This window comes from Ornithinimicrobium kibberense, assembly GCF_006519705.1.
GTDB lineage: Bacteria > Actinomycetota > Actinomycetes > Actinomycetales > Dermatophilaceae > Ornithinicoccus > Ornithinicoccus kibberensis.
The window spans coordinates 1-226,064 of record NZ_VFXM01000001.1; the positions used below are offsets into that span (position 1 = coordinate 1).

At 74.0% G+C, this 226,064-nt stretch carries 216 protein-coding genes, 3 tRNA genes and 1 pseudogene (1 of these 220 running past the window's edge); 74 read left to right on the top strand and 146 right to left on the bottom strand.

Annotation, left to right across the window (positions count from 1 at the left end; all coding sequences use genetic code 11):
- Positions 1-52: 52 nt before the first annotated feature.
- The 4 genes from FJR00_RS00005 to FJR00_RS00020 all read right to left on the bottom strand — a co-directional run bounded on the left by FJR00_RS00005 (position 53) and on the right by FJR00_RS00020 (position 3,682).
- Entirely contained in the window at positions 53-901 is an 849-nt protein-coding gene (locus tag FJR00_RS00005; RefSeq protein ID WP_022921226.1) for a hypothetical protein, read from the bottom strand.
- A 1-nt stretch (position 902) separates the two neighbouring features.
- Positions 903-1,475 carry an RNA polymerase sigma factor gene (locus FJR00_RS00010; protein WP_022921225.1) on the bottom strand — a complete coding sequence of 191 codons (573 nt, stop codon included), beginning with the start codon at positions 1,473-1,475 and terminating at the stop codon, positions 903-905.
- Positions 1,476-2,018: 543 nt separating this feature from the next.
- Positions 2,019-3,371, bottom strand: coding sequence for a dihydrolipoyl dehydrogenase family protein (locus FJR00_RS00015; RefSeq protein WP_141336929.1), 1,353 nt, complete (start codon positions 3,369-3,371; stop codon positions 2,019-2,021).
- Entirely contained in the window at positions 3,368-3,682 is a 315-nt protein-coding gene (locus FJR00_RS00020; RefSeq protein WP_141336930.1) for a thioredoxin family protein, read from the bottom strand. The genes FJR00_RS00015 and FJR00_RS00020 overlap by 4 nt, the downstream gene beginning before the upstream one ends.
- 61 nt (positions 3,683-3,743) lie before the next feature.
- Between FJR00_RS00020 and FJR00_RS00025 the strand changes: the two genes are divergently transcribed.
- From FJR00_RS00025 to FJR00_RS00045, 5 genes are all read left to right on the top strand, one after another.
- On the top strand, positions 3,744-4,145 hold the full coding sequence (locus FJR00_RS00025) for a heavy metal-responsive transcriptional regulator (protein WP_141336931.1): 402 nt from the start codon (positions 3,744-3,746) through the stop codon (positions 4,143-4,145).
- A 234-nt stretch (positions 4,146-4,379) separates the two neighbouring features.
- The gene (locus FJR00_RS00030; RefSeq protein WP_229735030.1) at positions 4,380-4,802 is read left to right on the top strand and encodes an ArsR/SmtB family transcription factor; all 423 of its coding nucleotides are present in this window, start codon (positions 4,380-4,382) and stop codon (positions 4,800-4,802) included.
- Positions 4,799-6,787, top strand: coding sequence for a heavy metal translocating P-type ATPase (locus tag FJR00_RS00035; protein ID WP_141336932.1), 1,989 nt, complete (start codon positions 4,799-4,801; stop codon positions 6,785-6,787). Before FJR00_RS00030 ends, FJR00_RS00035 begins: the two co-directional genes overlap by 4 nt.
- Positions 6,784-7,698 carry a cation diffusion facilitator family transporter gene (locus FJR00_RS00040; protein ID WP_141336933.1) on the top strand — a complete coding sequence of 305 codons (915 nt, stop codon included), beginning with the start codon at positions 6,784-6,786 and terminating at the stop codon, positions 7,696-7,698. The genes FJR00_RS00035 and FJR00_RS00040 overlap by 4 nt, the downstream gene beginning before the upstream one ends.
- Before the next feature lie 421 nt (positions 7,699-8,119).
- A complete protein-coding gene (locus FJR00_RS00045; protein ID WP_141336934.1) occupies positions 8,120-8,632 on the top strand; it encodes a hypothetical protein in 513 nt (170 codons plus the stop codon).
- Positions 8,633-9,035: 403 nt separating this feature from the next.
- On the opposite strand, the gene FJR00_RS16065 is transcribed toward FJR00_RS00045, so the two are convergent.
- From FJR00_RS16065 to FJR00_RS00080, 8 genes and pseudogenes are all read right to left on the bottom strand, one after another.
- The gene (locus FJR00_RS16065; RefSeq protein ID WP_238330208.1) at positions 9,036-9,641 is read right to left on the bottom strand and encodes a hypothetical protein; all 606 of its coding nucleotides are present in this window, start codon (positions 9,639-9,641) and stop codon (positions 9,036-9,038) included.
- Positions 9,642-10,485: 844 nt separating this feature from the next.
- Positions 10,486-11,016, bottom strand: a pseudogene (locus FJR00_RS16615) (AAA family ATPase); the annotation flags it as partial.
- Between the two features lie 628 nt (positions 11,017-11,644).
- Positions 11,645-11,717: transfer RNA gene (locus FJR00_RS00055), tRNA-Arg, on the bottom strand.
- Positions 11,718-11,767: 50 nt separating this feature from the next.
- On the bottom strand, positions 11,768-12,232 hold the full coding sequence (locus FJR00_RS00060; RefSeq protein ID WP_141336936.1) for an SRPBCC family protein: 465 nt from the start codon (positions 12,230-12,232) through the stop codon (positions 11,768-11,770).
- Positions 12,233-12,321: 89 nt separating this feature from the next.
- Positions 12,322-15,123, bottom strand: a complete 2,802-nt coding sequence (locus FJR00_RS00065) for an AAA family ATPase (RefSeq protein WP_141336937.1) — start codon at positions 15,121-15,123, stop codon at positions 12,322-12,324.
- Positions 15,120-16,355 carry a metallophosphoesterase family protein gene (locus FJR00_RS00070; protein ID WP_238330210.1) on the bottom strand — a complete coding sequence of 412 codons (1,236 nt, stop codon included), beginning with the start codon at positions 16,353-16,355 and terminating at the stop codon, positions 15,120-15,122. Before FJR00_RS00070 ends, FJR00_RS00065 begins: the two co-directional genes overlap by 4 nt.
- Before the next feature lie 147 nt (positions 16,356-16,502).
- Positions 16,503-16,856, bottom strand: a complete 354-nt coding sequence (locus FJR00_RS00075; protein ID WP_141336938.1) for a CrcB family protein — start codon at positions 16,854-16,856, stop codon at positions 16,503-16,505.
- Positions 16,853-17,287 carry a fluoride efflux transporter FluC gene (locus FJR00_RS00080; RefSeq protein ID WP_202876555.1) on the bottom strand — a complete coding sequence of 145 codons (435 nt, stop codon included), beginning with the start codon at positions 17,285-17,287 and terminating at the stop codon, positions 16,853-16,855. Before FJR00_RS00080 ends, FJR00_RS00075 begins: the two co-directional genes overlap by 4 nt.
- Positions 17,288-17,405: 118 nt before the next feature.
- Here FJR00_RS00080 and FJR00_RS00085 point away from each other — a divergent pair, with 118 nt between their 5' ends.
- Together FJR00_RS00085 and FJR00_RS00090 are read left to right on the top strand one after the other, a co-directional pair.
- Positions 17,406-18,848, top strand: coding sequence for a hemolysin family protein (locus FJR00_RS00085; RefSeq protein WP_141336940.1), 1,443 nt, complete (start codon positions 17,406-17,408; stop codon positions 18,846-18,848).
- Complete coding sequence (locus tag FJR00_RS00090; protein WP_141336941.1) at positions 18,845-19,921, top strand: hemolysin family protein; 1,077 nt, start codon at positions 18,845-18,847, stop codon at positions 19,919-19,921. Before FJR00_RS00085 ends, FJR00_RS00090 begins: the two co-directional genes overlap by 4 nt.
- Before the next feature lie 108 nt (positions 19,922-20,029).
- Here FJR00_RS00090 and FJR00_RS16450 read toward each other — a convergent pair whose 3' ends face one another.
- The 8 genes from FJR00_RS16450 to FJR00_RS00125 form a co-directional block, all read right to left on the bottom strand.
- Positions 20,030-20,887: a C40 family peptidase gene (locus FJR00_RS16450; RefSeq protein ID WP_141336942.1), complete on the bottom strand. Its 858-nt coding sequence runs from the start codon at positions 20,885-20,887 to the stop codon at positions 20,030-20,032.
- 401 nt (positions 20,888-21,288) lie between these two features.
- Positions 21,289-21,972, bottom strand: coding sequence for an iron-dependent transcriptional repressor DtxR (locus FJR00_RS00100; protein ID WP_075957163.1), 684 nt, complete (start codon positions 21,970-21,972; stop codon positions 21,289-21,291).
- Positions 21,973-22,003: 31 nt separating this feature from the next.
- Positions 22,004-22,696 carry a pyridoxamine 5'-phosphate oxidase gene (pdxH, locus tag FJR00_RS16080; RefSeq protein ID WP_237769990.1) on the bottom strand — a complete coding sequence of 231 codons (693 nt, stop codon included), beginning with the start codon at positions 22,694-22,696 and terminating at the stop codon, positions 22,004-22,006.
- The gene (locus FJR00_RS16085; RefSeq protein WP_075957164.1) at positions 22,693-23,103 is read right to left on the bottom strand and encodes a hypothetical protein; all 411 of its coding nucleotides are present in this window, start codon (positions 23,101-23,103) and stop codon (positions 22,693-22,695) included. The genes pdxH and FJR00_RS16085 overlap by 4 nt, the downstream gene beginning before the upstream one ends.
- Positions 23,104-23,157: 54 nt before the next feature.
- The gene (locus FJR00_RS00110) at positions 23,158-24,984 is read right to left on the bottom strand and encodes a gamma-glutamyltransferase family protein (protein WP_141336944.1); all 1,827 of its coding nucleotides are present in this window, start codon (positions 24,982-24,984) and stop codon (positions 23,158-23,160) included.
- Positions 24,985-25,066: 82 nt separating this feature from the next.
- Complete coding sequence (locus FJR00_RS00115; RefSeq protein WP_141337130.1) at positions 25,067-26,350, bottom strand: MFS transporter; 1,284 nt, start codon at positions 26,348-26,350, stop codon at positions 25,067-25,069.
- 5 nt (positions 26,351-26,355) lie between these two features.
- Positions 26,356-26,784, bottom strand: a complete 429-nt coding sequence (locus FJR00_RS00120) for a MarR family winged helix-turn-helix transcriptional regulator (protein ID WP_075957166.1) — start codon at positions 26,782-26,784, stop codon at positions 26,356-26,358.
- 40 nt (positions 26,785-26,824) lie between these two features.
- Positions 26,825-28,303, bottom strand: a complete 1,479-nt coding sequence (locus FJR00_RS00125; RefSeq protein ID WP_141336945.1) for an NCS2 family permease — start codon at positions 28,301-28,303, stop codon at positions 26,825-26,827.
- Positions 28,304-28,321: 18 nt separating this feature from the next.
- On the opposite strand from FJR00_RS00125, the gene FJR00_RS00130 reads away from it, so the two are divergent.
- Positions 28,322-28,570, top strand: a complete 249-nt coding sequence (locus tag FJR00_RS00130; RefSeq protein WP_141336946.1) for a DUF2530 domain-containing protein — start codon at positions 28,322-28,324, stop codon at positions 28,568-28,570.
- Between the two features lie 30 nt (positions 28,571-28,600).
- Here FJR00_RS00130 and FJR00_RS00135 read toward each other — a convergent pair whose 3' ends face one another.
- The 3 genes from FJR00_RS00135 to FJR00_RS00145 all read right to left on the bottom strand — a co-directional run bounded on the left by FJR00_RS00135 (position 28,601) and on the right by FJR00_RS00145 (position 31,743).
- Positions 28,601-29,347: a DUF3027 domain-containing protein gene (locus tag FJR00_RS00135; RefSeq protein WP_141336947.1), complete on the bottom strand. Its 747-nt coding sequence runs from the start codon at positions 29,345-29,347 to the stop codon at positions 28,601-28,603.
- A gap of 5 nt (positions 29,348-29,352) precedes the next feature.
- A complete protein-coding gene (locus tag FJR00_RS00140; protein ID WP_141336948.1) occupies positions 29,353-29,754 on the bottom strand; it encodes a cold-shock protein in 402 nt (133 codons plus the stop codon).
- Between the two features lie 102 nt (positions 29,755-29,856).
- The gene (locus FJR00_RS00145) at positions 29,857-31,743 is read right to left on the bottom strand and encodes an ABC transporter ATP-binding protein (protein ID WP_141336949.1); all 1,887 of its coding nucleotides are present in this window, start codon (positions 31,741-31,743) and stop codon (positions 29,857-29,859) included.
- A gap of 112 nt (positions 31,744-31,855) precedes the next feature.
- Here FJR00_RS00145 and FJR00_RS00150 point away from each other — a divergent pair, with 112 nt between their 5' ends.
- On the top strand, positions 31,856-32,359 hold the full coding sequence (locus FJR00_RS00150; protein WP_075957170.1) for a MarR family winged helix-turn-helix transcriptional regulator: 504 nt from the start codon (positions 31,856-31,858) through the stop codon (positions 32,357-32,359).
- Between the two features lie 16 nt (positions 32,360-32,375).
- Here the strand turns inward: FJR00_RS00150 and FJR00_RS00155 are convergent, their stop codons facing one another.
- Positions 32,376-33,641 carry an ammonium transporter gene (locus FJR00_RS00155; RefSeq protein WP_141336950.1) on the bottom strand — a complete coding sequence of 422 codons (1,266 nt, stop codon included), beginning with the start codon at positions 33,639-33,641 and terminating at the stop codon, positions 32,376-32,378.
- A 153-nt stretch (positions 33,642-33,794) separates the two neighbouring features.
- Entirely contained in the window at positions 33,795-34,829 is a 1,035-nt protein-coding gene (locus FJR00_RS00160; protein ID WP_141336951.1) for an o-succinylbenzoate synthase, read from the bottom strand.
- Between the two features lie 68 nt (positions 34,830-34,897).
- On the opposite strand from FJR00_RS00160, the gene arsM reads away from it, so the two are divergent.
- On the top strand, positions 34,898-35,794 hold the full coding sequence (gene arsM / locus FJR00_RS00165; RefSeq protein WP_141336952.1) for an arsenite methyltransferase: 897 nt from the start codon (positions 34,898-34,900) through the stop codon (positions 35,792-35,794).
- Positions 35,795-35,834: 40 nt separating this feature from the next.
- Here arsM and FJR00_RS00170 read toward each other — a convergent pair whose 3' ends face one another.
- Positions 35,835-36,194, bottom strand: a complete 360-nt coding sequence (locus tag FJR00_RS00170; RefSeq protein ID WP_141336953.1) for an ArsR/SmtB family transcription factor — start codon at positions 36,192-36,194, stop codon at positions 35,835-35,837.
- Between the two features lie 103 nt (positions 36,195-36,297).
- Here FJR00_RS00170 and arsB point away from each other — a divergent pair, with 103 nt between their 5' ends.
- From arsB to FJR00_RS00205, 7 genes are all read left to right on the top strand, one after another.
- Entirely contained in the window at positions 36,298-37,386 is a 1,089-nt protein-coding gene (arsB, locus tag FJR00_RS00175; protein WP_141336954.1) for an ACR3 family arsenite efflux transporter, read from the top strand.
- A gap of 50 nt (positions 37,387-37,436) precedes the next feature.
- Entirely contained in the window at positions 37,437-37,796 is a 360-nt protein-coding gene (locus tag FJR00_RS00180) for an arsenate reductase ArsC (protein ID WP_141337131.1), read from the top strand.
- Between the two features lie 135 nt (positions 37,797-37,931).
- Positions 37,932-38,843 carry a 1,4-dihydroxy-2-naphthoyl-CoA synthase gene (locus tag FJR00_RS00185; RefSeq protein WP_075957209.1) on the top strand — a complete coding sequence of 304 codons (912 nt, stop codon included), beginning with the start codon at positions 37,932-37,934 and terminating at the stop codon, positions 38,841-38,843.
- A gap of 79 nt (positions 38,844-38,922) precedes the next feature.
- A complete protein-coding gene (locus FJR00_RS00190; RefSeq protein ID WP_141336955.1) occupies positions 38,923-39,585 on the top strand; it encodes a hypothetical protein in 663 nt (220 codons plus the stop codon).
- A gap of 2 nt (positions 39,586-39,587) precedes the next feature.
- The gene (locus FJR00_RS00195; RefSeq protein WP_238330211.1) at positions 39,588-40,763 is read left to right on the top strand and encodes an AMP-binding enzyme; all 1,176 of its coding nucleotides are present in this window, start codon (positions 39,588-39,590) and stop codon (positions 40,761-40,763) included.
- 64 nt (positions 40,764-40,827) lie between these two features.
- Complete coding sequence (locus FJR00_RS00200; RefSeq protein ID WP_141336956.1) at positions 40,828-41,103, top strand: PLD nuclease N-terminal domain-containing protein; 276 nt, start codon at positions 40,828-40,830, stop codon at positions 41,101-41,103.
- 10 nt (positions 41,104-41,113) lie between these two features.
- Complete coding sequence (locus FJR00_RS00205; protein ID WP_141336957.1) at positions 41,114-41,986, top strand: 1,4-dihydroxy-2-naphthoate polyprenyltransferase; 873 nt, start codon at positions 41,114-41,116, stop codon at positions 41,984-41,986.
- 22 nt (positions 41,987-42,008) lie between these two features.
- On the opposite strand, the gene FJR00_RS00210 is transcribed toward FJR00_RS00205, so the two are convergent.
- From FJR00_RS00210 to FJR00_RS00315, 22 genes are all read right to left on the bottom strand, one after another.
- The gene (locus FJR00_RS00210) at positions 42,009-42,299 is read right to left on the bottom strand and encodes a DUF4229 domain-containing protein (RefSeq protein ID WP_141336958.1); all 291 of its coding nucleotides are present in this window, start codon (positions 42,297-42,299) and stop codon (positions 42,009-42,011) included.
- Positions 42,296-43,321: a c-type cytochrome biogenesis protein CcsB gene (gene ccsB, locus FJR00_RS00215; protein WP_141336959.1), complete on the bottom strand. Its 1,026-nt coding sequence runs from the start codon at positions 43,319-43,321 to the stop codon at positions 42,296-42,298. The genes FJR00_RS00210 and ccsB overlap by 4 nt, the downstream gene beginning before the upstream one ends.
- Positions 43,318-44,976, bottom strand: coding sequence for a cytochrome c biogenesis protein ResB (gene resB / locus FJR00_RS00220; protein WP_141336960.1), 1,659 nt, complete (start codon positions 44,974-44,976; stop codon positions 43,318-43,320). Before resB ends, ccsB begins: the two co-directional genes overlap by 4 nt.
- A 2-nt stretch (positions 44,977-44,978) precedes the next feature.
- A complete protein-coding gene (locus FJR00_RS00225; RefSeq protein WP_141336961.1) occupies positions 44,979-45,764 on the bottom strand; it encodes a cytochrome c biogenesis CcdA family protein in 786 nt (261 codons plus the stop codon).
- Complete coding sequence (locus tag FJR00_RS00230; RefSeq protein WP_238330212.1) at positions 45,761-46,360, bottom strand: TlpA family protein disulfide reductase; 600 nt, start codon at positions 46,358-46,360, stop codon at positions 45,761-45,763. Before FJR00_RS00230 ends, FJR00_RS00225 begins: the two co-directional genes overlap by 4 nt.
- On the bottom strand, positions 46,357-47,058 hold the full coding sequence (locus FJR00_RS00235; protein WP_141336962.1) for a histidine phosphatase family protein: 702 nt from the start codon (positions 47,056-47,058) through the stop codon (positions 46,357-46,359). Before FJR00_RS00235 ends, FJR00_RS00230 begins: the two co-directional genes overlap by 4 nt.
- Positions 47,059-47,100: 42 nt before the next feature.
- On the bottom strand, positions 47,101-48,417 hold the full coding sequence (hemL, locus tag FJR00_RS00240) for a glutamate-1-semialdehyde 2,1-aminomutase (RefSeq protein WP_141336963.1): 1,317 nt from the start codon (positions 48,415-48,417) through the stop codon (positions 47,101-47,103).
- 22 nt (positions 48,418-48,439) lie between these two features.
- Positions 48,440-48,940 (bottom strand): MarR family winged helix-turn-helix transcriptional regulator, encoded by a 501-nt coding sequence (locus tag FJR00_RS00245; RefSeq protein WP_075957182.1) that lies wholly within the window; start codon positions 48,938-48,940, stop codon positions 48,440-48,442.
- A gap of 10 nt (positions 48,941-48,950) precedes the next feature.
- Entirely contained in the window at positions 48,951-49,955 is a 1,005-nt protein-coding gene (gene hemB, locus FJR00_RS00250) for a porphobilinogen synthase (RefSeq protein WP_141336964.1), read from the bottom strand.
- Positions 49,952-51,610 (bottom strand): bifunctional uroporphyrinogen-III C-methyltransferase/uroporphyrinogen-III synthase, encoded by a 1,659-nt coding sequence (locus tag FJR00_RS00255; protein WP_238330213.1) that lies wholly within the window; start codon positions 51,608-51,610, stop codon positions 49,952-49,954. Before FJR00_RS00255 ends, hemB begins: the two co-directional genes overlap by 4 nt.
- 3 nt (positions 51,611-51,613) lie before the next feature.
- Positions 51,614-52,621 (bottom strand): hydroxymethylbilane synthase, encoded by a 1,008-nt coding sequence (gene hemC / locus FJR00_RS00260; RefSeq protein WP_141336965.1) that lies wholly within the window; start codon positions 52,619-52,621, stop codon positions 51,614-51,616.
- Complete coding sequence (locus FJR00_RS00265) at positions 52,618-54,012, bottom strand: glutamyl-tRNA reductase (protein WP_141336966.1); 1,395 nt, start codon at positions 54,010-54,012, stop codon at positions 52,618-52,620. The genes hemC and FJR00_RS00265 overlap by 4 nt, the downstream gene beginning before the upstream one ends.
- Positions 54,009-54,674: a redox-sensing transcriptional repressor Rex gene (locus tag FJR00_RS00270; RefSeq protein WP_141336967.1), complete on the bottom strand. Its 666-nt coding sequence runs from the start codon at positions 54,672-54,674 to the stop codon at positions 54,009-54,011. The genes FJR00_RS00265 and FJR00_RS00270 overlap by 4 nt, the downstream gene beginning before the upstream one ends.
- Before the next feature lie 86 nt (positions 54,675-54,760).
- Positions 54,761-55,093: a glutaredoxin family protein gene (locus tag FJR00_RS00275; RefSeq protein WP_141336968.1), complete on the bottom strand. Its 333-nt coding sequence runs from the start codon at positions 55,091-55,093 to the stop codon at positions 54,761-54,763.
- Between the two features lie 93 nt (positions 55,094-55,186).
- Entirely contained in the window at positions 55,187-55,285 is a 99-nt protein-coding gene (locus FJR00_RS00280; protein ID WP_003792170.1) for a 30S ribosomal protein bS22, read from the bottom strand.
- A gap of 235 nt (positions 55,286-55,520) precedes the next feature.
- Positions 55,521-55,721, bottom strand: coding sequence for a helix-turn-helix domain-containing protein (locus FJR00_RS00285; RefSeq protein WP_075957189.1), 201 nt, complete (start codon positions 55,719-55,721; stop codon positions 55,521-55,523).
- 180 nt (positions 55,722-55,901) lie between these two features.
- Positions 55,902-57,089, bottom strand: coding sequence for an acetoin utilization protein AcuC (locus FJR00_RS00290; RefSeq protein WP_141336969.1), 1,188 nt, complete (start codon positions 57,087-57,089; stop codon positions 55,902-55,904).
- A 51-nt stretch (positions 57,090-57,140) separates the two neighbouring features.
- Positions 57,141-57,680: a GNAT family N-acetyltransferase gene (locus FJR00_RS00295; protein ID WP_075957190.1), complete on the bottom strand. Its 540-nt coding sequence runs from the start codon at positions 57,678-57,680 to the stop codon at positions 57,141-57,143.
- 94 nt (positions 57,681-57,774) lie between these two features.
- Positions 57,775-58,584, bottom strand: a complete 810-nt coding sequence (proC, locus tag FJR00_RS00300; RefSeq protein ID WP_141336970.1) for a pyrroline-5-carboxylate reductase — start codon at positions 58,582-58,584, stop codon at positions 57,775-57,777.
- Between the two features lie 2 nt (positions 58,585-58,586).
- The gene (locus FJR00_RS00305; protein WP_141336971.1) at positions 58,587-59,552 is read right to left on the bottom strand and encodes a proline dehydrogenase family protein; all 966 of its coding nucleotides are present in this window, start codon (positions 59,550-59,552) and stop codon (positions 58,587-58,589) included.
- Between the two features lie 9 nt (positions 59,553-59,561).
- Entirely contained in the window at positions 59,562-60,380 is an 819-nt protein-coding gene (locus FJR00_RS00310) for a sugar phosphate isomerase/epimerase family protein (RefSeq protein WP_075957191.1), read from the bottom strand.
- Positions 60,373-61,302, bottom strand: coding sequence for a Ppx/GppA phosphatase family protein (locus FJR00_RS00315; protein WP_141336972.1), 930 nt, complete (start codon positions 61,300-61,302; stop codon positions 60,373-60,375). Before FJR00_RS00315 ends, FJR00_RS00310 begins: the two co-directional genes overlap by 8 nt.
- Positions 61,303-61,333: 31 nt before the next feature.
- Here FJR00_RS00315 and FJR00_RS00320 point away from each other — a divergent pair, with 31 nt between their 5' ends.
- The 4 genes from FJR00_RS00320 (at position 61,334) to FJR00_RS00335 (ending at position 65,697) form a co-directional block, all read left to right on the top strand.
- Positions 61,334-62,110 carry a DUF3109 family protein gene (locus tag FJR00_RS00320; RefSeq protein ID WP_141336973.1) on the top strand — a complete coding sequence of 259 codons (777 nt, stop codon included), beginning with the start codon at positions 61,334-61,336 and terminating at the stop codon, positions 62,108-62,110.
- 55 nt (positions 62,111-62,165) lie between these two features.
- Positions 62,166-63,617 carry a DNA repair protein RadA gene (gene radA, locus FJR00_RS00325; protein WP_202876556.1) on the top strand — a complete coding sequence of 484 codons (1,452 nt, stop codon included), beginning with the start codon at positions 62,166-62,168 and terminating at the stop codon, positions 63,615-63,617.
- Positions 63,618-63,676: 59 nt separating this feature from the next.
- Positions 63,677-64,759 carry a DNA integrity scanning diadenylate cyclase DisA gene (disA, locus tag FJR00_RS00330; RefSeq protein WP_141336975.1) on the top strand — a complete coding sequence of 361 codons (1,083 nt, stop codon included), beginning with the start codon at positions 63,677-63,679 and terminating at the stop codon, positions 64,757-64,759.
- 80 nt (positions 64,760-64,839) lie between these two features.
- On the top strand, positions 64,840-65,697 hold the full coding sequence (locus FJR00_RS00335; protein ID WP_272949555.1) for an HhH-GPD family protein: 858 nt from the start codon (positions 64,840-64,842) through the stop codon (positions 65,695-65,697).
- On the opposite strand, the gene FJR00_RS00340 is transcribed toward FJR00_RS00335, so the two are convergent.
- Entirely contained in the window at positions 65,670-66,782 is a 1,113-nt protein-coding gene (locus FJR00_RS00340; RefSeq protein ID WP_181409419.1) for a lipid II:glycine glycyltransferase FemX, read from the bottom strand. The genes FJR00_RS00335 and FJR00_RS00340 overlap by 28 nt on opposite strands.
- An 80-nt stretch (positions 66,783-66,862) precedes the next feature.
- On the opposite strand from FJR00_RS00340, the gene FJR00_RS00345 reads away from it, so the two are divergent.
- Positions 66,863-67,906: a lipid II:glycine glycyltransferase FemX gene (locus FJR00_RS00345; protein ID WP_141336977.1), complete on the top strand. Its 1,044-nt coding sequence runs from the start codon at positions 66,863-66,865 to the stop codon at positions 67,904-67,906.
- Between the two features lie 35 nt (positions 67,907-67,941).
- Positions 67,942-68,988, top strand: coding sequence for a lipid II:glycine glycyltransferase FemX (locus FJR00_RS00350; protein WP_141336978.1), 1,047 nt, complete (start codon positions 67,942-67,944; stop codon positions 68,986-68,988).
- A 12-nt stretch (positions 68,989-69,000) separates the two neighbouring features.
- Here the strand turns inward: FJR00_RS00350 and FJR00_RS00355 are convergent, their stop codons facing one another.
- From FJR00_RS00355 to ku, 4 genes are all read right to left on the bottom strand, one after another.
- Positions 69,001-70,050 (bottom strand): lipid II:glycine glycyltransferase FemX, encoded by a 1,050-nt coding sequence (locus FJR00_RS00355; RefSeq protein WP_141336979.1) that lies wholly within the window; start codon positions 70,048-70,050, stop codon positions 69,001-69,003.
- 127 nt (positions 70,051-70,177) lie between these two features.
- Positions 70,178-72,739, bottom strand: coding sequence for an ATP-dependent Clp protease ATP-binding subunit (locus FJR00_RS00360; protein WP_141336980.1), 2,562 nt, complete (start codon positions 72,737-72,739; stop codon positions 70,178-70,180).
- Positions 72,740-72,915: 176 nt separating this feature from the next.
- Positions 72,916-73,578, bottom strand: coding sequence for a hypothetical protein (locus FJR00_RS00365; protein WP_075957198.1), 663 nt, complete (start codon positions 73,576-73,578; stop codon positions 72,916-72,918).
- 20 nt (positions 73,579-73,598) lie between these two features.
- A complete protein-coding gene (ku, locus tag FJR00_RS00370) occupies positions 73,599-74,594 on the bottom strand; it encodes a non-homologous end joining protein Ku (RefSeq protein WP_141336981.1) in 996 nt (331 codons plus the stop codon).
- Between the two features lie 17 nt (positions 74,595-74,611).
- On the opposite strand from ku, the gene FJR00_RS00375 reads away from it, so the two are divergent.
- The 3 genes from FJR00_RS00375 to FJR00_RS00385 all read left to right on the top strand — a co-directional run bounded on the left by FJR00_RS00375 (position 74,612) and on the right by FJR00_RS00385 (position 77,011).
- The gene (locus tag FJR00_RS00375; RefSeq protein WP_141336982.1) at positions 74,612-75,598 is read left to right on the top strand and encodes an ATP-dependent DNA ligase; all 987 of its coding nucleotides are present in this window, start codon (positions 74,612-74,614) and stop codon (positions 75,596-75,598) included.
- Complete coding sequence (ligD, locus tag FJR00_RS00380; protein ID WP_141336983.1) at positions 75,595-76,443, top strand: non-homologous end-joining DNA ligase; 849 nt, start codon at positions 75,595-75,597, stop codon at positions 76,441-76,443. The genes FJR00_RS00375 and ligD overlap by 4 nt, the downstream gene beginning before the upstream one ends.
- Before the next feature lie 94 nt (positions 76,444-76,537).
- Entirely contained in the window at positions 76,538-77,011 is a 474-nt protein-coding gene (locus FJR00_RS00385; protein WP_075957200.1) for a cupin domain-containing protein, read from the top strand.
- Between the two features lie 98 nt (positions 77,012-77,109).
- Here FJR00_RS00385 and FJR00_RS00390 read toward each other — a convergent pair whose 3' ends face one another.
- The 5 genes from FJR00_RS00390 to FJR00_RS00410 all read right to left on the bottom strand — a co-directional run bounded on the left by FJR00_RS00390 (position 77,110) and on the right by FJR00_RS00410 (position 82,742).
- Positions 77,110-77,439 (bottom strand): histone-like nucleoid-structuring protein Lsr2, encoded by a 330-nt coding sequence (locus tag FJR00_RS00390; RefSeq protein ID WP_377465868.1) that lies wholly within the window; start codon positions 77,437-77,439, stop codon positions 77,110-77,112.
- A gap of 137 nt (positions 77,440-77,576) precedes the next feature.
- Complete coding sequence (locus FJR00_RS00395) at positions 77,577-77,774, bottom strand: hypothetical protein (protein WP_141336984.1); 198 nt, start codon at positions 77,772-77,774, stop codon at positions 77,577-77,579.
- The gene (gene lysS / locus FJR00_RS00400) at positions 77,774-79,225 is read right to left on the bottom strand and encodes a lysine--tRNA ligase (RefSeq protein ID WP_141337136.1); all 1,452 of its coding nucleotides are present in this window, start codon (positions 79,223-79,225) and stop codon (positions 77,774-77,776) included. The genes FJR00_RS00395 and lysS overlap by 1 nt, the downstream gene beginning before the upstream one ends.
- Positions 79,226-79,325: 100 nt before the next feature.
- Positions 79,326-81,512 carry a methylated-DNA--[protein]-cysteine S-methyltransferase gene (locus FJR00_RS16575; RefSeq protein WP_141336985.1) on the bottom strand — a complete coding sequence of 729 codons (2,187 nt, stop codon included), beginning with the start codon at positions 81,510-81,512 and terminating at the stop codon, positions 79,326-79,328.
- Between the two features lie 99 nt (positions 81,513-81,611).
- Positions 81,612-82,742, bottom strand: coding sequence for a calcium/sodium antiporter (locus tag FJR00_RS00410; protein ID WP_141336986.1), 1,131 nt, complete (start codon positions 82,740-82,742; stop codon positions 81,612-81,614).
- A gap of 18 nt (positions 82,743-82,760) precedes the next feature.
- Between FJR00_RS00410 and FJR00_RS00415 the strand changes: the two genes are divergently transcribed.
- Positions 82,761-83,840 carry an SAM-dependent methyltransferase gene (locus FJR00_RS00415; protein ID WP_141336987.1) on the top strand — a complete coding sequence of 360 codons (1,080 nt, stop codon included), beginning with the start codon at positions 82,761-82,763 and terminating at the stop codon, positions 83,838-83,840.
- A gap of 10 nt (positions 83,841-83,850) precedes the next feature.
- On the top strand, positions 83,851-85,020 hold the full coding sequence (locus FJR00_RS00420; RefSeq protein WP_238330214.1) for an NADH-quinone oxidoreductase subunit D: 1,170 nt from the start codon (positions 83,851-83,853) through the stop codon (positions 85,018-85,020).
- Between the two features lie 13 nt (positions 85,021-85,033).
- Here the strand turns inward: FJR00_RS00420 and FJR00_RS00425 are convergent, their stop codons facing one another.
- The 11 genes from FJR00_RS00425 to FJR00_RS00475 form a co-directional block, all read right to left on the bottom strand.
- Positions 85,034-85,672, bottom strand: coding sequence for a lysoplasmalogenase (locus tag FJR00_RS00425; RefSeq protein WP_238330215.1), 639 nt, complete (start codon positions 85,670-85,672; stop codon positions 85,034-85,036).
- Positions 85,669-86,325: a class I SAM-dependent methyltransferase gene (locus tag FJR00_RS00430; RefSeq protein WP_238330216.1), complete on the bottom strand. Its 657-nt coding sequence runs from the start codon at positions 86,323-86,325 to the stop codon at positions 85,669-85,671. Before FJR00_RS00430 ends, FJR00_RS00425 begins: the two co-directional genes overlap by 4 nt.
- Before the next feature lie 19 nt (positions 86,326-86,344).
- The gene (locus tag FJR00_RS00435) at positions 86,345-86,848 is read right to left on the bottom strand and encodes a DUF3180 family protein (RefSeq protein ID WP_075958051.1); all 504 of its coding nucleotides are present in this window, start codon (positions 86,846-86,848) and stop codon (positions 86,345-86,347) included.
- Positions 86,845-87,762 carry a dihydroneopterin aldolase gene (folB, locus tag FJR00_RS00440; RefSeq protein WP_141336988.1) on the bottom strand — a complete coding sequence of 306 codons (918 nt, stop codon included), beginning with the start codon at positions 87,760-87,762 and terminating at the stop codon, positions 86,845-86,847. The genes FJR00_RS00435 and folB overlap by 4 nt, the downstream gene beginning before the upstream one ends.
- A complete protein-coding gene (gene folP, locus FJR00_RS00445; RefSeq protein ID WP_141337140.1) occupies positions 87,755-88,573 on the bottom strand; it encodes a dihydropteroate synthase in 819 nt (272 codons plus the stop codon). The genes folB and folP overlap by 8 nt, the downstream gene beginning before the upstream one ends.
- Positions 88,574-88,623: 50 nt before the next feature.
- Positions 88,624-89,328 carry a GTP cyclohydrolase I FolE gene (gene folE, locus FJR00_RS00450; protein ID WP_083664109.1) on the bottom strand — a complete coding sequence of 235 codons (705 nt, stop codon included), beginning with the start codon at positions 89,326-89,328 and terminating at the stop codon, positions 88,624-88,626.
- Positions 89,306-91,342, bottom strand: a complete 2,037-nt coding sequence (gene ftsH / locus FJR00_RS00455; RefSeq protein WP_141336989.1) for an ATP-dependent zinc metalloprotease FtsH — start codon at positions 91,340-91,342, stop codon at positions 89,306-89,308. The genes folE and ftsH overlap by 23 nt, the downstream gene beginning before the upstream one ends.
- Positions 91,343-91,487: 145 nt before the next feature.
- Positions 91,488-92,039, bottom strand: coding sequence for a hypoxanthine phosphoribosyltransferase (gene hpt / locus FJR00_RS00460; protein WP_141336990.1), 552 nt, complete (start codon positions 92,037-92,039; stop codon positions 91,488-91,490).
- Positions 92,040-92,119: 80 nt separating this feature from the next.
- Positions 92,120-93,124, bottom strand: a complete 1,005-nt coding sequence (gene tilS / locus FJR00_RS00465) for a tRNA lysidine(34) synthetase TilS (protein ID WP_141336991.1) — start codon at positions 93,122-93,124, stop codon at positions 92,120-92,122.
- 16 nt (positions 93,125-93,140) lie between these two features.
- Positions 93,141-94,319, bottom strand: a complete 1,179-nt coding sequence (locus FJR00_RS00470) for a zinc-dependent metalloprotease (protein WP_141336992.1) — start codon at positions 94,317-94,319, stop codon at positions 93,141-93,143.
- 47 nt (positions 94,320-94,366) lie between these two features.
- Positions 94,367-95,968 carry a D-alanyl-D-alanine carboxypeptidase/D-alanyl-D-alanine-endopeptidase gene (locus FJR00_RS00475; protein ID WP_141336993.1) on the bottom strand — a complete coding sequence of 534 codons (1,602 nt, stop codon included), beginning with the start codon at positions 95,966-95,968 and terminating at the stop codon, positions 94,367-94,369.
- 91 nt (positions 95,969-96,059) lie between these two features.
- Between FJR00_RS00475 and FJR00_RS00480 the strand changes: the two genes are divergently transcribed.
- Positions 96,060-96,581, top strand: a complete 522-nt coding sequence (locus tag FJR00_RS00480) for an inorganic diphosphatase (protein WP_075958057.1) — start codon at positions 96,060-96,062, stop codon at positions 96,579-96,581.
- A 92-nt stretch (positions 96,582-96,673) separates the two neighbouring features.
- Here FJR00_RS00480 and FJR00_RS00485 read toward each other — a convergent pair.
- From FJR00_RS00485 to FJR00_RS00510, 6 genes are all read right to left on the bottom strand, one after another.
- Positions 96,674-96,747: transfer RNA gene (locus FJR00_RS00485), tRNA-Thr, on the bottom strand.
- Between the two features lie 61 nt (positions 96,748-96,808).
- On the bottom strand, positions 96,809-98,479 hold the full coding sequence (locus FJR00_RS00490; RefSeq protein ID WP_238330217.1) for an alpha/beta hydrolase: 1,671 nt from the start codon (positions 98,477-98,479) through the stop codon (positions 96,809-96,811).
- Positions 98,480-98,595: 116 nt separating this feature from the next.
- Positions 98,596-99,762 (bottom strand): DNA polymerase III subunit delta', encoded by a 1,167-nt coding sequence (locus tag FJR00_RS00495; RefSeq protein ID WP_075958070.1) that lies wholly within the window; start codon positions 99,760-99,762, stop codon positions 98,596-98,598.
- Complete coding sequence (gene tmk, locus FJR00_RS00500) at positions 99,759-100,397, bottom strand: dTMP kinase (protein WP_141336994.1); 639 nt, start codon at positions 100,395-100,397, stop codon at positions 99,759-99,761. Before tmk ends, FJR00_RS00495 begins: the two co-directional genes overlap by 4 nt.
- Positions 100,398-100,472: 75 nt before the next feature.
- A complete protein-coding gene (locus tag FJR00_RS00505) occupies positions 100,473-101,252 on the bottom strand; it encodes a MerR family transcriptional regulator (RefSeq protein WP_337678376.1) in 780 nt (259 codons plus the stop codon).
- Positions 101,253-101,286: 34 nt separating this feature from the next.
- Positions 101,287-101,817 (bottom strand): Lrp/AsnC family transcriptional regulator, encoded by a 531-nt coding sequence (locus FJR00_RS00510; RefSeq protein WP_141336995.1) that lies wholly within the window; start codon positions 101,815-101,817, stop codon positions 101,287-101,289.
- Positions 101,818-101,920: 103 nt separating this feature from the next.
- On the opposite strand from FJR00_RS00510, the gene FJR00_RS00515 reads away from it, so the two are divergent.
- The gene (locus tag FJR00_RS00515) at positions 101,921-103,090 is read left to right on the top strand and encodes a trans-sulfuration enzyme family protein (protein WP_141336996.1); all 1,170 of its coding nucleotides are present in this window, start codon (positions 101,921-101,923) and stop codon (positions 103,088-103,090) included.
- A 20-nt stretch (positions 103,091-103,110) separates the two neighbouring features.
- On the opposite strand, the gene FJR00_RS00520 is transcribed toward FJR00_RS00515, so the two are convergent.
- On the bottom strand, positions 103,111-106,956 hold the full coding sequence (locus tag FJR00_RS00520; RefSeq protein ID WP_181409421.1) for an nSTAND1 domain-containing NTPase: 3,846 nt from the start codon (positions 106,954-106,956) through the stop codon (positions 103,111-103,113).
- 209 nt (positions 106,957-107,165) lie between these two features.
- Here FJR00_RS00520 and FJR00_RS00525 point away from each other — a divergent pair, with 209 nt between their 5' ends.
- From FJR00_RS00525 to crtI, 3 genes are read left to right on the top strand one after another with little or no spacing between them, the layout of a single operon-like run.
- Positions 107,166-107,510, top strand: a complete 345-nt coding sequence (locus FJR00_RS00525) for a hypothetical protein (protein WP_141336998.1) — start codon at positions 107,166-107,168, stop codon at positions 107,508-107,510.
- A gap of 57 nt (positions 107,511-107,567) precedes the next feature.
- Positions 107,568-108,416 carry a phytoene/squalene synthase family protein gene (locus FJR00_RS15625; protein ID WP_181409422.1) on the top strand — a complete coding sequence of 283 codons (849 nt, stop codon included), beginning with the start codon at positions 107,568-107,570 and terminating at the stop codon, positions 108,414-108,416.
- On the top strand, positions 108,413-110,038 hold the full coding sequence (crtI, locus tag FJR00_RS00530; protein WP_181409423.1) for a phytoene desaturase family protein: 1,626 nt from the start codon (positions 108,413-108,415) through the stop codon (positions 110,036-110,038). The genes FJR00_RS15625 and crtI overlap by 4 nt, the downstream gene beginning before the upstream one ends.
- Before the next feature lie 23 nt (positions 110,039-110,061).
- On the opposite strand, the gene topA is transcribed toward crtI, so the two are convergent.
- Positions 110,062-112,830, bottom strand: coding sequence for a type I DNA topoisomerase (gene topA / locus FJR00_RS00535; protein ID WP_141336999.1), 2,769 nt, complete (start codon positions 112,828-112,830; stop codon positions 110,062-110,064).
- A 107-nt stretch (positions 112,831-112,937) separates the two neighbouring features.
- Between topA and FJR00_RS00540 the strand changes: the two genes are divergently transcribed.
- Positions 112,938-113,681 carry a hypothetical protein gene (locus FJR00_RS00540; RefSeq protein WP_141337000.1) on the top strand — a complete coding sequence of 248 codons (744 nt, stop codon included), beginning with the start codon at positions 112,938-112,940 and terminating at the stop codon, positions 113,679-113,681.
- Positions 113,682-113,706: 25 nt separating this feature from the next.
- Here the strand turns inward: FJR00_RS00540 and FJR00_RS00545 are convergent, their stop codons facing one another.
- Positions 113,707-115,212 carry a DUF7059 domain-containing protein gene (locus FJR00_RS00545; protein ID WP_141337001.1) on the bottom strand — a complete coding sequence of 502 codons (1,506 nt, stop codon included), beginning with the start codon at positions 115,210-115,212 and terminating at the stop codon, positions 113,707-113,709.
- Positions 115,213-115,285: 73 nt separating this feature from the next.
- Positions 115,286-117,643, bottom strand: coding sequence for a sodium-translocating pyrophosphatase (locus tag FJR00_RS00550; protein WP_141337002.1), 2,358 nt, complete (start codon positions 117,641-117,643; stop codon positions 115,286-115,288).
- Positions 117,644-117,796: 153 nt separating this feature from the next.
- Between FJR00_RS00550 and FJR00_RS00555 the strand changes: the two genes are divergently transcribed.
- Together FJR00_RS00555 and FJR00_RS16090 are read left to right on the top strand one after the other, a co-directional pair.
- Positions 117,797-120,106, top strand: a complete 2,310-nt coding sequence (locus tag FJR00_RS00555; RefSeq protein ID WP_141337003.1) for a DEAD/DEAH box helicase — start codon at positions 117,797-117,799, stop codon at positions 120,104-120,106.
- Positions 120,107-120,285: 179 nt separating this feature from the next.
- A complete protein-coding gene (locus FJR00_RS16090) occupies positions 120,286-120,705 on the top strand; it encodes a LapA family protein (protein ID WP_075958079.1) in 420 nt (139 codons plus the stop codon).
- On the opposite strand, the gene FJR00_RS16095 is transcribed toward FJR00_RS16090, so the two are convergent.
- The 7 genes from FJR00_RS16095 to FJR00_RS00590 form a co-directional block, all read right to left on the bottom strand.
- A complete protein-coding gene (locus FJR00_RS16095; protein WP_238330218.1) occupies positions 120,655-121,095 on the bottom strand; it encodes an Rv3654c family TadE-like protein in 441 nt (146 codons plus the stop codon). The genes FJR00_RS16090 and FJR00_RS16095 overlap by 51 nt on opposite strands.
- On the bottom strand, positions 121,092-121,421 hold the full coding sequence (locus FJR00_RS00565) for a TadE family type IV pilus minor pilin (protein ID WP_075958080.1): 330 nt from the start codon (positions 121,419-121,421) through the stop codon (positions 121,092-121,094). The genes FJR00_RS16095 and FJR00_RS00565 overlap by 4 nt, the downstream gene beginning before the upstream one ends.
- Positions 121,422-121,453: 32 nt before the next feature.
- Entirely contained in the window at positions 121,454-121,657 is a 204-nt protein-coding gene (locus tag FJR00_RS00570; RefSeq protein WP_075958081.1) for a DUF4244 domain-containing protein, read from the bottom strand.
- Positions 121,658-121,729: 72 nt separating this feature from the next.
- Positions 121,730-122,320, bottom strand: a complete 591-nt coding sequence (locus tag FJR00_RS00575) for a type II secretion system F family protein (RefSeq protein WP_075958082.1) — start codon at positions 122,318-122,320, stop codon at positions 121,730-121,732.
- On the bottom strand, positions 122,317-123,111 hold the full coding sequence (locus tag FJR00_RS00580; RefSeq protein WP_141337004.1) for a type II secretion system F family protein: 795 nt from the start codon (positions 123,109-123,111) through the stop codon (positions 122,317-122,319). The genes FJR00_RS00575 and FJR00_RS00580 overlap by 4 nt, the downstream gene beginning before the upstream one ends.
- Positions 123,108-124,157: a TadA family conjugal transfer-associated ATPase gene (locus tag FJR00_RS00585; RefSeq protein WP_141337005.1), complete on the bottom strand. Its 1,050-nt coding sequence runs from the start codon at positions 124,155-124,157 to the stop codon at positions 123,108-123,110. Before FJR00_RS00585 ends, FJR00_RS00580 begins: the two co-directional genes overlap by 4 nt.
- 272 nt (positions 124,158-124,429) lie before the next feature.
- Positions 124,430-125,296: a Fic family protein gene (locus FJR00_RS00590; protein ID WP_141337006.1), complete on the bottom strand. Its 867-nt coding sequence runs from the start codon at positions 125,294-125,296 to the stop codon at positions 124,430-124,432.
- Between the two features lie 331 nt (positions 125,297-125,627).
- On the opposite strand from FJR00_RS00590, the gene FJR00_RS00595 reads away from it, so the two are divergent.
- A complete protein-coding gene (locus FJR00_RS00595) occupies positions 125,628-126,122 on the top strand; it encodes a phage holin family protein (protein ID WP_141337007.1) in 495 nt (164 codons plus the stop codon).
- Positions 126,123-126,194: 72 nt separating this feature from the next.
- On the opposite strand, the gene FJR00_RS00600 is transcribed toward FJR00_RS00595, so the two are convergent.
- The gene (locus FJR00_RS00600) at positions 126,195-126,851 is read right to left on the bottom strand and encodes an NUDIX hydrolase (protein ID WP_075958086.1); all 657 of its coding nucleotides are present in this window, start codon (positions 126,849-126,851) and stop codon (positions 126,195-126,197) included.
- The gene (gene nth, locus FJR00_RS00605; RefSeq protein ID WP_141337143.1) at positions 126,848-127,525 is read right to left on the bottom strand and encodes an endonuclease III; all 678 of its coding nucleotides are present in this window, start codon (positions 127,523-127,525) and stop codon (positions 126,848-126,850) included. Before nth ends, FJR00_RS00600 begins: the two co-directional genes overlap by 4 nt.
- Positions 127,526-127,676: 151 nt before the next feature.
- Between nth and FJR00_RS00610 the strand changes: the two genes are divergently transcribed.
- Positions 127,677-128,354, top strand: coding sequence for a Crp/Fnr family transcriptional regulator (locus FJR00_RS00610; protein WP_075958087.1), 678 nt, complete (start codon positions 127,677-127,679; stop codon positions 128,352-128,354).
- Between the two features lie 22 nt (positions 128,355-128,376).
- On the opposite strand, the gene FJR00_RS00615 is transcribed toward FJR00_RS00610, so the two are convergent.
- Genes FJR00_RS00615 through FJR00_RS00630 form a run of 4 tightly spaced genes read right to left on the bottom strand, consistent with a single transcriptional unit; the run spans position 128,377 to position 130,781 of the window.
- A complete protein-coding gene (locus FJR00_RS00615; RefSeq protein ID WP_075958190.1) occupies positions 128,377-129,204 on the bottom strand; it encodes an MBL fold metallo-hydrolase in 828 nt (275 codons plus the stop codon).
- A complete protein-coding gene (locus tag FJR00_RS00620; RefSeq protein WP_202876558.1) occupies positions 129,201-130,127 on the bottom strand; it encodes an NUDIX hydrolase in 927 nt (308 codons plus the stop codon). The genes FJR00_RS00615 and FJR00_RS00620 overlap by 4 nt, the downstream gene beginning before the upstream one ends.
- A gap of 7 nt (positions 130,128-130,134) precedes the next feature.
- Positions 130,135-130,608 carry a RidA family protein gene (locus tag FJR00_RS00625; protein ID WP_141337008.1) on the bottom strand — a complete coding sequence of 158 codons (474 nt, stop codon included), beginning with the start codon at positions 130,606-130,608 and terminating at the stop codon, positions 130,135-130,137.
- 11 nt (positions 130,609-130,619) lie between these two features.
- On the bottom strand, positions 130,620-130,781 hold the full coding sequence (locus FJR00_RS00630) for a Sp36 family protein (RefSeq protein ID WP_202817464.1): 162 nt from the start codon (positions 130,779-130,781) through the stop codon (positions 130,620-130,622).
- A gap of 89 nt (positions 130,782-130,870) precedes the next feature.
- Between FJR00_RS00630 and FJR00_RS00635 the strand changes: the two genes are divergently transcribed.
- Positions 130,871-131,647, top strand: coding sequence for an alpha/beta hydrolase family protein (locus FJR00_RS00635; protein ID WP_181409426.1), 777 nt, complete (start codon positions 130,871-130,873; stop codon positions 131,645-131,647).
- A gap of 46 nt (positions 131,648-131,693) precedes the next feature.
- Positions 131,694-134,345 (top strand): transglycosylase domain-containing protein, encoded by a 2,652-nt coding sequence (locus FJR00_RS00640; protein ID WP_141337010.1) that lies wholly within the window; start codon positions 131,694-131,696, stop codon positions 134,343-134,345.
- A gap of 77 nt (positions 134,346-134,422) precedes the next feature.
- On the opposite strand, the gene FJR00_RS00645 is transcribed toward FJR00_RS00640, so the two are convergent.
- Positions 134,423-134,884, bottom strand: a complete 462-nt coding sequence (locus tag FJR00_RS00645) for a GatB/YqeY domain-containing protein (protein WP_141337011.1) — start codon at positions 134,882-134,884, stop codon at positions 134,423-134,425.
- A gap of 75 nt (positions 134,885-134,959) precedes the next feature.
- Between FJR00_RS00645 and FJR00_RS00650 the strand changes: the two genes are divergently transcribed.
- From FJR00_RS00650 to FJR00_RS00670, 5 genes are all read left to right on the top strand, one after another.
- On the top strand, positions 134,960-135,946 hold the full coding sequence (locus FJR00_RS00650) for a metallophosphoesterase (protein WP_141337012.1): 987 nt from the start codon (positions 134,960-134,962) through the stop codon (positions 135,944-135,946).
- A gap of 99 nt (positions 135,947-136,045) precedes the next feature.
- Positions 136,046-136,122 (top strand) — tRNA-Pro (locus FJR00_RS00655).
- Between the two features lie 181 nt (positions 136,123-136,303).
- Positions 136,304-136,612, top strand: a complete 309-nt coding sequence (locus FJR00_RS00660; protein WP_141337013.1) for a hypothetical protein — start codon at positions 136,304-136,306, stop codon at positions 136,610-136,612.
- Between the two features lie 124 nt (positions 136,613-136,736).
- A complete protein-coding gene (locus FJR00_RS00665) occupies positions 136,737-136,943 on the top strand; it encodes an antitoxin MazE-like protein (protein WP_141337014.1) in 207 nt (68 codons plus the stop codon).
- Complete coding sequence (locus tag FJR00_RS00670; RefSeq protein WP_097187942.1) at positions 136,940-137,266, top strand: type II toxin-antitoxin system PemK/MazF family toxin; 327 nt, start codon at positions 136,940-136,942, stop codon at positions 137,264-137,266. Before FJR00_RS00665 ends, FJR00_RS00670 begins: the two co-directional genes overlap by 4 nt.
- A gap of 223 nt (positions 137,267-137,489) precedes the next feature.
- On the opposite strand, the gene FJR00_RS00675 is transcribed toward FJR00_RS00670, so the two are convergent.
- The 7 genes from FJR00_RS00675 to FJR00_RS00700 form a co-directional block, all read right to left on the bottom strand.
- Complete coding sequence (locus FJR00_RS00675; protein ID WP_141337015.1) at positions 137,490-138,059, bottom strand: hypothetical protein; 570 nt, start codon at positions 138,057-138,059, stop codon at positions 137,490-137,492.
- A complete protein-coding gene (locus tag FJR00_RS00680) occupies positions 138,056-138,553 on the bottom strand; it encodes a helix-turn-helix domain-containing protein (protein ID WP_141337016.1) in 498 nt (165 codons plus the stop codon). The genes FJR00_RS00675 and FJR00_RS00680 overlap by 4 nt, the downstream gene beginning before the upstream one ends.
- An 82-nt stretch (positions 138,554-138,635) precedes the next feature.
- Positions 138,636-138,905 (bottom strand): tyrosine-type recombinase/integrase, encoded by a 270-nt coding sequence (locus FJR00_RS00685; RefSeq protein WP_141337017.1) that lies wholly within the window; start codon positions 138,903-138,905, stop codon positions 138,636-138,638.
- A gap of 170 nt (positions 138,906-139,075) precedes the next feature.
- The gene (locus FJR00_RS00690; protein ID WP_141337018.1) at positions 139,076-139,429 is read right to left on the bottom strand and encodes a hypothetical protein; all 354 of its coding nucleotides are present in this window, start codon (positions 139,427-139,429) and stop codon (positions 139,076-139,078) included.
- A gap of 195 nt (positions 139,430-139,624) precedes the next feature.
- Positions 139,625-140,329, bottom strand: a complete 705-nt coding sequence (locus tag FJR00_RS00695) for an LmeA family phospholipid-binding protein (RefSeq protein ID WP_141337019.1) — start codon at positions 140,327-140,329, stop codon at positions 139,625-139,627.
- 88 nt (positions 140,330-140,417) lie between these two features.
- The gene (locus FJR00_RS16100; protein ID WP_238330220.1) at positions 140,418-140,546 is read right to left on the bottom strand and encodes a putative transporter small subunit; all 129 of its coding nucleotides are present in this window, start codon (positions 140,544-140,546) and stop codon (positions 140,418-140,420) included.
- Between the two features lie 18 nt (positions 140,547-140,564).
- Positions 140,565-142,286, bottom strand: coding sequence for a sodium:solute symporter family protein (locus tag FJR00_RS00700; RefSeq protein ID WP_141337020.1), 1,722 nt, complete (start codon positions 142,284-142,286; stop codon positions 140,565-140,567).
- A 354-nt stretch (positions 142,287-142,640) separates the two neighbouring features.
- Here FJR00_RS00700 and FJR00_RS00705 point away from each other — a divergent pair, with 354 nt between their 5' ends.
- The 7 genes from FJR00_RS00705 to FJR00_RS00735 all read left to right on the top strand — a co-directional run bounded on the left by FJR00_RS00705 (position 142,641) and on the right by FJR00_RS00735 (position 149,341).
- Positions 142,641-143,267 (top strand): superoxide dismutase, encoded by a 627-nt coding sequence (locus FJR00_RS00705; protein WP_181409427.1) that lies wholly within the window; start codon positions 142,641-142,643, stop codon positions 143,265-143,267.
- A 193-nt stretch (positions 143,268-143,460) separates the two neighbouring features.
- A complete protein-coding gene (locus tag FJR00_RS00710) occupies positions 143,461-146,529 on the top strand; it encodes a DUF4040 family protein (protein ID WP_141337022.1) in 3,069 nt (1,022 codons plus the stop codon).
- Entirely contained in the window at positions 146,526-146,858 is a 333-nt protein-coding gene (locus FJR00_RS00715; RefSeq protein WP_141337023.1) for a sodium:proton antiporter, read from the top strand. The genes FJR00_RS00710 and FJR00_RS00715 overlap by 4 nt, the downstream gene beginning before the upstream one ends.
- Positions 146,855-148,372, top strand: a complete 1,518-nt coding sequence (locus tag FJR00_RS00720; RefSeq protein WP_075958099.1) for a proton-conducting transporter transmembrane domain-containing protein — start codon at positions 146,855-146,857, stop codon at positions 148,370-148,372. The genes FJR00_RS00715 and FJR00_RS00720 overlap by 4 nt, the downstream gene beginning before the upstream one ends.
- Positions 148,369-148,731 (top strand): Na+/H+ antiporter subunit E, encoded by a 363-nt coding sequence (locus FJR00_RS00725; RefSeq protein ID WP_237770151.1) that lies wholly within the window; start codon positions 148,369-148,371, stop codon positions 148,729-148,731. Before FJR00_RS00720 ends, FJR00_RS00725 begins: the two co-directional genes overlap by 4 nt.
- Positions 148,728-148,988 carry a monovalent cation/H+ antiporter complex subunit F gene (locus FJR00_RS00730; RefSeq protein ID WP_075958101.1) on the top strand — a complete coding sequence of 87 codons (261 nt, stop codon included), beginning with the start codon at positions 148,728-148,730 and terminating at the stop codon, positions 148,986-148,988. Before FJR00_RS00725 ends, FJR00_RS00730 begins: the two co-directional genes overlap by 4 nt.
- Entirely contained in the window at positions 148,988-149,341 is a 354-nt protein-coding gene (locus tag FJR00_RS00735) for a cation:proton antiporter (RefSeq protein ID WP_141337024.1), read from the top strand. The genes FJR00_RS00730 and FJR00_RS00735 overlap by 1 nt, the downstream gene beginning before the upstream one ends.
- A 60-nt stretch (positions 149,342-149,401) precedes the next feature.
- On the opposite strand, the gene FJR00_RS00740 is transcribed toward FJR00_RS00735, so the two are convergent.
- From FJR00_RS00740 to FJR00_RS00770, 7 genes are all read right to left on the bottom strand, one after another.
- Positions 149,402-149,971, bottom strand: coding sequence for a DUF5063 domain-containing protein (locus tag FJR00_RS00740; RefSeq protein ID WP_075958103.1), 570 nt, complete (start codon positions 149,969-149,971; stop codon positions 149,402-149,404).
- A 101-nt stretch (positions 149,972-150,072) separates the two neighbouring features.
- Entirely contained in the window at positions 150,073-150,675 is a 603-nt protein-coding gene (gene recR / locus FJR00_RS00745) for a recombination mediator RecR (protein ID WP_141337025.1), read from the bottom strand.
- A gap of 81 nt (positions 150,676-150,756) precedes the next feature.
- Complete coding sequence (locus FJR00_RS00750) at positions 150,757-151,416, bottom strand: HAD family hydrolase (protein ID WP_141337026.1); 660 nt, start codon at positions 151,414-151,416, stop codon at positions 150,757-150,759.
- The gene (locus FJR00_RS00755) at positions 151,413-152,087 is read right to left on the bottom strand and encodes a lysophospholipid acyltransferase family protein (protein WP_075958105.1); all 675 of its coding nucleotides are present in this window, start codon (positions 152,085-152,087) and stop codon (positions 151,413-151,415) included. Before FJR00_RS00755 ends, FJR00_RS00750 begins: the two co-directional genes overlap by 4 nt.
- Before the next feature lie 10 nt (positions 152,088-152,097).
- Positions 152,098-154,395 carry a DNA polymerase III subunit gamma and tau gene (locus tag FJR00_RS00760; protein WP_141337027.1) on the bottom strand — a complete coding sequence of 766 codons (2,298 nt, stop codon included), beginning with the start codon at positions 154,393-154,395 and terminating at the stop codon, positions 152,098-152,100.
- Between the two features lie 10 nt (positions 154,396-154,405).
- Complete coding sequence (locus FJR00_RS00765; RefSeq protein WP_141337028.1) at positions 154,406-156,679, bottom strand: HelD family protein; 2,274 nt, start codon at positions 156,677-156,679, stop codon at positions 154,406-154,408.
- A gap of 86 nt (positions 156,680-156,765) precedes the next feature.
- The gene (locus FJR00_RS00770; RefSeq protein ID WP_141337029.1) at positions 156,766-157,824 is read right to left on the bottom strand and encodes a helix-turn-helix transcriptional regulator; all 1,059 of its coding nucleotides are present in this window, start codon (positions 157,822-157,824) and stop codon (positions 156,766-156,768) included.
- A 246-nt stretch (positions 157,825-158,070) separates the two neighbouring features.
- Between FJR00_RS00770 and purD the strand changes: the two genes are divergently transcribed.
- From purD to purL, 3 genes are all read left to right on the top strand, one after another.
- Entirely contained in the window at positions 158,071-159,366 is a 1,296-nt protein-coding gene (gene purD / locus FJR00_RS00775) for a phosphoribosylamine--glycine ligase (RefSeq protein WP_141337030.1), read from the top strand.
- 1 nt (position 159,367) lies between these two features.
- Positions 159,368-160,345, top strand: a complete 978-nt coding sequence (locus FJR00_RS00780) for a phosphoribosylaminoimidazolesuccinocarboxamide synthase (protein ID WP_141337031.1) — start codon at positions 159,368-159,370, stop codon at positions 160,343-160,345.
- 65 nt (positions 160,346-160,410) lie between these two features.
- The gene (purL, locus tag FJR00_RS00785) at positions 160,411-164,343 is read left to right on the top strand and encodes a phosphoribosylformylglycinamidine synthase (RefSeq protein WP_141337032.1); all 3,933 of its coding nucleotides are present in this window, start codon (positions 160,411-160,413) and stop codon (positions 164,341-164,343) included.
- 27 nt (positions 164,344-164,370) lie between these two features.
- Here the strand turns inward: purL and FJR00_RS00790 are convergent, their stop codons facing one another.
- The 6 genes from FJR00_RS00790 to fbaA form a co-directional block, all read right to left on the bottom strand.
- Entirely contained in the window at positions 164,371-166,347 is a 1,977-nt protein-coding gene (locus FJR00_RS00790) for a heavy metal translocating P-type ATPase (RefSeq protein WP_141337033.1), read from the bottom strand.
- Between the two features lie 52 nt (positions 166,348-166,399).
- Positions 166,400-166,762, bottom strand: coding sequence for a NifB/NifX family molybdenum-iron cluster-binding protein (locus FJR00_RS00795; protein WP_083664118.1), 363 nt, complete (start codon positions 166,760-166,762; stop codon positions 166,400-166,402).
- 73 nt (positions 166,763-166,835) lie between these two features.
- Entirely contained in the window at positions 166,836-168,128 is a 1,293-nt protein-coding gene (locus tag FJR00_RS00800) for an adenylosuccinate synthase (protein WP_075958110.1), read from the bottom strand.
- Between the two features lie 38 nt (positions 168,129-168,166).
- The gene (locus FJR00_RS00805) at positions 168,167-169,162 is read right to left on the bottom strand and encodes a helix-turn-helix domain-containing protein (protein WP_141337034.1); all 996 of its coding nucleotides are present in this window, start codon (positions 169,160-169,162) and stop codon (positions 168,167-168,169) included.
- Positions 169,163-169,331: 169 nt separating this feature from the next.
- On the bottom strand, positions 169,332-169,745 hold the full coding sequence (locus FJR00_RS00810; RefSeq protein WP_141337035.1) for a DUF3151 domain-containing protein: 414 nt from the start codon (positions 169,743-169,745) through the stop codon (positions 169,332-169,334).
- On the bottom strand, positions 169,742-170,770 hold the full coding sequence (gene fbaA / locus FJR00_RS00815) for a class II fructose-bisphosphate aldolase (RefSeq protein ID WP_141337036.1): 1,029 nt from the start codon (positions 170,768-170,770) through the stop codon (positions 169,742-169,744). Before fbaA ends, FJR00_RS00810 begins: the two co-directional genes overlap by 4 nt.
- Positions 170,771-170,890: 120 nt before the next feature.
- Here fbaA and FJR00_RS00820 point away from each other — a divergent pair, with 120 nt between their 5' ends.
- From FJR00_RS00820 to FJR00_RS00830, 3 genes are read left to right on the top strand one after another with little or no spacing between them, the layout of a single operon-like run.
- Positions 170,891-172,516: a circularly permuted type 2 ATP-grasp protein gene (locus tag FJR00_RS00820; RefSeq protein ID WP_075958198.1), complete on the top strand. Its 1,626-nt coding sequence runs from the start codon at positions 170,891-170,893 to the stop codon at positions 172,514-172,516.
- Positions 172,510-173,487 (top strand): alpha-E domain-containing protein, encoded by a 978-nt coding sequence (locus FJR00_RS00825; RefSeq protein WP_141337037.1) that lies wholly within the window; start codon positions 172,510-172,512, stop codon positions 173,485-173,487. Before FJR00_RS00820 ends, FJR00_RS00825 begins: the two co-directional genes overlap by 7 nt.
- Positions 173,487-174,326: a transglutaminase family protein gene (locus tag FJR00_RS00830; protein WP_075958199.1), complete on the top strand. Its 840-nt coding sequence runs from the start codon at positions 173,487-173,489 to the stop codon at positions 174,324-174,326. Before FJR00_RS00825 ends, FJR00_RS00830 begins: the two co-directional genes overlap by 1 nt.
- Positions 174,327-174,336: 10 nt before the next feature.
- Here FJR00_RS00830 and FJR00_RS00835 read toward each other — a convergent pair whose 3' ends face one another.
- Genes FJR00_RS00835 through FJR00_RS00845 form a run of 3 tightly spaced genes read right to left on the bottom strand, consistent with a single transcriptional unit; the run spans position 174,337 to position 176,496 of the window.
- Positions 174,337-175,143 carry a transglutaminase-like domain-containing protein gene (locus FJR00_RS00835; RefSeq protein ID WP_141337038.1) on the bottom strand — a complete coding sequence of 269 codons (807 nt, stop codon included), beginning with the start codon at positions 175,141-175,143 and terminating at the stop codon, positions 174,337-174,339.
- 13 nt (positions 175,144-175,156) lie between these two features.
- The gene (locus FJR00_RS00840) at positions 175,157-175,834 is read right to left on the bottom strand and encodes a TrmH family RNA methyltransferase (RefSeq protein ID WP_141337039.1); all 678 of its coding nucleotides are present in this window, start codon (positions 175,832-175,834) and stop codon (positions 175,157-175,159) included.
- The gene (locus FJR00_RS00845) at positions 175,831-176,496 is read right to left on the bottom strand and encodes a DedA family protein (protein ID WP_141337040.1); all 666 of its coding nucleotides are present in this window, start codon (positions 176,494-176,496) and stop codon (positions 175,831-175,833) included. The genes FJR00_RS00840 and FJR00_RS00845 overlap by 4 nt, the downstream gene beginning before the upstream one ends.
- A 173-nt stretch (positions 176,497-176,669) precedes the next feature.
- On the opposite strand from FJR00_RS00845, the gene FJR00_RS00850 reads away from it, so the two are divergent.
- Positions 176,670-178,352 (top strand): sunset domain-containing protein, encoded by a 1,683-nt coding sequence (locus FJR00_RS00850; RefSeq protein WP_141337041.1) that lies wholly within the window; start codon positions 176,670-176,672, stop codon positions 178,350-178,352.
- A gap of 388 nt (positions 178,353-178,740) precedes the next feature.
- Positions 178,741-180,123, top strand: coding sequence for a C40 family peptidase (locus FJR00_RS00855; RefSeq protein WP_141337042.1), 1,383 nt, complete (start codon positions 178,741-178,743; stop codon positions 180,121-180,123).
- Between the two features lie 111 nt (positions 180,124-180,234).
- Here FJR00_RS00855 and pyrE read toward each other — a convergent pair whose 3' ends face one another.
- From pyrE to FJR00_RS00870, 3 genes are read right to left on the bottom strand one after another with little or no spacing between them, the layout of a single operon-like run.
- On the bottom strand, positions 180,235-180,795 hold the full coding sequence (gene pyrE / locus FJR00_RS00860; protein ID WP_141337043.1) for an orotate phosphoribosyltransferase: 561 nt from the start codon (positions 180,793-180,795) through the stop codon (positions 180,235-180,237).
- 10 nt (positions 180,796-180,805) lie between these two features.
- On the bottom strand, positions 180,806-182,131 hold the full coding sequence (locus FJR00_RS00865) for a glycoside hydrolase family 15 protein (RefSeq protein WP_141337044.1): 1,326 nt from the start codon (positions 182,129-182,131) through the stop codon (positions 180,806-180,808).
- Complete coding sequence (locus FJR00_RS00870) at positions 182,128-182,913, bottom strand: SDR family NAD(P)-dependent oxidoreductase (protein WP_075958119.1); 786 nt, start codon at positions 182,911-182,913, stop codon at positions 182,128-182,130. Before FJR00_RS00870 ends, FJR00_RS00865 begins: the two co-directional genes overlap by 4 nt.
- A 73-nt stretch (positions 182,914-182,986) precedes the next feature.
- Here FJR00_RS00870 and FJR00_RS00875 point away from each other — a divergent pair, with 73 nt between their 5' ends.
- Positions 182,987-183,406, top strand: coding sequence for an SRPBCC family protein (locus tag FJR00_RS00875; protein ID WP_141337045.1), 420 nt, complete (start codon positions 182,987-182,989; stop codon positions 183,404-183,406).
- Positions 183,407-183,482: 76 nt separating this feature from the next.
- Positions 183,483-184,283 carry an exodeoxyribonuclease III gene (locus FJR00_RS00880; RefSeq protein ID WP_141337046.1) on the top strand — a complete coding sequence of 267 codons (801 nt, stop codon included), beginning with the start codon at positions 183,483-183,485 and terminating at the stop codon, positions 184,281-184,283.
- Between the two features lie 169 nt (positions 184,284-184,452).
- Here the strand turns inward: FJR00_RS00880 and FJR00_RS00885 are convergent, their stop codons facing one another.
- From FJR00_RS00885 to zupT, 8 genes are all read right to left on the bottom strand, one after another.
- Entirely contained in the window at positions 184,453-185,676 is a 1,224-nt protein-coding gene (locus FJR00_RS00885; protein ID WP_238330221.1) for an MFS transporter, read from the bottom strand.
- A complete protein-coding gene (locus tag FJR00_RS00890; RefSeq protein WP_141337047.1) occupies positions 185,673-186,254 on the bottom strand; it encodes an HhH-GPD-type base excision DNA repair protein in 582 nt (193 codons plus the stop codon). Before FJR00_RS00890 ends, FJR00_RS00885 begins: the two co-directional genes overlap by 4 nt.
- Positions 186,255-186,284: 30 nt before the next feature.
- Positions 186,285-187,064 carry a phosphate ABC transporter ATP-binding protein PstB gene (pstB, locus tag FJR00_RS00895; protein WP_141337048.1) on the bottom strand — a complete coding sequence of 260 codons (780 nt, stop codon included), beginning with the start codon at positions 187,062-187,064 and terminating at the stop codon, positions 186,285-186,287.
- Positions 187,065-187,092: 28 nt separating this feature from the next.
- Positions 187,093-188,307 carry a phosphate ABC transporter permease PstA gene (gene pstA / locus FJR00_RS00900; RefSeq protein WP_238330222.1) on the bottom strand — a complete coding sequence of 405 codons (1,215 nt, stop codon included), beginning with the start codon at positions 188,305-188,307 and terminating at the stop codon, positions 187,093-187,095.
- Positions 188,307-189,257, bottom strand: a complete 951-nt coding sequence (pstC, locus tag FJR00_RS00905) for a phosphate ABC transporter permease subunit PstC (RefSeq protein ID WP_141337049.1) — start codon at positions 189,255-189,257, stop codon at positions 188,307-188,309. Before pstC (FJR00_RS00905) ends, pstA (FJR00_RS00900) begins: the two co-directional genes overlap by 1 nt.
- 29 nt (positions 189,258-189,286) lie before the next feature.
- Positions 189,287-190,372, bottom strand: coding sequence for a phosphate ABC transporter substrate-binding protein PstS (gene pstS / locus FJR00_RS00910; protein WP_238330223.1), 1,086 nt, complete (start codon positions 190,370-190,372; stop codon positions 189,287-189,289).
- Between the two features lie 160 nt (positions 190,373-190,532).
- Entirely contained in the window at positions 190,533-193,112 is a 2,580-nt protein-coding gene (clpB, locus tag FJR00_RS00915; RefSeq protein WP_141337050.1) for an ATP-dependent chaperone ClpB, read from the bottom strand.
- A 107-nt stretch (positions 193,113-193,219) separates the two neighbouring features.
- Positions 193,220-194,032: a zinc transporter ZupT gene (zupT, locus tag FJR00_RS00920; protein WP_181409429.1), complete on the bottom strand. Its 813-nt coding sequence runs from the start codon at positions 194,030-194,032 to the stop codon at positions 193,220-193,222.
- 118 nt (positions 194,033-194,150) lie between these two features.
- On the opposite strand from zupT, the gene FJR00_RS00925 reads away from it, so the two are divergent.
- On the top strand, positions 194,151-194,699 hold the full coding sequence (locus tag FJR00_RS00925) for an O-acetyl-ADP-ribose deacetylase (protein WP_141337052.1): 549 nt from the start codon (positions 194,151-194,153) through the stop codon (positions 194,697-194,699).
- Here the strand turns inward: FJR00_RS00925 and pstB (FJR00_RS00930) are convergent.
- The 6 genes from pstB (FJR00_RS00930) to FJR00_RS00955 form a co-directional block, all read right to left on the bottom strand.
- The gene (gene pstB / locus FJR00_RS00930; RefSeq protein WP_202876566.1) at positions 194,675-195,445 is read right to left on the bottom strand and encodes a phosphate ABC transporter ATP-binding protein PstB; all 771 of its coding nucleotides are present in this window, start codon (positions 195,443-195,445) and stop codon (positions 194,675-194,677) included. The genes FJR00_RS00925 and pstB (FJR00_RS00930) overlap by 25 nt on opposite strands.
- A 149-nt stretch (positions 195,446-195,594) precedes the next feature.
- Entirely contained in the window at positions 195,595-196,494 is a 900-nt protein-coding gene (gene pstA / locus FJR00_RS00935) for a phosphate ABC transporter permease PstA (RefSeq protein ID WP_202876559.1), read from the bottom strand.
- A 50-nt stretch (positions 196,495-196,544) separates the two neighbouring features.
- Positions 196,545-197,528, bottom strand: coding sequence for a phosphate ABC transporter permease subunit PstC (gene pstC, locus FJR00_RS00940; protein WP_141337054.1), 984 nt, complete (start codon positions 197,526-197,528; stop codon positions 196,545-196,547).
- Positions 197,529-197,606: 78 nt separating this feature from the next.
- Positions 197,607-198,617, bottom strand: a complete 1,011-nt coding sequence (locus FJR00_RS00945; protein ID WP_202876560.1) for a PstS family phosphate ABC transporter substrate-binding protein — start codon at positions 198,615-198,617, stop codon at positions 197,607-197,609.
- A 216-nt stretch (positions 198,618-198,833) separates the two neighbouring features.
- Positions 198,834-200,348, bottom strand: a complete 1,515-nt coding sequence (locus tag FJR00_RS00950; RefSeq protein ID WP_181409430.1) for a CYTH and CHAD domain-containing protein — start codon at positions 200,346-200,348, stop codon at positions 198,834-198,836.
- Between the two features lie 26 nt (positions 200,349-200,374).
- Positions 200,375-200,692: a ribonuclease E inhibitor RraB gene (locus FJR00_RS00955; RefSeq protein WP_141337056.1), complete on the bottom strand. Its 318-nt coding sequence runs from the start codon at positions 200,690-200,692 to the stop codon at positions 200,375-200,377.
- 69 nt (positions 200,693-200,761) lie between these two features.
- Between FJR00_RS00955 and FJR00_RS00960 the strand changes: the two genes are divergently transcribed.
- On the top strand, positions 200,762-202,099 hold the full coding sequence (locus FJR00_RS00960) for an HNH endonuclease signature motif containing protein (RefSeq protein ID WP_181409431.1): 1,338 nt from the start codon (positions 200,762-200,764) through the stop codon (positions 202,097-202,099).
- Positions 202,100-202,155: 56 nt separating this feature from the next.
- Here the strand turns inward: FJR00_RS00960 and FJR00_RS00965 are convergent, their stop codons facing one another.
- The 5 genes from FJR00_RS00965 to FJR00_RS00985 form a co-directional block, all read right to left on the bottom strand.
- A complete protein-coding gene (locus FJR00_RS00965) occupies positions 202,156-203,427 on the bottom strand; it encodes an MFS transporter (RefSeq protein WP_141337057.1) in 1,272 nt (423 codons plus the stop codon).
- On the bottom strand, positions 203,411-204,520 hold the full coding sequence (locus tag FJR00_RS00970; protein ID WP_141337058.1) for an ATP-binding protein: 1,110 nt from the start codon (positions 204,518-204,520) through the stop codon (positions 203,411-203,413). The genes FJR00_RS00965 and FJR00_RS00970 overlap by 17 nt, the downstream gene beginning before the upstream one ends.
- A gap of 156 nt (positions 204,521-204,676) precedes the next feature.
- Positions 204,677-206,119, bottom strand: coding sequence for a basic amino acid/polyamine antiporter (locus tag FJR00_RS00975; RefSeq protein WP_238330224.1), 1,443 nt, complete (start codon positions 206,117-206,119; stop codon positions 204,677-204,679).
- A 4-nt stretch (positions 206,120-206,123) separates the two neighbouring features.
- Positions 206,124-206,900 carry an SIR2 family NAD-dependent protein deacylase gene (locus FJR00_RS00980; RefSeq protein ID WP_141337059.1) on the bottom strand — a complete coding sequence of 259 codons (777 nt, stop codon included), beginning with the start codon at positions 206,898-206,900 and terminating at the stop codon, positions 206,124-206,126.
- On the bottom strand, positions 206,897-207,481 hold the full coding sequence (locus FJR00_RS00985) for a protein-L-isoaspartate O-methyltransferase family protein (RefSeq protein WP_238330225.1): 585 nt from the start codon (positions 207,479-207,481) through the stop codon (positions 206,897-206,899). The genes FJR00_RS00980 and FJR00_RS00985 overlap by 4 nt, the downstream gene beginning before the upstream one ends.
- A gap of 50 nt (positions 207,482-207,531) precedes the next feature.
- Between FJR00_RS00985 and FJR00_RS00990 the strand changes: the two genes are divergently transcribed.
- Positions 207,532-210,012, top strand: coding sequence for an AAA family ATPase (locus tag FJR00_RS00990; protein WP_202876561.1), 2,481 nt, complete (start codon positions 207,532-207,534; stop codon positions 210,010-210,012).
- Positions 210,013-210,110: 98 nt separating this feature from the next.
- Here FJR00_RS00990 and FJR00_RS00995 read toward each other — a convergent pair whose 3' ends face one another.
- Positions 210,111-210,788, bottom strand: coding sequence for a response regulator transcription factor (locus FJR00_RS00995; protein WP_075958133.1), 678 nt, complete (start codon positions 210,786-210,788; stop codon positions 210,111-210,113).
- Complete coding sequence (locus FJR00_RS01000; RefSeq protein WP_141337060.1) at positions 210,785-212,080, bottom strand: sensor histidine kinase; 1,296 nt, start codon at positions 212,078-212,080, stop codon at positions 210,785-210,787. The genes FJR00_RS00995 and FJR00_RS01000 overlap by 4 nt, the downstream gene beginning before the upstream one ends.
- A 164-nt stretch (positions 212,081-212,244) precedes the next feature.
- Here FJR00_RS01000 and FJR00_RS01005 point away from each other — a divergent pair, with 164 nt between their 5' ends.
- Both FJR00_RS01005 and FJR00_RS01010 read left to right on the top strand, forming a co-directional pair.
- Positions 212,245-213,147, top strand: coding sequence for an ABC transporter ATP-binding protein (locus tag FJR00_RS01005; protein ID WP_141337061.1), 903 nt, complete (start codon positions 212,245-212,247; stop codon positions 213,145-213,147).
- Positions 213,148-213,248: 101 nt separating this feature from the next.
- Positions 213,249-214,073 (top strand): ABC transporter permease, encoded by an 825-nt coding sequence (locus FJR00_RS01010; protein ID WP_141337062.1) that lies wholly within the window; start codon positions 213,249-213,251, stop codon positions 214,071-214,073.
- 78 nt (positions 214,074-214,151) lie between these two features.
- Here FJR00_RS01010 and FJR00_RS01015 read toward each other — a convergent pair whose 3' ends face one another.
- The 4 genes from FJR00_RS01015 to dnaK form a co-directional block, all read right to left on the bottom strand.
- On the bottom strand, positions 214,152-214,595 hold the full coding sequence (locus tag FJR00_RS01015) for a heat shock protein transcriptional repressor HspR (protein WP_141337154.1): 444 nt from the start codon (positions 214,593-214,595) through the stop codon (positions 214,152-214,154).
- Positions 214,595-215,665, bottom strand: a complete 1,071-nt coding sequence (locus FJR00_RS01020) for a DnaJ C-terminal domain-containing protein (protein ID WP_141337063.1) — start codon at positions 215,663-215,665, stop codon at positions 214,595-214,597. Before FJR00_RS01020 ends, FJR00_RS01015 begins: the two co-directional genes overlap by 1 nt.
- A gap of 109 nt (positions 215,666-215,774) precedes the next feature.
- Positions 215,775-216,452, bottom strand: a complete 678-nt coding sequence (locus FJR00_RS01025; protein ID WP_075958135.1) for a nucleotide exchange factor GrpE — start codon at positions 216,450-216,452, stop codon at positions 215,775-215,777.
- The gene (dnaK, locus tag FJR00_RS01030; RefSeq protein ID WP_141337064.1) at positions 216,449-218,347 is read right to left on the bottom strand and encodes a molecular chaperone DnaK; all 1,899 of its coding nucleotides are present in this window, start codon (positions 218,345-218,347) and stop codon (positions 216,449-216,451) included. Before dnaK ends, FJR00_RS01025 begins: the two co-directional genes overlap by 4 nt.
- Positions 218,348-218,593: 246 nt before the next feature.
- On the opposite strand from dnaK, the gene FJR00_RS01035 reads away from it, so the two are divergent.
- On the top strand, positions 218,594-219,154 hold the full coding sequence (locus FJR00_RS01035; protein WP_141337065.1) for a hypothetical protein: 561 nt from the start codon (positions 218,594-218,596) through the stop codon (positions 219,152-219,154).
- A 41-nt stretch (positions 219,155-219,195) separates the two neighbouring features.
- Positions 219,196-220,761, top strand: a complete 1,566-nt coding sequence (locus FJR00_RS01040) for an aspartate:alanine exchanger family transporter (protein ID WP_141337066.1) — start codon at positions 219,196-219,198, stop codon at positions 220,759-220,761.
- A gap of 45 nt (positions 220,762-220,806) precedes the next feature.
- Here FJR00_RS01040 and FJR00_RS01045 read toward each other — a convergent pair whose 3' ends face one another.
- A complete protein-coding gene (locus FJR00_RS01045; protein ID WP_141337067.1) occupies positions 220,807-221,025 on the bottom strand; it encodes a hypothetical protein in 219 nt (72 codons plus the stop codon).
- Positions 221,026-221,209: 184 nt separating this feature from the next.
- Here FJR00_RS01045 and FJR00_RS01050 point away from each other — a divergent pair, with 184 nt between their 5' ends.
- From FJR00_RS01050 to FJR00_RS01065, 4 genes are read left to right on the top strand one after another with little or no spacing between them, the layout of a single operon-like run.
- Positions 221,210-222,256: a permease gene (locus FJR00_RS01050; RefSeq protein ID WP_141337068.1), complete on the top strand. Its 1,047-nt coding sequence runs from the start codon at positions 221,210-221,212 to the stop codon at positions 222,254-222,256.
- A 32-nt stretch (positions 222,257-222,288) separates the two neighbouring features.
- The gene (locus FJR00_RS01055; protein WP_075958140.1) at positions 222,289-222,531 is read left to right on the top strand and encodes a thioredoxin family protein; all 243 of its coding nucleotides are present in this window, start codon (positions 222,289-222,291) and stop codon (positions 222,529-222,531) included.
- 36 nt (positions 222,532-222,567) lie between these two features.
- Positions 222,568-223,464, top strand: a complete 897-nt coding sequence (locus FJR00_RS01060) for a patatin-like phospholipase family protein (RefSeq protein ID WP_075958141.1) — start codon at positions 222,568-222,570, stop codon at positions 223,462-223,464.
- A 50-nt stretch (positions 223,465-223,514) separates the two neighbouring features.
- Entirely contained in the window at positions 223,515-224,342 is an 828-nt protein-coding gene (locus tag FJR00_RS01065; RefSeq protein ID WP_141337069.1) for a crotonase/enoyl-CoA hydratase family protein, read from the top strand.
- Here FJR00_RS01065 and FJR00_RS01070 read toward each other — a convergent pair.
- Positions 224,281-224,961, bottom strand: coding sequence for an alpha/beta fold hydrolase (locus tag FJR00_RS01070; protein ID WP_141337070.1), 681 nt, complete (start codon positions 224,959-224,961; stop codon positions 224,281-224,283). The genes FJR00_RS01065 and FJR00_RS01070 overlap by 62 nt on opposite strands.
- Before the next feature lie 38 nt (positions 224,962-224,999).
- On the opposite strand from FJR00_RS01070, the gene FJR00_RS01075 reads away from it, so the two are divergent.
- Positions 225,000-226,064: the 5' portion of a glucose-1-phosphate adenylyltransferase family protein gene (locus FJR00_RS01075; protein WP_141337071.1), read on the top strand. Its footprint extends 198 nt past the window's final position; only the first 1,065 of its 1,263 coding nucleotides appear in the window; it begins with the start codon at positions 225,000-225,002; its stop codon lies off the right edge, out of view.

Below are 226,064 nucleotides of genomic sequence, written 5' to 3' on the forward strand. Positions count from 1 at the left end.
GGACGAGCGTAGCCGTCCTCAGTGCGGCAGATGAGTGCGTTCGGTGAGGCGACTACGGGACGTTCGGTCGATCGTCCACCTGGCTCAGTGGCACTTTCTCCAGCACTGTTCCATCCTTCAGCTCGAGGTCGAACGTCAGGGCTGGGTATCCGCTGTCGGACCAGGCCTTCTCCCACGGCCACCACGCGGCGAACCTGTCATGCACGATGCTTGCTTGGACTGGACCCAGATAGGGCGTGTTCACGACGACCCGGGCGACGTCGGTACCGACGCGTCCGGTTGTGACTGAGATCGCCTCGACGACGTCGTCGGGCGAGGGGTTGCTCGACCCGGTGGATATGGTGTCGTAGAGGGTCAGGGTGATGGAACGCTGGGATGGCTGCGCTGGTCCGGGATGTGCCTGAGCGGCGACGGCCCCAATGGCCTCCGGGTCATCTGCGCTGGTTTCCACCAGGCAAGTGGACTCGTGGCCCCGTGTGCCCTCACCGACGACCAGTGTGAGGTCGCCCCGCTGCTCGGTCAGAACCGGGTGGAGGTCGGTGCCCACGGTCTCAGGACCACTTCGCCACCAGGTGGCACACCACTGCGCCCCGGCGCTGTCAGTGCTGGCAGCAACACCACTGGGGTAGGCGGTCCACGAGGCGTAGGCACCCTCATCAGAGTCGAGCAGGACGAAGGTGGTCACGCCCAGGCTGGCGGCCGCAGCGGCCACCAGCCAGCGGGTGCGGGCCAGGGTTCGAGGCGCTGGTGTCGTGGAAGAATCTGTATAACTGCTTGAGGCCCAGTGGGGGTTCTCGCGGATGAGTTCGCGCAGGAGGTTGCGGGCCCGGGCTCCCTCCGCGAGGTCGGCGTCGACGTGGCGCCCAGGGTCCAGCTCACGAATGCGGTCCTCGAGAGTCATGTCAACGCCCTTCGCTCTGGTAGGTGTCCGGTGGAGTGTGCTGCTGACGGGCGGTGGTGGGGGGAGCCGGGTCCTTGGACACCCGCAGGTGGGCCCCGAGCACACGCCGCGCCCGCATCAACCGCAGGCGATACGCCACGGGTGAGACGCCAAGAATCATGGCCGCCTGCTGGCTGCTGAGCCCGTCGAGCACGGTCAGGGCGATGGTTTCCTGCTGGGCCGTGGTCAACCGGGTCCATGCGGCTTCCAGGTCCGCGCCCGCGATCACGCCAGCTTCGTGCCCGGGAACTGTCGAACAGGCGCGATCGTGGCTTATGAGTCGGACGGTGAGCGCCTGGTCACGACGGACGTGTCGGTGCCGGGCCAGGATGAGGTTGCGCGCAATACCGAACAGCCAGGCCCGTGCCTGACCGGGGTCGTCCGGCAGGTCGCCACGTCGTCGCCACGCGACCGTAAAGGCATCAGCCGCGACATCCTCGGCGACAGACAACTCCACGCGACGAGCCGCGAACCGGGTCAGGTCCACGTACGTCGCTCGGAAGACGCCCTCGAAGTGCTCCGCATCAGGACTCACACCACATGCTGCGGCAAGTCAGCGCTGTTTCGCTCAGACCGCAACTCGGCGCTTGTCAGCCTCCCTCCACTCACGATCTTCTCGGCCCCTGCCTCCAGCACCCCGAGGACCAGGCTGGCCCGCTCCGGCCCAGATGCTGCAACGCCAGTGGCCGACCCTCCGAGGAGCAACGGCCCAGCTGGTTCCACTGCACAATCACTAACTCAACGTCCGGGAGTCGCACTGGGTGAAATGTTTAGACAACTGCGTCGGCGAGGGGCCGAACGATGGGGAGGCCCGCGTTTCGGCTAGCGCACCTTCGAAGGAGACTTCAACGGTGTCAGCTGGTTCTCGTGCCACGGCAAGCCGCCCGAAGCCGTTCCGGTGACCGCCCGACAGCAGTGTGACAGGACATGCCGCTTCGCCGGTGCCGGCGCGTCCATCGACGAGTCCGGCCCATCCCGTCAGCGGCAGATCCGGTAATCGCGAAGCGGGCGGGCAAGACCGGTCCGACTGGCCTTTGTCCCCTGGTCCGCGATCTGGGGGTCGCTGGTTGGTCCTGGTTCAGAGCATGGAGCCTAGGTCTGATCCGACGGTGGGGTAGGCGGCGGTCATCGACTTCAGCTGGCGGGTGGTGAGTCCCAGCTTCATGGCGAGGGCCAGGGTGTTGACGAGTTCGGCGTATTCGGGGCCGAGCAGGTGGGCTCCCACGATGGTGTCGGTGGAGCGGTCGATCAGGATCTTGGCCGCGGCGGTCGTCTCCCCGATCCGGTAGTTGGAGTACCAGCTGCTGGTGTCGGAGTAGCGGACGTTGATGTCGATGCCCCGGGCGAGGGCTTCGTCTTCGAGCAGGCCGACCCGGGTGAGTTCGGGGATCGTGAACACCGCGGTGGGCACGCCGGTGTAGTCCGGGGCGGTCGTGGTGCCCTTGAGCATGTTCGACGCGGCGACCTTGCCCTCGAACACGGCGACCGGGGTCAGTGGCATGCCGGGGGTGCTGGCCGCGTCGCCGGCGGCGTAGACCGCCGGGTTGCTGGTGCTCTGCAGGTGGGCTGCTACGCGGACCCCGTCCTCGTCCGACTGGACGCCGGCGGCGTCCAGGTCCAGGGTCGTCAGCTCGGGGGTCCGGCCTGCGCCGTGGACGACCAGGTCGAACTCGGCTGTCCTTGACCGCCCTGATTCATCCACGCTTACCTGATAGCCGGTGGCGGTCGTCTCCACCGCGGTGAGCGTCGCAGAGCGCCAGGTCTGGATCCCGACCTGGGCGCTGCGGTCGATGAGGAGGTCGACGAGGTCGGGGTCGAAGGCCTTCAGCGGTCGAGGTTTGCGGTCCAGGATGACCGGGGTGCTGCCGGCCCGGGCGGCGATGTGGGCGAACTCGAAGGAGATGAAGCCACCGCCGACGAACAGGATCCGTCGCGGCAGCTCGGGCAAGTCCAGGAACCCGGTGCTGTCTACCAGGTGCTCGTGCCCGGGCAGGTCCAGCGGGCGCGGGCGGGCACCGGTGGCGATGAGGAAGTGTCGGCCGGTGTAGGGGGCGTCGTCGATGGCCACGGTGTTGGGACCGGTGAACCGCGCCGTCCCGTGGAAGGTGGTGACCCCGTTGCCTGACAGCCCTTCCTCCATCTGCGCGGGGACGGGGTCGGTGAAGCCGTGCTTGTGCGCCATGAGGTCGGCCCAGTTGATCGACAGGCCGTCGTCGTCGATGCCCTTGCCGCGCATCAGGCGGGCGCTGTCGATGACCTCCGCACCGCGGCGCAGGATCTTCTTGGGGTCGCACCCGCGCAGGGCACACGTGCCGCCGTAGGGCAGGGCGTCGACGATCGCGACTTTCCACCACGCGGAGGCGCACTTGTTCGCCGCCGTGACGCCGGCCATGCCGGCACCGATGACGATCAGGTCGTAGTCGTAGGTCATCGCGTGGCCTCCTGGGCCAGCCCCAGCGCTGCGTACAGCTGTCCCGTGGTCGGTGCCCCAGCCAGGCCGTCCGCCGTGTGGTAGACCCGGCACGACAGGCCCCCTGCTGAGTCTGGGGCGCAGAACGCGTCGGTATCGTCGACCAGCACTGTGGGTGAGCCGCGAAAGCCCACCTGTTGGGCCTGCTCGAGGGTCTCGACGCGCTGACGCCGGATCCTGACTTCCGGGTGCTCGGCCGCGATCGCGACCAACCTGCGGTCAGTCACCTTCCAGTTGGGGCAGTCCTCGAAGTAGAGCAGGCAGACGTCCATACCCGCGACGCTAGACCTTGTACCCTGGTACAAGGTCAAGCGTGAGAGTAGGACAGCGCGAATGCGGATCGGAGAGCTGGCCGAGTCGGCCGGAGTGAGCAGTCAGACCATCCGCTTCTACGAGCGCCAGGGCCTGCTGGCCGAGCCCGCGCGCGGGGCGAACGGCTACCGCGTCTACGAGGAGTCCGCAGCCACACGGCTGCGCTTCATCGCCATGGCGCAGGCCGCCGGGCTCACGCTGTCCCAGATCCGCAGCATCCTGGACCTGCGTGACCAAGGGACCACCCCCTGCCAGCACGTCACCACACTCCTGGACACCAGACTCGCCGACGTCCGGAGACGGATCCGCGACCTCCTCACGCTGCAGACAGAGCTCGAGACCCTGCTCCAGCGCAGCCGACTGCTAGACCCCGGCGACTGTGCAGACCAGGACATCTGCCACATCCTGTCCCCGTCGCAGTAGTCTTCGCCCAGGCACGACCCGGACCCCGACCTCGCGCGCCAGCCATAACACGCCGGAACAAGGCGGGCTGTCCCGTCCGCCCACTGCAGCACCAGCATGGCCGATGGCGCGGGCGCAGCAGGTGAGTGTGCATCCACAGGGGGCCGGTCTGTCGCGGCCCGCCGCGGTACGCCAGTCCACCTGGCCCCCCGTGACGCACGGCACGCGGCAGTGCGCTAACATCGCTCTATGACGATGACAGCGAAGGTCCCGATCGGCCATGAAGGTCCGGAGCGCGATGCAGGGCTCCCCGTGGCGGCTGCGCTGTTCCACGGCCTGTCGGACCCGTCGCGGTTGGCGATCCTGCAGCACCTGAGCCTGGGCGAGCACCGGGTGCGTGACCTCACGGAACACCTTGGGCTGGCGCAGTCGACCGTGAGCGCCCACCTGGCGTGCCTTCGCGACTGCGGCCTGGTGGTGTCCCGGCCGCAGGGCCGGGCCTCGATGTTCTCGCTGACCAGTGCCCCCGAATTGCTGGGCGTGCTGGACGCGGCGGAGCGGCTGCTCGCCTCCACGGGGTCCGCCGTGGCGCTGTGCCCGAACTACGGCATCGGCACCGAGGGCAACCCCGCCCCGGAGCAGCTGCGCACGCACACGGGGCAGGGGGAGGGCGCGTGAGCCGCGAGGAGACCCCGCAGCGGGAGGTGGTCGTGGACGCGTGCGGGTGCGAGATTCCGCCGCCAGCCACCGGCGGTGGGGATGTCGAGGAGCCGGTCACCCGGCTGTGGGACGTGCGGGAGGTGCAGCTGGGCCTGCTCTCCGGCGCCCTGCTCGGAGCGGGGTTCCTGGCCGGGCTCGGCGGCTGGGAGACTGTGGAACTGGTGCTGGCCGCGGCGGCGCTGCTGGTGGGCGGGTCCACGTTCGTGCCCGGGGCGCTGCGGAGGCTGGCGCGCGGCAAGCTCGGGGTCGGTCTGCTGATGACCATCGGTGCCGTGGGTGCCACCCTGCTGGGGCAGGTGGAGGAGGCCGCCGCGCTGGCGTTCCTGTTCTCCCTCAGCGAGGGCCTGGAGGAGTACTCCCTGGCCCGGACCCGGCACGGCCTGCGGGCGCTGCTGGACCTCGTGCCCAAGGAGGCGACGGTGCTGCGCGGGGGCCGCGAGGTCGTCCTCGACCCCGCCCGGCTGGCGATCGGGGACGTGATGGTCGTCCGGCCCGGGGAGCGGCTGGCGACCGACGGTACCGTGCGCAGCGGGCGCAGCAGCATGGACACCTCGGCCATCACCGGGGAGTCGATGCCGGTGGAGACAGGCCCCGGTCAGGAGGTCTTCGCCGGCTCGATCAACGGCACCGGCGCCCTGGAGGTCACGGTGACCTCCACCGCGCAGGACAACTCCCTGGCCCGCATCGTGCACGTCGTGGAGACCGAGCAGTCCCGGCGCGGCGCCACGCAGCGGCTCGCGGACCGGATCGCCCGCCCGCTGGTGCCCGGCATCCTGGTCGCCGCGCTCCTGACCGCGCTGCTCGGCGCGCTCCTCGGTGACCCGTCGGTCTGGGTGCACCGGGCCCTGGTCATGGTCGTGGCCGCCTCCCCGTGCGCGCTGGCGATCTCGGTGCCGGTCACCGCGGTGGCCTCGATCGGCGCGGCGAGCCGCCGCGGGATCCTGATCAAGGGCGGTGCGGCGATGGAGGCCCTGGGCAGGGTCCGCACCGTGGCCCTGGACAAGACCGGCACACTCACGCGCAACCGGCCGGCCGTGGTCGACGTCGCTACCGCACCGGTGAGCGACCGGGACCAGGTGCTGGGGTGGGCGGCCGCGCTGGAGGCCCGCAGCGAGCACCCGCTGGCGGCAGCTATCCTGGCCGCCTCCGCCACGGTGCCCGCCGCGCAGGACGTGCGGGCCGTGGTCGGCGCCGGCCTGGTCGGCACGGTCGACGGTGCGCGGGTCCGGCTCGGCAGACCGGGCTGGGTCGACCCTGGTGACCTGGCGGGTGACGTGCGGCGGATGCAGCAGGCCGGCGCGACCGCGGTCGTGGTCGAGGTCGACGGTCAGCCGGTCGGTGCCATCGCCGTCCGGGACGAGCTGCGGCCCGAGGCCGCCGAGGTCATCGCCCGCTTCGTCGACCACGGCTACACCGTGGCGATGCTGACCGGGGACAACCAGGTCACCGCACGGGCCCTGGCCGCCGAGGCCGGCATCGAGCAGGTGCACGCCGACCTGCGCCCGGAGGACAAGTCGCAGGTGGTCACCTGCCTGCTCGCCCAGGGGCCGACCGCGATGGTCGGTGACGGTGTCAACGACGCGCCCGCGCTGGCCACCGCGGACGTCGGCGTGGCGATGGGCGCGATGGGCACCGACGTCGCGATCGAGACCGCCGACGTCGCCCTCATGGGTGATGACCTGCGGCTGCTGCCGTATGCGTTCGAGCACGCCCGCCGCACCCGCGCCATCATGCTGCAGAACGTCGTGGTCTCCCTGGTCCTGATCGCGGTCCTGATCCCGTTGGCCCTGCTCGGCGTGCTGGGTCTGGCCGCGGTCGTCCTCGTCCACGAGCTGGCCGAGGTCCTGGTCATCGCCAACGGCGTCCGTGCCGGCCGCAGCAGACACCTGGTCGCCCCCGGCGCGGCGCAGGACCGCGCCCACCTGGAAGGAGCTCACGCATGAGCGCAGGTCACGACCACGGGACCGTCACCACCCACCGGGGCCGGCTGGCGGTCGCGTTCGCGATCACCGCGACCATCCTGGTCGCCGAGGTCATCGGAGCGTTGTGGACGGGCTCCCTGGCCCTGCTGGTGGACGCCGGGCACATGCTCACCGACGCTGCCGGGCTGGGCATGGCGCTGGTCGCCGCGTCGGTGGCGCTGCGCCCACCGACCGCCGAGCGGACCTGGGGGTTCCGCCGGGCGGAGGTCCTCGCCGCCGGCGCGCAGGCGGCCGTGCTCCTGGGTGTCGGGATCTATGCCTTCGTCGAGGGCGTCCGCCGCCTGTACGAGCCGCATGAGGTCAGCTCCACCGGCCTGCTGATCTTCGGCATCGTCGGCCTTGCCGGAAACATCGCCTCCGTGCTGGTCCTCAGCTCCGGACGCGGCGCCAACCTCAACATGCGCGCCGCGTTCCTGGAGGTCGTCAACGACGCCCTGGGGTCGGTGGCCGTCATCATCAGCGCCATCGTCATCACCACCACCGGGTGGGTCCGCATCGACGCCATCGCCGGCATGCTCATCGCCGCCCTCATCGTGCCCCGCGCCGTCACCATCCTGCGCGAGGCGGGCCACATCCTGCTGGAGTCCACCCCCAAGGGGCTGGACCTCGACGACGTCCGCGCTCACGTACTGGCGGTCCCGCACGTGCAGGACGTGCACGACCTGCATGCCTCCACCATCGCCACCGGCCTACCCGTGCTGACGGCTCACGTCGTCCTGGACGAGGAGTGCTTCACGGACGGTCACGCCGCCGAGATGCTGGCCCGTCTGCAGGACTGCGTGGCTGACCACTTCGAGGTCAGCATCGAGCACTCCACCTTCCAGCTCGAACCACCCGGCCACGCCGATCGCGAACACACCGCCCACGCCTGACCCTGCGAGAGCAGTCCGTGACGCTCACTACGGTCCTTCTCATGGGCCCCGAACACTTCGCGCTACCTTCGACCGGCGGACGGGACGCGCTCCGTGTTGCCCGCCCCCGACGGCCAGTCACATCTTGCCCCACAGTCTTGTAGTGGCTCTTCTACCGCGTGGGAGGCTGCCGGCACACCAGACCTACCCCCCATGGCTTGCGCCACAAAGGGCGCTGCGTGAAGCAGAGCCCCGCCGAACTGGTCCCAACAGGGTGGCGGCCCTACCTGCGGATTGTGATCCGGAGGAACACGACCACCTGAACCTGACCCCTGCGGGAGGATGACGGGTCCGGCGGTCGGCGGCCCCGGCGCGGTCGCGATGAACCGTCTGCGCGCGCTGACCGCTGCGCAGCGTGTCAGGGCGGGAGGCGAGGTCAGCCGTGACGTCCGGTGGCGCCGTGGTGGTCAGCGGGCCTTTCGTCGTGACCCGCGCCCGGAGCCCCGTCGGGGTGCCACGCCGGAGCGTCGTCGCGTTGGCGGTCTGGCGCGTCTTCGTGGTGCCACGCTGGAGCGTCGTCGCGTTGAGGGGCTGGCGCGCCGTCGTGGTGCCACACGGGAGCGTCGGCCATGCCGCGGCCCTGCGTTTCGGCCATCTCAACGTGACGCTGCTCGTGGTCCAGGCGACTGTCGGCACAGAATCCCTGTCCGATATGCAGTCCCTCGACGAGGTCAGCGTCGAGGTGGTGCCACACCGGAGAGTCGGTGCTCCCGCCGCCGTCCCTTTCCAACATCTCAACGTGACGCCGCTCGTAGTCCACGAGACTGTCGGCACAGGATCCCTGTCCGATGTGCAGTCCCTCCACGAGGCCAGAGTCGGGATGGTGCGGCCCCGGTGCGAACGCCTCCGCGACCGGAAGGTCGGCCTGGACGGCGACCACGGGAGTGGCGCCTGAGACGCTCATGATCGCCGCAGCGAGCGCAACGCAGGTCCGCGGGAGGGTGGGGGTTCTCATGACTGCTCCTTGGCTGTGACCAGACCTCTGGAATCCGGTCACTTCCAACGATCCTCCCCTCTTGGGCGGTGCGATAGGGCATCGAACCGTCATGGGGTGTGATAATTACGACATCACGTAGGACTAGCTCGTCTATGAACCGACTGCCCTGCCGGAAACTGCATCCAGGGCTCAACAGAAGCGTCCGCTACTCGGCGTGGCCGGCCGTGGTCAGGCCCTTGCCGAAGCATCCGACTCTCGGCGTGACAGCGATGTATCGACCGCGCGCGCTTCCGCATCCTTTGTGATCGACGTACGGTCATCGCGAAGGACCAGACGGCTGGCGGGTAGCACCGTCATGGAGTCAGTGGCGCTCTGCCTGTCGTTGACCGGCTCGGAGCCTGTCGGGCGCGGCGTCTACCGTGGACGCGGAGGAGACCGGTGACGGCACCGCCAGTCGGCGGATGAGTCGGCTCTGGTGCCTGGCTGCCCTGGGTTCCTTGATGGGCGGACCCGCCGGGCTGGGCTCCGTGTCGGGGATCTCGTGGGCGGCTCGCCAGGCGGCGAGGTCGCTGATGAGCTGGTCGTCGACGTCCGGGGGCAGGGTCCGCCGCCATGGCGTGCGGTCGAACGCGCCGGCCTGGCTGGCTTCGTCGGCGAGGCGCTGCTTGAGGTCGTCGATCCGACGGGTGAGTCGGTCGAGGTAGTCGCTCGTCTCCGCGTCCTGCCGTAGGACGTCCGGGATGTCGGGCAGCCAGGGCAGGGGTGCGTCGCGGTGGGACGGTGCGGTGGCGCCGGCGATGCGCCAGGCGAGAGCGGCTGCGGGGTCGTCGGCCTCGGTGAGGGTCTGGGTACCGCGGTACCAGGTTGCCTGCTCGACCACCCTGAGCGGCGAGGTTCCGTCGACCCAGCGCAGCGCGAGCTGGCCCCGCAGGTGGGGGTAGGCGGGTGCTCCGGTGAGACCGGGCATCCATTTTTCGAGCGCGCTGTCCAGGGCTGCCATCCGATCGGGGGCCGAGGTGTTGTTGGGCCAGGACCGGCAGGGCGTCCTGGTAGACCAGCACCGCTTCCCGCAGGAGCTGTGCGGCGTCGCCGCGCTCGACGGTCGTGGCCGACTGTGCAGGACCGTCGCGGGCCAGGACGTCGGCGAGCACCTGCCGCGGCTCCACCACCGTGTCCTGGACGTCGGGGCCAACATCGTCCAGCGAGGGGGTGGGCGTGGCCAGGTAGAGGTGGTTGGTCTGCCGGCCGTGGGAGAGTGCGACGTACAGAGCCTGGCGGGTCTCGGTGCCGGTCAGGACGGTGTGAGTGGTGTCCACTGTGGCGCCCTGGGCGCCGTAGATGGTACTGGCGTACCCCAGCTGCACCTGCTCTGCCGCGTACCCGGCCGGCAGGGTGACGTGAGGCCTCTTGCTCCCGCTACCGTCGCGGTGGCGCTCGACGGAGAGGCTTCCGTCGGAACGGACCTCAAGGACGTGCCATCGGTCGCCGTTCTTGACCCAGGACCCATCTCCAGCGCGCAGGGCGCGGTCGTTGCGGCGGGTGATCACCGTGTCGCCGGCGCTTGCGCGGGTGCCGTCGGCCAGGGCCACCTCGCGTCCGGGCGGTTGCCCGGCGGTGTCGAGGCGGTCGGTCCGGGCGCGCTGGTTCAGCTCACGCATGGTGTCCCGGGTCGCGGCCAGCAGCAGGCTCGACAAGCCGGCCTCCTGGTCGGCGGACCAGGCGGCGTACGCCGCCTCGACCACGTCCCCGGTGTCACCGGCGTGGACCCGGCCGTGGTCGAGATAGTGGTCCAGTCCGGCGGGGTCACCATCGCGGACGGCGAGGGTGGCGATTCCTTCGGCGGGGGCGGTGAACCGGTGCAGCTCGGTCAGGGTCGCAGTGGTGCCGTGCGCGTGGCCCTGCTCGGCCAGGTCCCGGAAGATGCCACCGGCCGCCACGGCGGCCAGCTGCTGGTCGTCCCCGACCAGCCGCACGCTGCCACCGGCGTCGACGACATGCTGGACCACGGCCGCGAGGTCGCCGGTGCCGGCCATGCCTGCCTCGTCGATCAGCACCAACGTCCCCGGGCCGACGGCTCCGCCCAAGTCAGACGTCGTCCCGGTTCCCGGTGAGGCACCTGCCGCGCCCTTCTGGTGGAGGTGTTTGGCAAGGGTGTCGGCATGAATGCCGGTGGCGCGTCCGAGCTCCTCGGCCGCGACCGCCGTAGGTGCCAGCCCGAGGACGGTGCCGCCTGATTCCTCCCAGATCCGAGCCAGCACCCGTAGGGCAGCGGTCTTCCCCGCGCCGGCCGGGGCGAGAGCGACCTGGATCCGGCACCCGCTCGTGGCCAGGGTGCGGACCATTGCCACCTGAGACCGGTCCAGTCCCGGACCGTCTCCACTCTGGCCGGCCAGGACGTCCTCCACGACAACCCGGTCGGCCTGGCGGCCATCGCGGCGCAACCCCAGGCCGAGGAGCTCCTCTTCGGCGGCCAGGATCGCCCTCGAGGTGTAGGCCTGGCTGCCGTGCACCGTGTGCGCGGACTGCCCGTCCGGGCGGCGCAGAACCTCCGGCTCGCCCAGCTCCGGCGGCACCCCGACCGGCACCGAGAAGCCGTGCAAGACCCATCGCTGGACGTCACGTTGGTACGCCTCGAGCTTCTCCAGGGGGACCTGCGCGGTGCGGAGCTGGCGCAGGGTCTCGGCGCGCACGTGCCACACCTGCCACGTCGCCCGCGACCCCTCCAGCACCTTCAGCACCCTGGCCGCCACCACCTGGGGACGCACGTCCCCACCACGTCCCTGGAGACGTCCCCGGAAACGTCCCCACCCCGTGACCTGCGGCGATGCCCGCGTCTCTGCCACGTCCACGGTCGCGTCCCCACCCCGCCCCCAGTGCCGACGCGACCATCTCCTCCGGGGTCTTTCCGGGAATCGACCTGGGCGGCAGTCTCTAGGCGTCAGCAACTCATTGACCTGCACAGATGTGACGTGCCCCCGGCAGGATTCGAACCTGCGACACCCGCTTTAGGAGAGCGGTGCTCTATCCCCTGAGCTACGAGGGCAGACCCGGCCGGGTGGCCGGGCGCGGGGTCGATCTTCTCACGTCGGGCGCTCAGGAGGCGACGGCGGCCGCGAGCCGGTTGAGGCTCTCCTCCATCTGCTCCTCGGAGACGAGCGGAAAGCTGATCTTCTTGAGCAGCTCCTGGTCGGTGACGTTGCTCCAGTCGTAGGTGTGGCGCACCTCGGTGCTGTCCGGCCCCTGCGGCACCAGCTCCCACACCCACTGCCAGCCCTTGGGCTCGGTCCCTGCGGGGGCGGTCTGCCAGGCGAGCAGCTTGCCCTCCTCGTATCCGGTCACGTGGTTGTCGGTCTGGTAGTCCCCGCCCATGTGCTCCCCGGACATGTTCATCGTGAACGTCTGGCCGGTGCCGGTGATCCGGTCGCCGTGGTCGACCGACCGGACGAAACCTGCCCCGTCGATCTGGACGTGGTGCTCGGGGAGGGACAGGACGTCGAAGATGTCCTTGGCGGAGGCGTCGATGGTGCGGGTCACGGTGATGCTCTTCTGGTCGCTCATCCTTCGACGCTAACGGGGCTTCCGGACACGCGCGACCGGGCACCGCCCCCGGACAGCTCCGCCGCCGGCCGGCGCCGACCCGTAGGCGCTCAGGCGCTCCGGTCCAGGGAGGCGGGCCGTCGGTCCTCGACGTCCGCGCGACCTGAAGACACTGCGACCGGGTCCTCCGGGTCCAGCCGGATCGTGCGGGCGCCGGGCACGGAGGCGTAGCGACCCGGGGTGCAGGTGAGCAGGACCACCTGCAGGTCCGCGTCCGGCCCGGCGGTCGCTCCCAGCACCTCCCCCATCCTCCGCAGCCGCGCCGGGTCGCTGTAGCCGAGGGCGTCGTCGATGACGACGGGCACCCCCTGCGCCGGCTCGACCAGCCTCGACACGGCCAACCGGGCCAGGATGCCCAGCTGCTCCTTGGCCCCGCCGGAGAGCTCCTCGAAGGGCACGGTGGAGCCCTCCAGGCTGCGGGCACGGAGCGAGAGCTCCTCGTCGACGGTCACCGCGAACGTCGGCCCGTAGACCTGCCGTCCGAGCCGGTCCAGCGTCTCGGTGAAGGGCCGCACGTAGGCACGGTGGGCCGCGTCCCGGTGGCTGTGCAGGGTGGTGCGCAGGTGCCTGACCGCGCGTGCACGCCGGTCGAGGGCCGCCAGCCGACGCTCCGCCTCGTCGAGGCCGGCCTCGGCCAGCTCGTACAGCTCCTGACGCCCTTCGCTGGCGGCCAGCTCCACCTGGCCGGAGAGCGTGTGCAGCACCTCCCGGGCACGGTCCGCCTCCTCGGTGAGCCGGGCCGAGCGTCGCTCGGCCTCGTGGGCACGGGCGGCGACCCTGTCGGCGTCCGCGGCGGTCTCGGCCGCCGCGGCACGCTCCAGCTCGGCGGCCGCGGCGGACTCCTCCGCCGCGCACCGTTCGGCGGCGACCGCGAGTGCATCGTCCTGGACGTCGGCGCGTGCGGACCGCACGGCTGCCTCCAGGTCGACCAGGCGTGTCCGGTCGGCCTCGAGCCGGTAGGCCAGCCGGTCCACCGCCGCCACGACGTCGGCGGCGCGCCGGCGGCACTGCTCCACGCTCGTCGTCGCCACGTCCAGACGCCGACGGTACCGGCTCAGGTCCTCGGCCGCGGCGCGCTCGGCCGTCCGGGCCGCATCGACGTCCTCAGGGAGGGGCTGCGCGTCCTGGCGCGCTCCCCGGAGCATGGCCTCGTCCTCGACCCGTGCTCGCAGGGCCGCCAGCTCGCGACGAAGCGGCCCAGGCAGGTCGCCACCCTCGACCACGTCGACCGCGCCGTTGCCGGTCGTCCCCTGCGCGGCCAGGAGCGTCTCCACCTCGCGCTCGAGCTCGCGGACGGCGGCTGCGCTCTCCCTGGTCCGGGTCGCCAGCTCGCGGGCCTCGTCGACGTCGGTGCACCCCAGCCGGTCGAGGGCCGCCTGCAGGGCGGCGTGCGAGACCTCGAGGTCGGCCCGCCGCTGCTCGGCGTCGGAGCCGGTGCCGACCCGGATGCGCACGGCTCCCGGCACCGTCACCTCCAGGTCCTGGGTGACCCGGAAGGTGCCCGTGGTGGCCGGCCCCACCCGTCGACCCCCATCCGCACCGTCCTCCACCCCGCCGACGAGCGCCACGTCCACGTCGGCCCCGAGCGACTCGACCACGACGCTGGCGCTGGCCTGCTCGTGCCGGGCGGTGAGCACGGCCAGGTCCTGCTCCTGACGCTCCAGGGCGCGCAGCTCCTCGGCCGTCACAGGGGTCCGCGGCACCGCGGCGCGCGCCTGGGCGAGCTGCGCGCCACGCCGCTGCAGCCGGTCGGCCAGGCCCTGACGCTCGGCCAGCCTGGCGCGGTCGTGGCAGTGGTCCAGGTCCGCGCGGGCCGTGCGCAGCGCCTCCTCGGCCGCCGCGACGGCCTGCTCGGCCGCGCGACGCTGGTCCTCGGCCTCGGTCAGGGCGGGGGCCAGCCCCTGCGCCTGGGCCTCCAGGTCCGCCAGGGCCTGCTCGTCCTCCTGCACCCGCGTGGTCAGTCCGTCGAGGTCCGCCACCAGCCGTCTCCTGGCGTCCAGCTCGCGCCGGGCGGCCCGGGACCGTTCCTGGGCGAGCCGGTGGGCCTCGGTGGCGCCGCGCCGGGCGGCGCGGACGACCTCGAGCTCCTCCAGACGCTGCTGGGCCTCCCTCGCCTCGTCGCGCGCCGCGACGAGGCGCTGGTCCGCATCAGCGAGCTCGGTCCGTGCGGCCTGCTGCCGGTCCAGGAGCAGGTTCGCCTCCTCGAGGAGCCGGTGCGCCTCGGCCACCTCCTGCTGGGCCCGGTGGTGGGCCTCGATGGCGGAGCGGTAGTCGCCGGTGGGGCGCCCCGCCCGGGCGGTGAAGTAGCGCCGGTACTCCTCCTCGACCGCGTCGAGCACGCGCTCGCCGTCACCGTCGTGCGTGTGCGCCTCGACGGCGGCGTCGAGGGCCTCACGCAACGCCCCGCTCCCCACGAGGGGGGCGACGGCCCCGTCACCGGACTGGGTCAGGCGCAGGGCCCGCCACAGCGTCCGGTCGAGGGCACCGTCGAGCAGCTGGTCCAGCCGCGCCTGCGCCGCCGACCCCGTGAGGTGCTCCGGCGCCGACCCCAGGACGTCGAGCTCCACCAGGGGGGACCGGAGCCACCGCTTGGCGATGCGGATCCGTCGGCCTGCCACGGTGAGCTCGGCCTCCACGAACGGGCCGACGTCACGGCCGACGGGCTGCAGCGAGCGCGCCAGGGCGCTGGCCGAGGTGCACCGCAGGTCCAGGAGCCGGTCGAAGGCCTCCACCAGGGTCGTCTTGCCCACCTCGTTGGGCCCCTCGAGGACGACGACGCCCCGGTCGGGCAGGTCGACCGTGCGGTCGGCCACCCCCTTGACGTCCCGCAGGGTGATCCGGTGCAGCCTCATGCCGACCCCCTCGTGAGCCGGTAGAGCAGCGCGAGCGCGTCGCGGGCGCTCTCCTCGTCGTCGGGCCGACCGGCGACGAACGTCGAGGCGGACGCCGCCCCTCTCCCGGGCCCTGCCGTGGCCGTCGGCACGGACGGTGGGCCGCCGGCCCGTGCCGCGACCTGGATCTCGGCCGCCGCTGCGGCGATGAAGCCGCCGACCGTCAGCGTCTCCCACGCGTCGTCGTCCCCCTCGACGACCACCACGTCCTGGTGGCGGTCGCGTTCGACCAGGGCCCCGAGCTGGTCGCGGTGCCGTTCCCGGAGCGCGTCCAGGCGGGCCAGGTCGGGCACGGTCAGGGTGCCCGCCAGCTGCAGGTGCACGATCGTGCGGTCCTTGTCGGGGAGGTCGTCCAGCTCGCGGTCGAGCGCGGCGAGGTCCGGCTGGCCGTCCACCCGACGGTCGACCACGCGGAACGACCACGTCGCCACCCGGTGGGGGGTCACCCGGGCGACCTCCTCCCGCCGGGGGTCGAGGTCCACGACGAGGACGTCGCCGGGGGCGACCTCGGTCTCCCGGGTCGGCTCGGGGGCCCCGGAGTAGCGCAGGTCGGTGCGACCGGCGACGGTCGTCCGCGAGTGCCGGTCGCCCAGCGCGACGTAGTGCACCCGGCCCTCCTCGAGCGCGGCCACCAGGGGCCCGGTACGGATGGTGCTGTCGCTGCGGCGGTCGGGGTCCAGCTCGTCGACGGCCCCGTGGCCCACGACGACCCGGACGACCCCGTCGGGGGCCGGCCCGGAGGGCACCGTGGCCAACGCCTCGGCGACGAGGTCACGGCCGGGGTGCTTGCTCTCCCAGGGAGCCGCGACCAGCTCCACCCCCGGGGCCACCTCGTGGATCCCCGCACGGTCCAGCACGTGGACGTGGTCGGGCGCCTCGGTCCGGAAGAGCTCGCTGCGGTAGATCGAGGCGGCGTCCAGCGGGTCGTGGTTGCCGGGCAGGAGGTAGACGGGCACGGGGACCGACCGGAGCGCGTCGAGCGCGCGACGGACCGTCTGCGGGGTCAGGTGGTTGCTCTCGAAGACGTCTCCGCAGACGACGACGAGGTCGCAGCCCTGGTCGCGGGCGACTCCGCCCAGCCGTCGCACCGCGTCGGCCCGCGCCGCGGTGAACCGCGCCTGTGCCTCGGGCTCCAGGAAGCGCCGGGTCATGCCGATCTGCCAGTCGGCGGTGTGCAGCAGCCGGACTCCCACCCTCGCCCTCCTCGACCTCGATCGGCATCAGCGCCCGGTTCCGCGTCCCGGGCCTCCATCTGCTGACCACCGTAGGAGGTGGCACCGACAGACCCCCGCAGGGCAGGGGCCGTGTCGCCTCCGGGCCGTGCCCAGGGGCCGTCCGCCTCAGCGCCCCAGGGCCGACCAGGTGAGCAGGACGGCGGCCAGGCCACCCCCCAGCGAGCCCCCCAGCACCCGGGCCGCGACGCGCCACCGGCCCTGGACGGCGGCCCACCAGACCTGGGCGGCGAGCGTGCTCCACGAGGTCAGGGCCCCGCACACCCCGGTCGCCAGCAGCAGCACGACCGGTGCGGGCCATCCCGTGGCCCGGAGCACGATCGCGGTCAGCGCGGCCGACCCGACCACGTTCGCCAGGGCCAGGCCCGCCCCCTCCCCCAGCCACCGTGCCAGGGCCCAGCGCAGGACCGCGCCGACTGCACCTCCGGCGGCGACGGCCAGGGCGGCCAACCAGGGCGTCATGGGGCGCCGCCGTGGGAGGGAGGCGTGGGGATGCCGTGGTGAGGACGCACGGGTATGCCGAGCACGCGCCCCGCGAGCAACGCCCCCGCGGCGAGCGCGGCGAGGCACAGCACCGGGGTCAGGCCCAGGTGGACCAGCGCGGAGGTCCGCTCGGCGGAGGGGACGACGCGGGCCCACACCGCATACCCGGAGAAGGTCGTGAAGCCCCCGAGCACCCCGGTGCCGAGGAGGGGAGGAGCCCAGACGGGGACCGACGGAAGCCGGCGCCAGGTGAGGAGCGCCCCCATGATGAGGCACCCCAGGACGTTGACCAGCAGGGTCCCCACGTGGCCTCCGCCCCATGCCTCCACCCACCCCTCCAGCCCCCAGCGGAGGAGGGAGCCGACCGCGCCGCCGAGGGCGACGAGGAGCACCACCGCACCGCCGGACACGCCGAGAACCCTACTGCCCGCCGTACACTGGGCGGATGAACGACGCGTCATCCACCGACCACCCCGGTAGTACCGGGCCGGGCTCGCCCCGGCTGCACATCCTCGGGGAGGGGACCCCGTGCTGATCGCGACCGGCGTGACGGTCGTGGTCGTCCTCACCGTCATGACGGGCTACTTCGTGGCCCAGGAGTTCGCCTACGTCAGCGTCGACCGGGGGCGGCTCCGCCAGCTGGCCGACGAGGGGGACGCGCCCGCGCAGCGGGCCCTGAAGGTCACCTCCCGGCTCTCCTTCACCCTCTCCGGGGCCCAGTTCGGCATCACCGTCACCGCCCTTCTCGTGGGCTACCTCGGGGAGGAGCTGCTCGTCCGGGGGCTGTCCGAGACCTTCGGGGACGCCGGGCCGCTGACCCGCGCCGCGATGGTCTCGGCCTTCTCGGTCGGCGTCCTCGTCTTCTCCACCGTCCTGCAGATGGTCATCGGCGAGCTCGGGCCCAAGAACTGGGCCATCGCGCGTCCCGTCCCCCTGGCCCGGGCGCTCTCCCGCTCCACCCTGGCCTACCTCGCCGTGCTCGGGCCGGTCATCCGCCTGTTCGACTCCGCGTCCAACGCCCTGCTGCGCTCCGTGGGCATCGAGCCGGTCGAGGAGCTGCCCCAGGGGGCGACCCCGGAGGACCTGACGCGGATCATCGCCGAGTCGCAGAGCGGCGGAACCCTCGACGAGGAGCTCTCCACGCTGCTGGAGCGTGGGCTCGCCTTCCGTGACCGCGTCGCCGGCGAGGTCATGACCCCGCGGCCGTCGGTCCTGACCATCCAGGCCGACGAGACGGTGGCAGTGGTCCTGGAGGCCCTGGAGTCCGGGCACGCCCGCTTCCCGGTCGTCGGCCGGGACATCGACGACGTCGTCGGCGTCATCGGGCTGCACGACCTGCTGCAGGTGGACCCGGGCAGCAGGGCCGCCACCTCGGTGCGCGACCTGGCCGACGAGGCGCTCATCGTGCCGGAGTCGCTGCCGCTGCCCCGCGTGCTGGAGGAGCTGCGCTCGGCGCACCAGCAGCTGGCCGTCGTCGTCGACGAGTACGGCGGCTTCGCCGGGGTGGTCACCTTCGAGGACGTCGCCGAGGAGGTGGTCGGCGAGATCTGGGACGAGGACGACGTGGAGGAGTCCACCAGCCAGGCCCGGGCCGACGGCCTGTGGGACCTGTCGGCCCGGCTGCGCATCGACGAGGTCGCCCAGGTCACCGGGGTCGAGCTGCCCGAGGACGAGAACTACGACACCCTCTCGGGCCTGGTCCTGGACCGGCTCGGCCGCACCGCCGAGGAGGGGGACAGCGTGCTGGTCCGCTGGACCAGCCGGAACGGCGAGGGCGACGACGACGTGCACCAGACCCGGGTCGACGTGGTGACCGTGCACCGGTACGTGCCCGAGACCGTCACCCTGCACCCCGTCGTGACGCGGAGCGTCGGGGACTGGGCGCGGCTCAGCGAGGACGAGCGGGCCGCCCTGTCCTCGGACACCGCCCTGCTCATCACCACGGACGAGACGCTGGAGGTGGCCCGATGAGCACCGCCACCGCCATGGTCGTCAGCGTGCTGCTGCTGGCCGCGAACGCCTTCTTCGTGGCCGCCGAGTTCGCCATCGTGGCCGCCAAGCGGCACCGTCTGGAGGAGCGGGCCGAGGAGGGCAGCCGGGCGGCGCGCGCCGCCGTCGGCGCGTCCCGCGAGCTGTCCCTCATGCTGGCGGGCGCGCAGCTGGGCATCACCCTGTGCACGCTCGCCCTGGGGGCGATCGCCAAGCCGGCGCTGGCCTACGCCCTGGACCCGCTCATCGCCTGGCTCGGGGCGCCGGACGTCATGGTGCACGCCATCTCGGTGGTCATCGCGGTGACCGTCGTGGTCTTCCTCCACATGGTCGTCGGCGAGATGGCCCCCAAGTCGTGGGCGATCTCCCACCCCGAGACCTCGGCGGTGCTGCTCGCCCTCCCCTTCCGCGCCTTCACCTGGGTCATGCGCCCGGTCCTGTGGGTGATGAACGAGCTCGCCAACCTCATGCTGCGGCTGGTGCGGGTCGACCCGGTCGACACGCTCGGCAACGCCCAGACCCCGGCGGACCTGCAGCTGCTCCTGGCCCAGTCCTACGAGCACGGGGTCCTGGAGGACGCCGACCACCAGATCCTCACCGGTGCGCTGCGGCTGGAGGAGGAGACGGTGGCGGCGGTGATGTTCCCGACGGCCGCCGCGGTCACGGTCCCCCGGACCGCCACCGCCGCGGACGTGGAGCGGGTCAGCCGCGAGAGCGGCCGGTCCCGGCTCTTCGTGGTCGAGCCGACCGGGCGGGCGGGCACGCGGAGGATCCGGGGACTGGTCCACGTGCGGGACGCCATCCTGGCCACCGCCCGCGACCGCGCCGACCTTCCCCTGGGGGACTTCCTCCAGCCGGTGGCCTCCATCCAGGCCACCATGCCCCTCATCGACGCCGTGGCCGCCCTGCGCCAGCAGCGCGCCCAGCTGGCCCTGGTCCGCGACGACCAGGGCCGGGTGGTGGGCATGACCTCGATGGAGGACATCCTCGAGCAGATCCTCGGCGAGTTCGACGACGAGTCGGACGAGGCGTCCGCGGAGGTGGCCACCCCCTGAGGTGGCGCCGCCGTCGCGCCGGACCGACGACCGTCGTCCGGCGGGGCAGCGGCACGACGAGGGCCCCCGACCGTCCGGTCGGGGGCCCTCGTCGAGCTGCTCGAGGGGTCAGCCTCCGATGACGCGACCGTAGCCGGAGACGCCGTCGAACATCGGGCGCAGGGAGGAGAACTTCCCTGGGCGCGGCGAGTCGTACATCATCCCGTTCCCGGCGTAGATCCCCATGTGGTAGGCGGGGTAGCCGTAGAACACCAGGTCGCCGGGCTGCGGGTTGCTCACCGGGGTGGCGTAGGCCTGCTGCTGGGCCGCCGTGCGCGGCAGCGCGATCCCGACCTGGGCGAAGACGTACTGGGTGTAGCCCGAGCAGTCGAATCCGGCCGGGGTGGTTCCTCCCCAGACGTACGGGATCCCGGTGTAGGCGGCGGCGACCGACAGGACACCACCGCTCGGAGCGGGAGCAGGCTGCGGGGCCGGCGCGGGGGCGGGCGTCGGCTCGGGGGCCGGCTCGGGCTGGGCCTCCCGGGCGGGGGCGGCCTCCTCCTGCGCGGCCGGCACGGCCTCCCGCTCCTGGGTGCGGCTGGCGGCGGGCGCCTCCCGCTCGGCCACCTGCTGGGCGGCGCGTTCGGCCACCTGCTCCTGGGCGCGGTCGGCGGCCGGGGCCGCCGTGACGACCCGGGCGGCCGAGAAGCCGGTCGTCCCGAAGCTGCGGGCGGCCTCGACGACGTCGGGGGCCTTGGCGGCGACCGCGGGACGCTCGGCGGCCGCGACGTGGTCGACGACCCGCAGGAGCGCGTCGGCCGGCGCGACCCCGGTCGAGCGGTCCTGGGGCGTGGCGCCCGAGCTGAGGGCGGCGCCGGCGACGAGTCCGGTCGAGGTCGCGGCGATGGCGGCGGAGCGGGTCAGACGGGTGCCGGCCGTGGCCAGCCGGGTGGGCCGACGGTGGCGGCCGAGGGTGCGGTGGGTCACGGGGTGTCCTCCAGTGCCTGCGGGGTGAGCTGTCGGGCTGGGGATGGAAGGTCCCCCGGTCCGGTGGGCGCCGGGCCGTAAGCCCCAGGGGCGTCGCTGCCCCGAAGGTGGTTCCCCCGCTCCTGCCACGCGGTGCTCGTGCTGGTCCCGGACGCGCTGGCAGGACTCGGCGGTGCGCGCGGGTTCTCCTCCAGGGGAGAGGAGCGCAGCCGAGGCTACACAGCCCCCCGGGCGAATGTCACGTTCCGGTCACGGCCCTGTGGACGGGGGGCCACCCTTGCGGGTGGGGCATACCCTCCGACCTGCGCCGACGGGCGGTCAGGGCCAACCCCCCACCGGGCAGATCGTGACGGAAGTCACATCCGGGGAGGACCGGGGGCGGGCGCCCGTCCGGCCTCGGCCTAGCGGCAGAAGACGTGGGCGGCGACGTCCACGGGCAGCGACACCGCCTCGCCGTCGAGCGCCTCCACGATGGTGCGCTCGTCCTCGGTCCACACCCGCACGTGCGCGCCGGGACGGATCCCGGACTCGAGCAGCAGGCCGAGCACCTCCGGGTCCACCTGGACCGGTTCCCCGATCCGGGTGACCACGGCCTCGACCCGCTCCCCCGCCGCCGCCCGGGCCAGCTCGACGCTGGGACGGCCCTGGGCAGGCGCGGCCTCCGCCCGCCCCAGCTCGACGAGCCCGGGGACCGGGTTGCCGTACGGCGAGGTGGTGCCGTCCTCCAGCAGCTCGAGGATCCGTTGCTCGACCTGCTCACTCATGACGTGCTCCCAGCGGCAGGCCTCCTCGTGCACGTAGGCCGGGTCCAGACCGATGACGTCGACGAGGAGGCGCTCGGCCAGCCGGTGCTTGCGCATGACGCGCACGGCCGCCAGCCGCCCCTCGTCGGTCAGCTCGAGCCGCCGGTCGGGGGCCAGCTGCAGCAGGCCGTCACGCTCCATCCGGGCGACCGTCTGGGACACCGTAGGCCCGGACTGTCCCAGTCGTTCGGCGATCCGCGCCCGCATCGGCACCACCCCGTCCTCCTCGAGCTCGAGGACGGTCTTGAGGTACATCTCGGTGGTGTCGATCAGCTCGCTCACGCGGTCATCCTACGAGCCGTCGCGTCGGGCGTCAGGGCTGCAGCCGCAGCCGGTGCCAGGCCGCCGGCTCGTCCAGCCCGCCCGGCCCCACCCGCTCCCACACGATCCGGTCGTGCAGCCGGCTGCGCCGTCCGGCCCACAGCTCCACCCGGTCGGCCACGAGCCGGTAGCCGCCCCACCCCTCAGGCACCGGGACGTCGTCCGGCGAACCGGTGTCGGGGAAGCGCTCCGCGCTCTCCCGGTATGCCGTCTCCAGCGTCGCGCGGTCCGGCACCGGCCGGGACTGGGCCGAGGCGTGCGCCCCGACGCGGGCGCCCCACGGCCGGCTGCGGAAGTAGTCCTCGACCTGTGCACGGGGCAGCGCCTCGGCATACCCGCGCATGCGCACGGACCGGAACATGGCCGGCCAGGTCAGCGCCACCGCCATCCCGGGGTTGGCGGCCAGCTGCTCGCCCTTCGCGGAGGTGGTCGAGGTGTAGAAGGCCGGGCCGCGCAGGTCCAGGTCGCGCAGCAGCACGGTCCGCACGTCGGGCAGACCGTCGGGGTCGCTCGTGGCCACGGACATCGACAGCGGCTCCGGCACGTCGCCCCGCTCCTGCTGCCGGGCGACGGCCGCGCCGATCCAGTCCTGCAGGAGCGTCCAGGGCGCGGCGGGGCAGCCCTCCTCGGACAGGCCCTCCCCCTCGTAGTCCACCCGGAGGGCCGAGAACGGACCGATGCTCACGGCTGCCGCCTCGTCCGGCGGGGCGTCCGGGGCAGCGAGACGGTCCGGCGCACCTCCTCGGGGCGGCGGCGCTTGCTCGGGTCGGCGTTGAGCAGCAGCGTCTCGTAGGGCAGGTTGGTGTGCGGGTGCACCCCGACGGGCTCGTTGCGGGAGAACACCACCCAGTAGGGCTCGCCCGCGTGGAAGACCTGCTGCACGGCGCCGTCGACGAGGCTGTCGGCGTGGGCGAGCGCCTGCTTCCTCGCGCCCGACCCGAGGCGCTGGCGCTGCCCGTCGACGAACTGCCGGGCCGGGGCGTCCTTGCGCAGGATCTGCTCGGCGACCTGGGGTCCGTACTTCTGGGCGAGCGTGTAGACGACGGGGCCGTACTTCATGGCCAGCTTGGCGAGGTTGACGGGGGTGGGCACGGATCCTCCTGGTCGGGGTGGGGCGCGCGCCCCACGCTAGGTCATCAACGGGTGTCAACGCCCGACGGCGTACCCCTGCATCCCGCGGGGGTTGGCGGCGGCGGAGAGCACGCCGGTGCCCGGGTCGCGGGCGACGGCGCACAGCCGCCCCAGCGACCATGGTCCGGCGTCGACGACCTCGTGCCCCCGGGACCGCAGCCCGGCCAGCAGGTCGGGGCCCAGGCGCGACTCGGCGACCACGACCCCGGGCTCGGTGGCGCGGGGGGTGAAGCTGCCCGGGAAGCTGGTCGTGTGCAGCTGGGGCGCGTCGATCGCCTCCTGCAGCGACAGGCCGCCGACGAGGTGACGGAGCAGGAAGACGCTCTGCCACTGGTCCTGCTGGTCGCCCCCGGGGCTCCCGCAGGCGAGGACGGGTATGCCGTCGCGCAGCACGAGCGTGGGCGTCAGGGTGGTCCGGGGACGGCGGCCCGGGACGAGGGAGCTGGGCAGGCCCTGCTCCAGCCAGGTCATCTGCAGGCGGCTGCCGAGCGCGAACCCCAGCGAGGGGATGGTGGGCGAGGACTGCAGCCAGCCGCCGCTGGGGGTCGCCGAGACGAGCATGCCCCAGCGGTCGACGACGTCGACGTGGCAGGTGTCCCCCCGGGCGGTGCCGTCGGACCGCACCACGGGGTCGGTGCTGCGGGCGCCGGGCACGGTGGGCTCGCCCCCGGTGGCGTCGGTGGCGCCGGCACCCTCGACGGCCAGCGCCTGCGCAGCGATCCTCGGGGTGCGCCCGCCGGGCGAGCCGGGCCGCAGCGTCCGGTCGGCCGTCGTCCCGACGAGGGCGGCCCGGTCGGCCAGGTAGGTGCTCGAGAGCAGGTCGTCCGTCGGCACCTCGGCGCTGTCGCCCAGCCAGGCCTCGCGGTCGGCCATGGCCAGCTTCCAGGTCTCGACGAGGGCGTGGAGGCCGTCCACGGTGTCGAGGTCGGTGGCGTCGACGGTGCCCGAGGCGGCGAGCTGGTCGAGCATCCCCAGGACCTGGAGCAGGGCCGGGCCCTGGCCCCACGGGCCGGTCTTGGCGATCGTGTGGCCCTGCCAGTCGGCCGTGACGGCGTCCTCCCAGGTGGCCTCGAAGGCCGCCATGTCGGCCCCGGTGAGCACACCGGGGAGCACCGGCCCGCCGGGGTGCCGGAAGGGGCGCCGGGCGAACTCGTCCACGGCCTGTGCCACGAACCCCTGGGACCAGGCCCGGCGGACGGCGTCGATGCCCTGCTCCCGGGTGCCGCCGGCCGCGCGCTCCTCGGCGACCAGCCGCTCCAGGGTGTCGGCCCAGGCCGGGTTCGCCAGCAGCGAGCCCGGCACGGGCGGGGCCCCGTCGACCAGCCAGGTGTCGGCCGAGGTCGTCCACTCCTGCTCGAAGAGCTCCTGCACCGAGGCGATCGTCGTTGCGACCCGCTCCAGCACGGGGTGACCGGACCGTGCGTAGTGCAGGGCCGGCGCCGCCACCTGCGCCAGGGTCATCGTGCCCCGGTCCCGCAGCAGGACCAGCCAGGCCTCGGTCGCCCCAGGGACCGCCGTGGCCAGCGGGCCGGCGCCGGGGACCCGGTCGAGCCCGGCCGCGGCGAAGTGGTCGGGCGTGGCGCCGGCCGGTGCCGGGCCCTGCCCGCAGAGGACGCGGGGCACCGGGTCGTCGGCGGAGGCCACGATCAGCGGCAGGTCGCCTCCGGGTCCGTTGAGGTGGGGCTCGACCACCTGCAGGACGAGGCCGGCGGCGACCGCGCCGTCGGCGGCGTTGCCGTCCAGCTCGAGCATCCGCATGGCGGCCTGCGAGGCCAGCCAGTGGGTGCTCGAGACCATCCCGTGGGTGCCGGTGAGGGTGGGCCTCGTCGTGAAGGTCGGCATCAGGCCAGGGTGGCCAGCACGGGCGCGAGCAGCAGCGCGGCCAGGGCCAGCAGGACGACGAGGCGGCGGGCACGGGCGTTCATCAGATCACCTTCTCGGGCAGGAGCTCGGTCAGCGTGCCACGTTCCAGGGCGAGCGGCCGCAGCCAGCTGGCCCTCAACCGCAGCCGCAGGTTGTCGTGGCGCATGACGTAGATGGTCGCAGCGACGGCTGTGAGCCCGCAGGCGATGGTGCCGATGAGCAGGGTCCAGCGGGCGCCCCAGTGCTCACCGATCCAGCCGATCAGGGGGGACCCCAGGGGCGTCCCGCCGAAGAACACCGCCATGTAGAGGGCCATGACCCGGCCGCGGACGGCCTGGTCGACCGACAGCTGCACCATGGCGTTCGCGCTGACCATGACGGTCAGGGCGGTCAGGCCGGTGGGCACGAGCAGGACGGTGTAGAGCAGGAAGGTCGGGGCCGTCGCGGTGAAGAAGGTCATCACCGCGAAGGCGGCCAGGGAGCCCAGCAGCAGGCGCCACCGCGGCCGGTCGCGCCGGGCTGCCAGCAGCGCCCCGCCGAGGGACCCGATCGCCATGACCGACCCGGTGATGCCGTACTCCTCCACGCCCTTGCCGTAGATCTCGGTGGCCATCAGGGCGTTGGTGATCTGGAAGTTCATCCCGAAGGTGCCGTGCATGAAGGCGATCACCATGATGAGGATGATGTCCGGCCGCCGCCGGACGTAGGCCACGCCCTCCCGGACCTTGGCCCGCCCCTGCCCGGTCCGGTCCGGCGGCGGCGCGAGCAGGTCGACGTCCATCGCCAGCAGGGCGACGAGCACGGCGGCGAAGGTCAGCGCGTTGACCAGCAGGGTCGGTCCGGTGCCGAGCCAGGCGATGAGGAGCCCGGCGGAGGCCGGTCCGATCAGCCGGCCGGAGTGGAAGGAGGCGCTGTTCAGACCCACCGCGTTGGTCAGCCGCTCCGGGGGCACCATCTCCGAGACGAAGGCCTGCCGGGCCGGCGCGTCGAAGGCCGCGGCGGTGCCCGACAGCAGGGCCATGACGTACATGTGCCACAGCTCCATCTGCCCCGAGAGCACCCACAGCCCCATGATCAGCGCGAACAGGCCCATGAGCGACTGGCTGGCCATCATCACCCGACGCTTGGGGAAGGCGTCGGAGACGGCCCCCGCGATCGGGGTCAGCAGGACGATGGGCAGGAACTGCAGCCCGGTGACGATGCCGAGCGCGGAGGCCGAGTTGTCCGTCAGCTCGGTCAGGACCACCCAGTCCTGCGCCACGCGCCCCATCCACGTGCCGACGTTGGAGACGAGCGCGCCGGCGGCGTAGATCCGGTAGTTGCGCACCGCGAGGGCGGCGAACATGGTGCTCACCGGTCGACCACCTGGGCCAGCAGGTCGGTGGCCTCGCGCAGCAGCCGACGCTGCGGGGCGGTGAGCCCCTCCAGCCGTTCGGTCATCCAGGCGTCCCGGTGGGCCCGTTCCCGCCGCACCGTCTCCTCCCCCTCGGAGGTGAGGGTGAGGCGGACGAGGCGACCGTCGTGCTCGTCGGCCGAGCGCTCCGCCCAGCCGGAGTCGCACACCTGCGTGACCGCCCGGCTCATGCTGGGGGCGGTGACCTGCTCGATGGTCGCCAGCTCGCCGACGGTGCGGGGCCGCTCGGCGAGGCGGACGAGGATGCTGAACAGGTGCGGCGGGATCGTGTTGTCGGCGTCGTAGCGCACCCGGCGCGCCACGCGCATGCACGCGATGCGGAGGTCGTGCGCCAGCGCGGACGTCTCGGGGTCGGGCGCAGGCATGATCCTTAGTCTAGGTCATTGCCTGGCCTAACGAGATCGTTCACAGACCGAGCCAGCCCTGGATCGGGTCGATCCCGAAGTAGACGAGGAACAGGAGCGCGACGACCCACATGAGGACGTGCACCTGGCGACCCTTGCCCCGCACGACCTGGAGCAGCACGTAGGCCACGAACCCGGCTCCGATGCCGGCGGTGATCGAGTAGGTGAACGGCATGAGCACGATCGTGAGGAAGGCCGGCAGGGCGATCTCCAGGTCGTCCCAGTCGATCCCGGTGACCTGCTGCATCATGAGGAAGCCGACGATGACCAGCGCCGGGGTGGCGGCCTCGTGGGGCACGACGGCGACCAGGGGCGAGAGGAAGGTGGCGAGCAGGAACAGCACGCCGGTGACGATCGAGGCCAGACCGGTGCGCGCCCCCTCGCCCACGCCGGCGGTGGACTCGATGTAGGAGGTGTTGCTGCTCACGCCGGCGGCCCCACCGGCGGCGGCGGCCAGGGAGTCCACGACGAGGATCCGGCGGGTGTTGGGCGGGTTCCCGTCCTCGTCGAGCAGCCCGGCCTCGGCGCCGACGGCGACCATCGTGCCCATGGTGTCGAAGAAGTCGGCGAGCATGAGCGTGAACACGAGCAGGAACACGGCGGTCAGGCCCATCGAGGAGACCGAGCCCAGCAGGCTGAACTCACCGATGAGGCTGAAGTCGGGCGTGCGCACCCAGGAGTCGGGCAGGGCGGGCACGTTGAGGCCCCAGCCGGTGGGGTTGCTGCCGTCGGGGTTGCGGGGCCCGACCTGGACGATCGCCTCGACCACGATCGCGAGCACCGTGGCGGTGACGATCCCGTAGAGGATCGCGCCCTGGACCCGCAGGGCCAGCAGGGCGGCGATGAGGAACAGCCCGATGAGGAAGACCAGGGTGGGCCAGCCGGCGAGGAAGCCACCGACCCCGAGCTCGACCGGCACCGGGCCGGCCGGCTTGCGCACGACGCCCGCGTCCACGAGGCCGATGATGGTGATGAACAGCCCGATGCCCACGCTGATGGCGACCTTGAGCTGGGCCGGGATCGCCCGGAAGACCGCCTCCCGGAACCCGGTGAGCACGAGCACGAGGATGATCAGGCCCTCGAGGACGACCAGGCCCATGGCGTCCGCCCAGGTCACGCCGTCGAGGCTGGCGATGCCGTAGGCGACGAAGGCGTTCAGCCCGAGGCCGGTGGCCAGGGCCAGCGGGTAGTTGGCCACCGCGCCCATGAGGATGGACATCACGCCGGCGACCAGCGCCGTCACGGCGGCGATGACGGCCAGGTCGCCGCCGGCCAGGAACTCGCCGGTCCCGTCCGGCACGGTGCCGATGATGAGCGGGTTGAGCACGATGATGTAGGCCATCGTGAAGAACGTGGCCAGACCGCCGCGGACCTCGCGGGTCACGGTCGAGCCACGCTCGGAGATGCGGAAGTATCGGTCGACGGCGGATCCGGACGGGGCGGATCCGGGCACGGTGGCGCCGGCGGAGGTCTCGGGCATGCCCGCTAGCGTAGTGCCGTGGACCAGCTGCCCCGGACCCAGTCACCGACCGACATCACGGTCCCGGAGAGCCGGGTGCGCACCATCGTGGTCGTCCGCTGGGGCCTGCTGCTGTGGGGGGTCGCGCTGCTCGTCGTGCTCCTCGTCCCCGAGCTGCGCTCCGAGGGCCGCCAGTGGTGGGTGTGGGTCCCGGTGGCCGGCCTCGTGGGCGGGGCCCTGGGGCACGTCTACCTGGCCCGGGGGCGCGGCAACGCGGAGATGGCCTGACGTTCGGCAAGGCCTGACGCCGGGGGCCGGTCAGCGCTCGACGAACTCGATCTCGGCGGCGTCGTCCAGCACGGGCGGGTCGATCCGTTCCGGGGGGCGCCGCTCGACGTCCACCTCGCTGTGCGCCCCGCAGCCGAAGCCCAGGGTGACCACGGAGCCGTCGGCCGGGGACCACTCGTTGGCGCAGACGCCGAAGACCGAGCGCAGCGCGCCGGCCATCGGCACGAAGTAGCCGCAGGTCGAGCAGGGGGCCGGGGCCTTGCGGGCGGTCTCGCTCGAGGGACCGTGCTCCCCCTCCCACCAGCGGGTGGCTGCGGCCTCGCGACCCTCGGCCGAGAGCACGCGCGGACGACCCAGCCCCAGCTCCCAGAGGGCGGCCTGGTCGACGTCCTCCTCCCCGGTGGCCTCCCAGCCGGGCTCGAGCCGCGGGTCGTCCTCGACGTAGGGCGTGCGGTCCTGCGGGCCGACGTCGCCGGGGGCGAGGCGCTCGGCGTAGGGGACCCACTCGGGCGAGAGCAGCGCCCCCTCGCCCGGGAGCAGGTGCACCTCGGAGACCGTGGCCTTGCGGGCGCGCGGCGGGCGGGCGAGGGTCACGGCCCAGCGCCAGCCCGGGTAGGCCCGGGCGGTGCAGGCGAAGGAGTGGGTCGCCACCCGGTCGCCCTCCATCGCGACGCCGACGTGGTCCCCGACGGTGCCGGGCTCGGCGATCTCCTCGGCGGCCAGCCGGGCCACCTCCACCGCGGAGGTCAGGACGGCGTCGGACCTGGGCGCGGCCACCGGCGTCAGCTCCCGGCCTCGAACTGGTCGGCGACGGCACGCAGCGCCTTGGCCAGTGTCCTGCCGTGGGCGCGGTCGGGGTAGTGCCCCTTGCGCAGCGAGGTCGACGTGCTGTCCAGCAGGGTGATGAGGTCCTCGACCACGACCACCATCTCCTCGGCGGGCTTGCGGTCGCGCAGCGTCAGGCCGCGCGAGACCGAGGGTGGCGGGTCGAGCAGCCGCACGTGGAGCGCCTGGTCGCCCTTGCGCCCGGCCACGATGTCGAACTCCACCCGGGTCCCTCGGGCAAGGGTCTCGACCCCGGCGGGCAGGGCGGTGCGGGGCACGAAGACGTCGTCGCCCTCGTCGCTGGAGAGGAAGCCGAAGCCCTTGTCCTCGTCGTAGAACCTGACCTTGCCGGTGGGCACGGGACACCTCACGAAAGTGGTTGGGGGCGGATGGAGCGTCGTCTCGAGGATATCGCCCCGCGGCGGGCGTGGCGAACGCCTTCCGAGGGGTCGCCCACGCCGTCAGGCGGCGAGGGCGACGGGCGCGCCCTCCGCGGCAGGGCCGACCCCGCCCGCCGCGACGAGCGCGGCATACCTGCCCCCGCATCGGAGCAGGTCGTCATGGGTGCCCTGCTCGACGACCGCGCCCTCGTCCAGGACGACCACGAGGTCGGCGTCGCGCACGGTGCTCAGCCGGTGGGCGATCGACACGACGGTCCGGCCGCGCCCGACCCGCCCCAGGGCCGCCTGCACGGCCGCCTCGGTGCGGGTGTCCAGGGCGCTGGTGGCCTCGTCGAGCACCAGCACCTGCGGGTCGCGCAGCAGCGTGCGGGCCAGGGCCAGCCGCTGCTGCTCGCCCCCGGAGAACCGGTGTCCGCGGGCACCGACGACCGTGTCGTAGCCGTCGGGCAGCGACCGGACGTGGTCGTGGATCTGCGCGTCGCGGGCAGCCTGCTCGAGCTGCTCGTCGGTGGCGTCCGGCCGGGCCAGGCGCAGGTTCTCACGGATGGTGTCGTGCAGCAGGTAGGTCTCCTGGGAGACGACGCCGACCACCGCGGCCCGCTCGGCCGAGGGCAGCTGCCGCAGGTCGGTCCCGTCGAGCAGCACCCGCCCCCGCGTGGGGTCGTCGAGCCGGGTGAGCAGCGAGGCGAGCGTGCTCTTGCCCGAGCCGGTGCTGCCGACGAGGGCCACCGTGGACCCGGCGGGGACGACCAGGTCGACGTCGGTGAGCGCGTCGCGGTCGGCCCCGGGGTGGCGGTAGCCGACCCCTTCCAGCCGCAGCTCGCCGCGGGCGGTGGCCGGGTCCAGGTGCCGGGCGGCCGCCGGGTCCGGCTCAGCGACCTCCACGGGCAGGTCGAGGTACTCGAAGATGCGGCTGAACAGCGCCATCGAGGCGGTGACCTGCACCCCCACCGAGAGCAGGCCCATGACCGGGCGGAAGATGCCGGCCTGCAGGGCGGTGAACGCGACCAGGGTGCCGATGGAGATCCCGGCCCCGGTCACGGGCAGACCGGCGACGAGGTAGAGCGCGGCCGGCACCACGGCGAAGACGATGCCCATGGTGGCCGTCCGCCAGCGACCGGCGATCTGGGCGGCGACCTCCAGCTCCAGCAGCCCGGCGCTGTGGTCGGAGAACCGACGGGCGAGCCGCTCCCCCGCGCCCAGGGTCTTGCTCAGCCGTGCCCCGCCGACGGACAACGACTCCTCCACCTGGGCGTGCAGCCCGGCGAGCGCCCGCTGCCGACGCTCGGTGGCGTCGCGCCGCAGCCGGGCCACCGAGCGGGTGACGACGACCGCGGGCGGGATGACCACGAGGGAGAGCAGCGCCAGCACCGGGCTCAGGAAGACCATCGCCACGAGGGTGCCGACGACGGTGGCGACGTTGCCGGCCAGCGAGGTGGCCGTCGAGGTGACCACGCCCTGGAGCCCCGAGACGTCGTGGGTCAGCCGCGACTGCACCTCCCCGGAACGGGTCCGGGTGAAGAAGGCCAGCGGCTGACTCTGCAGGGAGGTGAACAGGTCCGTGCGCAGCCGGTGCATGATCCGCTGGCCGACCGTGGTGCTGATCCACGTCTGCAGCACGCCGAGGACGGCGGTGAGGACCGCCGCGCCCACCATGAGACCCACCAGCACCAGCAGCAGCCGCACGTCCTGCTCGGGGATCGCCACGTCGACGATCTCCTTGACGAGGAACGGGGCGACCAGGCCGAGGGCCGAGGTGCTGACGATGAGGACGAGCACCCCGGCGATGGCGCGTCGGTGCGGGGAGAAGAGCGCCAGGACGCGTCGCCCGCTGACGGGGTGGGCGACCAGCTGGGCGCGGTCGCGGGGGTCCGGACGGGCACCGGAGCCGGGGCCGCGCCGTTCGCCGGAGCCGGCGGCGCCGTGGGGAAGGGTCGGGTCGTGCATCCGTGTCTCCTCGGGTTCGGGGCCGGTCGTCGGTGCCGGCGGCCAGGACCTGTTCGGAGGTGACAACATAGTGAGGTTGCCTCTTTATTTCCTCACCTTTAGGATCCGGGGTATGCCGTCCCTCGCCGACCCCTCCGACCTCAGCGAGGTGGACCTGCTCCTGCGGCTGGCCCGCCGCTGGCGACGCGTGGGTGCCGACGCGGCGGCCCGCCACGGCCTGACCCCCCACCAGGAGCGGGGGCTGCTCGCGGTGGCCCGGCTGACCCGCCGTGCCGCCGAGCGCGGCGGGCCTCCCGGCGCCCGGGTGTCGACCCTCGCCGAGCACCTGGGCGTGGCCCCTCGGTCGGCCACCGAGGTCGCCGACGCGCTCGAGGCCGCGGGTCTGGTGGCGCGCACCCCCGACCCCTCGGACCGGCGCGCGGTGCTGCTGACCCTCACCAACCCCGGGCGCTCCCTCGTGGAGCGGGTGCGGGACGAGCGTCGGGCCGTCGGCGACGCGGCCGTGGCCGACCTCTCCCCTCCCGACCGGGCGCAGCTGCGGCGGATCCTGCTGACGCTGCTGGCGGCCGGGGACGCGGACGGGCGGGGCACCCCGACTCGAGGTGCCCCGCCCTGACCCGCGCGCGGTCCTGCTAGACGCGAGCCTCCTCGACGACGTCGGAGGCATCCCCGTCGCCGAAGGCGTAGGCGGACTCCCGGTGCTCGGAGAGGTCGACCCCACGGGCCTCGTCCTCCGGGCTCACGCGGAACCCGATGGTGCGGGCGATCGCCAGCCCGATGAGCGCGGTGAGCACCCCGGTGTAGACGACGGTGAAGACGGTCGCTGCCAGCTGGGCGACGAGCTGGTCGGCACCTCCGCCGTAGAGCAGGCCTCCGCCCGCCCCGTCGACCGGGAGGGCGAGGAAGCCGATGGCCACGGTGCCGATGATGCCGGCGACCAGGTGCACGCCGACCACGTCGAGGGCGTCGTCGTAGCCGAACCGGTACTTCAGCCCGACCGCCAGGGCCGACCCGACCCCGGCGACCAGACCGATAAGGACGGCACCGAGCGGGGAGACGCTGGCGCAGGCCGGGGTGATGGCGACCAGGCCGGCGACGACGCCCGAGGCGGCCCCGATCGAGGTGGGCCGGCCGTCGCGGACCCGCTCGGTGAGCATCCAGGCCAGCATCGCGGCGGCCGGGGCGGCCATGGTGTTGACCCAGATCAGACCGGCCTCCTCGACGGTGCCCGCGGCGCCGCCGTTGAAGCCGAACCAGCCGAACCACAGCAGCGCGGTGCCGATCATGACGAGGGGGATGTTGTGCGGCTTGTGGAAGCCCTTGGTCCGGCCGAAGTCCGCCCGCGAGCCGATGATGTAGACGAGCACGAGCGCCGCCAGGCCGGCGTTGATGTGCACGACGGTGCCGCCGGCGAAGTCGATGGCCTCGCCGAAGACCCGCCCGACGGCGCCGTCGGCCGACAGCAGCCCGCCGCCCCAGACCATGAAGGCCAGCGGGCAGTAGACCAGCGTCACCCACACCGGGACGAAGACCGACCAGGCGCCGAAGCGGGTCCGGTCGGCGACCGCGCCGGAGATGAGCGCCACGGTGATGATCGCGAAGGTCGCGCCGAAGCCGATCCCGACGAGGTCGGCGGTGCCGACGTGCGCGGCCAGGCCCAGGTCGGCGAACGGGTCGCCCACGAGACCGCCGAGCACGCCGGGGGCCGAGGTCATCCCGTAGCCCCAGAGCACCCAGACCACGCCGACCATGCCGATCGAGACGAAGCTCATCATCACCATGTTGAGGGCGGCCTTGGCGCGGGCCATGCCGCCGTAGAAGAACGCCAGGCCCGGGGTCATGAGCAGCACGAGGGCCGCCGACACCATGACCCAGACGTCACCTGCGGTGAGTTCCATCTGTTGCCTCCTGAAGAGTTGCGGTGGACGGCGCGTCGGCCACGCCCTCGGGGCCGACGAACCGTGGTCACCACAGTCAAGGGCAAGGATGTTTCGGCAGGTGGTGCGCCGGGGTAACCGTTGCGTTACCCGCGTTTCGAGCAGGTAAAAACCTCATGACGAGCGGTCACCGACCCCGGGGCCGGCGGCCAGGACCGCGTGCGCGCGCCCCAGCCGGTCACGCCACCACCGCTCCCGCTCCGCGGGGGCCCGGTATGCCGTCAGCAGGGCGGGGTCGACCGCGTTGCGGACCGTCGCGGCCCGGGCCGTCGTCAGCCGGCCCCCCACCGGGAGAAGCGGGTCGGGGACCACGTCGGCGTCCAGGAGCGCGGCGGTCCCCAGCCCGCAGTCGTGGTCCAGCTGCGGCAGCGCGGCCGCCAGGGCGACGCCGGCGGCCAGCCCCACCGACGTGTCCAGGGCGGAGGAGACCACCGCCGGCAGCCCGCAGGCCGCCACGACCTCCAGCGCCCGGGCGACCCCTCCCAACGGGGCCACCTTGACCACGACCAGGTCCGCGGCGCCCTCCCGGGCCACCCGCAGCGGGTCCTCCGCCCGGCGGATCGACTCGTCCGCGGCGACCGGCACGTCGGTGCCGTCCTTGGCCAGGGCGACCCGCAGCTCGGCCAGCTCCTCGACGCGGGCGCACGGCTGCTCGGCATACTCCAGCTCGTGCCGGCCGAGCCGGCGCAGCGCCTCCCGGGCCTCCTCGACCCACCAGGCGCCGTTGGCGTCCACCCGCACCCGGGCCTGCGGTCCGGCGACCCGCCGGACCTCGGCCACCCGGGCCAGGTCGTCCTCGAGCCTCTGACCGCGCTCGGCGACCTTGACCTTGACCGTCCGGCACCCGGGGAAGCGCTCGAGCACCCCGGCCACGTCCGGCGGGGACACCGCCGGGACGGTCGCGTTGACCCCGACGTCGGTGCGGACCGGATCCGGCAGCCGGCCCCAGCCCAGCTCGACGGCCGCCGACAGCCAACGCGAGGCGTCCCGGTCGTCGTACTCGACGAACGGCGCCCACTCGGCCCAGCCCCGGGGTCCCCGCAGCAGGACCGCCTCCCGGTGGTCGACGCCGCGGAACCGCACCCGCATCGGCAGCTCGACCACGGAGGCGGCGGCGAGGAGCTCGTCCAGCGGGGGCAGCGGGGTCATGACCGCATCGAACCACGTCGGCGAGGGCGCATCATGGAAGGAGGCACCCCGATCCGAGGAGGACCCCCGTGAGCACGACCACCACCCCCGGCGCGGCCGGTCACGGCGAGGAGCAGGTCCGCGAGCAGGTCCGGACGAGGTATGCCGCCTCCGCCCGGCACGCCCTGTCCCTCACCGACGTCAGCACCCCCGCCTCCGCGGCCGACGCCGGCGGCTGCGGACCCGCCGGCGGGTGCTGCGAGGGCGCCAAGGACCCCATGAGCGCCGACCTCTACGACCCCGCGGACACGCCCTCGGCGGGCGCCCTGGCCGCCTCGCTGGGCTGCGGCAACCCCACCGCCCTGGCCGACCTCTCCCCGGGGCAGGACGTCCTCGACCTCGGCTCCGGCGGGGGGCTGGACGTGCTCCTCTCGGCCCGCCGCGTCGCTCCGGGTGGCACGGCCTACGGCGTGGACATGACCCCCGAGATGCTCGAGCTGGCCCGCCGACACCAGGCCGAGGCGGGCGTGACCAACGCCGTCTTCCTGCAGGGCACGATCGAGCAGGTCCCGCTGCCGGACGCCGCCGTCGACGTCGTCATCTCCAACTGCGTGGTCAACCTCTCCCCCGACAAGCCGGCGGTGGCCCGGGAGGCCCACCGGGTGCTGCGGCCCGGCGGCCGGCTGGCGATCTCGGACATCGTCCTGCTGCGGCCGGTCCGGGACGAGCTGGCCCCGGTGGTGGCCCTGTGGACCGGGTGCATCTCGGGGGCGCTGCACGTCGAGGAGTACGTCGACGTCCTCGTGGCGGCCGGCTTCGTGGACGCCGGGGTGGAGATCACCCGGCGCTACGACCGGGCGGAACTCGTCGAGCTGGCCGAGCAGGTCGACCCGGCCGAGCGGCCCACCGGGATGTCCCAGGAGGATCTGGTCGACGCCCTCGACGGGACCTTCGCCAGCGCCTTCGTGCGCGCCCGCCGCCCCTGACCGCCCGCCCGGCAGGTCTCACCCGCCCACCGGACGAGGGTCAGTCGGCGGACGCCCAGTGCACGACGTGCCCCAGCGGGGCCAGCGCGTCCTGGACCGGCCGGTAGTAGACCCAGGTCCCCCGTCGCTCGCTCTCGATGAGGCCGGCCTCGCGCAGCTTGCGCAGGTGGTGGGACACCGTCGGCTGGGAGACCCCCACGTCCCCCAGGTCGCACACGCAGGTCTCCCCGTCGGCGTCGGCGATCCGCGAGTAGAGCCGGAGGCGCACCGGGTCCGCGAGCGCCTTGAGCAGCCCGGCCAGCCGCTCGGCCTCCGCGACGGCCAGCCCCTCGGCCGGGCGGCAGGAGGGGGCGCAGGCCGCACCCGCGGCGACCGGGGCGGCAAGGACGGGGGAGCTCATCTGCATACTTTGACAAGGATCGAAGCCCTGGGCAAGACTGCGGATACCCGATGCATCGACGGTCGTCGATGCAGCCCCGTCCGTCGCGACCTCGAGGACCCCCATGACCTCCCCTCCCCTGGCCCCGCCGCGGCCGGCCGCGCAGCTGTCGACGACCGACCGTTACCTGCCGGTGTGGATCGGCGTGGCCATGGTCGCCGGCCTGCTGCTCGGCCGGTTCGTGCCTGGCCTGGACGCGTGGCTGGGGGCGGTGGAGATCGACGGTATCTCCCTGCCGATCGCCCTGGGCCTGCTGGTCATGATGTACCCCGTGCTGGCCAAGGTCCGCTACGACCGGTTGGACACCGTGGTCGCGGACCGGCGGATGCTGCTCAGCTCGTTGGTGCTCAACTGGCTGGCCGGCCCGGCGCTGATGTTCGCCCTCGCCTGGCTGTTCCTGCCCGACCTGCCGGAGTTCCGCACCGGGCTAATCATCGTCGGCCTGGCCAGGTGCATCGCGATGGTCGTCATCTGGAACGACCTGGCCTGCGGCGACCGCGAGGCGGCGGCGGTGCTCGTGGCGCTCAACTCGGTCTTCCAGGTGATCGCGTTCGCCTTCCTGGGCTGGTTCTACCTGACGGTCCTGCCCGGCTGGCTGGGGCTGGAGCAGGCGGCCCTGGACGTCAGCCCCTGGCAGATCGCGAAGTCGGTGCTGATCTTCCTGGGCATCCCTCTCCTGGCGGGCTACCTGTCCCGCGTCTGGGGCGAGCGTGCCCGGGGCCGGGAGTGGTACGAGGAGCGCTTCCTGCCGGTCGTGGGCCCGTGGGCCCTGCGCGGGCTGCTCTTCACGATCGTGCTGCTCTTCGCCCTCCAGGGCGAGCGGATCACCTCCCAGCCGCTGGACGTGGCCCGGATGGCCGTGCCGCTCCTGCTCTACTTCGCGATCATGTGGGGTATGGGGTTCGCGCTCGGGTGGGTCCTCGGCATGTCCTACGAGCGCACGACGACCCTGGCCTTCACCGCGGCCGGCAACAACTTCGAGCTGGCGATCGCCGTGGCCATCGCGACCTTCGGCGTCACCTCCGGGCAGGCCCTGGCCGGGGTCGTGGGCCCGCTCATCGAGGTGCCCGTCCTCGTCGGCCTCGTCTACGTGTCCCTGGCCCTGCGCCGCCGCTTCCCCGTCCGCACCCCAGCCCCCCAGGAGATCTCGTGAGCGTCCCCAGCGTCCTGTTCGTCTGCGTCCACAACGCGGGCCGGTCCCAGATGGCGGCCGGCTGGCTGCAGCACCTCGGCGGCGACCGGGTGGAGGTCCGCTCCGCCGGCTCGGCCCCCGGCGACGCGGTCAACCCCGCCGCCGTCCACGCCATGGCCGAGGTGGGCGTGGACATCTCCGGCGGCATCCCCAAGGTCCTGACCACCGAGGCGGTGCAGGCCTCCGACGTCGTCGTCACGATGGGCTGCGGCGACACCTGTCCGATCTACCCGGGCAAGCGCTACGAGGACTGGGAGCTGGACGACCCCGCCGGCCAGGGCGTGGAGGCGGTGCGCCCGATCCGCGACGAGATCCGCCGCCGGGTCGTCGACCTGCTGGACTCCCTCGGGGTCGCCCCGGCGGCCCGGTAGGCCGCGGCCGTGCCCCCGGCTCGCCGGGCACGCCGGGCTAGGGTGTCGGGCGTGGACGAGCAGCGCACCCCCGACCCCACCCCCGCCGCCGGCGGCGACGGCGACGGCACCGGCCCCCGGCGGACCGTCTCGGAGATCTTCGACCCGCAGGTGTGGGAGGAGGTGCCCGGCTTCGAGCTGACCGACGTCACCTACCACCGGGCGCGCGACGTCGGCTGCGTCCGGATCGCCTTCGACCGGCCCGAGGTGCGCAACGCCTTCCGCCCGCACACGGTCGACGAGCTCTACCGGGTGCTGGACCACGCCCGTCGCTCCCCCGACGTCGGCGTGGTGCTGCTCACCGGCAACGGGCCCTCCCCCAAGGACGGCGGGTGGGCCTTCTGCTCCGGCGGCGACCAGCGGATCCGGGGACGGTCCGGCTACCAGTACGCCAGCGCACCGGACGCGGACCCGACGGCCCAGGGGGTCGACGAGGCGCGGGTGAAGGCCGAGGGCGGCCGGTTGCACATCCTCGAGGTCCAGCGGCTCGTCCGCACCATGCCCAAGGTCGTCGTGGCGGTCGTCAACGGTTGGGCCGCCGGCGGCGGGCACAGCCTGCACGTGGTCTGCGACCTGACGATCGCCTCCCGGCAGCACGCCCGGTTCAAGCAGACCGACGCCGACGTGGGCAGCTTCGACGCCGGCTACGGCTCGGCCTACCTGGCCAAGATGGTCGGGCAGAAGTTCGCCCGGGAGATCTTCTTCCTCGGGCGGGCCTACGACGCGGAGACGATGCACCGGATGGGCGCGGTCAACATCGTCGCCGACCACGCCGACCTGGAGGCCGAGGCGCTGCAGGTGGCCCGGGAGATCATGGGCAAGAGCCCGACCGCGCAGCGGATGCTCAAGTTCGCGCTCAACCTCACCGACGACGGGCTTATGGGCCAGCAGGTCTTCGCCGGGGAGGCCACCCGGCTGGCCTACATGACCGACGAGGCCGTCGAGGGCCGGGACTCGTTCCTGCAGAAGCGCGACCCCGACTGGTCCGGCTACCCCTGGTACTACTGACCGGCGCCGACGGGACCTCGCCCCCGGGCCGTGGGAGACTGGTGCCCGCCGTCCGTCCGGCCGAGGGGAGCAACCACCCGTGCGACGCACACCTGTGATCGCCGCGACCGCCGCGCTGCTGGCCCTGTCGGCCTGCAGCGGGAGCGGCACCCCCGGCCCGACGTCGACGGCGCCGGCCACCGAGGGCTCCCCGGACGCGGCCCCCGCGACCGGCGGGGCCGCCTCGACCGAGGGTCCGGGGACGTCGTCGGCCCCGGCACCCGGCGGGACGCCGGACGGCGCGGACGTCACCGCGGGGCCGGACCAGGCCGGCGCGACCGTCGACCCGGACGAGGTCGAGGGCGGGGCCGACGGGCAGGCCGCCGCCGACGTGGCCCGGCAGTTCCTCGTGGCCATGGTGGACGCGGACGCCGCGGCCTGCGACCACATGATCTCCTTCACCGACGTGCAGACCCCGATGGTGCAGGTCGAGGAGGACTACGCGCTGTGCACCGAGCTGCTTCCCGCGGTGCTCGCCGAGGAGGTGGACGCCCAGGGGCTGGACGAGGACGGCGCCACCCTGCTCGAGGCGCTGCAGATCACCGGGGCGGACGTCGACGGCGACACCGCGGTGGTCGACGGCGACAACGTCTCCCCGCTGTTCGCCGACTCCCTGGGGCAGGAGACCATCACGCTGACCCGGGTCGAGGGCCGCTGGTACGTCGACCTCGAGCGTTCCTTCGAGCCACCGGCCCCCCGCTGACCGTGGACGTCCGCCCGTCGGCGTCCTCCTCCGTGCCGGCGCACCCCGAGGACCTCGTCGTCCCGGCCGGTGCGCGCTGGCAGGACCTGGCCCCGCGTCTGCGTCGGATCCTCGACCCGGCCGTGGCGCGCCCCGGGCCGGCGGTCGTCGTCGCCACCTCGGGGTCCTCGGGCCGGCCCAAGCGGGTCCGGCTGGCCGGGTCCGCCCTGCGCGCCTCGGGCGAGGCGACCGCGACGGTGCTGGGGGGCCACGGCCGCTGGGTGCTGGCCCTGCCCACGCACCACGTGGCGGGCCTGCAGGTCCTGGCCCGGTCGGTGCTCGCGGGGACGGTCCCGGTGGCCCTGGACGCGGAGGCGCCCTTCACCGCCGACGCCTTCGCCCGCGCCGTGCGGGACGCGGGCGGGCGGGCCGGGGAGGGGGTCGGCGCCGGCGTGGGGCGGGTCCCGCTGTACGCCTCCCTGGTGCCCACCCAGCTGCACCGGTTGCTGGCCGCCCCGGGGGGCAGGGCGGCCGCCGCCCGGCTGGACGCGGTCCTTCTCGGCGGGGCCGCGGCCGACCCGGGCCTGCTGGCCACGGCCCGGGCCGCCGGGGTCCGGGTCGTCACCACCTACGGCATGAGCGAGACGGCCGGGGGCTGCGTCTACGACGGCCGCCCGCTGCCGGGGGTCCTCGTGCGCACCGACCCGGTCGACGACCGGGTGCTGCTCGCCGGGCCGGTGCTGGCCGACGGCTACGTCGACGACCCGCGGCTGACGGCGTCCTCCTTCGTCGTCCAGGAGGGCCGGCGCTGGTTCGTCACGGGCGACCGGGGACGCGTCCGGGACGGCCGGCTGGAGGTGCTGGGCCGGGTCGACGACCTCGTGGTCACCGGCGGCCACAAGGTCGAACCGAGGGACGTGGAGAACGCCCTGCGGGCGCTCCCGGACGTGCGGGACGCGGCCGTGGTCGGGGTCCCGGACGCCGAGTGGGGCCAGGTCGTGGCGGCCCTGCTCGTGCCCGCCGACAGGACTCTCACCCCCCTCACCGACCTCGCCCGGCTGCGGGAGGCCCTCTCCCCCGCCCTCCCCCGCCACGCCCTGCCGCGCAGGGTCGCGGTGCGCGACGGCATACCCCTCCTCCCCTCGGGCAAGCCCGACCGGCTCCGGGTGGCCCGCCTGCTCGGCGGCCCCGCAGGATGACGGAGCTGTCGGTCCGGGGTGGCAGAATGAGGGTTCGCTACGTTCCCGCAGGAGGTGACGGTCCGTGCTGAGGGTGGTCCTGTCGGTCGCGCTGATCGCGCTGACGATCTACTGCGTCGTGGACGCGGTGCAGACCGAGGACGAGAAGGTCCGCGGCCTGCCCAAGCCCCTCTGGCTGGTGATGATCCTGCTCTTCCCGCTCGTCGGCGGCGTCGCCTGGCTGATCGCCGGCCGCCCCGTGAGCATCCTGGACACCGTCCTCGGGCCCCGCGGCGGCGACGGCCCGCCCCGCGGCCCGCTGGGCCCGGACGACGACCCGGACTTCCTGAAGGGACTGTAGGCCCCGCCCCATGGCTACCCTCGCCCAGTGGATCGAGGGGGCACGCCCCCGCACGCTCCCCGCCGCCGTCGCCCCCGTCATGGTGGGCACCGCCGCCGCGCACGCCGCCGGCAGCTCCGACCTCGGCCTGGGTCTGCTGGCCCTCGTCGTGGCCCTCGGTTTCCAGGTGGGGGTCAACTACGCCAACGACTACTCCGACGGCATCCGCGGCACCGACGAGGACCGGGTGGGGCCGCTGCGCCTGGTCGGCAGCGGGGTGGCCGACCCCCGGAACGTCAGGACGGCCGCCTTCGCCTGCTTCTTCGCGGCCAGCCTGGCCGGCCTGGCCCTGGTGGCCCTGTCCAACACGCTGTGGCTGGCGCTGGCCGGCGCCGCCGCGCTGTGGGCCGCCTGGCACTACACGGGCGGCCGCAACCCCTACGGCTACCGGGGCCTGGGGGAGGTCATGGTCTTCGTCTTCTTCGGGCTCTTCGCCGTCCTCGGCACGACCTGGACGCAGGCCCACACCATCGACCTGGGGGCGGTCGGCGGGGCGATCGGCTGCGGCCTGCTGCCCTCGGCCATCCTCGTGACCAACAACCTGCGCGACCTGGAGGGCGACCGCGCCGCCGGGAAGCGGACGATGGCGGTGCGCCTGGGCTACCCGCGCACGCGCCGGCTCTACCTCTGGCTGGTCGTCGGAGCCTTCCTCGCCGTCCTGCTGGCCGCCGTGCAGCACCCCACGGCGCTGGTCGGGCTGCTGGCCGCGCCGCTGGCGGTCCGCCCCGTGCGCTCGGTCCTCGGGCAGACCTACGGCCGGGAGCTGCTGCCCGCGCTCACCCAGACCGGGCTGCTGCAGCTGGGGTATGCGGTGGCGCTGACCGTGGGGCTCGCGCTGGCCTGACCCCGCCCGGCGAGGACCCTCCTCAGGCCTCGCCGGACCTGCGGGGCTGCTCGACCTCCGCGTCCTCCTCGTCCTCCAGGGTGCGACCCTCGTCGACCTTCTGCTCCCGGCGGGCCATCCGCTCCTCGACCTTGCGCTCGACGCCGCGGGCGAGCCGCTCCCGGTCGGGCGCGAGCAGGAAGTAGGAGGTCACCATCGAGAAGAGGGCCGCGAAGACCAGGGCCCAGATCTGGTCCAGCCCCACGAGCACGAACAGAGCGAGGAACCCGACGAAGATCATCAGGCGCATGACGGTGTAGCGGAAGGCGATCACGTGCTCACTCCGGAGTAGCTGTGCAGGCCGGTCATGAGCAGGTTCACGACCGTGTAGTTGAGGATGACGCAGGCGAACCCGGCCAGGGCCACGAGGGTCGCCCGGCGGGTGCTCCACCCGCTGGTCGCCCGGGCGTGGAGGTAGGCGGCGTAGACGACCCAGATGACGAACGTCCACGTCTCCTTGGGGTCCCAGCCCCAGTAGCGGCCCCAGGCCTGCTCGGCCCAGATGGCCCCGGAGACCAGGGCGAAGGTCCACAGCGGGAAGGCGAAGATGTGGATGCCGTAGGTCATCCGTTCCAGCGCCTGCGCGCCCGGCAGGGCCGCCAGCCAGCCGCGGGACCCCTCCGTCCGCTCGGCCCGGTCCTTGAGCAGGTAGGCCGTGGCGAGCGCGGCGCCGATGGTGAACAGGGCGATGGAGAGGGTGGCGATGGTGACGTGGATGACCAGCCAGATGTTGTCCAGCGCGGGCATCAGCTGGGAGGCCTCGGTGTACCACCACAGCCGGGCCGCGCCGAGGATCACCAGGGACGGCAGGACGACGAAGGCGCCCAGCCACAGCCGGTCCTGGCGCAGGCTCCACACCGAGTAGACGAGGAGGGCGAAGGAGACGGTGACGAGGGCGAACTCGTACATGTTGCCCAGGGGGGCGCGCGAGACCGACATCGCGCGCATGACCGTGCCCGCGACCACCGCGAAGGTGGCCAGCCAGGTCAGCTGCAGGCCGACCACGCCCCACCGTCGGGTCGGTGCCGGCCGGTCCACCGGCTCGTCCCCGGGGGCGGCGAGGCCGCTCGGGGCGCCGGCGTCCGGCCCGCCCGTGGCCGGTCCGCCTGCGCCTGCACCTGCTCCGACGACCACCGTCTGGGGGGCACGGTCCCGCGTGCGGCGGTCGGCGCGGCGGCCGCGGGCGGACCCCGTCACGGCCAGGTGCACCGAGAAGGCCAGCATGGCCAGGGCGAGCACGACGACCGCGCCCCAGACGAGGTAGTCGGAGGCCAGGGCCTGGGAGGTGTTCGTCATACGGTTCCGTCCTTCTGCGTCGCGCGACCGCCGGCCGCCTGCACGATCTGGTCCAGGACCTGGTCGGCCAGGTCCTCGAGCCCGGGGTCGGTGCCCTTGGGAAGGGCGGCGACGGTGATCCCAGTATGCCGTCGCTCCCCGGCCGGGGGGTCCACCCGGACGAACACCCGGCGTCGCCGGACCCCGAGCATGAGCATGAGCCCGGCCATCGCCGCCGCCGCGGAGACCAGCGCGGGGATCCGGCCGGGGTCGTGCCGCACGAGGAGTCCGCCCCAGCGCACCACGCTCTCCAGCTCCAGGGTGCCCCGGGCGCCGGGCAGCTCGACGACCTCGCCCGGGCGCACGAGCAGCCGGGTGGGCGAGCCGTCCTCCTGCATCACCTGCTCCATGGTGTCGGTCTCGAGGCTGAAGACCGACTGCGCCCGCCCCTCGGGGTAGAGGTCCCCCTCGAAGGCGGTGAGCACGAGCGCGGGGTCGACCAGCCCGGGGAAGGCGGAGGTGGGTCCCAGCTCGGGGTCGAAGGTCAGCGTCGGCAGGAAGCCGCCGGCGAACCCCAGCCCGGGGTCGGCGGCGGGCACCTTGATCGCGCCGGTGGAGGAGTAGGTGTTGTCCTGGGGCAGGAAGGTCACGGCGTCGCTGAAGAGGATCTCGCCGTCGGGGTCACGGACGGTGACCACGGGGGCATACCCGTTGCCCAGCAGGAAGACCGAGGTGCCCGAGACGCCGACCGGGGCGTTGACGGCCAGTTCCTGGGTGACGGGGGCCTCCTGCCCCTCCTGGACGGTGACCTCCCCGGCGAAGACCCGCGGCTGACCGAACTGGGCGCCCTCGGCCTCCGCCTCGAACTCGACGTCGAGCCGGTCCAGCCGCAGCGAGAACACGGGCAGGTCGGCGGGTTCCACGAGAGGCCCCAGGTCAAGCGTGTCGAAGGCCGCGGGACCGGTCGTCACCGTCTCCCCCTCCTTGACGATGACCTCGGCCCGCCAGCCGAACAGGTCGCCCACGGCGACCGAGACGATCACGCCGAGGATGGCCAGGTGGAAGACGAGGTTGCCCGTCTCCTTGAGGTAGCCCCGCTCCGCGGACACCACGAGGGCGCCGTCCTCCTCGGGACGGACCCGGAAGCGGCGCCGCCGCAGCACCTCCCGGGCGGCGACGAGGACCTCCTCGGCGGGGGCGGGGACCTCGGCCTCCCGGTGGACCGGCAGCCGGCCCAGACGTCGGGGGGTGCGGGGCGGCTGCTCCCGCAGGGCCCGAAGGTGCTGGGCCGACCGGGGCAGGATGCACCCCACGAGGCTGACCATCAGGAGCAGGTAGATGGCCGCGAACCACGGCGAGGAGTAGACGTCGAACATCCCGAGCCGGTCCAGCCACGGTCCGGCGCCCGGGTTGTCCTCCAGGTAGCGCCGGACCCGGACGGGGTCCACGCCGCGCTGGGGGAAGATCGAGCCCGGGATCGCGGCGACGGCGAGCAGCAGGAGCAACGCCAGGGCGGTGCGCATGCTCGTCAGCTGGCGCCAGGCCCACCGGGCCCAGCCCACCGGGCCCAGCCGCGGCCCACCCAGCGTCGCGCGGTTCTTCGGGTAGGACGGCTCGATCCGCTGCGGGGCCTCGGGGTCGGTCGTCCCGGGCCGGGTGCCCTGGTCGGTGCCCATCCTCAGATCACCGTGGTGAAGCCGCTGGTGAGCCTGGTCTGGATCCAGGCGGTGACCTCGGCCCACACCCCGGCCACCATGAGCAGGCCCAGGAGCACGAGCAGGCCGCCCCCGACGCGCTGGATCACCAGGTAGTGGTCACGCAGCCAGGAGGAGCCCCGGGAGACCCAGCCCATGCCGGCGGCGACGAGCAGGAAGGGGATCCCCAGCCCGGCGCAGTAGGCCAGGGCCAGCACGACGGCCCGGCCCACCACCTCCGGGCCCGTCCCCGGCATGATCGAGGTGCCCAGCGTCTGGATCGCCGCGAGCGCCGGACCGGTGCAGGCCGAGAAGCCCAGGCCGAAGACCACGCCGAGGAGCGGCGCACCGGCCAGTCCGGCGGACGGACGCCACCGGGGCTGCCAGGCCGTCGACGGCTGCAGGAGCATGACCAGGCCCAGGGCCAGCACGACCACCCCGCCGGCCCGCAGCAGCACCCCCTGGTGCTCGATCAGGGCCAGGCCGAGCCCGGAGATGACCACGCTCATCGCGATGAACACCAGCGAGAACCCCAGGACGAACAGGGCCGCCCCGGCCACGGGTCGCCACGTGCCCGCCCGGCCGCAGGAGCGGCCCGGGCGTCCCGTCCCCCGGTCCGGTCCGGGGGCGGCGGGAGCCATCCCGCTCAGGTAGCCCAGGTAGCCGGGCACGAGCGGCAGCACGCACGGCGAGGCGAAGGAGACCAGGCCGGCGAGCGCGGCGACGAGGACGGCGCCCAGGAGCGGGCCGGAGAGGACGAGCTCGCTCACCCTGCGGGCTCCTCCGCCAGCACGTCGTCCACGAGACCGCGCAGGGTCGCCGCGTCGACCTGGCCGCTGACCCGGGCGGCCAGCCGGCCCTGCCCGTCGACGACGAGCGTCGTCGGGGTGGCCACGGCGATGCTGCCCAGCTGGGCGCGGGTGCGGCCGCCGTCGTCCTGCAGCGAGGGGTAGGAGACGTCGTACCTCTCCTGGAAGGCCTGGGCGCTGGGGACGGAGTCACGGGAGTTGACCCCGATGAACTGCACGGGCTCCCCGGCCTCGCGCAGCGCGGTCGCCACCTCCTCCAGGTCGGGCGTCTCGGCGATGCACGGGCCGCACCAGGACCCCCACACGTTGACCACGACCACGGTCCCGGCGAGGTCCTCGATGGTCCACGGCTCGTCCTCCAACGTGGTTCCCGTGAGCGCGACCTCGGTGCTGCGCTGGTCGGGGGCCAGGCTCTCGATGGACCCGTCGCCGGCGACGTAGCCCTTCTGGTCCCCCTCGCGCATCTGCGCGGTGATGGTGCCGCCCTCGTCGCTGCAGCCCGCCAGCAGCCCGGCGAGCACCAGCGCGGGGAGGACCGCGCGGAGGAACCTTCTCACTCCTCGATCACCCCGGTGGAGGTGCCGGTGACGTCGAGGGCGCCGGGCAGCAGGTGGGCCGCCGGCTCGTCGTAGAAGACGCGGACGGGGTAGGCCCCGTGGAACAGCACGCTGGTCACCGACGCCAGGGAGCACTCCCGCCTGCGGGGGTGGTGCCACAGGCGCCGGCCGTCGATGGAGCGCCGCAGGATCCACACCGGCAGCTGGTGGCTGACCATGACCGCCTCGTGGCCCTCGGCCTGCGCCCGCACGTCGTCGAGCGCCGCACGCATGCGGGCGGCCACCTCGCGGTAGGGCTCGCCCCAGGAGGGGGTGAACGGGTTGACGTAGGCCGCCCAGTGCCGCGCCCGCCACAGGGCGCCGTCGCCACGGCCCACGGTGAGGCCCTCGAAGTGGTTCGTGGACTCCAGCAGCCGCTCGTCGGTCCCGACCGGCAGGTCGTGGGCGGCGGCGATCGGGGCCGCGGTCTCCTGGGCCCGCTCCAGCGGCGAGGCGACGACGTGGGTGAGGTCGTGCTCGGTCAGCGACCCGGCCACGGCCCGGGCCATCTCGTGCCCGCGCGCCGAGAGCCGGTAGCCCGGCAGCCGCCCGTAGAGGACCCCGGCGGGGTTCTCCACCTCCCCGTGCCGGACCACGTGGACGGTGGTGACCGGGGTGCCGTCGGGCAGGACGCGAGGTTCGCGGGCGGCGGAGGGCATGGCCCGGAGTGTCCCACGGCATCCTGGGACGGGACTGGACGGTCAGGCGATCTCCGCGGCCGCCCCCTCGACCGCCTCGACGACGTGCGCGACCGCCTCCTCGTCGTGGCTCGCGGACACGAACCACGCCTCGTAGCAGCTGGGCGGCAGGTGCACGCCGCGCCGCAGCATCGCGTGGAAGAACCGCCCGAAGCGCTCGGTGTCCTGGTCCCGCGCGTCGTCGTAGTCGCGTACCTCGCCCTCCCGGAGGAAGACGCTGAACATCGAGCCGACCCGCTGGATCCGGTGGGGTATGCCGTGGCGCCCGAAGGAGTCGGCCACCGCTGCGGTCAGGGTGTCGGCGACCTCGTCCAGCCGGGCGTACACCTGCGGCGTGCAGGCCTGCAGGGTCGCCAGCCCGGCGGCGGAGGCGACCGGGTTCCCCGACAGCGTGCCGGCCTGGTAGACGGGACCGGACGGGGCCAGCATCGCCATGACGTCCGCGCGCCCCCCGAAGGCCGCGGCCGGGAAGCCGCCGCCCATGACCTTGCCGAAGGTGAACAGGTCCGGCGGGCCCTCCTGCGGGACGCCCTCCAGCCCCAGCCAGCCTGCGGCCGAGACGCGGAAGCCGGTCATCACCTCGTCGCTGACCAGCAGCGCCCCGTGCCGCGCGGTGATCCGCCGCAGCCCGGCGGTGAACCCCGGCGCGGGGGGCACGATGCCCATGTTGCCCGGCGCGGCCTCGGTGATGACCGCGGCGATGTTCGCCCCCCGCTCGGCGAAGGCGGCCTCGACCGCGTCGAGGTCGTTGTAGGGCAGCACGATCGTCTCCCCGGCGCTGCTGGGCGGCACCCCGGGCGAGTCGGGCAGCGCGAAGGTGGCCACCCCCGACCCCGCGGAGGCCAGCAGCGCGTCGACGTGCCCGTGGTAGCAGCCGGCGAACTTCACCACGACCGAGCGGCCGGTGAAGGCCCGGGCCAGCCGGATCGCGCTCATGGTCGCCTCCGTCCCGGAGTTGACCAGGCGCACCGACTCGACCGGACCGACGCGGCGCACGATCTCCTCGGCGAGGGCCACCTCGCGGGCGGTCGGGGTGCCGAAGGAGAACCCGTCCGCGGCCGCCTCGGTGACGGCCCGGAGCACGTCGGGGTGGGCGTGGCCAAGGATCATCGGGCCCCAGGAGCAGACCAGGTCGACGTAGCGGCGGCCGTCGGCATCCACCAGCCACGGACCTGAGCCGGACGCCATGAACCGGGGGGTGCCGCCCACCGAGCCGAAGGCCCGGACCGGGGAGTTCACCCCGCCGGGGATGACGGCGCGGGCGCGCTCGAGCAGTGCCTGGCTGGCGGGAACCTCGTCGGGGTATGCGGTGCCACTCATGGGCCCCAGCCTGCCACCTCGCTCAGGCGGCGTCGCCCGCCTGGTCCTCGGAGGCCCGGTTGGCCCGGACGACGCGTCGCATCTGCTCCCCGTGCGCCAGCAGGTGGTCGCGGTCGAGGTGGTCCAGCAGCGCCGCGCGGACGCTGGCGACGTGCACCGGGGCGAGCCGGCGCACCACGGCATACCCCTCGTCGGTGAGGCTGAGCACCACCCCCCGGCGGTCGTCGGCGGTGGGCAGCCGCCGCACCCAGCCCCGGCGCTCCAGCCGGGAGGCGGTGTGGCTGACCCGGCTGCGGGACTGCACGACCAGGTCGGCCAGCTCGGCCATCCGCCGGCGCCGGTCGGGGGCCTCGGCGACCATGGAGAGCAGCTCGTACTCCCCCAGGCTGACCCCGTGCGGCGCCAGGGCCTCCTCCATCGCCAGCGTCACCAGGTGCGTCCCGCGCAGGATCGCACGCCAGGCGCGTTGCTCGTCGTCGTCGAGCCAGCGCACCTCACGGGTGGCGTCGTCGTCCTCGGTCATCGTCCTCCCCCTAGAGCAGTCGGGCCGCCTCCACCGCATGGTAGGTGAGCACGATCGAGGCACCCGCCCGGCGGATCGAGGTGAGCGTCTCCAGCACCATCCGGTCGCGGTCGATCCACCCCTGGGCCGCCGCAGCCTCGATCATGGCATACTCCCCGCTCACCTGGTAGGCGGCCACCGGCACGTCCGAGACGGCGGCCACGTCGGCCACCACGTCCAGGTAGGGCAGCGCCGGCTTGACCATGACCAGGTCCGCCCCCTCCGCCAGGTCGAGGCGCAGCTCGCGCAGGCTCTCCGTGCGGTTGGCGGGGTCCTGCTGGTAGGTCGCCCGGTCGCCGCGGAGGCTGGAGCCGACGGCCTCCCGGAACGGCCCGTACGCGGCGGAGGCGTACTTGGCGGTGTAGGCCAGCACGGCGACGTCCTGGTGCCCGGCGGCGTCGAGCGCCTCCCGGACGACGCGCACCTGCCCGTCCATCATCCCGCTGGGGCCTACGACGTGGGCCCCGGCCCGGGCCTGCTCGACCGCCATCACGGCGTAGCGCTCCAGCGTGGCGTCGTTGTCGACCCGTCCCTGGTCGTCCAGCACCCCGCAGTGCCCGTGGTCGGTGAACTCGTCCAGGCACAGGTCGCTCATGAGGACCGTCTCGTCCCCCAGCTCGGCACGCAGGGACCGCAGGGCCCGGTTGAGCACCCCGTCGGGGTCCGTGCCGCAGCTGCCGGTGGCGTCCTTGTCGTCCTCGGCGGGGACCCCGAAGACCATGATCCCGCCGACCCCTGCCGCGACCGCCTCGGACGCCGCACGCAGGAGGGAGTCCGGGGTGTGCTGGACGACGCCGGGCATGGAGGTGATCCCCCGGGGCTCGGGGATGCCGTCGCGCACGAAGACCGGCAGCACGAGCTCTGCGGGGTGCACCCGGGTCTGGGCGACCAGGCGGCGCACCGCAGGGGTGGTGCGCAGCCGTCTTGGCCGCTCGTGCGGCCGGGCGAGCGGGCCGGCGGCCGCGCGCCCGGTCATCGGCGGGACCGGGTCCGCCGCCCGGCGGTGCGGCGCTGGCTGGGACGCAGCACCGGCTGCCCCTCGGCCCGGGCCCGGGCAGCCACCTCACGGGCGTGCTGGGCCAGGGCGTCCACGAGCATCGTGGCGCTGGGCTCGGGCGGGACCACGTCCACCCGCAGCCCGTGCTCCTCGGCGGTCCTCGCCGTCGCCGGCCCGATGCAGGCGATGATCGTGCTCGGGTGCGGCTTGCCGGCGATGCCGACGAGGTTGCGCACCGTCGAGGATGAGGTGAAGCAGACCGCGTCGAAGGCTCCACCCTTGATCGACTCCCGCACGGGGGCGGGCGGCGGCGCGGCGCGCACGGTCCGGTAGGCGGTGACGTCGTCGACCTCCCAGCCGACCTCCTGCAGCCCGGCGACGAGGGTCTCGGTGGCGATGTCGGCGCGGGGCAGGAACACCCGGTTGATGGGGTCGAGCACGTCGTCGTAGGGCGGCCACTCCTCGAGCAGGCCGAGCGCCGACTGCTCCCCCTGGGGGACGAGGTCCGGCTCCAGCCCCCACTCGCGCAGGGCGGCGGCCGTCACCCCGCCCACGGCGGCGATCTTGAGCCCGGCGAAGGCGCGGGCGTCCAGGCCCAGGGCCTCGAACTTCTCCCGCACGGCCCGCACCGCGTTGACCGAGGTGAACCCGATCCACTCGTAGCGTCCGGTGACCAGCCCCTTGACGGCCCGGTCCATCTGCTGGGGGGTGCGCGGGGGCTCCACGCTGATGGTGGGCACCACCGAGGAGGTGGCCCCGTAGGCCGCGATCCGCTCGGTCATGCTCACCGACTGCTCCTTGGTGCGCGGCACGAGGATGGACCAGCCGAAGAGCGGCTTGGTCTCGTACCACGACAGCTCGGCGCGCAGCTCGACCTGGCGACCCACGACCGCGACCGAGGCGTCGGGGCAGTCCGGGCAACCCCGCTCCAGCGCCTGGATCGCCCCCGCCAGGGTGGTGACCTTGGTGTGCTGGGTCGTGGTGGTGCCGTGCTCGGTCAGCGCCACCGGGCTGTCCGTCGGCCGGCCGGCGTCGAGCAGCCCCTGCAGCGCCTGCCGGAGCGGGTCGCCGGAGCCGAGGACCACGACGGTGATGTCGTCGCGGGCCGACAGCGACCAGTCGACACCGGACTCCCCGGCGGTGATCATGTGCAGCTCGCCGCCACCCTCGGAGGTGGTCAGCGGGACCCCGGCGTAGGCCGGGACCGACCAGGCGGTGCTCACGCCGGGGACGATCTCGAAGGGCACGCCCGCGTCCCGGCAGGCGAGGGCCTCGGCGGCCAGCCCGCTGAAGGCGCTGGGGTCGCCGTCCATGAGCCGCACGACCAGGTGCGACGGTGCGTCGAAGGCGGCGGCGGCGCGCACGAGCAGCTCGCACCGGCGCCTCTCGGTCGGGGACGGACCGTCCAACTCGTCGGCGACGACGAGGTCGACGTCCTCCCGCGTCCACGCGGCGAGCTGGTCGGCCTGCGCGGCGGTGTCGAGGACGACCACGTCGGCGGCGGCCAGGTAGTCCCGGGCGCGCACGGTGAGCAGGCCGGGGTCACCCGGTCCGGCGCCGACGAAGGCGACGCGTCCGCAGGTGGCGGGCCGCGTCTCGGCGGCCGTGTCGATCGGGGCGGCGTCGGTGCTCACTTCTCACGCTCCGGTGAAGAGGGACCCCCCGGCCGCGGCGTCGTCGCTGCGGCCGACCACGGGGTCGGGACGGGACAGCAGGTGCTCGGCCACCTCGTGGCCGAGCGCGACCGGGTCGGACCCGGTCTCCGCGTGGCGGCGGGGGACGTCCCCCAGGGCCACGAAGGCGGTGAGGGCCAGGGCGCCGTCCGCGCCGGCCCGGGCGAGCGCGCCGACGGGTGCGGTGCAGCCCGCCTCGAGGCGGGCGAGGACCGCCCGCTCGGCCGTGACGGCGGCCCGGGTGGGGGCGTCCTCCAGGACGTCGCGCAGGAAGCGGGCGAGGGGCCGGTCGTCCTCCCGGCACTCCACCGCCAGCGCGCCCTGACCCGCGGCGGGGAGCATCACGTCGGGGTCGAGACGGTCGGTGGCCTCGCCCGCCCGGCCGAGCCGGGACAGGCCGGCGCAGGCCAGGACGACGGCGTCGAGCTGCCCGTCGCGCACCAGGCCGATGCGGGTGCCAACGTTGCCCCGGATGTCGCGCACGTCCAGGTCCGGCCGGGCCAGGGCCAGCTGGGCCGCCCGCCGCGGCGACCCGGTGCCGACCGAGGCCCCCCTGGGCAGGGCGTCCAGCGTCAGGCCGTCGCGCGCGACGAGGGCGTCGCGGGGGTCCTCCCGCTCCGGGACGGCGGCCACGACCAGGCCGGGCTCGGCCGCGGTGGGCAGGTCCTTGAGCGAGTGCACCGCCAGGTCGACCTCGCCCGCACGCAGCGCGTCCCGCAGGGCCGAGGCGAAGACGCCGGTGCCGCCGATCTGCCGCAGGCTGGCCCGGGACACGTCGCCCTCGGTCCGCACGTGCACGAGCTCGACCCGGACGCCGGCGGCCCGCAGCCGGTCGGCGACCCAGCCGGACTGGCTGGTCGCCAGGGCGCTGGCCCGGGTGCCGAGGCGCAGGGGGCGGTCGGGCAGGTCGTGGCCGGAGGTGCTGACCGCTGTCGCGGGCGTCGTCGTGGTCGTCGTCGTGGGCGTCGTCATGGACGGGCCCCCCTGTCCGCGGGCGCGGAGGGGAGCGACGCCTCCGAGATCGGTGCGGCGGTCACCTCGGGCGGCGCGGTGCGCACGACCGCCGGCTCCGCCGGGTCGAGGTCGAACAGCTCCCGGAGGGCCTGCCCGTAGTCGGCCGGCTCACCACCGTGCTGCAGCTCCTTGACCCGCACCGAGGGGGTGTGGAGGAGCTTGTCGACCACCCGTTGCACGGTCCGGCGCACCTCGGCCCGCTCGTCCTGGGCCAGGTGCGGCACCCGCTGGTCGAGCCGGACCATCTCCTGGTCGACGACCCGGGCGGCCTGGGCACGGAGGGCGGCCAGCGTGGGGCCGAGGCGGGCGGCCCGACGCTCGGTCAGGTAGGTGGCGACCTCGGCGGTGACCAGGTCGCGCACGGCCTCCACCGCCACGCGGTCGCCGGACCCGGAGGCTGCGCCGTCGCCGGACCCGGACGTCATCTCGCGCTGGAGGTCGGCCAGCGCCCACAGCCGCACGCCGTCGATCCCGGTCACCGCCGGGTCCACGTCGCGCGGGAGGGCCAGGTCGAGCAGCACGGCGGGGCTGTCCACCCGTCCGGCGCCCGCGCGCGCCTCCTGCAGGGCGTCGGCCTCCAGGACGTGGCCGACCGCACCGGTGCAGGTCACCACGAGGTCGGCGCCCGCGGCCAGGTCCAGCACGTCCACCCAGTCGCCGGTGCCCGCCCCGTGCTCGCCGGCCAGGCGGTCGGCCCGGGCGGCCGTGCGGTTGACCACGGTGAGGTCCCGGACACCGGCCCGCGCCAGCGTGGCCACGGCGAGGCCGGACATGGCCCCGGCGCCGACGACGACCGTGCGGGCACCGGCCAGGTCGGGCAGGACGGTGGCCGCCAGGTCGAGCCCCGTGCTCACCAGCGACCGGGACACCTCGTCGATGGTGGTCTCGGCGTGGGCCCGCTTGCCCACCCGCAACGCCTGCTGCAGCAGCGGGTTGAGCACCGGCCCCACCCGCCCGTCCTGCTGGGCGGAGGCCAGCGCGTCGCGCAGCTGCCCCAGGATCTGGCTCTCGCCGACGGCCATCGAGTCCAGGCCGCAGGCGACCCCGAACAGGTGGCTGACCGCCCGCTCGTCGTAGTGGACGTAGAGGTGCGGGTTCAGCTGCTCGCGCGGGATCCCGGTGAGCTCGCACATGCGCTCCCCCACCTCGGTGAGGGCACCGTGGAAGGTGCCGGCCTCGACGACGACCTCGAGCCGGTTGCAGGTGGCCAGGACCAGGGCCTCCTCGACGTGCTCCCCGGCACCGACCCGGGAGGCGAGGTCGCGCGCGCCCTCGGGGCCCAGCGCGGCCCGCTCGAGCAGGTCCATGGGGGCGGTGCGGTGGGACAGCCCCACGACGAGGACGCTCATCCCACGTCCTCCCCGTCGGCCGTGGACAGGGCCTGCTGGTGCTCGTGGAAGGCCAGGATGGCCAGCTCGGCGGCCAGGTCGACGGCCCGCACGTGCACCGTCGGCGGCACCCTCAGGACGGCGGGGGCGAAGTTGAGGATCGACCGGACCCCGCCCTCGACGAGAGCGTCGGCCACCTCCTGGGCGGCGCCGGCCGGGGTGGTGATCACGCCCACGCCCGCCCGGGTCGACCCGGGCGTGAGCCGGTCCATGGTGGTCACGGTCAAGCCGTCGATCCGTCGGCCCACGACGGCCGGGTCGGTGTCCACGAGGGCGGTGACGTGGAAGCCACGGGTGGTCAGGCCCCCGTAGGAGGCCAGGGCCCGCCCCAGGTTGCCCATGCCCACGATGACCACCGGTCGGGTTCGGCTCAGGCCCAGCTCGGCGGCGATCTGGTCCGACAGCCGGGGGACGTCGTAGCCGACTCCGCGCACGCCGTAGGAACCCAGGCTGGAGAGGTCCTTGCGCACCTGGGCCGACCGTACGCCGCTGAGGTCCGCCAGCTCCTCGCTCGACACCGACGCCCGACCCTCGTCCCCCAGGGAGGTCAGGGCCCGCAGGTAGCCGGGCAGTCGCCCGACGGTGGCCTCCGGTACCCCGCGTCGGGTGGGCTCGGCCGTCATGGGCGCAGCGGCTCCTCTCGGATGACTGACGTCGAGCGGGGCCTTATATCAGACCGGCACCGACGCTCGACGAGGACCCCCTCACTCTAGGGTCGTCGCCGCCGTCGGACCAAAACGCGGGCCGGGAGGCTCCGACCCGCGGGCCCCACGGCGGCCCGCACGGTGCGCTCGTCCACCCGCCAGTGGGCGACCTCCCTCCCGTCGACGAGCAGCACGGGCACGAGGGTCGTCCACCGTTCGCGGGCGCCGCCGGGCACCGGGCCCACGTCCAGATCGACGAGGTGCACCGGGACCTCCGGCCCGACGGCCCGTCGGACCACGTCGATCATCTCCTGGCACAGGTGGCAGCCCTGCCGGGTCACCACCTCCACCCGGGGGCCGGACCCGGCCCGCGGCGCGGACGGGCGCCACCACGGCATACCTGCTCCTTCCGGGACAGCACGACGGCGCCGCCCGGGGGCGACGCCGTCACAGGGCTCGGGCCACGACCGCACCCGGTCGTGGCCGTTCGCTCACTTCTTGTTGCGACGCTGGTGACGCGTCTTGCGCAGCAGCTTGCGGTGCTTCTTCTTCGCCATCCGCTTGCGGCGCTTCTTGATCACAGAGCCCATGGGCCGTCCTTCGTCTCGATGGTCGGGTCGTGCCTCGGCGTCACGCGGGGCGACCGGCCAGGGTCGCGGCCCAGGCACCGGCAGGTGACGGCACCGGCGACGGCATCGCTGCCACGCTCACCCGCACGACGAACCGGCCCAGCCTAGCGCGCGGGTCCACCCTGCCCCAAACGGCGCAGCCACGCCGACCACGGGGCGGACACCCCGGGGCCGGCCGGCCCCGGCGGGCCGCCGCTCAGGCGGTGCCGTGGTAGGAGTCCTGCAGGTAGTCGTGGACCGCCTTCTCCGGGACCCGGAAGGAGCGTCCCACCCGCACCGCGGGGAGCTCGCCGGAGTGCACCAGCCGGTACACCGTCATCTTGGACACGCGCATCACCGCGGCCACCTCGGCCACGGTCATGAACGTCATCTCGCCGAGCTGACGCTCTTCAGCCATTAGGACGCTTCCCGTCTCTTCGGTATAGACGTGGGAACGGTCGCGGCTTCCCCTCCGGCCCGCCTCCACGTGTGCTGTCGAAGACACCCTAGGGGCAGAAGTGGGTGCAGGGGAAGTCCGGGACCCCGGTGTCCAGCGCGACACGCGGGACGGGGCGGACGGGACGGGAGGGACGGGCGGTCAGTCGAAGTACGGGTCCAGGCCCCAGCCGGGGAAGATCGCGCGACGGGTGGCCATGATCGCCGAGTCGACGGCGTCCTCGGGGTCGTGGCCCTCCGACCACTCCCCGTAGCGGATCGGCCGGCCCCCACGGTCGCCCATGAGCGTCGGCGCCTCCCTCCCGTAGACCTCCTGCACGTGGTCCCGCCAGGACTGCGGCACCGGGGTCACCGGGTCCACGGGACGCCCGGTGACCACGCCCACGACGTGGGTCCACGCCCGCGGCACCACGTCGACGAGCTCGTAGCCACCGCCGCCCAGGGCGATCCAGCGGCCGTCCGAGGTCCCGTCGGCCAGCTCGCGGACCCACGCCGTCGCCACGGCCATGGCGTCCACCGTGACGCTCAGGTGGGCCAGCGGGTCGGAGAAGTGCGCGTCGCACCCGTGCTGGCTGACGATCACCTCGGGGTCGAAGGCCTCGACGACGGCGGGCACCACCGCGCGGTAGGCCCGGAGCCAGCCCTCGTCGCCCGTGCCCGGCGGCAGCGCGACGTTGACGGCGGTGTCCATCGCCTTCGCCCCTCCGGTGTCCCCCGGGAAGCCGGTGCCGGGGAAGAGGGCCCGGCCCGTCTCGTGGATCGAGAGGGTCATCACCCGGTCCTCGTTCCAGAAGCAGCGCTCGACCCCGTCGCCGTGGTGCACGTCCAGGTCCAGGTAGAGCACCCGTCGCGCGCCCAGGTCGAGCAGGCGACGGATCCCCACGGCGATGTCGTTGTAGACGCAGAACCCGCTGGAGGACTCCGGCATCGCGTGGTGCAGGCCACCCGCGATGTTGACCGCCCGCCGGGCGCGGCCCTCCCAGACCGCCTCGCAGGCCTCCACGGTGCCCCCGACCGCCAGGCTGGAGGCCTCGTGCATGCCGCGGAAGGCGGGGGTGTCCTCCGTGCCGACGCCGTGCCTGCCGGTCGCCGACCCGGGGTCGGCGGATGCCGCCCTGACGGCCTCGACCAGCTCGGGGGTGTGCACGCTCAGCAGCTCGGCCTCCGTGGCCTCCCGGACGGGGCGGACCTCGACGTCCGGATGGTCCAGCAGCCCGAGGGAGTCGGCGAGGCGGTGGGTCAGGTCGAGCCGGGAGGGGTGCATCGGGTGCCCGGGACCGAAGTCGTACGCGGTGTAGCGCTCGTCCCACATCACCCATGACCCGGTCATGGAGCCCACGCTAGACCACGGTGCGCGGGGCCCGGTCGGGGCCCGACCCGCTCAGAGCGAGGTGGGGACGCCGCCGGTGTCGCTCAGCGGGTAGACCATCATCATCTCCTCGGAGTCGGCGTCCTCGTCGTCGACCCCCCGGATGCGCATCGGCCGGCGGTCGTCGGTGGGCCGGAAGCCGAAGCTGGACGCGAACGCGACCGCGCGGCCGTTGTCGGTGCCGACCCAGTAGACCAGCTGCTTGAGCCCGACCTGGCGGCCGACCCTGGCTGCCTTCTCCATCAGGCGCCGGGCCACGCCGCTGCCGCGACGCGGCGGCTCCACCCACAGCCCGAACAGTTCGCCGGCCCCGGGGATGTTGGTGCGGTGACCGGTGCCGACGCTGACGACCCCCACGACCTCGTCGCCGTCCTGGGCCAGGATGCGTCGCGAGCGGACCATCCGGTCCTTCCAGCGCTGGTCGTCGAACGCCTCCTCCTCCTCGGCGGAGGCGACGAACGCCTCCGGAGACTCACGCAGCGCCCGCAGCCGGACGTCCCGGTAGGTGGCCCATTCGTCCTCATCGAGCACGCGCACGCGGATGTCGTTCATGGCCCTACTCTGTCACACGGCCGGACGGCCCCGTCGAGGTGCCCGGGTGGGCCGACCGGGGCGCGACCGGCCCGCCCGGGACCCTCCGGGGACGTCAGGACGGGGGTGGGGACAGCTCGTGCGACCGGCGGGCGGCCGCCTCCATCGCGGTGAGGAAGGCGGCCCGGACCTTGTGGTCCTCGAGCGCGCGGAGGGCGGCGACGCTCGTGCCGCCCGGGCTGGACACCTGCTCGCGCAGCACCGTGGGGTGCGTTCCGGTCTCCCGGATCATGGTGGCCGCGCCGTACAGCGTCTGGACCACCAGCTCGGTGGCGGTGTCCCGCGGCAGGCCCAGGAGGACGCCCGCCTCGATCATGGCCTCCACGACGTAGAAGATGTAGGCCGGTCCGCTGCCGCTGATGGCGGTGACGGCGTCCTGGTGGGACTCGTCCAGCACGATGACCTGCCCGACGCTGCGCAGGAGCTGGCGGGCCTGGTCCAGCTGGTCGGGGCTGCAGTGCCGCCCGGGGCTGATCCCGGTCATGCCCTGGTCCACGAGGGCCGGGGTGTTGGGCATCGCGCGGACCACGGAGGTGCCCGCGGGCAGGTGGTGCTCGAGGAACTCGGTGGTGATGCCGGCCGCGATGGACACGACGAGCGTCCCCGGCCGCACCTCGTCGTGGACCTGCTCCATGAGGGCCGCCATGTCCTGGGGCTTGACCGCCAGCACGACGACGTCGGCCTCGGCGACCGCCGCGTCGGAGGCCGCCGTCCGGGCCCCGTGGTCGCCGGCCACCTGGGCGGCGCGCTCGGCCCAGCGGTCGGCCACGACGAGGTCCTGCGGGTCGTGGCCGGAGCGGACCAGCGCCGCGAGCAGGGTGCTGCCCATGACCCCGGCGCCCAGGAGGGCGATCGTGGTCCCCATCCTCAGCCCCGCGTCGCCAGGCCGCGCAGGAAGAACGCCAGGTTGGCCGGACGTTCGGCCATCCGCCGCATGAGGTAGCCGTACCACTGCTCCCCGTAGGGCACGTAGACGCGCATCCGGGCGCCCGTGGCCGCCAGCCGCAGCTGCTCCTCAGGACGGATGCCGAGCAGCATCTGGAACTCGAAGGTGTCCGGCTCGCGCTGGGCCTTGTCGGCCAGCACGGTGGCGATCTCCACGATCCGGGGGTCGTGCGAGGCGACCATGGGGTAGCCGGGACCCTCCATGAGGATCTTGAGGCAGCGCACGAAGGACCGGTCGACGTCCGCCTTGTCCTGGAAGGCCACGGACTCCGGCTCCTTGTAGGTGCCCTTGCACAGCCGCACCCTGGAGCCTTCGGTGGCGAGGTCGCGGCAGTCCTGCTCCGTCCGGTACAGGTAGCTCTGCAGGACGGCCCCCACCCAGGGCCAGTCCTGACGCAGGTCGCGCAGCACCGACAGGGTCAGGTCGGTCGTGGTGTGGTCCTCGGCGTCGAGCGTCACCGTCGTGCCGGCGTTCGCGGCCGCCTGGCAGATGACCCGGGCGTTCTCCAGGGCGATGGCGTTGCCGTCGCTGCCCAGCGCCTGCCCGAGGGCGCTGAGCTTGAGGCTGACCTCGACGGTGCCGTCGGCCGTGAGACCGGCCTCCGACAGCGCCTGCAGCAGGCCGACGTAGGCGTCCCGGGTCCGCTCGGCCATCACCGGGTCGACGGTGTCCTCGCCGAGGTAGTCGATGGTGACCAGCCGACGGGTGTCCACCAGCTCGGTGGCCACCCCGATGACGTCCTGGTCGGAGACCCCGCCGACGAACCGGCGGACGACCTCCCGGCTGACGGGCGCGGCCTCGACCACCGAGCGGAGCTGGTCGTTGCGGCTCATCCCCAGCAGGGTCTGGCGCATCAGCGCGGACGGGTTGAGGTCGGCGAGGTCCATGGGCACAGGCTACGCCCGGAGGGGCTGAGCACCGGGCAGGTCGTGCTGCCCCAGGTGGTGACGGGCGTAGGCGAGAGACTCGGCCAGCGCCTCCTCCCGCACGTCGGTGCGCATCTTGCGGGTGCTCACCTCCAGGCTCACCACCCCGTCGAACCCGGTGCTCACGAGGTGCTCGAGCACGTCGCCGCACCGTTGGCTCCCCCGGCCGGGGACCAGGTGCTCGTCCTTGAACGACCCGAACGAGTCGCCGAGGTGCAGGTGGCTGACCCGGTCCCCCAGGTCCTGGGCCAGGGCGAGCGGGTCGATGCCGGACGTGGCGGCGTGCGAGATGTCGAGGGTGACGTCGCCGTAGGGGAAGTCCCGCGGGTCGGGCCCGGGGAGGTAGGCCTGCATCGCGTTGACGCCGGACCGCCAGGGGAACATGTTCTCCACGGCCAGCTTCACGCCCCAGCTGGCCTGCCGCTGGGCGACCCCCTCGATGAAGTTCTCGGCATACCCCCGCTGCCACCGGAAGGGTGGGTGCACCACCACGCAGCCCGCCCCGACCTCGGCCGCCAGGTCGAGCGACCGCTCGATCTTGCCCCACGGGTCCCACCCCCACAGCCGCTGGGACAGCAGCAGGGTGGGTGCGTGGATGGCCCCGATGGTCAGGCCGTGCAGCTCGGCGAGGGAGCGCAGCGCGCCCGCCTCCTGGGTGACCGGGTCGGTCCAGACCATGATCTCCACCCCGTCGTAGCCCAGCCGTTGGGCGACGTCGAAGGCGTAGGCGGCGTTCTCGGGGTAGACCGACGAGGTCGACAGGTGGACCGGGATGTGGGTCTCAGTCATCGGGCAGTCCGTCCAGGAATCGTAGGATCAGGCCCTCTCGCAGGGCCCAGGGGCACACCGTGATGGACTCGGTGCCGAGCAGCTCCATGGCCGACTCCACGACCAGGGCCCCGGCCAGCAGCTGGGGGGCCCGGGCCGCCGACACCCCGGGGAGCCGGGCGCGTTCGGCCGCGGTGGTGCGGGCGAGCCGGGGCACGAGCCCGGACAGGTCGGCCAGGCTGAGCGTCCGGGTCACGTAGGGCCCGTCCGCCCGCGGGGCCGCCCCGCAGATCCGGGCCAGGGACCGGACCGTCTTGCTCGTCCCGACGGCCAGCTGCGGCTCCCCCACCCGGGCCAGCTGCGGCTGCACGGTGGCGATCCTGCTGCGGACCCGCTTGCGCAGGCCCCGCACGTCCTCGGGGTCGGGCGGGTCCCCGGCCAGCTCCCGGGTCAGCCGTCCGGCCCCCAGCGGCAGCGAGACGGCCACGTCGGGCTCCTCGTCCAGCCCGGCGGCCAGCTCCAGGGACCCGCCGCCGACGTCGATCATGAGCAGGCGGCCGGCGGACCACCCGAACCAGCGCCGCACCGCCAGGAATGTCACCCGGGCCTCGTCGTCGCCGTCGAGGACCTGCAGGTCGACGCCCGAGGCGGTCGCCACGCCCGCCAGCACGTCCTCGGTGTTGCCGGCGTCGCGGATGGCGCTCGTGGCGAACCCCATCACCTGCGAGACCCCTCGGCTCTCGGCGACCTCGACGCAGTCGACGACGAGCCTGGCCAGCGTGGCGGCCCCCTCCGGGGAGATGTCACCGTCCGCGGTGAGGTGCTCGGCCAGCCGCAGGGGCACGCTGTGGGACCAGTCGGGCCGCGGGTGCGCGCCCGGGTGCGCGTCCACGACCAGCAGGTGGACGGTGTTGGAGCCGACGTCGATGACTCCGAGGCGCATGCCCGTCATTATTGCCCCCTACCCTGGCGGGGTGACGGAGACCCCGCTGGACGCCCCCCGCGCGTGGGTCGAGTTCGTGGACCCCGCGGAACCGGCGCAGCGCGTCAGGGCGGACCTGACCTGGTTGACCTCGCGCTGGCACTGCCTGTTCGGCCAGGGGTGCCGCGGCATCGACGCCACCCGGCCGGAGGCGGGGTGCTGCACGCTCGGGGCCCATCTCACCGACGCCGACGACCTGGAGCGGGTGGGCCGCGCCGTCGACCGGCTGGACGCCTCCGTCTGGCAGCAGCACGCCGTCGGGACCCGGGAGGGCTGGCACGTGCCGGAGGAGGACACCACCGCCACCCGCGTCGTCGACGGCGCCTGCATCTTCCTCAACGACCCAAGGTTCCCCGGTGGTGCCGGATGCGCCCTGCACGCGCTGGCCCTGGCCGAGGGCCGCGAGCCGCTGACCACCAAGCCGGACGTCTGCTGGCAGCTGCCCGTCCGCCGGTCCTACCGGGAGGTGGAGCTGCCCGACGGCCAGGCCTACCTGGAGGTGACGGTCACCGAGTTCGACCGCCGGTCGTGGGGTCCCGGCGGGCACGACCTGGACTGGTACTGCACCGGGTCCCCCGACGCGCACACCGCCGTCGAACCGGTCTGGCGGTCCCTGCGGGCCGAGCTGGTGGAGCTCCTCGGGGCCGAGGCGTATGCCGTGCTCGCCCGGTTCTGCGAGGAGCACGAGCGCCGCCGGCTGCCCCTCCTGGTGCACCCGGCCACCGAGGCTGCCCGCGGGACCGGGGGCGGGAGGGGCCGGACGGACTGACGGGGGGATGGCCCGACGGGCAGGGCCTGTCGGTCGCGGCCCCTACGCTGGCCGGGTGGCGAGCAGGAGCGGGACCAGACCGACGTACCGGTGCACCGAGTGCGGCTGGACGACCGTGAAGTGGGTCGGCCGGTGCGGGGAGTGCCAGGCCTGGGGCACCGTGGTGGAGCAGGGCGCACCGGCGGCGGTGCGCACGTCCGCCCAGCCGCCGCCCCGGCCGGCCCGCCCGATCGCCGACGTCGACGCCCGGACCGCCCGAGCACGGCCGACGGGGGTCGGGGAGTTCGACCGGGTCCTGGGTGGTGGCCTCGTCCCGGGGGCGGTCGTCCTCATGGCCGGCGAGCCCGGGATCGGCAAGTCCACGCTGGCCCTCGACGTCGCCGCCCGGGCCGCCCGGGACGGACGGCGCGTGCTCTACGTCTCCGGGGAGGAGTCGGCCGCGCAGGTCAAGCTCCGCGCCGAGCGGATCGGCGCCCTCGCGGACACGCTCTACCTCGCCGCCGAGACCGACCTGGCCACGATCCTGGGGCAGGTGGAGCAGACCGACCCCGAGCTGCTCGTCGTGGACTCCGTGCAGACCGTGGCCTCGGCCGAGGTGGAGGGGGCGCCCGGCAACGTGGGCCAGGTCCGCGAGGTCGCCGCCGCCCTCATCCAGGCCGCCAAGTCCCGCGGCATCGCGGCCGTGCTCATCGGGCACGTCACCAAGGACGGGTCGATCGCCGGGCCGCGGGTGCTCGAGCACCTCGTGGACGTCGTCGTCCAGTTCGAGGGCGAACGCCACTCCCGCCTGCGACTGGTCCGGGCCGCGAAGAACCGCTTCGGCCCGACCGACGAGGTCGGCTGCTTCGACCTGGGCGACGGCGGCATCACCGGGCTGCCCGACCCCAGCGGGCTCTTCCTGACCAGTCGTGACCGACCCGTGCCGGGGACCTGCGTCACGGTCACCCTCGAGGGGCGCCGGCCCCTCGTGGCCGAGCTGCAGGCCCTCGTCAGCGAGGCGGCGGCCGGCTCCCCGCGACGCACCACCAGCGGCCTGGACTCCTCCCGGCTGGCGATGGTGCTGGCGGTCCTCGGCCAGCGGGCCGGGGTGCCGCTCGGCCGGCACGACTGCTACGCGAGCACGGTGGGCGGGGTCCGGCTGACCGAGCCCGCGGCCGACCTGGCCCTGGCGCTGGCGCTCACGGGCGCGCTGGTCGACCTCCCCCTGCCGGTCGGCACCCTCGCGGTCGGCGAGGTGGGTCTGGCCGGCGACCTGCGACCGGTGACCGGCCTGCCACGGCGGCTCGCCGAGGCCGCGCGCATCGGGTTCACCGAGGCGGTCGTCCCGACCGGTTCGTTGAGCGAGGGCGGGCCGCCCCCGGGGATGCGCGTGCACGAGGTGGCCACGCTGGCCGAGGCCGTCGCGCTCGTCGACCGGGCGGCCAGGGCCGCCGGTACGACGGATAGGTCGAGGCCCATGGACGGTTCCGGTCGGCCGGTCGAGACGGTCGCCGCCCGGGACGCATAGGATCGTCGCGGGGACGAACAGGCGGGCCCCCGGCCAGACCCGCCGGAAGGTGAGGACCGATGGCTGAGCGCACCGACGAGGACCTGCTGCGGGCCACGCTCGCCGCGGTGGCACCCGGCACCGACCTGCACGACGGCCTCGAGCGCATCCTCCGGGGCAGCACCGGGGCGCTCATCGTGCTGGGCAGCGACCGCACGGTGGAGTCGATCAGCAGCGGCGGCTTCGAGCTCGACGTGGAGTTCTCGGCCACCCGGCTGCGCGAGCTGGCGAAGATGGACGGCGCCATCGTGCTCAACCGCGACGGCAGCCGGATCCTGCGGGCGGCCACCCAGCTCGTGCCCGACCCCTCCATCGAGACCCGCGAGAGCGGCACCCGCCACCGCACGGCCGAACGGGTGGCCAAGCAGACCCAGCTGCCGGTCATCTCGGTCAGCCAGTCGATGTCGATCATCGCCCTCTACGTGGGCTCGACCCGCCACGTCCTGGAGCCGAGGGCCCAGATCCTGGCCCAGGCCAACCAGGCCCTGCAGACCCTGGAGCGCTACCGCTCCCGGCTGGACGAGGTCACCGCCAACCTCTCGGCGCTGGAGATCGAGGACCTGGTCACGATCCGGGAGGTCGCCTCGGTGCTGCAGCGCCTGGAGATGGTGCGCCGCATCAGCGCCGAGATCGAGCAGTACGTCGTCGAGCTCGGCGTCGACGGACGCCTGGTCGGGCTCCAGCTGGAGGAGCTGACGGGCGGCATCGGGCGGGACCGCGAGCTGGTCATCCGGGACTACGCCGCCGCGGCCGAGGCGATCCGCGAGCCCCTGGACGTGCTCGACTCCCTGTCCCGGCTCGACCCCGCCGAGCTGCTCGACCTCACCGCGGTCGCCCGCTGCCTGGGCATCACGGTCATCGGGGACGGGATGGACCACCACAGCCTCAGCCCGTTGGGCTACCGCCTCCTGCACCGCATACCCCGCCTGCCGGGGGCGATCGTCGAGCGGCTCGTCGACCACTTCGGCAGCTTCCAGGCGCTGCTCAGCGCGGGCCTGGAGGACCTGCAGCAGGTCGACGGCGTCGGGGAGGCCAGGGCCCGGGCGGTCCGCGAGGGCCTGTCCCGCCTGGCGGAGTCCTCGATCCTGGAGCGTTACTCCTGACCGCCTGGCCCCACGGCCGCCGGACCGTCGACGACGCCCACGTCCCCGGCGGCCCGGACCTCGACCGGCTGCACGGGCAGGTGCTGGACTGGTATGCCGTGCACCGCCGGGACCTCCCCTGGCGCCGCCGCGGCTGCAGCCCCTGGGGCGTGCTCGTCTCGGAGGTGATGCTCCAGCAGACCCCGGTGGCCCGCGTCGAACCGGTGTGGCACCGCTGGATGGAGCGCTGGCCCACGCCCGCCGCGCTGGCCGGCGCTCCGGCCGGGGAGGCGGTCCGTGCCTGGGACCGGCTGGGCTACCCCCGCCGGGCACTCCGGCTGCACGCCGCGGCCGGCGCGGTCGTGGAGCGGCACGGGGGTCGGGTGCCGGACGGGGAGGAGGAGCTCCGCTCCCTGCCCGGTGTCGGCGCCTACACGGCGGCCGCGGTGGCCGCCTTCGCGTTCGGGCGGCGCACCGTCGTGGTCGACACCAACGTCCGCCGGGTGCACGCACGCGCCGTCGGGGGCCGGGCGCTGCCGGCGCCGGCGCTGACCGCCGCCGAGACCGCGCTGGCCGGGCGGCTGCTGCCTGCCGACGCCCCCACCGCCGCGACGTGGAGCGTGGCCGTCATGGAGCTCGGGGCCTTGGTCTGCACCGCGCGGGCGCCCCGGTGCGGCAGCTGTCCGCTGGTGCGGCGCTGCGCCTGGGTGGCCGCCGGATCCCCGCCCGACGACGGCCCGCCCCGGCGGGGGCAGGCCTGGGAGGGGACGGACCGGCAGTGCCGCGGCCGGCTGCTGCAGGTGCTGCGGGAGGCAGAGGGCGCGGTGGCCGGCGGGCGGCTCCGGGCCGTGTGGCCCGAGGAGCTCCAGCGGGAGCGGTGCCTCGACGGCCTGGTGGCCGACGGTCTCGTGGAACCGCTGGCCGACGGGCGCTACGCCCTGCCCGGCTCGCCCCGCTGAGCCACCCGCTTCCGGGCCCGGGAGACCCCCGCGGAGACCGCCCGACGGGCCCGCTGCACCAGGGGGTAGGCCCGGGTGAGCGCCGCGTGGAGGGCCTTGTTGTGGACCACGTCGATCTCACCGATCAGCTCGGTGACGCCGTCGCCCTTGGCCAGCGAGCGCTTGAAGAAGTACAGCCCGTCGGACTCGTCCAGCTCGAAGACGCCCCCCAGGTCGTAGGACTCGGCCCCGCGCCCGATGCCCCACATCATCAGCTCATGGTTCATCAGGTGGTTCGGCCGCAGCTCACGCCTGGTGTCGTTGGACCCGGCGTAGAGGTAGTAGAGCTTGCCGTAGTAGTCGACCGTCACGGCCGCGGCCAGGTCGTCGCCCTCGTGGCGGGCGCGGGCCACGGTCGTGCGGTCCGGGAAGGCGTCACGGATGCGGTGGAAGTAGCCCAGCTCCCGGGTGGTGATCTCGTTGCGCCGTCCCATGTAGGTGTAGATCTCGTGAAAGACGCGCAGGTCCTCGTCGCTGCCCCCCTGGTCGACCACGACCCCCTTCTTGCGGGCGTTGCGCACCATCCGGCGGGCCGTGCTGTTGTACTTGGCCATCAGCTCGTCCTCGGAGAGCTGCCGGCCGGACTCGTCCTGCAGCCGGACCACCATGGTGTAGCGCGGCTGGATGACGTCGTCCTTGCCGGCACCGACGTTCTTGACGACCCAGCCCGGCTGGGACCGCAGCCACCGGTCGAGGTCCTCGTCGAAGCGCACCTCCGGGTCGAAACGGGTGAGCACGGCGCGGTGCTTCCTCACCAGCGGCTGCGCCTCGGCCAGGACGCGCAGCACCAGGTCCTTGTCGTTCCAGTCCACCAGCGGCCCCCGGGGTGCGTAGAGCACCGAGAACCCGCCCGGCAGCCGGCGGACGAGCAGGGTCATGGCGGCGAGGATGCGACCGTCCTCCTCGACGTACACCGCCTCCTGGCCCCACTCGCTCTTGACCGCCCCCCACCGCAGGTCCTGGGTGACGGCGCGGTGCGGGTGGGCACGGACGAACGCCGAGTAGCGGTCGACGGCGGCGGGATCGGTGAGGTCCAGGACAGGCACGCGGACTACCGTACCCGCCCCTGGGCGGCGTCCTCCCGCGCACGGCGCCGGCGCCCCGGGCCTCGCATAGGCTGGCCCGCATGGCTCTGACGTTCGAGACCTCCCCTCCGGCCGCACGCTGGAACGCCCGGATCGCGGCCGCTCCGAACGGCGGCAACATCTACCAGAGCCACGAGCTCGGCGAGGTCAAGCGGATGGCGCGCTGGCGCCCGCTCTACGGCGAGTCGCACGGGGTGGCCATGACCATCCACGAGAAGTGGGCCCCGGGCTTCGGCAAGGTCTGGTACCTGCCGAAGGGGCCCTGCGTCGCCGACACCGCCGCCCTGCGACCCCTGGTCGAGGACCTTCGTGCCGCCGCCCGCTCCGCAGGGGTGCTCTTCGTCCGCCTGGAGCCCGAGATCCGCGAGGAGGACCGGACCGTGGCGGAGCTGACCGCGATGGGTCTGGTGCGGACCGACCCCGTCCAGCCCCATTCCTCCACGGTCGTCTTCCCCCTGCCGGGGACGGCCGACGAGCTGCTCGCCGCCTACCCGGCCAAGACCCGCAACATGGTGCGCCGGGCCGGGCGTGAAGGGGTGCAGGTCGAGCGGGCCCCCGGCACGCCGGAGACCTACGAGCTGATGTGGCGGCTGTGGTCAGCGGTCGTGGAGGACCAGGGCCTGGGCGTCCGCGGCCACGACTACTTCGTGGAGAGCTGGCGGATCATGGTCGACAGCGGCCTGGCCCAGGTGTTCGTGGCGCGCCTGGAGGAGGAGCCGCTGGCCTGGGCCCTGGTGGCCACCCTCGGCCGCTCGGCCGCCTACAAGGAGGGCGCCAGCCTGCGGGACCGCCCGGTGCCGGGCGCCAGCCAGCTCCTGCAGTACGAGGGGATGCGCTGGGCGATCGAGCAGGGGGCCCGCACCTACGACCTCGTGGGGGTGCCGCACTCCTCCCGCCTGGACGACCGGTCCGACCTGCGCTACGGCCTCGGGGTCTTCAAGCGGGGCTTCACCAAGGAGGTCACCGACTGGGTGGGCGCCTGGGACCTGGTGCTGCGCCCCCGCAGGTATGCGGTGTGGCAGCGCATCGGGCAGCGCGTCGTGACGCGCCTGCAGCGGCGGGAACGCGGCGACGCGTTCTGGTGACGGGCACGGGCCCGGGGGGTCCGTAGGATGACCGCATGGGTCTGATCGAGAGCCGGCCACCGAACGCCGCCGAGTGGAACGCCCAGGTGGTCCGGGCCCCGGGTCGCCCCTCGATGTTCCAGACGGACGAGTTCGCGCAGGTCAAGGCCCGCGCAGGGTGGACCCCCCGCTACCTGGTCGTCGACGGGGTCGCCGTGACCGTGCACACGCGGCAGGCGCCGGGCCTGGGGTCGGTGTGGTACGTCCCCAAGGGACCCTCGGTGGCCGAACCTGCGCAGCTGGAGCCCCTCCTGGCCCAGCTGGCCGACCTGGCCCGGGACGCCGGTGCCTTCCTCCTCAAGGTCGAGCCCGAGCTGCTGGAGAACCCCGAGAACCTGACGGCCCTGGGGTCGATGGGCCTGGTGCGGGCAGGACGGGTGCAGACCAACGCCTCCACCGTGCTCGTCGACGTCTCCGGCACCCCCGAGGAGCTCCTCTCCAGGCTGCCGGGCAAGGTGCGCAACCAGGTGCGCCGCGCCCACAAGGACGGCATCGAGGTCGAGCAGGCCGAGGCCACGGAGGAGAGCTACGACCGGATGTGGCGCCTGTGGACCGAGGTCGTCGAGGACCGGGGGGTGTTCACCCGCGACCGCGACTACCAGGTCGGGCTGTGGCGCACCTTCTGCGAGTCGGGCCTGGGTCAGCTGTTCTTCACCCGCTTCGAGGGGCAGGACGTGGCCGGCGCGTTCGTCACGGTGGTCGGCGACGTCGCCTGCTACAAGGACGGTGCGAGCGTGCGGGACCGTCCCGTCCGCGGTGCCAGCCAGCTCCTCCAGTACGAGGCCATGGTCTGGGCGCAGGGCCGGGGTGCGAACGTCTACGACCTGTGCGGCACCCCGCACTCGAGCAGGGTGGCCGACCCCGAGGACCCGTTCCACGGCATCGGGGTCTTCAAGCGCGGGTTCAACAAGGAGGTCACCGACTGGGTGGGAGCCTTGGACCTGCCGTTGCGTCCCCGTCGCTACCAGATGTGGAACCGGTTCGGCCACCGGGTGCTGGCCAAGGTCCTCGCCCGCGGACGGAGCGGCGCGACGTTCTTCTGACCGCCCGGGCCGTCAGTAGAACAGCGGGTTGCGGGCCCGGGTGAGCCGGGCGTACACCCTCCGGCCGAAACGGTCCCACGCGGCGGTCCGGCGCCGGTCCAGCACCAGCCGCGTGGTGCCGACCGTGTCGGTGATCGGGCCGAAGGCCGTCTTGAACTGCACCAGGCCGTGCAACTGGTGGTCGGGGTCGTCGGCCTGCCAGCTGGGCGGCGCGCCGTAGAGGTCGTAGGTGGTGGCCCCGTGCTCCTTGCACCACCGGATGGACTCCCACTGCACGCGGTACTGCAGGCCGTTGGCCGACGGGGTGCGCACCGAACCGCCGTCGCGGTAGTAGCCCAGGTGGCCGTGCTTCCAGATGAAGGCGGCGGCCTCGGGCTCGGCCACGTCGGCGGACGAGCGGGCCAGCACGACGTGGCCCTGACCGAGGTCGCGGTAGAGCCGCCACGCCGTGACGTAGTAGTCCTTGGGGCGCAGGGGGAAGCCCGCACGTTCGACCGTGGGCGCGTAGAGCTGCCAGAAGGCCTCGATGGCCGCGTCGTCGGTCCGGTGCTCGATGACCGCGTCGGCCGACTTCCGGATGGACCGACGCGCCCGTTGCCGGAAGGAGGCGAGCAGCTCATCCTCGGTGGGGCGCAGGTCCAGCAGCACGGTGTGGTGGCCCTGCTGGAGGTCGAGGAACTCCTCCAGGCCCGGGACGTCGGCCACCAGCTCGGACCGGGCCCGCGGCCCGTCGGCCGGGACGGGGGGCTCGAGGATGACCGCGAAGGCTCCGACGGTGCGCAGGTCCTCGCACACGGCCCGCACGTGCTCGGGCTCGGTCACCCGCGGCCCCATGGGTGCGTACCACAGCTCCCCGAACGGGGGCACCTTCTTGACGAGGTAGAGCGCCGGGACGGCCGGCCGGCCGGGGTGCTCGTGCACCATCAGGTGGTGCCGTGCCCACGCGCCCGCCTTGATCGTCGCGTAGGGCGGCAGCTGCATGAGGTCCATCCCGCCGGGGCTGGCCCGGACCAGCTCGTCCCAGTCCGCGGTCTCCTGGGCGGTGGCGTGGCGCAACGTCATGGCGCCAACCCTAGCCGTCGGCCCGGACGGGGCAGACACCCTGGACGGGGTGGTCACGGGGGACGGGGCGCGCCCCCCGCTGGGATGCGCGCCCCGTCCTCGACCGTGGGTATGCCGGCGGCCCGGCTCAGCCGGCGTGCTCGCCCTGCTCCTCGCCACCACCGCCGGAGGGGGCGGTCTCCACCGGCAGGGTGTCCGGCACCTCGGCCGGCTTGGGCTGCCCGGTGAAGGTGAACACCTTGTCGCGGGTCTTGTCCTGCCCGCCGGTGTCCTCGACGTCGACGACCACGATCTGCCCGGCGCCGATCTGGCCGAAGAGGATCTTCTCGGAGAGCTGGTCCTCGATCTCCCGCTGGATCGCGCGGCGCAGCGGCCGGGCGCCCAGGACGGGATCGTAGCCCTTCTTGGCGAGCAGCTCCTTGGCCGCCTGCGTGAGCTCGATCGCCATGTCCTTGTCCTTGAGCCGCACGTCCAGCTTGGCGATCATCAGGTCGACGATCTGGACGATCTCGTCCTGCGACAGCTGCGGGAAGACGATCGTGTCGTCCACGCGGTTGAGGAACTCGGGACGGAAGTGCTGCTTGAGCTCGTCGATGACCTTGTTCTTCATCCGGTCGTAGCTGCTCAGGGTGTCCGGTCCGGCGGAGAAGCCCAGGGAGATCCCCTTGGCGATGTCCCGGGTGCCCAGGTTGGTCGTCATGATGATGACCGTGTTCTTGAAGTCCACGACCCGGCCCTGCGAGTCGGTCAGGCGACCGTCCTCGAGGATCTGCAGCAGGCTGTTGAAGATGTCCGGGTGGGCCTTCTCGACCTCGTCGAAGAGGACGACCGAGAACGGCTTGCGCCGCACCTTCTCGGTGAGCTGGCCGCCCTCCTCGTAGCCGACGTAGCCGGGGGGCGAGCCGAACATCCGCGAGACGGTGTGCTTCTCGGAGTACTCCGACATGTCGAGGGTGATGAGGGCGTCCTCGTCACCGAAGAGGAACTCGGCCAGCGCCTTGGCCAGCTCGGTCTTGCCGACGCCGGTGGGGCCGGCGAAGATGAACGAGCCACCGGGACGGCGGGGGTCCTTCAGCCCGGCGCGGGTGCGGCGGATCGCCTGCGACAGGGCGGTGATGGCGTCGTCCATGCCCACGATCCGCTTGTGCAGCTCGTCCTCCATGTGGAGCAGCCGCTGGGACTCCTCCTCGGTGAGCTTGAACACGGGGATGCCGGTGGCGGCGGCGAGGACCTCGGCGATCAGCTCCTCGTCGACCTCGGACACGACGTCCATGTCGCCGTTCTTCCACTCCTTCTCGCGCTCGGCACGGGCCTGGGTGAGCTTGTGCTCCTCGTCCCGCAGCCGGGCCGCCTTCTCGAAGTCCTGGGCGTCGATCGCCGACTCCTTCTCCCGCTTGGCGTGGGAGATCTTCTCGTCGAACTCGCGCAGGTCCGGCGGTGCGGTCATCCGGCGGATGCGCAGCCGCGCGCCCGCCTCGTCGATGAGGTCGATCGCCTTGTCCGGCAGGAAGCGGTCGTTGATGTAGCGGTCCGCCATCCCGGCGGCCGCCACGAGGGCGGCGTCGGTGATGGACACCCGGTGGTGGGCCTCGTAGCGGTCGCGCAGCCCCTTGAGGATCTCGATGGCGTGCGACAGCGTCGGCTCGTTGACCTGGATCGGCTGGAACCGGCGCTCCAGGGCCGCGTCCTTCTCGATGTGCTTGCGGTACTCGTCGAGGGTGGTCGCCCCGATCGTCTGCAGCTCGCCGCGGGCCAGCATCGGCTTGAGGATGCTGGCGGCGTCGATCGCGCCCTCGGCCGCCCCGGCCCCGACGAGGGTGTGGATCTCGTCGATGAACAGGATGATGTCGCCGCGGGTGCGGATCTCCTTGAGCACCTTCTTGAGGCGCTCCTCGAAGTCGCCGCGGTAGCGGCTACCGGCCACCAGGGCCCCCAGGTCGAGGGTGTAGAGCTGCTTGTCCTTGAGGGTCTCCGGCACGTCCCCGCGCACGATCCCCTGGGCCAGGCCCTCCACCACGGCCGTCTTGCCGACGCCGGGCTCACCGATGAGGACGGGGTTGTTCTTGGTGCGGCGGGACAGCACCTGCATGACCCGCTCGATCTCCTTCTCGCGCCCGATGACGGGGTCGAGCTTGCCCTCCCGGGCGGCCTGGGTCAGGTTGCGGCCGAACTGGTCCAGCACGAGGGACCCGGCCTGCTGGCCCTCGGCCCCGCCGCTGGGTCCGACGCCGGCGCTGGCGGTCTCCTTGCCCTGGTAGCCGGACAGCAGCTGGATGACCTGCTGGCGGACCTTGTTGAGGTCGGCGCCGAGCTTGACGAGGACCTGGGCGGCCACGCCCTCGCCCTCGCGGATCAGGCCGAGCAGCAGGTGCTCGGTCCCGATGTAGTTGTGGCCCAGCTGCAGCCCCTCGCGCAGGGACAGCTCCAGGACCTTCTTGGCCCTGGGGGTGAAGGGGATGTGCCCGGTCGGGGACTGCTGCCCCTGGCCGATGATCTCCTGGACCTGCTCGCGGACCGCGTCCAGCGAGATGCCCAGGGACTCCAGCGCCTTGGCGGCGACGCCCTCCCCCTCGTGGATCAGGCCGAGCAGCAGGTGCTCGGTCCCGATGTAGTTGTGGTTGAGCAGCCGCGCCTCTTCCTGGGCGAGCACCACGACCCGCCGGGCCCGGTCGGTGAACCGTTCGAACATCGTCACTCCTCGACTAGCGTCTCGTCACGCGGTCGGCGGCCGGAGCCCACCCGCGCGGGCGTACGTCCACTCTACGTGGCGTCTGAGAACCTCAACGTCCTCGTCCACCCTCGGTGTTCCACGACGGTGGTCTGTTCGCCCCCGGCATAACGCCGGCCCGTCCGGGCGGTGCCGGCTCAGGGTCCGGTCGTGGCCGCCGCCTCGTCCGAGAGGGCCTGGCTCGGGCTGCACCCGACGGCCGCGTCGAGCCGCTTGGCGGCCTCGGTCAGGGCCTGGCGCAGCCCGGCGGTCGCCTCCTCGCCGGTCTCGCCCAGCGACTCGGCCACGAGCGTGTAGGGGATCCGCTCACCCCGGTCCTGCGCGTCGGGGGCGGTGCACAGGGTCAGGGCGGTGATCAGGCCCGGGGAGACGAAGGAGACGCCCAGGTGCTCGGGGCCGCCGCGCACCTGGGCAGCCGCCTCCGCGCGCTCCCGGGCGAGGTCGCGGGCCTCCTCCCCGAGCTGGATCGCCAGCCGCACGGCCGGCTCCTGCTCGCCGGGGCCGCCGACGAGCACCTCGCAGACCCAGCTGTCCTCGTCGTCCTCGGTCACCAGCTGGCGGGGAGACTGCGCCTCGGCCCCCACCGCCGCACGCAGGGTGGCCGGCGAGACGTACTCGCACAGCCAGCCGGTGCCCGTCCCCGGCTCACCCTCCAGCCCGTCGTCGCTGGTCCGGGCGGAGTCCTCGGCCGCCACGGGGGGCGCTTCGGGCTCCTCCGAGGTGCAGGCCGACAGGGCGACGGCGAGACCGGCCACCAGGGCGGCGCCGCGACGGGACGGGACCGTGGACAGCATGCGCATGGCCGCAGATGATAAGCGGCTCAACCGGCCTTCTTGCGGGTGGAGGTGCTCTTGTCGCCCGTCTTCCTGGCCGCCGCCTTCCTGGGGGCCGTCTTCTTGGCCGCTGCCTTCTTCGGGGCCGTCTTCCTGGCGGGCGTCTTCCGGGGGGCCGTCTTCTTCGCGGGCCCGTCCGCCGCCTCCTCGGCCTCGCCCCCGTCGTCGGCCGACCCGCCGTCCTCGGCGGACTCCCCGCGGCCGGCCCGGGCGCGCTCGACGGAGCGCTGCAGGGCGGCCAGCAGGTCCACGACCTCTCCGGACTCCCCGTCCTCCTCGGCCTCGGGTGGCTCGGTGACCTCCCCGCCCTCGATCTTGCTCTGCACGAGGGCCTCGACGGCCTCCTTGTAGTCGTCGACGTGCCCCTCGGGCTCGAAGTCGCCGGCCATCGACTCCACGAGCATCCGGGCCATGGCGATCTCGTTGTCCTTGGGGTCGCTGACCTCCTCGAGGTGGTCGAGCCGGGAGGCGTCCCTGACCTCGTCGGGCCACAGCAGCGTCTGCAGCACGATCGCGTCGTCCAGCACCCGGAGCACGGCCATCGTCATCCGGCTGCGCACGGACACCGTGACGACCGCCACCCGCTCGGACTCGCGCAGCGCCTCCCGCAGGAGCCCGTACGCCTTGGCCCCCATGGCGTCCGGCTCGATGTAGTAGGCGCGGTCGTACAGGATCGGGTCGATCTGGTCGATAGGCACGAACCGCTCGACGGTGATCTCCTTGCTGGACCGGTTGGGCAGCGAGGCCAGGTCCTCGTCGGTGAGCACCACCGTCCGACCGTCCTCGGTCTCGTAGGCCTTGGCGATCTCCTTGTAGGGCACCTCCTCCCCGTCGGCCTGGGCCACCCGCTTGTAGCGGATACGGCTGCCGTCGCTGGCGCGCACCTGGTGGAACGACAGGTCGTGGTTCTCGGTCGCCGAGTACAGCCGGACCGGCACGTTGACCAGCCCGAACGACACGGCTCCCTTCCAGATCGCTCGCATTGGTCAAGGATGGACCCATGCGCCCCATGCTCGCCACCCCTGGAGACCCGCGCACCGGACCTCCGGCCGGGGCCTCCTGGGCCCACGAGATCAAGTGGGACGGCATCAGGGTGCTGGCCGACGTCCACGGCGGACGCCTCCGGCTGCTGACCCGCAGCGGGCGCGACATCGCGGTGGCCCTGCCCGAGCTGCAGTCCCTGGCCACGGTGGGCGAGGACCTGCTCCTCGACGGGGAGGCCGTGACGATGATCGGAGGACGCCCCTCGTTCAGCCACGTGGTCGACCGGGTGCACACGACGTCGGCCACCGCCGCGGCCCAGCTCGCCCGCACCCGACCGGTCACCTACCTGGCGTTCGACCTCCTCCGCCTGGACGGGCTGGACCTCACCGGGCTGCCGTGGACGGCGCGCCGGTCCGCGCTGGAGGACCTCCTCGACGACGTGCCCGGGGTGCAGGTCCCGCCGGTCTTCGACGACGGTCGCCAGCTGCTCGCCGCCACCGGCGAGCAGGGCCTCGAGGGCGTGGTGAGCAAGCGTCGGTCGGCTCCCTACCAGCCGGGCCGGCGGTCGCCGGACTGGCTCAAGTTCCCCCACCGCGACCGTCGGAGCGTGGTCGTCGGCGGCTGGCGGGTGCAGACCGGCACCGCCGACCGGCTGGGCGCCCTGCACGTGGGGCTGCCGGTGGACGACGGCTCCGGGGCGGCCGCCCGGGACGACCGGGGACGGCTGCGGCTGACCTACCTGGGCCGCGTGGGCAGCGGCCTCGCCGGGCGGGCCGGGGACCGCCTGCAGGCGGTGCTCCGGCAGGTGCCGGTCGCGCCGTACCCCTTCACGACCGACATCCCACGGCCCGAGGCGGCCGGGTCGACGTGGCTGGAGCCGCAGGTGGTCGTCGACGTGGCCTCCCTGGGCATCACCCCGGGGCTGGGACGGCTGCGCCAGCCGTCCTTCCAGGGGGTCCGGCCCGACGTTGCCCCGGAGGACCTCCTGGAGGTGGCGCCGTGAGCAGCCAGAGCGTGCGCGTCGGCGGGCGGACCCTGCGGGTGAGCAACCTGGAGAAGGTGCTCTACCCGGCGACGGGGACGACCAAGGGCGAGGTGCTGAGCTACTACGTGGCCCACGCCGACCGGATCCTGCCCGAGCTGGCCGACCGGCCGGTGACCCGGATCCGCTGGCCGGAGGGCGTGGCCGCGGACCACTTCTTCGAGAAGAACCTTCCTCCCGGGGCCCCCGACTGGCTGCCTCGCGTGACGGTGCCCACACCCGGGTCCTCCCGAGGCCGGGACACCATCACCTTCCCGCTCGTGCCCGACGTGGCCGCGCTCGTCTACCTGGTCAACCTGGGCAGCCTGGAGCTGCACGTGCCGCAGTGGCGGGTGGACGAGGAGGGCACGCCCCGGCCCCCGGACCGGATGGTGGTCGACCTCGACCCGGGGCCGGGGGCGGGGCTGCGCGAGTGCGCCCGGGTTGCCGTGCTCGTGCGGGCGCGGCTGGACGCGGTGGGCCTGTCCACCTCCGCGGTCACCAGCGGTTCCAAGGGTATGCAGCTCTACGCGCCGCTGGAGGGTGCCCGGGGGGCCGACGAGGTCAGCGCCGTGGCGAGGTCGCTGGCCGAGCACCTCGCCGAGGAGCATCCCGACCTGGTCACCGCCCGGATGGCCCGGGCCGAGCGGCCCGGCAAGGTGTTCCTCGACTGGAGCCAGAACAACGCCGCCAAGACGACGATCTGCCCCTGGTCGCTGCGCGGGCGGGAGCGGCCGCAGGTGGCCCTGCCCCGGTCGTGGGACGAGGTGGAGGCGGCCGACGCCGGGACGACCGAGCTGGTGCAGCGCACCCTCGACGAGGTCTGAGCCGCCGGCCGGCAGCGGCCCGACCCGCCGTCGAGGGTCGGACACCCGGGAGTAGGTTGGGAACCGCACACCATCTCTGCCGAAAGGACGTGCCATGGTCAGCGACAACGGTCCCCAGCCCAACGTGTTCGACATCGAGGAGGCCACGACGGGCAACGATGACTACCGCCGGGTCGCGTGGACGGGCAAGTATCTCCAGGTCACGCTCATGTCCATCCCCGTCGGGGGTTCCGTGGGGCTGGAGGTGCACCCCGAGACCGACCAGTTCCTGCGGCTGGAGGCGGGCCGGGGGCGGTGCGTCATGGGTCCGGCGAAGGACGACCTGGACTTCCAGCAGGACGTCGAGGACGACTGGTCGATCCAGGTGCCCGCGGGCACGTGGCACGACGTCGTCAACACCGGGGACGAGCCGATGAAGTTGTACGCCGTCTACGCCCCCGTCCACCACGCCCACGGCATCGTCCAGGCGACGGCCGACGACGCCGAGCAGGACGAGGAGTCCGGCAAGGACGAGCCGCCCTCCTGGACGGAGCAGCCGGGCTCGGGCGAGTCCGACGAGACCGCCTGAGGATCCGACGACGAAGCCCGGCCGTGCAGGTGCACGGCCGGGCTTCGCACGTCGGGCGCCCCGAGGTTCACGGCCGGGGGGCGGCCGGACGCCGCGGGTCAGTGCGCAGCGGCGTAGGCGTCCTGCAGCTCTTGGGAGACCCGACCGCGGGAGCTGACCTTGAAGCCGTTCTCCCGACCCCACTCACGCATCTTGGCCAGCTCGTCGGCCTTGGCCGAGGAGCCGGAACCCGAGCCCGAGCCGCGGCGACGGGTCTGGCGGCGGCCACCGGCACGGCGGGCCTCGCCGATCCAGCGGGCGAGGTCGTCCCGCAGCTGCGCGGCGTTCTCGTCGTTGAGGTCGATCTCGTAGGTCACCCCGTCGAGGGCGAACTCCACCGTCTCGGTGGCTTCGCCGCCGGAGATGTCGTCCTCGAGAATGACCTGCACACGCTGAACCATAGGCGTCTCCTGGGGGAATGTCGTTGACGTGCCGGACAGGGATTTGGCGGCACGCGTCAACTGTAGCGAACAATTGCCTCCACCGGAAAGCCCTGTGGATTGTCGGCCAGGAATGTTCGGACGGGTCAGTCCTCGGGGACGGAACGTGCCGACGTCCCGGCCTCCTTTGCGTCCTGCTCGGCCTCCCACCGACGCAGCGCCGCCCGTTCCCGACGGTCGCCCTCGACGAGGTGCTTCAGAATGACCCAGAACAGGAACAGCAGCCCGGCCGAGGGAATGAGCGCGGCCAGGACCATCCAGCTGTCGAGCAGGAATGAGGTCATCACGCCTCCGGCTTGAGGAACGGAAAGAGGATGGTCTCACGGATCCCCGCCCCGGCCAGCAGCATGAGCAGCCGGTCCAGGCCCATGCCCAGCCCGCCCATCGGCGGCGCGGCGTACTCCAGCGCACGGAGGAAGTCCTCGTCCAGCTGCATGGCCTCCAGGTCGCCGCCGGCGGCCAGCAGGGACTGCTCCGTCAGCCGGCGGCGCTGGATCTCCGGGTCGATCAGCTCGGTGAAGGCGGTGCCGCGCTCCACCCCGGCGATGATGAGGTCCCACGCCTCCACCAGCCCGTCGTGGGTCCGGTGCTGCCGCGCCAACGGCTGGGCGATCTCGGGATAGTCGTGCACGAAGGTGGGCTGCAGCAGGGTCGGCTCGACCAGGTCGCCGAAGATCTCCATCGCGATGCGGCCGGCGTTGTGCTCGGGCCGGACCGGAATGTCGTGCCGTCCTGCCAGGGCCACCATCTCCTCGCGGGAGGTGCGCACGTCGACCTTTTGCCCGACCGCGGCCGAAAGGCCTTCGTAGAACGACAGCCATCGCCATTCCCCGTCCAGGTCGACCATCCCCATCGGCGTGGCGATGCGACGTTTCCCCACGGCGTCGGCGGCGGCCAGGATCATGCGTTTCATGAGCTCGGCCATGGAGTACTGGTCGCCGTGGGCCTCGTAGACCTCGAGCATGGTGAATTCCGGGCTGTGCGTGGAGTCGATTCCCTCGTTGCGGAAGATCCGGCCCATCTCGTAGACCTTTTCCACCCCGCCGACCACGGCCTTCTTGAGGTAGAGCTCCAGCGCGATCCGCAGCGTCATCGGCATGTCGAAGGCGTTCAGGTGGGTGCGGAACGGCCGGGCCGCGGCCCCGCCGTGCACCGCCTGCAGCACCGGCGTCTCGACCTCGACGTATCCCTCGTCCTCGAGCACCCGGCGCACGGCGCGGGTCACGGCGGCCCGGTCCAGCACCATCTGGCGGGCCTCCTCGCGCACGACGAGGTCGACGTAGCGCTGACGGACGCGCTGCTCCTCGGAGAGCTCCTTGTGCAGCACCGGGAGGGGTCGCAACGCCTTGGACGCCATCTGCCACTCATCCGCCATCACCGACAGCTCACCGCGCCGGGAGGAGACGACCCGGCCGTGGACGAAGACGTGGTCGCCCAGGTCGACCCAGTGCTTCCACCGGTCGAGCGCCTCCTGGCCGACCTCGGCGAGGGAGAGCATGGCCTGGAGGCGGGTGCCGTCCCCGGCCTGCAGGGTGGCAAAGCAGAGCTTGCCCGTGTTGCGCACGTGGACGACACGGCCGGACACGCCCACCGGGTCGTTGGTCTCCTCGCCGGCGGCCAGGTGGTCCCAGCGCGCCCGCACCTCGGCGAGGGAGTGGGTCACCGGGACGGACACGGGATAGGGGTCCACCCCCGCCTCGAGCATGGCGGCCCGCTTCTCCCGGCGGATCTGCATCTGCTCGGGGACGTCGACGTCCGGGACCTCGGACTCCAGGGCCTTGTGCTGGGGCGGCTCGCTCACCCCGACAGGGTATCCGCCGGCGCGGGCGGTCCGGTCAGAGCAGGGACAGCCCGGCCACCCGTCGCTCCAGGTCGAGCAGGGCCTGCTTGCGCTCCACGCCGCCGCCGTAGCCGGTGATGGCCCCCGCGCTGCCGACCACCCGGTGGCAGGGCACGACGACCGAGACGGGGTTGCGCCCGTTGGCCAGCCCCACGGCCCGGGCGGCCCCCGGCTGCCCGATGCGGGCGGCGAGCTCGCCGTAGGACCACGTGCTCCCGTAGGGGATGAGCCGGAGGGCGGCCCACACGCGCTGCTGGAACGGGGTGCCCGGGGCCTGCACGGGCAGGTCGAACTCCGTGCGTCGCCCGGCCAGGTAGTCGGAGACCTGCCGGGCCGCCTCCTGCAGGACGGGGTCCGCCTCCTGCAGGTCGACGGTCGGACCGAGGTCGGCCGGGGCGTGCCGGTGCTGCTCGAAGTAGACGCCGGTGAGGTGCCGTCCGTCGCCGACGAGGCGGAGCCGGCCGAGCGGACCGTCGAGATGGACGTGGGTGGGGGTCGGGGTCGTCGTCGGGCTCATGGTCGCTCCAGCGGGTTCAGGGTGGGGTCGGAGGGAAGGGGGTGCGTGGCGCGCAGCAGCTGGAGGGCGTACCCCCGCCAGGGCCGCCAGGCGCGGGCCCGGTCGGTCAGGGCGGTCGGGGTGTCCCCCAGGCCGGCGGCGGCCGCCCGGCGCAGCACGTCGAGGTCGCCGGCGGGGAAGGCGTCCGGGTCGCCGAGCCGCCGGCGGCGGCCGCCCGGCGCAGCACGTCGAGGTCGCCGGCGGGGAAGGCGTCCGGGTCGCCGAGCCGCCGGCGGCGGCCGCCCGGCGCAGCACGTCGAGGTCGCCGGCGGGGAAGGCGTCCGGGTCGCCGAGCGCGCGCAGCGCGACCGTCTCCACCGTCCAGGGTCCCACGCCGGGGACGGCGGCCAGCGTCGCGCGGGCCTCCTCCCAGGAGGCTCCCGGCCCCAGGTCGATGCTCCCGTCGGCCAGGGCCGCGGCCAGCGCCAGCAGGGTGCGCCGACGAGCCTGCGGCATGCCGGGGAGATCCTCCGGGGACGCCGCGGCGACCTCGGCGGGCCGGGGGAAACGGTGGGTCGGCCCGCCCGGCTCCCGCAGCGGGACGGGCAGCTCCACGCCCAGCGTGCGGACCAGCTCGGCGGCCATCCCGTTCGCCCGCGCCGTCGAGACCTGCTGCCCGAGGACCACGCGCAGCGCCGTCTCGTCGGGGTCGACCGTCCCGAGCGGACGGACCCCGGGAGCCGCGGCCACCCGGTGGCGCAGGGCCGGGTCGCGGGCCAGGTGCTCGTCGACGGCGTGGGGGTCGGCGTCCAGGTCGAGCAGCCGGCGGAGCCGGCCGGTCGCCGCCGCCAGGTCCCGCACGTCCGTGAGCCGCAGCCGCACCCGGACGTGCCGGGCCCCCGGGGAGGGCACCTCCACCCGGACGAGCGCAGGACCGTGCGGCAGGTCCAGTGCGCGCTCCCAGCCGTCGTCGCGCCAGACCTCCAGGCCCGGGACCGCCCGGGTGCGCAGCTGGTCCGCGAGGCTCCCCGGGTGCAGCGGGGCCCGGAACGGCAGCCGCACCTCGACCTGGGCGGCGGACCCGGCGGGGCGCTCCGGCGCGGGGCCGGCGGACGCGGGCCGGCCTGCGGCGGCCCGCCGCAGCGCGGTCGGGGTGGTGGCGTAGACCGCCCGGACGGTGTCGTTGAACGCCCGGAGGCTGCCGAACCCGGCCGCGTGGGCCACGTCGGAGACGGACAGGTCGGTGGACTCCAGCAGGGTGCGGGCCGTCTGGGCCCGCCGGGCCCGGGCGAGGGCCAGCGGCCCGGCCCCCAGCTCGGCCGTGACCAGGCGCTCCAGCTGCCGGGTGGAGTAGCCCAGCCGGTCGGCCAGGCCGCGCACCCCCTCACGGTCGACGACGCCGTCGGCCACCAGCCGCACCGCCCGGGCGACGAGGTCGGCCCGTGGCCGCCAGCGGGGGGACCCCGGGGTGCTGTCGGGCAGGCACCGCCGGCAGGCCCGGAAGCCGGCCCGCTGCGCCGCCGCGGCCGAGGGGTAGAAGGAGAGGTTGGCCACCTTGGGGGTGATCGCCGGGCAGCTGGGTCGGCAGTAGATCCCGGTGCTGGTGACCGCCGTGACGAACCACCCGTCGAACCGGGGGTCCTTGCTGCGGACGGCGGTCACGCACCGGTCGTGGTCGAGCTGCACCCCTCCATGCTGCGGTCCAGGCCGTGGTCCGGTCCAGCAGGAAAACGACATTGCGCTCGAGCACGGGCCAGGACCGACCCAGGACCCGACCGATCCGACTCAGCCGCCCGCCGCGGCGCGCCGTCGCCGCTCGGAGATCCGCCCCAGCTCGTAGGCCGCCGTCGTGGCCACCGCCAGGACCACGAACGGCAGCACGAAGAGCGTCATCACCGTGGTGAAGCCGGACAGGGCGTCGTGGGAGGTCGCCTGGAGCACCACGTAGCCGACGTAGGCGCCGTAGAGCGCGACGAACAGGCCGCCCTCCCAGCGGGCGACGACGAACCCGGTGAAGGCCACCGGCAGGAGCACCAGGCTGGTCGCCAGCATGACGGGCAGGTCGAGGGCCAGGACGGCAGCCGGGACGTCCAGCCCGCGGGCCAGGAGCGCCGGCAGGCCCAGGACCAGGCCGAGGTTGGCGATGCAGCTGCCGACGACGTTGCCCAGCGCCAGGTCGCGCTCCCCCCGCAGGGCCGCGACGGCCGACGCGGCCAGCTCGGGCAGCGAGGTGCCGACCGCCACCACCGTGAGGCCGACGACGAGACCGCTGACCCCCAGTGCGGTCGCCACGGCCGTGGCCCCCGAGACCAGCTGGCCCGCCCCGACCACCAGCAGGACCACCCCGCCGAGGACGAGCAGCACGGCCGCCCACAGGGGCAGGACGCCGTCGTCCGGCCCCGCCGCCTCGTCCTCGCCCCGCCCCTCCTCGGTGCCCGGGGCGGGAGCCGGCCCGTCGCCGGGGTCGCGCCGGGCGATCCACACGCTGGCCACGAGGTGCGCGACGAAGATCGTCAGCAGCACCACGCCGTCCCCCACGCCGATGCGGCCGTCGAGGGACAGCAGCAGGGCGAGCACGCCCAGCGCCAGCATGACGGGCACGTCGACCCGCACGATCCTCCGCCGGGCCGTCAGCGGCAGGATGAGCGCCGAGATCCCGAGGATGAGCAGCACGTTGGCGATGTTGGAGCCGACGACGTTGCCCAGCGCCAGCTCGGTCTCCCCCCGCACCGCGGCCCCGGTGGTGACCGCCAGCTCGGGCGCCGACGTGGCGACCGAGACCACCGTGAGGCCCACCACGAGCGGGGCCAGCCCGGAGCGGACGGCGAGCGCCGACGCACCGCGCACCAGCAGCTCACCCCCGCCCACGAGCAGCACCAGGCCCAGCACGATCCGAGCGACGTCGAGGAGGTCCACGTGCGGCACAGTAGTGGGGTGCACCCCGACCGGCAGCCCCGCCGCGGCGCGCCCGGTCCGCCGAGACCCTGGGCCGAGGCGTGGGCGGAGGCCCTCTACGGCGACGACGGCTTCTACCGCTCGCACGCGCCCGCGGAGCACTTCCACACCTCCGCGCAGGGCATCCCCGGCGCCGGCGCCGTGCTGGCCGAGGCCGTCGTGCGGCTGTGCCGTCGGCACGGCCTGCACGAGGTGGTCGACGTCGGTGCCGGTCGCGGCGAGCTGCTGGCCGAGGTGCACCGTCTCGCGCCGGACCTGCGGCTGCACGGGGTCGACGTCGTCGGGCGCCCGTCCGGTCTGCCCGTGGACCGGTGGACCCGGTCCCCGGGGGGCGGCTCCCTGCCCGCCGACCTGCGGGACCTGCGGTCGGCCCTCGTGCTGGCCCACGAGTGGCTCGACGTCGTCCCCTGCCCCGTGCTCGCCCGCGACGACGCCGGGGTATGGCGCGAGCTCGCCGTGCACGCCGACGGCACCGAGGTCCTCGGCCCGGTCGCCTCGCCCCCGGACCTGGCCTGGGCGCGTCGGTGGCTGGGCCGGCAGGTGCACCGGGCCGAGGTGGGCCGCCCCCGCGACCGGGCCGCCGCCGACCTCGTCTCCCGGGTCGACCAGGGGCTGGTCCTGCTCGTCGACTACGGGCACACCCGCGCGGACCGGCCGCCCGGGGGGACCTTGACGGGCTACCGCGACGGGCGGCAGGTCGACCCCGTCCCGGACGGCTGCTGCGACCTGACCGCCCACGTGGCCTGGGACAGCGTCGTGGACCACCTGGGCCCGGCCGCGACGTCGACCTCCCAGCGCGCCGCCCTGCTGGGGCTGCTGGAGGACGACGGCGCGGCGGCCGACGGCGCGGCCGGCACCGGCGGGGCGCTCCTGCCCCCCGTGCCGCACGCGCTCGCCCGGGCCGACCCCGCGGCATACCTGGCCCGGCTGGCCCGCCGCGCCGCCCTGGGCGCGCTCACCGCCCCCGGCGGCCTCGGCGACTTCGGCTGGGTGCTCGTGCCCGTCGGACCGTCCGCCGCGGGCCGCGGCCGCCCCGACGAGGACCCCCCGGCGGGCTAGGGTGGCCCAGGTGAGCACCCGCGACCTGGACGTCTCCCTCGGCGCCGCCGGCGTCGGTGGGGTGAGCACCACCGAGATGGTGCTCAACATCGGCCCGCAGCACCCGGCCACGCACGGCGTCCTGCGGCTGCGGCTGACCGTGGACGGGGAGCGGATCATCGCCGCCGAGCCGATGATCGGCTACATGCACCGGGGGGCCGAGAAGCTCTTCGAGGTCCGCGACTACCGGCAGATCCTCGTCCTGGCCAACCGGCACGACTGGCTGTCGGCGTTCAACAACGAGGTCGGCGTGGCCCTGACCGTCGAGCACCTGCTGGGGATGGAGGTGCCCGAACGGGCGACCTGGACCCGGACGCTGCTCTCCGAGCTGGGCCGTGTCCTGAACCACCTCATGTTCCTGGGGTCCTACCCGCTGGAGCTGGGCGCGATCACCCCGATGTTCTACTCCTTCCGGGAGCGGGAGGAGCTGCAGGCCGTCATGGAGGAGTACTCCGGCGGCCGGATGCACTACATGGCCAACCGTGTGGGCGGGCTGCTGCACGACCTGCCCGAGGGCTGGCTGGACCGGGTCGACGCCGCCGTCGAGCAGGTCCGGGAGCGGATGCCCGAACTGGAGTCGATGCTGCTGGGCAACGAGATCGTCCTGGCCCGCACGCGCGGGGTGGGCGTGCTGGAGATGGCCGACGTCCTGGCCTACGGCGTGTCCGGGCCGATCGCCCGCGCCTCCGGCCTGGACGTGGACCTGCGGCGTGACGAGCCCTACCTGGCCTACGCCGAGCTCTTCGGCGAGGGTGGTCCGGGTCGGGTGGTGACCCGGGAGGAGGGGGACTGCTACGCCCGGCTGGAGGTGCTCGCCGAGCAGGTGCACGTCTCGCTGGACCTGGCCCGGGCGTGCACGGAACGGCTGCGCGAGCTGGGTCCGGGCCCCTACGACACCCGGCTGCCCAAGGTGCTCAAGGTGCCCGAGGGGGCGCACTACCTGGCGACCGAGAACCCGCTGGGCTTCAACGGCTACCACCTCGTCAGCCGCGGGGACAAGGCCCCCCACCGGCTCAAGCTGCGCTCGGCGTCGTTCAACAACGTCCAGGTGCTGCGCGAGATGCTGCCCGGCACCGTCGTGGCCGACATGGTGGCCATCCTCGGGTCGATGTTCTTCGTCGTGGGCGACGTCGACCGGTAGACGGCCCCCGACGTCAGCCCTGCACGAGCCAGCCGACGAGGCCGGCCTGGCCCAGGTGGTAGGTGACCATGACCACCGTCGGGCCCCGCCGGTGCTCCGTGAGGAACCGGTTCCAGGCCAGCGTGGCGTCCGAGACGTAGAAGAGCACGGCCCCCGCCACGGCCCACGGGTGCGCCGTCCCGAACGCGGTGACCACCATGGCCGAGATCACGACCAGGTAGGCGACGACCGGGCCCAGGAGCGAGGCGTGCTCGCCCCGGCGGAGGCGGGCGAGCCGGGGGACGGCGGCGACGGCGGCCGCCGCCACGAGCGCGAGGCCGACCAGCATCCATCCGGGGGAGGTCGGTGCCAGCAGCAGGCCCACCACGTACGCCACGTGGGCGGCCAGGAACGACACCAGGCCGGGAACGAACCAGCGCCGGGAGCCCAGGAGGAACACGTCCCCCGCCAGGGACAGCACCAGCCCGACCACCATCCAGGCCCGGACGGCCGGGTCCACGGGCTCGAGGGTGACGGCCACGCCGATCAGCGCCACCAGCGCCGACGGCTTGGTCACCGGCCGCCAGGCCCGGCGTCCCGTCCCGACGACGGTCCAGTCGGTCACGGCGAGGACCGCGAAGACGACGGCGAGGCCCCAGGCGACGGGGGTCAACGGGAGCCGGGCCCGGTCCGCCTCAACACGCTCACCGCGAACGTGGCGTCCTCGTCCCAGGGGCGCAGGTCCCAGGTCGCGAACCGGTGCTGGAGGGTGAGCCCGGCCGACGGGAGCGCCGCGTCGAGGTCGGCGGGCGTGAACCCCCGGGTGACCCGGCAGCCCACGAGCACGAAGCCGCCGGGCCGCACGGCGGCCGCGACCCGGCCCAGGGCGGCGGCCCGGTGCTCCACCGGCAGGAAGTCCAGGACGTTGCCGGCGAGCAGCGCGCCGTCGAAGGGCCGCTCCTGCCCCTCGGCGGCCAGGTCCAGGGTGGCCAGGTCGGCGACCAGCCAGGTCGCGTCGGGGTGGTCCTCGCGGGCGGCTGAGACCAGGACGGGGTCGATGTCCACCCCGACGACCTCGTGGCCGAGCCGGGCCAGGTGGCCACCGTGCCGGCCCGGGCCGCAGCCGGCGTCGAGCAGGCGGGCACCCCGGGGGGCCAGGACGTCGACGAGCCGGGACTCGCCCTCCACGTCGTCGCCGCGGGCCCCCATGACGCGGAACCGCTCCACGTACCACCGCGAGTGCTCCGGGTCGGCCAGCCCGGGCCACAGCGAGGTGCGCCCGGTGACGGAGGCCGGTTCGACGGGGGTGTTGCCGTGCTCGCTCACCCGGCCACTGTAGGCCGGTTCAGCCGTAGGCCAGGTCGGCGTCGGGGATCTCGTCGCCGTCGTCGTCGTCCCCCTCGCCCGGCGGGATCCGGCACCAGGCCTGGCCGACGTAGCCCACCACCGAGAGCAGCAGCGCGGCCCCGGCGTGGACCAGCCCCCAGACCAGCTGGGCGCGCTCCCCCGGCACGTCGGCGTTCGGCAGGTGCACGACCGCGTTGGCCAGGTACCACCCCACGAGGGCGGCACCGCCGAGGGCGGCCGCCTGCGCGCCCACGAGGGTCCCCCGCCCCCGCTGGGGGCTCGGCCGGGCGGTCCCCCTGCCGCGGAGGTAGCGCCGGATCTGCCAGCTGAGGACGAGCACCAGGAGGGTCACCGCGACGAGCGGCACCAGCCCCAGCCAGGAGATCACCGGGTACCCGGCGCCGAGGGAGCGCAGCAGCTGCAGCACGAGCCAGCCGGCCATCCCGGTCAGCACCCCCACGAGGACACCGGTGGCGGGGCGGACCCCCTCGGCCGGGTTCATCGCGACGTCCCCTCCTCCAGCGGGTGCAGCTCCTGGTCCACCAGGGAGGGTATGAGGTCGCGCACCGCGCGCACGTCCCGCCCCGTCCGCAGGTGGGCGTCGGGGTCCAGGTCCAGCCACGGCCGGAGCACGAAGGCGCGCTCGGAGGCCCGTGGGTGCGGCAGGGTCAGGTCGGTGGTCGCGGAGCGGACGTCGGTGCCGGCCAGCGGGTCGCCGTACTGCACCAGGTCCAGGTCCAGGGTCCGGGCGCCCCAGCGGACCTGGCGGGTCCGTCCGTGCTCCTCCTCGAGCCGGAGGAGCCGGGCCAGGAGGGTGGCCGGGGCCAGGCTGGTGCGGGCGAGGACCACCCCGTTGACGTAGTCCGGCTGCCCGGCGACGGCGGGCCCGCCGAGGGGGGCGCTGGTGTAGAGCGGGGAGAGCCGGACCGCGCGCAGGCCGCGGACGCGGTGCAGGCCGCGTGCCGCGGCCCGGACGGTGCGGGCGGGGTCGTTGCCGTCGTCGGTGGGCAGGTTGGCGCCGACGGCGATGACGACGGGCACGTCCCGACGGCGGCGGACGACGACCGCGACGTCGTCGAAGGGCACGCCGACGGGGGCCTGCGGCTTGTGCACGGTCACCTCGACCGTCTCGACCGCGGGGCGGGCCAGGACCACGGCGGCGATCTCCTCGGCCACGGACTCGATGAGGTCCCGGGGCGGTCCCTCGACCACCGCGACGACGCCGGCGGCGACCTCGCCGTAGTGCACCGTCCGGGACAGGTCGTCGGTGGTGCCGGCCGGCGCCAGGTCCAGGCCGAGCACCACGTCGACGACGAAGTCCTGGCCGTCCCGGCGCTCGTGCTCGAACACGCCGTGGTGGCCGCGCGCCCGCACCCCGGTCAGCCGGACCTGGTCACCCCGGGCGAGGTCAGCCACGGTGCCGCTCCGTCATCTCGTGCACGGCCAGCGCGTCCCGGGTGGAGGCGACGTCGTGCACCCGCACCGCCCAGCAGCCTGCCCGGGTGGCCAGCAGGCTGGTCGCCGCGGTGGCCACGTCCCGGTCGGCCGGCCGGCTGGCCGGGGCGTCCTCGTCGAGCGGTGCGCCCGGCCGGGCGGGCAGCCGACCGAGGAAGCGCTTGCGGGAGGCGCCGAGCAGGACGGGGTGGCCCAGGTCGAGCACGCGGTCGAGGTGCGCCAGCAGGGTCCAGTTGTGCGCCGCGTCCTTGGAGAACCCCAGACCCGGGTCGAGCACGATCTGGGCGGGGTCCACCCCCTGGCCCGAGAGGGTGGCGGCCCGGTCGGCGAGCTCGGCGCAGACCTCAGCGACGACGTCGTCGTAGTGCGGCCGGGCGTGCGGGTCGCTGAGCAGCCCCCGCCAGTGCATGACGACGAACGGGGCGCCGCTGGCGGCCACCACTCCGGCCATACGCTCGTCCGCCAGCCCGCCGGAGACGTCGTTGACGACCGCGGCGCCGGCCTCCAGGGCGGCACGGGCCACCGAGGCCCGCATCGTGTCGACCGAGACCACGTGCCCCAGGGAGGCCAGCTCGGCGACGACCGGCAGGACCCGGTCCATCTCCTCCGCCTCGTCGGGACGCGTGCTCCCCGGGCGGGTCGACTCGCCCCCCACGTCCAGCAGGTCGGCACCCTCCGCGGCGAGGCGACGGCCGTGCTCGACCGCCGCGCGGGCGTCGGGCAGGCGACCGCCGTCGCTGAAGGAGTCGGGGGTGACGTTGACGATGCCCATGATCCGGGTCGGGCCCGGTCGGACCAGGTCGGCGACGGGGGGCACCACGGTCACGTGCTCCGGCCGGTCATCAGACTCATCGCCTCGGCCCGGGTGGCGGGGTCGCGCAGCATGCCGCGTACCGCCGAGGTCGTCGTCCGCGCGCCCGGACGACGCACGCCCCGCATGGACATGCACAGGTGCTCGGCCTCGACCACGACCATCACCCCGCCGGGGTCGAGGTGGTCGACGAGCGCCTCGGCGATCTGGGTGGTCAGCCGCTCCTGCACCTGGGGCCGGCGGGCGTAGACGTCGACCAGCCGGGCGAGCTTGGACAGCCCGACGACGCGCCCGTCCCGGCCCGGGACGTAGCCGATGTGGGCCACCCCGTGGAAGGGGACCAGGTGGTGCTCGCACACGCTGTAGAGGGCGATGTCACGCACGATGATCATCTCGTCGTGCTCCACGTCGAACCGGGTCCCGAGGACCTCGGAGGCGTCCTGGCGCAGCCCGGAGAAGACCTCGGCGTAGGACCGGGCGACCCGGGCCGGGGTGTCCCGCAGGCCGTCCCGGTCGGGGTCCTCGCCGACGGCGAGGAGGATCTCGCGCACGGCCGCCGCGATCCGGTCGTGGTCGACCTCCTGCACGACCGGCCCGCCGGGGGCGTCGGCCTCGTCCGTCAGGACCGGCCGGGACGCGTCGCCACCCGGGTCAGTGCCCGGGTCAGTGCCCGGGCCCGCCTGCTGGGCCGGGTCACCGGTTCCCGGGGTCGACATACCCGCCCTCCGGGACCTCGACGACCTTGTGCGGCGGGTGCTCCTGCCCGTCCTCGGCCGCCGGCCCGTGGCCGTTGGCCATGGCGTGCTTCTCCGCCTCGGTGAGCACCGGCCCCTCGGTGTGCACGTGCCGGCTGTCGGAGGAGAGCCACACGGGCCGTTCGGGGCGCCTGCGCACGTCCTTGAAGATCTCGGCGATCGCCGCGGCGTTGAGCGTCTCCTTCTCCAGCAGCTCCAGGACGAGGGCGTCCAGGACGTCCCGGTTGTCGTTGAGCGCGTGCCAGGCCTCGTCGTGCGCGGCCTCGATGAGCCGGCGGACCTCCTGGTCGACGACGCCGGCCAGGTCCTCGGAGTAGTCCCGCTCGTGACCCATGTCGCGGCCGAGGAAGACCTCGCCGCCGGCGGAGCCGAGCTTGACCGCCCCGACCCGCTCGCTCATCCCGAACTGGGTGACCATCTTGCGGGCCAGGCCGGTGGCCTTCTCGATGTCGTTGGCGGCCCCGGTGGTGGGGTCGTGGAAGACCAGCTCCTCGGCGACCCGGCCGCCCAGGGCGTAGGCGAGCTGGTCGAGCAGCTCGTTGCGGGTCGTGGAGTACTTGTCGTCCGCCGGGAGCACCATCGTGTAGCCCAGGGCGCGGCCGCGCGGCAGGATCGTCACCTTGCTCACCGGGTCGGTGTGGTTCATCGCCGCGGCCACCAGGGCGTGCCCACCCTCGTGGTAGGCGGTGATCTTCTTCTCCTTGGCGCTCATCACCCGGGTCCGCTTCTGCGGGCCGGCCATGACCCGGTCGATCGCCTCGTCGAGGTCGTGGTCGTTGATGACCTTCTCGTTCTTGCGGGCAGCCAGCAGCGCGGCCTCGTTGAGCACGTTGGCCAGGTCGGCGCCGGAGAACCCGGGGGTCCGGCGGGCGATCGCCATGAGGTCCACGTCGGCGAGCGGCTTTCCCTTGCCGTGCACCTGGAGGATGTGCAGCCGGCCGAGCATGTCGGGGGCCTCGACGGCGATCTGCCGGTCGAAGCGGCCCGGGCGCAGCAGCGCGGGGTCGAGGATGTCGGGCCGGTTGGTGGCCGCGATGAGGATGACGTTGGTCTTGACGTCGAAGCCGTCCATCTCCACCAGCAGCTGGTTCAGCGTCTGCTCGCGCTCGTCGTGCCCGCCGCCCATGCCGGCGCCGCGGTGCCGGCCGACGGCGTCGATCTCGTCGACGAAGATGATCGCCGGGGCGTTCTCCTTGGCCTGCTCGAACAGGTCACGCACGCGGGAGGCGCCGACGCCGACGAACATCTCGACGAAGTCCGACCCGCTGATGGAGTAGAACGGCACGCCGGCCTCCCCGGCGACCGCCCGGGCCAGCAGGGTCTTGCCGGTGCCGGGAGGGCCGTAGAGCAGCACGCCCTTGGGGATCTTGGCCCCGACCTCGAGGAACTTGCGGGGCTCGGAGAGGAACTCCTTGATCTCGTGCAGCTCCTCGACCGCCTCGTCCGCGCCGGCCACGTCGGCGAAGGTGACCTTGGGCATGTCCTTGGTGGCCAGCTTGGCCTTGGACTTGCCGAACTGCATGACGCCCCGGCCGCCGCCCTGCATCCGCGTCATCAGCCACAGGAACAGACCCAGGATGAGCAGCAGCGGCAGGAAGTTGACCAGCATCGAGACGAACACGTTCGGCCGGGCCGGGTCGTCGGTCCAGGTCTCGCTCGGCGGGTTCTCGTCCAGCGCGGCGATGATCTGCTCGCCCCGCGCCTCCACGTAGTAGGCCTGCACCTTCCCGGTCTCACGCACGTCGGGGCTGGAGAAGGTCTCCCCCTCCTTGAGCGTCAGGTCCACCCGGTCGGGGGTGACGACGGCCTCGGCGACCTTCTCGTCCCGGATGAGCTCCAGGGCGTCGACGGTGTCGATGCGGGTGAACGCGCTGGGGGACAGCAGGGAGAACCACAGGATGCCCATGCCCAGGAACAGGAAGATCCAGATCCACGGACTGGGCTTGGGTCGGGGTCGCGGCTTGGCGGTGCTCATGTGGTCGCGTCGGGGTCGGCGCGGGTCGGACGCGCTGGCCCCGGTCCTCCTGATCGTTCGATGTCGGCACGGGTCTCCTGCCGACAACGTGCGGCAGGGGGCCAGTGTTCCATCACCCGGGGGGCCGCGCCCCCTGGCACCCCCGTCAGCTGTAGACGTGCGGCGCCAGGGTGCCGATGACGCGCAGGTTGCGGAACTTCTCCGCGTAGTCCAGCCCGTAGCCCACGACGAAGGCGTTGGGGATCTCGAAGCCGACGTAGCGCACGTCGATGGAGACCTTGGCCGCCTCGGGCTTGCGCAGCAGCGTGCAGATCTCCACCGACGCGGGGCGGCGCGACTCGAGGTTCGTGCGGATCCAGCTCAGCGTCAGCCCGGAGTCGATGATGTCCTCGACGATGAGCACGTGCCGGCCGCTGATGTCGGTGTCCAGGTCCTTGAGGATGCGCACCACCCCGCTGGACTTGGTCCCCGAGCCGTAGCTGCTGACCGCCATCCAGTCCATCTCCGCCGACCCCGGCAGGGCCCGGGCGAAGTCGGCCATCACCATGACCGCCCCCTTGAGGACGCCGACGAGGAGCACGTCCTTGTCGGCGTAGTCCTGCCACACCTGCGACGCGAGCTCGGCCAGCCGCTGCTGGATCTGCTCCTCGGTGAACATCACGTCCTCCAGGTCGGCACCCATGTGCTCGGCATCCACGGGCCTGCTCCTTCGTGTCGGGGGTCGTCGTCCCGGGTCGAACGTCCCGGGGTCGGGGTGCAGCGTTCGTGGCCATTCAACTACGGACGGCCCAGGTGCAGCAGGCCGCCCTCCCGCCGGGCCCGCACCGAGCCGGGCAGGTGGACCGGCCCCTGCCCGTGCCAGTCCGTGACCAGGGTGTCGACGGCGCGCAGGTGCTCGCCGGTGAGGTCGGTGCCCGGGCTGCCCTCGGCCAGGGCGACGCGGCGCCAGAGCCGGCGACGCACGGCGGGGGGCAGGGCCCGCACGGCGCGCACCTCCCACGGGGGCGGTCCCAGGTCCTCGTACGCCCTGGCGCTCACCTCCTCGAGAGCGTCGGCGTCGTCGCGCAGCAGCTCGGCCGACCGCGCCAGGCCGGCCACGAGCCCCGGGCCGAGCTCGTCCTCGAGCAGGACCATCGCCAGACGGGCACGCACCCGGGCGAAGCGGGGATCGGCGTTGTGCGGGTCGGTCCAGGGCGTCAGCCCCAGGGAGCCGCAGGCCTGCACGGTTTGGGCCCGGCCGACCCCCAGGAACGGTCGGACCAGCCGCACCTCCGGGTCCGCCCCGAGGGCGCGGACGGGGCGCATGCCGGCCAGCGACCGGGCCCCCGAGCCGCGGGCCAGGCCCAGCAGCACCTGCTCGGCCTGGTCCTCCCGGGTGTGCCCGGTGAGGACCGCCACCGCCCCGAGCCGGCGGGCCGCCGCCAGGAGCGCGGCATACCGGGCCCGCCGCGCCGCCCCCTCGGGCCCCGGCCCCGGACCCGACGCCGGGGTGGCGGCCCCGTCGACCCGGACGACCTCCACCGGGCTCAGGCCCAGCGCCCGGCACGCCTCGGCGGCCTCGGCGGCGACCCGCCGGGAGCCGTCCTGGAGCCCGTGGTCGACGACGGCGGCACCGGCCGTGAGCCCCGCCCGGGACGCCTCGAACGCGGTGGCCGCGGCGAGCGCGAGGGAGTCGGCCCCGCCCGAGCAGGCGACGAGCACCGGCCCGGCCGTCGGCAGGGACGCCAGCGTCCGGCGCACGGCCACGCGGGTGGCGGCGACGGCGGGGTGCGGCCCGGGCACGGGAGCGACCGACGGGTCAGCCGTGGACCCGGGCGACCCAGGTGTGCGGCTCGGCGATCTCGGTGGGCCGCGGCAGGGTCTGCGGCGAGGTCCACAGGGCGTTGAAGCCGTCCACGCCGACCTGGTCCGTCACGGCCCGGACGAAGACGGCGCCGTCGTGGTACTGACGCATCTTGGCCTCCATCCCCAGCAGCCGCCGCAGCAGCTTGTCGACGCCGCCGGCCCCCTTGCGCCGCTCGGTGAACCGGGACCGGATGGTGGCCACCGTGGGGATCACGCTGGGGCCCACCTCGTCCATGACGACGTCGGCGTGCCCCTCGAGCAGGGACATCACCGCGGTCACCTCGGCGAGCCGTTTACGCTGCTCGGGGCTGGCCAGCACCTGGGTGATGTCGGTGTCGCCGCGCAGCACGCCCGGGACCTGGGACACGATCTCCCCCAGCCGCTGGGCGAGCTGGTCCGGCTCGGGCATCATCCGGGCACCCACGGAGCGGGCCTGCTCGATGAGGTGCTCCCGCAGCCAGGGCACCGCGGTGAACTGCACCCGGTGGGTCTCCTCGTGCATCGCCACCCACAGGCGGAAGTCCCCGGCGTCCACGTCCAGCTCGCGCTCGGCGGCCAGGATGTTGGGGGCCACGAACATCAACCGGGGCGTGCCCTGCGGCGCGAGGTCGTACTGGCCCAGCACCTTGGTGGAGATCCACGACAGCATCCCGGCGACCTCCGTGCCGGTGACCGCCGAGCCGATCCGCTGGGCGGTGGGGCCGACCTCGGCCAGCTCCTTGCCGCGCGTCCGGGCCCGGGCCCGGTCGGCCACCCGCTTCCTGGACACGACCTCGTCGAGGACGGGGGCCAGCATGGCTCCCATCGACGCGGCGTTGGCGGCGATCCACCCCGGACGGTCGACGACGAGGGCGGGCGGGGTCCCCGGGGGCGTGCGCAGCCGTGCCGTGGTCGCCACCGGCTCGACCGCGCGTGCGCCCGCGGACCGGAGCTCGGCGACGAGCTGCTCGATCTCGGCGCGGCCCGCGCGGGGCCCCGGGGGCACGAGCCGGCTCGCGGCGGCCGCGGCGAGGTCCCAGTCGACCAGGTCGTGGCCGGCGAGGCCCTCGGCGTCGTCGTCCGGGGTGGCCGGCGGCGGGGTGCCCCCGGGCTCGGTGCCGGTCTGGCCGTGGGGGTCGGGGCGGGTGGTCATGGCCCGACGGTATGCGGTGCGGACGGTCCGCGCGAACGCCCGCGCCCTCAGGAGCAGCCGCAGCGGGCCAGCTCGGCCACCATCTCGTCGAGCACGGACCGGGCCTCCAGGACCGCGCCGTCCCGGCCGATCCGGTCGGCGCCCAGGGCGTAGACGAGGAGGCGGCCGTCCGCGGTCACGACCGTCCCGGCCAGCGACGTCACCCCGGGCAGCGACCCGGTCTTGGCCCGGGCAGTGCCGATGGCCGGGCCGTGCACCGGCAGGTGGAAGCGGGTCGCCAACGTCCCGGTGTAGCCGGCGATCGGCAGCCCTCCGGCCGCCAGCACCTCCTGCAGGTCGGGATGGCTCCCGTCGGCCCCCATGACGAGCAGGTCGGCGACGACGCGGGCCGGCAGGCGGGTCCCGTCCGACAACCCGCTCGTGTCGGCGAGCTCCACCCCGGTGAGGTCCACGCCGTAGGTCGACACCAGGGTCTCCTGGACCCACGCCGTGACGTCCTGCTGGTCGCCGGACCGGCCCGCGGCCACCGCGGCCTGCCGGGACAGCTGCTCCACCATGGCGTTGTCGCTGGTCGCCAGGGCGAGGGCGAGCACGTCCCGCACCGGGGCCGACCGCACCACGCCCAGCTCCTCGGCCACGCCCGCACCCTGCGTGGCGGCGCCCGCGTCCCCGGCCGAGGTCGTGCCGCCCGGGTCGGGGTCCGTGCCGTCGGCCGTGGCCTCCCCCGGGGGCACCTCGACCTCGGGCACGTCCGGCAGCTCGGCCAGGTCCTCGGGGTCGCTGATCTCGGCACCGTCCTCGGCGAGGATCGCGACGCCCTCCTCCACGAGGGCGGCGGCGAAGGCCCGGACCGCCTCCTGGGCCGGGTCGTCCGGGGACGGGTAGAACGGCAGGGCGCGGTCCTCCTCCAGGCCCAGCTGGACGATCCGGCCGGTGTAGCCCTCCGAGACCCACAGGTCGGTCCAGGAGCCCAGCACGTCCGGCCCGGCGGCGTGGCCCAGGTCCACCTGCAGCCGCACCGGACCGCCCGGCCCGTCCTCCGCCAGGGCCTCGGCGACCTGGGCCGCCAGGTCGCCGAGCCCGGCGTGCCCGGCCACGGCGTCGGGGTCCCCCTCCCCCCGGCCGAGGAGCATGTCGCCGCCGGCGACCAGGACGATGTCCTGCGGCCCGGCGCCCCGGACGACCCGCGTCGCGAAGGTGTCCCCGACGTCCAGCCCGGTGACGACCGCCGCGGCGGACAGGATCTTCGTGGTGGAGGCGGGCGTGAGCAGGCGGTCGGCGTTGCGGTCGAGCAGGTGCTCCCCGGTCAGCGCGTCCCGCACGGCGACCGCGCGCCGGTTGGCCGGGCCCAGCCACCGGCTGTCCAGCTCGTCCTCCAGCGCCTCCTCCACCTGGGCCGGGTCGGGCACCGGGCCGTCGGCGACCTGCCCCAGCGGCGGGGTCGTCGTGGTGATGAGCGGCCGCACCTGGGCCGGGCTGGTGGGAGCGGGCGCCGAGGTGGCCCCCGCCGGGTCCGGCGAGGTCGTCGTGACGGCGTCCTCGGGCGAGGTCGCGCTCCCGTCGTCCGGGGCGCCGAGCGCGGGGGCCCCGGCGAGCAGCGCACCCAGGGTCAGGGCCGAGGCGACGGTGCGGACGTGGGAGCGGTGCACCGTTTCCTGCCCTCCGTGGTCGGCGCTCCCCCGGATAGGGAACACTGTGGGCTAGAGCCTAAGCCGAACCCACCAGAAGAGAGCAGCGCACATGCACTTCGACGTGACGATCGAGATCCCGCAGGGCAGCCGCAACAAGTACGAGGTCGACCACGCGACCGGCCGTATCCGGCTGGACCGGATGCTGTTCACCGCGACCCGCTACCCCGCCGACTACGGCTACATCGAGGAGACGCTGGGGGAGGACGGCGACCCCCTGGACGCCCTCGTCCTGCTCGACGAGCCGACCTGGCCGGGATGCCTGGTCGCGGCACGACCGATCGGCATGTTCCACATGCGCGACGAGGCCGGCGGCGACGACAAGATCATCTGCGTGCCGGCCGACGACCCGCGCAAGAGCAACATCCGCGAGCTGGAGCACATCAGCGAGCACACCCGCCTGGAGATCCAGCACTTCTTCGAGGTCTACAAGGACCTGGAGCCGGGCAAGTCCGTGGAGGGCGCCCACTGGGCAGGCCGCGAGGAGGCCGAGCGCTGCTACGAGGAGGCCGTGCAGCGGGCCAAGGACGCCGGCCTGTCCACGGCGCGCTGGCCGATGCCCTCCCACGACTGACCTCTCCGGCGGCTGCCACCGACGACGCGCGGCAGCACCCCGGACGCAGCAGCACCCCGGGCCGTGGAACGGGCCGGGGTGCTGCTGGGACGAGCCGCCTAAGGGAATCGAACCCTTGACCTATTCATTACGAGTGAATCGCTCTGGCCGACTGAGCTAAGGCGGCACGGCTGCGTGCGCAGCCCGAGCGAGAATACCCGACGACGCCGGACCCGCCCAAACCGTGCTCAGCAGGTGAGGCCGTCCTCCGGCACGGTCCCCTCGAGCAGGTAGGCGTCCACCGCGCCGTCGACGCAGTCGTTGGACCGGCCGTAGGCGGTGTGCCCGTCGCCGTCGTAGGTGACCAGCACCCCGGAGTCGAGGACGTCGGCCAGGTCCACGGCCCACTCGTAGGGGGTGGCCGGGTCGCGCGTGGTGCCCAGCACGAGGATCGGCGCCGCGCCGGTCGCGGAGTAGTCCTCGACGGTCTCCGAGGCCTGTGCGGGCCAGACCCCGCAGGCTCCCTCCCCGGCGAGGTAGCGGCCCCAGGTCGGGGAGACCTCCTCGAACTGCGCCCGCACCGCCTCGCTGTCCAGCTCCTCGGTCTCCTCGGCCGGCCGGTCCAGGCAGTTGACGGCGTAGATGGACTGCATGCCGTTGCCCTCGTAGACGCCGTCGGCGCCGCGGCTGGCGTAGGTGTTGGCCAGGAACATCAGCAGGGTCCCGTCGCCCTGCTGGGCCCGCTGGAGGGCCTGGGTGAGGATCGGCCAGAAGTCCTCGGCGTACATGGCCACGACGATCCCGAGCATGCCCCAGCCCTCGGTCAGCTCGGTCACCTCGTCGCCGCTGACCGGCAGGGGGTTCTCGTCCAGGTCGTCGAGGAAGGCCGGGATGGCCGCCATGGCGGTCTCCACGTCCTGCCCGAGCGGGCAGTCCCCACCGGCGACGCAGTCCTCGACGTAGGCGCGGGTGGCCCGTTCGAACCCGGCTGCCTGGCCCAGCCCCATCTCCACCGCCGAGAGGGTGGGGTCGATGGCACCGTCGAGGACGAACCGCCCGACCCGGTCCGGGAACAGGGTCGCGTAGGTGGTCCCGAGGAAGGTGCCGTAGGAGGCCCCCAGGTAGGTGAGGCGCTCCTCCCCCAGGGCCGCCCGCAGGACGTCCAGGTCGCGGGCCGCCTCCACCGTGGAGACGTGCTCGAGGAGGTCTCCCGCGTTGGCCTCGCACGCGGCGGCGAACTCCTCCTGGAGCGTCTCCAGCTCGGCCTCCTCGGCGGGGTCGTCGGGCGAGGGGTCGGAGCCGAGGAACTCGTCCAGCGCGTCGTCGTCGAGGCAGGTGACCGGGGCCGACCGACCGACCCCCCGGGGGTCGAAGCCGACGACGTCGTAGGCCCGGGCCACCTCGGGGGAGACGACGGCCCCGGCCATCATGGCGTAGTCCACGCCGGACGCGCCGGGCCCGCCGGGGTTGACGACCAGGGAGCCCTGGGCCTGCCCGGTCGCCACCGACCGCAGGAGCGCCAGCTCGATCGTGTCCGCGTCCGGCTCGGCGTAGTCGACCGGCACCGTCAACGTCGCGCACTCGAAGCTGCTCTCGCACGCGGACCAGTCCAGCTCCTGGCCGTAGAACTCGGCCAGCCCGGCGGGAGCACCGCCCGCCGATGACCCGGCCGTGCCGGTCGCGGCGTCGTCGTCCGGCGACCCGCTGCCCCCCTCGACGGGGGCCTGGGCGTCGGTGGTCCCGGACCCGTGGTCCTGCTCCACCGGGGCGGGGTCCTGCCCCGGGTCGGTGCCGGGCGTGCACCCGGCCAGGACCGTCAGCGCGGCCACGACGACGGCGGTCCCCAGCCGCGCGGTCCGTCCGCGGCCGGCCGGGTTGGGGGTGGCGCGGCGGGGGCCGGAGGTGCGAGGTGCTGCCACGGGGAGAGGTCCTTTGCGTGCGTCGGCCCGCTGGAGGGTGCCGGTGGGGGGTGTCGGGGCGGTCGGGAAGGGCCGTGGTCCCGGTCGTCGGACGCGCGGCCGTGGTCCGGCCGGGCTCATGACCGGCGCCCGGCCCGCTCGGGCAGGACGAGGGCGACCATCATCGCCTCCAGCACCAGCAGCGGGGCCCCGTTGGCCACGAGGCGTCCACGGGCCAGGCCGATCGTCTCCAGGGCGGCGAGCAGCTCCTCCGCGGAGAGGGAACGAGCGAGCCGCTCGATCTGCTCCGGCTCGGTGGCGTTGACCAGCTCGACGGGCGACCCGGTCGCCAGCATGAGCGCGTCCCGGTAGACGGAGGCCAGGTCGGTGAGCGCGGAGTCGATGCTGTCGTGCTGCTGGCGTCGGGTCTCGCGCTTCTGCCGGACCTCCAGGTCGCGCAGGTGGCTGCGGACCGCGGGCGGCTGCGCACGGGCGGCCGGGTCGGCGCCCAGCTGGGTCAGCAGGGCGCGACGCTCGGCCTCGGCCCGCTCGGCGGAGATGGTCTCGGCACCCTCGCCCGCCTCCTCGACGAGGTCCTGGGCGGCCCTCAGCGCCGCCCCCACGCCGGTGAGGGAGGTCGGGATCCCGACCACCTCGCGCCGCCGGGCCCGGGCGTGCTCGTCGGTGGCCAGCCGGCGGGCGATGCCGATGTGGCTCTGGGCGGCCCGGGCCGCGTAGTGGGCCATCGCGGGGTCGATGCCGTCGCGCCGCACGAGCAGGTCCGCGACGGCGTCGACCGGAGGCGTGCCGAGCTGCAGGTGCCGGCAGCGGGACCGGACCGTGACGATGAGGTCGTCGGCGGTCGGGGCGCACAGCACCCACACCGTGCGCGGCGGCGGTTCCTCCAGCGACTTCAGCAGGGCGTCGGCGGCCTGCTCGTTGAGCCGGTCGGCGTCCTCCACCACGAGCACCCGCCAGCGGCCGGTGCTGGGGCGGGTGGCCGCGGTGAGCGCCAGCTCCCGGGCACGGTCGACCCGGATGAAGGTCTCGGTGGTCGAGACGAACGAGACGTCGGGGTGGCTGCCGGCCAGCACCGTGCGGCAGGCGTGGCACTCCCCGCAGCCCGGGTCCGCGACCCGTTCGCACTGCAGGGCCGCGGCGAACGCCCGCGCGGCCACGCTGCGACCCGACCCCGGGGGACCGGTCACCAGCCAGGCGTGGGTCATGGCGGCGGGCACGGACGCGGCCCTGCGCAGCACCGCGACCGCGCGCTCCTGGCCGACCACCTGGTCGAAGACGCTCACGGCGCACCCGCCGGACCGGGGAGCAGGGTCCGGACCCGCCGGCGCACCTGCTCGGCCAGCTCCTCGACGGGGCCGCCGGCGTCGAGCACCAGGTAGCGGTCCGGCTCCCGGGCCGCGAGCGCCAGGAACCCCTGCCGCACCCGGTCGTGGAACGTGTCGTCCTCGCGCTCGAGCCGGTCGTGCACGGTGCCGCGGCGGTCCCGCCCCTGACCGGGCTCGACGTCGAGGAGCACGGTGAGGTCGGGCACCAGGTCCTCGACGGCCCACAGGGACAGGCCACGCACCTCGTCGTGGCCGAGCTCGCGGGCCGCACCCTGGTAGGCGACCGAGGAGTCCAGGTAGCGATCGGTCACCACCACCGCCCCCCGGCCCAGCGCCGGACGCACGACCGTGGCCACGTGCTGGGCCCGGTCGGCGGCGAAGATCAGCGCCTCGGCCCGGGGCGCGACGGACCCGTCCTCGCCGTGCAGCACCAGCTCCCGCAGCGCACGGCCGAGGGGCGTGCCCCCCGGCTCACGGGTGCGCACGACCTCGTGGCCCCGGTCGGACAGCCACCGGGCGAGCAGGTCGGCCTGGGTGGACTTACCCGCGCCGTCACCGCCCTCGAAGGCGACGAACAGTCCGAGAGCGGTCACGGCGGCAGCCTACGTGAGGCGACCGACGCCCCATACCCGGTCGTCCACACCGGGCGGCCGCGGCGCCCGTGCCGGTCAGCCCCGCGCCGCGTTGGCCACGACCGCGTCGCGCACGTACTGCGCCAGCCCGGGCGCGATGTCCTCGTAGGACTTCGTGAACCGCGGGTCGGCGACGTACATCTCGGCGATGCCCGCGTGCATCTGCCGCGGACAGTCGTAGAACCAGGTGCAGATCTGCTGGCGCGCGGCCTCGGCGGTGTCCATCGCCTCCGCGGAGGCGGCCGGCACGCCGTCCCGCATGAGCCGGACGTAGCGCGCGTTGATCTCGTCGCCCTCGTCCTTGATCTGCTCCCACTGCTCCTTGGTGTAGGACCTCGCCCGCTGCTGGGACTGCGCCCAGGCCTCGGTGTCCCCCCATCGCTGCTCGGCCTCCCGCGCGTAGCTCTCGTCGAAGTTGTCGCCGAAGAGCTCGCGCTGCTCCTCGCGGGTGATCTTGTACTCACTCATCTCTGCCTCCAGGGCCTTGTCGATGGCGCTGACGAGTCCTGCGAGCTCGTCCAGCCTGTCCGTGACCGCCGCGCGCTGCCGCCGCAGGTGCGCTGCGACGTCGGCCCCGTCGGCGAGCAGCTCCCCGATCTCCTCGAGCGGGAAGCCGAGCCGCCGGTAGACGACGACGTGCTGCAGCCGCCGCAGGTCCTCCTCCGTGTAGAGGCGGTACCCGGCGGCGCTCCGGCCGGAGGGCACCACGAGGCCGATCTCGTCGTAGTGGTGCAGGGTGCGCACCGTCACGCCGAGGCTCTCGGCCACCTGCCCCACGGTCAGCACGTCGTCGGTCATCTGCGGGTATGCGGTCACGTCACCGACTCTGGGGCCTCACGCCGCGTGAGGGTCAAGCCCGTTCTTCCCGCTCCTCCTCCGGACCGCCCTCGTCGTCGGGGCGCGTCATCGTGCCGCGGCCGCGCAGCGACTCGAAGATCAGCGAGGTCTCGGCGTGCAGCACGCCGGGGCGGTTGGTCAGGTGGTCGAGGACGAAGTCGCGCAGGGCGTCGGCCGATTCGGTCGCCACGTGCACGTAGTAGTCGATGGCTCCCGACACGTGGTAGGCACCCAGCACCCCGGGCAGCTGCGGGACCTCCTCGGTGAACTGCTCGAAGTGGCTGCGCCGGTGCCCGCCGAAGCGGACGGCGATCATGGCCTCGACGGGCCGGCCGACCGCGACCGGGTCGACGTCGGCGTGGATGCCCCGGACCACGCCCCGCTCGCGCAGGGAGCGCACCCGCACCAGGCAGGTGGACTCGGCGATGCCGACCTCGCGGGCGAGCATCGCGTTGGACATCCGCCCGTCCTGCTCCAGCAGGCGCACCAGCGCCAGGTCGGTCTCGTCCAGGGGCTTGACGCGGTCGGGCGGGTTCTTCGGCACACGGTCAGCGTATGCGGACGCGGCCGCCACGGCATACCCGCACCTACACCGCCCATCCTTCGGCAGTATTGACGGGACTACTCAGGATCTGCACTCTTGTCCTATGAACACCGAAGCCCTGGGTCTTGACAGCCGCGCCGTCCACGCCGGACGGGCCGACCTGACCGGTCTGGGGGTGCACGTCCCCCCGATCGACCTCTCCAGCACCTACCCGCTGCCCGACGTCGAGGCCGGGGGCGAGGCCTACGAGCAGATGGCCTCCGGCCAGGCCCGCGGCGAGGGGCAGACGCCCGTCTACCAGCGGCTGTGGAGCCCCACGGTGGCCCGCTTCGAGGAGGCGCTGGCCGCGCTCGAGGGAGCCGAGGCCGGGGTCGCCTTCGCCTCCGGGATGGCCGCGCTCAGCGCCACCCTGCTCGCCTGCGTGTCCGCCGGCGCCCCCCACGTGGTGGCGGTCCGGCCGCTCTACGGCGGCAGCGACCACCTGCTGGCCACCGGACTGCTGGGCACCCGGGTGACCTGGGCCGACGCCGACCACGTCGCGGACGCGATCGAGGAGGACACCGGGCTGGTCGTCGTCGAGACGCCGGCGAACCCGACCCTGGACCTCGTCGACCTGCGCGCCCTGTGCGAGCAGGCGGGGGACGTGCCGGTGCTGGTCGACAACACCTTCGCCACGCCGGTGCTGCAGCGGCCGCTCGAGCACGGTGCGAGCCTCGTGCTGCACTCGGTGACCAAGTTCCTCGCCGGGCACGGAGACGTCCTCGGCGGGGTGGTCGCCACCTCGGCGGCGTGGGCCGGCCGTATCCGGCCGGTGCGGGCCGTCACCGGCGCCATCATGCACCCGCTGTCGGGCTACCTGGCCCACCGCGGGCTGCAGACCCTGCCGGTGCGGGTGCGGGCCCAGCAGGAGGGTGCACAGGTGGTGGCCGGCTGGCTGACCGCGCACACCGACGTCGCGCGCGTCTACTACCCCGGGACCGAAGGCGCCGACCCGGCCGGGCTCGTGGGCACGCAGATGACCGGGCCGGGTGCGGTGCTGGCCTTCGACCTCGGCAGCTACGACCGGGCGCGCCGGGTGGCGGAGGGCGTGCGGATGATCACCCACGCGGTCTCGCTGGGCGGGGTGGACAGCCTCGTCCAGCACCCGGCGGCGTTGACCCACCGTCCGGTGGCGGAGGAGGCCCGGCCGGGCGCGGGCATCCTGCGCCTGTCGGTCGGGCTCGAGGCACCGGAGGACATCGTCGCGGACCTGGAGCGGGCGCTGCAGGCCTGACCCGTGCGGGGGCTACGGCGCTAGGACTCCTCGCAGGGCACGGTCCAGGGGACGCCGGGCAGCCGGTCGGCCCACTCCTGCTCCGTCAGCGGCACACCGGTCGTCCGGCAGATCCAGGACCGGGCCCGGTCGACGTCGGTGTCCCAGATGCGGACCTCCCCCAGGTTCCCCCCGGCGTAGAGCACCTCGTCGCCCGCCCCCCAGCCGACCGCGAAGAGCCGGGTCTGCGCCGCGTCGAGCGCCAGCGGGTCGGCCCACCCGTCGTCGGTCCGGTCCCAGACCCACAGCCGACCGTCCTGGGAGGCCGCGGCGAGGCGGGTCCCGTCGGAGCTGTACTGCACGTTGTAGACCTCCGACCCCGGGCCGGTGAGCGTGTCGACGAGCACCGGCGACGCGGGCTCCCGCACGTCCCAGACGGTCACCTCACGGCCGGCACCCACGGCCACCAGGTGCTCGTCGGCGGGGTCGAGGTCGAGTCCGAGCACGGCGCCCGGGGTCTCGAGGTCGCCGAGGAGCTCGCCGGACCGGGTGCTCCACAGGCGGGTCCGGCCCACCTGCCCCACGACGGCGACGTCGTGCACCGAGTGCGCGACGGCATACACCAGCCCCCCGGTGTCCGCGCGGCCGGCCAGCTCCACGGTGGCCCGTTCCTGGTCCACGTCGTACCAGGAGATCCAGCCGTTGTCGCCGCCGGCGACGAGGGTCGATCCGGCCGAGTCGAAGGCGACCATCTCCACGATCTTGCGGTCGGCCTCCTCGACCCGGCCCCCGGTGAGGTCGTCGTCGAGCACGGTGACGGGGTCGGCGGGGTCGCGCACGTCGTAGGCGAGCACCCGGTCGGCGATGGTGCCGCCCACCATCACGGTGCCCGCGGGCCCCAGGTCGGCGGCGCCGCTGAAGGCCTCCCCCTCGGGCGCGCGGACGGCCGAGACCTGGCGGGGCCGGCGGGGGTCGTCGGTGGTGTCGTAGAGCACGAGCCGCCCGTCGCCCGCCCCGGCCGCGACGAGCAGCAGGTCTCCGTCGGCGGCCGCCCGGGTGGTGAAGACGCCGTCCCCGTGCCGGACCGGGACCGGCCCGGTGGTGTCCCACAGGAACCACTCGTCGTTCTCGGGGGCCACGAACCAGCGACCGTCGTCGAGGGCGACGACGGAGACGTTGGGCGCGGCCGTCGCCACCGAGGCGGCCGGGACGTCCCAGGTGGTGGTGTCCCAGCCGCCGGGGCCGCGGCGCCACAGGTGCACCTCCCCCGCCGAGCCGACGGCGACCAGCTGCTCGCCGTCGGGCGCGAACTCGACGTCGTTGACGTAGCTGGCGAAGGCCCGCGCCTCCCCCTCGGGCTCCAGCTCCCCGTCCCCCACCGCGAAGAGCCGCAGCGTCTTGTCCCGGCCCACGACCGCCGCCGTCGCCCCGTCCGGCGACAGCTCGACCCGGTGCTGCAGCCGGCCGTCGGGGTCCACCAGGACGTCGTCGAGACGCTCCCAGGCGTCCTCCTCCACCCGCCACAGCACCGCGGTGCCGTCGTCGCCGAGGGTGACCGCGAGCAGTCCGTCCGGCGCCATGGCCAGGTCGACCACCGGTCGGCCGTGGTCGGCCACCACCTCCGCCTGCTCCCACCCGCCGGCCGGGTCGTCCTCGTCGACGGCGGGCCGCGTCCACGCCAGGACCTGCGCCCCGGCACCCGCCACGAGCAGCTGCCCGTCCCCGACCGGACGCACGTCGACGGCGACGGCGTACCCCGGGTCGCCGGCGGCCGGCACGACGAGGGTCCCGGCGTCCCGGGGGCGGGCGGGGTCGGCGACGTCGACGAGACGCAGCCCGTCGGGTCCGGCGGTGGCCACCACAGCGGCCCCGTCGGGGGTGACCACCAGGTCGGCGACCCCCGTGGTGGGACTGGTCTGCTCGGTCAGGACGTTGATCGGGGCGGACGGCTCGGCCAGCCCGTCGTCGGTGAGCGCGGCGGTGCGCACGCTCCCGTCGGCCGCGCCGAGGGCGACCCAGGACCCGTCGGGGGCGACGTCGCCGCGGTTGACGCCGGCCCCGTCGAGGTGCCTCGTCAGGCGCGGCCCAGCGGCGGCGTCGAGCACGGCGACCACCGCCTCCCGGGTCGGCCTCAGGGCGTGGGCGGAGACGGCGAACTGGGCGGCGGTGGCCGGGTGCTCCTCCCGCAGGGACACGGCGAGGTTGGCCACCTGCCGGGACCGGGCCTCGTCCCGCTGCACCTGGATCTCCTGGCGGGAGGAGACGGCCGCCACGGACAGCCCGGCCGTGGCGACCGCCAGCACGGTGGTGGCCGCCAGCAGACGTCGGGTGCGCCGGTGGGCGCGCTCCCGGCCGGCGGCGACGTCCTGCTCGCGCCGGGCCGAGGCCTCGACGAAGTCGACCTCCTCGGGCGTGGCGTCCTCACGGTGCTCGGCCAGCCAGTCCTCGGCCACGGCGAGCTGGCTGCCGGTGAGCAGCAGCGCCGGGTCGCGACCGGCCTCCACCCAGTCGGCGCGCCGGGCCGCCACCCGGTCGCGGACCTGCAACGCGCCGCCCCGCTCACGGATCCACCGGTCCATGAGGGGCCAGTCGACGAGCAGCACCTCGTGGCTCAGCGAGGCGCGGTCGTCCTCCAGCACGACCAGCCGTCGGTCGGAGAGGTGCTCCAGGACGTCCTGGGCGCGGGCACCGAGGGCCTGCAGCTCCTCCCGGGCCGCCCACCGGCGCGACGGCGCCTGCCCCTGCTGGACCCCGACGAGACGCAGCAGCAGCCTCCGTGCGGTGCGGCGGTCCTCGTCGGGGAGCGCGTCGACGACGGCGTCGGCCCACCTCACCAGGGACCCGCGGAACCCGCCGACCCGGTCGTAGTGGTCGCGCGTGAGCTCACGCCGGTCGCTCTCCGCCCACATCGACCGCAGCAAGTGGGACAGGTGCGGCAGCACCTGAGAGGCGTGCCCGTGACCGAGCGCCTCGGCCAGGATCAGGTCGACGAGGCCGTCCTGCAGGTCCAGCCCCACGAGCCGGGCCGGACCGGTGATGACCGCGTGCAGCTCGGTCCGCCCGGGCGGTCCGACGAGCACCTGCCGGTCCCGCAGGGCCCGGAGCAGGAGGGGGTGCTCGGCCGCTGTGCCGTAGTGGTCGGCCCTCAGCCCCACGACCACGGCGCGCCGGCCGGGGGCGGCCGCCCCGTCGTCGTCGCCGGTGGCGGGGCCGGAGACGTCACCGTGCCGCAGCCAGCGCCCCAGGAGCTCGAGGAAGCGGTGCTGGACCACCCGGTCGTGCCCGAGGGTGAACAGCTCCTCCAGCTGGTCCACGACCACGACGCAGGCCTGGTCGTGCGCCGCCGGAGGTGGGAGGGTGTCCACCAGCAGGTCCACGGGCAGTGCGCCTGGCGTGATCCGCCGCACGTCGACGTCACCGCCCAGGTCGCTCAGGCCGGCGCCGAGCAGCGACGACTTGCCGGCCCCGGAGGGACCCACCACGGCGACCGTGGCCCGGTCGGCGAGGGCGGTGAGCACCGCGTCCCCCAGCTCGGCCCGCTCCTGCTCCCGGCCGAAGAAGAGGTCCGCGTCCTCGACGCCGTAGCTCTCCAGGCCCAACCACGGGGCGCGCCGGGCGGCCGGCGGGGCCGGGCGAGTGCGCATCTCCCAGAGCCGCTGCTCCCAGGCGGGGACCTCCCCCGCCGGGACGCCGCAGGCCTCGAGGATCCCGCGGAGCACCTCGGGCCGGTTCCACGGCGGCAGGCGACGGCCGGCGAAGTAGTCGCCCAGGGTGCTGGCCGGGATCCCGCTGCGGGCGGCCACCTGCCGCACGGAGAGCCGGGCCTCGTGGCGCAGCGCGGTGAGGGCAGCGCCGAACTCCTCCGCGGTGAGCGGCGCTGCGGCCATCCCCACCTTCCCCTCGTCGGCTCCTCGGTGGACGGGGACCATTCTGGCGCACCCGGACCGTCCGGACCGGACCGACCCGGCGTCCGGGGTCGTCCGGACAGCGCAAAGACGGCTGCGGAGGGGCCGGCGCCCCGGCACGATCGGTGCCGGGAGCAGCATCCGTCCGCGGGTGGCCCTGCTCCTGCCGTCCGGCCCGGGGAGGACGAGAGATGACCCGACCACGTGATGCTGCCGAGCTGCTGTGCTCCGTGCTGGCCCTGCCGCGCTACCGACGCCGCTGGGTGCGGCACGTGCGGCGGATGGCGCCCAGCAACTCGGTCCACCACGCCGCCGTCGCCGAGGTGATCGTCCGCCACCTCGTGGAGTCCGGCGAGCTCGACGGGAACGCCCCGCGGCCGGCACGGACCTACAAGGACCTCGTCGGGCGGGCCCTGACCGGTCGCACGCTCAGCTGCGCCACGCTCCAGCTGTTCGTGGACGCCTTCGAGATCGAGGACGAGCTCGCGGACCGTCTCTGGGGCACCCTCCTGGGCGACCGGGTGAGCCCGGGCTGACGGCACGCCCGACGCCCGGATCGCGAGGGTCGTGCCCGGGGCAGGTAGGTTCGTGCCGTGAGAGCTCGCCCCACCGGCCCCTACGACGAGGTCGCCCAGGCCAGCGCGGCCGTCGTCATCGAGTGCTACTCGACCTCCTTCGGGTGGGCCACCCGCCTGCTGGCGGAGCCGGTGCGCACGCACGTGCGGTGCATCTACGCCCTCGTCCGGGTCGCCGACGAGCTCGTGGACGACGTCGACCTCGCCTGGGACCGGGGACAGCGTGCCGCCCTCCTCGACGCCCTGGAGGAGGACACCCGGCGCGCGCTGCAGATCGGGGGGAGCCCGAACCTGGTCGTGCACGCCTTCGCGCGCACGGCCGTCGAGCACGGGATCGGCTGGGACCTGGTCGGCCCGTTCTTCGACTCGATGCGCGCCGACCTGGACGTCGCCGCGCACGACCCCGACTCCTTCGCCACCTACGTCTACGGGTCCGCCGAGGTCGTGGGCCTGATGTGCCTGCGGGTGTTCGTCGGCGGCGACCAGGCGCGCTACGAGCAGCTCGCCCCTGGCGCGCGCGCCCTCGGGGCGGCCTTCCAGAAGGTCAACTTCCTGCGGGACATGGCCGACGACCACGGCGAGCGGGGCCGGGACTACTTCCCGGGGGTCGCCCCGGGTCGGTTCGACGACGCCCGGCGCGACGTCCTGCTCGACGACATCGATGCCGACCTCGCCGCCGCCGCCGCGGTCATCCCTGAGCTCCCGCCCAGCAGCCGCCGGGCGGTGAGGGCGGCCCACGACCTGTTCGCGGCCCTCTCGGAGCGGCTGCGGCGCACGCCCGCCGCGGAGATCGCCACCCGACGGGTGCGGGTCCCCGACCCGGTCAAGGCCGTCGTGCTGGCCCGCTGCCTGGTGGGTCGCCGATGAGCAGGGTCGTCGTGGTCGGCGGAGGCATCTCCGGGCTGGCCGGCGCGGCGCTCCTGGCGGCGGACGGCCACGAGGTCGAGCTGCTCGAGCAGCGCGAGGACGTCGGTGGCCGGGCCGGGTCGTGGTCCACCGACGGCTACCGGTTCGACACCGGCCCGTCCTGGTACCTCATGCCCGAGGTCTTCGACCACTTCTTCGCCATGATGGGCACCAGCACCGCCGAGCAGCTGGACCTGCAGCGGCTCGACCCGGCCTACCGGGTCTTCTTCGAGGGCTACGACGAGCCCCTCGACGTGGTGGCCTCCACCGAGGACAACGTGGCCACGTTCGAGCGCATCGAGCCCGGTGCCGGGGCGGCGCTCCGGGGGTACCTGGCGTCGGCGAGGGACGCCTACGACATCGCCCTGCGCCGCTTCCTCTACACCAGCTTCACCCGGCCGCTGGCGCTCGCCTCCCCCGACGTCCTGCGCCGCGTCCCCACGCTCGGTCCCCTGCTCACCCGCTCGTTGGAGTCCTTCGTCGCCGCGCGCTTCCAGGACCGGCGGCTGCGGCAGGTGCTCGGATACCCCGCGGTCTTCCTCGGGTCCTCGCCGGACCGCACCCCCAGCCTCTACCACCTGATGAGCGCCCTGGACCTCACCGGCGGCGTCATGTACCCCCAGGGCGGTTTCGCCCACCTCGTCGAGGTGGTGCACCGGCTCGCCCTCGAGCAGGGGGTCCGCGTGCGCACCGGAGCCCGGGCGGTGTCGGTCGAGACGGTCGAGCGGCCAGGCCATCGCGCGCCCACCCTCCCGGGACGCCTGCGCGACCGGCTGCCCTCCCGTCTGCGCGGCAGGACCGCCCGCGTGACCGGTGTGCGCTGGGTCGACGGTGAGGGCGTGGAGCACTCCTCCCCGGCGGAGGTGGTCGTCGCGGCCGCGGACCTGCACCACGTCGAGACGCGCCTCCTGCCCGAGCACCTGCGGACCTACCCCCAGCGCTACTGGGACCGCAGCACGAGCGGCCCGGGGGCGGTCCTGGTGCTGCTCGGCGTCCGGGGGCAGCTGCCGCAGCTGCCCCACCACAGCCTGTTCTTCACCGCCGACTGGCGGGACAACTTCGACCGCATCCGGGAGGGACGGGTGCCCGACCCCGCCTCCGCCTACGTCTGCCGGCCCTCGGCCACCGACCCGGACGTCGCCCCGCCGGGCTGCGAGAACCTCTTCGTCCTGGTGCCCGTGCCGGCGGACCCGGGGCTGGGTCACGGTGGCCTGGACGGCGGAGGCTCTCCGGCCGTCGAGCGGGTGGCCGACGCGGCCATCGCCCAGGTCGCCGCCTGGGCGGGGATCCCCGACCTGGCCGACCGCGTCGAGGTGCGGCGCACCATCGGGCCGGGCGACTTCGTCACCGACCTGTCAGCCTGGCGCGGCAGCATGCTGGGGCCGGGGCACACCCTGCGCCAGAGCGCCATGTTCCGCGCGGGGAACGTCTCCCGGCACGTCGAGGGGCTGCTCTACGCCGGTTCCAGCACGATCCCGGGCATCGGCCTGCCGATGTGCCTCATCAGCGCGGAGCTGGTCGCCAAGCGCCTCCGGGGGGACCACTCCACGGCCCCCCTGACCGAGCCGTCCCCCGGCGGCTGACCGCCCCCGGAGACCGGTGCGACCTACCCGGTCGACTTCCGGGTCGTCGTGCTCTTCGCCGGAGCCTTCCTGGCCGTGGTCTTCTTCGCGGTCGTCTTCTTCGCCGTGGTCTTCCTCGCGGTGGTCTTCTTCGCCGCCCGCTTGCGGGTCGTCGGGCCCTTGGCCCGCTTCTCCTCCAGCAGCTCGTAGCCGCGTTCGGGCGTGATCTCCTCCGGCTCGTCGCCCTTGCGCAGCGTGGCGTTGGTCTCCCCGTCGGTGACGTAGGGCCCGAACCGGCCGTCCTTGACCACGACGGGCCGCCCCGAGACCGGGTCGGTGCCCAGCTCCTTCAGCGGCGGCTTCGCCGCGGCCCGGCCGCGCTGCTTGGGCTGGGCGTAGATCGCCAGCGCCTCCTCGAGGGTGATGTCGAAGATCTGCTGCTCGCTGGTCAGCGACCGGCTGTCGGTCCCCTTCTTCAGGTAGGGGCCGTAGCGGCCGTTCTGCGCGGTGATCTCCTCCCCGGACTCCGGGTCGGTGCCGACGACACGCGGCAGCGAGAGCAGCCGCAGGGCCGTCTCCAGGTCGATCGTGGCCAGGTCCATGTCCGCGAACAGCGAACCCGTCCGCGGCTTGATCTTCTTGGCCCCCCGCTTGGGCGCCTCGTCCGGCTCGGGCAGGACCTCGGTGACGTAGGGGCCGTAGCGCCCGGCGCGGGCGACGATCTCGTGGCCGGTCCCGGGGTCGGTGCCCAGCACCCGGCCGTCGTCGGCGGCGGCCGTCAGCAGCTCCTCGGCCTTCGCCGCGGTCATCTCGTCCGGGGCGATGTCGTCCGGGACGGTCGCCCGGCGCGGCTGGCCGTCCTCCCCCGGCACCTCCACGTAGGGGCCGTAGCGGCCCACCCGGACCACGGTGCCGTCGCCGGTCTCCACCGCCGACACCGCCCGGGCGTCGATCTCCCCCAGGTCCTGGACGAGGTCGCGCAGCCCCTCGGTGGAGGTGGCCTCATCGCCGAAGTAGAACCGCTGCAGCCAGGCCACCCGCTGCTCGTCGCCGCGGGCGATGGCGTCCAGCCCCTCCTCCATCGACGCCGTGAAGTCGTAGTCGACCAGCCGGGGGAAGTGCCGCTCGAGCAGCTGGGTCACCGCGAACGCCAGCCAGGTCGGGATCAGCGCCGACCCGCGGGTGCGCACGTAGCCCCGGTCCTGGATGGTCCCGACGGTGGCGGCGTAGGTCGAGGGGCGGCCGATGCCCCGCTCCTCCAGCGCCTTGACCAGCGTGGCCTCGGTGTAGCGGGCGGGCGGGCTCGTCTGGTGACCCTGCGCCTCGGCGCGCAGCGTCTCCAGGGACACGCCCTCCGACAGCTTCGGCAGCCGCCGGCCCATGGCGCCGTCCTCGCCGTAGCGGCTCTCGTCCCGCCCCTCCTCGTAGGCCGCGAGGAACCCGCGGAAGGTGATCACGGTGCCGGAGGCGGCATACCCCGCCCGCGCGTATGTCGTGCGGGCGCCGCCCTCGGCGGCGCTCGCCGTCCCCTCCGGGAGGGTGGCCGCCAGGCGCACGCTGGCGGTGGACCCCTTGGCGTCGGCCATCTGCGAGGCGACGGTGCGCTTCCAGATCAGCTCGTAGAGGGCGTACTCCTGCCCCCGCAGCTCGCCGGCGACCTGCGCCGGGGTGCGGAAGGTGTCGCCGGCCGGGCGGATGGCCTCGTGCGCCTCCTGGGCGTTCTTGGCCTTCTTGCCGTACGTCCTGGGAGCGTCGGGGACGTAGTCGGCGCCGTACATGTCGCGCGCCTGCTGGCGGGCGGCGCTGACGGCCGAGCTCGACAGCGTCGTCGAGTCGGTCCGCATGTAGGTGATGTAGCCGTTCTCGTAGAGCCGCTGCGCGGTGCGCATCGCGGTCTGGCTGTTCATCCGCAGCTTGCGGGAGGCCTCCTGCTGGAGCGTGGAGGTGGTGAACGGGGCGGAGGGCCGCCGGGTGTAGGGCTTCTCGGCGACCTCCGTCACGGCGACGGTCGCCTCCCGGGTGCCGTCGGCGATCGCCTGGGCGGCGGCGGCGTCCAGCTGCACGGCCCCCTTGGTGCGCAGGGTGCCGTCGTCGGCGAAGTCGCGGCCGGTGGCGACCCGGGCACCGTCGACCTCCACGAGCCGGGCGGTGAAGGCCTGCCCGTCGTTGCCGCCCGGGGCGAACTCCCCCTCGACGTCCCAGTAGGAGGCCGACCGGAACGCCATCCGCTCACGCTCGCGCTCGACGACGATGCGGGTCGCCACCGACTGCACGCGGCCTGCCGAGAGGCCCTGCTTGACCTTGCGCCACAGGACGGGTGAGACCTCGTAGCCGTAGAGGCGGTCGAGGACGCGGCGCGTCTCCTGCGCGTCGACGAGGTGGGTGTCCAGGTCCCGCGTGTCGTGGACCGCCCGCTGGATGGCCTCCTTGGTGATCTCGTGGAAGACCATCCGCCGGACCGGGACCTTGGGCTTGAGCACCTCGAGCAGGTGCCAGGCGATGGCCTCGCCCTCCCGGTCCTCGTCCGTGGCCAGGTAGAGCTCGTCGGCGTCCTTGAGGGCGCGGCGCAGCTCGGTGACCTTCTTCTTCTTGTCGGCGTCAACGACGTAGTAGGGCTCGAAGCCGCCGTCGACGTCGATGGCGAACCGGCCGAACGGGCCCTTCTTCATCTCCGGGGGCAGCTCGGAGGGGTTGGGCAGGTCGCGGATGTGGCCGACGCTCGCGTCGACGGTGAACTCCTTGCCGAGGAACTCGCCGATCTTCTTCGCCTTGGCCGGCGACTCGACGATCACCAGCTTGTGCCCTGCTGCCACGGTTGCTCCTCCGAACGGTCCGTGTGCCGCGGATTCGTCGCGGCTCCGACACGGGACCTCGGGCGTCACCGTAGCCGATGGGGCGACGGCCGCTACGCTGCTGCCTCATGACGGTGCACGGACGAGCAGGTATGCGGCCTCCCGGCCGGTCCCGACGCTGGACGGCCGCCGGGGTCGCCGCACTGGTGCTCCTGGCCGGGTGCAGCGTGGGGGACGGGGACGACGGCGAGGAACCGGCCGGCGGCACCGCCGGCGTCGAGGACGGGGACGACGCCGGGGACGGCGCCGCCGGGACCGCAGGTGCCGGCGAGGGGTCGGGCGAGGGCTCCGGGGGCAGCGCCGGCCCGCCGACCGAGCCGGCCGACATCGCGCCGGTGGTGGCCGGCCGGTCGGTCTCCGGCGGCGGAGGGACGGTGACCGTCGAGGGCGACCACGCCGGGTTCGTGCTCCCCTCGGGCAACATCGCCTGCTCGGTCACGGCCGCCTCGGCCGTGTGCCAGGTGGCCGAGAAGGGGTTCACCCCCCAGGCCGACCACCTGGCCTCGACCCTCGTCGGCGGGTGCACCGCCGAGGAGGCGGACGCGCTCATGCTCTCCGCCGAGCGCGGGGCCTGGACCTGCCTGCCGGAGCCGCTGCTCGGGCAGGCTGCGGTCGACGCGGGCGGCTGGTGGGCGCAGGAGGCCGGTGAGACCGCCGACGTCGACGGGACCACCGTGGCGGTCCTGCCCTACGGCTCCTCCCTCACGCTGGGTCCGGTGACCTGCACCAGCGCCCAGGACGGGGTGCGCTGCGACAGCAACGAGATCGGCAAGAGCTTCCTGCTGTCGAACACCACCTACCAGTACGACTGACCGGCCCGCGCCGTCCCGGCAGGGCTCAGCGCAGCAGCCCGTCCTTGACGAGGTCGCGCAGCACGGGGAGCACCTCGGCGACGACGGCCGCGGTGTCCGCCTCCGTGAGCACGGCCAGCCCCGCGCACAGCTGACGGGCGGTCAGGTCGCCGTCGCAGGCGCCGACGAGGCCCGCACCGAGGGTGCCCAGGCGCACCGTCCGGCGCAGCCCGCCGCCCTGGCGCAGCTGGATGACCTGCGGGTCGGGCGCCCCCGGTCGGCCGATCCGCTCCTCGGACACGTCGTCGGCCACCTGCCAGGCCACGTCGAGCAGCTCCTCGTCGTCGTGCTCGGCCAGCCAGGTCCGGGCGCGCAGGCCGGCCAGGACGTGCGGGCCCATCGGGGCGGCGACGGGGTGGCGCACGTCGACCAGGTCCCGCCACGGGGCGCGGCCGGCACGAGGACGCTGCAGCGTCACGACCCCGAACCCGACCCGTTCCACGCCGCGCCCGGCGAAGTCGTCCAGCCAGGCCGCGTAGAGCTCCTCGAACCCCTCCGTGCCCGGCCGGTGACCGCCGTCGCGGATCCACGTCTCGGCATACTCGGCGACGTCCTGCTCCTCGCGCTGCACGACCCACGCGTCCAGGCCGGTGCCCTCGAGCCAGCCGGTCACGTGCCCGGCCCAGTCCTCCCCGGCAGCCAGCTCCCAGTTGGCGAGCAGCTGGGCGACGCCTCCGGGTCGCAGGTGATCCCCGACCCGTCCGACCAGCTCGGCGACCAGCCCGTCGCCGGCGCGGCCCCCGTCGCGGTACTCGTACAGCGGCACCCCCTCCCGGCGGGGCGTGATGACGAAGGGCGGGTTGGACACGACCAGGTCGAAGGTCTCCCCCGCCACGGGTTCCAGCATCGAGCCGTGACGCAGGTCCAGGCCCACGTCGTTGAGCGCGGCCGTGAGACGGGCCATCCGCAGGGCCCGGTCCGAGACGTCGGTGGCCACGACCTCCCCGGCGTGGAGGGACAGGTGCAGGGCCTGGACGCCGCACCCGGTGCCCAGGTCCAGCGCCCGCCCGACCTGCGGCCGGGGGGTCCAGGAGGCCAGCGTGGTGGACGCCCCGCCGACCCCGAGGACGTGCCGGGTGGGCAGCGGACCGCCCACCACCGTCTCCGGCAGGTCCGAGAGCACCCACCAGGTATGCCGTTCGTCCCCGTAGGGACGCAGGTCGAGGGCCGCCCGGAACAGGGGGCCGCGGTCGTCCGCGGGGTCCTGCCCCACCACCAGGCCGAGGTCCCGCAGACCGTCGAGGCCGGTCCGGGGCAGGACGGCGTCCAGCAGGGCCCCGGGCGCGCCCTCCCCGAGCACGAAGACCCGGGCCAGCACGGCGGCCGGCTCGTCGCGGCCCGCCAGCGCCCGGCGCGCCGGCAGCGGCTGGTCGCGGTGCAGCGCCGCACCGGCGGCGGGGCCGAGGAGGTCGGCCAGCGTCTCCACGGCGTACCCGGCCTCCGCGAGGTCCGCGCGCAGGTCCTGGATCCGTCCGTCGTCGGTGAGGGGCACGTCGGTCACTGTGCCACGCACGACGACGGGGCGGCGCCCCGTGGGGTGCCGCCCCGCCGCCGGGGGACCGGGCTCAGTCCCCGGAGACGACTCCGGCCGACTCGACCTCGGGGGAGTCCCCGATGGCGATGTCGCGGCGCTTGGAGACCGTCACCGCGGCGACGATGACGACCACCGCCACCAGGGCGACGCCCCAGCGGAGCAGGTCGTTGCTGCCGTCCCCGTAGGTGAGGCCGACGATGGCCGGGGCGATGAGCAGGGCGACGAGGTTCATCACCTTGATCAGCGGGTTGATGGCCGGGCCCGCGGTGTCCTTGAAGGGGTCGCCGACGGTGTCCCCGATGACCGTGGCGGAGTGCGCCTCGGTGCCCTTGCCGCCGTAGTGGCCGTCCTCGACGATCTTCTTGGCGTTGTCCCACGCGCCGCCGGAGTTGGCCAGGAAGACGGCCATGAGCACGCCCGTCCCGATCGCACCGGCGAGGTAGCCCGCGAGGGCACCCACGCCGAGGCCGAAGCCGACGGCGATGGGGGCGAAGACGGCGAGCAGGCCGGGGGTGGCCAGCTCGCGCAGCGAGTCCTTGGTGCAGATGTCGACGACGCGGGCGTAGTCGGGCTTCTCCGAGTAGTCCATGATCCCGGGCTTGTCCCGGAACTGGCGGCGCACCTCGAAGACGATGGCGCCGGCCGCGCGGGTGACCGCGTTGATGGCCAGGCCGGAGAAGAGGAAGACCACCGCTCCGCCGATGAGCACGCCGGCCAGCGCGCGCGGGTCGAAGATGAGGAAGGACTGGAAGACGTCCGCCTCGGCCTCCTCGCCGACGTCGCCCAGGGAGTTGGTGATGGCGTTCCAGTAGGCGCCGAAGAGCGCGGTGGCCGCCAGGACGGCCGTGGTGATCGCGATGCCCTTGGTGATGGCCTTGGTGGTGTTGCCGACGGCGTCCAGCTCGGTGAGGATCTGGGCGCCGGCCTCGTCCACGTCGCCCGACATCTCGGCGATGCCCTGCGCGTTGTCCGAGACCGGGCCGAAGGTGTCCATCGCGACGATGACGCCCACCGTGGTCAGCAGGCCGCAGCCGGCCAGCGCGACGTAGAAGAGGGCGACGATCATCGAGCCGTTGGCGAGCAGGAAGAGGCCGAAGATGGCGCCGGCGATGGTGACGGCGGTGTAGACGGCGGACTCCAGGCCGATGCCGATGCCGGAGAGGATCACGGTGGCGGGGCCGGTGAGCGAGGTGCGGGCGACGTCGTTGGTCGGCTTGGACTCGGTGCCGGTGAAGTAGCCGGTGAGCCAGAGGATGAAGGCGGCGAGCACGATGCCGATGACGACGGCGGCCGCCGAGCCGAGGGCCGGGTTGAAGTCGAGGTCGGCGGTGTCCCCGAGCAGGGCCAGGGTGCCGCCGGTGACGGTGCCGGAGGTGTCGCCGCCGCCGAGCTCGGCGGAGTCGGTCGGCAGGAAGACGAACGCCGCCACGACGGAGGCGACCGCCGCGACGGCCGCGGAGACGTAGAAGCTGCGGTTGATGGCCTGCAGGGCGTTCTGGCCCGGCTTGGCCTTGGTGATGTAGACGCCCATGATCGCCGTGAGGACGCCGATGGCGGGGATGACCAGCGGGAAGGTGAGGCCGCCCTCGGCCCCCAGGGCCGCGGTGCCGAGGATGAGCGCGGCGACCAGCGTGACGGCGTAGGACTCGAAGAGGTCGGCCGCCATGCCGGCACAGTCGCCGACGTTGTCACCTACGTTGTCCGCGATGGTGGCGGCGTTGCGCGGGTCGTCCTCGGGGATGCCGGCCTCGATCTTGCCGACCAGGTCGGCGCCGACGTCGGCGGCCTTGGTGAAGATGCCGCCGCCGACCCGCATGAACATGGCCAGCAGCGCGGCGCCGAAGCCGAAGCCCTCGAGCACGGTGGGGGCGTCGCCCTGGAAGGCGAGGACGACGAGCGCGGCACCGAGCAGACCGAGGCCGACGGTCGCCATTCCGACGGTGCCGCCGGTCCGGAAGGCGATGCGCATCCCCTGGTCGCGGTCCCCGTGGCGGGCGGCCTCGGCGACCCGCATGTTGGCGGCGGTGGCGAGGTTCATGCCCAGCCAGCCGATGGCGGCGGAGAAGCCGGCGCCGAAGAAGAAGGCCACCGAGCGGCCGATGCGCACGCCCAGGTCGTCGGCCGGCAGCACCAGCAGCAGCAGGAAGGCGACGACGGCGAAGATCCCGAGCGTCTTGAACTGCCGGGTCAGGTAGGCGGAGGCGCCTTCCTGGACCGCCGCGCCGATCGCCCGCATGCTGTCGGTCCCTGTCGGGGTGTCCAGCACCTGCTTGCGGAACATGAAGCCGAAGACCAGCGCGACCAGCGCGATGGCGAGCACGACGATCACGACGGCCGTATCGAATCCCGTGAGCGACAGGTCGCTCACGGCGGTTCGGACTGGGACCATGGAACAGCCTCCTGGAGCTGGCCCGCGACGCTGCGGGTCGACGGGGCGGGGGACTCTCCCCCACGGTGTGGTGGTCACTGTAGTGACCTGCTCCCGGTGCGCCCGCCCGGGGGCGGGGGTGTGTCAGGCGGTCGACGTACCGTGGGCGGCCTCATGGACCAGCCGTTCGACCCCCACGCCGTCCTGGCCCACCTGGCCCGTGGGCCCCGGGCCGGCCGGCTCGTGCACGCCCGCACGCTCCCGGCCCGGGAGGGGCGCACCGTGGCGTGGCCGTCGTGGGTGGCGCCGCCGGTCACCGCGGCCGTCCAGGGGTCCGGCATCGGCGACCTGTGGGAGCACCAGGCGACGGTCGCCGAGCTCGCCCGGGCCGGGCAGCACGTCGTGGTCGCCACCGGGACCGCGTCCGGCAAGTCGCTGGGCTACCTGCTGCCCGTGCTCACGGCCCTGGTCGAGGGGGCGGAGGCGGCGAGCGGACGGGGGGCCACGGCGCTCTACCTGGCACCGACCAAGGCCCTCGGCGCCGACCAGGCCGCCCGGCTCCACGGCCTCGCCGTGCCGGGGGTCCGGGTGGCCACCCTCGACGGGGACACCCCGCCGGAGGAGCGGCGGTGGGTCCGGGAGCACGCGCACTACGTGCTGACCAACCCCGACCTGCTCCACCACACGCTGCTGCCGGGGCACGAGCGGTGGCGGGCCTTCCTGCGGTCGCTGCGCTACGTCGTCGTCGACGAGTGCCACGTCTACCGCGGGGTGTTCGGCGCGCACGTGTCGGCCGTGCTGCGCCGCCTGCTGCGCGTGGCCGCCCGCTACGGCGCGTCGCCGACGCTGGTGATGGCCTCGGCCACGGTCGCCGAGCCGCAGGACCTGGCCCGGGCGCTCACGGGGCAGGAGGTCCGGGCCGTCACCGAGGACTCCTCTCCGCGCGAGGAGACGGTGCTGGCCCTGTGGCAGCCCCCCGAGGGGGAGGACGGCCGGCGGCGCAGCACCCTGGCCGAGACCGCCGGGCTGCTGGCCGACCTGGTCGACGTGGGCGTGCAGACGGTCGCCTTCGCCCGTTCCCGGAGGGGGGTCGAGACCGTGGCCGCCCGGGCACGGGAGGAGCTGCAGGACCGGGGCGGGGGCGGGCCGGGCCTGGTCGCGGCCTACCGGGGCGGTTACCTGCCCGAGGAGCGCCGGGCGCTGGAGGCGGACCTGCGGGGGCGCCGGGTCCTCGGCCTGGCCGCCACCAGCGCGCTGGAGCTGGGGATCGACGTGGCCGGTCTGGACGCGGTCGTCATGGCGGGCTGGCCGGGGACGCGGGCCTCGTTCTGGCAGCAGGCCGGGCGCGCCGGTCGCCGGGGGTCGCCGTCGCTCGCCGTGATGGTGGCGGCCGACGACCCGCTGGACACCTACCTGCTGGGCCACCCCGAGCTCGTGGTCGACACGCCCGTCGAGGCGTGCGTCCTCGACCCGCAGAACCCCTACGTGCTGGCTTCGCACCTGGCCGCCGCGGCGGCCGAGCTACCGCTCACCCGCGACGACACGCGATGGTTCGGCCCCTCCGTCGCGGAGCTGGCCGAGCAGCTCGTGGCAGCGGGGGTGCTGCGACGGCGACCGACGGGGTGGTACTGGGCACGGCCGGACCGGCCGGGTGACCACCTGCAGCTGCGCGACGCGGGCCAGCCGGTCCAGATCGTCGACAGGGCGACGGGGCGGGTGCTGGGCACCGTGGACGAGGACCGTGCCCTGACGACCGTGCACGCGGGCGCGGTCTACGTGCACCAGGGTGGTGCGCACGTGGTGACCGACCTGGACCTGGAGTCCGGGGTGGCCCTCGTCGTGGCCGGCGACCCGGGCTGGACGACCCGCGCCCGGACGGAGGGCGACTTCCGGCTCCGCGGGGTCCACGAGGTGCAGGCCTGGGGAGCCGCCACGGTCTGTACGGGCACCGTGGAGGTGAGCCACCGGGTCGTCTCCTTCCAGCGGGTGCTGCCCGACGGGACGGTGCTGGGCACCCACCCTCTCGACCTTCCGGAACGGTCGATGGTCACGCAGGCCGTCTGGTGGACCCTGCCCGAGGACGAGCTCGCCCTCGCCGGCCTGACCCAGGACCAGGTGCCCGGGGCGCTGCACGCCGCCGAGCACGCCAGCATCGGCATGCTGCCGCTCCTGGCGACCTGCGACCGTCGGGACGTCGGCGGGCTGTCCACCGCCCACCACCCGGACACGGGGCGACCTACCGTCATGGTCTACGACGGCCGGCCGGGCGGCGCCGGGTTCGCCCGCCGCGGGTACGCCGAGATGGCCACCTGGATCACCGCCACCCACGACCTCGTCGCGGGCTGCCGGTGCACGAGCGGGTGTCCCGCCTGCGTCCAGTCGCCGCAGTGCGGCAGCGGCAACGACCCCCTCGACCGGGCGGGCGCCGCCGCGGCCCTGTCCCACCTGCTGTCGGAGCGGACCGTCGCCGTCCCCGCCGGCTGACGGTCCCCTGGTCGCCCCGGGGACCGTCCGGGCGGACCGCGCAGGCCCCTTGCGCGGTCGCCCTGACCGCGGGCTCCGGCGGGCGCGGTCGCCGGGCGCGAGCCGGTCCGATAGCCTCGACAGGCACCCGACGACCGGCGCCCAGGGCCGGCGCCGACCCGTCCCGGAAAGGCCATTCGATGATCATCATCGGTCTGCTGCTCATCCTGCTCGCCGCCGCGGTCGTCGCCTACATGCTCCTGGCGACCGCCGGGACCGCCGCGGTGAGCATCGACTACGGCATCCTCAACCTCGAGATGCCACCGCTCTGGCTCTACCTGGCCGGGCTGGCGACCCTGGCGGTCGCCGCGCTCGGCTTCTGGATGGTCGGGGCCGGTGCACGTGCCAAGACCCGGCGCGCGCGGGAGGTCCGCGAGCTGCGCAAGCAGGCCAAGGAGGCCGACCGGCGGGCCGTGCGCACCGGTGACGCGTCCACGCTGGACCGCCCGACGGCCTCCGGCTCGACCGGCGCCCCGGCCCGCGGCACCCACTCCGGCCCGGGCAGCACCTCAGGGTCCACCGGGTCCCAGGACCGCAGCCGGCTCGACCTGGACCGCTGACGGTCCGGGGACCGCACCAGCGGCCGCGCGCCGGGTGACGGTCCAGCGACCCCCGGCCGTGGTCCGCACGACCACCTCGGCCCGCGGCCGGCCGGCGTCGCCCAGGGTCGTCCGGCACCGCACCAGGTCGGCCCCGTTGCGCAGCGCCACGTCCCGGGCGACCTTGCAGGCCGGCTCCTGCGAGGCTCCGGTCGACGACTCCGCCACCGCGGCCAGCGCGGCCAGGTCGGCCGCCGTGCGTGCCCGTTGCCCGGCGACCGCGACGGCGGCGACCATGGCTCCCGCCAGCAGCAGGGTGGCCAGCACCGAGACGAGCCCGACGGCCAGGACCGTGCCGGACCCCCGGTCCCGGTGGACCAGCCGCAGGTCCTTCCCGTACCTGCGGCTCACGACCCGGCCCCCGGCTCCCACCGGGCTACGGCCCGGCCACGTGCTGGTGGCAGCAGCCCCAGCCAGGACCCTCGGGCCGGCGCCTCCACGACGGCCTGCACCTCGTCCCCCTGGTCGGTGAGGACCAGGACCGACCCGGCCGGCGTCAGCTGCGCCACGACCTGCTCGACCGTGCCGGTCGCCTCACCGCTGGATGCAGCGCGCGCCGCCGCGCGCGCTGCATCCACGACCCTGACCTGGTCCACGGCCAGGGTCATCGCGGTCAGGCACAGCGCGAGCACCAGCACGACCGCGGGCAGGGCCACGGCCATCTCGGCCGTGGTCATCCCCCTGTCGTGGCCCCGGCGCCCGCGCCGGGTCACAACGACACCGACAGTGCGGTCGTGATGACCGTGGTGACCAGCCCCTCCACGGCGCCCGACTTGACGACGGCCAGCAGGAGCGCGGCGAAGGCGCAGGCGGCGATGGTCCCGACCGCGTACTCCGCCGTCGACATGCCCGACTCCCTCCCGCGTCGCAGCTCCTGCGCCGCCGCGGCCAGGGTGATGGTGCTCTTCCTCATGGTTCCCCTCCTTGGGTGGGTGCGTCCCCGGGTGGGACGCACGTGTGGGTGGTGGTGCGCACGGACGTGCGCCTACCAGGTCAGGTCGCGGGTCAGGGCCAGCACGACGGGGACGACGGTGATGAGGACGAAGGCCGGCAGGTAGGCCAGGCCGAGGGGCAGGACCAGCCGGACACCGAGCCGGGCGGCCCGGACCTCCACGTCGGCCACCGCCTCCCTGCGGAGGTCCGCGGCGGCATCGACCAGGGCCTGCCCCGGAGGCACCCCGGCTGCCTGGGCCAGCCGGAGGGCCCGCGCGCCGACCCGCCAGCAGCCGTGCGCCGCGGACCAGGCCCGGTCGGGGTCCTCTCCCCCGTGGAGCGCTGCCGCGACCACGCCCAGGTCCTCCCCCAGAGGGCCGGGAAGCACCCCGGCGACGGTCCGGACGGCCACCGTCACTGAACCGCCTCCCCGGAGGGCGAGCGCCATCAGCTCCAGGGCCTCGGCGACCAGGACCGGGCTGCGCGCGCCGGGGCGTCCCGGTCCGGTCGCGCCCGGCGCCCCTCGTCCTCGGACCGGCCGGAGGCCGGTGGCGCGGCCGGGCAACCAGGGGGACCGGGCGGGCCAGCACAGCACCGCCACCGCCGCCAGGAACGCCGGCGCCCACGCCCACGCGCCGCTCACAGGACCCTCCGCACCACCGTGGCCACCAGCTGGCCCACGAGCAGGCGGCCGACGACCAGCAGCAGGACACCGGCCCCGGCCGCGGCTGCGGACAGGGGGTGCCGGTAGAGCTCGACCGGCCCGATCCCCAGCAGCCAGGCCAGTCCCACGCCGGCCACGGGCAGGAACGTCAGCACCCGTGCGGTGGCCTGTGCACCGGCGGTGGCCACGTCCACCGACCGGTGGAGCCGCCGACGCTCACGCGCGGCCCGGGCGCTCGTCCGTACCGCCGCCGCCAGGGGTGCCCCGGTGGTTGCGGCGACGGCCCAGGCGCGGGAGGTGGCGTGCAGCGTGGGGCTGCCCGTGCGTCGGGCCGCCCGGGCCCAGACCTGCGGCAGAGGTTGACCGTCCCCCGCCGCCCTGCGCAGCTCGTCCCACGAACGTCCCCGTCCCGGCCCGGTCAGGTCCGCCAGGACCAGCGCGAGGGCGTGCTCGGTGGGCAGACCTGCCTCCAGCGCCGCCGCGAGCCCGTCCAGCACGAGCACCTCCTCGTCGGCAGACCCGTCGCCGTGGCGGCCGGCCAGCGCGGCAGCACGCTCTCGCAGGGCGGCGCGGCGTCCCCGGGCGGCGGTGCCGCAACCTGTCGGGCCCACCGCCGGCGCGTCCCCGTCCGCCGGTGGCGGGGACCCGGTGGCGGTCCGGCGGTCCGGCGTCGCCAGGAGCACCGCCGCGGCCACGAGCAGCATGGCGGCCAGGACGGCCGGGCCGGGCCCTGGGGCCGGGACGTCGACGGCAGGGAGCACGGGGGTCACCCCTGACCGTCCAGGAGGTCCGTCAGCGTCGCCCACCCCGGTCCCTGCTGCCAGCCGTCGGCGGACCGCAGGAGCGCGGGGCGGCTCATGAGCGGCTCCCCCGGCCGTGGCCGCTGGAGCACCCCGACCTGGTCGAGCAGGCGGCGCCCGTCCGCCCGCCGGGCGACGTGGAGGACCACCTCGATGGCGCTGCTCAGCTGGGCGTGGACGGCCTCACGGCTCATCCCGGCCAGTGCGCCGAGGGCCTCCATCCGGACGACGAGGTCCTCGGCGGTGTTGGCGTGCACCGTCCCGCCGCCCCCGTCGTGGCCGGTGTTCAGCGCCCCCAGCAGCTCACGGACCTCGGCGCCCCTGACCTCTCCGACGATGAGCCGGTCGGGTCGCATGCGCAGGCTCTGGCGGACCAGGTCGGTCAGCGTGACCGCGCCACGACCCTCCACGTTGTCGGTCCGTCCCTGCAGGTGGACCACGTGGGGGTGGTCGACCTGCAGCTCCCGGACGTCCTCCACGACGACGATCCGCTCCTCGGCCGGCACGTCCGCCAGCATCGCCGCCAGCATCGTCGTCTTGCCTGAGCCGGTGCCCCCGGTCACCACGAACGACCGCCGGGCCCGGACCACCGCGCGCACCACGGCCAGGCCCCGGTCGTCGAGCGCGCCCCAGGCGTGGAGCTGGTCGAGGTCGGGCGACCGGCGTCGGGCGACCCGCAGGCTCAGGTGGGCCGCCCCGTCGACGAGGGGTGGCAGGAGAGCGTGGAGGCGGATCCCGCCGGGCAGCAACCCGTCCACCCAGGGGCTCGAGTCGTCGAGCCGGCGGCCGGTGAGGCCCGCCAGCCGCACGGCCAGGCGCCGGACGCTGCGGTCGTCCTGGAGCAGGACCGTCGTCCGCTCCAGCCCGTCCCCCCGGTCGACCCAGACCCCGGTGTCGCCGTTGACCAGGACGTCGGTGACGTCGGGGGCGGCCACGAGCGCGGCCAGCGGCCCCAGCGCGGCGGCCACCACGGCGGAGGAGGGGCCGGCCCGGTGCTCGGGAGTCGCTGCATCCATGCGCCCACCCTGGGCCCGTGCCAGGACACGGGACCAGACGCAGGACGGGCCGTGTGGACGACGTCCGCGGCCCGCAGCCGGGTGTGGACCTCGGGACCGCGAAAGGGGGCACGGGAAAGGGGACGGCCCCGGCGGGGGGGATGCCGGGGCCGTCGACGCCCAAGGTCAGGGGGGGATGACCTTGAGCGCCCGCGCTACGACTCTTGCGAGGAGCGCTGTTCCTTCAGTATGCACCTCGGGTCGACCGAGATGCAACTACGCGCCGGGGTGTCTCAGCCCAGGCGTCCGGCCAGGACGGCGTCCGCGATCCGCGTGCCCTCGGCAGCGGCCCGGACGACCGCGTCGGCACTGTGCAGGAGCCACAAGCGCAGACCGTCGGGGCCTCCGGAGACGTAGGCGCCCAGGGCTCCGCGGTAGTCGGTCCCGGCCCGGTCCGCGTGGCCGACCTCGGGGACGGCGACACCGGTGGGATCGAGCCCGCCGACCCTGAGCACCACGCGTTCGAGGGCCCGCGCCACGACGCCGTTGCCCGTGACGAAGGGGCGCACCGCCACGATCTCCGCGTGCGCGACGGCGGCCACGAGCAGGGTCGGGGCACCTCCGTCGACGACCGCGGCGAGCAGGTCGTGGACGGCGGCGAGCCGCTCGCGCAGCTCGTCCGGGCCCGGTGCCGGGCCGAGCTCGGTCCACTCCAGGCACGTCTCCCCGGCGGCCCGGGGACGGCCCACCTGCGCCATGGGGAGCAGTCCGCCGGTGGCCGCGGCGTGCAGCGAGGCGAGGACCTGGGCGGGTGACCTCAGGTGGCTGGCCCCCAGGTGCTCGGTCGCCGCGGTCGCGCGGACGACCCCGGCCACGACCCGGAGGACGGGGTCGTCGGCCCGTTCCTGGCCCTCGAGCCCCCCGCGGACCAGGTCCCGGACCACGGCGGTGCTGAGCGTGGAGCCGGCCGGCTCGGCCCCTTCGAGCATCGCGCTCGCGGTCGCTCCCCGGACGCGCGACTCGGCGGCGGCCTCGGGGATCCGGCGACGCAACGCCTGGTGCCACCGCAGCCGCGTGCAGGCCTCCCGGGCCTCGTCCACCCCGTCCTGGACCCCCGGCAGCTCGGCCAGCTGGTGCAGGGCAGGAAGCAGGTCGGTCACGGGCCCCACTGTAGGTGGGGGGGCACCCGTCCCCTGGCCACGGTGCGCGGCCCCGTCCTGCCCACCCGGCGTCCCCTCCCTCTCCCCTTGCCAAATCGTGACCTGGGAACGCTGGTGGCCGGCCATCCCCTGTGACATCGTGCTCGTATCGACGAGGCGCCAGCCACGGGCTGGCCCACCGGCTGTCACGGGACCGGGGTCGACACGGTGCCTGCCCGGCACGTACAGGGGGTGCTGGGCGGGCACCGTCCTTGCGTCCGCCCCTCTTCCTGCCCCGTCCGCACGTCCACCTGACCTGCATACCCCTCCCGCAGGGGTTAGCATCCAAGCCATGGCCACTCCTGTTGACCCCGCCCAGCAGCCCTACACCGGCACGACCGGGGAGCGCACCATCGGACAGCTCGTCAGCGACGTGTCCACCGACCTCTCGCAGATCATGCGAGGCGAGATCGAGCTGGCGAAGGCCGAGATCAAGCAGGACGTCACCCACGCCGGCAAGGGCGCGGGGATGTTCGCCGGCGCTGGCGTGCTCGCGCTCTACGGCCTGGGCCTGCTCTTCCTCGGCCTCGCCGGGGTGATCGCGATCTGGCTGGGATGGTGGGCCGGCCTGCTCATCATGGCCGGCGTCCTCTTCCTCGTCGCGGGCATCCTGGCGCTCGTCGGCAAGAAGCAGGTTACCCAGGTCAAGGGCAAGCCGCAGAAGGCGATCGACCAGGCCCAGCGCACGGTCGAGACGCTCAAGACGGCCCCCGCCCAGCTGAAGGGCCCGCCCACGACGGGCGGCGCACCCGTGCCCGCCAGCACGCGGACGACCTCCACGGTCTGACCCCCGGACGTCCTCGGTCGCGTCCCGGCCGTCCCGCGCCCCCGCCGTCGTCGCCCGTCCCGTCCCGACGGCTCAGGCGGGCAGGTCCCGCACCCGCCCGGTGTCCCACGGCACGGACATCCCGGCCAGGTCGAGGACGCGGTCGAGGATCCCGGCGGTGAACCCCCAGACCAGCAGCCCCTCCACGTCCCACGCCGGCCCGACGAACCCGCTGGGGTGACGGACCCGGAACCGGCGCGCGGGGTCCACGAGCTCGCCCACGGTCGGCTGGACCACCCGGGCCACCTCCCGCGGGTCCTTGGCCCACAGCGAGGCCGGGTCCGGCGAGCGCCACCAGCCCACCACCGGGGTGACGTCGTAGCCGCTGACGGGGATGTGCAGGGTCGGCAGCTCGGCGAGCACCTCGACCCCGCCCCGGTCGAGGTCGATCTCCTCCCAGGCCTCCCGCAGGGCGGTGTCGGCGGCGTGCAGGTCCCCCTCCTCGGTCGCCCCGCCGGGGAAGGCCGGCTGCCCGGCGTGGCTGCGCATGCTGTGGGCCCGCTCGGTGATGACCACCCGGCTCCCGTCGGCGGCGTCCCCGACCGTGTCGGGGGCGAAGAGGACCAGCACGGCGGAGTGCCGCCGTCCCCCCTCGGGCGGCGGCAGGAACCTGCTGAACCGGTCCCCGCCCAGGTCGGGCACGGACTCCGCGAACGCCCGCAGCCACCCGGGCACCGGGTAGACGCTCACGCGCGGGCCTCGGTCCGCACGAGTGCGGCGGCGGCGTCGGGGTCGGTCTCCCCGGCCCCGTAGGACGGGCAGAGGGTGGCCACGGGGCAGGCTCCGCAGGCCGGCCGGCGGGCGTGGCAGGTGCGCCTGCCGTGGAAGATCAGCACGTGCGACAGGTGGGTCCAGTCCCGCCGCGGGAAGAGGGCGCCGATCGCGTGCTCGACCGCGACGGGGTCCTGCTCGCCGGTCCACCCCAGACGCCGGGCCAGCCTGCCCACGTGGGTGTCGACCGTGATGCCGGGCACGCCGAAGGCGTCGCCCAGGACCACGTTGGCGGTCTTGCGCCCCACGCCGGGAAGGGTGACCAGGTCCTGCAGCCGACGGGGCACGCGGCCGTCGAACCTCTCGACCAGCGCCGAGGCCATCTTCAGCAGGCTGTCGGTCTTGGCCCGGAAGAAGCCCGTGGGCTGGATGATCGTCTCCACCTCGGCGCGGTCCGCCGAGGCGAGGGCCCGGGCGTCGGGGTAGCGGGCGAACAGCGCCGGCGTCACCCCGTTGACCCGACGGTCCGTGGTCTGGGCGGACAGGATCGTGGCCACGAGGAGCTGGAAGGGGTCGCCGAAGTCGAGCTCGCACCGGGCGTCCGGGTAGCGCCCGGCGAGCAGACGGTAGGTGCGGCGCGCCCTCCGGGTCATTGCCAGCGGCGTCTCGCCCGTGGGCGTGGCGGATGGGGTCGTCCCCGCCCCGGCTGCGGGGGTCTCGGCGCTGCTCACGCTCCCAGCGTAGACGTGACGCGCGACACACCCGGTCCCCCGTCCCGACGGCCGGTAGTGGCACTATGTGCACGTGGACCGGCAGATCGTGATGAAGGCGCCCCTGTTCTCGGCCCTCGACGACGAGACCGCGGGACGGCTGGCGAGCTCGATGACCCCGCACCAGCTCGCCCGCGGCGAGGTGGTCTTCCGCGAGGGCGATCCGGGGGACTCGCTCTACGTCGTCATCAGCGGGAAGGTCAAGCTGTCGCGGACCTCGGGCGACGGTCGGGAGAACCTCCTGCAGGTCCTCGGCCCGGGTGAGATGTTCGGCGAGCTGAGCCTGTTCGACCCCGGCCCGCGGCTGTCGACCGCCTACGTGGTCTCCACCGCCGAGTTCATCTCGCTGGGCAACGACGCCCTGCGGCTGTTCCTGGCCGACCACCCCGAGGTCGCCATGCAGATGCTCGCCGGCCTGGCCCACCGGCTGCGCCGGACCAACGAGGGCATCTCCGACCTGGTCTTCACCGACGTGCCGGGCCGGGTGGCCAAGGCGCTCCTCGACCTGGCGGAGCGGTTCGGGCGCCGGACCGAGCACGGCGTCCTGGTGGCCCACGAGCTGACCCAGGAGGAGCTGGCCCAGCTGGTGGGCGCGAGCCGGGAGACGGTCAACAAGGCTCTCGCCGACTTCGCGCACCGGGGGTGGGTCAGCCTCGGCGCCAAGTCGGTCACGCTGCTCGACGTCGACCGGCTGCGTCGCCGCGCCCGCTGAGGCACGGCGACCCGCCGTCGGCTCACAGCATCCCGAGGTAGTCCAGCTGGGCCAGGACCGAGAGCCGGGCCGCCGGCCAGACCGCCCGGGGCACGTCGGCGTAGACCTCGGCCACGACCCGGTCGGCCAGGTCCCGACCGTCCGCCGGCGGCGCCTCCGGCCCACGCAGCCGCTCCACCGCCGCCCGCACCTGCTCCAGCCGTTCGCGCCGGTGCCGCACGTAGAACTCGACGGTCCCGCCCGCGTCGGGCACGACCGGGCCGTGCCCGGGCGCGATGCTGGTCGCGGCCCCGGATCCGGTGAGCCGGGAGAGCCGGTCCAGCGACTCCAGGTATGACGTGAGGTCGCCGTCGGGGTGGGCCACCACCGTGGTGCCCCGGCCCAGCACGGTGTCACCGGTGAGCAGGACCTGCTCCGCCGGCAGGAGGAAGGACAGCGAGTCCGCCGTGTGCCCGGGTGTGGGGACCACGAGCAGCTCCAGCCCACCGACGAGGAGCCGCTCCCCCGCCGCGAGGTCGTCGTGCCCACGGCCCGTGGCGCGCACCGGGGCCCCGGTCAGCTCGGCCCACCGGGGGGCGGACTCGGCGTGGTCCGCGTGCCCGTGGGTCAGCAGGGTCAGGGCCACCCGTCGACCACTCCCGGCGACGTGGTCCAGCACCGCCCGCAGATGGCCCTCGTCCGCCGGGCCCGGGTCGACGACGACCACCTCCGAGGCACCGGGTTCGCCCAGCACCCAGGTGTTGGTCCCCTCCAGCGTCATCGGCGAGGGGTTGGGGCACAGCACGCAGTGGGCCCGCCGCCCCCACGCCCCGCCGGTCCAGCCGGGGTCGGCCGGCGCCCCCGGTCTCACGGGGCCGTCCCGGCCGGTAGCCCGTTGCCGTCGGCGTCGACCGGGCACCGCATCCACAGGCGGCCGTCGCGCTCGACCGGCCAGGGCTGCACGGGCCGGACCGTGGCGGGCCGGTCGAGCCAGGCGTCCAGGTCGGTCACCTCGCGCAGGTGCTCCAGCATGACCTGGGTCGGGGGCAGCAGCAGCTCCCGCCCCTGCTCGTGGGCGCGGAGCACCTCGGCCGGGCGGACCCAGGCGGCGTGCTCGGCCTCCGAGCTGTCGCCGTCGGCGTGCTGCCCCCGGGGCATCCGGGCGGCGAAGAACCGGGTGTCGTAGCGGCGCGGCTCGCACGCCGGGGTGACCCAGTGGGCGCGCAGGGCCATCAGGTCCGTGCGTAGGACCAGCCCCCGCCGGGAGAGCAGCTCGCCGAAGCTCTGGGTCCGGTCGAGCAGCGCTCGCCGTTCCGCCTGCCAGGAGGGCCCGGCCACGTCCGCCACGACCTCCGCCGCCGACCGGCCGGCCAGCAGCACCCCGCACTCCTCGAAGACCTCCCGCGCGGCCGCGGTCACCAGCTCGCGGGCCAGCGGCTCCTCGACCCCGAGCAGCTCGGCCCAGCGACGGGGCGAGGGACCGGCCCAGGGGACACCGGGGTCGGCGTCCCTCGGGTCGACGCCACCCCCGGGGAACGCGACCATCCCGGGCGCGAAGGCCATCGTCCCCACGCGCCTCAGCACGAAGACCTCCACGCCCGTCGCCGCCGGGGACTCCCGGAGCAGCATGACGGTGGCGGACGGCCGGGCGGGGGCCACCACGCGCGAGTCCGGCCCGGCCCTGAGCCAGTCGCGCGCGTGGCCCTCGACCAGGGACGGCACGGGCAGGTCGCGGTGGGGCCCCGGCCCGGCCCCGTCCGTCACGGGCAGGGGGCCCTGGTCAACGTCCGGCACCCGCGGCTCACTCGCGGACGGCGACCGTGATCTCGACCTCGACCGGGGTGTCCATGGGGAGGGTGGCCACGCCGACCGCCGACCGGGCGTGCACCCCGGCGTCGCCGAAGGCGGCACCGATGAGCTCGGAGGCCCCGTTGACGACCTTGGGCTGACCGGTGAACGAGGGGTCGCTGGCCACGAAGCCGACGACCTTGACGACGCGGACGACGCGGTCCAGGTCACCCACCACGGACTTCACCGCGGCGATGGCGTTGAGGGCGCACAGGCCTGCGAGCCGGGCGGCCTCCTGCGGGTCGACCAGGCCCTCCCCCTCGCCGACCTTGCCGATCGTGGGCAGGGCACCGTCCACGAACGGCAGCTGGCCCGAGGTGTAGACGAGGTCCCCGTGCTGGACCGCGGGGACGTAGGCGGCGACCGGTGCGGCCACCTCCGGGACGGCGTGGCCCAGGTCGGCCAGGCGCTGCTCGACGGTGCTCATGGTGTGTCCTCTCAGCCCTTGGGGCGCTTCAGGTAGGCGACCAGGTTGGCGCCGTCCGGTCCGGGCACGACCTGGACCAGCTCCCAGCCGTCCTCGCCCCACTGGTCGAGGATCTGCTTGGTCGCGTGGATGAGGAGGGGGACGGTGGCGTACTCCCACTGCTGGATGCTCATGGCCTCGACACTACAAGCCGGCACCGCCCACCGGCACCCCACCGGTCCGCGTGGTAGGACTGGCCGATGGCTCCAGCAGGCTGGCGACGGTGAGCGGACGAGACGTGCTCCACCGGTGGGCGCCGCCGGGCCAGGAACGTCGCTACGGCCCGGCGGAGCACCAGGTCTACGAGCTCTTCGGGGCGACAGGGGGCCACCTGGAGCAGCCGCCGGCCCTGGTGGTGCTCCTGCACGGAGGGTTCTGGCGGGCGGAGTGGGACCGGGCGCACCTGCGGCCCCTCGCGCACGCCCTCGCCGACCGGGGGTATGCCGTCGCGCTCCCCGAGTACGTGCGCACCGGGATGCCCGGCGGCGGCTGGCCGGGGACGCTCGAGGACGTCGCCGCCGGGCTCGCCGCCGTCCGGTCGGGGGCCTCCCCGGACGTGCCGGTCGTCCTCGTCGGCCACTCGGCCGGAGGGCACCTGGCCGTGTGGCTGCTCCACCAGGAGGTCGCCGCGGGCGCGGCGGGCGCCGTCAGCCTGGCCGGCGTGCTCGACCTGGGGCTGGCCGCCCAGCTGGAGCTGGACGGCGGGGCCGTGCAGGACCTTCTCGGCGGGGGTCCTGGCGACGTCCCCGACCGCTTCGCGGCGACCGACCCCACGAGGCTGGGGCGCACCCCATACCCCGTGGTGGTGGTGCACGGCGGGGCCGACGCCCAGGTGCCCCCCGAGCTGTCCCGGAGGTGGTGGGCCGCCGCCGGGACACCGGGGAGGGACGAGCTCGTCGAGCTGCCCGGGGTGGACCACTTCGCCCTCGTCGACCCCCGGGCCTCCACGTTCGGGGTGACGACCGAGGCGCTGGAAGGGCTCGTCGGCACCGTTTCCTGAGCGCGGCTCCTCGGGGATTTCCAGGATCCTCCCGTACCGTGGTGGGATGCGCTCAGCTCTGTCCGCCGCGAAGGTGACCTCGCTGCTGGGGATCTTCCTGGCCGTGTCCGTCCTCATGGGCGTCATCGCCGCAGGCCTGGCGGCCCCCGTCGTCGGCGCCGCCGGCCTGGCGGCCCGCGAGGGCGTCGGCATGTTCGACCGCCTGCCCGGCGACCTCGAGCAGAACCCGCTCGCCCAGCAGTCCCGCATCCTGGCCGCCGACGGCTCGGTGCTGGCGACGCCGGCGAAGCAGAACCGGATCATCGTCGAGAGCGACGAGATCTCCCAGCACATGAAGGACGCGCAGGTCGCCATCGAGGACGAGCGCTTCTACGACCACGGAGGCATGGACGTCGAGGCGCTGGCCCGGGCGGTCGTGTCGAACGCGACGACCGACAACACCCAGGGCGGGTCGACGCTGACCCAGCAGTACATCAAGATGGCGCTGCAGGCGGAGGCCATCAAGGAGCAGGACGCCGAGGCCCTGCAGCAGCTGAACTCCCGGTCCGGGATGGACGGGTACATCCGCAAGCTGCGCGAGCTGAAGTACGCCGTGACCCTCGAGGAGCGCCTGACCAAGGACGAGATCCTCGTCGGCTACCTCAACCTGGCCTTCTACGGCGACAACGTGTACGGCGTGGAGGCCGCGGCCCGGCACTACTTCGACGTCCAGGCCAAGGACCTGTCCATCGCCCAGGCGGCCACCCTGGCCGGCATCGTGCGCGCCCCCACGTCGACCAACCCGGTGGCCAACCCCGAGCTGGCGACGGCCCGCCGCAACACCGTCCTGGACAAGATGCTCGACCAGGAGATGATCACCGAGGAGGAGTGGGAGGCCGCGCGCGAGAGCGAGATCGAGCTCACGCTGACCGACAGCCAGCGTTCCTGCATCAACTCGCCCAACCCCTACTTCTGCGACTACGTCACCGCCTGGCTGCTGCAGCAGCCCGCGCTGGGCGCCACCCAGGACGAGCGCTTCGAGCGCCTCACGACCGGTGGGCTGACCATCACCACGACCCTGGACCGGGACCTGTCGGACAACCTTGGGGAGATCCTGCGCGAGGCCACCCCCGAGAACGACTACAACGTCGCCTCCGCCGCCACCATCGTCGAGCCGGGCACGGGGCACGTCCTCGCGTTCGACCAGTCCAGCGAGTACTCCTTCGACGAGTCCGGGGACAAGGTCACCAGCACCTCGGTGAACTGGAACGTCGACACCGAGTACGGCGGTCCCGGCGGGATGGAGATCGGGTCGGTCGCCAAGACCTACACCGTCGTGGAGGCGCTGGAGAAGGGCATCCCGGTCGAGACCACCCTGGAGATCGAGGAACCGGGACTGGCCGACGAGAACGGCGTCTGGCTGGACAACCCGGACGACCCCCAGACCCCCGAGGGGCAGACCCACCCGGTGGGCGTCTTCGAGAGGGAGGACTTCCAGGAGGGGTGCACGATCGGCGAGGACTACTGGACCGTGCGCAACGCCCTCGACGAGAACCACGACGAGGAGATGGAGCTGCGCAAGGCGGTCGGCCTGTCGATCAACACCGCCTTCGCCACCCTCGCCTCCCAGGTCGGCACCTGCGACATCGTGGACACGATGTCCGAGCTGGGGATGCACGCGGCCACCGGCGAGGAGTGGAGCCCCTTCCCCCCGGCGATCGTGCTGGGGTCCGACTACGCCTCCCCCATGACCGTGGCCACCTCCTACGCGGCCCTGGCCGCCGGCGGCGTCTACTGCGAGCCGCTGCCCGTCACCAAGATCGTGGACACCAACGGCGAGGAGATCCCGCTGGAGACCCCGGAGTGCGAACGGGTCGTGGACGAGGAGGTCGCCCTCGGCACCGTCGAGCTGCTCAAGGAGGTCGTGCAGATGACCGGTTCCGGCTGGACCGCCATCCTCGACGGGGAACGTCCGGCTGCGGGCAAGACGGGCACGAACAACAACTCCAGCCACACCTTCTTCGCCGGGTTCACCCCGCAGCTGTCGACCGCGGTCTTCGTCGGGGTCCCCACGGGCGCGGCCCTCGGCGACGAGCGCGTCGACATGCAGATCGGCGACCGCTTCATCGAGGGGCCGCTGTTCGGGTCCTCGCTGGCGGGACCGACCTGGAAGCGGATCATGGACATGGCTCACGCCGACCTGCCGGTCGAGGACTGGGAGGAGCCCTCCGACGAGATCCTCAACGGCAAGCGGGTGACCATCCCGGACGTCATCGGCATGGACGAGGAGGAGGCCCGCGAGGCGCTCCGTGAGGAGGGCCTGACCGCCTCGGTCCAGGACGTGGGGTCCAGCCGGCCCGAGGGCACGGTCGTCTACACCACGCCCGGGGTGGGGTCCTCGATCCGGACCACGACCTCGGTGGTGCTGCACGTCTCGAGCGGTTTCGCCCCGCAGCCGCAGCCGCAGCCGGCCCAGCCGGCCCCCGCCCAGCAGCCGGCCGCACCGCCCCCGCCGAACCAGCCGGCACCGCCGGAGCCCGAGCCGGAGCCCGAGCCGGAGCCCGAGCCCGAGCCCACCGAGGAGGCCGAGCCCCCGCCCCCGGAGGAGGACACCGAGCCGGCCCCGGCGCCGGCGCCCGCTCCGCCGCCCGAGGACGGGGAGGAGCCGCCCGGCGGGGGCCCGGGTGGTGACGGCCCACCTGGGCAGGACGACGGCTGACGCCGCGCCGGACCGACGACGAAGGCCCCCGGACCTCCGGGGGCCTTCGTCACGCCGCGGCCAACGGCCCGGACGGGTCAGCCGGCGAGCGCTGACCTGACCGCCGCCGCCACCCGGCCCCCCTCCGCCCGCCCCGCGACCCGCGGCTGGACGACCTTCATCACCTGGCCCATCGCCGCCGGCCCGCTGACCCCGAGCTCGGCGACCGCCCGCTGTGCGATCTCGGCCAGCTCCTCGTCGTCGAGCTGCTCTGGGAGGTACCCCTCGAGCACCGCCAGCTCGGCCTCCTCGCGGTCGGCGAGCTCGGGCCGGCCGGCCTCGGCGAACGCCTGGGCCGCCTCCCGACGCTTCTTGGCCTCCTTGGCCACGACGCGCAGCAGCTCCTCCTCCGAGAGCTCCCGGTGCGAGGTCCCCGCGACCTCCTCGGTGGTCACGGCGGTCAGCACCATCCGCAGCGTGCCCGCCCGTACCTTGTCCTGGGCCCGCATCGCCTCGGTGAGGTCGTGGTGGAGGGTGGCCTTGAGTCCGCGCTCGGTCATGACGGCAGTCTCTCACCCACGCCCGACGGCCCGCCGTCCTCCGCCGCCCCGGGACGCACCTGCGAGGATCGGCCCATGGACCGACGGGTATGGGGTGCGCTGGGCACGGGTGCAGGTCTGGCCGCCGCTGGGGCCGCCTACGCGACCTGGGTGGAGCCGCGCTGGTTCGCCCTGCGCCGGGTGGAGGTGCCGTGCCTGCCGTCCAGGGCGACCTCCGTGCGCGTGCTCCACCTCTCCGACCTGCACCTCGTGCCCCGCCAGCGCATCAAGCGCGCCTGGGTGCGGCGTCTGGCCGACCTGCGGCCAGACCTGGTCGTCGACACCGGTGACAACCTGGCGGCGCGGGACGCCGTGCCCGCGCTGGTCGACACCCTCGACGGGTTGCTGGACGTCCCGGGCGTCTTCGTGCTGGGCAGCAACGACTACTTCGCCCCCGGTCTGAAGAACCCGTTGCGCTACCTCGACGACAGCCACGACCGGCCGGTGCGCACCGGAGCGGCGACCCCGGGGCAGCACGGCCCCGGACCGGCGGATCCCACCGACCGGGGCCGGCTGCCCACCGAGGAGCTCCTGGAGGCGCTGACAGGCCGGGGCTGGGTCGACCTGACCAACGCCCGTGCCCGCCTGGAGGTCGCCGGGCTGAGGCTGGAGCTGGTGGGGGTCGACGACCCGCACCTGGAGTACGACGACTACTGCGTCGTGGCCGGGCCGGCCGCGGACGACGTCGACCTGACGATCGGGGTGACGCACGCCCCCTACCGACGGGTCCTCGATGCGATGAGCAGGGACGGTGCCGGGCTGCTGATCGCCGGACACACCCACGGCGGGCAGCTGCAGGTGCCCGGGTACGGGGCCCTGGTGACCAACTGCGACCTGGACACCGCACGGGCCTCGGGACTCTCGCGGTGGTGGCCGGGGGCCGGGTCCACGCCGTCCACCGAGGCACCCGACGACGCGGCGTGGCTGCACGTCTCCGCCGGGCTCGGCGGCAACCCCTACACCCCATTCCGGTTCTCCTGCCGTCCGGAGGCCACCCTCCTGACGCTCGTCCCGGCACGGTGAGAGAGCCTGGATCCCGCACCTGGGTCCGCGGGTTGGGAGCACACCCGACGGTGGGTTAGCATTGTCGACGCTGTCCGACGACCCTCGCGTCGCCGGCCACGGGGTGTGGCGCAGCTTGGTAGCGCGCTTCGTTCGGGACGAAGAGGTCGCAGGTTCAAATCCTGTCACCCCGACCATGACACAAAAGGGCCGTTGACCTGCAGAAACGCGGGGTCAACGGCCCTTCTGATTTCGCGGTCGTGCCTTGAACGTGCCTGGAGATTTGGTCCCGCCAGGCAGCTCTGGGGCCCCCGGACCCCGGTGGCGGGCCGCGCCAGAAGCACGTCGACCCTCGCCGGCCGACAGACGCTGAGGCGCGTGACCGCCGGCCCACGCCGTGAGAGCCCCTCGACCCACGCAGACCCGCTGAGCGTCAGCACGCTCATCGGTAAGGACCTTGTCGATGCGGCCTGCCTGGCAGATCTGGCGAAGTCTGATGCGATGACCGTCCAGGACATCTTGCACGAGGCGCGAGCCGGGCTCAGCGACGGGGGAACGGTCCGGCTTTCGGTGGATGAAGAAGGCGATTCCCGATACGTATCTATTGGGGATGATTTGGCCCAGTCAGATGGTGCCTCCTGCTATTTCATCCACGAACTGTCCTCCGCATCACCCAGCCGCCAGTGAGGTCGACGCCGCCACTCTGTAAATGCCGCTGGTCGCTCGGCTGTCGAGGTTTGGGACCCGAGTCTTCGGGCGCTGGGACGTAGCCTCCTTCCGCTGTACCTTCGTTACATGTAACGTGGTTGGCATGACGGTGAAGCATCGAGTCAGCGAGTACCGGCGCAGGATGCGCGCACGCGGCCTTCGACCCGTGCAGATCTGGGTGCCGGACGTGCGTAGCGAGCGTTTTGCGCAGGAGGCCGAACGCCAGGCGGACCTGGTCGCGAGGGCGGACGAGCAGTCCGATGACCAGGAGTTCGTCGAAGCCGTCACCGCCCGCTGGGACGAGGAGTGAGGCGCGGCGAGCTGTGGACCGTCGCCGGGGGTGTCTACGCCTCCAAGCCGAGACCCGCACTGATCGTGCAGGACGACCTCTTCGAGGGCACTGCCTCGGTGACCGTGGCGCCCCTGACGACGACGCTGGTCGATGCCCCTCTGCTTCGCGTACGCGTCGCCGCCGATGATCTCACCGGTCTGCAGCACGACAGCCAGGTCATGATCGACAAGGTCACCACAGTCCGCCGTCAGAACGTCGGTACGCGCGTTGGCCGCCTGGCGCCCGAAAGTCTCGTGGAGGTCGAACGCGCCCTCATGGCTTTCCTCGGCCTGGCTAGGTAGTGGATGAGCGACCACTGCGGACATCCGCATTTGCCGCTGCGGTGTCGCTCCTGTACACGGCCTGCTAACGCTGCAGCCGGGCTCAGCCGCGATTCTGCATCCCAACTGCGCCACCGTGGCCGACGCCGAGATGGGTGCAGCCGTCAGAAGCGGGCCCGGATCAGACCTCAGGGGTGGCCCGGCGTTACCGAAGCGCGGGCCGAGCCTGCGGCTGCCGTCCGGGTCAAGCCGGGGGCCTGCGGTCTGGAGCCGATACCGACCGCTGCACGAACCGGAGTGCACGCGCGATGGCGACCTTGTGCGTCTCTGTCGACAGCATCGCTAACCGCTCCTCGATGATCCTCGGCTGGACCATCGCCGCGGAGATGAGCGCACCGATGAACTCATAGTCCTTCTCCCGGCCGGCCATGAGCTTGGCGACACAGAGGTCATGGGGCTCAAGGAACAGAGGGCGAGCGGGAGCAGATGAGGCCAGGCCCCAGGTGCGCAGGCGGGCCTGCCAACCGTCGGGAAGTATCGACGTGCTCACCGAGATGCCCTCGGCATAGATCCCCTCGGCCGCGTGCATCTGCGAGAGCGCACCAATAGCACCCTCGACCATGTCGGCCTTCTTGCGGTCCGGGCCGTCGTCCAGGAAGGCGATGCCGACCTCCATGGACGCCGTGGCCTCGGGCGGAAGCTCGTCCTCGTCCCACGTGCCGAGGACTGCCTGCGAGCCCATGACCAGGACCTCCGGGTCCTTGGTGACGTCGCAGGCAGCCATGAGCAGGCGTGCCAGCTGCTGGCGGTTCATGCCGCCGGCGCGCGCTTCTCGCGGAAGGTACGCAGCGCCTGGGTCCGTTCGGTCTGGCTCAGGACGCCGGCGAACGGGGAGTTCTGGCGCAGCTCGCGCGCCCGGGGGCTGGTGCTGAGGATCGTGCCGACCGTCTGTTCAAGTCCCCGGGCGAGGATGCTGTCCCACTCACGGAGGTACTCGACCGTTCGGCCGTCCGCCCGATGCATGGAGCTCCAGCGCCGGATGTTCTCTCGTGCCAGCCCCATGACTTCGTCCGGCCTGGTGAGCAGGTGGGTGAGCATCGCCTGGTGCATCCACAGCTGCTTGCGCTGCTCCTCCGTCATCGACTGGGCGTCGAGCAGGGCCTCGACGTCAGAGCGTCTGACTCTGCGGTGCGCCCCCACCCTGATGCTGGGCAGGTCGCCCCGCTCGCACAGGTCGACGACGTGCTGACGCGAGACGCCGAGCGCCTCGGCGACCGCCCCCGTCTTCATCAGCTTGTCGTTCTCCATGTCTCTACTCAGGGCAAACACCAAAAACACAACAGACCCCGCAGGGGCGCGTTCGGCCAGGCATTGGGGGGCAAGGCGACGTTCACAGTCCGTCGCGACGCGGCGAACCCGCCTCGACCATCGCCGAGAGCGCCTCCGCGATCCTGGCGTCCCTGTCCGCCGCGGCGTGCTGGTAGCGCAGGGCCGCCTTGTGCGTCGAGTGGCCGAGCCGAGCCATGAGCTCAGCCAGCGTCGCTCCCGCCTGCGCCGCGAACACCGCTCCCGTATGTCGCAGGTCGTGCCAGCGCAGGTCCGGACGCCCGGCCGCTGCCCACGCGGGGTGCCATGCCTTGTTGAGGGTCGACACGGCCAGGTGCTGGGCCCGGGTTGCTCCTGGCGTGGAACAGCAGCGCGTCCCGTCGCTTGTCCTCCATCGCGTCCAGGTGCGCCTGGATCGCGGGCATGATCGCGGACGGCAGCGTGGCGGCGCGGGTCACATGGACGACGTTGCCGGACAGGTCCTTGCGTCGCAGCTCCGCCACCTCACCCCAGCGGAGCCCCACCCCAGGCGGACAGGAGCACGGCGGCCCGCAGCTGGGGCGGCGAACGGTCGAGCTGGCCGGCGTAGAACACCCTGGTCCGCAGCTTGAGGTCCTGCCGTTCCTCCAGCCACCCCTGCGCGTACTCGCTGAGGGCCACCGACCGGCGTCGCCTCTCCCGAGTCAGGATCCACCCGGGTCCCAGCTCCGTGCACTTGGTCCGCAGCCAGGCCTCCGCCGCGTCCCTGCTCGCGAACGTGCGCGGCGCCTTGTGCTCCAGCGCCTCCCACGTGTAGCGGGCCTGCCACTTCCCCGACGGCAGACGGCGCACCGAGCCGAACCGTCGATCGCGTGCCATGCCGCCGCCTTTCGTGCCATGAACGTGCCGTGAGATGTCACCCAGGCTGCACGATGACCGGCCCTGACTCGCCAGAACGCAGTCCGGGCCGGTCCTTGTCGGTCCGCCGGGCCGTCTGTACCGCAGGATCGCCCGGCGCGACCGACCTGCGCCGCTCACGCGAACCCTTGAGGTTAGGGCCCGGGCGCACGCTTCTTAGGGCAGCACCGTTCCGGCCAGGACGACGTCCCTGCCGGAGAGGTCCGCGCGGAACCCGTCGTCCTGGACGGTGACGTCCTGCAGCACGAGGTTCTCCGGCAGGCCCTCGATCGGGTGCTCGATGGTGGCGAAGCGGCGCACCACCGCCGCCACCGTCCGGGAGAGCAGGTCGGGGCCGCCCAGGTCGATGGACGTCGGCTCCACCACCAGCAGCCCTCCGACGACGTCCACCGTGCCGGTGGCGACGACGGTCGCGTCCCGGCCCAGCACCTCCACGGTGCGCACGACCGCCGCCTGCCCGTCCTCCGCCGGGCGGACCACGGAGTCCCCGCCGAGGTCGGCCGCCACGTCCGCGAAGGGCACCGTCGCCTGCACCTCCAGGCTGTCCGCGACCAGCCCCACCTCCCCGGAGCGGACCCCGTGGGCGACCGCCTCGACGTCGCGCAGGGTCGAGTCGGGGAGAACGACCGTCCCGGCCACGACGTCCACCCCGCCCAGCCAGATCTCGTCGTCGGCGAGGTCCGCGGGAGGGCCGTCCGTCGACGCGGCCTGACGGTCGTCGGCGCTGGTCGGTCCGGTCCGGTCGACGCTGTCGGCGGCAGGCGTCGACACGGCCCACCACAGCACGACGAGCGCCAGCACGAACAGCAGCAGCATCCCGAGGGCACCGATGGCCAGGTCCGTGGCGCGCGAGCGGTTCATGGCCCCAGTGTGCTGGAGGGCACCCGCGTGCGCCCGGTCCGCCCTCGCCGTGGGGCAGCGCAGGCCGGTCAGCAGGCAGCGGGTCCGGTCAGATCACCCGCCGTCCGGCCTTCCGGGCGCGACGGACGTCGCGGGCGAACGCGCCCACGACGACCAGCAGGACGGCCAGGACGACGACTGGCCAGATGAGCACGTAGGTGGTCAGGAGTGCAGTCATGGTGGTTCTCCTCGGGAGTCAGGAACGGGGGCCGGGCCGGTCGGAGGCGAGGACGAGGTCGTCGGGGTCCTCGTCCGGGTCCTCCTGCTCGGCGGTGGAGGTGTCGTCGAAGTTGCCGGTCACGTGCTGGATGCGCTCGAAGTCGAAGTCCTGACCGGAACGGACCGACATGAGGTAGCAGACCAGGAAGGACACCGCATACGCGACCAGAGACCCGGACAGCACCTCGTAGTCGCGCAGGAAGAAGAACGTGAACGGGGCCGACACCGCGACCGCGAGCGTGCCGGTCATCACGGCCGGGCGGAGCCCGAAGAAGCCGAACGCCATGATGCCGAGCACCACGCCGATGCCGATCGTGGCCAGCAGCTCGACGGCCAGGCCCCAGGCCCCGACGGCGGGCAGCCACCCGAACCGGACCGGCAGGAAGAACGCCAGCGCCGCCAGGACGGACACCGTGAAGGCGGCGTTGGTGACCTTGGGCCAGTAGAAGCTGGCGATGACCGGGAAGACGAGACAGCCCCACAGGGCACCCACGAAGACGAGCAGGTCGAGGATGTTGAACTGGCTGGTCGCGAAGTACAGCGCCGCCGCGGTGGCCACGATCATCGTCAGCCGCCCGATGAGCAGCATGGTGCGGGGGTCCGCCGCACGCCGACCGACGGACTGGCCGTAGATGTCGGCCATGACGATCGAGGACAGCGCGGACAGGTCGGAGTCCGCGGTCGAGGAGAGCGACCCGATGATCATGAGGAAGGCCACGGCCAGCAGCACCGGACCCAGGTAGGTGCTCACCATCTGCGGCATGAGGTTGTTGACGTCCCCGCCCATCGGGTCGATGCCGAGGTAGAGCGCCATGACGCCCAGCATCCCGATCCCGATCACGGTGGCTCCGTAGCCCACCGTGGCCGTGACGAACGTGGGACGGATGAGGTCCTCCCGGACCGCGAACAGCCGCTGGGCGATGGTCTGGTTGCCGATCGCGTAGGCCAGCACGGCGGCGATGTAGGGCGCCCCCTGGTTCATGAACGCCTCCGAGGAGAAGAAGCTCTCCTGCTGGGGCGTCACGTGGCCGGCGGCCACGCCCGCCTCGAACATCCCCGGACCGCCCGCGGCGAAGAACACGACCGGGATCACCACGACCGCTGCCCCCAGCATCGCCACCACCTGCGCGAAGTCGGTGAGCACCGAGGCCCGGAAGCCGGACCAGAGCGTGTAGAGCAGCACGCCGCCGGCGACGACGAGGATGCCTGCCCCGAAGTTGAGCGGGGAGAGCACGGCGATGAGCGCACCGCCGGCGATGAAGTTCGAGGTGAGCGAGATCAACGAGCCGAGCACGTTGGACCCGGCCAGCATGAGCTGCGACGAGCGGCCGTGACGGGCATACATCACCTCGGCCAGCGTGTGCGCCCGCGGTGCCACCGTGCGGATCCGGCGGCCGAAGGGATAGATGAACAGGATCATCAACGCACCCCACAGGCCGTAGTGGATCGGCCCGGAGACGCCGTAGGTGTAGCCCGCCGTCACCGAGGCGTACATCGACGACGCCCAGATCCAGGTGGCGGTCATCGACGCGGCGGAGATGCCGAAGCCGATGTTGTTGCCCGCCGTCATGTACCTGTCGGCGTTCTCCTTCCGGCGCCGGATGCTGAGCGACATCAGCAGCGTCCCCCCGTAGAAGAGGGCCAGGAGCAGGGCGACGGCCCCGATGCCCAGCGGGGTCGCCTCGGTGTCGAGCGGCATGCGTCACGTCCTTCGGTCGGCCAGCACGGTCACGCCGCGGCGACGGACGCGCGGCGGGCGCAGCACAGGGTGCTGCACACGGAACTTCTTCCTGCGACGGCGGGGCCCCACGACGGTCCAGCACCCGGGGACGACGGTCGGCCCCGGCGCGCCCAGCCGGGCCCACACACCTCGGCCGACGTCCCGTCCCCAGGGGGGACGCCCGTCGACCGGCGGCCCACCATGCCACACAACTCGCAGCAGGTCACATCAGCCTCCGGCCCCCGCCGCCGACCGGCCCTCCTCGGGCGGGCGGCCGGACCCGCGGCTATAGTCGAGCAGGTCCGCTATCCGGCCAGATCAGGAGAGATTGCCGTGAGCACGTACACCCTTCCCGACCTTCCCTACGACTACGCAGCCCTCGAGCCGCACATCAGCGCCGAGATCATGGAGCTGCACCACTCCAAGCACCACAAGGCCTACGTGGACGGGGCCAACACCGCGCTCGAGAAGCTCGCCGCGGCCCGCGACTCGGGCGACTTCGGCACCGTGCCGATGCTGGAGAAGAACCTCGCGTTCAACCTGGGCGGGCACACCAACCACTCGGTCTTCTGGCAGAACATGTCCCCCGAGGGCGGCGACCGTCCCGACGGCGAGGTCGCCGCGATGATCGACCAGCACTTCGGCTCCTTCGAGGGGTTCAAGGGCCAGTTCGAGGCCGCCGGCACCACGATCCAGGGGTCCGGCTGGGCCGTGCTGTCCTGGGACTCCATCGCGCAGCAGCCGCTGGTCTTCCAGCTGTGGGACCAGCAGGGCAATGTGCCGATCGGCCAGACGCCCCTGCTCATGCTGGACATGTGGGAGCACGCCTTCTACCTGCAGTACAAGAACGTCAAGGCCGACTACGTCTCGGCCTGGTGGAACGTCGTCAACTGGAGCGACGTGAGCCAGCGCCTGGAGCGTGCCCGCAGCGCGACCTCCGGGTTGATCGTGGCCTCCTGAGCCACCCCGCCGCAGCGACCCGCGGGGCGTCGGACCACCGGTCCGGCGCCCCGTCGGCATGCCCGGGGAGGCGCTGACCCCCGCGTCCGGAGCGGCTCCCGGGAGGGAGCGGGCCGATTGTTAGACTCCCCGCCATGCGTCGTCGCCGCCGAACCTGTCCGACGGTCGTCGGCAGCGCCCACGGGCCGGCGTCATGAGCATGGTGTGGACCCTCGCCGTGTGCGCGCTCGCCGTGCTGGCGAGCTTCCCACTCACCCGCACCCTCGGCCGGCACGCCGGGTGGCCGCTGGCCGCGATCTACCTCGTCGCCGCCGCCGTGTTCTGGCCCGTCGCCAGCCGGGTGATGGCCGGGGAGACCGTGGCCTGGAGCACCCCCTGGGTGCCCGACCTGGGGCTGGAGCTCTCCCTGCGGGCCGACGGGATCGGCGTCGTCTTCACGGCGATCGCCCTGCTCATCGGCGCGGTCGTGCTGTCCTACTCGACCGCCTACCTCTCGCCGGGCCGCAACCTGACGTTCTACCTCTACCTCGTCGGCTTCACCTTCGCGATGGTCGGCCTGGTCCTGGCCGACGACCTCATCCTGCTGTTCCTGTGCTGGGAGCTGACCTCCCTGGCCAGCTTCCTGCTCATCGCCCGCTCCGGCTACTCCGGCGAGGCCGCCTCGATGCGCACCCTCCTCATCACCTTCATCGGGGGGCTCACGCTGCTCGCCGCGGTGGGCATCATGGTGGCAGCGACCGGCACCACCGGCCTGCAGGAGGCGCTGGCGCACCCGGTCTGGGCCGAGCGTCCGGGCCTGACGACCGGCGTGGCCGTCCTGGTGCTGCTCTCGGCGTTCACCAAGTCGGCCCAGTTCCCCTTCCACGTCTGGCTTCCCGACGCGATGGCCGCAGCCACGCCGGTCAGCGCCTACCTGCACGCCGCGGCCGTGGTCAAGGCCGGGATCTTCCTGCTCATGCGGTTCTCGCCGCTGTTCCACGACGTGCCCGTCTGGAACGCCACCCTCGTCACGGTGGGCCTGCTCACCTGCGCGCTCGGCGGCTTCTTCGCCCTGCAGAAGACCGACCTGAAGAAGCTCATGGCCTACTCCACGGTCAGCCAGCTCGGGCTGATCGTCGCCGCCATCGGGGTGGGCACCGAGTACGCCCTGGCGGCCGCCGTGCTGCACACGATCGCCCACGCCCTGTTCAAGTCCGGACTGTTCATGATGGTCGGCGTCATCGACCACTCCACCGGGACCCGTGACGTCCGCCGCCTGCCCGAGCTGCGCAGGGCGATGCCGCTGGCCTTCTGGACCACCGTGCTCGGCGCGGCCTCCATGGCCGGCATCCCGCCCATGCTGGGCTTCGTCTCCAAGGAGAAGATCTTCACCGCCCTGCTGGAGGCCCCCGGCCCCGCCTGGACGGGGTGGGCGGCACTGGTCGGCGGCGCCCTGGCCTCGGTCCTCACCTTCGCCTACAGCGCCAAGATCGTCTTCCACGGCTTCGTCGACGGCCGCGGGCAGGACCGCTGGCCCGAGGACGCACCCCTGCACGCCACCCCTCCGGCGCTGGGCATCTTCGCCGCGCTGCCGATCCTGGCCGGCCTGCCGCTGGCCCTCGTGGTCGGGGTGCTCGACACCCCGGTCGACCGGGCGGTCTCCGCCGCGCTGCCGCACGTGGAGCCCGAGACCCACCTGGCCCTGTGGCACGGCGTCAACGCCGAGCTGGTGGCGACCCTGCTCATCATCGCCGTCGGCCTCGTCGTGATCGCCCGGCGCCGGACCCTCATGCCGGCCCTGGAGAAGGAGACGTTCCGCCTCGACGGCGCCGGGGTCATCGCGACCCTCGTGGCGCCCGTGGCGCGGGCGGGTATGCAGCTCGCGCTCCTCGTGCGCGCGGACAACCCCACCCGCCACGTCTCCCCCGTGCTCGTCGCCCTCGCCCTCGTCCTGGGCGGCGGTTCCGCCGGGCTGCTCCTCACCGGCAGCCTGGCCGAGCAGCACCCCGACCTGGACCGGTGGACCGACCTCGTCGCACTGGTCGTGATCGTCCTCGGCGTGGCCGGGACGACCATCTCCCAGTCGCGGCTGGCGGCCACCGTGAGCCTCTCGGCGGTGGGCGTCGGCATCACCGTCCAGATCTTCTCCCTCGGCGGGCCCGACGTCGGCCTGACCCAGCTCCTCGTCGAGGCGCTGACCATCCTCATGATCATGCTCGTCCTGCAGAAGCTCCCCCTGCGTTTCGGGCGGTCCCCCAGGCTGGGCCAGAAGGCGGCGATGGGCCTGGCCCTCGCCACGGGTCTGGCCTTCGGCCTGGGCGCCTTCGCGCTCACCGGCCGACGTGAGCGGTCGGAGATCGCGGACTACTACCTGACCGAGGGCCCCGAGATCACCCACGGATACAACGTCGTCAACACGATCCTCGTGGAGTTCCGCGCCCTGGACACCCTCGGCGAGCTGACCGTCCTGGGAATGGCCGGCGCCGCCATGGTCGCCATCCTGTCCACGGTGCGCGACCGCTACCTCGACCCTCCCCGCGAGACGGACCGCAGCTGGGTGCCCGACCCGGACATCGCCCTGCGGCCCCGCGGGAGCGCCGCGGACCGGGCGATCCACCAGGCCTGGGGCAACGCCGTCCCCATGCAGCTGCTCGTCCGTCTGACCGCCCCCCTGCTCGTCATCATCTCGGTCATCCTCTTCTGGCGGGGCCACAACGCCCCCGGGGGCGGGTTCATCGCCGCCCTGCTCGGCTCGGCCGTCGTGGCCCTGGTCTATCTGTCCTCCGCCCGCGACCAGGCCGTCGGCCCGGCCCGGCTGCCCATGGTGCTCATCGGCGGCGGGGTGGCCCTCGCCATCCTCACGGGGCTCTGGGGGACCGTGGCCAAGGGCTCCTTCCTCGCCCCGATCAGCGGATACGTCGGGGACCTGTACCTCACCTCGGCCCTGCTCTTCGACCTGGGCGTCTACGCCGCCGTCCTGGGCCTGGTGATGGAGGCCTTCAACCTGCTCGGCGCCGCCGGCGGGCGTGAGCGGACCCGCGAGCGGGCCGACGAGTCGGTCGAGGGCGAGCTCGCCGGTCCCATGGACACCACCCGGGGCGAGACCCCCGAGGAGCTGGCCGAGCGGGAGCTCGCCGACCGGGAGAAGGCCCTGGCGGCCACCCGCGCGGCGGGCGCCCCGGACGGTCCCGACCCCAAGGGGCGGGGCCGGGTCGGGCGCCGCACCACCTACCTCACCCACGGGGTTCCCCCGCGCAACCTCGGCGACAGGAGCGAACCGTGATCATCCCGGTGTCCATCGCCGTCCTCGTCACCGGCGGGGTCTACCTCCTGCTGCAGCGCAGCATGGTCCGCATCATCTTCGGGCTGGCGCTGCTGAGCCATGCCGCCAACCTGACCCTGATGCTCGCGGGGGTGAGCGCCTGGCGGGGCGAGCCTCTTCCCGACCGCGTCGACACCACCGCCGCCGCCGACCCGCTGCCGCACGCCTTCGTGCTCACCGCGATCGTCATCGCCTTCGCCGTCACCGTGCTCATGCTGGCCCTGGCCGTGATCGGGCACAACGACGACACCAAGCGGATGCCCCCGACCGGTGAGGAGCGTGCGACGTGAACCCCGCGGTCCTCCCGCTCCTGCTCGCCGTGCCGCTGCTGGCGGCCGGCCTGCTCCTCATCGTCCGGCACCGGGTGGTCCAGCGCGTGCTTCTCCTCGCCGTGCCCGCGGCGACCCTCGTCACGGCCGTGCTGCTGGTGCTGGAGCACCGGACCGTCCCGGTGATCGCCCACCAGGTCGGGGCGTTCGCGCCGGGCGTGGCGATCCCGTTCGTGTCCGACACCCTCTCGGCCCTCATGCTCGCGGTGACCTCCCTGGCCACCCTGGTCACCCTGTGGTTCCTCACGGCGACCGGCGAGGACCGCTACCGGTTCGTCCCGCCGCTGGCGCTCATGCTGCACGGCGGGGTCAACGGCGCCTTCCTCACCGGCGACCTGTTCAACCTCTTCGTCATGGTCGAGGTGATGCTGCTGCCGTCCTACGCCCTCATCGCGGTGACGGGCACCTGGCGACGCCTCGGGATCGGCCGCACGTTCGTGGTCGTCAACCTGCTCACCAGCGCGACCCTGCTGACCGGCGTCGGATTGGTGTATGCCGTCGCCGGCTCGGTCAACCTCGCCGTGCTGGCGGACGCGGCGTCCGGCGACCGTGCCCTGACGCTGGCCGGGGCCGTGGTGCTCCTGGCCCTGGCCGTCAAGGGTGCCGTCGTGCCCGTCCACGGCTGGCTGCCGCAGACCTACCCGGCCACCTCCGCCGGCATCATGGCGCTCTTCTCGGCCCTGCACACCAAGGTCGCGCTCTACGCGATCTACCGCGTCTACACGACGCTCTACGAGGGACCCGCCCCCTGGGCGCTCGTGCTCGTGGTGCTCGTGGCCGTCACCATCGCGGTAGGGGCCTGGAGCACCTTCGGGGAGCACATCATCCGGCGGGCGCTGGCCTGGCAGATGGTCGCCGGGGTCGGGCACATCCTGGTCGGGGTCGCCCTGTCGACGACCGCGTCGCTGGCCGCCGGGCTCTTCTACATGCTCCACCACATCGTGACGATGGGCGGCCTGCTGCTGCTCGCCGGCGCCATCGAGCAGGTCTACGGCAGCGGCCGCTACGAGCGGCTCTCCGGCCTGATCCACCGGGACCGGGCCGTGGCCATCCTCACGGCCTTCGGGCTGCTCTCCCTCGTCGGCATCCCCGCCTCGTCCGGCTTCTTCGGCAAGGTGGCCCTCATCGGGGCCGCGGCCGGGGCGGCCCGCTGGGAGGGATGGCTCCTGCTGACCACCGTCCTCGTCGCCGCCGTCGTCAGCCTCGTGGCCATGCAGCGGCTGTGGGCCGGAGTGTTCTGGGGCCAGCCGATGGAGGACTACCGGCCGGACAGCCCCGAGACCGGGCGGGCCGGACTGACCCGGCTGACCGACGACGTGGTCGTTCCGCTGCGCCTGTGGGCCCCCGGTGCCACGTTGATCGGCACCCAGCTGGCCATGTTCTTCGGGGCGGGCGTCCTGATGCCCCTGGTCACCCGGGCGGCCCAGGGCCTGACCGACACCGCCCCCTACGTCGAGGCGGTGCTGGGCCGATGATGAACCCCCTGCGCGTGCTCGGCTACGCCGTCTGGCTGACAGGTGAGATCGTCAAGGGCGCGCTCGACGTGGCCAAGGACGCGGTGCTGCCCGGCGTCGACATGCAGCCTGCGATCCTGGAGCTGCCGCTGCGCTGCTCGACCGACCTGGAGATCAGCGTGATGGCCTCCTCGATCACGATCACCCCGGGCACCATCACCGTCGGGATCGCCAGCGCGGCCGGGACCACGCCACCCACGCTCTTCGTCCACGCCATCTACGCCTCCGACCCGGAGGAGATCCGCACCGGTCTCCGCCACATGGAGGACCGGGTGCTGCGGACGACCCGGGGACCCGGCTGGGAGGGGAGGCTCTCATGATGGTCGTCGTCGTCGCCACCGTCGTCGTGCTGGTCGTCGCCGCCGTGCTGGGCCTGGTGCGGCTCTACACCGCCACGGACGACGCCTCGGTGGCCGCGGTCAGCGACCTGCTCTACTTCTGCGCCGTCGGCATCATCGTCATGGGTGCCCTGGCCGTGGGGTCCTCGATCGTCTTCGACGTGGCCGCCATCGCCTCGCTGGTCGGCATCCTGGCCACGGTGGCGCTGTCCCGGATCCTCACGAGGGGGAGGCGCTGATGCTGGTCACCGTCGTCGTCGGTCTGCTCTGCCTGACCGGGGCTGGCTTCGTCCTGGTCAGCGCCGTCGCGATGCTCAAGGCCCGGGACGGCCTGTCCCGGATCAACGTGCTGTCGGCCGCGACCGGGCTGGGTCTGCCGCTCATCGTGCTGGGCGCCTTCGTGGAGGACGTGCGGACCAACGGCTTCACCTGGCTCGACCTGCTGAAGGTCGTCATCGCCGTCCTCGGCTTCATCATCATGAGCTCGGTCGCCTCCAACAACCTGGGCCGGGCCGCCTACCGCTCCGGGGCACCCGTCGACCCGGCGACCCGCCCGAACGAGCTGGCCGAGGAGCCGCACCAGGGCGCCTGACCCGTCCTCCGGGCAGCCCCGCGAGGGCACCCTGGGGGATCGTGCCTCGTGGGTGCGGGGTCAGACCTGGTGCAGGGCGGCCATCTCGGCCTCCATGACCTCTTCGTCGTCGGCGTCCAGCCGGACGTGCGCCATCAGGGTCAGCAGCACCCGCAGCGCGGCCGCGGCCCGTTCGCCCCAGGACGACAGGTAGCTGAACTGCCACCACCACATCGCCTCGGTGGGCCGGCCCGCGTCGTGGTGCTGCAGCCCGTGCGAGAGGTCCGCGGCCACGCTGACCAGGTCGGCCGCCAGCGAGCCGCTCACCACCTCCACGGACACGACGGGGTCCGCCAGGTCGCAGTAGGCGTCCAGCCCGCCGAGCAGCTGGTGCAGGGCGACCCGGATCCGCTCCAGGTCCTCCTCGGGTCCGCTGTCCGGCTCGAACCGCTCCACCGGCACCACGTCGACGAGGGCGCCCAGCCGGGCGCCGGTCGCGCTCAGCTGGCCGAGAGCCAGCAGCAGGACCGGGAGCGCCGACTCCGGCGTCTCCCCCGCCGCGACGCCCTCCAGCGCGGCGAAGTAGGCCCGGACCTCCTCGGCGGTCTCCGCCGCCAGGGGCGCCCAGTCGTTCCGGCCGTCGGTGCTCATGGGCCCCACCCTAGGCCCGTCGGCGTCCGTGGCGCAGGTCCGCCGGCGGCGTGCTCGTCACATCGCTCCGGCCCACAGAACGTCCGGCCCTGGGCGTCCGGCTAGCCGGACAGCAGCCGGCGACCCTCGAACGCCCTGCCCAGGGTGACCTCGTCGGCATACTCCAGGTCTCCCCCCACCGGCAGACCGGAGGCGAGCCGGCTGACCCGGACGCCCTCGTAGGGGACGAGCAGACGGGCGAGGTACGTCGCGGTCGCCTCCCCCTCGAGGTTGGGATCGGTGGCCAGGATGACCTCCTGCACCTGCCCGTCGGCCAGCCGGGCGACCAGCTCCCGGACACGCAGGTCGTCCGGCCCGACCCCACCGATCGGGTTGATGGCCCCTCCCAGCACGTGGTAGCGGCCCCGGAACTCCCGGGTCCGTTCGATGGCGGCGACGTCCTGCGACTGCTCCACCACGCAGATGAGCCCCGGGTCCCGGCGGGGGTCGAGGCAGATGCGGCACCGCTCGCCCTCCGCCACGTTCCCGCACTCCTGGCAGAAGCTGACCTTCTCCCGCACCTGCACCAGGGCGTCGGCCAGCCGGGTCACCTCGTCCGGGTCCGCGGACAGCAGGTGGAAGGCGATCCGCTGGGCACCCTTGGGCCCGACGCCGGGCAGCCGGCCGAGCTCGTCGATCAGGTCCTGGACCACTCCTTCGTACACAAGGGTCCACTCTAGGCGGACGCACCGACACCGACCGACGCCGCGCGGACGCGTGCACCGCCGCCGGCGGCGGTCCGGCGGTCAGGCCTCGGTGCGCCGGTCGGGCAGCAGCACGGCCCGCAACGTCGCGACGTCGTCCACGACGTGGTCGGCCTCCGCCAGGGCGGCGGCCTCGCCGGCGCCCCACGTCACGGCGATGCTGGCCATCCCCGCCGCCCGCGCGGCGTGGACGTCCACCCACGCGTCACCGACGTAGACGCACTCCTGGGGACGGGCGCCGAGCCGCCGCGCGCCCTCCAGGAGGGGCGCCGGGTGCGGCTTGTGCACCGGGGTGGACTCCATGCCCACGACGTGGTCCAGCGGGGGCAGACCGGTCACCCGCATGCCCTGGCGCACCGTCTCCTCGCGCTTGGACGAGACCACCGCGGTGGGGACCCCGGCCCGGTCCAGGTCCGCGAGGAGGCCCGCCGCCCCCGGTACGGGGCGGATGAGGGCGTCGTGGTGGGCGAGGTTGTGCTCCCGGTAGCGCCGGACGAGCTCCTCCCCGCGCCCCGGGTGACGCTCCTCGAGCACCTCGAGGAGCACCCGGCCGATCCAGCCGCGGGTCTCGTCGTCGCCGGCGGGGTCGCCGACCGAGTCGAGGGTGTGGCGGTAGGAGGCGAGGATCAGCGGGATGGTGTCGGCCAGCGTGCCGTCGAAGTCGAAGAGCACGACCGGCCACCGAGGTGCCCCTGGCCTCATGCCGGCAGCTCCGGCTGCCGCTCGTTGTACTCCCCGGCCCACTCCTGGCCCGACATGGCCAGGATCGCGGCCATCACCTCGTCCGTCAGCCGGCGCCGGGCCCGGCCCAGCGGCACGCCGTCGAACCGCCCCTCCACCGGGATCGGTGCGCCGAACTCCACCCGGACCTTGGCCCGCCGGGGGAACCTCGCCCCCACCGGCTGGATCCGGTCGGTGCCGGTGAGCGCCACCGGGACCACGGGGCAGCCTGCCTGCAGGGCCAGCCAGGCCACGCCGGTCCGGCCGCGGTAGAGCCGGCCGTCACGGCTGCGCGTGCCCTCCGGGTAGATCCCGAACGCCCCGCCCGACCGCAGGTGGGCCAGGGCCAGGTCCAACGACCGCTGGGCCGCCCGCGGGTCGTCGCGGTCGACCGGGATCGCGCCGACGCCGGTGAACCACTCACGGCTGATCCAGCCCTTGAGCCCGGACCCGGTGAAGTAGTCGGACTTGGCCAGGAAGGCGACCTGCCGGGGGGCGGTGAGCGGGATGACCACCGAGTCGGCGAAGGAGAGGTGGTTGCTGGCCAGGACGACCGGTCCGGTCGCCGGCACGTGCTCGGTACCGACCACCTCGGGTCTGAAGATCGCGGTCGCGAGGGGGGTGACCACCGGGTGCAGGACCTCGTAGATCATGGCGTCCTCCTCAGGCCACGGGGTCGTCGTTGATGGCGATGACCCTGCCGCCCAGGACGGACTCGATGACAGGCTGGCCGACGGCACCCGAACCGTCCAGGTCCTCGTCGTCGACGCTGGGGGCGTCACCACCTCCGGCGTCCGCGCCGCCCGGACGGGCGCCCTGCCCGACCGGCTCCGCCGGCGCGACGTCCTCGGGCGCAGGGGCGGTCGCCCAGGCCGGGGCGCCGCCCGGTCCCGGTGCCCCGGCCCACCCGGAGGCCCCTCCGGCGCCGGGGACGCGCCCCACCGCGCCGAGCTGCTCCGCCATCGACGGCGCGCCCGCGGGCACCGGTCCTGGTGCCGCGACCGGCCCGGACCCCGGTCCTGCCCCAGGCGCGGCCTGCTGGTGCTGACGACCCTGGGCACCGGGTCGGCCGTCCTGCCCGCCGGCCCGTGGGCGCGTCCTGATCCGTCCCCGCATCGGCGCGTCCGTCAGGCCCGGGACGCCATCGGGCGCGGCGGGCGCCGTCGGGGCCGGCTGCGGCGACCCGCCCGGCGAGTCCTGGACCGGCGGAGGCCCGCCCTGACCCGGCGGGGGTCCGCCCTGGCCCGGCGTCGGCGGCGACGACGGGCCCCCGGGCTCGGGGGCAGGTCCAGGTCCACCTCCAGGGCCTGGCCCGGGGTCAGGCCCTGGAGGCTCGCCCGCCACGGTGGCCTCGATCCGGGTGTCCAGGGCGACCGACTCGATCAGCGCCTGGCGCAGCGTCTCCTCGTGGGCGGTGCCCATGAAGTGCCGGATCCAGTTCTGGTCCGGCATCCCCAGGAGGACCCGGTCGCCGTCGTAGTCGATGAGCACGGCCTTCTGCAGGCCGCTCCACGTCCGTCGGCTGATGGTGCGGACCCGCTCCAGGACGTCGGGCCACTGCCGCCGCAGCGCCGCCGTGTCGAGCCGGGCGGTCGCCGGGGCCGCAGGTCGGCCGTCGTCCCCATCCGTCCCCGTGCGGACCGGCCCATCCCCTGCCTGCGGACGCCCGGCCGCGGGCGCGGGGTCCGCGGTGACCGGGGGCGCGGGCTGGTCGTCGGCCGGCGTCGGGTCCGGCCGCTGCCGCTCGGGGCTGACCGGTCGCGCCTGCGGGGGCGCCGTCCTCGTCGTGCCCTCCGCCGCACCCAGCCTCCGCTCCAACCGGTCGAGGCGTTCGCCGTACCCCTCCTCCCCGGAGGCGGCAGGCAGCAGCAGGCGGGCCACCAGCAGCTCCAGGAGCAGCCGGGAGGAGACCGCCCCGCTCATCTCGGACAGACCGTGGCTGACCACGTCCGCGGCGCGGGAGAGCGCCTCGGGCCCCTGCACGGCGGCCTGGTGGCGCATCCGGTCGATCTGGTCGGCGGGCAGCCCCGGCAGCAGGCCGGCGGCCGGGGCGTCGTCGCCGACGGCGGAGAGCACGATGAGGTCCCGGTAGCGCTCGAGCAGGTCCTCGACGAAGCGGCGTGGGTCGTGCCCGGACTCCATCACCCGCCCGACCTGGGCGAAGGCCGTCGCGGCGTCCCGGGCCGCGACGGCGTCGACGATCCCGTCGAGCAGCTCCACGTCGGTGAAGCCGAGCAGGGCCGCGGTCCGCTCGTAGGTCAGCCCCTCCTCGCCGGCCCCGGACATGAGCTGGTCGAGCACCGAGAGGGAGTCCCGCACCGACCCGCCGCCGGCCCGGGTGACGAACGAGAGCACCCCCGGTTCGAGGGCGACCCCCTCCTGCCCGCACACCTGCTCCAGGTATGCCGTCAGCCGCTGCGGGGGGACCAGGTGGAAGGGGTAGTGGTGCGTCCGGGACCGGATGGTGGCCAGCACCTTCTCGGGCTCCGTCGTGGCGAAGATGAACTTCACGTGGGGCGGCGGCTCCTCGACGACCTTGAGCAGGGCGTTGAAGCCGTTGGGCGTCACCATGTGCGCCTCGTCGATGATGTAGACCTTGTAGCGCGCCTGGGCCGGCCCGAAGGCCGCGCGTTCCCGCAGGTCGCGCGCGTCGTCGACGCCCCCGTGGCTGGCGGCGTCGATCTCGATCACGTCGACCGACCCGGGACCGCCCCGGGCCAGCGCCACGCACGACTCGCACGTGCCGCAGGGCTCGGGCGTGGGTCCCTGCTCGCAGTTGAGGCACCGCGCCAGGATCCGGGCGCTCGTCGTCTTGCCGCACCCGCGGGGGCCGGAGAACAGGTAGGCGTGGTTGACCCGGCCCGACCGCAGCGCCTGCACGAGCGGCTCGGTCACGTGCTCCTGGCCGATGACGTCGGCGAAGGACTCGGGCCGGTAGCGGCGGTAGAGGGCGGTAGTCACGTCCCCGAGACTAGTCGGAGCCCCCGTCGGACCCGGCACCGTCCACAGGGCGCAGGATGCTCGTGCGGTGCGCCGCCCGGGTGAGCACGACGTAGAGGGCGCGCACCCCTCCGGGCGACTCCGCCACGATCTCGTCGGGGTCCACGACAAGCGTCGCGTCGTACTCCAGACCCTTCGTCGACAGGGGGTCGACGAGCACGACCCGGTCCGCGGCGTCGAGGACCGGGGTCAGCCGGTCGCGCCACCGGTCGGGCGCGATCACCGCGACCTGGCCCTCCACCTGGGACACCAGGTCGCGCACGGCCGACGACGCCGTCGCCACGACCTCCTCCGCGGGGGCGTCCAGCTCGGCCGGGTGGTGCCCGGTCTCGCGCACCGCCCGGGGGATGTCGGCGTCGGGCACGTGCTCGCGCACCATGCGTGCGGCGTGGTCGAAGATCTCCCGGGCGTTGCGGTAGTTGGTGTCCATGTGGAAGGCGCGCCGGACGGAGGACCCGAACGCCTCCTCCCTCGCCCGGGCGGCCTCCTCGAGGTCGTCCCAGGACGCCTGGGCGAGGTCGCCCACGACGGTCCACGAGGCCCACCGGCCCCGGCGGCCGAGCATGCGCCACTGCATCGGGGAGATGTCCTGCGCCTCGTCGACGAGGACGTGGGCGTACTCCTCCACGCCTCCCAGCCGGCCGGCGGTCAGCCGGTCGACGGGGTCGCGGGAGACGCGGGCGTGGCCGTCGCCGGCGTTCCCGTCGGTGGACCCGGGGCCGCCGGACGCGGCGCCCCCGTCCGGTCGGCCGTCGCCGTCCCGTCCCACCCGCAGCGCGGCGACGCCGTACTGGCTGGCGTCGTCGAGCTCCTCGATCTCGTAGAAGCCCCGCTCCTCGCTCGGCAGGTCGACCACCGGCCCCAGCCGGGCGTGCAGGTCGTCGACCAGCGCGACGTCGGCCACCGACCACCGCCCGTCGTCCAGCGCCCGGCGGTAGGAGTCGGCCAGCAGCCGGGCCTCGTCCACGGATGCCCCGAGCCGTCGGGCCAGGTTCTCGTCGACGAGCCACAGGAGCATCTCCCGCGGGTCCACCGGCCGCCACCAGGCCCGCGCGAACGTCTCGACGTCCCCGGCGTCGGTGAACCGGTCGACGAACTCGGCGCGGTCGCCCTGCTGCACCTGCTCCCAGGCCAGCCCGGCCAGGGCCTCGACCGCCGCGTCGTAGGAGGTGTTGCGGTGGTGGTGGCGCAGCACCTGCCGGCGTGCCCTCTCCAGGTCCGCCGGCCGCAGCCGGACGGGGTGCCCGGCGACGAAGACGCGCAGCTCGGTCGGGGCGTCGGGGACCGGCTCGCGGGTGAGCCGCGAGAGCAGGGTACGGATGCGCAGGGAGCCCTTGAGCGCGGCCGTGGCCGGGTCGTCGAGCACGGTCGCGGTCATCCCCCCGACCACGTCCCCCACCGAGCGCAGGGACACGGTGTCCTCCCCCAGCGAGGGCAGGACCCGCTCGATGTATGCCGTGTACGCCGCCGAGGGTCCGACCACCAGGACGCCGCCCGCCTCGTACCGCCGGCGGTCGGAGTAGAGCAGGTAGGCCGCGCGGTGCAGGGCAACCACGGTCTTGCCGGTGCCCGGTCCACCCGTGATCTCGGTCACCCCGCGCGCGGGGGCGCGGATGGCCTCGTCCTGGTGCTGCTGGATCGTGGCGACGATGTCCCGCATGCGCTCGCCCCGGCTGCGCGTCAGCGCAGCCATGAGGGCCCCGTCGCCGACGACGACGAGGTCCTCGGGAGCGGCGGCGACCATGAGGTCGTCCTCCACCCCGACGACCTGCTCCCCGCGGCAGCGCAGGACCCGCCGGCGCAGCACCCCCTGGGGGTCCACGGGCGTGGCCCGGTAGAAGGGTGCCGCCGCCGGCGCCCGCCAGTCCACGACGAGCGGCTCGTAGTCGTCGTCGCGCACGCCCAGCCGACCGACGTAGCGCACCTCCCGCTCGCCGGTGCCCGGCTCGCCCGCGCCGTGGTCGAGGTCGAGCCGCCCGAACACCAGGCCCTCGTGCTGGTGCTCGAGGCTGGCCCGGCGACGGTTGGCGGCGAAGACCAGCGCGTCCCGTTCGAACAGCCCGGCCAGCTCCTCCTCCCGCGGGTCGCCCGTGCCGGCCCGCTCGGTCCGGCCGCGGGCCATGCCCTCGGCGTGCACGAGACCGACCCGGTCGGCGGCCTTGGCCAGCTCGTCGTAGACCCGGTCGACGTGGGCCTGCTCGGCCGCGATCTCGACGGCGACGACGTCGTTCGTCGTGGCGCTCACTCCACCCTCGCTCTCCTGACGTCCGACGGACGTGGACTCCCCTGGCAAAGGTCCAAGCCTACCGGCCGACCGGACATGCCCCGCCCTCAGACCCGGCCCCGGCGCACGGCCTGCACCCCGGCCTGGAAGCGCGTCGCGGCCCCGAGGTGCTCCATGAGGTAACGCACCCGGCGCTCGACGGTGCGCACGGACACGCCGAGCTGGCGGGCGATGATCTTGTCGCTGGCCCCCGTGGCCAGCAGGGCCAGGACCCTGGCGTCCTTGTCCCCCAGCGGCAGCCGTCCGGGCACGACCGGGGGGCCCTCGCCGACCTGCCCGGCCGTCAGCACGGTCCCGTAGGGGGTGGCCAGGTCCCAGATCGCGACGAGCAGCTGGCTCAGCGCCTGCACCCAGGTGACGCGGTGGGCCCCGAAGGACCCGTCCCCGTCCTCGGCGTACCGGCTCAGGTCCACCAGGACGTCCTTGTCGTCGGTCATCAGCACCGAGAACGGCACCCCGTTGGCGACCCGCACCTCGTGGCCCAGCTCGCGCGCCCGGTCGGCGAAGGCCAGGGCGTACGGGTCCCCCAGGAGCGAGGAGTCGAGCACGAGACGGACCTGCACCTCCTCCCGGACCGACAGGCGGGTGGAGCCGGCGGCGAGGTCCGCGAACAGCCCGGTGGCCGCGACCGAGGCGTCGACGGCCCACCACACCCTGGTGGTGGCGGACCGGTGCAGCTCGGCGATCCGGTGGGCGATCTCGACGGTCCCCGCCAGCCCGTCCACCTGGGCCGGCCCCCTGGCCTGCCCGACGTCGCCCATCGCGCGTCGCCACAGGCTCTCCACCTCCGAGGCGGTGGCCCTGGTCAGGGCGACGCGTCGTTCGACCTGATCCATCCGGCGGGTCAACGCCTCGCGGGGCGGGACGACGAACCAGCGGTCGGGGTCCTCGCTGCTGGACAGCATGCCGCGTTCGACGAGCTCGGCGACGGCGTCGTCGACGTCCGCGTCGCTGAGCCCCGACTGTCGCAGCGCGCTGCGCGAGGGGACGCCCAGGCGGACCGCCGCCATGTAGACCCGGGAGAGGAACTCCTCGTAGGTCTCGCCGCGGGAGTGCCGGGACGGGGTCGGCGCGCCGACGGGAGGACGGTCCGGGGAGGCGGTCACCCCACCATCGTGTCGGATACCCGTCACTGTCACCAACCCGACACCTTTGGGGATGACATTCGGGTCCGGTCGTGTCTAGTGTTGATCCGTCGGCTTCGGTCGGCAGCAGGGATCGTGCGAGTCACCGGGCAGCCCCCCATCAGCCCGGTAGACCCTGCCCTGCTCGTGGCCCTCCTGGGAGATACCCCCCTGCCTTCCAGGAGGGCCACCCCCGTGCCCGCGCCGGCACGGATACGCTGGCTGCCCGTGAGAGTTCTCCTCCTCGGCTCCGGCGCCCGCGAGCACGCCCTGGCCCGTTCCCTCTCGGCCGACGCCGAGGTCCAGGCCCTGCTGGCTCTGCCGGGCAACCCGGGGATCGCGCAGGTGGCCCGGTGCGTGGCCGGCGACCCCACGGACCCCGCCGCCGTCGTCCGCCTGGCGCGCGAGGAGCAGGTCGACCTCGTCGTCGTGGGCCCGGAGGGTCCCCTCGTCGCCGGGGTCGCCGACGCGCTGACGGCCGCAGGGATCGCCTGCTTCGGCCCCACGGCCCCGGCCGCCCGGCTGGAGGGGAGCAAGGCCTTCGCCAAGGAGGTGATGGCCGCGGCCGGCGTCCCGACCGCGGCCGCCCACGTCTGCACGACGCTCGAGCAGGCGCGGGCCGCGCTCTCGGCCACCGGCGCCCCCTACGTCGTCAAGGAGGACGGACTCGCGGCCGGCAAGGGAGTGGTCGTCACCGGCGACCTGGACGTCGCGCTCGCGCACGCCGCGGGCTGCCTGTCACGGCCCGGCGGGCGCGTCGTCGTCGAGGACTTCCTCGACGGCCCCGAGGTGTCCCTCTTCTGCCTCGCCGACGGGAGGACCGTCGTCCCGCTCGCCCCCGCGCAGGACTTCAAGCGCGCCGGTGACGGGGACACCGGCCCCAACACCGGCGGGATGGGCGCCTACTCCCCGCTGGCCTGGCTCGACGAGCAGAACCCCGGTCTCGTCGACGAGGTCGTCGCCGCGGTGGCCCTGCCGACCGTCCGGGAGATGGCCCGCCGGGGGACGCCGTTCACCGGCGTGCTCTACGTGGGCCTGGCCCTCACCGCCGCGGGCCCGCGGGTGGTGGAGTTCAACGCCCGGTTCGGCGACCCGGAGACCCAGTCCGTCCTGGCCCGCCTCCGGACGCCGCTGGCCGGGGTCCTCCTGGCCGCGGCCCAGGGCCGCCTGGCCGAGCTGCCCCCGCTGGACTGGTCGCCCGACAGCAGCGTCACCGTCGTGGTGGCCGCGGACGGCTACCCCGTCGCCCCGCGCACCGGGGACGAGGTGACCGGGCTGGCCGCTGCCGAGGAGGTCGACGGGGTGCACGTCCTCCAGGCGGGGACGGCCCTGCGCGACGGGCGGCTCGTCTCGGCGGGCGGCCGGGTCCTCAGCGTGGTGTCCCTGGGGGCGGACCTGGCCGAGGCCCGGTCCCGCGCCTACGCCGCCGCCCACCGCATCCACCTGCAGGGGTTCCGGTTCAGGGGCGACATCGCCCGGGCCGCGGAGCAGGGCGGCGTCCACGTCCCGACCAGGAAGGCCTGACATGGCGATGCAGATCCCCGGGCACGAGCTGATCTACTCCGGCAAGGTCCGGGAGCTCTACGCCCCGCTGGACCCCGCCACCGGGGCCCGGGACGAGGGCCGGCTGCTGCTCGTGGCCTCGGACCGCGTCAGCGCCTACGACCACATCCTGTCCACCCCGGTCCCCGACAAGGGCGCGGTGCTCACCCAGCTGTCGCTGTGGTGGTTCGACCAGCTCGCCGACGTCGTCGACGCCCACCACGTCGTCTCCACCGACGTGCCCGCCGAGGTGGCCGGCCGGGCCGTCTACGTGCGGCGGCTGCGGATGCTGCCGGTGGAGTGCGTGGCCCGGGCCTTCCTGACCGGCGGTGGCCTGGCGGAGTACCGTGCCGACGGCACCGTCTCCGGCGTCGGCCTCCCGCCCGGCCTCGTCGACGGCTCGCGGCTGCCCGGCCCGGTCTTCACCCCCAGCACCAAGGCCCCCGTCGGCGAGCACGACCAGCCCCTGCCGTTCGCCGGGGTCGAGGACCTCGTCGGGACCCGCCTGGCCGCCCGCCTGCGCGACCTGACGGTGTCGATCCTGGAGCGGGGCAACGAGATCGCCGCCGACCGCGGGATCCTCATCGCCGACACGAAGGTCGAGTTCGGCCTCGACCCGGCCCAGCTCGGGCTCGGGACGGGCGACGAGATCGACTGGGCGGCAGTCGATCCGGACGCCGTCGACGTGGTCCTGGCGGACGAGGTGCTCACGCCCGACTCGTCCCGCTTCTGGCGTGCGGACGCCTGGCAGCCCGGACGGCCGCAGGTCTCCTACGACAAGCAGGTCCTTCGGGACTGGCTCACCTCCCCCGCCAGCGGCTGGGACCGCGCCTCCGACGCCCCGCCCCCACCCCTGCCGGACGAGGTGGTCGAGCTCACCCGGGCCCGCTACGTCGAGGCCTACGAGGCGCTCACCGGGCGCCCCTTCACCACCCCGGCACCGCCCCTCCACGCCGGCTGAGACGGCATACCCCGCCTTTGTATGGTGGAACCTCCCTCCCGCAGCTCCCCCAGGAGACCCCGCCCATGGCCCCGTCCCAGCACGTGCTGACCACCTTCGCCGGCGGGTCCGCCCTCTCCGACTTCCGCGCCAGGGCGCTGCTGCGCCGGCTCCGGTCGGTCTGCGACCGGGTCACCGACGTCTCCGCGCGCCACGTCCACTGGGTAGCCTCGGACGAGGAGCTCGACGAGGCGACGACCGCCCGGCTGCGGGCGATCCTGACCTACGGCCAGCCGTGGACGGGGACGGACCGGCTCGGGGACGGCGCCGGCCGCCCGGTCGAGGAGGAGGTACTGGTCGTGGCCCCCCGGCTGGGCACCGTCTCGCCGTGGGCGAGCAAGGCGACCGACATCGTGCACGGCTGCGGGGTCCCCGTGCACCGGGTGGAGCGCGTGGTCGAGCACTACCTGCGGCTCAAGGGGGGCGTGGGCCTGTCCGAGCAGGAGCGGGAGGCCTGCGCCGCGCTGCTGCACGACCGGATGACCGAGAGCGTCCTGCGCACCCCGCAGGACGCGGCCGCGCTGTTCGACGCCCGGACGGCGCCGCCGATGCAGCACGTGGACGTACTGGGACGCGGCCGCGCGGCGCTGCTCGAGGCCGACCGGGCCTACGGGCTGGCGCTGGCCGAGGACGAGGTCGACTACCTCGTCGAGTCGTTCACGGCGTTGCGGCGCAACCCCACCGACGTCGAGCTGACGATGTTCGCCCAGGCCAACTCCGAGCACTGCCGGCACAAGATCTTCAACGCCGACTTCGTCCTCGACGGGCAGCCGCAGGAGCGCAGCCTCTTCCGGATGATCCGGCACACCGAGGCGGTGGCCGGGGAGGGCACGGTCGTGGCCTACAAGGACAACGCCTCGGTCATGCGCGGCGGCCGCGTCACCCGCTGGCTCCCGGAGGACCCCGGGCCCAGCCGCTACGTCGCCCGCGAGGACGAGGTGCACGTCCTCATGAAGGTCGAGACGCACAACCACCCCACCGCCATCTCCCCCTTCCCCGGTGCCGCGACGGGCGCGGGCGGGGAGATCCGGGACGAGGGGGCCACCGGGCGGGGCAGCGCCCCGAAGGCGGGGCTGACCGGCTTCGCCGTCTCCTCCCTGCACCTGCCCGGCACCGACGAGCCGTGGGAGGAGCAGGGGTATGACGCTCCCGCCCACCTGGCGAGCCCCCTCGAGATCATGCTCGACGGCCCGGTCGGGGCGGCGGCCTTCAACAACGAGTTCGGCCGACCGGGCCTCGGCGGGTTCTTCCGGGTCTACGAGCAGACCGTCGACGGGGTGCACCGCGGCTACCACAAGCCGGTCATGAGCGCCGGCGGGCTGGGCTCGATCAGCGCCTCCCAGACCGAGAAGGTCCGCTTCGGCCCCGGCACGCTGCTCGTGCAGATCGGTGGGCCGGGCATGCGCATCGGGCTGGGCGGCGGGGCCGCCAGCTCGATGGCCTCCGGCGCCAACGCCGCCGAGCTCGACTTCGACTCGGTGCAGCGGGGCAACCCCGAGATGCAGCGGCGGGCCCAGGAGGTCGTCAACCACTGCTGGGCCCTCGGGGAGGACAACCCGGTGCTGGCGATCCACGACGTGGGCGCCGGCGGGCTGAGCAACGCCTTCCCCGAGCTGGTCGACGACGCCGGCCTCGGCGCGCGCTTCGACCTGACGGCGGTGCCGCTGGAGGAGTCCGGCCTCTCCCCCCGCGAGATCTGGTCCAACGAGAGCCAGGAGCGCTACGTCCTGGCGATCGACCCGAGGTCGCTGGCGGCCTTCGCCGCCCTCTGCGAGCGGGAGCGCTGCCCCTACGCGGTCGTGGGGACGGCCACCGACGACGGGCAGCTGGTCCTCACCGCCGGCGACGGCGAGGACCTCCCGGTCGACATGCCCATGGAGGTGCTCCTCGGCAAGCCCCCGCGGATGACGCGGGACGCGCCACGGGTGGACCGGTCGGCACCCGAGCTGTCGGTCGCCGGGCTCGACGCCGCCGGGGTGCGGGACACCGCCTACGCGGTGCTGCGCCACCCCACGGTGGCGTCCAAGCGGTTCCTGGTGACGATCGCGGACCGCACCGTCGGCGGCCTGACCCACCGGGACCAGATGGTCGGGCCCTGGCAGGTGCCCGTGGCCGACGTCGCCGTCACCCTCTCCGACCACGTCGGGTCCGCCGGCCAGGCGATGGCCACCGGCGAGCGGATGCCGCTGGCGGCGGTCGACGCGCCCGCCTCCGGCCGGATGGCGGTCGGGGAGGCCCTGACGAACCTCCTGGCCGCCCCGGTCACGCTGTCCGGGGTCAAGCTGTCCTGCAACTGGATGGCGGCCGCGGGCGAGCCGGGCGAGGACGCCGCCCTCTACGACACCGTCCACGCCGTGGCGATGGAGCTGTGCCCCGCGCTGGGGATCTCCGTGCCGGTCGGCAAGGACTCCCTGTCGATGCGGACCCGGTGGACCGGCGCGGACGGGCAGGCCCGGCAGGTCGTCTCCCCCGTCTCGCTCGTCGTCTCCGCGTTCGCCACCCTGCCGGACGTGCGCGGCACGCTCACCCCCCAGCTGACCGCTGGCGCACCGCTCCTGCTCGTCGACCTCGGGGCCGGGCGCGGCCGCCTGGGCGGCTCGGTGCTGGCGCAGGCGCTCGGCCAGTTCGGCGGGGCGGTCCCCGACCTCGACGATCCCGACCGGCTCGTCGCCCTGGGCCGGGCGCTCACCGAGCTGCGGGAGCTGGGGCTGGTGACCGCCTACCACGACCGGTCCGACGGTGGCCTGTGGGCCACCCTGTGCGAGATGGCCTTCGCCGGCGGGGTCGGCCTGGACGTGACCCTGCCGGTCGGCGACGACGGCCTGCGCGAGCAGCTGGGCGCCCTGTTCGCCGAGGAGCTGGGCGTGGTGCTCCAGGTCGTCGACGGCGGGACGCAGCAGGCCCGCTCCGTCCTGGCCCGGCACGGCCTCGACGCCCTGACCCACGAGCTGGGCCGGGCCACGACCGGACGGCGGGTGCGCGTGCGGGCCGGCGACCTGGTGCTCGACGAGCCGGTCAGGGAGCTGGCCCAGGCCTGGGACGAGGTCTCCTGGCGGATCGCGGCGCTGCGGGACAACCCGGCGTGCGCGGACGAGGAGCACGCCCTCGTCGGCGCCGACGACGATCCGGGCCTGCACCTGTCGACGACCTTCGACCCCGGCGAGGACGTCGCGGCGCCGTACGTGTCCCGGGGCGCCCGGCCCGTCGTGGCGGTCCTGCGCGAGCAGGGCGTCAACTCCCACGTCGAGACGGCCTTCGCCTTCGACCGGGCGGGCTTCGACACCTACGACGTGCACATGACCGACCTGCAGTCGGGACGGTTCGACCTGGCCGACGCCGTGGGGCTGGTCGCCGCGGGCGGCTTCTCCTACGGGGACACCCTCGGCGCCGGCGAGGGCTGGGCCCGGTCGGTGCTCTTCGACGAGCGGCTCACCGGGTCCTTCGCGGACTTCTTCGCACGGACCGACACCTTCGGGCTCGGCATCTGCAACGGGGCCCAGATGTTCGCCGCGCTCGCCGAGCTCGTCCCCGGTGCGGAGGCCTGGCCCCGCTTCACCCGCAACCGCAGCGAGCAGTACGAGGCGCGGCTGAGCCTGGTCGAGGTGCTCGACTCCCCCTCGGTCCTCCTCACCGGGATGGCCGGGTCCCGCATCCCCATCGCCGTCGCCCACGGCGAGGGTCGGGCCGACTTCTCGGCCCGTGGCGACGAGTCAGCCGTGCTGGGGGCCCTGCGCTACGTCGACCACCACGGCCGGGCGGCGACGGCATACCCCCTCAACCCCAACGGCTCCCCCGGCGGGCTCACCGCGGTGACCACCCCCGACGGACGGTTCACCGCGATGATGCCGCACCCCGAACGGGTCCAGCGCAACCTCCAGATGTCCTGGACGCCCGGGGAGCCCACCGGGCCGAGCCCCTGGCTGCGGATGTTCCGCAACGCGCGCGTCTGGGTGGGCTGAGGATCTCCGTAGGGCGACCGGGTGCCGTCAGGACGGCGCCCGGTCCGGGTCGGTCGCGGGCTGGTCACCGTGGGCGGCGCCCACCGCAGGGGCCGGCCCGGCGCCGGTCCGTGTCTGCTCGCTGAGCAGCGCACGCTCGTCACCGGAGGGGCGGGCGGCCAGCAGGGCCCACAGGATGCAGGCCAGGTCGACGACCTCCTGCATCCAGGCACCGACGAAGGCAGGCATCCGCCCGGTGGCCCCGACGAGCATGAGGACCACCGACAGCCCCACGCCGATCGCGATCGCCTGCCAGGCCACCCGCATGGTGTGCCGACCGAGCAGGACCAGCCGCGGGACGCGGGAGAGGTCGTCGAGCATGACGACGACGTCGGCCGACTCGACCGCGGCCGCCGACCCGCGGGCCCCCATGGCCACCCCCACGTCGGCCGCCGCCAGCACCGGCGCGTCGTTGACCCCGTCCCCGACCATGAGCACCGGCCGCTCGAGGCCGGTCACCGCGGCCACCTTGTCCTCGGGCAGCAGCCCGGCCCGGACGTCGTCCAGGCCGATCTCGTGCGCGACGCGCCGCGCGGTCCCTTCGGCGTCCCCGGTGAGCATGACCGTCCGCCCCACCCCCATCCGGTGGAGCTGGTCCAGCGTCCGGGGCGTCTCGGCACGCACCACGTCGGCCAGCACCACCGTCCCGACGAGACGGCCGTCCCGCGACACGTGGACCTGGGTGTGCCCGGTCAACGTCCCGCCCGCCCCGGGAGCCGGCCGCGGCAGATCCGCGTCCGACCCGCCGTCGCCGGCGACGGCGACGGCGACGGGGGCCACGAAGTCCGCCTTGCCCACGCGGACGACCACCCCGTCCACGACGGCCTCGACACCGTGGGCCGGCACCTCGCGAGCCTCGACGGACGCCGGCACCCGGCCCCGCGCCTGGGCCGCGGCGACCACGGCCTGGGCCAGCGGGTGGGCCGACCAGGACTCGACCGCCGCGGCCTCCGCCAGCACGCGGTCCCCGTCCTCCCCCGGCACCGGGTGCACGGCGACGACCTCCGGACGGCCGTGGGTGAGCGTGCCGGTCTTGTCGAAGGCCACCGACCGGACCTTGGCCAGCTGCTCCAGGGTCCCCGCGTCCTTGACGATCATCCCGCCCCTCGCGCCGCGGGACATGCCGGCCATGAAGGCCACCGGGGCGGCGATGATCAGCGGGCAGGGCGTCGCCACGACGAGGACCTGGGCGAACCGCATCGGGTCCCCGGACAGTCCCCAGGCCAGGCCGGCGATGAGGAACGCGGTCGCGGTGAACGGGACCGCCACCCGGTCGGCGAGCCGGACGAAGGGGGCGCGCGACTCCTGGGCCTCCTGCACGAGGGTCACGATGCGCTGGTACTGCGAGTCCGCGGCGGTCGCCGTGGCCACCAGGCGCACGGCGCTCGCCCCGTTGAGCGCTCCGGAGAGCACCCGGTCGCCCCTCCCCCGCTCCACGGGCAGCGACTCCCCGGTCAGCGAGCTCTCGTCGAAGACGCCGTCGGCGGAGTCGAGGACGGCGTCGACCGGCACCACCTCGTGCGGCCGGACGAGCAGCCGGTCGCCGGGGCCGACCTGGGCGACGGCCACCTCCTCCAGGTCCCCGTCGTCGTCCTCCCGCCACGCGACGCTGGGCGCCCGGGCCAGCAGGCTGGTCAGCTCCCGGCCCGCACGCGCGGAGGCGTAGTCCTCGAGAGCCTCGCCCCCGGTGAGCATGAGGCCCACGACGAGTGCGGCCCAGTACTCCCCCACCGCCACCGTCGAGACGATCGCGGTCACGGCCAGCACGTCGACGCCGTAGCTGCCCGCCCGCAGCGCCTCGACCATCCCCCGCAGCTGCAGCGCCGCGACGACCAGGGCCACGGCGCCGACCACCCACCGGGCGGAACCGGGCGGACCGGCGATCTCCAGGACGACCCCGACGACGGCCGTGAGCAGGACGACCCCCACGAGGGGGTAGTCACGGATGCCACGACGCACCTGCATACCCCCTGCCTACCCGCTGGCGGCCGTTCCCGCCAGCATGGGCAGCCTCCCCTCAGGCGGTCGGGGCCCGGCCCTCCACGGCGGCCAGCGCCGAGACCCGGGCGTCGCGGTCCGTCGGCCGGACGACCGGGATGCCCATCGTCGCCAGCATGCGCGCCATCCCGGCGCCCATGTGGTCGGCCACCACGTGGGTGACCCCCTCGTCGCGGAGGAAGCGCACGACGCGCGCGTGGTGCTGCCCCTCGCCACCCTCGTCGTGCAGGACGTCCCACCGGACCTCGTGGACCGTCCAGGACAGCTCGGTCCCCTCGCCCGTCGACACCACCGCGATGCGCTCGGCACGCCCCCAGCGGTGCCCCACCTCCCCGGCCTCGGTGACAGGGACGGCGACGGTCGGGGACTCGGTGCGGGACATGCCCCCACGATACCCCTGCGGGTATGCCGTCGGCTCCGTCGGCCTTCCCGGTCCCGTCCGGGACGGGGTCGGGTCAGTCCCGCCCGAGCAGGTCGTGGAGCACGATCGACTGGTCGCGCCCCGGACCGACGCCGACGACCGAGACGCGGGCGCCGGTGAGCTCCTCGAGCCGTCGCACGTAGGCCTGCGCGTTGGCGGGCAGCTCCTCGAAGGTGCGGCAGCCGGTGATGTCCTCCTGCCAGCCGGGCAGCTCCTCGTAGACCGGCCGGGCGTGGTGGAAGTCGGACTGGTTGACCGGCATCTCGTCGAAGCGTTCGCCCTGCACGTCGTAGGCCACGCAGACCGGGATCGTGTCCAGACCGGTCAGCACGTCCAGCTTGGTGACCACCAGGTCGGTGATGCCGTTGATCCGTCGGGCGAAGCGGCCGATGACGGCGTCGGCCCACCCGCAGCGGCGCGGCCTCCCGGTGGTGGTGCCGTACTCGTGGCCGGCGTCGCGCAGGAACTGGCCGTGCTCGTCCTCGAGCTCGGTGGGGAAGGGCCCCTCGCCCACCCGGGTGGTGTAGGCCTTGAAGATGCCCACGACCCGGTCGACCCGGGTGGGGGCCACGCCCGCGCCGGTGCAGGCGCCGCCGGCGGTGGCGTTCGAGGAGGTGACGAACGGGTACGTGCCGTGGTCGACGTCCAGCAGGGTGGCCTGGCCGGCCTCGAAGAGCACGGTCTCCCCGCGGTCGAGCGCGTCGTTGAGGACCAGGGCCGTGTCGGCCACCATGGGGCGGAGCCGCTCGGCGTGCCGCAGCAGCTCGGCCATGGTCTCCTCGACCTCGACCGCGCGCCGGTTGTAGATCTTGACCAGCAGCTGGTTCTTGGTCGCCAGCGACGCCTCGATCTTCTGGCGGAGGATCGACTCGTCGTAGAGGTCCTGGACGCGGATGCCGACGCGGTTCATCTTGTCGGCGTAGGTGGGACCGATGCCGCGGCCGGTCGTGCCGATCTTGCGGCTGCCCAGGAAGCGCTCGGTCACCCGGTCCAGGACCCGGTTGTACGGCGGGATGACGTGCGCGTTCGCCGACAGCAGCAGCTTGCCGGTGTCCACCCCCCGCTCCTCGAGCGCGTCGATCTCCTCGACGAGGACCCCCAGGTCCACGACGACGCCGTTGGCGATGACGGGGGTGCACCCCGGCGACAGGATGCCGCTGGGCAGCAGGTGCAGGGCGTAGGTCTGGTCGCCGATGACGACCGTGTGACCGGCGTTGTTGCCGCCGTTGAACTTGACCACGTAGTCGACGCTGCCGCCCAGCAGGTCGGTGGCCTTGCCCTTGCCCTCGTCGCCCCACTGGGCTCCGATCAGGACGATCGCTGGCATCGCGGACCTCTATCAGTTGGCTTGCGGGTCGCCCCACTCTATCGGCGCCCGTCGTCGGCGGGACCGCGCCTGGCGGCGACGCTCAGGCCCAGCTGGAACCGCGTGTGGACGCCGTGCTCGTCCATGAGGGCGGCGATCCGGCGACGGACCGTGCGCAGGCCGAGGCCCAGCTGGCGGGCGACGGCCTCGTCCTTGTACCCGAGGGAGAGCAGCTCCAGGAGGCGGGCGTCCTGCGCGGCGTCCTCCGGACCGAGCGGCCGCGCCCGGCGCCAGAGTCCCTCGAAGAGCGTCACGAAGGCCTCGACGAGGGCGGCCGGGCGGAGCAGCAGGTGGTCCGACTCCGGCCCGTCGCCCTCGTCGAGCAGGACTGCGGTGCGGCCGAAGACGAGGAACTCCACGGGCGCGCCGGCCGCTGGCAGGAAGCGCTGCAGCTCGCCCGCGGCGGCCCGCTCCTGGACGACGTCCCGGGTGGCGGAGGCCTCCTGCACCGAGGCGGGGTAGATCGTCCTCAGCACCCGCCCGGACGCGGCGGCCTCGGCCCGGCGACGGCGGATCTCGTCGGCCCGGCCGGGCCCGGACCGCTCGGCGCCGGCGACCTGGAGCAGGGGCCCGTCCGTGGTGCGCATCAGGTGCTCCACGACCGGCACCACCTCCCCCGGGGTGAGGCGTTCCCACGGCGGGACCTGGGGGCGGGTGCGCCGGACCCCGCGCCGGTAGTCGCCGACGAAGGTCTCCAGCGACCCGCGGAGCCCGGCGAGCTCGCGCCGCCGCCGGTCGAGGTCCGCCTCGGCGTCGTCGAGCAGCCGGGTCACGCTCGTCCGGGGGTCCTCGGCCCGGACCACCCCGTCGGCCCCCCGCCGGGCCAGGCGCAGCGACTCCAGCACGTCGATGGCCGCCTCGGCCCGGGCGGGGGGCCAGCCCAACGACTCGGCGTGGCCGCCCAGCCGGGCGGGTCTGGAGCGCAGCACGTGGCGGTAGAGCGTCTCGGTGTCCGAGGAGAGCGGGAGCACGTCGGGGCGGGGCTGGTCGGTCACCCTTGGCAGGTTACGGCCAGGGGCAGCATCTGGACAGGAGGAGGCGGCGAACGTCTGGTTTGATGGGTGCTGGCCGGGTGAGGGCGTCAGGGGACGCGCACCGCCCGCCACTCAGGGGGCGCGGTCGGCGCCGGGTCGCTCAAGGGGTCCCGGCGCCGACCGCGGGGGACTACAGCCCCAGCTCGCGGGCGGCCTCCGTGGAGGAGGCGCGCAGCAGCTCGGTGCACCGCGCCCGCTCCTCCTCCTCGCCGATCGCGTCCGCGGCGCGGGCCAGCGCCGCCAGCGCCCGGAGGAACCCCTGGTTGGGCCCGTGCTCCCACGGCACCGGACCCTGGCCGCGCCACCCGGCGCGGCGCAGGGAGTCCAGCCCGCGGTGGTAGCCGGTCCGGGCGAAGGCGTAGGACGTCACCGGGTCCTCCGTGGCCAGGGCCTGCTCCGCGAGCACCGCCCAGACGAGGCTGGAGGCGGGGTATGCCGTCGCCACGGTCCGGGGGTCCTGCTCGGCCAGCGCGGCCGCGGCGGGGTCCTCGGGCAGCCGGGTGGGCGGGATGCCGAGCAGGTCGCTGCCCGGTCCCGGGCTCACCGGTGCGTCCCGGCCGAGCGCAGGTTCTCGCAGGCCTCGACGACGCGGGCGGCCATGGCGGCCTCCGCCTCCTTGCCCCAGGCCCGGGGGTCGTACTGCTTCTTGTTGCCGACCTCCCCGTCGACCTTGAGCACGCCCTCGTAGTTGCGCAGCATGTAGCCGGCCACCGACCGCGTGAAGGCGTACTGGGTGTCGGTGTCGATGTTCATCTTCACCACGCCGTAGTCCACGGCGTCGGAGATCTCCTGGGCGCTGGAGCCGGAGCCGCCGTGGAAGACCAGGTCGAAGGGCCGCTCGTCGGCGCCGAGCCCGAGCTCGGCCGCGGCCGCCTCCTGCGCGGTCCGGAGGATCTCGGGGCGCAGCTTGACGTTGCCCGGCTTGTAGACGCCGTGGACGTTGCCGAAGGTCAGCGCGGTCAGGTAGCGGGCCTTGTCCGACCCGCCGAGCGCCCGGATCGTGGCGACCGCGTCCTCGGGGGTGGTGTAGAGCTGCTCGTTGATCTCGTTGGCGACCCCGTCCTCCTCGCCGCCGACGACCCCGATCTCGACCTCGAGGATCGTCCGGGCCTGCGCGGACAGCTGCAGGAGCTCCTCGGCGATCTGCAGGTTCTCCTCCAGCGGGGTGGCCGAGCCGTCCCACATGTGCGACTGGAAGTAGGGCAGCCCGCCCTGCCCGACCCGCTCGATCGAGGCGGCCAGCAGGGGACGGACGAAGCCGTCGAGCTTGTCCTTGGGGCAGTGGTCGGTGTGCAGCGCGATGTTGACGTCGTACTTCTTGGCGACCTCGTGCGCGAAGGCGCTGAACGCCAGCGCCCCGGTCACCATGTCCTTGACCCCCTGCCCGGAGAAGTACTCCGCCCCTCCGGTGGAGACCTGGATGATGCCGTCGCTGCCGGCGTCGGCGAAGCCCTTGATGGCGGCGTTCAGCGTCTGGCTGGAGCTGACGTTGATGGCCGGGTAGGCGTAGCTGCCCGCCTTGGCCCGGTCGATCATGTCGGCGTAGACCTCTGGGGTGGCGATGGGCATGGGTCCTCCTCGTGGACGGCGTCGGCACAGGCTGGTTCCCACTCTTCCACAGGACCGGCCGGGGACGCCCGCGGGGTGAACGTCCCCGACAGGCCTGGCACCGACCACTAGGGTATGCCCATGCCAGGCCCCTTCACCGACTACCCGACCCGGGCCGAGGTGTTCGACGAGACGGTGGGCCCCGAGGGGTCCGTGCGTCAGACCTACGAGCAGGTCGCCGAGCAGTTCGCCGCCCTGGGCGAGGACGACGTGCGCGCCCGCGCCGACTACGTGAGCACCAGCTACCACGACCAGGGCGTCACCTTCGACTACGAGGGCGAGGAGCGGCCCTTCCCGCTGGACATCGTGCCGCGGATCATCGACGCCGCCACCTGGGCGCACGTCGAGGCCGGCGTCGCGCAGCGGGTCCGGGCGCTGGAGGCCTTCCTCGCCGACGTCTACGGGGCGATGCAGATCGTCACCGACCGGGTGCTGCCCCGCCACGTGGTGACCACCAGCTCGCACTACCACCGGGTCGCCTTCGGCATCCAGCCCGGCAACGGCGTGCGGGTGCACGTCTCGGGCATCGACCTCATCCGCGACGGGGAGGGCACCTTCCGGGTGCTCGAGGACAACGTGCGCATCCCCAGCGGGGTGTCCTACGTGCTGACCAACCGGGCCGCGATGACCTCGACCCTGCCCGAGATGGTCGGGACGCACCGGATCCGCCCGGTGGCCTCATACCCCTCGCGGCTGCTACGCGCCCTGCGGGCCGCGGCCCCCAGCGGCGTCCAGGACCCCGAGGTGGTGGTGCTCACGCCCGGGCCCTACAACTCGGCCTACTTCGAGCACACCCTCCTGGCCCGGCTCATGGGCTGCCGGCTGGTCGAGGGCCGCGACCTGGTCGTGCAGGGCGGCCGGGTGATGATGCGCGACACCCAGGGCCTGCAGCCGGTGCACGTGATCTACCGACGGGTCGACGACGACTTCCTCGACCCGGTCGCCTTCCGCAACGACTCCGTGCTCGGCTGCCCCGGGCTGCTCAACGCCTCCCGCGCCGGCAACGTGACGATCGCCAACGCCGTGGGCAACGGGGTGGCCGACGACAAGCTGATGTACAGCTACGTCCCCGAGCTCATCCGCTACTACCTCGGCGAGGAGCCGCTGCTGCCCAACGTCGACACCTGGCGCCTGGAGGAGCCGGCCCACCGCGAGGAGGTGATGGACCGCCTCGACGAGCTCGTGCTCAAGCCGGTCGACGGCTCCGGCGGCAAGGGCATCGTCATCGGCCCGCAGGCCGACCGGGCCGAGCTGGACGCCCTGCGCGCCCGGGTGTCCGCCGACCCCCGCGGCTGGATCGCCCAGCCCGTGGTCCAGCTGTCCACCGTCGCCACGACCACCCCCGACGGCATGCGCCCCCGGCACGTGGACCTGCGGCCCTTCGCCATCAACGACGGCGAGAAGGTGTGGGTCCTGCCCGGCGGGCTGACGCGGGTGGCCCTCGGGGAGGGCGAGCTCATCGTCAACTCCAGCCGGGGCGGGGGGTCCAAGGACACCTGGGTCCTCTCCGGGGACGGCCGGCGCACCCGGGTCGAGCCCCGGCAGCGGCAGCGCCAGCTGCAGGTCTCGGCCGCCCCGCAGGTCGCCCTGGCCCGCTCCGAGGCCGAGCCCGCGGAGCAGGAGCAGCAGCAGCAGCAGGCCCGCCAGGGCGAGCAGGGAGCACCGGCCGGCCTGCGGCCGCCGGAACAGGGAGGTATGCCGTGCTGAGCCGGATCGCGGAGTCGCTCTACTGGATCGGGCGCTACCTCGAGCGCGCCGAGGACACCTCCCGGCTGCTCGACGTGCACCTGACGCTGCTCCTGGAGGACCCCGTCCTCGACGAGGAGACCACCAGCCTGGTGCTCCTGCGGGTCATGGGCATCGACGACGAGGCCAGCCCGGACCACCAGACCGTGCTGCGGATGCTCGGCTGGGACGAGACCTCCCCGACCTCGATGGTGGCCGCCTTCCAGGGGGCCCGGGAGAGCGCGCGGCGCTCCCGGGAGACCGTCTCCCTGGAGATGTGGGAGGCCATCAACACGACGTGGAACATGATGCGCGGCAACCGGCTGCAGCACCTGCCGGCCCACCGGGCCTGCCAGCTGCTGCGGGAGCGGTGCGCGGTCGTCGTGGGCCTGGCCGACTCGACGATGAGCCACGACGAGGGCTGGCACTACATGATGCTGGGCCGGTCCCTGGAACGGGTCGACATGACCTCGCGGATCATCGAGTCCGCGGCCTACAACGCCGACTCCCCCTCGGCCTGGACGCAGACGCTGCGTGCGTGCGGCGCCCACCACGCCTTCATCCGCACCTACCGCGGGGCCGCCACCGACGCCCAGGCGGCCGAGTTCCTGCTCCTGGACCGGCTCTTCCCGCGGTCGTTGCTGGCCTCCCTGGAGCAGGCGCAGCAGGCCCTCGTGGCCCTCGAGACGCTGCCGCGGCGAGGGCGACGCCCCGACCCGGGCCTGCCGTCGCAGACCGGGCTCGGCGCCGTCCAGGGCCGGGCCGGGGAGGCCCACCGGATGCTGGGGCGCGCCCGCGCCGAGCTGGAGTACGGCTCCCTGGAGGAGATGATGCAGACCCTGCCCGAGCGGATGAGCCAGCTGCAGCGCACCTGCAGCCAGGTCAACGACGCCGTGTCCACGCACAACTTCGACGGCGCCGGCCAGGCCGTGTGGCGGGCGGGGGTGCGCTGATGCTGCTGCGCGTGGTGCACCGCACCGGGTACGAGTACGCCGGGACCGCCTCCCACTCCTTCAACGAGGCCCGGATGACCCCCCGGCAGACTCTGCACCAGCAGGTGCTGCACACCAAGGTCGACATCACGCCGGTGGCGTGGACCAACACCTACACCGACTACTGGGGCACCACCGTGACCCAGTTCGAGGTGCACGAGCCGCACCCGCGGCTCATGGTCGCCGCCTCCTCGACGGTCGACGTGCAGCGCCCCACCGTGGAGGGCCACGGCCTGGGCTGGGACGACATCCGGTCGGCGGAGGTCTTCGACGACCTCAGCGAGTACCTGCTCCAGTCGCCGTCGGTGGAGCCGCCGGAGGACCTGCGCGCGCGGGTCGCCGAGATCGCCGGCCGCAGCGCGACCCCGGGCGCCTGCGCCCGGGAGGTCGTCGCGATGGTCCACGAGGAGATGAGCTACGTCTCCGGCTCCACGGGGGTGCACACCCGGGCCGCGGAGGCGTGGTCGACCCGGTCCGGCGTCTGCCAGGACATGTCCAACCTGACGATCGGCTGCCTGCGCTCGGTCGGCATCCCGGCCTGCTACGTCAGCGGCTACCTGCTGCCCGTGCGCGAGCCCGAGGTGGGCCGGCCCTACACCGGCGAGTCGCACGCCTGGGTGCGCTGGTGGGACGGGGAGTGGGTCGGGATGGACCCGACCAACGCGATCCAGCCGGGCGAGCGGCACGTCGAGATCGGCCGCGGCCGGGAGTACGGCGACGTCCCCCCGCTGCGGGGGATCTACACCGGCACCCGGAGCAGCTCGATGTTCGTCGAGGTGGAGCTGACCGCGCTGCGCTGAACGGTCGCGGTCAGCCGACCGCGACCGTCGACCCGTGGTCGTCGGCCGGCAGGTCCTCGCCCTCGACCACGGCGGTCACGGTGAGCCCGCCGAAGGTCAGCCCGCCGGTGTGCACGGTGAGGAAGGAGGTCTCCGCGGCGTCCGCCCCCGTGCTGATCCGCACCAGGGAGGGCCGGGGCGCCAGGCGCGTGGGGTCGACGACGACCCACCGCCCTCCGACCGCCGCCTCGACCACGGCGTGGAAGTCCATCGGCGACAGGCCGGGTGCGTAGCAGGCCATGAGCCGGGCCGGGATCCCGCGGGCCCGGAGCAGGGCCATGGTCAGGTGGGCGTAGTCGCGGCACACCCCTCGCCGGGCCAGGTAGGTGTCGCTGGCGCCGTCGGTCACCCGCGAGGACCCGGGCACGTAGCGCAGGTGCTCGTGGACCCAGGTGGCCACGCGCAGCACGTCCTCCTCGTCGACGACCTCGCCGACCTCGGCCCGGGCCACCGACTCCAGCCGGTCGAGGTCGACGTAGCGGCTCGGCCGCACCCCCCTGACCCGGTCCAGCGGCGCGACCTCGCCGGCCGCACCCCCGTCGGTGACGGTGGCCGCATACTCCACCGACAGGTCGCCCGGCCCCACGTCGCGCAGCACGTGCCACCGGGTCCCCGTGGTGGGGTCGAGCACCTCCTGCACGTCTACCTCGTCCCCGTCCAGCGTGACGACCAGCCGTTCCTCCTCGCGGGCCACGCCGTCGGCCACGGCGACCCCCAGGGTGGCCTCGACGGGCGCGGTGACGGTGGCGGTCAGGGTGGAACTCACACGGCGGCGCATGCGCGCCAGTGTCTCAGGCCTCCGGCCCCTCGGACGACCCGGCGGCGTGCTGCAGCGCCCAGTGGTACATGACGACCGCGGCCGCCGCGCCGGCGTTCACCGAGCGGGTGGACCCGTACTGGGTGATGGCCAGCACGTCGGTGCACGCGGCGAGCGCCTCCGGCGACAGCCCCGGCCCCTCCTGGCCCAGCAGGAGCACGCAGTCGCGCGGGAGGGCATACCCCTCCAGCGGGACCGAGCCCGGGACGTTGTCCACGCCGAGCAGGGGAAGGCCGCGCCCGGCCGCCCAGCCGACCAGGGCGCCCACGTCGGGGTGGTGGTGCTCGTGCAGGTAGCGGTCGGTGACCATCGCCCCGCGCCGGTTCCAGCGGCGGCGGCCCACGATGTGGACCGCAGCCGCGTTGAAGGCGTTCGCGGTGCGCACGACCGAGCCGATGTTGAAGTCGTGCTCCCAGTTCTCGACGGCCACGTGGAAGCCGTGGCGGTGGGCGTCGAGGTCGGCGACGATGGCCTCGTGCCGCCAGTAGCGGTAGCGGTCGACGACGTTGCGCCGGTCCCCCTCGCGCAGGAGCTCGGGATCGAGGTGCGGGGGCAGGTCGCCCGACCCGTCGGTGGGCCAGGGGCCCTCCCATGGCCCGGCCCCGACCCGTGGGGCGGACGACGGGTCCCCGGGCCGGCCCGCGGAGGTCACGAGGGCGGCCCGGCCCGCCGGCCGCGGACCCGGGAGAGGACGAACCACACGACCGCCACGGCCACGGCGGCGAGGACCACCGCCTGGAAGGCCCCGGCGTAGCCCTCGACGAGGTGCCAGTTCTCCCCCAGCTGGAAGCCGGCCACGACGAACAGGCTGTTCCACAGCAGGCTGCCGGCCGTCGTCAGGGCGCAGAAGAGCGGGAGGGGCATGCGCTCGAGGCCGGCCGGCACCGAGATGAGGCTGCGGAAGATCGGGACCATCCGGCCGAAGAAGACGGCCTTGGTGCCGTGCCGGGCGAACCAGGACTCGGTCCGGTCGAGGTCGCGCAGGTCGACCAGCGGCAGCCGGGTCCACAGCGCCCGGAACCGGGACCGGCCGAAGACCGCCCCGAGCGCGTAGAGCGCCAGGGCACCCAGGACGGACCCCGCCGTGGTCCACAGGATCACGCCGCCGAGGGTGAACGTGCCCTGGCTCGCGGTGAAGCCGGCCAGGGGGAGGATCACCTCGCTGGGCAACGGGGGGAAGAGGTTCTCGAGCGCGATGAGCAGGCCCGCCCCAGGCCCTCCGAGCGCTTCCATGACGTCCACGGCCCAGGCCGCCACCCCGGTGAGTCCGGTCGGTGCGTCCACGTCTCTCTCCTTGTCGGCGGCGGCGTCCATCGTCCCATCCGGCACGGCGTGGTCGCGCCGCGACGGGCGGCCGCAGCGACGCGCCCCGGCGCCGGTCATCCCTCGCCGGACCGGCACGTTCGCACTACGGTGGACGCAGCGCCGCAACTCCTGCGGGTGCCTCGGACGCGGCCGTCCCCGGTCGCCACAAGGAGGAACGCCACATGAACGACACCACCAAGTGGATCATGATCGCCCTGCTGCTGCTGCTCATCGCGGCGGCCGTGGTCGTGCTGCTGCGCTCGCCCGGCAAGGACCGCGACGGTGGCGCCGGGACGGTCGACGGGGCCGACGACGACCGCCGGACCGTCGACGAGGGGGCCGGGGACCGGGTGGGCACGGCTCCCGAGCGCGGCGTCTACGACCAGGAGGCCGACGACCGGGCGGCGGCGGGGGCCGCCCCCGTCGTCCGGGACGAGCGACCGGTCCAGGACGGGCCGGCGGAGCCGGTCGCGCCCTCCACCTACGACCGGCCGGTGTCCGAGGACCGGTCGGCGGCGGACGGGGACCGCGCCGGCGAGGCGCACCGGCCCGAGGACGGCGTCCCGGCGGTCGACGAGGGTTCCTCCCAGGAGCCGCCCGCCGCCGCGGTGGAGCAGGACGCGCCGTCGATGGGCCAGGACGTCACCTACGCCGAGGACATCGAGGCCACGACCGGCCCCGAGGCCGTCGCCGACCGGGACACCACCGGCGACGACGACATCACCGCCGAGCCCTACCAGCCGGCCGCAGGGGCCTTCGAGGGCGGGGAGCCGGGCACCTACACCGGCGAGACCTACCGCCCTGCCGGCACCGAGGACGCGCCGCCGCAGGCCGAGGCCCAGCAGCACCCCGCCGAGGAGCTCACGGCCGGGGAGACCGAGGGGTATGGCGGTCCCGCGCAGGTCGCGGACACCACCCCGGCAGCCGACGCGCCCCCGACCGCCGCGGCCGCCCCTGAGGCCGGGCAGCCTGCAGAGGGCTCCGGGGGCGGACTCCCGGCCGGCGACGACGACACGGGCCGCATGAGCGACGCGGCCCGCATCGGGGCGATGGGTGCGGCGGGCGCCGCTGGCGCCGCGGGCGCCGCTGGCGCCGCGGGCGCCGCTGGCGCCGCGGGCGCCGCTGGCGCCGCGGGCGCTGCGGGCGCTGCCGGCGCGGGCGCGACGTCGGCCCGGCCGCTGAGCGACGAGGAGGTCGCCGACGGAGCACGCCAGGAGCCGCTTCCGGTCGCCGACCAGGAGGACCCCGCGGGCACGACGACCCCCGCCGAGGAGGTCGCCCCGGACCAGTCCTCCGACCCTCGGGCCGCGGGTGGGACCGAGGACCGGCCGACCACGGATGAGTCCTACGACGCCCACCCGGCGACCGAGGAGCAGGACTGGACCGGGGACCGGGCCACGCGGGAGACGGACGGGGCGACCACCCAGGAGCCGCTGACCGCCGACGAGGTCCTCGCCGCCTCCGAGGACGACGGTGTCCGTGACGCGGGCCGGGACGTGGAGCCCACGACCGGCGCCGGCGCCGCCGGCGCCCGGGGAGCGGGGTACACCACGACCGAGGACACCGGCGACGCCGTCACGCCGGAGCGGGAGCCGGCGCCGGAGCACGGGACCGAGGTCGACCACGGCGCCGCCACAGCAGGGGCGCCGGTCTTCGCGGAGTCGGTCTACGGACCCGGGTCGGCCGATCCGCTCGAGGACGGCACGGGACCGGCGGGCTGGGAGATCAAGGGCAACGTGGGTTCGATGCTCTTCCACACCACCGACTCGCCCAGCTACGACGCCGTGCGCGCAGAGGTCTGGTTCGAGAGCGAGCAGGCGGCCCGCGACGCCGGGTTCGCGCACTGGGACCGCCGGCGCCGCTGAGGCCCGGGGGAGCGCCCCCGGCACCCGAGGCCCCGTCGACCACCACGTCGGCGGGGCCTCGTCGTGCTCGGACCTCACCCTTCCCGGGCCGCTGCGGACCCCACGACGCACGGCACGTCACACCAGCACCGTGACGTCTGCGGCTGCCGAAAACGGCTGTGACGGGCGTGAAATGACACCGCCGGAAAGTCACACCGTTGTGATATCCGCAGTGACCTGCGACGTCGTCCGCGCCATGTGACCAACATCACCTAGTTACACACTTGTAGTTCCGCATGGGATCACACTCACGCAGGTCACGGAGGGTTGACCGGGCCCGGAAACAGTTGTTCACTGCCAAGTGCTCGCCCCCTCGAGTGGTCCTGTCCCCGTCCCAGATGGATGCTCTATGTCGACGCGCACGCGCAGCCTGTCCCGCACGCTGATCGCTGTCACCGCCGCGACCGCCCCGGTCGTCGCTCTGGCACCCACCGCCCAGGCGGCACCGGCGCCCCAGGTGCCCCGCACGCCCCTCCCCCCGGCGCTGCCCACCACCCCGCTGCCCACGGTTCCGCTCACCCCGTCGACGGACGACCACACCACCGTCACCCGGTGGGTCAGCGTCCCGGTGGCCAACGTCCGTTCCGGGCCGAGCCTGAGCAACGGCGTGGTGACGACCAAGACCCTGGGGACCCGCGTGAGCGGCACCCTGACCTCGAACGGGTGGCTGCGCATCAGCAGCACGCAGTACATGCACCCGTCGGTCCTCACCAGCACCGACCCGGCCCCCTCGTCCAGCTCCTCGTCGGTGACCATGTACATGGCCGCCGCGATCGGCAACGTCCGTTCCGGGCCCGGCCTCGGCTACCCGGTGGTCACCACGATGCGGCAGGGCGCCGAGGTCCGCGGGACCTGGACCAACGGCTGGCTGAACCTGGGCAACGGCCGCTTCGTCAGCGGCACCATCCTGACCTCGCAGGGCCCGGCCGACGACGAGCCCGAGTCCTCGACGCAGGTGACCCGCTGGGTCACGGTGTCGGCGAACGTCCGCTCCGGCCCCTCCACCTCGTACTCGATCGTCGGGTCCCGCAGCGCGGGCGCGGAGGTCCGGGGCACCCTGACCTCCAACGGCTGGCTGCGGATCAGCAGCTCGGAGTTCATGTCCCCCGGCGTGCTCACCGACCGTGAGCCCGGCGGCGGCGCCACCGCCCCGGCCGAGACCGTCACCCAGTACGTCACCGCCTCGATCGGCAACGTGCGCTCCGGTCCTGGGCTGAACTACTCGGTCGTCACCACGATGCGCCAGGGCACCGAGGTGCGCGGCAGCTGGACCAACGGCTGGCTGAACCTCGGCGGCGGCCGCTACATCAGCGGCACCATCCTGTCCTCGACCAACCCGGTCGCCGCGGCGCCCGCGCCGGCGCCGGCTCCCGCCCCGGCTCCCACCACCCCGATCCGGGAGGCGCTGATGGAGACGGCCGAGAAGTACGTGGGCTCCCCCTACGTGCTCTACGGCACCCCGCCCGGCGCCTTCGACTGCTCGTCCTACACCTGGTGGGTCTACCAGCAGAACGGCATCAACATCCCCCGGACCGTCCGTGACCAGCGCACCGTGGTCACCCCGGTGACCGACCCCCAGCCGGGCGACCTGGTGTTCTACAACAACTGGTACCACGTGGGCATCTACGCCGGGAACGGCATGGTCTACGAGGCGAACAACCCCTCCACGGGCGTGATCTACCACAAGATGTGGGACTACGACGTCTGGTACGGCCGGGTCCCCGGCGTGTGAGCCTCGCTCTCCCGCGCCACGGCAGGGCCCCTGCACCCGGGGAAGGTGCAGGGCCCCTGCCGGCTGTCCCCTGACCCGTCCCTCCGTCGGACGAGTCGGCGGGGCGACGGGTCAGCCTCGGTCGACGCCCCCGGCGAGCCCCAGGTCGGCCAGCCCGTAGGCGGCCCGGTAGTCCAGGCCGGCCTCCTGCAGCCGCTCACGCGCACCGCTGGCCCGGTCGACGATGACGGCGACGGCGACCACCTGTGCACCCGCCTCCCGGCAGGCCTCGACGGCCGTCAGCGGCGACCCTCCGGTCGTCGAGGTGTCCTCCACCACGAGCACCCGCCGACCCCGGACCGAGGGGCCCTCGATGCGCTGCTGGAGACCGTGGGTCTTCTCGCTCTTGCGCACGACGAAGGCGTCCAGGCGTCGCCCCCGCCCGTGCGCCGCGTGCAGCATGGCGGTCGCCACCGGGTCGGCCCCCATGGTCAGCCCACCGACCGCGTCCAGATCCAGGTCGTCCACCAGGTCCAGCATGACCTCGCCGACGAGCGGGGCCGCCTCGCCGTGCAGGGTGACCCGCCGCAGGTCGACGTAGTAGTCGGCCTCCGCGCCTGAGGAGAGGGTGACCCGGCCGTGCACCACGGCCAGGTCGGTGATCAGCTGCAGCAGACGGTCCCGGGATGTCATGGCGACGACCCTACCGACGCTCCACCGTCAGCAGCACCAGCGCCGCGGTCCAGGCCAGGGGCGCCACCGCGGCCGGCGACCCGTCGTGCAGCACCTTCTCGGGCAGGGCCCCCGTGGCGGTGCGGTGCCGGTCCAGCCAGTCCAGCCACCGGTCGGCCTCCTCGTGGCGCCCGGCCTCCCGCGCGGCGAGCGCCTGGAGCGCGGTCTGCGGGGTCCAGGAGACGCCGTCCCGCCGCCAGCCCGCCCCGGGGGCCACCCCGCCGGCCGGGCGTGCCTGGGCCCGCTGCGCCCGCAGGCGGGCCGCCTCGGCACCGGGAACCGGCTCGTCCAGGAAGGGCGGGAGCAGGAAGGTGACGGCCGCGTCCGGCCGACCCCCGGCATACGGGGGGTAGTGCGGGCCGAACTCGTCCACGACCCGGCGGCGCAGGTCGGCCGCCGCGGGAGCGAGGTCTCCCGGGTCCACGCCCGCCGACGCCCAGGCGGCGTCCGGCACCCGCCCGTCCCGCTCGAGGGCGGCGGCGGCCTCCAGGCCCATGAGGGCCGTCGCGGCCACGCCGAGGGTCAGCTCGTCCTCCGGGCGTTCCCAGTAGTCGGGCGACGGACGGGGCAGGCCGGTGGCCGGGTCGATCCGGTGCAGCAGCCGGGCCGCCGACCGGGCGACCAGGTCGCCCACCAGCACGGAGGGGTCCGGCTGACCCGGCCCGGCCGTCCACTCCTCGACGAGGACCCGGGTGGCCCACAACGCCCAGCCGGGCCCGTCCTCCTGGGCGGGCCGCCCGTCGGGCACCTCGCCGGACCCGTCGGGGAGGTAGCGCGCCTGGAAGGATCCGTCCGCCCCCTGCAGCTCCTGCAGGTGGAGCAGCACGGACAGGGCCTCGGCGTGGTGACCGGTGCGGGCGAGGGCAGCCGCGGCGAACGAGGCGTCCCGGGGCCAGACGAACCGCCACGCCGGGGAGGCCCCCGCGAGGACGGCACCGGGGGCGGCGCCCTGCGGCCCGGTGAGGGTATGCAGGTCGCGCAGCGCCGCGCGCGCCATGTCCCCGTGCGGATGGTCGGGCGGGGGCAGCAGACCGTCGGCCAGGTGCGCCTGGTCGCCGGCCGCCCGGGCGGCCAGCAGGGTGACCTCCAGCCAGCGGTCCTCGGGCGCACCGGTCAGGGGGAGCCACTCCCCGGCCCCGGCCCCGACCGGGACCGCCACGAGGGCGCCGCGGACGTCCCGCACCACGCCCTCCTGGTGCAGCGGCAGCTGGCGGTGGGCCTCCTGCCAGGCGAGGGCTCCACCGCCTCCCAGGAGCAGGGCGAGCCCGGCGGAGACCAGCCGGCGGCGCCTCCTCACGCGGGCGGTCGGACCCCGCGCCGGCGGTCGGCCAGCGCCCCGGCGACCCGCCGGGTGAGGACGCGGGGCACCACCCGGAGCACCCCGACCACGCCCTTGTAGGTCAGCGAGGGCACCGAGACCACCCGGCCGCGGGCCACGTCGTCGAGGGCGGCGCGGACCACGTCGGGCGCCTCCAGCCACAGGGCGTCGGGCAGCCGGGACATGTTCATCTGCGCCCGCTGGTGGAACTCGGTGCGCACGAACCCCGGGCAGACCGCGGTGACCGTGACCCCGTGCGGGGCCAGCTCGGTGGCCAGCGCCTCGGACAGGACGGTGACGTAGGACTTGATGGCCGAGTAGTGGCCCATGACGGCGAACGAGGCCACCGACGAGACGTTGAGGATGGCGCCCCTCCGCCGCGCGCGCATCGCGCCACCGGCGGCGTGGGAGAGGACCATGACGGCCCGGACCATGACGTCGACGGCCCGTTCCTCCTCCGCCAGGTCGCCCCGGACGAACCCGCGGCGCGAGCCGAAGCCGGCGTTGTTGACGAGCAGGTCGACCGGCCGGTCGGGGTCGGCCAGCCGGGCGGCCACCCGGTGCAGCTGCTCCCGGTGGGCCAGGTCGGCGACGAGGACCTCCACCCCGACCCCGTGCTGCGTCCGTAGGTCCTCCGCGGCGGCCTCCAGCCGAGCCTGGTCGCGGGCCACGAGGACCACGTCGTGCCCGCGGCCGGCCAGCTGCCGGGCGAACTCCAGCCCGAGGCCGGACGAGGCCCCCGTCACCAGTGCCGTTCCCATGGTCCACCAGCGTAGGTGAGGAGGTCCGGGCGGACGCGCCCCGCCCGCCGGCCGCCCGGGCTAGGCTCGGGCCGTGCCCCGTCCCGCCTTCGAGCTCGAGCTGCTGGTCCCCGGTGCTCCCGAGGAGGTGTGGGCGCGACTCTGGGCCCTGGGACGGCATACCGAGGCGGTCCCCCTGACCGTGGTGAGGGGCCCGGCCCTGCGGGCGGGGTCCTCGTTCGTGGCCCGCACGGCCGTCGGCCCGGTCGGCTTCGACGACGTCATGGAGGTCAGGGCCTGGGACCCGCCCCACCGTGCCGTGGTCGCCAAGGTCGGGCGGGTGCTGGGCGGGTCGATCGAGGCGCGCCTGGTGGCCGACCCCGCCGGGACCCGGTTGCTCTGGCGCCAGGAGGTGGCCGCCACGGGGGTGCCCGACGTGCTGGCGAGGCTGGTCGTCCCGGCCGTCCGGGCCGGTTACCGCAAGGCCCTGCGGCAGATCACGGCACCGCGCTGACCCCGGGTGCCCCCCTCCGTGAGCGGCGGGAGCGGACCGTGCGGCCGGCGTCGGAACGGGCCCTAGGGTGGGTCCCGTGCGCATCGCGACCTGGAACTGCAACTCGATCCGCTCCCGCGTCGACCGGGCGGTGGCCTTCCTCGAGCGGCACGACGTCGACGTCCTGACGCTGCAGGAGACCAAGTGCAGGGACGAGCAGTTCCCGCTGCTGCCCTTCGAGGCGGCCGGCTACGAGGTGGCCCACGTCGGGCACAACCAGTGGAACGGCGTGGCCGTCGTCTCCCGCGTGGGGCTGCAGGACGTGCAGGTCGGTTTCGAGGGGATGCCGACGTGGGGGGACGGGGAGGCCGCGGCCACCGAGGCCCGCGCGATCTCCGCGGTGGCCGGCGGGGTGCGGGTGTGGTCGCTGTACGTGCCCAACGGCCGCAGCCTGGACGACCCGCACCTGCTCTACAAGCTCGACTGGCTGGCCGCCCTGCGGGAGGCCGGGACGGGCTGGCTCGCCGCCGACCCGCAGGCCGAGATCGCGCTCATGGGCGACTGGAACATCGCGCCCACCGACGAGGACGTCTGGTCCGTGGAGCACTACCTGGGCCGGACGCACACCTCGGACGCCGAGCGGGCGGCCTTCTCTGCGGTCGTGGACGCCGGCTACTCGGACGTGGTCCGTCCGCACGCGCCGGGGCCGGGCACCTACACCTACTGGGACTACACCCAGCTGGCCTTCCCCAAGCGGCGGGGCATGCGGATCGACTTCTGCCTGGCCTCCCCCGCCCTGGCGGGTCGCGTCGGGGGTGCCTTCATCGACCGCGAGGAGCGCAAGGGCAAGGGTGCGAGCGACCACGCGCCGGTCGTCGTCGACCTGACAGACGTGTGAGGACACGGAGCGCAGCGCAGCGAGCACCGGCCCGGAACGCGTCGCGGAAGGTCGACAAAAGGCTCGACCTGACAGACGTGTGAGGACACGGAGCGCAGCGCAGCGAGCACCGGCCCGGAACGCGTCGCGGAAGGTCGACAGAAGGCTCGACCTGACCGACGCGTGAGGGTCAGCGCCGGCGGGTGCCCAGCAGCGCCAGCGGCAGGGTGAGCAGGCAGATGAGCGCGGTCAGACCCATCCCGGTGCCGAAGCCGGCACCGACGGCGACCCAGCCGACGAGGAGGGCGCCGCTGGCGGTCCCGGTGTCGAAACCGGCGTTCCAGACGGCGCTGGCCGCACCCACCCGTCGGGGGCCGGCCGCGGCGAAGGCCTGGAGCATGGTGAGGTTCTGCAGCGCCCCGTAGCTGACCCCGACGAGCGCGGTGGCCACCACCCAGGGCAGCACCTGGGCGACCTGGACCGGCTCGCGCACCAGCAGGGCGACACCGCCCAAGGAGACGGCCGCCAGCAGCACGAACGGCCACACCAGCCGGTCGATCGGCACGCGGTCGCTCAGGCCTCCGATCCGCCACCGGGTCAGGGACGTGGCCAGGCCCATGGCGAACAGGCCCAAGGCCCCCAGCCAGGGCACGGCGACCAGCTGCGGCGCGAACGTGATGACCGCACCGCCGGCCAGGGTCACCGCCAGCAGCACGAACGTCGGGGGCAGCAGGGCCAGGTAGGTCCGCGCCCCGGCGGGGGCACCGACCACCTCGGGGTGGCGCGGGTCGTGGGTCGAGCGGACCGGCAGGTGCCGGGCCAGCACGACCGCCGCCGGCACCCCGACCAGGGGCAGCGCCCCGATCCAGAAGGCCGGCGCGAACCCGGCCGCCTGGGACACCCAGCCGCCCAGGGGCATGAGCAGCACGTTCGGCACCGACAGCGAGAGCGAGTAGGCCCCCACCGCGGCACCCCGGCGCGCGCCGTCGACGAGGAGCACCGCCGCCGCACTTCCCGCGACGGTCAGCACGCCGAACCCGACGCCGCGGACGGCCGAGAGCAGCAGCGTGTAGAGCAGGTCGCCGGAGAGCAGGTGCAGCACCGAGGGCAGGCCGAGCAGGGTCAGCCCGCCGCCGACGACCCGGCCCCACCCCCACCGGCCGATCGCCGGGGGGACGGCGAACTGGGTGGCCACGGTCGAGCCGAGCAGGACGAAGTTGACCAGACCGGCCCCGGCGCTGTCCGAGCCCGCCTCGACGACCCACAGGGGCGCGACGGGGAGGAGCACGGCATACCCGGAGAAGCCGGTGAACGCGACGACGGCGAGGGCGACCATCCCGGGGACCGACCAGATGGAGGCCGGGGCCGCGGGTCCGTCGGGGACGGGGACCTGGCTGGAGCGGGGCCCGGTCACCCGCGCCCGGCCCGGGCGGCGGCCTTCTTCTCCTTCTTCCAGACCCGCACCTGCTCCAGCGACCCGGGGTCGGTGACGTCGGCGATGGACATGTGCACGCCGTCGCGCCCGTAGTCGCCGGCGGCCTCGCGCCAGCCCTCGGCGGTCAGGCCGCGCTGCTTGCCGAGCAGGGCCAGGAAGATGCGCGCCTTCTGGTCGCCGAAGCCGGGCAGCTTCTTCAGCCGCCGCAGGATCTCGCGCCCGTCGGGGTTCCCCTCGGTCCAGATGGCGGCCGCATCACCGCCGTGGTCTCGCACGACGGCGGTGGCCAGGTCGTGCACCCGCTGGCCCATCGACCGCGGGAAACGGTGCACCGCAGGCGGGGTCGAGCAGAGCGCGACGAACTCCTCGGGGTCGGTGGCCGCGACCGTGGCCGGGTCGATCGAGCCCAGCCGCTCCACGATCTTGCGGGGGCCGTCGAAGGCCACCTCCATGGGGATCTGCTGGTCGAGCAGCATCCCGGTGAGCAGGGCGAAGGGGTGCTCGGTGAGGATCCGGTCGGCCTCGGGGTCGCCGACGAGGGAGAGGGTCTGGCTCATGGCCCGATGGTATGCCGTCCCCCGCACCGGTCAGCCGAAGCGGCCGGAGATGTAGTCCTCGGTCGCCTTCTTGGTGGGGTTGTTGAAGATCGTCTGGGTGCTGTCGTACTCCACGAGCTCCCCCGGCTGGCCGGTGGCCTTGAGGTTGAAGAAGCCGGTCTTGTCGGAGACGCGGGCCGCCTGCTGCATGTTGTGCGTGACGATGACGACGGTGTAGTCGGTCTTGAGGTCGCTGATGAGGTCCTCGATGGCCAGGGTCGAGATCGGGTCCAGCGCCGAGCAGGGCTCGTCCATGAGGATGACCTCCGGCTCGATCGCGATGGCCCGGGCGATGCACAGCCGCTGCTGCTGGCCGCCGGAGAGCCCGGCCCCCGGCTTGTCGAGACGGTCCTTGACCTCGTTCCACAGGTTGGCGCCGCGCAGCGCCTGCTCGGCCAGCTCGTCGGCGGCCTTGCCGGACATGCGCCGGGAGTTCAGCCGGAGCCCGGCCAGGACGTTCTCCTTGATCGACATCGTCGGGAACGGGTTGGGACGCTGGAAGACCATGCCCACCTGGCGGCGGACGTCGACGGGGTCGACGTCCTTGCCGTAGAGGTTCTGTCCGTCGATGAGGACCTCGCCGTCGACCCGGGCCCCCGGGATCACCTCGTGCATCCGGTTGAGCGTCCGCAGGAAGGTCGACTTGCCGCAGCCGGAGGGGCCGATGAAAGCGGTCACCGAGCGCGGCTCGATGGTCATCGTGACGTCCTTCACCGCGTGGAAGTCGCCGTAGTAGATGTCGAGGTTGTTGACGTCGATGCGCTTGGACACGAGGGGTTCTTCCTTCGTCGACGGAGGGTCAGCGCCCGGTCTTGGGGGCGAAGAGGGTGGCGATGAGCCGGGCCAGGAGGTTCAGGGCGACGACGACGAGCACCAGCAGGAGCGCCGCGGCCCAGGCTCGCTCCAGGCTGGGTTCGCGCACGGCCGGGCTCAGCGGCTTGGTGAACATGAAGTAGGCGTAGACCGCCAGGGTGTTCATCGGCCCCTCCAGCGGGTTCCAGTTCAAGGCCCGGGCGTAGCCGATGGCCACGAGGAGAGGTGCGGTCTCGCCGATGACCCGGGCGATCGCCAGGGTGATGCCGGAGGCCAGCCCCGAGGCCGCCGTCGGCAGCACCACCTTGGTGATGGTGCGCCACTGGGGCACCCCGAGCGCCAGGCTGGCCTCGCGCAGCTCGCGCGGCACGATGCGCAGCATCTCCTCGCTGTTGCGGACCACGGTGGGGATCATCAGGACCGACAGCGCCACCGCGCCGGCCAGGCCCATCTTGGCGTCGCGGAGCCCGAAGATCTGGGCGAACAGGGCGAAGGCGAACAGGCCGGCGACGATGGAGGGGATGCCGGTCATGACGTCGACGAAGAAGCGGATGGCGCCCGAGAGCCGGTTGCCGCCGCCGTACTCGACGAGGTAGATGGCGGTGAACAGGCCGATCGGCACCGAGATGAGGGTCGCCAGGCCGGTGACCACCAGCGTCCCGGCGATGGCGTGGAAGGCCCCGCCGACGAAGTCGGCCTCGCCCTCGACGTAGGCCTGGTCGTGCACGCCCGTGACGCCGTTCATCGTCTGCCACAGGAACTGCAGGTCGAACCCCCGACCCGACCCGAGGGTCAGCACGGTCCACAGGATCGACAGCAGCGGCAGCAGGGCGAGGGCGAACGCCAGGTGGACGAGGGCTGCCATGACCTGGTTGACGCCGACGCGGTGCCCACCCAGGACGCGGTATGCCGCATACACCCCCACGAGGTGGGTGACCGCACCCAGGGCCACCGCCGCGCCCGGATGCAGGCCGACCGCCCAGGTGAAGACGGCGACGAGGACCGCCAGGGCCCCGACCACGAGGACCGGGCGACGGGTGGTCGGGCGCAGCGGCGACATGACCAGCCCTTCCACGCGGTCGAGCCGCCGTCCGGTGGGTGGGTCGGCGGGGTGGAGAAGGTCCTCGCGGGGCACCTCGTGGTCGGGGACGTCCGGACCGTGCTGCTCGGGACGGGGGACGGGGCGGATCGGCGCGGGCATCAGCTGGCTCCCGAGAAGGCCGCCCGGCGCGCGACGATCCACCGGGCGAGCAGGTTGACGGCGAGGGTGATGACGAAGAGGACGAGGCCGGCCGCGATGAGCTCGGACAGGCGCAGGCCGGCGGCCTCGGGAAAGTTGAGGGCGATCTCGGAGGGAATCGTCTTGTTGCCGCTGCCCAGCAGGTTCCAGCTGAACGCCCCGGGCGCGAGGATGATGGCCACCGCCATGGTCTCGCCGAGCGCGCGGCCCAGCCCCAGCATCGTGCCACCCACGACGCCCGGCATCCCGAAGGGGAGGACGGCTGTCCTGATCATCTCCCACTTGGTGGCGCCGAGCGCGAGTGCGGCCTCCTCGTGCAGCCGGGGGGTCTGCAGGAAGACCTCCCGCGAGACCGAGGTGATGATCGGCAGGATCATCACGGCCAGCACGAGCGAGGCCGTGAGCAGCGTCCGTCCGGTGGCGGAGGCCTCACCGAAGATCGGCACGAACCCCAGGTTGCGCTCCAGCCACCCGAAGAGGGGCCCGAGACGGGGCGCGAAGACGGCCAGCCCCCACATGCCGAAGACCACCGAGGGCACCGCGGCCAGCAGGTCGACGACGAAGCCGACCGCGGAGCCGATCCTGCGTGGGGCGTAGTGGGAGATGAACAGGGCGATGCCGACCGCGACCGGGGTCGCGACGACCATCGCCAGGATGGAGCTGACGACCGTGCCGAACACCAGCGGCAGGACGTAGGCACCGAAGCCGGCCCCGCCGGTGATCTCCTCCGGGTCCGCCGTCAGGGCGGGCACCGCCTCCTTGGCGAGGAAGAAGGCCACCCCGGCGAGGGTCAGCAGGATGAGGACGGCCGAGCCCAGCGAGGCCCCGGAGAAGACGACGTCGCCGGGACGACGGGGCGCTCGCGGCCGGCCGGGTGCGGAGGCGGTCCGTCCCGCCGGAGAGGAGCTCATGGGTGTCCTTCGGGTGCTGGCACGGCGGCTCAGCCGCCCTCGATGGTGTCGATGAGCGCGTCGGCACGCTCGCGCAGGGAGTCCGAGATCGGGGAGGACCCGGCGGCGCGCGCGGCGGCCTGCTGGCCCTCCTCGGAGACGACGTAGTGCAGGAAGTCCTTGACCAGCTCGGCCCGCGACTCCCGCTCGTAGTGCGTGCACGCGACGTGGTAGGAGACCAGGACGATCGGGTAGGCCCCCGAGGCCGAGGTGTCCCGGGCGAGGTCGAGCGCCAGGTCGCCCTCGAGCCCGGTGTCGACCGGTTCGGAGGCGTCGACCACGCGGGCGGCCGCCTCGGGCGAGTAGTCCACGAACTCCTCCCCGACCCCGATGGCGACCGAGTCGCCCGTGACCACGGAGGCGTCGGCATACCCGATGGCCCCCTCGGTCGCCTCCACGACCTGGATGACCCCGGTGTTCTGGGGTGCGGCCTCGGCCGGCACGGGCCAGGCCTTGTCGACCTCGTGCGGCCAGGCGTCGGGGGCGGCCGCGGCGAGGTACTCCAGGAAGTTCTCGGTGGTGCCGGAGTCGTCCGAGCGGTGCACGACGGTGATGTCGGTGTCCGGCAGCTCGGTGCCGGGGTTGTCCTCGGCGACCGCGGGGTCGTCCCAGCTGGTGATCTCCTGGTCGAGGATCCGCGCGAGGGTCTCGGGGCGCAGCTGCAGGTCGTCGACCCCGGGGAGGTTGTAGGGCAGGGCGATCGGGGAGATGTAGACGGGGATGTGCAGTGCGCCACGGGGACCGCAGGTGTCCTTGACCGCCTCCCGCTCCTCCTCGTCGAGGAAGGCGTCGGTGCCGCCGAAGTCCGTGGCACCGGCGATGAGGTTCTCGCGCCCACCGCCGGAGCCGATGGCGTCGTACTGGACGAGGACTCCGGGCTGCTCGCCCTGGTAGCCGGCGATCCACGCCGTCATGGCGGCCTCCTGCGCGGAGGAGCCGGACGCCTTGATGTCGCCGGTGAGGGTGCCGCCGTCGGCCGCGGCGATCATCCCGGTGGGGTCGTCGTTGCCGCAGGCGGCGAGGAGGGGGACGGTGGTGGCCAGGACGACGGCCAGGACACGGCGCGGGACCGGCACGCAGGACCTCTCTGGGTGGGAACGACGGGCGTGTCCGTCGCGCGCCGGGTGTGACCGGACACGCGGGCGGAGCACCACGAGCCGACGACACCGTAGGGCACCCAGGTGAACAACAGGTGAAGACCCGCACCTGTCGTTCACCCGGGTGCCACCGGCCGCGTCAGCGCAGGTCCAGGCCCTCCCCGTCGGCCCCCACGTCCACGGTGACCGCCTGCCCGTCGTGGACCTCACCGGAGAGCAGTCCACGGGCGAGCCGGTCGCCGATCTCGGTCTGGACGAGGCGGCGCAGCGGGCGGGCGCCGTAGGCGGGGTCCCAGCCCCGTTCGGCCAGCCACTGCGCTGCCGCATCGGTGACCTCGAGGGTGATCCGGCGGTCGGCCAGGCGGCGGGTGAGCTGCTCGACCTGCAGACCCACGATCGTGGCCAGCTCCTCCCGGCTGAGCGCGTCGAAGAGGACGACCTCGTCCAGGCGGTTGAGGAACTCCGGCTTGAACGCGGACCGGACCGTGGCCATGACCTGCTCGCGCTTGGTCTGCTCGTCGGTGGTCTGGTCGACGAGGAACTGGCTGCCGAGGTTGGAGGTCATCACGAGGATGACGTTGCGGAAGTCGACCGTCCGGCCCTGACCGTCGGTCAGGCGGCCGTCGTCGAGCACCTGGAGCAGGATGTCGAAGGTCTCCGGGTGGGCCTTCTCCACCTCGTCCAGCAGCACCACCGAGTAGGGCCGCCGACGGACCGCCTCGGTGAGCTGGCCACCCTCCTCGTAGCCGACGTAACCGGGCGGGGAGCCGACCAGGCGGGCGACGGCGTGACGCTCGGAGTACTCCGACATGTCGATCCGGACCATGGCCCGCTCGTCGTCGAAGAGGAAGTCGGCCAGCGCCTTGGCCAGCTCGGTCTTGCCGACGCCGGTCGGGCCGAGGAACAGGAACGACCCGGTCGGCCGGTCGGGGTCGGAGATGCCGGCCCTCGCCCGGCGGACGGCGTCGGAGACGGCGCGGACGGCGGCCCGCTGGCCGATGAGCCGGCGACCGATGACGTCCTCCATGCGGAGGAGCTTCTCGGTCTCGCCCTCGAGGAGGCGGCCGGCGGGGATGCCGGTCCACATCGAGATGACGTCGGCGATGTCGTCGGCGCCCACCTCGTCCTTGACCATCGGTGCCTGAGCGGAGGTCGAGCCGCGGGCCTCCTCCTCCTGGGCCGCGACCAGCTCGGCCTCTGCGGCGGGGATGTCCCCGTAGAGCAGCCGGGACGCCGCGGCGTAGTCGCCCTCGCGCTGCAGGCGGTCGGCCTGGGTGCGCAGCTCGTCCAGCCGCGCCTTGAGCTCGCCGACCCGGTTGAGCCCGGACTTCTCCGCCTCCCACCGGGCGGTCAGCGCCGCCAGCTGCTCCTTCTTGTCGGCCAGGTCGGCCCGCAGCCGGCGGAGCCGGTCGGCCGAGCCGTCGTCGTCGGCCTCCTCGGCGGCCTTCTTGACGTGCATCTCCTCCATCGTGAGGCGGTCTACCTGGCGCTGGAGCTCGTCGATCTCCACCGGCGAGGAGTCGATCTCCATCCGCAGCCGGCTGGCGGCCTCGTCGACGAGGTCGATCGCCTTGTCGGGCAGCTGACGCCCGGAGATGTAGCGGTCGCTGAGGGCGGCGGCCGCGACGAGGGCAGGGTCGGAAATGGCCACCTTGTGGTGGGCCTCGTAGCGCTCCTTGAGCCCGCGGAGGATCGCGATGGTGTCCTCCACGCTGGGCTCGCCGACGAAGACCTGCTGGAAGCGGCGCTCGAGGGCGGGGTCCTTCTCGATGTTCTCGCGGTACTCGTCCAGCGTGGTGGCGCCGACCATCCGCAGCTCGCCACGGGCCAGCAGCGGCTTGAGCATGTTCCCGGCGTCCATCGAGGAGTCGCCGGAGGCGCCGGCGCCGACGACGGTGTGCAGCTCGTCGATGAAGGTGACGACCCGCCCCTCGCTGGCCTTGATCTCCCCCAGGACGGCCTTGAGCCGCTCCTCGAACTCGCCGCGGTACTTCGCCCCGGCGACCATGGCGCTCAGGTCCAGGGAGATCAGCGTCTTGTCGCGCAGCGACTCGGGGACGTCGCCGGCCACGATGCGCTGGGCCAGGCCCTCGACGACGGCCGTCTTGCCGACGCCCGGCTCGCCGATGAGGACCGGGTTGTTCTTGGTGCGTCGGGACAGCACCTGGACCACCCGGCGGATCTCGGCGTCCCGGCCGATGACCGGGTCGAGCTTGCCCTCACGGGCCATGGCGGTCAGGTCGGTGCCGTACTTGCCGAGCGCGTCGAAGGTCGCCTCGGGGTCGGCGGAGCCGACCTTCTTGCCGCCCCGCAGGGCCGGGATGCGCTCCTCGATGGCGGCCGCGTCCAGCACGGCGAACTGGCCGGTGCGAGCCAGCGCCAGCAGCAGGTGGTCGGTGGAGACGAAGTCGTCCCCCATCCGCCCCATGAGCTCCTGGGCCTCCTTGACGACGCCGTGCATCGCCCGGGACAGGCCGGGGTTGCCCATGGTGGACCCCGACGCGGTGGGCAGGCCGCGCAGCACGCCCTCGGCGGCCTGGGCGGCCATCGCGGCCGAGGAGCCGGTGGCCTCCAGCAGGGGGCCGGTCGTGGTCTCGCCCTGCTGGGCGAGCGCGCGGAGCAGGTGCGCGGGCTCCACCTGGGCGTGGCCGGCCGCGGCGGCGTCGCGCACGGCGGTGGACAGGGCCTCCTGGGCCTTGGTGGTCAGGGACAGATCCATGGGTTGCCTACCTCACGGTCGATCGGGCAAGGGACTCTGCACAGGACAACCCGCCCGAAGTTGAGCCTATTCCGCTCAAGTTCGGCGACCGCGGCGCGGCGGCCGGCTCAGCCGACGGGGGGCGCGAGCAGCTGCAGGCTCAGCGCCATCACGACCGCGCCCAGGAAGAATCCGACGAGCGACTGGGTGTAGTGCGTCTCGTAGCGTCGCGCCGCGGGCAGCAGCTCCATGAAGCTGACCGCGAGCATCGTCCCGGCCACCAGGGCCAGCGAGAGCACGAGCCATTCCTCGGGCAGCACCGCGCGGAGGAGCACGAAGCCCACGACGGCCCCCACCGGCTCGGCCAGCCCGGACACCGTCGCCCAGAACAGGGCGGTGCCGCGGCTGCGGGTGGCGGCGTAGATGGGGGCCGCGACGGCCACGCCCTCGGGCACGTTGTGGATGGCGATGGCGGTGGCCAGGGCGATGCCGCCGCTGGGCCGCTCGAGGGTCGAGATGAACGTGGCCAGCCCCTCCGGCAGGTTGTGCAGCGTGACGACCGCCGCGAGCAGCACGCCGCTGCGCAGCAGCCGCCCGTCCAGCTCGCCGCTCGCCACCCGGAGGGCCTCGTCGCCACCGGCCAGCTCGGCCGGGTTGACCTCGTGCGGGATCGCCTTGTCGATCAGCACGACCGCGGCCGTGCCGACGGCCATCGCCCCACCGACCCAGGCCAGGTTCCAGCCGGAGCCCACCACCTCGCGCAGCGACACCGCCGCGGCCGGGGCGATCTCTACCACCGAGATGGTGATCATCAGCCCGGCCGCGAAGGCGAGGGAGGCAGCCAGCCACTGCCGTCGGAGAACCTGCTCCCGCGTCCCGAGCCAGCCGCCCACGACGGTGGACAGGCCGGCCAGCAAGGTGACGACGAAGGCGAGTGCCACGTCATACCTCCCGCGTCGGTGGATGCCCGTCCCGGGGACCGTCGAGGGCGCGTCGGGACCCGTGTGCCGATTGTGCCGCAGGGCTGACGGGTCCTCCGGACAGAGGCAGGATGGGGGGATGGAGATCACGTGCGTGCAGGGTGACATCACCGCCCAACGGGTCGACGCGGTCGTCAACGCCGCCAACTCGGGCCTGCTCGGGGGCGGCGGGGTGGACGGGGCGATCCACCGCGCGGCCGGACCGTCCCTGCTGGCGGAGTGCCGCAAGGTCCGTGCCGAGGTGTGGCCCGACGGACTGCCCGTGGGCGAGGCCGTGGCGACCGGGGCCGGGGACCTGCCGGCCCGATGGGTGATCCACACCGTCGGGCCGAACCGGCACGCCGGACAGACCGACCCGGCGCTGCTGGCCTCCTGCTTCGTCCGCAGCCTCGAGGTCGCCGGCGAGGTGGGCGCCCGGACGGTGGCCTTCCCGGCGGTCGGCGCGGGGGTCTACGGGTGGGACGCGGACGGGGTTGCGGACGTCGCCGTGGCTGCGGTCCGGGAGCACGGGCCGGCCGTGCCCGGGCTGGAGGAGGTGCGGTTCGTCCTGCTGGGCGAGCCGTTGCTCGGTGAGTTCCGCCGGGCGCTGGGGTCGGCCGAGGGTCAGCCGAAGCGTCCGGAGATGTAGTCCTCGGTCCGCTGGTCGGAGGGGTTCTCGAAGATCTTCGAGGTGCGGTCGTACTCCACGAGCAGGCCGGTGCGGTTGCCGGTCGTCTCGTCGGGGCGGGCGGTGAAGAAGGCGGTCCGGTCCGAGATGCGGGCGGCCTGCTGCATGTTGTGCGTGACGATGATCAGCGTGTAGTCCTGCCGCAGGTCGAGCATGAGGTCCTCGACGGCGCCCGTGGCGATGGGGTCCAGCGCCGAGCAGGGCTCGTCCATGAGGATCACGTCGGGCTCGGTGGCGATGGCCCGCGCGATGCACAGGCGCTGCTGCTGTCCGCCCGAGAGGGAGTAGCCGGACTCCTTGAGCTTGTCCTTGACCTCGTCCCACAGGGCGGCCCCGCGCAGGCACCTCTCCACGTGGTCGTCCATGCTGTCGACCTTCATCCCGGTGACCCGCGGGCCGTAGGCGACGTTGTCGTAGATCGACTTGGGGAAGGGGTTGGCCTTCTGGAAGACCATCCCGACGTGGCGCCGCACCTCGATCGGGTCCACCTCGGGCGCGTAGACGTCCTGGTCGTGGTAGAGCACCTGACCCTCGACCCGGGCCGAGGGCACCAGGTCGTTCATCCGGTTCAGGCTGCGCAGCACGGTCGACTTGCCGCACCCCGACGGGCCGATGAGGGCGGTGATCTCGTGGCGGCCGAAGGTGAGGTCGACGTCGTGGACCGCGTGGAAACCGCCGTAGAAGACGTTCAGGCCGCGGGCCTCCATCACGGGGACGGGGCTGTCGGGGATGTCGTGGCCCGGCATGGTGCGGGCGGGGGCGTGGGCGACGGTGTCGGTCACGGTGGGGTCTCCTGGGGACGGTGCCGGAGGGGTATGCGGTCGGGGGCGTGGGCGACGCCCGGGGAGGCGGAGCATCACAGCTCCCGGGTGAAGCGGTTGCGGATCCAGATGGCCACCGAGTTCATCGCCAGCAGCACCCCGAGCAGCAGGATGATCCCGGCGGCGGCGAGGATGCGGAACTCCTCCTGCGGACGGACGGCCCACTGGAAGATCTGGACCGGCAGGACGGTGTAGGCGCCGTCGAAGAATCCGTCGGGGTTGTAGGTGACGAAGACCGTGGCTCCCACGAGGAGCAGGGGGGCTGTCTCGCCGATGGCGCGGGACAAGGCCAGGATCGTGCCGGTGACGATACCGGGGACAGCGGCCGGGAGAACGTGGTGCCAGATGGTCTGCCACTGGGTGGCGCCCAGGCCCATCGAGCCCAGCCGCAGGCTGGTCGGGACCGCCCTGATCGCCTCCCGCGCCGCCAGGATCACGGTGGGCAGGACCAGCAGCGCCAGGGTGAGCGACCCGGCGTAGGCGACCGGTCCCAGGCTCAGGGGACCACGGACGATGAACGCCAGCCCCAGGATGCCGAAGACGATGGAGGGCACGGCCGCCAGGTTCTGGATGTTGAGCTCGATGAAGCGCACCCACCCCTTGGTGTGGTCGGCGAACTCCTCCAGGTAGATCGCGGCGGAGACACCGATCGGGACCACGGTGACGACCACGCCCACCATGACGTAGACCGTGCCGAAGATCGCCGACTGCATACCGGAGGTCTCCCGGTCCAGCGTCGAGGGCATCTGGGTGATGAGGTTGCTGTCCAGCCGCGGGAGGCCGCGGACGAAGGCCTGGACGATGACGGCCAGCAGGGTCACGAACGCAATGACGATGCAGAGGATCAGGAGCGCCTTGAACACGCTGCCCTTCCACTTCCCACCGCGCTGACGTCCGTCGAGCCCCAGCTCGGTGACCCGGCGGGCCGCTGCCACGCCGGTGCGGTTAGGGCCGTTCGGACGCGTGGGCCTGAGGGTGGGCCGGCTCATTCGTAGGTCTCCCGGAACTTGCGGACCAGGGCGATGCTGATCATGTTCATGACGAAGGTCATGAGGAAGAGCAGCGCGCCGACCGCGAAGATCGTGTAGTAGGTCGTGGTGCCGTGCCCGATGTCGCCGGTGGAGGTCCGGGCGATGAACGTGGTCATCGTCAGGACCGAGTCGTTGGGCCAGAAGGTGAGGTTGGCCGAGGCCCCTGCGGCCAGCAGCACGATCATCGTCTCGCCGATGGCCCGGGAGATCCCTAGGACGAAGCTGGCCACGATGCCGGAGAGGGCGGCCGGGACGACCACCCGCGTGGCCACCTGCATCCGCGTCGACCCCAGTCCGTAGGCGGCCTGCCGCAGGCCGGAGGGGACGGCGCTCATGGCGTCCTGCGAGATGGACGCCACCGTGGGGATGATCATCACCCCCATGACGACCCCCGCCGACGCCGCCGAGAAGATGCCCGGCGGCTCACCCAGCTTGCCGGGCAGGAAGGTGGGCCAGAGGTCGCGGAGGAGGGGGGTGACGAAGGTCATGGCGAAGAAGCCGTAGGCGACGGTGGGGACGCCCTCGAGCACCTCGAGGATCGGCTTGAGGACCTTCCGGGCGCGGCTGCTGGCGTACTCGCTGAGGTAGATCGCTGCTCCCAGGCCGGCCGGGATGGCGATGAGCAGCGCCCAGAAGGTGACGTTGAGCGTGCCGACCACCAGCCGCAGGACCCCGAAGCTGGGGTTGCCGGCGTTGGTCGGGGCCCAGAAGTCGGTCGAGAAGAAGTCCCCGGGAGCGACCCTGCGGAAGAACTCGACGGTCGGCGGGATCAGGGAGAAGACGATCCCCGCCGTGACCAGGACCGAGAAGGCCGCGCAGAGGAGGAGCCACCCGACGATCGCCTTCTCCCCCCAGCGGGGCGAGCCGGCCGTCAGGGACACCGGCGACGGGTCTGCGGTGCGGCCACGGACGGCCGTGGTGCCGGGGGTGCTGCTCATGGGCGTCCTTCTCGGTCCTGGTCGGGGATGGGGGCGGTGCCGCGACCGCCCGCCCACGCGGGCGGGCGGTCGGGCGGGTCAGCCGCCCAGGGTGGCGATCTGGTCCAGCGCGGCCTGCTTCTGCTCCTCGGTCAGCGGGATGAAGCCGGCGGCCTCGGCGATCTCCTCGGAGTTGTTCACGTAGAACTCCGCGAAGGCCTTGACCTCGGGCTTGTTGGCGACCGACTCGCCCTTGGGGTAGATGAACAGCTCGCGGGCGAGGGGGGTGTAGTCACCGGCCTGGACGGTCTCGGTGGAGGGCGCGACGCACTCGCCGGCCTCGTTCTCGATCTCGAGGATCTTGACGCTGTCGCCGGCCTCGAGGGCGAACGTCAGCGGGATGAAGGCCATCGCGCCGGTCCCGCCGGCGACACCGGTGATGGCGGCGTTGTCGTCCTCGCCGATGTCGTTGTAGTCCTGCCGGATGTTGCCCTCCTCCCCGTTCACCGCCTCGGTGAAGTAGTCGAAGGTGCCCGAGTCGGTGCCCGGGCCGTAGAGCTCGAGCGCCTCGGCGGGGAACTCCGGGTTGATGCCGGACCAGTCGGTGGCCTCCGAGCCGTCCCTCCAGGCGGCGTTCAGCTCGTCGACGGACAGGCAGGTGGCCCAGTCGTTCTCCGGGTTCACCACGACCGCCAGGCCGTCGTTGGCCACGCCCAGCTCCTCGTAGGTGATGCCGGCCTCCTCGCAGGCGGCGACCTCCTCGTCCTTGATCGGGCGGGAGGCCATGGAGACGTCGGTCTCGCCGTTGCAGAACTTCTCGAACCCGCCGCCGGTGCCGGACGTGCCGACGGCCACGCGGACGTCGGGGTTCTCCTGCATGAACAGCTCGGCGGCCGGCTCGGTGAGCGGGGTGACCGTGGAGGATCCGTCGATGGCGATGTCGCCGGAGAGGGCGCCGTCCGCAGACCCGCCCGCGGCGCCGTCCTCGGTGCCGGCAGCCTGGGTGCTGCCGTCGGTGCTGTCCTCACCGTTGCCGCAGGCGGCCAGGACCAGGACGGCGGCGGCCGCCACGACGGAGGTGCGGGCCATGGTCTTGTGCCGAAGGGACACAGGTCTTCCTTTCGTACCGGGACGCGGAGGCTCGCCTCCGCCGCTGGCGGTGCCAGCACGACCCATGCAACGGGCACGACGTGAACCGGTGGTGGCCCTGGTCTGGCCTTCAGGTGACCGTTCGGCGCCGGGCCGCCCCCTGTCCGTCACCTGACGTTCACTCAGCCCCGTTCGACGGGCGCTGCCCGCACCTGTTCCGACCGGCCCCCGACCGGTCTAGGGCTGGAGCGCCCGGTCGACCGCCTCGTCCCCCCGGGCGGTGAGGTCGGCGACCGCCACCCGGTCCTCCCCGGCGACGACGCCGAGGCTGAAGCTGGGGACGCCCGCGTGCTCGGCCGTCGCCGCCAGCTCGAGCAGCCGGGCCCGGGCGACCACGACGTCCTGCAGCTCGCCCAGGACCTCGGTGACCTCCTCCCACCGGCGGGCGGACTCCGCGGCGTCGGGACCCAGGGCAGGGGCCAGCGCCTCCCACGCGTAACGGACCGCCTTGGCCCGTCTGCGGGTCACGTGCCGCTCGCGGAGGGCCTCCGGGCCGTCGGGGTCGTCGTGCGCACGGGTGCGGCGGACGGAACGTGCGACCCGGCCCGCTGCCTTCTCGACGAGGGCGGGCAGCACCTCGTCGGCACGACGTCCGGCCCGCCCCCTCCACGGCGGGTCGGCCAGCAGGTCCAGCAGGCTGTCGGTCAGCGCGAGGTAGCGCTCGCCGCTCATCCCCTCGACGAGGGCCTCGTGGGCGCGGGCGTGCTCCTCCGTCAGGCAGGCGCGGGCGAGGCCGACCACGTCGCCCACGACGAGCTCCGGCGGCAGGCCCTCCAGCCTGCCCAGCACGCGGTCCCGCACCACCTCGGCGTCGCGCGGCGCACCGAGGAGCCCGGCCAGCCAGGCCACCTCGTCCCGGAGCGGGTCGGTCACCTCCCGGTCGAGCAGCCGGTCGAAGGTCCGCAGGGCGCTGCGCAGCCGTCGGGTGGCGACCCGGGCCTTGTGGACGGCGTCCGGCGCGTCGGCCCTCAGGTCCTCCTCCCGCCCGACGATCCCGGCGACCTGGGTGGAGAGGTAGGAGTGGAGGACGGCCGCGGCGGGGTCCCGCGACCGCAGGCTCTCGCCCCGGGCCGCCCGGTCCGGCCGCTTGCCCAGGGCGCGGCCCAGCTTGGACGGGGAGTCGGACGGCAGGACACCCTGGGCCGCGAACCTCTCGCTCACCTCGTCCAGCAACGCGTCGTCGACGGCGGCGGGGACCAGCTCCACCTCGAGCTCGCGCCACCGGCGGTCCTCGGGGAGCGCGACGACACGGTCGTCGCACAGGGTCGCCACGACGCTGCCCCCGTCGTCGAGCAGGTCGGTCTGCGTGCGCTCGGTCAGGAGGGTGGCCACCGGCAGCAGCGTCGCCTCCACGCCCGTGGGCCAGGCCGGGCCGAGGGCGGCGGCGACCGCGCGCAGGTGACCGGCAGGCACCCGCGTCCGTCCCGGCCCCTGGGTCATCGCTGCGTGCAGCTCGAGGCGCGACCCGTCAGGACGGGGCAGCTTGGCGTGCCAGCCCTCGTCCGGGCCACCCTCCCGCCGGCGCAGCGTGACCCGGTGCCGGATCAGCAGCAGGTCGGCGGTGTCGAGGTAGACGGCGCGCATCCGGTGGACCTGCGACCTGCCCGTGCGGAGCAGCCCGTCGAGGTCGGGCAGCTGCTGCCCGTCGGACAGCGCGAACGTCCGTTCCCGCTCGACCTGCTGGGAGCTCACGGCCCCGCCCGGCCCGCAGCGCGGGGTCACCGCTCGTCCGGGTCCGGGATCGGGGGGCGGTGGTCGCCGGGCTCGTCGTACCAGCCCTCGTGCTCGCGGGCGACCTCGATGAACCGCTCGCGCAGCCCCTCGTACGCCCCGCCCCCGGAGGCGTCCGGCAGGCGGGTGTCCAGGACGTAGACCGCCCACTCGTGGTCCTCGTCGTCCTCCTCGGTCCGGGCGGCCTCGCGCAGCACCCGGACCTGCGCGAACCCCTCCTCGCGCAGCTCCTCGGCCAGCTCCTCGGCGACCTCGCGGTCCGGCAGGATGATGAGGTGCTCGCTGCCTGCGTGCGGTGTGCTCACGGGCCCAGGGTATGGGGTCCGCCGCGCCGGTCGGGCGGGTGTGTCGGTGGCCTTGCCTACGTTCGTCCTATGGGGCAGACGTGGGGAGGGGAGGTTCTGCGGACGACCGCGGGGGCGGTGGTCCGGCAGGGGGCGCTGCCGCCGGCGCGGCTGCCGGGGGAGCGGGTGTTCGGAAGCCTGCGGGCGGCCGGGCGGGAGGCGGTGATGGCCGACCTGGCGGCCGGGGACGTGGCCCTGGTCCAGGACGCCGACCTGGACGCGGCCCTGGGAGCGACGTCGACGGTGGCCGCAGCGGTGGAGCGGGCCCGGGTGCGGCTGGCGGTGGAGGCGACCGCGCGGGGGCTGCCCACCGCGGCCGGGATGGGACTGGCCGACTGGTTGGGCCTGCGCTGCCCGGAGCTGTCCCGGGGCGTGCTGCAGGACCTGGTCCGCCTGGCCCAGGCCGGGCAGGAGGCCGTGCACGCGCCCCTGGTGCAGGGGGTCCTGACCGGCGGGATGCCGCTGGCCCGGGCAGCACGGCTGCACCGGGCGCTGACCCGCATCCGCGGCGCCCTGGCCCCCGGGGACTACGACCGGGCGGTCGGCCTGCTGGCCGACGCCGGGTGCAACCCGGTGTTCGAGGAGGCCGACATCACCCGGGTGACCAACCGGCTGCTGGCGGCCTGCCTGCCCGAGCGCGACCACGAGGACCGGCGCACCGCCCAGCAGCAGCTGCGCGACGTGCACGAGTCGTCCCTGGCCGACGGGTCCGTGAAACGGATCATCCTGACCTTCGGGCAGGACGGCGACTACCAGGCCGTCCGCGCCATCCTGCGCTCACCGTTGGCGGCACCGGCCACCGCCGAGGAGACCGCGGCCACCGGGCAGCAGGACACCCGCACGCCCGGGCAGCGCCGCTACGACGCGTTGATGACCGTGCTGCGCCGTGGGGTGGCCGGCACGAAGGGTGAGCCGACCACGCCCAAGGCCACGCTGCTGGTCACCATGGACCTGGACACCCTGCGACGCGACCTGGCGGCCACCGGCGGGCGGGTGCCCGGGTGCGGGACCACCCTGGAGGGGGACCTGGTCGCCGCGGAGTCGGTCCGCCGGCTGGCGTGCGAGGCCGACCTGATCCCTCTGGTCCTGGGCGGGGACGGTGAAGTCGTGGACCAGGGCCGCCGCAAGCGCCTGGTCACCCCCGGACAACGGGTCCGGCTGGCCGTGCGCGACCAGGGCTGCACCATCCCCGGGTGCACCGTGCCCGCCACCTGGTGCGACGCCCACCACGTCGTCCCCTGGGCCAACGGCGGCCGCTCCGACCTGTCCAACTACGCCCTGCTCTGCCCGCGCCACCACACCTGGGTCCACGAGCACGGCCTCACCGCCACCATCACCGCCCACGGCGTCATCTGGCACCTAAGATGACCCCGCCCCGCACCCGGCCCACCACCGGCCGGGCCACACCCATGCCCGCAGGGACGTCAGCTCGCCCCCACCTGGGAGCTGTCGTGGTCCTGGCCCTGGTGCAGGGTGAGAGGCTCCGGTGTCCGCAGCCACGGCACGGCGCCGAGGACGCAGATCACCCCGGTGACGGCGAACGCCACCGTGAAGCCCCACGTGTCGGCGACCAGGCCGATGAGGATCGGGCCCACGATGGCACCTCCGTCCTGGGCCATCTGGAAGACCGAGAGCACCTTGCCCGCGTTGCGCTCCTGCCCGACGACGTCGGCCACGGCGGCCTGCTGGCCCGGGTTCACCATGCCTGCCCCCACCCCCGAGACGACGGCGAGGGCGAGCAGGACGGCCAGGCCGACGGTGCTGGAGGCCGGCACGGTGGCCAGCCCCATCAGCCCCATCCCCGCACCCATGACGAGCAGGCCCACCATCACCAGCGGCCGGCGCCCCACCCGGTCGGCGGCGCGGCCGGAGAACTGCAGCGTGACGGCCGTGCCCACCGCGCTGACGGCGAGCACGACGCCGGCCGCCCAGGGCTGGTCGAGCACGGCGATCGCCAGCAGCGGCAGGACCGCCATCCGGACCCCGAAGTTGGTCCAGCCGTTGGCCACGCCGGAGGCCAGGGCCGCCCGGTAGACCGGGGAGGCCCAGGCCTGCGCGAGGGTCATCGTGGGCCGCTCCGCCGACCCGGCCGGCGGCGCCGGCAGGCGCTCCCCACCCAGGCCCACGGCGACCACGACGGCCGCGACGACCAGCACCACGGCATACACGACGAAGGGGGCACGCAGGCCGAACCCGGCGAGCAGGCCGCCCAGCAGGGGACCGGCCATCCCGCCGATGAGGAAGGCGGAGGCGTAGGCCGAGGAGACCCGGCCCCGCAGCCGCGGCGGCGCCAGCCGCACGAGCAGCGCCATGGCCGAGATGGTGAACATCGTCGAACCGATGCCGCCGAGGCCCCGGAACAGCAGGAGCTGGCCGTAGGACTGGGCGAACGCGGTGGCCAACGAGGAGACGGCGACGACGAGCAGGCCGGCGAGGTAGACCGGCCGCTCCCCCAGCCGGGAGACCAGGGCACCGCCGGCGGGGGCGAAGACGAGCCGGAAGAAGGCGAACGCGGACACCACCACCGAGGCCGCGGCCACGCCGACGTCGAACGAGCGCGCGTAGGCCGGCAGCACCGGCGAGACGATGCCGAAGCCGAGCGCGATGACGAAGGCGGCGCCGACGAGGATCCAGATGGGACGGGGGATCCGGTTCGCGTCGACGCGGCCGGTCGGCCGGTCAGCGGGGCTGGGCACGCAGGTACTCCCTCAGGTAGGGCAGGGTGACGTCGACGAAGCCGTGGCCGGTGGCGCGGATGAGCTCACGCCCGATGAGGCGGGCGCGGTAGACGTTCTGCTGCTGCATCGGCACCCCCATCCGCTCGGCGATCTCGCGGGTGGAGGACGGTCCGTCGTCCACGGCCATGGCGCGCAGGTAGGAGCGTTGACCCTCGGGCAGGGGCGCGACCGCCGGCGCGTGCACCAGCCGACCCATGCGCTCGACGACCAGGGGCCTGGTGCGGTGCACGTCCCGGGCGGTGATCTCCTCCCGGGCGGGATCCACCCGCCAGGCGTGGTAGCCGACGAGCTGCAGCAGGTAGGGGTAGCCGTGGACGATCTGTCCGAACGCACCGACCGCCTCGTCGCCGAGCGTGCGGCCGGCCTCGGTCACGGTGGCCCGGGCCGCCTCGGCGACCTCCTCGTCGGTGAGCAGGTCCAGGTGGACGCGCTCGGCCCGGCGCAGGAAGGTGGTGCCGCCCTGGCGCAGGAGCTGGTCGACGCCCACGGGCAGGCCGGCCGCGGCGAAGGCCACCTCGCGCTCGTCCCGCACCAGGTGCTGGTAGACGGTCGCGAACCTGCCGACGACGTCGGGGTCGGCGTCCTGGACCTCGTCGAGGGTGAACATCATTCCGGTCTCGTGCACCGCCAGGACCTCGCTGAGCCGCCCCAGCATCCGGGTCAGCGACTGCCGGACCGGGTAGCGGTCCTCCACGTCGGTGGACACCGACCCCAGCCCGCTGATCCCGCCCCCGGTAAGGCGACGCCGCACCGCCTGGGTGTCGTGCTCCGCGAGCAGGGCCGGGACCGTCGATCCCTCCAGCTCCTCGAGCATGTCCGTCCCCTCGGGCAGGCGCAGCACCAACCATCCCCGCGTGCGGGCGATGTCCTCCAGCTCGTTGAGGACGACCGTCTTGCCCATCCCCCGGGGACCGCTCACGAGCAGGGACCGCAGCGGGGACCCGGGCCCCTCGTCGAGGGCCACGTCGAAGTCCTGCAGCAGGTCCTGCCGGCCGGCGAGCACCCGGGGCGAGACGCCGAAGCTGGGCCGGAACGGGTTGTTCGCGGGCATGCGGGTCACCTCCTCGGCAAGCGCGGTCGGGGACGTCGCGCCGACGGGTGGGCCGGGCGCTGTGTCATCTGTTACATCTTCGGCACGTTGTTACATCTGTTGCATCTTTGATGGAGAAGGTCAGCCTACCGGGGCCGACCGACACCCCCGTCCCCCTCAGACCTGCAGCCCGCCGGTCAGCAGGCCGACGGCCGCCCAGCCGGCCGCCACGACGATCCCCGCGGCGAGCGCCACCTCCCAGCCCCGCAGCACCGGCCGGCCCTGCTCGCGCCGGGTCCAGGCGTGCGCGACCAGGCCCACGGCGTAGAACACCGAGGACATCAGCAGGTAGGACAGCCCGCCGGCGTAGAGCAGCCACAGCGCGTAGACCGTGCTCACCCCCGTGAAGACCACGGCGGTCCCGCCCCCACCACCTCCGCGGGCGGCCAGGCGGAGCGCGTAGAGGGAGGAGACGAGGTAGGGCACCAGCATCATGGAGCCGGACATGAGGATGACGTCGTAGTAGGCCGCCCCCCGGAAGTGCGCCCAGACCAGCGCCACCTGCAGCACCGCCGTTGTCAGCAGGATCGCCCGACGCGGCACGCCCGGGCGCGGCTCCTCCCCCAGCATCCTGGGCAGCCCGCCGGCCCGCGCCGTCGAGGCCAGGATCTCGGCGCAGAGCAGCTGCCAGGCCAGGAAGGCCCCGCCCACGGACACGAGCAGCCCCACCGAGATGAGCACCGCCCCCCAGCGCCCGACGACCGCCTCGAGCACGCCGGCCAGGGACGGGTCCTGCAGGTCTGCCAGCTCGGGCCGGGTGAGGATGCCCGCGGCGAGGAGGTTGACCGCCACGAGCAGGGTGAGCACGAGCGCGAAGCCCATGACGGTGGCCCGTCCGACGTCCCCGTCGCGCCGGGCCCGGCGGGCGAAGACGGTCGCGCCCTCGATGCCGAGGAAGGCCCACACGGTGACGAGCATCATCGCGCGCACCTGGTCGAAGACCGGGCCGAGGTCCTCCTGCCGGCCCCAGAGGTCGACCGTGAACACGGCCGGGTCGAACGCCATGACGCCGACGACGAGGAAGACGAGGATCGGCACCAGCTTGGCGACCGTCACCACGACGTTGACCGCGCTGGCGTCGCGCACCCCCCGCAGCAGGAGCGCCGCATACCCCCAGAGGACGACGGTGCCGCCGAGGGTGCTCACCCAGGTGGTCCCGTCGCCGAAGACCTCCCAGAACAGCCCCAGGGTGGAGAAGATGAGCACGAGGTAGGCCAGGTCGCCCAGCCAGGCGCTGATCCAGTAGCCCCAGGCCACGAGGGTGGCCGGCATCGGGCCGAACCCGTCCCGCGCGTAGCCGTACAGGCCACCGTGCGTGTCGGCGGCCCGCCGGCCCAGGAACTGGAAGGTCAGCGCCAGGGCCAGCATCCCGACGCCGGTGACCGCCCAGCCCACGAGCAGCGCACCCGGGGCGGCCGGCCCGGCGGCCATGTTCTGCGGGATGGAGAAGATGCCGGCACCGACCATCGAGCCGACGACGACCCCGGTGAGGGCCACCACGCCGAGGCGGGTCCCGTCGGTGCGCCCGGTGCGGTCCGCGGGTCGCGTGTCCGTGCTCACCGGGTCAGGGTATGCCGCCGCCCAGCTCCTCCAGCAGCGCGGGCAGGGCGGTGGCCGCGGTGGCGCGCCAGACCTCGTCCGCGGCCTCGCTCGCCACCGTCGGGGCGGGGTTCACCTCGACCACCGGGACCCCGCGGTCCCCGGCCAGGTGCGGGATCGTCGCGGCCGGGTGGACCAGGCCCGAGGTGCCCACGACGAGGACGAGGTCCGCCTCCTGGGCCGCGTCGACCGCGGCGAGGAAGTCCTCCTCCGGCAGCGTCTCGTCGAACCAGACGACCCCGGGCCGGACCGTCCCACCGCAGGCGGTGCACGTCGGCGGGTCCAGCCGGCCCACGGGTTCCGCCAGCTCCGGGTATGCCGCGTCGCTGGGCCGGTCGCACACGCTGCACCGCAGCGCGAACAGGCTGCCGTGCACGTGGGCCAGCACCTCTGCACCGGCCCGCTCGTGCAGGTCGTCGACGTTCTGCGTGGCCACGTCCAGCCGCACCCCCGGACGGGCCTGCCAGCCGGCGAGCGCCCGGTGCCCGGCGTTGGGCAGGGAGCGGCGCACGAGGGTGGCGCGCCAGGCGTACCAGGCCCACACCTGGGCCGGGTCGGCGGCCCAGGCGTGCGGGGTCGCCAGCTCCGTCGGGTCGAAGCGTTCCCACAGCCCCACCTGGGCGTCCCGGAAGGTCGGGATCCCCGACTCGGCCGACATCCCGGCCCCGGTGAGCACGTACACCCGCTCCGCACCGGCGGCCAGGTCGAGGACCCGCGGCGGGACGCGGCCGACGCCGGTCACGAGCCCTGGAGCGGGACGAAGCGGTACCACCCCGGCGCCGGCTCGACGCGTGGCTCGCCGTCGACCCGCGTGACCGTCACCAGCCGCCCCTCCAGCGGCAGCACCATCAGCCCGTCGTCGGCGAGCTGGTCGACGAGCGGTCGCGGCAGGTCCCGGGCCATCGCCGAGACGAGGATCCGGTCGAACGGCGCGGCCTCGGGCGCCCCCAGCTCCCCCTCCCCCGCGACGCGGACGGCGGCGTGGTCGAGCCCGTCGCGCCGCAGCCGCGCGGCGGCGTCCTCGACCAGCTCGGGCACGACGTCGACCCCGACGACCGAGCCCCCGGGACCGACCAGCCGGGCCAGGATGGCGGTGGTCCAGCCGGACCCGCTGCCCACGTCGAGCACCCGCTGGCCGGGCCGGACGTCGAGCAGCTCGAGCATGGTCCGCACGGTCGTGGGCTGGGAGCAGGTCGCCTCGTGCCCGATCGCCACCGGCGCGTCGATCCCCGCCCGGTCGCGGGCCTCCTCGGGCAGGTAGTCGGCCCGGGGCGTGCCCTCCATGGCCTGGCGGACCGCGGCGCCGCGTCGTCGTCCGAACACCCCTCCACGGTATGCCGTCGCGCGCCCGTGCGCCGCCCTAGTCTGTCCGGGTGGCTCCCAGCACCCGCGCGTCGGACCCGGGCATCCCCGGACCGGCCGCCCAGATCCAGGTCCGCGGTGCCCGGCTGCACAACCTGCGCGACGTCGACGTCGACCTGCCCCGGGACGCCCTCGTCGCGGTGACCGGCGTGTCCGGGTCCGGCAAGTCCAGCCTCGCGTTCGGCACCGTCCACGGGGAGGCGCAGCGCCGCTACCTCGACTCGGTGGCCCCCTTCGCCCGCCGGCTCATCCACGCCGCGGTCGACCCGCAGGTGCGGGACGTGCGCGGGCTGCCGCCGACGGTGGCGCTGGAGCAGGGCCGGGGCGGGGGAATGTCGTCGCGCTCCACGGTCGGCACCGTCACCACCGCGGGCAGCACCCTGCGGATGCTGTGGTCGCGGTGCGGGACCTATCCGGACGGCGTGGACCCGATGGACTCCGACCACTTCTCCACCAACACCGCCGTCGGTGCCTGCCCGGGGTGCGGCGGGCTGGGCGTGCGCCACGTGCCCACCGAGGCCTCGATGGTGCCCGACCCCTCGCTCTCCATCGCCGAGGGGGCGGTCGCGGCGTGGCCGGGGGCGTGGCTGGGCAAGAACTACCGCGACATCGTGGCCACGCTGGGGCACGACGTCGACCTCCCGTGGCGCGACCTGCCGCGGGAGACCCGGGACTGGATCCTGTTCACCGACGAGCAGCCCGTCGTCACCGTGGTGCCGACGCGCGACCCGGAGCGCATCCAGCGGCCCTACCAGGGCACCTTCTCCTCCGCGTCCCGCTACGTGCTGCGCACCCTGGCCGAGACGCGGTCGGCGACCCAACGGCACCGGGCCCTCCGGTCCGTGGAGACCCGGCCGTGCGAGGTCTGCGGAGGTCGTCGGCTCCGGCCGGACGCCCTGGCGGTCACCTGGGCCGGCCTGGCGGTGGACGAGGCCTCGGCCACGGCCGTCTCCGACCTGCGGGCGCTGATGCGGTCACGGCTCGGGCAGCTGCCGGGCGAGGGCGGGACGGCGTCGACGGAGGCCGAGCGGGTGCTCCTGGAGGACCTCGTGGGCCGGCTCGGCCTCATGGCCGACCTCGGCCTGGGCCACCTCGCCCTCGGCCGCCCGGTGTCGACGGTCAGCTCGGGCGAGCTCCAGCGGCTGCGGCTGGCGACCGCGCTGCGGTCCGGGCTGTTCGGGGTGGTGTACGTCCTCGACGAGCCCTCGGCGGGGCTGCACCCCCAGGACACCGAACGGCTCCTGGCCCTGCTCCGCGAGCTGGTGTCCGCCGGCAACACCGTGCTGGTCGTCGAGCACGACATGGCCGTGGTGCAGCGGTGCGACTGGGTCGTCGACGTCGGCCCGGGCGCCGGGGCCGGGGGCGGCCGGGTCCTGTGGTCCGGGCCGCTGCCGGGCCTGCGGACCGTCGCCGGGTCGGTCACCGCCGACTACCTGGACCGGCCGGTGCACGTCGAGGAGGTCCGGGCCGCGGGCGGTCCGCGCCCCGGGTCGGGCCGGCTGTCCCTCACCGGTCTGTCCCGGCACACCGTCCGGGGCGTCGACCTCGACCTGCCCCTGGGGGCCCTCACCGTCGTCACCGGCATCTCCGGCTCCGGCAAGACGAGCCTGCTCGACGCCGTGCACGACGTGGTGGGGGCCGAGCTGGCCCGGGTCGAGGACGAGGCCGCGCCCGAGGGGGACGACGAGGAGGAGGCACCCGAGGGGGCCGCCACCGGACGCGTCGAGGGCAGCGGGGACGGCATCCCCACCCGGGTCGTGCGGATCACCCAGCGCCCGATCGGCCGCTCCCCCCGCTCGACGCTGGCGACCTACACCGGCCTGTGGGACCACGTGCGCCGGCTCTACGCCGCCACCGACGAGGCCCGCGAGCGCGGCTTCGGAGCGGGCCGGTTCAGCTTCAACACCGCCGCCGGACGCTGCCCGACCTGCCAGGGCGAGGGGTCGGTGTCGGTCGAGCTGCTCTTCCTGCCCGGGACCTGGTCCACCTGCCCGGACTGCGGGGGCGACCGGTTCGGGCCGCAGACCCTCCAGGTGCGGTGGCCGGCGCCGGACGGGCGGCTCCTCACGGTGGCGGACCTGCTGCGGCTCACCGTGTCCGAGGCCCTGGTCGTGCTCGCGGACCTCCCCCCGGCCCGACGCGCGCTGGCCGCGCTGGAGGCGCTCGGCCTGGGCTACCTCGCGCTGGGCCAGCCGGCCACCGAGCTCTCCGGCGGCGAGGCGCAGCGGATCAAGCTGGCGACCGAGCTGCAGAAGGAGCGGCGGGCGCCGACGCTCTACGTCATGGACGAGCCCACGTCCGGGCTGCACCCGGCCGACGTGCACCGCCTGCTGGCCCAGCTCCACGCGCTCGTGGACGCGGGCCACACGGTCGTGCTGGCCGAGCACGACCCGGCCGCGGTGGCCACCGCCGACCACGTCGTCGAGCTCGGACCGGGGGCCGGGGACGAGGGGGGACGCGTGATCGGGGCGGGAGAACCCGCCCGGTCCTGACGACGGAGGACCGGTGCACCCCGGGGCCACCGCGAGACCCGGCCCGGCCGTCCTCGATCACACCGTCCTCGACAGAGTCGAGGTCGGCATGGCAGGGCTCAGTGCTCGGCGTCGTGGACGAGGAGGGCGATCTGCACCCGGTTGGCCATGCCCAGCTTGGCGAGGATGCTCGACACGTGCGCCTTGACGGTGGGGACGCCCATGTACAGCTCACGCGAGACGTCCGCGTTGGAGCCGCCCCGGGCGACCGCCCTGGCGACCTCCAGCTCCCGCTCGGTGAGCCGGCCCAGCTCGGCGCGCGCAGTGGCCCCCCGGTCCCGCGACGCGCTCCCGGCATCCCCGGCCCCCGCCACCTGACGGACGAGCAGCGCCGCCACCGAGGGCGAGAGGGCATGGTCACCGCCGGCGACCTCGTGGACCGCGGCCACCAGACGGGCCGGCGGGGTGTCCTTGAGGACGAACCCCCTGGCTCCGGCGCGCAGCGCCTCCAGCACATGGTCGTCGGCGTCGAAGGTCGTCAGGACCAGCACCTTGGCCTCCGGCCACGACCGCAGCACCTCGCGGGTGGCGGTCAGCCCGTCCGTGCGCTCCATCCGGATGTCCATGAGGACCACGTCCGGGCGGTGGCGCCCGACCAGCTCGACGGCCCGGTCGCCGTCGTCCCCCTCGGCGACGACGTCCACGCCGTCGGGCCCGCCGAGCATCATCCGCAGGCCGGCGCGCACCAACGGGTCATCGTCGACCAGGACCACCCGTGGCCGGGCGCCGCTCGTCATGCCGGTTCCACCTGCTCCGGCCACGGCAACCACGCCCGCACGACGAACCGCTCACCCTCCTGCCCCGCCCCGAACCGACCACCGGCGAGCTGGACCCGTTCCTTCATCCCTGCCAGTCCGCGGCCGTCCCCGGAGGCGAACACCCGCCCGGGGACCGGGTTGCTCACCTGGATGCTCAACCCTCCTCCGGGGCGGCCGTCCAGCTCGACCGTCGTCGCCGCTAGCGCCGCGTGGCGACGGGCGTTGGTCAGCGCCTCCTGCACGAGCCGGTAGGCGTGCCGCCCGGTGCTCCCCGGCAGCGACACCGAGCGGAGCCACAGGGAAGGGTCGGCCCGCAGGTGCACCTCCTGCCCGCTGCTGGTCACCTCGGCGACCAGGGAGGGTATACCGCTCAGGCCCGGCTGGGGCGAGAGAGACACCTCGTCCCGGTCGTCGGCACGCAGCACGCCCAGCACCTCCCGCAGCTCGTCGAGGGCCAGGTGCGCCCCCGCCCGGACGACCTCGGCAGCCTCCTTCCTCTCGTCCTCGGACAGGTCGGGGCGGTGCGCCAGCGCACCGGCGTGCATCGCCACGAGCGATAGGCGGTGGGCCAGGACGTCGTGCATCTCGCGGGCGATCCGGGCCCGCTCAGCCAGCTGCGCCTGCGCCACCCGGGCGGCCTGCTCCCGGTTGGCGGTGCTGGCCTCGGCCCGCCAGCTGCGGACGAGCTCGCGCCGGGATCCGATGTTCCACCCCACGAGTACACAGATCGCGTAGACGAGCACCGCGAAGCCGAGGTTGGTCAGGACCGCGTCGTCGGACAGGCCCAGGACCGGTGAGACCACCAGCTCGTAGAAGGTGTCGACCAGCAGGTTCACCACGGTGACGAGCACCAGCGCTGGCCAGCGTCGTCGTGTGGCCAGCGAGACCAGGGCCAGCAGGGAGACCGGTGCCGCCATCGCGGAGAACAGGCACAGCAGCCCGGTCACCAGGGCCACCCCGACCGGCCATCGGCGCCGGAACGCCACGACGAACAGAGCCAGGTGACCCACGGCCAGGTCGAGGAGGAGCAGCCCCTCCACCGCACCCGGACCGTCGACGTCCGACCGCCACCCGTCGGTGGCCACCGTCCCGACGAACAACCACACCCCCAGACCGAGCACCCAGACCAGCACCAGGCGCCACCCGTGCTGCCACGGCGAGAGCCGGTCGGCCGCCCCCCTCGACGGGAGGTCCGGCGGTCCGCCGTCGGAGACCGTCCGGGTGTCCGCCACCACCCAGGTCGGGGCCGACGGTGCAGGAGCGTGGGGCATGGGGCCGACTCTAGATCTCCTGGGACAGGTCCGTCCTCCGTCCACCGGCGGTACTACCCCCTCCCAAAGTCTGGGTCGCCCGACCCCGCCCGGAGCCGATGGTCGGCTCCGGTCCCGACGAACGACCGATGCAGGTGCCCCCTGCCGCGACCGAGGCTGGAGCCATGATCACGATCGAGAACCTGACCAAGCGCTACGGCTCCTTCACCGCCGTCGACGACATCACCTTCACCGCCCGGCCAGGGCGGGTCACCGGCTTCCTCGGCCCCAACGGCGCCGGCAAGTCCACCGCTATGCGGATGATGGTCGGCCTGACCACCCCGACGGCCGGGACGGCCCTGGTCCTCGGCCGTGACTACCGCTCGCTGCCCACCCCCACCCGCCACGTCGGTGTCATGCTCGACGCCACCGCCCAGCACGCCGGCCGCACCGGTCGGGAGACCCTGACCCTGGCCGCGACGATGGCCGGGATGCCGCGAAGCTCGGTGGGCGCCGCGCTCGAGCGGGTCGGCCTGACCCCACGCGAGGCCGGACGTCGGGTCGGCAACTACTCCCTCGGCATGCGGCAACGCCTGGGTCTCGCCGGTGCCCTCATCGCCGACCCCCAGGTCCTCATCCTCGACGAACCTGCCAATGGGCTGGATCCCGCCGGCATCCGCTGGATGCGGGGCCTGCTGCGCGAGTACGCCGCCGACGGCGGCACCGTTCTCCTCAGCTCCCACCTCCTGCACGAGGTCGAGCAGATCGCCCAGGACCTGGTGATGATCGGCCGCGGCCGCATCGTCGCACAGGGGACCAGGGAGGAGCTGCTGCGCGACAACGGCACGGTCGTGGGCTCCCCCGACCGCACACAGCTGGCCGAGGCCCTGCGCAGGGCCGGCTTCGAGGCCACGCCACGGGCGACCGAGCTGGTCACCACCGCCACCGCCGAGCAGGTCGCCCAGGTGGCCCTGGCCGAGCACCTGCTCGTCACCGAGCTGCACCGCAGCGGGACCGGGCTGGAGGACATGTTCATCCAGCTCACCGCCGACGACGCCCGGGAGGCCGTCACCGAGGGGGCAGCGTGAGCAGCCCCGCCCCGACATCCCTGACGCCCCGGACGGACCTGACCGGAGAGGGGACCACCGACCCACCCCACCGCACCTTCTCAGCCACCCAGGAGGACCTGATGACGACCACGACCGACCGACCCCGGGCCACGCGCCCCCGCCCGACCGCGGAGAAGACGGCATTCCCCGACATCGACGACGCCCGAGGCGTCTCCTTTCGTCGCCTGCTGGGGACCGAGCTGCGCAAGCTCGTCGACACCCGTTCCGGGCGTTGGATGCTGATCGCCATCCTCGCCCTCACCGGGGTCGCCATGGCCGTCCCCCTCTGGATCGGCCGGGACACGGGCAGCGGCATCCTCGGCCTGCTCGTCGCCGCGAGCATCCCCCAGGCCGTCCTCATCCCGGTCCTGGGCATCATGACCGCCGCCAACGAGTGGAGCCAGCGGACCGCGCTCATCACGTTCACCCAGGAACCGAGGCGACTCCGGGTGATGGCGGCCAAGACGGCAGCAGCTGTCCTGCTCGGCATGGCGGTGCTCGCCCTGTCGATCCTGGCCGCCATCCTCGCCCACGTCGCCTCGATGGCGTCGGTCGACGGGCAGGTCGACCTGTCGATCGGCTGGACCCTGCTCGGGCACCTCGTGGTGATCCAGCTGCTGGGCGTCCTGACGGGAGTCGCCTTCGGCGCCCTCCTCCTCAGCGTCCCCCTGGGCATCGTCGCCTATGTGCTCGTGCCCGCCCTGTCGCCGTTGGTGTTCATGGCCACCTCGTGGTTGCGGGAGAACGCAGCCTGGTTGGACATGACGTCCGCGCAGGCTCCGCTCCTGGGAGACGAGGTGCTCACCGGCGAGCAGTGGGCCCAGGTGGGGACCACCAGCGCCCTGTGGATCCTGCTTCCCCTGGTCCTGGGCTTCCGGCGGGTGGCCCGCAAGCAGGTCGCCTAGGAACACGGTCGGTCGAGGTGCGCCGCACCGACCGCTGGCCCCGCACACCCGGACAGGGTGTGCGGGGCCGGCTACGCCTCAGTCCGCGAAGGGCCAGCCCTGCGGGCGCCACAGGGTCAGCGAGGTGCCCGGCGACGTCTGCCGCGGGCGGGTGCCGGCCCGCAGGGCCACCACCTCGCCGTGCCGCCCGGCGGCGAAGACGCGGGGAAGCTGGCCGACCGCCTCGCGCAGGGCGTGGTTCTCGGCGGTGAGCCGGGCCACCCGCGAGCGCAGGTCCTCGACCTCGTTCTCCAGGTCCAGGACCCGGCGGATGCCGGCCAGTCCCACCCCCTCGGCCGAGAGCCGCTGCACCTCCCGGAGCCGGTCGACGTCGCGCGCGGAGTAGCGGCGGCCGCCGCCGCGGGTGCGGGAGGGGACGACCAGGCCGAGCCGGTCGTACTGGCGCAGGGTCTGGGCGTGCATCCCGGCGAGCTCGGCGGCCACCGAGATCACGTAGACGGGAGTGTCACGATCCACGACCATCACCCCTGGGCGCGCCTCATCAGGTCGGCGCGCGGGTCGGTGCCGGACTCCTCGGCCCGGAGGGTCTCCACGGCCTCGCGGGCCTCGTCGGAGAGCCGCTGGGGCACGACGACCTGGACCTTGGCCCTGAGGTCGCCGGTGCCGCCCTTGGCCTTGATGCCGCGGCCCTTGACGCGCAGCACCCGGCCGGAGGGGGTGCCCGGGGCGATCCGGACCTTGACCGGGCCGCCCTCCAGGGTCGGCACCTCGACGGTGGCGCCCAGGGCCGCCTCGGCGAAGGTCACCGGCAGGTCGACGGTCAGGTCGTTGCCGTCCCGGCCGAAGACGGGGTGCGGCTCGACGGAGACGTGGAGGATGAGGTCTCCGGGCTCGGCGCCCTGGACCGGCGCGGGCATCCCCTTGCCGCGCAGCCGGATCCGCTGGCCGTCCTTGACGCCGGCCGGGATGCGGGTGGTAATGCGGCCGCCGTCGGGCTTGCTGAGCGAGATCGTGTCGCCGGTCGCCGCCGCCCGGAAGTCGATCGTCGTGCGGGCCTCGACGTCCTGGCCGCGGACCGTGCGACCACCGCCGGGGTAGCCCCCGCCCGGGAAGCCGCCGCCACCGGCACGGCCGTGGCCGCCGCCGGGGAAGCCCTGGCCGCCGAACCCGCCGGCACCGCCGAAGGCGCCGAGCAGGTCCTCGAGGTCGATGCCGCCCGCGCCGGGGCCGCCGGAGGTGCTGAAGCGCACGTTCTGCGCGCCGCCGCCACCGCCGCCGAACATCTGGGCGAAGACGTCCTCGAAGCCACCGGCGCCACCGGCACCGCCGGGACCGCCAGCGGTGAACCGGGCGCCTCCGCCCATGGCGCGGATCGCGTCGTACTGCTTGCGCTGCTCGGGGTCGGAGAGGACTGCGTAGGCCTCGCCGATGTCCTTGAAGCGCTGCTCCGCCGCCGCGTCACCGGGCTTGGCGTCCGGATGCCACTCGCGGGCGAGCTTGCGGTAGGTCTTCTTGAGGGTCTTCTCGTCGACGTCCTTGGGCACGCCGAGGATCGCGTAGAAGTCCTTGTCCATCCAGTCCTGGCTCACCACCGGTCCTCACCTCCTCCTTCGTCGTCCCGGCTGCTGCTGTCGTCGTGCTGGTCCCCCGGCCCCGGCCGGTCCGGGGGACCGGCCGGGAGGAGGTATGGCGTGGGTCGGGTCAGCCCGCGTCCGCCACGGCCACCCGGGCCGCGCGGACGACGAGCTCGTTGACCCTGAACCCGGGCTGGACGACCTGGACGATCGTCATGCCGCTGGCTCCCTCGGGCAGGTCCGCCTGCTCGGCGGGCAGGTGCATGAGGGCCTCGTGGACGGTCGGGTCGAACTCCTCGCCGACCTCCCCGACCCGCTCCACGCCGAAGCGGGCCAGCGTGCTCTCCAGCTTCTCCGCGATCGCGGCGAACGGGCCCTCGACGAGGTCGCCGTGCTCGCGCGCGGAGTGGATGTCGTCCATGACGGGCAGCATGGCCTCCACCACCGCGGCGACGGCACGGTCGCGGTCGCCCTCCCGCTCCCGCTGGGTGCGGTTGCGGAAGTTGACGAACTCGGCCTGCATCCGGCGCATCTCCTCGAGCCGCTCGGCGGCCAGGGCGGTGTCCGGGTGGTCCGCCTGCCCGGCGTCGGCCGACGGACCGTCGGCGGGCGCGTCAGCCGCAGCCTCCGCGTCCTCCTCGGCGGCCCCCGCCCCGGCCGGGGAGGACTGGGCGCCCTCCCCGGCCGTGGCGCGCGGCATACCCGTCTCGGGGTCGATCCGGCGCTTGTCCCGGATCACCGGACCGCGACCGTCCTGGACCTCCTCCTCGGGAGGGGTGTCCGGGGTGTCGGGGTGGTCGGTCACTTGGTCTCCTCGTCGTCCACGACCTCGGCGTCGACGACGTCGCCGTCGTCGCCGGAGCCGCTGCTGTCCACGTCGGCCGCGCCGGTGGCGTCGGCGAACCCGGCCCCCGCCCCGGCGCCCTCGGCACCGGGCTGCTGGGCGTACATCGCCGACCCCATCTTCTGGGACTCGGTGGACAGGGTGTCCATCTTGGCCTTGATGTCCTCGATCGAGGCGCCGGACTCGGGCTTGAGGGCGTCCTTGAGGTCCGTCAGGGCGCTGTCGACCGGGCCGCGCGCGTCGGCCGGCACCTGCTCGCCGGAGTCCGCGAGGAACTTCTCGGTCGAGTAGACCAGCTGCTCGGCGGTGTTGCGGGTCTCGGTCTCCTCGCGCCGCTTCTTGTCCTCCTCGGCGTGCGCCTCGGCGTCCTTGACCATCCGCTCGATCTCCTCCTTGGGCAGCGCGCTGCCGCCGGAGATCGTCATCGACTGCTCCTTGCCCGTGCCGCGGTCCTTGGCGGACACGTGCACGATGCCGTTGGCGTCGATGTCGAAGGTGACCTCGATCTGGGGCACGCCGCGGGGGGCCGGGGCGATGCCGGTCAGCTCGAAGTTGCCGAGCAGCTTGTTGTGCTGCGCGATCTCCCGCTCGCCCTGGTAGACCTGGATCCCCACCGACGGCTGGTTGTCGCTGGCCGTGGTGAAGACCTCGCTGCGCTTGGTCGGGATCGCCGTGTTGCGCTCGATGAGGCGGGTCATGATGCCGCCCTGGGTCTCGATGCCCAGGCTCAGCGGGGTGACGTCGATGAGCAGCACGTCCTTGCGCTCACCCTTGAGGACGCCGGCCTGCAGGGCCGCGCCGACGGCGACGACCTCGTCCGGGTTGACGCCCTTGTTGGGCTCCTTGCCGCCGGTCATCTTGGTGACCAGCTCGGCCACGGCCGGCATCCGGGTGGAGCCGCCGACGAGGACGACGTGGTCGATCTCGCTGACCGAGATCCCGGCGTCCTTGATGACCTGCTCGAAAGGAGCCTTGGTGCGCTCCAGCAGGTCGGAGGTCATCTGCTCGAACTGGGCGCGGGTGAGGGTCTCGTCCAGGTGGATCGGACCGTTCTCGCCCATCGACAGGTACTGCAGGTTCAGCGTGGTGCTGGTCGAGGACGACAGCTCCTTCTTGGCCTGCTCGGCGGCGTCCTTGAGCCGCTGGAGGGCGATCTTGTCCTTGGACAGGTCCACGCCGGACTGGTTCTTCACCGTGGTGACCAGGTGGTCGATGATGCGCTGGTCCCAGTCGTCACCACCGAGCTTGTTGTCGCCGTGGGTGGCCTTGACCTGGATGGTCGCGAAGCCGTCCTCGGCGTCCTTGCCCACCTCGAGCAGGGACACGTCGAAGGTGCCGCCACCGAGGTCGAAGACGAGGATGAGCTCGTCCTCCTTGCCCTTGTCCAGCCCGTAGGCCAGGGCGGCGGCGGTCGGCTCGTTGACGATGCGCAGGACGTTGAGGCCGGCGACCTCACCGGCGTCCTTGGTGGCCTGCCGCTCGGCGTCGTCGAAGTAGGCCGGGACGGTGACGACCGCGTCGGTCACCTCCTCGCCCAGGTAGGCCTCGGCGTCCCGCTTGAGCTTCATGAGGATCCGGGCGCTGATCTCCTGGGCGGTGTACTTCTTGTCGTCCACCGTGGTGCTCCAGTCGGTGCCCATATGGCGCTTGACGGAGCGGATGGTGCGGTCCACGTTGGTCACGGCCTGCCGCTTGGCGACCTCACCCACGAGGACCTCGCCGTTCTTGGCGAAGCTGACCACGGACGGGGTCGTGCGACCGCCCTCCGCGTTGGCGATGATCTCCGGCTCCCCGCCGGTGAGGACGGCGACCGCCGAGTTGGTGGTGCCGAGGTCGATGCCGACTGCACGTCCCATGCGTTGCTCTCCTTGGTATGTCGTGCCGCCGCGCCCGGGACGGGCGCCGCGACGTGGCTTGACACGTCTGCACTCAACCTTGGAGAACCGGCCGTCGTCCTGTCAAACCGGCACTCACTGAAGTTGAGTTCACCTGGCTCAACCATGACAGCCCGGCGTTCATTCCCCGGCGGTGCCGCGCGTCCTGCTTTTCCGCCAGCGGCCGCGGTGGTGAGAGGGTGGTGCGGATGAACGAGGTGCACGGGGATGTCTGAGCAGGTCCAGGGGCAGGGGTCTGGGGGTCCGGCGACCCCGGCCCCGGACCGGCTGGCTCCCGGGGAGCCAGAGCAGCTGGTCTACGTGCTGGAGACCCGCTTCGCGGCCTCCCGCGACGCCGCCTCGGCCGCGGTCCGGGACGCCGAGCGCGAGCTGGCCGAGGCCACGCAGCGGCGGGAACGCGCCGAGCTGCAGGCGGCCGAGGAGGAGTACACCTCCGACCCGCTGGTCTTCATGCGGCAGTCCGTCGCCGAGGAGGTCGACGCCCTGCGCCGCAAGACGACCGGCAAGAAGGTCAGGGTCTCCTACCGGTTCCTGCTGGACCGGTCGGTGGAGCTGGCCGCCGCCGAGGTGGACCGCTTCCACTCCGACCGGGACGCGGCCCTGCGGGAGGCCCAGGAGGGCCTCGACGCGCTCCGGGAGGCCGAGCAGCGGGCCGCCGCCGCGGTCGAGGCCGCGCACCTGGCACAGGAGCGGGTCCGGGCCGCCGAGCAGGCCGCCCGCGACGGGCTGGGCACCCTCCTGGACAAGCTCGGGGGGACCGGCGCCTGAACAGGGAGGGGCGGGCGAGGCCCGGGTGAGAGACTCCGCCCATGGTGGACGTGCTGGCCTCGACGCCGCTGCTGACGATGATGCTGGTCGTCGCCCTGGGCACGCTCGTCGGTGCGATTCCGTTCGGCCCGCTGCGCTTCGGCCCGGCCGGCGCCCTGTTCGTGGGCCTGGGCGTCGGTGCCCTCGACCCCCGCCTCGGAGAGGGGCTCGGACTGCTCCAGACCCTGGGCCTGGCGCTGTTCGTCTACACCGTCGGCCTCACCGCCGGCAACACCTTCTTCCGCGACCTGCGACGTCAGCTGCCCCTCATGGGCGGCGCGGGCCTGGTGCTCGCCGCCATGACCGGGGTCGCCATGCTCCTGGGCGGCGTCCTCGGGCTGGCCCCCGCGCTGACGGCCGGGACCTTCGCCGGTGCGCTCACCTCGACGCCCGCCCTGGCGACCGCCATCGACCGCACCGGCGGCCAGGAGCCGGCCGTCGGCTACTCGCTGGCCTACCCCGTGGGCGTCGTCGTCACCATCCTGCTGGTGGCCGCCCTCCTGGCCCGGCCCTGGACGGCCCGGCGCGACCCCGACCCGGTCGCCGGGCAGGGTCTGGTCGACATCTCCGTGGAGGTGGAGCGGCCCTCGCTGCTGGCCGACGTCCCGGGGCTGCGGGAGGGCGAGCTGCGGCTGTCCTACCTCGCCCGCGAGGGTGCCACCCGCGTCGTGAAGCCCGGCGAGCGGCTCGAGGTCGGTGACCGGGTCGTCATGGTCGGACCGGAGCAGGCGGTCGCCCGCGCCCGGGACCACCTGGGACGGCGGGTCGACGAGCACCTGGCCCACGACCGCAGGGACGTGGACCACCGCCGCTTCGTCGTCTCCGACCCCCGGGTCGCCGGACGCACCGTCGGGGAGCTGGACGTCCCGGGCCGGTTCGACGGGGTCGTCACCCGGGTCCGCCGCGGCGACCTGGACCTGCTGGCCTCCGAGGACTTCGTCCTCGAGCTCGGCGACCGGGTGCGCGTCATCGTCCCGCGGGGGCGGCTGGGGGAGGTCTCCGGCCTGTTCGGCGACTCCGAGCGCAGCGTGAGCGAGGTCGACGCCCTCACCCTGGGGGTCGGCCTGGCAGCCGGGCTCGCCCTGGGGCTGGTGACCCTCCCCCTGCCCGGCGGGCTGGACTTCGCGCTCGGCTCGGCCGCCGGGCCGCTCGTCGTCGGCATCGTGCTGGGCCGCCTCGAGCGCACCGGTCCGCTCGTGTGGGGCGTGCCGCTGGCCGCCAACCTCACGATCCGCCAGCTGGGGCTCCTGCTCTTCCTCGGGGCCACCGGCCTCGTCTCCGGCCAGGCGTTCGCGGCCCAGGCCCTCACCTGGACGGGGCTTCAGGTGGTCGCGGCGGCGACCGTCATCACCCTCGTCTCCGGCGTGCTCTTCGTCGGGGTCGCCCGGCTCGCCGGCGTCAGCACCGAGCGCGCGGCGGGCGGGCTCGCCGGGTTCGTCGGGCAGCCGGCCATCCTGGCCTACGCCAAGGGCCGGGTCACCGACGAACGGGTGGAGGCCGGCTACGCCGCCCTGTTCGCGCTGGGGCTGATCCTCAAGATCCTGCTCGTGCAGGTGATCGTGGCCTGAGACCGGGCCGGGCCGGTGGGCGTCGGCGGCGCGCGGCCGGGGACCTCAGAGCTTGGCCAGCTTGGAGTAGGGGCTGAGGATCCGCATGGTGCAGGTGCCGAAGTCGACGCGGACCGCGTCGGTCTCGACCCCCACGACGCGACCCATGCCGTGGGAGTCGTGCGTGACCCGGTCGTCCCGGTGGAACTCGGGGACGGCCGGCGCGGGCTCCCGCCGGAAGGGGCTGGTGGCGGGGTGGCGTCGACGTGCGGGCGTGGTTGACATCTCCTCCAGTATGCACCCGCGGACGCGGACGACCGTCGCGGTGAGGCGTGACGGACCACGCGACGACGTTCTGGGGGCACGGGCGGCACCCGGCTGCATACGACCTGGGGTAGTAGACTTCAGGAGTGGTCGAACCGATGGTGGCCCGCACCGTCGACGCCCTCCCCTCCCGGGCGGGGGCGCGATGACCACGCACGCGCCGACCGCCCCTCCCGGGACCGACCGCGGGCTCCTGCTCCGCCTCGGCCTCGGCGCCCTCGGCTGGGCCGGCCTCTACGCGCTCAACGAGTGGTTCTGGGACGCGGCGGTGGGGTGGCTGGGCCTGGACCTCGGCGAGCGGCTGGTCTCCTCGGTCCACTTCTTCCTCTACGACACCGTCAAGATCTTCCTGCTCCTGCTGGGCCTGATGTTCGTCGTCGGCCTGCTGCGGGCCTCGCTCGACCTGGACCGGGCCCGGGCCTACCTGGAGGGCCGCGGCCTGGGGCTCGGTCTGTTCCTCGCCGTCGTCCTGGGGGTGGTGACCCCGTTCTGCTCGTGCAGCTCGATCCCGCTCTTCATCGGGTTCGTCGCGGCCGGGATCCCCCTGTCGATCACCCTCACCTTCCTCGTCGCCTCCCCGCTCGTCAGCGAGATCGCCGCGATCATGATCGGCGACCAGTTCGGCTGGGACGTCGCCGTCGCCTACGTCCTGGCCGGCGGCACCCTGGCGATGGCGATCGGGTGGGTCTTCTCCCGGTTCCGCCTTGACCGGTGGGTCGAGGACGTGGTCCGCACCAGCCGGGTCGCCGCCCTGCGGGCCGGCGGCCACCGGCCGACCCTGGCCGAGCGGGTCGAGGCCGCCCTGGGCGAGAGCCGCGACATCTTCCGCGACGTGTGGGTCTGGGTCCTCGTCGGCGTGGGCGTCGGCGCGGCCATCCACGGCTGGGTCCCCACCGACTTCTTCGCCCGCTGGGCCGGCCCGCAGAACCCGCTGGCGGTTGCCGTGGCCACGCTGGCGGGCGTCCCCCTCTACGTCAACGGCGCGGGCGTCGTCCCCGTGGGCGAGGCCCTGTGGGCCAAGGGGATGGGCCTGGGCACCGTCATGGCCTTCATGATGAGCTCGATCGCGCTGTCGATCCCGATGGCCATCATGCTGCGCCGCGTCATGCGGCCCCCGCTGCTGGCCCTCTACTTCGGCTCCGTGGCCCTGGGCATCATGGCCCTCGGCCTCGTCTTCAACCTCGCCGGCTGACCCGGCCGGCACCGACGCGCGAGGAGGCGCAGATGATCGTCAAGGTGCTGGGGCCCGGGTGCCGCAACTGCCACCGGCTGGAGGAGCGCACCCGCGAGGCGCTGTCCCGGCTGGGGCTGGAGGCGGAGGTGGAGAAGGTCACCGACTACGGCCAGATCGCCGCCTACGGCGTGCTGCGCACCCCCGGTCTCGTCGTCGACGACGAGGTGGTCCACAGCGGCAGCGTGCCGACGACCGACCACCTCGTCGAGCTGCTCTCGGCCCGTCCGGCCTGAACCGGGGAGGCCGGCCGACCCCCATACCCTGGGGGTATGGAGCAGCTCTCCTCCACCGTGACCGGCACCGCCCTCGTCTTCGAGGGCGGTGGCATGCGGGCGTCCTACACCTCCGGCCTGCTCGTGGCGCTGCTCGAGGCCGGGCTGCACCTGGACTGGGTGGGCGGCGTCTCGGCCGGGGCGAGCAACACCGCCAACTACGTCTCCCGCGACCCCTGGCGGGCCCGGCACAGCTTCACCGACTTCGTCACCGACCCCCGCTTCGGTGACTGGCGCACGTTCGTCCGCGGCCAGGGGCTGTTCAACGCGCGGTACATCTACGAGGAGACCGGGCTGCCCGGGCAGGCGCTGCCCTTCGACTGGGACACGTTCAGCGCGAACCCGGCGCGGGTCCGCGTCAGCGGGTTCAACGCCACCCGCGGCGAGGTCGTCCACTGGGGGCGGGCGGACCTGGCCACGATCGGCGACCTCATGGTCCGCGTGCGGGCCTCCTCGACGATGCCGGTGGTCATGCCGCCCGTGACGATCGACGGGGAGGTCTTCGTCGACGGCGCTCTCGGCCCCTCCGGCGGCATCCCGCTCGACGCCGCCCGGGCCGACGGCCACGAGCGGTTCCTCGTCGTGCTCACCCAGCAGCGCGACTACGTCAAGCCGCCGCCGGCCCGGGCCGGACTGCGCTACCTGCGCCGGCACTTCCGCCGGTTCCCCGCCGTCGGCGAGGCGCTCGCCCGCCGGCACGAGGTGTACAACGCCGTGCGGGAGGAGCTGTGGGAGCTGGAGCGGGCCGGCACGGCATACCTGTTCGTGCCCGAGGCCATGCCGGTGGGCAACGGGACCCGCGACGTGGCCCGCCTGCGGGCCAGCCACGAGGCCGGGCTGGCGCAGGCCCGGCGCGAGCTGCCCGCGATCCGGGAGTTCCTGGGCGTCGGCTGACGGCCGCGCCCCCGCGCCGGGGACGAGCCGGCTCCTGGCATGCTCGGGGTATGCCGTCGCGCACCGTCCCCGAGCACCTGGCCTGCACCGTCGAGGACGGGGTCGCCGCCGTCCGGCTCGCCCGGCCCGACAAGCTCAACGCCCTGACCCTGCCGATGCTGGACGGCCTGGTCGCCACCGCGCACCGGCTGCGCCGCGACCCCTCGGTGCGCGCGGTGGTCCTCTCCGGGGAGGGCGAGGCCTTCTGCGCCGGTCTCGACCTGGGCGGGGCCCTGCGGGACCCGGTCGGCATCGCCGGGCGGCTCCTCCCGCGGCCGTGGCGGGGCACCAACACCTTCCAGGAGGCCTGCTGGGCGTGGCGCCGGCTGCCGGTGCCCGTCGTCGCGGTCGTCCACGGGCACTGCCTGGGCGCGGGGCTGCAGCTGGCGCTGGGGGCCGACCTGCGGGTGAGCACGCCGGACGCGCGGTGGTCGGTGCGCGAGGCCCGGTGGGGGCTGGTACCGGACATGAGCGGCGTGCGCTCCCTGACCCAGCTCGTGGGGCTGGACGTGGCCAAGGAGCTGACCCTCACCGCCCGGTCCGTCACCGGTGCCGAGGCGGGCGACCTGGGCCTGGTCACGAGGGTCGCCGAGGACCCGCACGCCGCCGCGGCCGAGCTGGTCGGGCAGATGGTCGCGCACGACCGGCGGGCGCTGGCCCGCGCCAAGCGCCTCCTCGACGGGGCGGTGGGCACCCGCGCCCGCGCGGTGTTCGCCCGTGAGCGCCGCGCGCAGCTGGGCCTGCTCGCCCGGATGGACCGTTCCGCCGTGCCCGGCTCTACGGCTGGTCGAGGAACTCCCGCAGCAGCTGCTCCAGCTCCGCAGGCGACTCCTCGTTGAGCGCCGGCCCGGCGCCCTCGACGACCCGCAGCCGCGCTCCGGCAATCCCGTCGGCGAGCGCCCGCGCGCCCAGCTGACCAGCGCGGTCGCGACCGCCCACGAGGACCAGGGTGGGGGCCTGGACCCGGGGCAGCGCGTCGGTGAGGTCGGCGCGGCGCGCGACGTCCAGCGCCGCCGTCAGCCGCTCCTTGGACACCCCCGCATCGGCCAGGCGGGAGGCGGGCATCAGCCGCAGGAGCCCGGCCTGCACGCCGCTGACCAGCTTGGGGGTGCGGACCTGACCGCCGACGAGCACCAGCCGGCGGACCAGGTCCGGGCGGTCCGCGGCGAGCCGGGTGGCCACCATCGCCCCCCAGTTCTGGGCGCACAGGTCCAGCCGCGTCAGGCCTTCAAGCTCCAGCTCCTGCGCCAGCCGGGCGGACGCCTCCTCGACCGGCACCGGCCGGGTCTCGGTGGGCCGCAGGCCCGGCACCCAGGGGGTGAGCAGCCGCCGGGACCCGTAGAGCCGCACGACCACGTCCTCCCAGGCCATCGGTGCCTGACCCACGCCGTGGAGCAGGACGAGAGGGGTCGCCGGGTCGGTCGGCTCGGTCGGGTGCTCGGGCTGGGACTCGCTCACCGCGCCAGGGTATGCCGTGCGCGCCTACCCTGGCCCTCATGTCCAGTGCGACCCGATCCGCTCCCGCTCTGCCGGTCGGCCTGGGCGTCCTGGCGGTCGTCCAGGCCGGGGGCGCGGGGAGCCGGATGGACGTCCTGACCCGTGAGCGGGCCAAGCCGGCCCTGCCGTTCGGGGGCACCCACGCCCTGGTCGACTTCCCCCTGTCGGCGCTGCGCGCCAGCGGCATCGCCGACGTCTGGGTGAGTGTGCAGTACCAGTCCGGCTCGCTGGACGTGCACCTGGCCGGCGGGCGGCCGTGGGACCTGGACCGCACCCACGGAGGGTTCCGCCGGATCACCCCCGAGCAGGGCAGCGGGGCGGCCCACGACGACGGGTTCAGCCACGGTAACGCCGACGGTCTGTTCCGCCTCCGGGACGACGTGCGGGTGCACGACCCGGACGTGCTCGTCGTGCTCTCGGCCGACCACGTCTTCTCCGCCGACCTCCGGCCGGCCCTGGCCCACCACCTGGACGTGGGGGCGGAGTGCACGCTGCTGACCGCGGAGGTGGGGGTGCAGGAGGCGGCCGAGAAGATGGTCGTGCACGCGGACGCCGAGGGCCGGGTGACGGGGGTGGACTACAAGCCGGAGTCGACCGACGCGACCACCGTCGCGACCGAGATCTTCCTCTACGACCCCCGGGTGCTGCTGACCGAGCTGGAGCGGCTGCACCGGGAGACGGCCGCGGGGGGCGACCCCGACGACACCGGGCTGGGCGACTTCGGCGAGCTGCTGCTGCCGGCCCTGGTGGAGCGCGGCCGGGTCCACGCCCTGCCGTTGGAGGGCTACTGGCGCGACGTCGGACGACCGGCGGCCTACCTGCAGGCGCACCGCGACCTGCTGGCCGGACGGGTGGACGTCTTCGACCACGTCGACCGGCCGGTGCTCTCCCCCACCCCGGCCGGGGCGCCGGCGTGGGTGGGTGACGGCGGCGAGCTCGACGGGGCGATGGTCTCCCCGGGCTGCCGCGTGAGGGGCCGGGTCGTCCGCTCCGTGCTGGGACCGGACGTCGTCGTCGAGGCCGGGGCCGTGGTGGAGGACAGCGTGCTGATGCGCCGGGCCGTC

Bases quoted from the DNA above. Each gene is read 5' to 3' on its own strand.
- FJR00_RS00470 (WP_141336992.1), bottom strand. From the start codon at position 94,319: ATGACCACCCGCCCCGACCCCCACGGCCAGACCGGCACCGAGCCCGGG.
- FJR00_RS00290 (WP_141336969.1), bottom strand. From the start codon at position 57,089: ATGACCGGGTCATGGGTGATGTGGGACGAGCGCTACACCGCGTACGAC.
- FJR00_RS00585 (WP_141337005.1), bottom strand. From the start codon at position 124,157: ATGGATGCAGCGACTCCCGAGCACCGGGCCGGCCCCTCCTCCGCCGTG.
- FJR00_RS00630 (WP_202817464.1), bottom strand. From the start codon at position 130,781: ATGAGCATCCAGCAGTGGGAGTACGCCACCGTCCCCCTCCTCATCCAC.
- FJR00_RS00515 (WP_141336996.1), top strand. From the start codon at position 101,921: ATGAACACCGAAGCCCTGGGTCTTGACAGCCGCGCCGTCCACGCCGGA.
- FJR00_RS00115 (WP_141337130.1), bottom strand. From the start codon at position 26,350: ATGTTCGCCGCCCTCGCGGTGCGCAACTACCGGATCTACGCCGCCGGC.
- FJR00_RS00125 (WP_141336945.1), bottom strand. From the start codon at position 28,303: ATGCCCGAGACCTCCGCCGGCGCCACCGTGCCCGGATCCGCCCCGTCC.
- FJR00_RS00180 (WP_141337131.1), top strand. From the start codon at position 37,437: ATGGCGGCCGGCTGGCTGCAGCACCTCGGCGGCGACCGGGTGGAGGTC.
- FJR00_RS00740 (WP_075958103.1), bottom strand. From the start codon at position 149,971: ATGAGCACCGACGGCCGGAACGACTGGGCGCCCCTGGCGGCGGAGACC.
- FJR00_RS00555 (WP_141337003.1), top strand. From the start codon at position 117,797: ATGGACCAGCCGTTCGACCCCCACGCCGTCCTGGCCCACCTGGCCCGT.
- FJR00_RS00205 (WP_141336957.1), top strand. From the start codon at position 41,114: ATGGCTACCCTCGCCCAGTGGATCGAGGGGGCACGCCCCCGCACGCTC.
- FJR00_RS01035 (WP_141337065.1), top strand. From the start codon at position 218,594: ATGTCTGAGCAGGTCCAGGGGCAGGGGTCTGGGGGTCCGGCGACCCCG.
- FJR00_RS00570 (WP_075958081.1), bottom strand. From the start codon at position 121,657: ATGAGGAAGAGCACCATCACCCTGGCCGCGGCGGCGCAGGAGCTGCGA.
- FJR00_RS00305 (WP_141336971.1), bottom strand. From the start codon at position 59,552: ATGGACCTCGCCGACCTCAACCCGTCCGCGCTGATGCGCCAGACCCTG.
- FJR00_RS00065 (WP_141336937.1), bottom strand. From the start codon at position 15,123: ATGAGGCTGCACCGGATCACCCTGCGGGACGTCAAGGGGGTGGCCGAC.
- FJR00_RS00850 (WP_141337041.1), top strand. From the start codon at position 176,670: ATGAACGACACCACCAAGTGGATCATGATCGCCCTGCTGCTGCTGCTC.
- FJR00_RS00830 (WP_075958199.1), top strand. From the start codon at position 173,487: ATGCTGCTGCGCGTGGTGCACCGCACCGGGTACGAGTACGCCGGGACC.
- FJR00_RS00645 (WP_141337011.1), bottom strand. From the start codon at position 134,884: ATGACCGAGCGCGGACTCAAGGCCACCCTCCACCACGACCTCACCGAG.
- FJR00_RS00360 (WP_141336980.1), bottom strand. From the start codon at position 72,739: ATGTTCGAACGGTTCACCGACCGGGCCCGGCGGGTCGTGGTGCTCGCC.
- FJR00_RS00020 (WP_141336930.1), bottom strand. From the start codon at position 3,682: ATGGACGTCTGCCTGCTCTACTTCGAGGACTGCCCCAACTGGAAGGTG.
- FJR00_RS16090 (WP_075958079.1), top strand. From the start codon at position 120,286: ATGATCATCATCGGTCTGCTGCTCATCCTGCTCGCCGCCGCGGTCGTC.
- FJR00_RS00855 (WP_141337042.1), top strand. From the start codon at position 178,741: ATGTCGACGCGCACGCGCAGCCTGTCCCGCACGCTGATCGCTGTCACC.
- FJR00_RS00385 (WP_075957200.1), top strand. From the start codon at position 76,538: ATGGTCAGCGACAACGGTCCCCAGCCCAACGTGTTCGACATCGAGGAG.
- FJR00_RS00820 (WP_075958198.1), top strand. From the start codon at position 170,891: ATGCCAGGCCCCTTCACCGACTACCCGACCCGGGCCGAGGTGTTCGAC.
- FJR00_RS00520 (WP_181409421.1), bottom strand. From the start codon at position 106,956: ATGGCCGCAGCGCCGCTCACCGCGGAGGAGTTCGGCGCTGCCCTCACC.
- FJR00_RS01060 (WP_075958141.1), top strand. From the start codon at position 222,568: ATGGAGCAGCTCTCCTCCACCGTGACCGGCACCGCCCTCGTCTTCGAG.
- FJR00_RS00710 (WP_141337022.1), top strand. From the start codon at position 143,461: ATGAGCATGGTGTGGACCCTCGCCGTGTGCGCGCTCGCCGTGCTGGCG.
- ccsB (WP_141336959.1), bottom strand. From the start codon at position 43,321: ATGACGAACACCTCCCAGGCCCTGGCCTCCGACTACCTCGTCTGGGGC.
- folP (WP_141337140.1), bottom strand. From the start codon at position 88,573: ATGGGCATCGTCAACGTCACCCCCGACTCCTTCAGCGACGGCGGTCGC.
- hemC (WP_141336965.1), bottom strand. From the start codon at position 52,621: ATGACGACGCCCACGACGACGACCACGACGACGCCCGCGACAGCGGTC.
- FJR00_RS00730 (WP_075958101.1), top strand. From the start codon at position 148,728: ATGATGGTCGTCGTCGTCGCCACCGTCGTCGTGCTGGTCGTCGCCGCC.
- FJR00_RS01000 (WP_141337060.1), bottom strand. From the start codon at position 212,080: ATGCCCCACGCTCCTGCACCGTCGGCCCCGACCTGGGTGGTGGCGGAC.
- FJR00_RS00690 (WP_141337018.1), bottom strand. From the start codon at position 139,429: ATGGCACGCGATCGACGGTTCGGCTCGGTGCGCCGTCTGCCGTCGGGG.
- arsB (WP_141336954.1), top strand. From the start codon at position 36,298: ATGACCTCCCCTCCCCTGGCCCCGCCGCGGCCGGCCGCGCAGCTGTCG.
- pstB (WP_202876566.1), bottom strand. From the start codon at position 195,445: ATGGAGGCCCGCGGCCTGAACGTCTTCTACGGCGGTTTCCACGCGGTC.
- FJR00_RS00355 (WP_141336979.1), bottom strand. From the start codon at position 70,050: ATGACGTTGCGCCACGCCACCGCCCAGGAGACCGCGGACTGGGACGAG.
- clpB (WP_141337050.1), bottom strand. From the start codon at position 193,112: ATGGATCTGTCCCTGACCACCAAGGCCCAGGAGGCCCTGTCCACCGCC.
- FJR00_RS01005 (WP_141337061.1), top strand. From the start codon at position 212,245: ATGATCACGATCGAGAACCTGACCAAGCGCTACGGCTCCTTCACCGCC.
- FJR00_RS00060 (WP_141336936.1), bottom strand. From the start codon at position 12,232: ATGAGCGACCAGAAGAGCATCACCGTGACCCGCACCATCGACGCCTCC.
- FJR00_RS00150 (WP_075957170.1), top strand. From the start codon at position 31,856: ATGCCGTCCCTCGCCGACCCCTCCGACCTCAGCGAGGTGGACCTGCTC.
- FJR00_RS00280 (WP_003792170.1), bottom strand. From the start codon at position 55,285: ATGGGCTCTGTGATCAAGAAGCGCCGCAAGCGGATGGCGAAGAAGAAG.
- FJR00_RS00170 (WP_141336953.1), bottom strand. From the start codon at position 36,194: ATGAGCTCCCCCGTCCTTGCCGCCCCGGTCGCCGCGGGTGCGGCCTGC.
- FJR00_RS00845 (WP_141337040.1), bottom strand. From the start codon at position 176,496: ATGGACGCCGCCGCCGACAAGGAGAGAGACGTGGACGCACCGACCGGA.
- folE (WP_083664109.1), bottom strand. From the start codon at position 89,328: ATGTCGACCCCGGGAACCGGTGACCCGGCCCAGCAGGCGGGCCCGGGC.
- FJR00_RS00795 (WP_083664118.1), bottom strand. From the start codon at position 166,762: ATGTCCCGCACCGAGTCCCCGACCGTCGCCGTCCCTGTCACCGAGGCC.
- FJR00_RS00700 (WP_141337020.1), bottom strand. From the start codon at position 142,286: ATGCCGCTCGACACCGAGGCGACCCCGCTGGGCATCGGGGCCGTCGCC.
- FJR00_RS00310 (WP_075957191.1), bottom strand. From the start codon at position 60,380: ATGACTGAGACCCACATCCCGGTCCACCTGTCGACCTCGTCGGTCTAC.
- FJR00_RS00030 (WP_229735030.1), top strand. From the start codon at position 4,380: ATGACAGCGAAGGTCCCGATCGGCCATGAAGGTCCGGAGCGCGATGCA.
- FJR00_RS00735 (WP_141337024.1), top strand. From the start codon at position 148,988: ATGCTGGTCACCGTCGTCGTCGGTCTGCTCTGCCTGACCGGGGCTGGC.
- FJR00_RS01040 (WP_141337066.1), top strand. From the start codon at position 219,196: ATGGTGGACGTGCTGGCCTCGACGCCGCTGCTGACGATGATGCTGGTC.
- crtI (WP_181409423.1), top strand. From the start codon at position 108,413: ATGAGCAGGGTCGTCGTGGTCGGCGGAGGCATCTCCGGGCTGGCCGGC.
- pstA (WP_238330222.1), bottom strand. From the start codon at position 188,307: ATGCCCGCGCCGATCCGCCCCGTCCCCCGTCCCGAGCAGCACGGTCCG.
- FJR00_RS00725 (WP_237770151.1), top strand. From the start codon at position 148,369: ATGATGAACCCCCTGCGCGTGCTCGGCTACGCCGTCTGGCTGACAGGT.
- FJR00_RS00675 (WP_141337015.1), bottom strand. From the start codon at position 138,059: ATGAACCGCCAGCAGCTGGCACGCCTGCTCATGGCTGCCTGCGACGTC.
- FJR00_RS00890 (WP_141337047.1), bottom strand. From the start codon at position 186,254: ATGAGCCAGACCCTCTCCCTCGTCGGCGACCCCGAGGCCGACCGGATC.
- resB (WP_141336960.1), bottom strand. From the start codon at position 44,976: ATGGGCACCGACCAGGGCACCCGGCCCGGGACGACCGACCCCGAGGCC.
- hemL (WP_141336963.1), bottom strand. From the start codon at position 48,417: ATGAGTGGCACCGCATACCCCGACGAGGTTCCCGCCAGCCAGGCACTG.
- FJR00_RS00025 (WP_141336931.1), top strand. From the start codon at position 3,744: ATGCGGATCGGAGAGCTGGCCGAGTCGGCCGGAGTGAGCAGTCAGACC.
- FJR00_RS00995 (WP_075958133.1), bottom strand. From the start codon at position 210,788: ATGACGAGCGGCGCCCGGCCACGGGTGGTCCTGGTCGACGATGACCCG.
- FJR00_RS00870 (WP_075958119.1), bottom strand. From the start codon at position 182,913: ATGGGAACGGCACTGGTGACGGGGGCCTCGTCCGGCCTCGGGCTGGAG.
- FJR00_RS00750 (WP_141337026.1), bottom strand. From the start codon at position 151,416: ATGAGGCCAGGGGCACCTCGGTGGCCGGTCGTGCTCTTCGACTTCGAC.
- FJR00_RS00550 (WP_141337002.1), bottom strand. From the start codon at position 117,643: ATGGTCCCAGTCCGAACCGCCGTGAGCGACCTGTCGCTCACGGGATTC.
- FJR00_RS00525 (WP_141336998.1), top strand. From the start codon at position 107,166: ATGACCCGACCACGTGATGCTGCCGAGCTGCTGTGCTCCGTGCTGGCC.
- FJR00_RS00565 (WP_075958080.1), bottom strand. From the start codon at position 121,421: ATGACCACGGCCGAGATGGCCGTGGCCCTGCCCGCGGTCGTGCTGGTG.
- FJR00_RS00350 (WP_141336978.1), top strand. From the start codon at position 67,942: ATGGGTCTGATCGAGAGCCGGCCACCGAACGCCGCCGAGTGGAACGCC.
- FJR00_RS00960 (WP_181409431.1), top strand. From the start codon at position 200,762: ATGGGGCAGACGTGGGGAGGGGAGGTTCTGCGGACGACCGCGGGGGCG.
- FJR00_RS00640 (WP_141337010.1), top strand. From the start codon at position 131,694: ATGCGCTCAGCTCTGTCCGCCGCGAAGGTGACCTCGCTGCTGGGGATC.
- FJR00_RS00800 (WP_075958110.1), bottom strand. From the start codon at position 168,128: ATGCCAGCGATCGTCCTGATCGGAGCCCAGTGGGGCGACGAGGGCAAG.
- FJR00_RS00755 (WP_075958105.1), bottom strand. From the start codon at position 152,087: ATGATCTACGAGGTCCTGCACCCGGTGGTCACCCCCCTCGCGACCGCG.
- FJR00_RS00015 (WP_141336929.1), bottom strand. From the start codon at position 3,371: ATGACCTACGACTACGACCTGATCGTCATCGGTGCCGGCATGGCCGGC.
- FJR00_RS01055 (WP_075958140.1), top strand. From the start codon at position 222,289: ATGATCGTCAAGGTGCTGGGGCCCGGGTGCCGCAACTGCCACCGGCTG.
- FJR00_RS00680 (WP_141337016.1), bottom strand. From the start codon at position 138,553: ATGGAGAACGACAAGCTGATGAAGACGGGGGCGGTCGCCGAGGCGCTC.
- FJR00_RS00695 (WP_141337019.1), bottom strand. From the start codon at position 140,329: ATGAACCGCTCGCGCGCCACGGACCTGGCCATCGGTGCCCTCGGGATG.
- FJR00_RS00345 (WP_141336977.1), top strand. From the start codon at position 66,863: ATGGCTCTGACGTTCGAGACCTCCCCTCCGGCCGCACGCTGGAACGCC.
- pstC (WP_141337054.1), bottom strand. From the start codon at position 197,528: ATGAGCAGCACCCCCGGCACCACGGCCGTCCGTGGCCGCACCGCAGAC.
- FJR00_RS00275 (WP_141336968.1), bottom strand. From the start codon at position 55,093: ATGCCGTGGTGGCGCCCGTCCGCGCCGCGGGCCGGGTCCGGCCCCCGG.
- FJR00_RS00235 (WP_141336962.1), bottom strand. From the start codon at position 47,058: ATGCCCTCCGCCGCCCGCGAACCTCGCGTCCTGCCCGACGGCACCCCG.
- FJR00_RS00970 (WP_141337058.1), bottom strand. From the start codon at position 204,520: ATGCCCGCGAACAACCCGTTCCGGCCCAGCTTCGGCGTCTCGCCCCGG.
- pyrE (WP_141337043.1), bottom strand. From the start codon at position 180,795: ATGACATCCCGGGACCGTCTGCTGCAGCTGATCACCGACCTGGCCGTG.
- FJR00_RS00480 (WP_075958057.1), top strand. From the start codon at position 96,060: ATGCACTTCGACGTGACGATCGAGATCCCGCAGGGCAGCCGCAACAAG.
- FJR00_RS00040 (WP_141336933.1), top strand. From the start codon at position 6,784: ATGAGCGCAGGTCACGACCACGGGACCGTCACCACCCACCGGGGCCGG.
- pstC (WP_141337049.1), bottom strand. From the start codon at position 189,257: ATGAGCTCCTCTCCGGCGGGACGGACCGCCTCCGCACCCGGCCGGCCG.
- FJR00_RS00155 (WP_141336950.1), bottom strand. From the start codon at position 33,641: ATGGAACTCACCGCAGGTGACGTCTGGGTCATGGTGTCGGCGGCCCTC.
- FJR00_RS00245 (WP_075957182.1), bottom strand. From the start codon at position 48,940: ATGACCGAGGACGACGACGCCACCCGTGAGGTGCGCTGGCTCGACGAC.
- FJR00_RS00395 (WP_141336984.1), bottom strand. From the start codon at position 77,774: ATGACCTCATTCCTGCTCGACAGCTGGATGGTCCTGGCCGCGCTCATT.
- FJR00_RS00625 (WP_141337008.1), bottom strand. From the start codon at position 130,608: ATGAGCACCGTCGAGCAGCGCCTGGCCGACCTGGGCCACGCCGTCCCG.
- FJR00_RS00780 (WP_141337031.1), top strand. From the start codon at position 159,368: ATGGCGATGCAGATCCCCGGGCACGAGCTGATCTACTCCGGCAAGGTC.
- FJR00_RS00790 (WP_141337033.1), bottom strand. From the start codon at position 166,347: ATGCAGGTGCGTCGTGGCATCCGTGACTACCCCCTCGTGGGGGTCGTC.
- FJR00_RS00160 (WP_141336951.1), bottom strand. From the start codon at position 34,829: ATGACCCCGCTGCCCCCGCTGGACGAGCTCCTCGCCGCCGCCTCCGTG.
- nth (WP_141337143.1), bottom strand. From the start codon at position 127,525: ATGACCCGGAGGGCGCGCCGCACCTACCGTCTGCTCGCCGGGCGCTAC.
- FJR00_RS00110 (WP_141336944.1), bottom strand. From the start codon at position 24,984: ATGCCGACCTTCACGACGAGGCCCACCCTCACCGGCACCCACGGGATG.
- FJR00_RS00375 (WP_141336982.1), top strand. From the start codon at position 74,612: ATGCGCCCCATGCTCGCCACCCCTGGAGACCCGCGCACCGGACCTCCG.
- FJR00_RS01050 (WP_141337068.1), top strand. From the start codon at position 221,210: ATGACCACGCACGCGCCGACCGCCCCTCCCGGGACCGACCGCGGGCTC.
- proC (WP_141336970.1), bottom strand. From the start codon at position 58,584: ATGGGGACCACGATCGCCCTCCTGGGCGCCGGGGTCATGGGCAGCACC.
- FJR00_RS00665 (WP_141337014.1), top strand. From the start codon at position 136,737: ATGACGGTGAAGCATCGAGTCAGCGAGTACCGGCGCAGGATGCGCGCA.
- FJR00_RS00540 (WP_141337000.1), top strand. From the start codon at position 112,938: ATGACGGTGCACGGACGAGCAGGTATGCGGCCTCCCGGCCGGTCCCGA.
- purL (WP_141337032.1), top strand. From the start codon at position 160,411: ATGGCCCCGTCCCAGCACGTGCTGACCACCTTCGCCGGCGGGTCCGCC.
- FJR00_RS00285 (WP_075957189.1), bottom strand. From the start codon at position 55,721: ATGGCTGAAGAGCGTCAGCTCGGCGAGATGACGTTCATGACCGTGGCC.
- FJR00_RS01010 (WP_141337062.1), top strand. From the start codon at position 213,249: ATGACGACCACGACCGACCGACCCCGGGCCACGCGCCCCCGCCCGACC.
- FJR00_RS00315 (WP_141336972.1), bottom strand. From the start codon at position 61,302: ATGCGCCTCGGAGTCATCGACGTCGGCTCCAACACCGTCCACCTGCTG.
- FJR00_RS00270 (WP_141336967.1), bottom strand. From the start codon at position 54,674: ATGACGGCCGAGCCCACCCGACGCGGGGTACCGGAGGCCACCGTCGGG.
- FJR00_RS00090 (WP_141336941.1), top strand. From the start codon at position 18,845: ATGAGCACCGCCACCGCCATGGTCGTCAGCGTGCTGCTGCTGGCCGCG.
- FJR00_RS16100 (WP_238330220.1), bottom strand. From the start codon at position 140,546: ATGACTGCACTCCTGACCACCTACGTGCTCATCTGGCCAGTCGTCGTC.
- FJR00_RS00925 (WP_141337052.1), top strand. From the start codon at position 194,151: ATGGAGATCACGTGCGTGCAGGGTGACATCACCGCCCAACGGGTCGAC.
- FJR00_RS00265 (WP_141336966.1), bottom strand. From the start codon at position 54,012: ATGAGCGTCCTCGTCGTGGGGCTGTCCCACCGCACCGCCCCCATGGAC.
- FJR00_RS01015 (WP_141337154.1), bottom strand. From the start codon at position 214,595: ATGGTCGTGGATCGTGACACTCCCGTCTACGTGATCTCGGTGGCCGCC.
- FJR00_RS01045 (WP_141337067.1), bottom strand. From the start codon at position 221,025: ATGTCAACCACGCCCGCACGTCGACGCCACCCCGCCACCAGCCCCTTC.
- FJR00_RS00120 (WP_075957166.1), bottom strand. From the start codon at position 26,784: ATGCCTGCGCCCGACCCCGAGACGTCCGCGCTGGCGCACGACCTCCGC.
- FJR00_RS00835 (WP_141337038.1), bottom strand. From the start codon at position 175,143: ATGCGCCGCCGTGTGAGTTCCACCCTGACCGCCACCGTCACCGCGCCC.
- FJR00_RS00435 (WP_075958051.1), bottom strand. From the start codon at position 86,848: ATGAACCCGGCCGAGGGGGTCCGCCCCGCCACCGGTGTCCTCGTGGGG.
- hemB (WP_141336964.1), bottom strand. From the start codon at position 49,955: ATGACCGGGCGCGCGGCCGCCGGCCCGCTCGCCCGGCCGCACGAGCGG.
- ku (WP_141336981.1), bottom strand. From the start codon at position 74,594: ATGCGAGCGATCTGGAAGGGAGCCGTGTCGTTCGGGCTGGTCAACGTG.
- FJR00_RS00365 (WP_075957198.1), bottom strand. From the start codon at position 73,578: ATGCGCATGCTGTCCACGGTCCCGTCCCGTCGCGGCGCCGCCCTGGTG.
- FJR00_RS00295 (WP_075957190.1), bottom strand. From the start codon at position 57,680: ATGAACGACATCCGCGTGCGCGTGCTCGATGAGGACGAATGGGCCACC.
- FJR00_RS00075 (WP_141336938.1), bottom strand. From the start codon at position 16,856: ATGACGCCCTGGTTGGCCGCCCTGGCCGTCGCCGCCGGAGGTGCAGTC.
- FJR00_RS00145 (WP_141336949.1), bottom strand. From the start codon at position 31,743: ATGCACGACCCGACCCTTCCCCACGGCGCCGCCGGCTCCGGCGAACGG.
- FJR00_RS00650 (WP_141337012.1), top strand. From the start codon at position 134,960: ATGGACCGACGGGTATGGGGTGCGCTGGGCACGGGTGCAGGTCTGGCC.
- fbaA (WP_141337036.1), bottom strand. From the start codon at position 170,770: ATGCCCATCGCCACCCCAGAGGTCTACGCCGACATGATCGACCGGGCC.
- disA (WP_141336975.1), top strand. From the start codon at position 63,677: ATGGCTGAGCGCACCGACGAGGACCTGCTGCGGGCCACGCTCGCCGCG.
- lysS (WP_141337136.1), bottom strand. From the start codon at position 79,225: ATGCAGATCCGCCGGGAGAAGCGGGCCGCCATGCTCGAGGCGGGGGTG.
- FJR00_RS01065 (WP_141337069.1), top strand. From the start codon at position 223,515: ATGCCGTCGCGCACCGTCCCCGAGCACCTGGCCTGCACCGTCGAGGAC.
- dnaK (WP_141337064.1), bottom strand. From the start codon at position 218,347: ATGGGACGTGCAGTCGGCATCGACCTCGGCACCACCAACTCGGCGGTC.
- FJR00_RS00595 (WP_141337007.1), top strand. From the start codon at position 125,628: ATGGCCACTCCTGTTGACCCCGCCCAGCAGCCCTACACCGGCACGACC.
- ftsH (WP_141336989.1), bottom strand. From the start codon at position 91,342: ATGAGCACCGCCAAGCCGCGACCCCGACCCAAGCCCAGTCCGTGGATC.
- FJR00_RS16065 (WP_238330208.1), bottom strand. From the start codon at position 9,641: ATGCCCGGTCTCACCGGAGCACCCGCCTACCCCCACCTGCGGGGCCAG.
- FJR00_RS00005 (WP_022921226.1), bottom strand. From the start codon at position 901: ATGACTCTCGAGGACCGCATTCGTGAGCTGGACCCTGGGCGCCACGTC.